Raw genomic sequence first — 225,728 nt, 5'->3', positions numbered from 1 at the left:
TCGCAGCGCCTCCTCCTCCGTGGTGAAACGCTCGACGGTGAGGATCGGTCCGAACGTCTCCTCCTGCACGAGCCGCATGGTGCGGTCGCAGTGGTCGAAGATGGTGGGCAGGTAGTAGCTCCCGTCCGCCAACGCGGGATCGGAGGGGCGGGCTCCCCCGGTCACCAACCGGGCACCCTCGGAGAGGCCGAGCGCCACGTACCTTTCGACCTTCTCCCGGTGGGCCTCCGATACCAGCGGGCCGGTTCGGCTCGCGGGATCGAGACCGTTGCCCATCCGGATCTTCTCCGCCCGTGCGGCGAGCGCGGCGACGAACCGGTCGGCGATGGACTCCTCGATGATCAGGCGGGTTCCCGCCGAACACACCTGACCGGAATGCAGGAACACTCCCGTGAGCACCTGGTCCACCGAGTCGTCTCCGTCCGCGTCCGCGAAGACGATGTGCGGATTCTTGCCACCGAGTTCCACCGCCACCTTGGTGACGTTCTTCGCCGCGGTCTCGAGGATGACGCGTCCGGTGGCCAGCCCGCCGGTGAACGAGATGAAGTCGACGTCGGGGGTGCCCGTGAGTGCGGCACCCAGGACCGCGCCGCTGCCCTGCACGAGGTTCACCACCCCCGCGGGGACACCTGCCTCGGCGATCAGCGCGGTGAACGCGATGGTGCTGAGCGGGGTCACCTCGCTCGGTTTGAGAACCATGGTGCATCCGGCGGCCAGCGCGGGCGCCACCTTCCACGAGATCTGCAGCAGCGGGTAGTTCCACGGCGCGATGAGCACGCACACGCCGATCGGCTCGCGCACCACCCGGCTGATCACCTCGGGCCGACCGACATCGACAAGATTGTCGGCTTCGACCGCGGCGAGTTGCGCGTAGTACCGGAACACCGACACCACGTCGTCGATGTCGATCCTGCTCTCCTCCAGAGTCTTTCCGGTGTCGAGCGTCTCGATGCGTGCGAGGGCCTCCTTGTCGCGCTCGAGGAGATCGGCGATCCTCGCGACCAACGCCGTGCGCTCGGCGACGGGTGTGCGGGGCCAGGTTCCCTCGTCGAAGGCCGTGCGGGCCGCGGCGACTGCGCGGGTCGCGTCCTCCGGGGAGGCCTCGTCGACGGTGGCGACCACCGAACCGTCGGCCGGATTGATGCAGTCCCGGGTCTCCCCGGAGCTGGAGCGGATCCACTGCCCGTCGACGAACAGGCCCGTGTTCAAGAGGTCATCGATCGACTGGTCCTGCATCACTCAACTCCGTGTCTCGCCGGAACGAACGCACCCCCTTTACGGTATGCCGTCGGAGTCGCGGTGGGCGGGGATCGCGCACACATGTCCGATTCGCGGCGGTATCCGTCGCCGAGGAGACTGTGTCCGGTAGCCGGACGCGCGTGCGCCTAGCGGCTGCGATAGCGTCGTCAGGCGAACTATTCGCACATTCCCGGACAGGACACACCTAGAAACGGAGCACCCGTGGTCGCGATCGGCAACTCGGATCTGGACATCTTTCCCCTGGCCCTCGGTGGTAACACCTTCGGCTGGACCAGTGACGAACCGACGTCGTTCGAGATCCTCGACGCCTTCGCCGCAGGCGGCGGCAACTTCGTCGACACGGCGGACTCGTACTCCGCGTTCGCCGAGGGCAACTCCGGCGGCGAGTCCGAGACCGTCCTCGGCAACTGGATGGCGTCCCGCGGCAACCGCGACCACATGGTGATCGCCACCAAGGTCAGCCAGCACCCGGAGTTCAAGGGCCTGGCGCCCGCCAACGTCCGCGCGGCGGCGGAGGCATCCCTGAAGCGGCTGCAGACCGACCACATCGACGTCTACTACGCCCACTTCGACGACGCCGACACACCCCTCGTCGACACACTCGGCGCGTTCGACGAACTGGTCCGCGACGGGCTCGTCCGCCACGTCGCCATCTCCAACTACTCACCCGAGCGCATCCGCGAGTGGCTGTCCCTGACGGCCGAGAACGGCTTCGCGGCCCCGATCGCGCTGCAGCCCCACTACAACCTGGTGCACCGCCACGACTACGAGCCCGAGGTGGCCGCGATCGCCACCGAGAACGGCCTGGGCGTCTTCCCTTACTACTCGCTCGCCGCCGGCTTCCTGGCGGGCAAGTACCGCACCCAGGCCGACCTGGACGGTCAGCCCCGCCAGCGGATGGCAACCCGCTACTTCTCCGAGACCGGCCTCGCCGTCGTCGACGCCCTGGCCGAGATCGCCGAGACACACTCGGCGGAGATCTCCACCATCGCGCTGGCGTGGCTCCTCACCCGGCCCGGCATCACCGCGCCGATCGCGAGCGCGAGCCGCCTCGAACAACTTCCCGCCCTGCTCGACGCCCCCACCGTGACCCTGACCGCATCCGAGATCAGCCGGCTCACGACTCTCTCGGACGCGATCGGTGCCTGACCTCAGCTCAGCAGCTTGCCCCGGAGCCGGTCGACGGTCGCCGCACTCAGACCGAGCCCCTCGGTGAGATAGCGGTCGACCGTGCCGTACTGCTCGGTGAGCCGGCCGAGCCCGGCCTCGAGGTAACTCCGGTCGACGCCGAGCAGCGGCTGGTAGATCTGCGCCACCGCCTCACCGCGGCTGGCGGCGATCTGGTCGTACGTGACCTTCATCGACGCGGCGGTGTAGTCGTTGGTGAGCAAATAGTCGTCGAAGATGGTGTCCTGCGGAACGCCCGCGATGGAGAGCAGCAGCGCGGACGCCCAGCCGGTGCGGTCCTTGCCCGCCGTGCAGTGGAAGACCTGCGGTCCGTCGGTGTCGGCCAATGACGTCAGGAGCTGCGCGAACCCGGCCCGGGTCGCCGCGTCGTCGACGAAGCTGCGGTTCATCTGCTGCATAAACGCGACTGCGTCGGCGGGCGACTTCAATTGCGCGACTGCGGCACCCAGGTCTCCCGACAGGATGGGGATGCCGAGGTACCGCGGCCCCGCCGGGAGCCGGTCGGGCTTCGCCGCCACCTCTTCGACGGTCCGCACGTCGTACACCGCGGTCAGTCCGAGCCCGGTCAGGACGGCGAGATCCTGATCGTTCGGAACCAGCGCGTTCGAACGGTAGAACAGCCCCCTCGTGACGTGTCCGCCGCGGGCCGTGGCGTACCCCCGGCCCGATCCCCCGACGTCGCGGAAATTGTCGACCGACGCCAGTCGCGGTGTCTCGACGACCGGGCCCGCGCTCCCGAAGTCGGACGAACCGAATCCCGGAAGACTGATTCCGGGCAGCGACAGTGGGTCCGCCGAAGCGAGCGCAGGCGTGCCGAAACCCGCGAACAGGACGCTGCCGGTGATCAGCACCGCGGCGGTGGAGGTGACGCGTCGAGACATAGGGGAAGCCTTTCGATGGGCTGTCGGGGAGATCCGCTCGTCCGGCATGTCCGGAACGTCAGCGGGTAACCCACATCACAGTGGTCGGACGTTTCCCGTGGCTACGAGTTGTTCCGATCACCGGGAGAACCCGTTTCCCGCCGGCGGCGCCCACAGCAGACTCGGGCCGTCGGCAGCCGACGTGCCCGACGAACGTGACTCTTTGACGACGAGGATGTGAGCTGAGATGACCGAGACCGCACAGCAACTGGCGGGGAAGGTTGTGATCGTGACCGGGGCGGCGCGGGGGCTCGGCGCAGCCTTCGCCCAGCGCATCGTCGACGAGGGCGGCAGCGTCGTGGTCGGCGACGTTCTCGACGACGACGGCCGCGCGACCGTCGACAAGCTCGGCGACCGGGCGCGGTACAGCCACCTCGACGTCACCGACCCGCAGCAGTGGCAGGCCGCGGTCGACATGGCGACGAGCGAATTCGGACGCGTCGACGGCCTCGTCAACAACGCCGGCATCTCCACCGGCCAATACATCGAGCACGAACCGCTCGAACACTTCCGGACGGTCCTCGACATCAACCTGACCGGCGTCTTCAACGGCCTGCAGGCCGTGATCGGCCCGATGCGCGCCGCCGGCGGCGGATCGATCGTCAACATCTCCTCGGCCGCCGGGCTGATGGGACTGGCGCTCACCGCCGGCTACGGCGCGTCCAAGTGGGGCGTACGCGGGCTCACGAAGATCGCCGCCGTGGAACTGGGCACCGACCGGATCCGCGTCAATTCCGTCCACCCCGGAATGACGTACACCCCGATGACCGCGGGCCTCGGGATCCAGCAGGGCGAGGGCAACTACCCGAACACCCCCATGGCCCGGGTCGGGGTGCCCGAGGAGATCGCCGGTGCCGTCGGGTTCCTGCTGTCGGATGCGTCCACGTACGTCACCGGAGCGGAACTGGCCGTCGACGGCGGATGGACCGCCGGGCCGACCGTCAAATACGTCATGGGCCAATGAGATCGAATTCGGAAACACACGAGGAGCACACACGATGAATCGATTCGACAACCGGCGGATCCTGGTGACCGGAGCCGCGTCGGGTATCGGACAGGCCACCGCCCTCCGACTGCTGGAGGAAGGCGGCACCGTCGTGGCCGCCGACGTGTCCGAGGACGGCCTCGCGCGGACGGCGGAACTGGCCGAAGCGGCAGGCACGGCGGGACGCCTCAGCGTCGCCGCAATCGACATCGGCGACGAGAAGTCCGTCATCGACGGTGTGAGCCGCAGCGTCGAGAAACTCGGCGGACTGGACGTACTCGTGAACGCCGCGGGCATCCTCCGCGCCTCGCACACCCACGAGACGCCGCTGGACCTGTGGAATCAGGTGATCGGAATCAACCTCACCGGCACGTTCCTCATGGTCCGCGAATGCCTGCCCGCGCTGCTACGCAACGAACGCAGCGTGGTTGTGAACTTCAGTTCCACGTCCGCCGCATTCGCCCACCCCTACATGGCCGCGTACGCCGCGAGCAAGGGCGGCATCCAGTCGTTCACCCATGCGCTGGCTCTCGAATACGGCAAGCAGGGTCTGCGCGCCGTCGGTGTCGCCCCCGGCAGCATCAAGACCGGCATCACCGACGCCACATCCGGATACGTTCCGTCCGATGCCGATTGGAGCCTGTTCGCCAAACTCTCACCCATCCTGCCCACCACCCTGGAATCCGGTGGCGCGGCCATGGGCGGACCCGAGCAGGTCGCCGGAGTCGTCGCCATGCTCGCCTCCGACGACGGCGCGTTCGTCACCGGAACCGAGATCCGCATCGACGGCGGAACCCACGCCTGACCGGTGAACCCTTGCGCCTGCGACGGCGGCACGTAGGTTGGACACATGAGTCTGCCCACCCCTGCCGCCGATCGCACCGCGCTCGTCACCGGAGCGTCGTCCGGGATCGGCGCGGCCCTCAGCCGTGAACTCAGCCGCCGCGGTCACCAGGTGGTGCTCGTCGCCCGCCGGGCCGAGAAGTTGGAGGAACTGGCCACCGAGCTACGGGCCGCGGGTGGTCGGGCGCATGTGCTGGGTGCCGATCTCTCCGACCGCTCGGCCCGCGCGACACTGCTCGACCGGGTGGGCGCACTCGGACTCACCCTCGACATCCTCGTCAACAACGCCGGCCTGTCCACGCTCGGCCCGGTGGCCGCGTCCGATCCGGACGCCGAGATGAACATGATCGAGGTCGACGTCATGGCCGTCGCCGACCTCTGCAGCCGCGCCCTGCCCGGCATGGTGCAACGGCGCCGGGGAGCCGTCCTCAACGTCGCGTCCACGGCCGCGTTCCAGCCGCTGCCCGGGCAAGCCGCCTACGCCGCAGGCAAGGCCTTCGTCCTCTCCTACACCGAGAGCCTCACCGGCGAGCTGAAGGGCACCGGCGTCACGGCGACCGCCCTCTGCCCCGGGCCCGTCGACACCGGATTCGGTGAGACAGCCGGCTTCGCGAAGGAAGACGCCGAAGCCGCACTGCCCAGCTTCATGTGGGAAAGCCCCGAATCCGTGGCCAAGACCGGAATCGACGGCCTCGACAAGGGGCACATGATCGCCATCCCCGGCCTCGCGAATCGCGCCGCTTCCGTGTTCGCCCACCTCGCGCCGAACAAACTCCTCGTCCCCGTCCTGGCCAGCCGCCATCCCGGTTTGCGGACGTAAGTATCGGCCACCGGTTTACTGTGGCCTGGTGGAGATGACTACCGCTACTCGCCGATTCGCACAGATCACCGCGACCGTGGCCGTCGCCGCCGCCGCCCTTCTCGGGAGCGCCGGTGTGGCCGCCGCCGACGAATGGCCGCCGGTACCCACCGAGCCCAGCCCGGTCGCGCCGTTCGACAACCAGAACTTCCTCACCCCCGCCGACCTCGACTATTGGAATCCGCTCGTCAGCGCAAATCGGCTCACCTCGCCGTTCGGAACCGCCAACCGCATCGTCTGCACCGGATTCCACGGCGTGCTGCTCGACTGCTGGCAAGCCGATCAGAACGGTCAACCACACAAACTCGTCAAGCTGTCCATGGACTTCCCCGGATCGCTCGGCGCCACCCTCCCCGGCGGAGGTCCCGGACACTTCGTCTACCCGGGCTTCATTCCGGGTATCTGAACCGGACTACAAAGGTTCGCCCTCGACCCGTCCTGCGGGCAGCGTGCGGCCGCAGATCATCAGTGCGAGATCCTCGCCCGTTCCCCGTAATTCGGCGCCCGACCCGTACGACCACTCGAGGTCCGTCGCCCGCAGGCCGCGTCCCTCGATGTCGATGCCGAAATTCGAGTGCCCACCGCCCGCCGTGAGATCGTTGAGGACGACGCGCATCGTCTCCTCCGGCACTCGTCCCGAAACGCCGAGCGGCACGGTGGCGTCGAGACCGTGGATCACCACATGGTTGAGCGCGCCGTGATAGCCGCCGCCCGGCGGAGTCCACCGGCGCATGATGTCCGAGCGCAGGTTGGCGACGAGTTCCGCCGGCGCCAATTCGGCGTCGCTACGGGCGATCTCGTTGGAGAGCCGGGTGAAATCGAACTCGCACTCACGCAGGCGCACCATGAACTGCTCCTCGGAGTATCGCGCCGCCATGGTGAGATGCGCGACCACTTCTCGAATCCGCCAGCCCTCGCACAGCGACGGCGTGTTCCATTCCGCATCCGAGATTCCGTCGAGCAGATCGGCCAGTGCCGAGAACTCGTTCGCAACCGCCCACTGCAGATCGCCGTCACCGGTCATCGCACCCAGCCCCCACATCTTTCTCGACGAGAGTTCCCACGCCCACCGTAGACCGAATCCCCCGAGTATTGCCTTGGTCGAACAAGATTGATATGGTCGAACATACATTCGAATGGCCTTGGGGGAGGTTGTTGTGGGGGAAGTGATGGCGGCGGATCTGGACGAGTTGCGTGCGTTCACGGCGCGGCTGCGATGCGTCGAGGCGGGCGGGGACGCCGGGTTGGGGATCGAGTGGCTCGATGCGATCGAGTCGTTGAAGTCGGTCGGGTGTGCGGTGCAGGCGGTGATCACCGACGGCGTCGCGACGAATATTCGTGCCGATCGGAGGGCTCGAGGGCTGCCGCGGGCGGACTGGGGCCGCGGGATTGCGTCGCAGATTGCGTTGGCGCGCAGAGAATCCCCGAATCGTGGCGGTCGGCATCTCGATTTCGCGCAGGCCCTGGTGCACGAGATGCCCCACACCCTGGCCCTGTTGCGGTCGGGCCGGTTGAACGAATGGCGCGCCACGTTGCTGGTGCGGGAGACGGCGTGCCTGTCGGCGCAGGATCGGGGAAACGTGGACCGCCGGTTGTGCTCGGACCCGGCCACTCTCGACGGGGTCGGCGACCGCGGGCTGATCGCGCAGGCGAAAGCGTTGGCGGTGGAACTCGACGCCGCGGCGGTCGTGCGGCGGCATCGTAAGGCGGTGTCGGAGCGTCGGGTGACGACCCGTCCGGCGCCGGATTCGATGGCCTATCTGAGCGTGCTGATGCCGGTCGAGCAGGCGGTGTGTTTGCAGGCCACGCTCGGCCGGGATGCGGACAGCCTGATCGCCACCGGCAACAGTGGAGGTCGCACCCGCAATCAGCTGATGGTGGACCTGTTGTTCGAGCGCGGCACCGGAGCGTCAGTGGCGTCGGGTGTGCCGGTGGCGGTGAACCTCGTGCTCTCGGACGAGACCTTGCTTGCCGGTGGGCACGAGGCCGCGCAGTTGCAGGGGTTCGGGCCGGTGCCGGCCGGAATCGCCCGGCAACTCGTGGCGGACGCCCTTGATGGTGACGTGGAGACGTCGGTGCGGCGGGTGTATTCGTGCCCGCAGTCGGGGGCGTTGACGGCGATGGAATCGCAGTCGCGCACCTTCCCGAAGAGTCTGCGACAGCTGATCGACCTCCGCGATCAGACGTGTCGCACGCCGTGGTGTGATGCGCCGATCCGCCACCACGACCACATCCGCTCCAGCCGAGAATCCGGTCCCACGACGGCAGACAACGGGTCCGGGCTCTGCGAGGCATGCAACTACGCGAAAGAAGGCGACGGATGGACCGCCCGACCGGTACACAACCCCGGCGGCACCCACCTCATCGACCTCGGCACCCCGACCGGGCACCACTACCGCTCGGCCGCGCCGCCGCTCCCGGACCCGGCGCATCTGCGCGCGTCATGAGGTGGTGGGGGTTACCCTCTCGGTCACCGGGGTGATCCGCAACAGCACCCGCGGCTTCTGCCGACGCGCGAGGACGCGTTCGACGAACATGACGATCCGGTATTCCAGTCCGTACGCGTCCCGGATCGTGTCGGCCATCCTTCGGCTGATGGACTCGTCGGTGACGATCTCGGCCACTGCGGCAACCGGATCGACCCCAGCGTCCACCCTTCCTCGCCGAGAGCACGGGCGAAGTTCGACGCTCCCGTTGTTGCGTAGCCGCTTCACCTTTCCACTTTCCTCCGGAGTGGTGACGATGAGAGCGTCGCCGTCACGCGCGATCCAGACCGGCGTCGACACGGGCTCCCCGGACCGGCGGAACGTGGTGAGGGAGACGAACGATTCGTCTCCCAGCGCAGTGAATGTCACTTGTTCCCACCCGACCAGGCTGTGAGTTCGGCGATGTCTCCGTACAGCGCCGACTGGTAGGTGAGCATCAGCTCCTCCACCCCGCCGAACTGATCGCCGACGTGATGGGTGTTCTCCGCCGACAGCTCACGGTCGCCGGAACGTGAGATGAGTTCGTCGATGCGGCTGTCGAGGCTCATCGCCCGGTTGACCGCCAGCACGGACCGCAGCTGCACCTCGGCTCGGGACAGCAGGTCGCCGATTCGTGCGAGTGCGGCGACGCGGTCGACCAGTTGATCCCATACCGGCTTCAGCGCGTTCTGCCGGGCCTCGATCTGTTGACGGGCCGTGTCGGAATGGGTGGCGTGCAGCGCTTCGTCGAGTTCGGTCCGGATTCCGCGCAGCGCCACGGTGTCGACGGCGATCTGTGTCAGTTCTTCGGCGAGGTCGAGTTGGTACCGCTGGATCGCGAAGTGCTCCGAATGCCAGACCGCGGAACCGTCGATCCTGTCGAAGAGCATCCCCGCCAGGTAGAGCAGGGTGTCGTACGAGTCGGCGAATCTGTCGTTGTCGAGATCGACGCCCCTGCCGATGGCGTCGGCGACGCGTCGGCCGACCGCGGCCATCGGGGTGTTTTCGGCCGCCTGCCCGAGGCGTTCCGCCGCGGTGCCGCGGGCGTAGTTGCCTGCACGTTCGAGCGCGGTGCCGGCGATCGGCGCGGGTGTGCGTTGCAGCGCCCGGAACAGCGCCTCACGCTGGTCGAGGTCGAGATGGACACCCTCACGCCGATCCCGGCGCATCGCCCGGACACCGTTGCCGTAGTGCGCCGGCGACATCACGACCGCGGACCGAGACGACTGCAGCTTGCGGCCCAGTTCGGTGGCACGGTATTTGAACAGTAGTTGCGTAGGTCCGGGACGCAGGCTGTCGGCGCGGCGCGCCACCTGGTGGTACTCGTCCGTCAGCAGACGCAGTGCCCCGAAGCCGCCGATCGACGGGACTGTGCGGCCCGCGCGACGCCGGTGGGTGAGTACCTGCCGGGTGGGCGAATCGAGGTGTCCGGCGGCGATCAGCACGGCAGCGGCGTCCGACAACGGGGCGTGTGTGCCCGTGATCGCGGATCGTTCACACCATTGGCGGACCTGCAGGGAGATGCGTGCACGCCGCTCCTCGTACTGGGTGCTTTCCGACATCGGACCTCCTGGCCGTTCACTGGTCACCACTGTCCCAGAATTTCGTCCGACGCGCCGCGACCGCTCGAGGCGGGGTGCGGTTCTAGGCTCTCCCTCATGACCTTCACGGTGCGTGCGGTGCTTCTGTTCGCGACGGCGTTGGTGGTGGCTGGTTGCGGTCGCTCGGTCGACGGATCCCCCGAGACCGGTGCCGTCGCGGGGCCCGCGACCACCTCGGCGGTGACGACCGCACCGAAGACGACCACCACAACGACGCGCACTACAACCACCACGACCACGAGCCCCACCACCACGACGACCACGACCACCACGACCACCCCGGCCCAGGCAAACCCGCAGACGTTTGCGGGCACCGCGGCGGGGAGCTACTACTTCACGACGCCGAGCACCAAGTTCCATTGCGCGATCCTCACCGGCGGCGACGTCCCGACCGCCGGCTGTCACGGGCCGATGCCGGCGTCGGCGCCGAAGGTGCCGGGCGCGGGCGCGTCCGGCACCCCGGTGACGCCCAACGCGATCGAGGTCGCCGGTAGCCGCCCCGGTCAGTTCGCCAGCGCCGGCGACCCCCGGTACTACCCGCTCGATCGATCTGCCGCCCCCGCACTGTCGTACGGCACCGCGTTGGAGGTGAACGACTTGACGTGCCTCGTCGACGAGACGTCCGGGGTCACCTGTCGCAGCGATGCGGGCCACGGATTCACGCTCTCGGACAGCGCGTTTCGGGTGTGGTGAGCCGGCTCAGCCCAGTTCGTCCGAGCGCCGCTCCATCAGCGTGCGCAGCTGGGCATTCTCCTTGGCGGTGAAGCCGATCGTCTCGATCTCCTCGATGCCACGGCGGATGCCCTTGCGGACGCCGTCGAGCATTCTGGTGACCGCGCGTTCGGGGACACCGAGCCTGCCACCGGATTCGACGAAGTGCCTGCGGTTCAGCTTGTTCGCCTTGCCGTAGAAGTCGAGGGCCATCGGGTCGCGCCACCCGAGGTATGGCTGGGTGCACAGCAGGTCGTAGGCGGGTGTGACACTCCACAACCCCGATTCGGCGAGCTGCACCGAGAAGTTCTTGCCGTGCAGGTCACCGTTGCCGATCGCGTACGAGTAGGCCACCAGCCGAAGTAGTTCCAGGGTGGCCACCCGCGCCGAACCGCCGCCGCGCTCACACACGCCGGCGAGTGCGGTGATCACGTTCTCGGTCTTCAGCCGGTACTTGGCGGCGGGGAACATCCCCATCACCTGGCACGCATCCTCCTGGGGTGTGCGGATGACGCGGCCGGACGAATCGACTCGCCGGTCGAAACGGGCGACGAGCAGACCGGCATTGCCTTTCCTGTCGCGCACCAGCTGGTGGTCGGCGACGGGCAGCCCGCACTGCGCGGCGAGTCCCATGAAGAAATGCTCGTTTTCGACCAGCTGCGGATACCCCTGCGGTGGCGAGAGTTTGAGGATGGCGGGACCCTTCTCGGTCGCGATCGGCGTCGAGTACATCTGAGCCGACACCTTTGCCTGCACCCCGGGCAGCGAGGTGGGGTCCAGCTTCACCGCCTCGTGCCCCGACATGTGCTCGAACAGCGCGCGCAGGTCCTGGCGTTCGACCGCGTCGGGGTCGAACACCGGTGCGGTCTCGGGCGGTGGTACCCCCGCGGGCAGCACGCGCACGTCGCCGATCGTGTCGGCCCCGACCGCCATCAGGATCGTGAGGTGATCGTCCTCGGACGTCTTGGTGGCTGCCACCGCGCCCCGCAGCCGGATTCCTTCGGGAAGGAGACCCGCGAAGAACGGCGGGACGCTGCCCCCGCTCGCGCGCACGTCGGTCGACGATGTGGGAATCGTCCACGCGACTTGCGGGGCGCCGGGGTCCTGCAGGTACGCGGCGTCGTAGCGGAAAACGACGTCACCGCCCTCCCGCACGAGACTGCCCGCGAGGCGCTCACCCTTGTAGACGTCGGCCCGGTCGACGTTGCTGAGGTTCTCGACCATCAGGACTCCACCTCGACACCCGAGCGGGTGACGAGCGCCAGACGGCACCCCATTGCGTCCGCGACGGCGTCGACGAGATCCAGTTGAACGGTCCCCCGACCCGATTCGATCGACTGCACGCTCGACCTCGACACCCCGGCCAGGTCGGCCAGCTCTGCCTGCGTCAGCCCGAGCTGGTGTCGCCGCGCCACGAAACCGTCGGCGATCCCGCCGGTCTCGGTTCGCTCGCGGCGGCGTGGGGTAGCCATGAAGCCTCCTTGATCGGTGACAATGCTTGTCGACGGATGCTTAACGCCAGTGTGCGCCGATTCTGTCCCGAAGTCCATGCCTATGACTGCCAATGCAAGCTTAACGTGCGAGAAAGGCGGAAAGGGGATCATCTCCAGCTTTAAGCCTGCGATGACAAGCACAAGCTGCGTCGACGCACCCACCCCCTACCCTGAGTACATGCGCATAGGAGCACACGTCCGCCAGGACGAAGATCCGATCGGATACGGCGAACGGCTCGGCGCCGACGTCATTCAGATGTTCCTCACGGACCCGCAGAAGTGGGAGAAACCGCCGACGCATCCGCGGACCGACGAGATCCGGAACAGCCCGATCGACGTCGTCGTGCACTCGTCGTACGTGATCAATGTGGCCAGCCTCAACAACAGGCTCCGGATGCCCTCCCGTAACGCCGTCGCGCAGCAGGCCCAGGCCGCCGCCGACATCGGCGCGGTCGGGCTGGTGGTCCACGGCGGGCACGTGCGCGACGGCGAGGACGTGAACGCGGGGATCGTCAACTGGCGCAAACTCTTCGAACGCCAGGCCGACAAGGGTGGATTCCCGGTCCCCATCCTCATCGAGAACACGGCAGGCGGCGACTTCGCGATGGCACGGCACTTCGACGCCATCGACCGGCTGTGGCAGGAGGTCGGCGATTTCGGTGCCGGATTCTGCCTCGACACCTGTCACGCATGGGCGGGCGGTGAGGAGCTGGTGGGTGTCGTCGAACGCATCAAGGCCATCACCGGACGCATCGACCTGGTGCACCTCAACAACTCCCGTGACGAGTTCAACTCGGCCCGCGACCGGCACGCCAACCTCGCCGACGGAACCATCGACCCCGAACTGCTCGCCGAGGTCGTGCGTACCGCCGATGCGCCGGTCGTCCTCGAGACGCCGGCGGAGGGACTCGCCGAGGACCTCGCGTACCTGCGGGAAACCGCAGGTTAGTCGCCCAGGCGGCCGGTCAGCCTGCGGTACCGCTCCTCGCTGACCGGATTCAGGCCCTCCACCGTGACGTCGGTGCCGCGACTCGCGTACTTGGTGGTGATGCCGTCGAGGGCGGCCACGGTGGACGCGTCCCAGATGGTGGCGCCCGACAGATCGATCACGACGCGGCCGGGGTCGTCGGCGTAGTCGAACGAGAACACGAGGTCGTTGGACGAGGCGAAGAAGAGCTGACCGCTCACCCGGTACGTCTTGACGTCGCCGTCGAGTTCGCCGCGCACGTCCACCATGTGGGCCACCCGGCGCGCGAACAGAACCATCGCCACCAGCACGCCGACTCCCACACCGACCGCGAGATTGTCGGTGGCCAGGGTGCCCGCCACAGTGCTGAGCATCACCATCGTCTCGCTCAGCGGCATCCGCCGGAGCGTGCGGACGCTGTGCCAGTCGAAGGTCGTGGCGGCCACCAGCACCATCACGGCGACGAGCGCGGCCATCGGAATGGTCCCCACCACGTCGCCGAGCCCGACCACGAGAATCAGCAGAAACGCACCCGACAGGAACGTCGACAAGCGGGTTCGCGCCCCACCGGTCTTGACGTTGATGATGGTCTGCCCGATCAGTGCGCACCCGCCCATGCCGCCGAAGAGTCCGGTCACGATGTTCGCGACGCCCTGGCCCCACGACTCCCGCGTCTTGTCCGAATGTGTGTCGGTGACGGAGTCCACGAGTTTGGCGCTCATCAAGGATTCGAGCAGTCCGACGACGGCCATCGCCAGCGCGAACGGGGCGATGATCTTCAGGGTGTCGACCGTGAGCGGAACGTCCGGCAGCCCGATCAGGGTCGGCAGTCCGTCGGGCAGTTCACCCTGGTCCCCGACGGTGGGCACCGCGACACCGGCGAGGACGGTGAACGCGGTGAGACCGACGATCACCAGCAGCGGGGCGGGCACCGCCGTGGTCAGCTTCGGGATCCACACGAGCAGCGCCAGACCGGCGGCGAGGAGCGCGTACACCGCCCATGGAACGTTCGTCAGGTACGGGAACTGGTGAACGAAGATGAGGATTCCCAACGCGTTGCAGAACCCGACCATCACGCTGCGAGGCAGGAACCGCATGAGCCGCGCCACCCCGAGGACGGCGAGGAGGATCTGCATCGCACCGCCGAGGAAGACGGCAGCAATGAGGTACTGCAATCCGTGTGATGCCATGAGCGGGGCCAGCACCAGCGACACCGAACCGGTGGCCGCGGAGATCATCGCGGGACGGCCACCGGTGAACGCGATGGTCATCGCCATGATCGCGGCGGTGAACAGCCCCACCCGCGGATCGACACCCACGATGATGGAGAACGACAACGCCTCCGGGATGAGCGCCATCGCCACGACGAGCGCGGACAACGACTCGATACGAAACACCGTCGGATGCAGCCACACCGGCCGTCGGAGAGCGAGAGAGGGCACGACGCGACAATCCTTCTTCCTGAGGGGACCCGGAAGATCCTATCCGGGTAGCGTTCGACCAGTACGGTTAGCTGATCCGCCGACAGAGGAGGAACCCCGTGCGACGCACACTTCCGGCCGTCCTGATCACCATCCTGACCGCGCTGTCGCTGGCGGGGTGTGGGAACTCCGACTCGGGGCCGGTCATCGACCAGGTTCGCGAGGCCGGGGTCCTGAAGGTCGGCACCGAGGGCACGTACACACCGTTCAGCTACCAGGGTCCCGACGGTCAGCTCACCGGGTACGACGTGGATGTCATCCGCGCGGTCGGTGACAAGCTCGGTGTCTCCGTCGAGTTCACGCAGACACCGTGGGACTCGATCTTCGCGGGCCTCGAAGCGAAACGCTACGACCTCGTCGCCAACCAGGTGACCGTCAACGACGAACGCACCCAGAAGTACGACCTGTCGACGCCGTACACCTACTCCGAGGGTGTGATCGTCACCCGCGCCGACGACAACTCGATCACCTCGCTCGCCGACCTGAACGGCAAGACGACGGCGCAGTCGGCGACCAGCAACTGGGCGCAGGTCGCCAGGGACGCGGGTGCGAACGTCGAATCCGTCGAGGGCTTCGTGCAGGCCATCACGCTGCTCAAGGACGGCCGCGTCGACGCCACCGTCAACGACAATCTGGCCGTCGCCGAATACCAGAAGCAGACGAGCGACACCGGTGTGAAGGTAGCCGCCGAGACCGGGGACACGAGCGAGCAGGCGTTCGCCGCCCGCAAGGACAGCGGTCTGATGCCCGACATCGACAAGGCCCTGGACGAACTGCGCGGCGACGGAACCCTCGCCCAGATCTCGCAGAAGTACTTCGGCACCGACGTCTCGGCACCGACCAACTGAGAGCCTGCCTGTGGACGACGCAACAGTCCAGCTGATTCTGGACAACCTGTGGCCGATGCTGAAGGCCACCGTCACCATGACGATTCCGTTGACGATCATCAGCTTCAGCATCGGGCTCGTCATCGCGTTGCTGGTGGCGCTCGCGCGGATCTCGTCGATCAGACCGCTGTCGGTGATCGCCCGGTTCTACGTCTCCATCATCCGCGGCACGCCGCTCCTGGTGCAGTTGTTCATCGTGTTCTACGCGCTGCCCCAATTCGGCGTGGTTCTCGACCCCTTCCCGGCGGCCGTGATCGCGTTCAGCCTCAATGTCGGCGGGTACGCCGCCGAGGTGATCCGGTCGGCGATCCTGTCGATCCCCAAGGGGCAGTGGGAAGCAGCGCAGACCATCGGGATGGGGTACACCACCACATTGCAGCGGATCGTCCTGCCGCAGGCCGCACGGGTCGCGGTGCCGCCGCTGTCGAACACACTGATCTCGCTGGTGAAGGACACCTCGCTGGCATCGACGATCCTGGTGACCGAACTGCTGCGCGTCGCCCAGCTCGCCGCCGCACCGACGTTCGACTTCTTCGCGCTCTACAGCGTCGCCGCGCTGTACTACTGGGTGATCTGCATCTTCCTGTCGGCCGTCCAGGGCCGGCTCGAAGCCCGACTCGACAGGTATGTGGCCAAATGACCGACACCCCTCCCCTGCTTCAGGTATCCGGCGTCGAGAAGTCGTTCGGCGACCATCACGTCCTGCGCGACATCAGCTTCGACGTCGGGGCAGGTACGGTGACCGTCATCATCGGGCCGTCGGGCTCCGGCAAGACGACGGTGTTGCGCACCCTCAACGCCCTGGACGTGGCGGACCGCGGGACGATCTCCATCGGCGACGTGTCCGTGGACTTCGGCGCCAAGGTGGACCGGTCGACGCTGGCCACGTTCCGCGGGCAGAGCGGCATGGTGTTTCAGGCCCACAACCTGTTTCCGCACAAGACGGTGATCCAGAACGTCACCGAGGGCCCGATCGTGGTGCAGAAACGCCCCAAGGCTGAGGCGCACGCGGACGCGATGCGGTTGCTCACCCAGGTCGGCCTGGCGGAGAAGGCCGACCAGTACCCGTACCAACTGTCGGGCGGTCAGCAGCAGAGGGTCGGTATCGCCCGGGCGCTCGCCCTGAAGCCGAAACTGATGTTGTTCGACGAGCCCACGTCCGCACTCGACCCCGAACTGGTCGGCGAGGTGTTGCGGGTGATCCGGGATCTCGCGACCGAGGGCTGGACGATGGTGATCGTCACCCATGAGATCCGGTTCGCGCAGCAGGTGGCGGACCAGGTGCTGTTCGTCGACAACGGTGTCGTCCTCGAGCGCGGCACACCGAAAGACGTGCTCGCCAATCCGACCGGGCCGAGGCTGCGCCAGTTCCTGCACCGGATCCTCGACCCGCTGTGAACGGTCAGTGCAGGGATTTCTCCATGAGCACGACGCTCGGCCATTCCACGTCGAAGTCCCTGCGACCCACCAGGAAGAAACCCTGCTCCTCGTAGTAGTCGCGTAGCCGGGCGTTGGTTTCGACGCACTCGAGCCGGACGACGGACGCGTCCTGGGAGCGGGCGTGCTCGTCGACCCACCGGAGCAATTGGGCGCCGAGTCCCGCGCTGGCGTGCCGGCGATCGGTCATGACCCGGGCCACGTACGCGGCCGGGATGTCGTCCTCGATCCACACGTCCGGATCGGATCGCAGCACCCGCAGCGCCCCCACCACGATCCCCGCGAACAACGCGACACGCCATTCCCCGAACTCGATCTGTTCACGAACGTCGGCGAGCGACACCTCACCCCGGGCGGGTGCGTCGAGTTCCCTGGCCAGGATCCAATCCTCAGCGTCCCAGTGCATCTGAACGATGTCTTCAGCCTGCTCGAGTACTGCCCGCTCCACGGTGACCGCCATGCACACACAGTAACCACCCCGCAGCGAAAACAAACCACCGCTGTACCCGTGTCGATCTGCGATGATGTGACTGGAGTTACAGTTACATTCTGGGACAGTTACCTCAGGCGGTGGTAGCGATGAAGCTGTTTCGTGCAGTGGTCCTGATGACACTCTCCACCTGCGCAGCCGCGTTCGTCTGCGCCCACCCTCCACGTGCCTCCGCCCAGCCCCTGGGGACCGAATCCATTCTCCCGTCCCCCATTCTGGACGACGACTTCTTCGCGTGGCCACCGAACGTCGCGGAGTTCGGTGCAGGCGAGATCATCCGCTCACGGCAATTGACGCTCCGGGCATTCCCGAACACGCTGGTGCCGCACCGGGCCCACCAGATCATGGTGCGTTCCAACGATTCCAAGGACCGTCCCGTGCCGGTGACCGCGACGGTCCTGGTGCCGACCGCGGCGTGGACGGCACCGGGACCGCGACCGGTGGTCGACTACAACATGCCCATCGACTCCCTCGGCGCCCGGTGCACCCCGTCCTACAAGATGGTGCACGACTGGCAGACCCTCGACCTGGACATCCCACCGGTGCTGTCGCTGTTCCTCGCGAAGAACTACGCGGTGCTCGTGCCCGACCACCAGGGACCGCGGATGGCGTACAGCGCGGGACGAATGGCCGGTCATGCCGTGCTCGACAGCATCCGCGGCATGAAGCGTCTACCCGGCCTCGGGCTCTCGGACAGTCCGGTCGTCGCGACGGGATACAGCGGTGGTGCGATCGCCACCGGCTGGGCAGCGCAACTGCAACCGTCGTACGCGCCGGACGTCGAACTCGCCGGCGCCGCTGCAGGCGGGATACCCGCCGATTTCGGTTTGCTGCGCAGGACGATGAACGGCCAGCTCGGTTCGGGTCTGTACCTGTCCGCCGTCCTCGGGCTCGCCCGCGAGTACCCGGAAATGCTGACACTGGCGAATCCGCTCGGTGTGCTGCTGGCGACGTCCCCGTTGAAGGACCAGTGCATCCTGGCGCTCGCACCGGCGGGGATCGCCTCGCTGCCCGCCGAACTGTTCGCGGCCGCGCCCGATCCGTTCGGCAGTCCCACGGCCCGAACGGTGGTCGCAGAGAACAGGATGGGCGCGCTCACCCCGGCCACACCGGTGCTGCTGTATCACGGGTCGTCGCGAGTGTTCCTCGGCGACGAGTGGATTCCGGAGGACGGGGTGATCGCGCTGCAGCAGGAGTGGTGCCGCGGCGGCGGCGACGTCACCTACGCCCCGCAGTTCGGCGAGCACCTCACCGCGGCCGTGTTCGCGCTACCCGAGGTGGTGCGCTGGATCGACGAGCGACTTGCCGGGGTGCCTGCGGCCGCGGGGTGCCGCTGACGGTTATCCGTGCACGTGCGGCAGCAGCAGATCGGCCTGACCGACCTCGACGACCCGCGCCTCGTCGAGCCACTTCGCGGTCTGCTCCCGAGCCCGCGTGATCAGCTCGTCGGCGTCGCCGAAGTCGGCGGGACTCGTGTCCAGCGGGCACAGCGGGGGCACCACCCGGATGTCGGCGGCGCTCTCGTACCGCTCGATGTCGAGGGCGAGCCGCTGATTGATCGCGAGGGTCACACCGAGCAACCCCATGCCCAGGGCACTTCCGGGGACCTTCGACAGGGTGCAGGCATATCCGGTGGGGAGCACCCACACGGTTGTGGCCCCCAGCTCGATCGCATGGGAGATGGGGGTGTTGTTGACGACCCCACCGTCCATCAGCGCCCGGCCGTCGATCACCACGGGTGGGAGGATGCCGGGCAGCGCCGCGCTGGCGGTGACGGCGTCGACGGCGGGCCCCGTCGACAGCCGGACGTCCTTGCCGGTCAGGACGTCGGCGGCGATGACGTGCAGCGGGATGGGCGCGTCCTCCATCCGCTCGAACCGGAGATTCTGCTCCAGCAGCCTCCGGATGGCGCGGTTGGACACCAGATGGTTCCGGAGGCCGACGAAACCGGTGAATCCGGTGAGCAATCCGGTGGGGAACACCGCACTGCGGGTGAGACCGCGCCACAGATCTGCGAGTTCACGCAGGTCCGAGTCGGAGGAGCCGCCGGCGAGCCAGGCGCCGTTGAGCGCGCCGACGGACGTGCCGACGATGAAGTCCGGCCGAATTCCCCTGCCGATCAGGGTCTGCAACATGCCGACCTCGATGGCACCGAGGCTCGCCCCACCCGACAGAACGAAAGCTGTTGTCATGCCGCCACCGTAACGGGTCAGCCCCGCCGGTACAGGCTCGCGATGTCGTCGGCGAAGCGCTCGGTCACCACGGGACGCTTGATCTTCAGCGTGGCGGTCAGCTCACCGTCGGCCTCCGTGAGGTCGCGGCCGAGGACGACGAACCGTTTGATCGACTCCGTGTGCGAGACGGTGGTGTTCGCGTCGTCCACCGCGTCCTGCAGATCCCCGCGCAGCTCCTCGTCGTCGCGCAGGTCCGCCACGGTGGCGTCGGACGGCTTGCCGTGCGCGGACTTCCACTTGTCGAACTCCTGAGGATCGACGGTCAGCAGGGCACCGATGAACGGGCGGCCGTCCCCCACCACCACGGCCTGCGAGACGAGGGTGTGCGAGCGCAGCCGGTCCTCGAGGGGGCCCGGCGACACATTCTTGCCGCCTGCGGTGACCAGCAGATCCTTCTTGCGGCCGGTGATGGTCAGGTAACCCTCGTCGTCCAGGTCGCCGAGATCGCCGGTGCGGAACCAGCCGTCGTCGAGCACTTCCCGGGTGGCGTGTTCGTTGCGCCAGTAACCGCCGAATACGACGCCGCCGCGCAGTTCGATCTCACCGTCTTCGGCGATGCGCACACTGTTACCACCCAGGGGCCGACCGACCGTCCCGATCTTCTGCGCACCGGGGACGTTGACACAGTGCGCGGCAGTCGATTCGGTGAGGCCGTAGCCCTCGTAGACCGGAACTCCCATGCCCCGGAAGAAGTGACCGAGGCTCGGCATCAGGGCTCCGCCACCCGAGATCGCCCACCAGCAGTCGCCACCCAGGGCGGCACGGAGTTTCGCGTAGACGAGCTTGTCGGCGAGGGCACGCTCGAGCCGGAGCCGCAGCGACGGGCCACCCGTGTCCTGGGCCTCGCTGTACGCCACCGCCGTGGCCTCGGCGAAGTCGAAGATCCGCTTCTGCAGCCCGCCCGCCGACGCCGCCTTGCGCGCCGCACCGTCCCGCACCTTCTCGAAGACGCGGGGAACACCGAGAATGGTGTTGGGCCGGAAACGTTCGAATTCCCCGGTGACCGTGCCGAAGTCGGACCAGTGCGCCTGGGTCGCGCCGGCCTCGAACATCGCCAGGGACACCGCGCGCGCCAGCACGTGTGCCAGCGGAAGGAACGTCAGGACGCGGTTGCCCGGCCGGGCGACGTCGCCGATCGGTGCCGCGAGCAACGCCCGCACCTCCGACAGGAAGTTCCGGTGGGTGAGGATGCAGCCCTTGGGGCGACCGGTGGTCCCGGACGTGTACACGAGCGAGGCGAGATCGTTGGCGGTCAGTGCCACCACCCGTTTGAACACCTCGGAATCGTCGATCGACAATCCGTCCTTGATGAGCGTGCCCACCGCGTCCTCGTCGATGGTGAGGATGCGCTTCAGCGTGTAGGGGATGCCGTCGCCCTCGAAACTCGACGCGTGGGCGGGAGTCTCCACGAGCGCCGCGACGGCCCCCGAATCCTCGATGATCCACCGGATCTGGTCGTGCGAGGACGAGTCGTAGATCGGAACGGACGCGGCGCCCGCCGCCCAGATCGCGTAGTCGAGCAGCGACCATTCGAATCTCGTCGACGACAGCAGTGCCACGCGGTCGCCGGGCCGGACACCGTTGGCGATCAACCCCTTCGCGACCCCGATGACGAGCGCGCCGAAGTCCTTGGCCGTCACGTCGACCCACCCGCCGGCCTCCGGACGCGTGTACATCACCCGATCCGGGTGGCTCTCGGCGTGCGCGAATACCCTCAGCACGGCGTTCTCGTGATCGGAGACGGTGAACGTCGGGCCGCTGGTGTACTCACGCACGGGTGTCGTCTCCGATGCTGTCGTCGTCGGTGTCGCCGCCCTGGCGGAACTTCCGGAGGTGCCGGGCGAACGCGGCGATTTCGCTGTCCGACCACGAGGCCACCCGGTCGCGGACTTCCTCCACCCGGCGTGCGTCGGCGCCGGCCAGCACCGCGACGCCGCCGTCGGTGAGGCTCAACGGGTGTCCGCTGCGGAGCGGTCCCGGCTCGGCGTGCACCCAACCCTCGTCGATGCAGCCCCGGAGTTGACGCGACACCGTGGAGCGGTGCACACCGAATGCGTCCGAGATCTGGGTGGCCCGGCATCCCGGATTGCGGGCGACGAAGGAGAGCAGCGAATGTTGAGCGAACGTCGGGGATCCGACGGGAGGGCGGTCTCCGGCGACCAGTTGACGGACGAGGCGGACGAGTTCGTCATGGACGGCCACCACGCCCGATGCGGGCGTTTCCTCCGGCTCGACCTCGTTGTGTTGCACACCGCAACTATATCCGACCACTCTGGCCTCGACCACCCGCACCCCGATTCCCGTTGTCCTTTGCTCGACTCACGTTCTGCCCATATTGCTATTGATGCCTCGGAAATTCAGTCGGCCGGAAATGTCACACGGTCACAATTGGAGAACGCTTTCAGCGCACCGCTACCGGCCGGACAACGGGCGCCGTGAGAAATCCGTTGCGACCGCGTGCCCGTCGATGCACTCTGTGCGCATGCTGATCAGACGCGAGAATCCGGGTGACATCGATGCGGTGGCGGAGGTGCACCGGCAGGCCTTCGACGGCGACGCTCCCCTCGAGGTCGGCCTCGTGGCCCGGTTGAGGTCGAGCGACGCGTGGATTCCACAACTGTCCCTCGTCGCCGAACTGGCGGGGTCGGTCGCCGGCCACGTGTGCCTGACCCGCGCGACCGTCGACTCCACGGACGTACTCGCGCTCGGTCCGATCGGTGTACTCCCCGGCCTCCAGCGCGACGGGGTGGGTTCGGCACTGATGCACGCCGCGCTCGGCGGCGCCGACGCCAGGGACGAACCCCTGGTGGCACTGCTCGGTCACCTCGACTACTACCCGCGGTTCGGCTTCGTCTCGGGAACGTCGGTCGGGATCGAACCGGACCAGCCCTCGTGGTCGTCCCACTTCCAGGTCCGCCGGCTCGCACGCTGGGATCCGAGCATCACCGGCACGTTCAGGTACGCCGCGCCCTTCTACGACCTGTGACGTCGTATCCGCTGGTAGTTTGAGGTGGCACGTGTCACGGGGGTGAGCAGAACCGAGGTAGGAAACGATGGAGCACGCGGCCGAGGGCGCTGGAACAGCCGGGCCCGTGGATGCGTCCGTCACGACGACCATCGTCCGCCGGGTCCTCCCCGGCTGCGACGAGGAGTTCGCGGACTGGATCCAGACCGGACTCGGGCTCGCCCGGCTGTTCCCCGGATTCCTCGGCGGAGGATGGCTCAAGGAGAGCAGCACCTCCGATGTCTGCGTGATCGTGCTGAAGTTCGAAACCCAAGCCGCGCTGGACAACTGGTTGACGTCCTCGCTGCGCAACGGATGGCTGAGGACCGGCGGGAACATCGCGGTCGAGGAGCCGGACGAGCCGGCGTCGGACGTGGAGAGCCTGTTCGAACGCCCTCGCCGCCGGACCGCCGCCGGCCACGGTCAGGCGGACTCCCCGGGGATCTGCGCACCGGACGGCATCCCCTCCCCCAAATAGGTCTGATAGAACGGGCGCCAATCCGCCGACGCATCTCCACGGTGACCGGGCGCGTCGGAGCCGTCGAGGTGCCGGTCGAGGTCGGCGAGGCAGACACTCCACCCGGCGGCGTTCCTGGCCGCCGTGTTGCGGACCTCGAGGACGTTCACGAGCGTCAGGGCGCACCCTTCCGCGGTCGGTTCGACCTCGAAGTGGATCTCGTCCCCGCCCCACGTGAACGCGAGCGTGTACGGGGCGCCGTAGACGAGGACCGTCCCCGTCTCGGGGTCGCTGTGCGGTTCGGGGAAGAACTCGATGTCACCACCGGCGTAGGTGTCGATGCGGACCCGCGACGGAAACCAGTGTGCGAGCTCGGCCGGCTCGGACACCGCCTCCCACAGCCTCTGGACGGAGAACGGGTACGTGCACCGGAACCGCACGGCGGGACGACCCTTGAACTCGAAATACCTTCCGTGGATCACCGGCCCACTCCCTCGCTGTCGTACCTGACGACAGCTTGACACGGGAGGCCGACGTCCACACCGAAGTTGGCCGACAATTCCGCGCACCCTCCTCCCTTCCTGTCGGACAACTCCCCTACGGTGGCGGAGTGACGTCGCCTTGGTCGGAGGGACAGGTCGCATCGGTCGCCCCCGATGCCGGCTCGCTCGCTGCCGCCGGAAAGCTGTCGGCCGCGTGGTCGGAGACGGGCAGCAACGGCAACGCACTGTGGGGACTGTGCCAGGGCAGCGGCAAGAGCCCCTATCGATCGGTCGTCGACCTCTCCGGCCCTGCGTACAACTGCTCGTGCCCGAGCCGGAAGTTTCCCTGCAAACACACGCTCGGCCTGCTGCTGATCTGGTCGCAGGGCCGGGTCCCGGAGCAGTCCGAACCGCCCCCGTTCGCGGCGGACTGGCTGAGCCGCAGGGCCGGGCGGGCAGCCGTGCCTGCGGCTGCGGCCACCAAAACGGCCGGTGTGAAGGCCACCGAACGCCGGGCCGAGCGGGTGACGGCGGGCCTCGACGAACTCGACCTGTGGCTCACCGACCAGATCCGCGGCGGGCTCGGCGCCGCCGACATCTCGGCAGCCGCGTTCGACGCCATCGCGGCCCGCATGGTCGACGCGCAGGCGCCCGGCGTCGCGTCCGCCCTGCGTCGCCTGCCGATCGTCGTGGCCACCCGGACCGACTGGCCGGACCGGCTACTCCGCGAGTACGCCAGACTGCACCTTCTCGTCGTCGCCCACCGCCGTCTGAGCGAACTACCGGAACCCCTGCAGGCGTCGGTGCGCTCGCACGTGGGATACCCGGTGGCCACCGACAGCGTGCGCAGCGAGCCGGGAGTCCGCGACCGGTGGATGGTCCTGGGGATGCAGACCACCGAAGAGAAACGCCTCTTCACCCGCAAGGTGTGGCTGATCGGCCGCGACCACGGTCGCCGCGCGATCCTCCTGGACTTCGCGCACGGCTCCGCGAACTTCTCGACAGAGGTCCCGCCGCTCGGATCGCTCGTCGACGCCACCCTGCACTTCTACCCCGGCGCCGCGCCGCTGCGCGCCCGGTTCGGCGACGCCCACGACACCGCCGAACCGTTCACCACCGTCGCTCCGAGCGACATCGACACCGCTCTCGACCACTTCGCCGCCGCGGTCGGAGCGGACCCGTGGGTCCGGTCGTGGCCGGCGCTGCTCACCGGCGTCACCCCGGCAATCGACGACGGGCACTGGTTTCTCGTCGACGCGCAGGGGCGCGCATTGCCGCTGTCCGGCGACGACCCGGTCCTGTGGCGGCTCCTCGGAATGTCCGGCGGCCGTCCCGTCACCGTGTTCGGGGAGTGGACCAGCGAGTCACTTGTTCCCGTGTCGGTGTTCGATCGCGGCGACGTGTACCCGCTCGGGGCAGGCACGCCCTCGGCCGTGGCGGCGGGGAGCCGGCGATGAGCGAACTCCTCTCCGCCGCCCTTCTCGGCACGGCACGGTCCGCCCCGACGTTCCAGGATCTGGCCACCGGCGAACTGGCACAGTCGGTCATCGGTGATCCGGCCGAGACTCTGCTGGGCGCCGCCGCGCTCGAGAACGCGTACCGCGACGGCGGAGTCGCCGCCTCCGCGCACGTGCTGCCCGCACCCGCCGAGGACGATCCGAGGCTGCAGTTGCCGCCCGCGTCCGCGTCGCATCTGATGAAATTGCTCGCCGCGAAGTCGTGGACGCTCACCGAGTGGTTCGCGGTCGTGGCCGAGCGGAACTACCGCGCACCGGATCATCTCGTCGCCGACCTGATGGCCGTGGCCCGCAGCAACGACACCCACCGCGAAAGCATCCTCCGGCTGGTGGGCCCCCGCGGCCAGTGGCTCGCCGCGCAGAACCCGGACTGGTCGACGCTGGTCCGCCGGCCCGACCGCACCGACGTGTGGACGCACGGCGCACACCAGGAACGACTGCAATGGCTCACGACGATGCGGGCAGTGGACCCGGCGATCGCGATGGCCGAACTGAGCCGCACCTGGGATTCCGAACGGGGCGAGCACCGGGCGGCGTTCATCGCCGTCCTCGGCACGGGGCTCGGCGACGCCGACTCCGCATTGCTCGAGCACGCGCTCGACGACCGGCGGAAAGAGGTGCGCCAGCAAGCGGTCCAGTTGCTGCGGCAGCTGCCGAACTCCGCATACGCCGAGCGGATGGCCGCTCGCGCCCGGGCATGGGTGCGGGTGGAGAAGAAGCCGCTGCGCACCCGTCTCGTGGTGAACATGCCCGGTTCCCTGGACGATTCGGCCCGGCGCGACGGCATCGAGGACGTCCACTTCAAGAACAAGGGAATCCGCAGCTGGTGGTTGCGGATGGTGGTGACCGCCGCCCCCTTGTCGGTGTGGGAAGGCATGATCGGCTCCGCCTCCACCGCGTTGGAGATCCGGATCGAAGACCAGTGGCGGGAGGTGATGATGGAGGCGTGGACCACGGCCACCGTGCTGCAGCGCAATCCGCGCTGGGCGTCGGCTCTGCTACACCGCGAAGGTCGGAAAACCGAACGTCGCGTCGTACCGATCGTTCCCGCCCGCGAACGCCTCGCATACATCCTGTCGGGTCGCGCCGACTCCTACCTGCTGGGCGTCGACGGCGCCGCCCTGTTCGACGGTCTGCCCCACCCCTGGCCGCTCGACCTGGCCGAGCGGGTGATCGCTCGCCTCGAGGACGTCGCCGGGCGGCACGCCGAGACCGGCAAGGACCTCGGGCAGTTCTCCCGGCACAGCCACTACTCGACCCTCCGCAGCGCCGAGACGCACTTCCCGTTCGCGGCGGCGCCGCTGCTCCGAGCGGCCGCCGAACGCACCCGTGACCCCGGCTGGCACCAGGCGTTCGCCGCTGTCGCCACCAACATCGACCATCGCAGAACAGTCCTGAAGGAGCTCGAGTGACCGAGATCGCGGCCGCCCAGGCCCACCTGCTACGACCCCACGCCGAGCAGGCCTACGCCGACGAACTCGCCGCCCTCGCCGCGCACGACACCCGGCCCCGGCCACCGTCGTGGAAATTGTCTCCGTGGGCGGTCGTCACGTACCTGCTCGGCGGCGAACTCGACGACGGCACCGTCATCTCCCCCAAGTACGTCGGTCCGCGCCGGCTCATCGAAGTGGCAGTCGCGACGCTCGCGACCGATCGCGCGTTGCTTCTGCTCGGCGTCCCCGGGACCGCCAAGACGTGGGTGTCGGAACACCTGTCGGCGGCGGTCTCCGGCGAGTCGACCCTGCTCGTCCAGGGAACGTCGGGGACACCGGAGGAGGCCATCCGGTACGGCTGGAACTATGCGAGACTTCTCGCCGAAGGCCCGACAGCGGGCGCACTCGTTCCGTCCCCCGTCATGACGGCAATGCAGGGCGGGCGGATCGCACGGGTCGAGGAACTCACCCGCATTCCCGCCGATGTGCAGGACGCACTCATCACCGTGCTGTCGGAGAAGACGCTCCCCATCCCCGAACTGGGCACCGAGGTGCAGGCCGCCAAGGGTTTCAATCTGATCGCCACCGCGAACGACCGCGACCGCGGCGTCAACGAACTGTCCTCCGCGCTGCGCAGGCGCTTCAACACGGTGGTCCTGCCCCTGCCCGCCAACGAGGAGGACGAAGTCGCCATCGTCGCGCGGCGCGTCGAGCAACTGGGGTCCTCGCTGGAACTGCCGGAGGTCCCGGCGACCGTCGACGAGATCCGGCGCGTGGTCACCGTCTTCCGCGAACTCCGATCGGGCGTCACCAGCGACGGTCGCACCACACTGAAGTCGCCGTCCGGAACGCTGTCGACGGCGGAGGCGATCTCCGTCGTCACCAACGGACTCGCCCTCGCCGCGCACTTCGGTGACGGGGTGCTCCGTCCGTCCGATGTCGCCGCCGGCATCCTCGGGTCCGTGCTGAAGGACCCGGTGGCCGACAAGGTGGTGTGGACGGAATACCTCGAGGCCGTGGTCCGCGAACGGGAGGACTGGGCCGACTTCTACCGGGCGTGCCGCGAGGTCACGGGGTGAACTCCGACGTCCGTGTCTTCGGCATCCGCCACCACGGGCCCGGTTCGGCACGATCGGTGCGTCGCGCGCTCGACGAGTTCGTCCCCGACGCCGTCCTGATCGAAGGGCCCGCGGACGCCGATCCGCTGGTCGCGCTGACCGCCTCCGACACGATGGAGCCTCCGGTGGCCCTGCTCGCGTATGCCACCGGCGAACCCCGGACCGCGGCGTTCTGGCCGTTCGCCGTGTTCTCCCCGGAGTGGCAGGCGCTGTCGTGGGCGGCCGGGCGCGGTGTCGACGTCCGCTTCTGCGACCTTCCGGCCGCCAACACCCTCGCCGCCGACGACTCCGAGCCCCGTTCCGAGGATCCGCTGACCCAGTTGGCCGCCGCGGCGGGCTACGACGACACCGAACGCTGGTGGGACGCCGTCGTCGAATCGGGTTCGGGGCCCGACTCGTTCGACGCGATCACCGACGCCATGACCGCCCTGCGGGACACCGTCGAACTCGACGAACCCACCAGCAGGCGCGAGGCGTACATGCGCCAGACGCTGCGGAAGGTGATCAAGGGCGGCGCGCAGCGGATCGCGGTGGTGTGCGGCGCGTGGCACGCCCCGGCACTCACCGGTCCTCTCGGACCGGCCACCGCCGACGCGCGAATCCTCAAGGGAATCCCCAAGATCAAGACCTCGCTCACGTGGGTGCCGTGGACCCACTCGCGGCTGTCCGCGGCATCGGGATACGGCGCCGGGATCACCTCTCCCGGCTGGTATCACCACCTGTTCACCGCCCCGGACCGGACGATCACCCGATGGCTCACGAAGGTCGCGCGCGTGCTGCGGGACGAGGACCTTCCGGTGTCGAGTGCACACGTCATCGAATCCGTCCGTCTCGCAGAGACGTTGGCTGCGATGCGCGCGCGGCCGCTGGCCGGTCTCTCCGAGGTCACCGAGGCCACCCGCGCCGTGATGTGCGACGGCGACGACGTCCTGCTCGACCTGATCACGCGGCGACTCGTCGTCGGTGAGGCACTCGGCGCCGTCCCGGCCGACACCCCGACGGTCCCCCTCGACGCCGACCTGCGGGCGCGGGCGAAGACTCTGCGGCTCAAGCAGCAGGCCACCGAGAAGACCATCGACCTCGACCTGCGCCGAGACAACGACGTCGCACGATCCCGGCTCCTGCACCGGTTGCAGATCCTCGGTGTCGGCTGGGGCACGCCCGCCGACAGCGACGTCCGTGGCACCGGCACGTTCCGTGAGACGTGGTCCCTCACCTGGAAACCCGAACTGGCGGTGTCGATCATCGAGGCGTCGCCGTGGGGCACCACTGTCGAGGCCGCGGCGACAGCGAAGGTGCGCGAGGAGGCGTCGTCCCGTGACGTCTCCCTCGCCCGGCTCACCGGGCTGCTCGAGCAGGCACTGCTGTCGGATCTCGGGGATGCGCTGGCCGAGTTGTTGCGTGCGCTGGAGACGGCGGCCACGCTGGACCACGACGTGATGCACCTGATGGAGGCCCTGCCCGCGCTCACCCGCACACTGCGTTACGGCGACGTCCGCGGCACCGACGTCTCGTCCCTCACCCGCGTCACCGACAGCCTGCTCGTCCGCGTCTGCGCGGGACTGCCCTCGGCGCTGTCGGGTCTGGACGACGACAGCGCACTCGACCTGCGCCGCGCCGTCGACGACGTCCACGCGGCGGTGATGCTGCGCGACGACGATCGCGCGTCGGCGCGGTGGCTCGGCACACTCGCCGGCCTCGTCGACCGCAGCGACGTGAACGGCCTTGTGATCGGACGCATGGTCCGATTGCTCCGCGACGCAGGTGCCATCAGCGAAACCGAGTCCACCACCCGACTGTCGCGGGCGCTGTCCGTCGGCGCCGATCCGTCCGCCAAGGCGGGGTGGGTCGACGGCTTCCTCGGCGGCGGGGGGCTGCTGCTGGTCCACGACCGGCAACTGCTGCGACTCCTCGACGGATGGGTGTCGGGACTGCGCGAGCAGGACTTCGTCGACGTGCTGCCACTGCTGCGGCGCACGTTCGGCGGGTTCGAAACCGGGGAACGCCGGGCGATCGGGCAGTCCGTGGAGGGCGGGTCCACGGCAGATGCCCGCGCCGAGGTCGACGCTCGGCGGGGCACGATCGCGATCCGGACCGTCGCGGACATTCTGGGGGTGACGTCGTGACCGACGACGCGGAGAGGCTACGGCGGTGGCGACTGCTGCTCGGCAACGCCGCCGAGGAATCCACCGGCGGTCTCGCGTCCAAGACGGACGCGGCGATGGACGGCGCTCTGGCAGCCCTGTACGACACCAGCAGCGAAGGGTCGAAGAGCCGCCGTCGCGGCGCGGGTCTCGGCGGATCGGCGCCGAAGGTCGCGCGCTGGCTCGGCGACATCCGCACCTATTTCCCGAGCAGCGTCGTGCAGGTGATGCAGAAGGACGCCATCGACCGGCTCGGCCTCACCCAGCTGCTCCTCGAACCCGAACTGCTCGACGCCGTCGAACCGGACGTCCACCTCGTCGGCACGCTGCTGAGCCTGAACCGGGTGATGCCCGAGACCAGCAAGGCGACCGCCCGGATCGTCGTCGAGAAAGTCGTCCGGGAGGTGGAGGAACGGATCGCGCAGAAGACCAGGACCGCCGTCACCGGTGCCCTGAACCGGTCGGCCCGCATCACCAACCCCAAGTACCGCGACATCGACTGGAATCGCACCATCCGCGCCAACCTCGCGCACTACCTCCCCGAGTACAAGACGGTGGTACCGCAGCGACTGCTCGGGTACGGCCGCCGATCGCAGGCCGTGCACCGCGACGTCGTCCTCGCCATCGACCAGTCCGGGTCGATGGCGTCGAGCGTCGTGTATGCGTCCGTGTTCGGCGCGGTGCTCGCCTCGATGCGGGCACTGAAGACGTCGCTGGTCGTGTTCGACACGGCAGTCGTCGACCTCACCGACAAGCTGTCCGATCCCGTCGACGTGCTGTTCGGCACGCAACTCGGAGGCGGCACCGACATCAACCGGGCCATCGCCTACAGCCAGTCACTGATCGACAGGCCGACCGAATCGCTGTTCGTGCTGATCTCGGACCTGTACGAGGGCGGGATCCGCGCGGAGATGCTGCGGCGGATGGCGGCGATGAAGAACGCGGGCGTCCAGGTGGTGGTTCTGCTGGCGCTGTCCGACGACGGCGCCTCGTCGTTCGACCACGACAACGCGGCTGCCCTGGGTGGGCTCGGCATTCCGGCGTTCGCCTGCACCCCGGACAGGTTCCCGGAACTGCTGGCGCTCGCACTGGAACGCGGCGACATCGGCAGGTGGGCGGACAGTCTCCAGACGGAGTGACCGGTGGTCAGCCGGCAGCCATCCGGCGGTCGCTGTGCAGTTCGGGGTGCGCGTCGGCGCGGATCCTGAGCAGGACCAGGCCGGAGACCGACGCGACGATCAGCGATGCGACCGTCCACGGGACGTGCAGTTCGGAGATCCCGACTCCCGCACCGACGAGTCCCACGAAAAGCAGGCTCCACATGATCGCTTTGACTGGACCGGACCCCATGGCAATGCTCCTTCACCGAGATTACGTACATCCCCCGTGAGTTCTGGTGTGCGCGCAGAACGTTAGCCGCGTCACACTGGGGTCCCTGTGCGACACGTCGAAAACGCGCGTTCCGATACCAATCCGAGACCTGGACCCGTGAGTACTTCTCAACCGCGGGCGGTTGAGAAGTACTCACGGGCGCGGCTAGATGATGCTGATGGTGCCCTGGGTTGTCGCCGACGCGAGCACCCGCAGGTGGTCGTCGGACCCGCCGAGGGTGTGCTCGATGGCGGTCAGCCGGCTCAAATAGTGCCCGACCGGATACTCGGCCGTCATGCCGATGCCGCCGTGCATCTGGATCGCTTCCTGCCCGATCGTGCGGGCGGAGCGGCCGATCTGCAGCTTGGCACGGGACGCGACCACCGGATCGACGGTTCCGTCGGCCAGCGACATCGTCGCGTAGAGACTCATGCTGCGAGCCAGTTCCAGCAGCACATACATGTCGGCCGCACGGTGCGTGAGCGTCTGGAACTTCGCGATCGGAACACCGAACTGCTTGCGGGTCTTCAGGTACTCGGTGGTCAGTCGCAGAGCTTCCTCCATCGCGCCGACGGCCTCCGCACACAGTGCCGCCTGCGCCCGGATCTGCGCGCCCTCGATCGCCGACGACGCGTCACCGCCCTCACCGAGAGGCTCAACCGGGGTGTCCGACAATTCGACCTGCGCGGCCCGCAGACCGTCGTGGGTCGCGTAGGCGGTGCGGGTCAGGCCGCTGGCGTCGGCGTCGACGAGGAACAGTCCGACCCCACCGTCCGGGAGTGCCGCCGTCACGACCAGGGTGTTCGCGCTGCCGCCGTGCGGAACGGGGTTCTTGGTACCGGTGAGGGTCCACGCGTCGCCGTCCTTCTTCGCGGTCGTCGACACCTGGGTGGACGGCCAGCGCACACCCGGTTCCCGATCGGCGAAGGCCAGCAGGACGTTGCCCTCCGACACGTCCGGCAGAATCCGGCGCCGCTGCTCCGTGCTGCCGGCCGCGGCGATCAGACCGCCGGGAACGAGCACGGCGTCGAGGACGGGTTCGGGCGCGAGACGGCGGCCGATCTCCGTCATCACCGACGCGACCTCGACAGGTCCGGCGCCCATTCCGCCGTCTTCCTCGTCGAAGCTCAGACCCAGCAGTCCGACCTCGGCGAGTTGCTTCCACACCTGCGGGCTCCACCCCTGCTCGGTGTCGGTGACGGCGTTGCGCTTCTCCGCGTCGTAGCTGCGGCCGAGCAGTTCGCGGGTGGTGTCGCGCAGCAGTTTCTGTTCGTCGGTCAGTTCGAAGTCCATGTCACGCCCTCACAATCCGAGGATCGAGGAGGCGATGATGCTGCGCTGCACTTCGCTCGATCCGCTGTAGATGGAAACCTTGCGGTAGTTCAGGTAGGTCGGAGCCGTCCGCTGCGCCCAGAGCGGCGAGGAGATGCCGTCACCGGCGGCGAAGGGCAGGGAGTCGGGTCCCGCGACGTCGGTCAGCAGTTCGAGTGTGGCCTGCTGCAGTTCGGACCCGCGGAGCTTCAGCAGCGACGACGCCGGGTTGGGCTTGCCGTCTGCCGAGCTCGCGACCACCCGCAATTGGGTGAGTTCGAGCGCGATGATCTCGTTCTCCAGTTCCGCGATCCGGGCGGCGAACAGCGGGTCGTCGAGCAGCGTCCCCTCGCCGACCGAGATGTCGGCGGCGCGTTCCTTCGCCTGCGCGAGGCGGACTTTGGAGAATCCCAGCCGGGTCACGCCGGTGCGCTCGTTGCCGAGCAGGAACTTGGCGTAGCTCCAGCCCTGGTTCTCCTCGCCCACGAGGTTCTCGGCCGGCACGCGCACGTCCTCGAAGAAGATCTCGTTGACCTCGTAGCCTCCGTCGATCAGCTTGATCGGACGCACCGTGACGCCGGGCGTCTTCATGTCGACGAGGATGAACGAGATGCCGGCCTGCTTCTTGGGGGCGTCCGGGTTGGTGCGGGCGAGGACGAAGATCCAGTCGGCGTGCTGCGCGAGGGTGGTCCACGTCTTCTGGCCGTTGATCACGTAGTCGTCGCCGTCACGGACGGCGCGGGTCTTCAGCGACGCGAGGTCGGAGCCGGCCTCGGGTTCGGAGAATCCCTGGCACCACCAGATGTCGAGGTTGGCGGTCGCGGGAAGGAACTTCTCCTTCTGCTCCTGCGAACCGAATGCCGCGATGACGGGGCCGACCATGCTGGTGTTGAACGCGAGCGGCTCGGGCACGGACGCGAGTTGCAACTCGTCGAGCCAGATGTGCTTCTGCACCGGCGTCCAGTCGCGGCCGCCCCACTCGACCGGCCAGTGCGGCGTCGCGAGCCCGTTGGCGTTCAGAATCCGCTGGGACTCGATGAACCCTTCCTTACCCACTTCTTCACCACGCGCATACCGCTCGCGGATCTCCGCCGGAATCTGCGTGGTGAAGAACGTTCGCATCTCGTCGCGGAACGCCAGCTCCTCGTCGGTCAAGGCCAGATTCATCGGAATTCCTTCGCACTCGAGGTCGGATTCATGTTCTGGTCCCGACGGTACTCCACAGTGCGGCTCCGCCGCCCGTGAGTACTTGTTAACCGCCCGCGGTTAACAAGTACTCACGGGTCAGGCGGTGCGAAGGACGAGCAGATACGCACCACCGGCGGCGTCGATCTGCGTCTCGACGTTCAGTTCCGGTGCGAGGCGGGACAACCTGTCGAGCAACCACTCCGCCGCGTCCTCGGCGTCCGATTTGCCCGGGCACCGTGCCACCGCCACCCGTCCGCCCTTGCGGCCGAGTTGTTCGACCACACCGATGATCGGGGCGGGGTCGACGACGAACAATCGGTCGGGCCACGGCACGACCGGCTTGACGGCACCCTTCTTGGTGTTGCACGCGCGGTGAGCGAGGCGTTCGACGCCGCCCTTCGCCTTGGCCTTCTTCGCGGTGACGACGCTGTCGATACTGGGGCCGCGCGGATCGTTGACCGACATGTCGGGGTCCACCGGTTCGTCACACAGCCAGCAACGCCACGACTCGCGGTCGCCGACCTCTCGAAGAGTACTCATGGGCGACAACGCTACCCGGACGACTGAACCGGATCGAAGCCGGAAATCAGCCAGTTGTCGCCGGACTTGGTGAGCTCGACGGTGATGCTCGTCGCCGTCACCGCCGGTTCCGGTTTCGCGGCGCTGGTGGTGGTCTGGTTGACGAACAGCAGCACCGTCGCCGTGTCGGCCGCGACCTCGACCGGACCGGACGCGGCCACCGTCGCCTGGGTGGCCACCTGGCTCTCCTTGGCCGCCGGGACGACGACGTCCGTCGTGAACTGTGTGTAGTAGTCGAGGAACTCACCCGTCAGGCGTTCCTTCGCGGCGCCGACGTCGCTCTCGACCCTGTCCGGCGTGTACGACAGCAGGGCGATCGCGCCCTGCGAGGCGGTGTCGGTCACGGTGGCGCGGACGGTGTCGTCGACGCGCTGGTCGGGCCGGTAGAGCGTGACGTACAGAACCCCCGCCAGCACGGCCGCGACCACGGTGAGCGCGCCCAGGATGAGGAGGAGTCTGCGCGATTTCGGCGATGCGTCGGTACTCACTGCACGAACCCTGCCTTCACGATCTTGTACGTGCCGTCCTCGAGTTGCATCGTCACCCGCATCCGCTGCCCGCGCGGTTCCTCGGCGGCGCCGCCCGCGTTGGACACCTTCTGCGCGACCGCGACGAGCACGTCCGCGGAATCGCCGTTCTGCGCCTCGATCGCGGCCTGGCGCACCTCCCCCTGGGACTTGACCTTGGCCTCCTGCATGACCGCGATGAGGTCGTGGGACCGGGCTTCGAATTCGTCGCGGAAGTCTCCGGCCGAGCCGTCGAGCACCTTCTGCACGTCTTCGTCGGCCCGCTCGAAGTCCATCGTCGTCAGATTCACGACGCCCTGGCGCGCCGCATCGAGGATCTCGGATCTCTCCTGCGCCTCCTGCTCCGCCTGCCGGTGCGTGTAGCCGAAATAGCCGGCGACCGCGAGGAACGCGAGCGCGAGGACGGCGAGAACCACCACACCCGCGGTGACTGCCGGCGTCCGGGCCTGGGGAACGGCATCCTCACCGGTGGGCTCTTCCGCCATGGGGTTCCTTCCGTCGTGCCGTACCTGTGTTACCTGCATCACGTCAGATGCTACCGGGCAGTCATATCAAATATTTTTCGGTGCCTCCCGTCGCCAGATCCGCGGGCGGAAAGGCGCGTGGGAGACCCCGCGTACGGTCGGTGATCATTACTGTTGGAGAGAAGGCAGGCGACTCGAAGGGGATCCACGATGACCAGCGATTCAGGCGCACGCAGCCGCGTGCAGTTCGGTGCCGGGGCGACGCCCGAACTCGTCAGTTCCGAGGGACGGACCATCATCGCGGACGCCGTGGTCGCCAAGATCGCCGGTATCGCCACCCGTGAGATCAACGGCGTCTACGACGTGGGCGGCGGCACCGCACGCGCTGTCGGCGCTCTCCGCGATCGAATCCCCGGTGCCCGCGTCAACCACGCCCAGGGCGTCGCCGTCGAAGTCGGCGAGAAGCAGGCCGCCATCGACATCGGCATCGTCGCGGAATACGGCGTCGCACTGCACGAACTCGCGGTCGGTATCCGGCGCAACGTCATCGCGGCCGTCGAGCGCATGACCGGGCTCGAAGTGACCGAAGTGAACATCACGGTCTTCGACGTCATGTTGTTCGACGAATCCGAGGCAGCGTCCGAGCTCGACGGCAAACCGAGGGTGCAGTGACCGGACCAGTTCCACCGGACACCCACGCCGAGGACATCTCCGAACGCATCGTCGCCGCCGTCCTCGCGACCCCCGGAGTGGCAGCGATGCACGGCGGCGCGTTCGGTGAAGTCGCGACCTACCTGCCCGGACGCCGGGTGACCGGGGTGACCGTCGGCCCCACGTCCTGTGCCGTCCACCTCTCGGCTCGCTACCCCGCCAATGTCGTCGACACCGCCGAAAGAGTGCGGGCCGCAGTGGAATCGCTGGTGGACGTCCCCGTCGACGTGACCATCGAAGATCTCCTGACAGAGACAGGACAAGCTCAATGAACAGCACAATCACAGGCCTGATCGTCGGGTTACTTCTCGCCATCGCCGGCATCCTCGGTGGTTTCAGCGGATTCGTCTTCGCCGTCCTCCTCGGAGCGCTGGGCATGGCCGTCGGCGCGCACCGCGACGGCCACCTCGATCTCGGCGCCATCCTCCGAAGCCGCGGCCGTGGCTGAACCCTTCACCGCACCCCCCGCCGGTCCTCACGACGACGCGGCGCTCGACGACACCGCCCTGCGCGGCGAACTGGTCATCAAGGAGCGCGCTGTCGTCAAGATCGCCGTCGCCGCAGCGCTCCAGGTACCCGGCGTCGTCAAGCAGTCCGGCGGGCTGTCCCGCCTGACGGGCCGGGAACTCCCCCGCGCCGACGTCTCCACGGGAGCGGGCGCCGTCGCGATCAACCTGTACATCGCGGTGCAGTGGCCGTGCCACCTCGACCTCGTCAACCGCCGGCTCCGCGCGCAGGTGCACCGTCAGGTCGAGCAGATGACGGGCATGCCGGTCATCGAACTCAACATCGTGGTCGTCGGAACGGAATCGGCAGCACCCGAAGACAGTTCGACCGAGAGCCGCTATTCCGAACAAGGCGACCCGGCCGCACCGCCCGCCCCGGTGGCGCCCATCCGGCCACGCACGCCGCGCGCTACCCCGGCCGCTGTGCCCGCCGCAATCATCGTCGCAGTCGGAGCCCTCGGTCTCGCGGTCGTCGCGGCGCGTGAGCTGCTCATCATGCGCGGCACCTTCGCGAACGCACCCTGGATCCGCAACACCGTGCAATGGCTGGGCCGGCTGCACTGGTCCGAGTGGATCGTCCCCGTCGCGGCAGGCGCGATCGTCCTGGGGGTCGTGTTCATCGTCGCGGCTCTCAAACCGCGGCCGCGCACCCACCTGCCGCTCGCGGTGGGTGACACCCCGATCGTCTGGTTGCGCCCCACCGACCTCGCCCGCAACTCCAGCAGCCACGCCAAGACCGTCCCCGGGGTGCTGTCGGCGCACACGACGGTCGACCGCAAACACGTCACCGTCCGCGTGGTGCGCACCGAGTCGACACCCGCCGGGGACGTGGCCATCTCCGTCCGCGAGGCCGTGGAACCGACGCTGTCGCTGCTCGGCACGTCACCCGAACTCCGAGTACAGGTGAAGCCGTGAGACATCGGACCGCCGCCGTCAACCGGGTGATCGTCCTGCTCGTCGGGCTCGCGCTTCTCGGATTCGGCGCCTATGCCATGGCCTGGGACCTGCAGGTCCCGATCGTCCGCGAATGGGTGTCGCGGTACGACCGCGCGCGCGTCACCGCACTCCCCGACCAGGACTGGTGGGGCTGGGCACTCGCCGCGACGGTCGTCGTCGGTCTGGTCTTCGGGATCGTGCTCCTCGCCCTGGACCTCACCCGGCGCCGGACGTCCCCCGTCGCCGTACCGGATCGCGAATCGGGCACCTACGTCACCGTCGACCTCGGCTCCCTCGCCAACGGGGTCGCCAGCGAACTCGCCCAGTACCCCGGGGTCCGGCAGACACGCGCTCGTGCCGTCATCGAACGTGGACTCCCCACCCTGTCGATCGTCGTGACCGCCGACCCCACCCTCGACATCTACGACTTCACCCGCAAATCCGAGGACGTCGCGTCCTGGGTCGCATCGACCCTCGGCGGTGAAGAGGTCGCCACCCAGGTCCTGCTCCACCTCGACCGCGCCGACCACCCGGTGCACGTCGAAAACTGACACGAGGCGTCCGGGTCTCGGTAGGTTCGTGGCCATGAAATACGTGGTGTTCTACGCGACCGACCCGACCACCGCCGCCCGGATTCCGGAGATCTATCCACGGCATCGGGAGTACTTGGACGCGTTCGCCGCGGAAGGTGGGCTCCTCGGTATCGGACCGTTCGACGACCCGGCGAGCAACGGTTCCATGGCGGTCTTCAGCAGCCGCGAGCGGGCGGAGCAATTCATCGCCCGCGACCCGTTCGTCCTCGAAGGCATCGCCAGCGACATCCGAGAATGGGATGCGTTGAACTACCGCTGAGTTACACCCCGAAGACGCCAATGGCGCCCACCCCGCAGGGTGAGCGCCATTGACGTTGGTGGAGCTAGATCACTTGTTGATCTTCGTGACCTTGCCGGCGCCGACGGTGCGGCCGCCTTCGCGGATCGCGAAGCGCAGGCCCTCGTCCATGGCGACGGGCTGGATCAGCTTGACGGACATCTCGGTGTTGTCACCGGGCATGACCATCTCGGTGCCCTCGGGCAGCGTCACAACGCCCGTCACGTCCGTGGTACGGAAGTAGAACTGCGGACGGTAGTTGTTGAAGAACGGCGTGTGGCGGCCGCCCTCGTCCTTGGACAGGATGTACGCCTGGCCCTCGAACTCGGTGTGCGGGGTGGTGGTGCCGGGCTTGACGACAACCTGTCCACGCTCGACATCTTCGCGCTTGATACCACGAACCAGCAGACCGACGTTGTCACCGGCCTGGCCCGAGTCGAGGAGCTTGCGGAACATCTCGATACCCGTGACCGTGGTCTTGGTCTTGGTTTCCTTGATGCCGACGATCTCGACGTCCTCGTTGACGTTGATCACGCCACGCTCGATACGACCGGTGACGACGGTGCCACGACCGGTGATCGTGAAGACGTCCTCGACGGGCATGAGGAAGGGCTTCTCGGTCTCGCGGACCGGGTCCGGGATGGACTCGTCGACCGCAGCCATGAGCTCGAGGATGTTCTTGGTCCACTCCGGGTCGCCCTCGAGCGCCTTGAGTGCGGAGACCTTGACAACCGGAGCGTCCTCGTCGAACTCCTGCGCAGCGAGGAGCTCACGGACCTCCATCTCGACGAGCTCGATGATCTCGTCGTCGTCCACCATGTCGGCCTTGTTCAGGGCGACGAGGATGTACGGCACGCCGACCTGGCGGGCGAGCAGCACGTGCTCACGCGTCTGGGGCATCGGGCCGTCGGTGGCCGCGACCACGAGGATGGCGCCGTCCATCTGCGCCGCACCGGTGATCATGTTCTTGATGTAGTCGGCGTGACCGGGAGCATCGACGTGCGCGTAGTGGCGCTTCTCGGTCTGGTACTCAACATGCGAGATGTTGATCGTGATACCGCGAGCCTTCTCCTCAGGAGCCTTGTCGATCTCGTCGAAGGCCGAGGCCTCGTTGAGATCCGGGTACGCGTCGTGCAGAACCTTGGTGATGGCCGCGGTCAGCGTGGTCTTGCCGTGGTCGACGTGACCGATGGTGCCGATGTTCACGTGCGGCTTCGTCCGCTCGAACTTCGCCTTCGCCACTGTGTGTCCTCCTGGACTGATTGATGCTTGCGGTATGCAGCAGTGCGGTTGTTATTACTGGGTCGTGCTTCGGCCGGCTGGAACCGAGGTTACTCGCCGGTCGCCTTGGCGATGATTTCCTTCGAGACGTTCGCGGGAACCTCTGCGTAGGAATCGAACACCATGGAGAAGTTCGCCCGGCCCTGGGTCTTCGACCGCAGATCACCGATGTAACCAAACATCTCCGAGAGCGGAACCAGCGCCTTCACGACACGGGCACCACTGCGTTCCTCCATGGCCTGGATCTGGCCACGGCGGGAGTTCAGGTCGCCGATCACATCACCCATGTACTCCTCGGGTGTGGTGACCTCGACAGCCATGAGCGGCTCGAGAATGACCGGGCCGGCCTTGCGGGCGGCTTCCTTCAGCGCCTGCGAACCGGCAACCTTGAAGGCCATTTCCGACGAGTCGACGTCGTGGTATGCACCGTCGAGCAGCGACAGCTTCAGGTTCACCAGCGGGTAGCCGGCGAGAACGCCGTACTGCATCGCGTCCTGCGCGCCTGCATCCACGGACGGGATGTACTCGCGCGGGATGCGACCGCCGGAGACCTTGTTCTCGAACTCGTAGGTGGCACCGTCTTCGCCGACGAACGGCTCCAGCGCGATGATCACCTTGGCGAACTGGCCCGATCCACCCGTCTGCTTCTTGTGGGTGTAGTCGTGCTTCTCGACCTTCTTGGTGATGGTCTCGCGGTAGGCAACCTGCGGCTTGCCGACGTTGGCCTCGACCTTGAACTCGCGACGCATACGGTCGACGAGGATGTCGAGGTGGAGCTCGCCCATGCCGCCGATGACGGTCTGGCCGGTCTCCTCGTCGAGCTCGACGGAGAACGTCGGGTCCTCTTCGGCGAGCTTCTGGATCGCGGTGCCCAGCTTCTCCTGGTCGGACTTGGTCTTGGGCTCGATCGAAACCTGGATGACCGGGTCCGGGAAGCTCATGGACTCGAGCACGATCGGCGCGTCCTGTGCACACAGGGTGTCACCGGTCGTGGTGTCCTTCAGACCGATCATCGCGTAGATGTGGCCGGCCACGGCCTCGTCGACCGGGTTCTCCTTGTTGGCGTGCATCTGGAAGAGCTTTCCGATGCGCTCCTTCTTGCCCTTGGTCGCGTTCATGACCTGGGCGCCCGGATCGATCCGGCCGGAGTACACGCGGACGAACGTCAGCTTGCCGAAGAACGGGTGCGAAGCGATCTTGAAGGCCAGAGCCGAGAACGGCTCTTCCTTGCTCGGCTTACGCGTGAGGATCTCTTCTTCGTTGCCCAGGGCGTGACCCTGGACCTCGCCGATGTCCAGCGGGTTCGGCAGGTAGTCGATGACCGCGTCGAGCATGGGCTGAACGCCCTTGTTCTTGAACGCGGAACCACACAGCACCGGGTACAGCTCGGAGTTGACCGTCATCTTGCGGATGGCGCCCTTGATCTCCTCGACGGAGAGCTCCTCGCCGGCGAAGTACTTCTCCATGAGCTTCTCGTCGGACTCGGCGACCGTCTCGAGCAGCTTCTCGCGGTACTCGGCAGCCTTGTCGGCGAGATCGGCCGGGATCTCCTCGATGGTGGGCTCGGCGCCGATGGCGACCGTGCCACGCCAGGTGACAGCCTTCATCTCGACCAGGTCGACGACGCCGTCGAAGTCGTCCTCGGCGCCGATCGGCAGCTGGAGAACGAGCGGCTTCGCGCCGAGGCGGTCGATGATGGTCTGGACCGTGAAGTAGAAGTCCGCGCCCATCTTGTCCATCTTGTTGACGAAACAGATGCGCGGAACGTCGTACTTGGCGGCCTGACGCCACACCTGCTCCGACTGGGGCTCGACGCCCTCTTTGCCGTCGAACACTGCGACGGCGCCGTCGAGCACGCGGAGCGAACGCTCCACCTCGACGGTGAAGTCGACGTGGCCCGGCGTGTCGATGATGTTGATCTGGTTGTTGTTCCAGAAGCAGGTCACCGCGGCAGAGGTGATCGTGATGCCGCGTTCCTTCTCCTGTTCCATCCAGTCCGTGGTCGAGGCACCGTCGTGCGTCTCACCGATCTTGTAGTTGACACCGGTGTAGAACAGGATGCGCTCGGTGGTTGTGGTCTTGCCGGCATCGATGTGCGCCATGATGCCGATGTTGCGGACCTTGTTCAGGTCGGTCAGCACTTCCTGTGCCACAGGATTCTTCCCCGCTCGTAGCTCGTGTATCGGGTGTCGGCCTCCCCGGTGTTCCACCAGCGGGGCCATTGTCTCGAGTTGTAGATCAGCCGGTCCCCGGTAGGGGCCCGACGTGCGACGACGCCGGAGCAGTCACGGTAGGTGACTGCTCCGACGTGACGTCACCAGCGGTAGTGGGCGAATGCCTTGTTGGCTTCGGCCATCTTGTGAGTGTCCTCACGGCGCTTCACAGCGGCACCCAAGCCGTTGCTGGCATCGAGGAGCTCGTTGGCGAGACGCTCGACCATGGTCTTCTCGCGGCGCTGCCGGGAGAAGGTCACGAGCCAGCGGAGCGCGAGGGTGGTGGAGCGGCCCGGACGGACCTCGACCGGCACCTGGTAGGTGGCGCCACCGACACGGCGGCTGCGGACCTCGAGGGCAGGCTTGACGTTGTCCAGTGCGCGCTTGAGGGTGACGACCGGATCGGTGCCGGTCTTCTCGCGCGCCTGCTCGAGTGCTTCGTAGACGATGCGCTCGGCGGTGGACTTCTTGCCGTCCAGGAGAATCTTGTTGACGAGCTGCGTCACCAGGGGCGAACCGTAGACCGGGTCGTTGATGAGCGGACGCTTCGGAGCGGGGCCCTTACGTGGCATTAGCTCTTCTCCTTCTTGGCGCCGTAGCGGCTGCGGGCCTGCTTGCGGCCCTTGACACCCTGGGTGTCGAGCGAGCCGCGGATGATCTTGTAGCGCACACCGGGGAGGTCCTTCACACGACCACCGCGGACGAGCACCATCGAGTGCTCCTGCAGGTTGTGACCCTCGCCCGGGATGTAAGCGGTGACCTCGACGGAGCTGGTCAAGCGCACACGCGCGACCTTACGGAGCGCCGAGTTCGGCTTCTTCGGGGTGGTGGTGTACACGCGGGTGCACACGCCACGACGCTGCGGGCTGCCCTTGAGGGCTGCCGTCTTGACCTTCGCGGTCTTGTCGCGGCGGCCCTTGCGGACCAGCTGGTTGATGGTTGGCATTTACCGGCTTTCTTCGTGTTGAACAGACTGCTCTGGACAAGCAACCTTGGCTGTTCTGAAATTAGGGATCTAGCAGTTGGGGCAAGAGAGCTGCTGCCCCTCACCCGCACCTCGAGCTGCACCCGAGGTCGGGTGTGTCGCATACCCCCACACAGGCAGCCGGATGCTCGTTCCATGCAGAAATCTGCACGAACGCGCGCACGGCAATACCTCGCTAGGCACACAGATCGGCCCGGGCATGCCGGACACGACCCACAACGATACCCGGCGGCGCGCCGGAAGGTCAAAGTGGGCTGGCAATGGTAAGGGCTGACCTGCGATGTGGGGTACTGCTCGGACCTGTCGGTACGGGCACGGGCACATCAACTACTCAGATTGAGCGTCAGATCCGCAAGCGTCGATGCCGCCTCGCACGGGTCTGCCGCCCCCGTCTGGAACTGTACCCACCAGCCGACGACGCCCGCCGAGGGCGATCCGACCGTCACTCCGCACGCCCCCGGATCACCGGGGGGACGCATCACGACGGCCTTGCGACCCTGGATCGTGGAGGACTCCACGGTGTAGCCGAGTTTCTCGCCGGTCGACCTCTCCGTGTCGAGCGAACCCGTCTCGAACCAGTTGAACGTCACCTTCACGGGACCGTTGGCGCCGACCGCGTCCCAGCGGCAGATCGCGCCGAAGAAGCCCCGTTCGATGGCGTCGGCGCCGACGGTCTGGGCGATCTGTTCGTCGGCGACGGCGTTGCACTCCTCGAGCAGGGCCGTGAACTGTTCGGTGTCACCGGACGAGGACGCCCCTTCGGCGCGGGGCGAGCCCTCGATCGCCGACCCGCACCCCGCGATCAGCCCGACCGCGGTGGCCGCGGCCAGCACCCGCACTGCACGCCACGTCCCGCCGCTCATCACTCCCCCGCTCACTTGGCCCTCGACACGCTGAGTTCGGCGAGATCACGCGCCACCTTGCACGGGTCCGCCGCGGGTTGCGCGTCCGCGTACATCACCGACCAGTGGACGAAGTCGCCGCCGAACTCCACACCGAGTTCGCACAGAATTCCCTCGGACGATGCAATGAATCCGGGATGCCCCTGGATGTCGATGTCGGTGGCCGGCCTGCCGATCAGCTCGGAACCCGCCCGCTCGCGGCCGATGGGACTGCCGCGGTACCAGGAAAACGTCACGCTGGGACCGCCTATTCCCGCGGTTTCCCATTCGCAGCCGACGGAATTACGCGTCACCCCGGTGAAGGGCGGCATCCCGAACGCCTTCGCCACCTCGTCGTCGGTGACCGAACCGCACTGACCGAAGAACGGGCCCGGATCCGTCACCTGCGGGAGTTGCTGCGCGGCGGGTTCGGTACCGGAATCGTCTCCGTCTCCCCCACAGCCGGCCAGACCGGCCGCGACGGTGATCAGGACGAGCGCTCCCCATTTCCGGCCCATGGTCGGTGACTCTACCGATCCCTGCGCTCTTTGCCCGGTCAGTCGAGAACGGCCACGTCGAGGCTCCGCGGCTCCGCCGACTCACCGTTCCGCGGTAGTGCCGCATCCAGCTGCGCCGCCCACTGCCGCACGATCTCCGCCCGTCGTTTGGAGTCGTCCGTGAGCACGTCGGCCAGGCCTAGTCCGCGGGCGAGATCGAGGGTGGCCTGGACGAGCCGGTGCGCCACCGGATCGGCGTCGTCGAACCCGAAGTGTTCGACGGCGGTGCGATGCGCGATCCGCCCGAACCGTTCCTCGAGCGGCACGATCCGGGCCCGGAGTTCGGGGTCGGCGGCGGCGGCCGTCCACACCTGCAGCGCCGCCTTGAACAGGGTGCCCGTGTAGTAGTCGACGAGCCGCGACACCACGGCCTCGGTGCGTCCCTCCCCGGTCGGCAGGTCGGTGGCCTCGCGGCGGGCCTGCTCCATCCGGGCGTCGAACATGACCTCGAGCGCCGCGGTGATGAGGTCTTCGCGGGTGGGGAAATGGTGCTGGGTCGCGCCGCGGGACACGCCGGCGCGCTGGGCGACGAGGCTCACCGTGGTGGCACCCCAGCCCAGCTCGGCGAGGCAGTCGATGGTGACCTCGAGGAGGTGCCCGCGCGTGACCCGGCTACGGTCCTGCTTCGGTTCGCGGGTCATGTGTCACTTCCTCTCGTCGCGCTGCGCACCCGTGAGCGGGTGACGAGTCCTGGGACTCGTCAACCACGCACGGGGCCGGAGGCCCATCTCGGCGGCCGCTTCTGCAGAAACGCCATCATGCCTTCCCGCGCCTCCTCGGATTCGAACAGCCTCGCCGACTGTGCGGTCAGCTCGTCGGTGTAGCGGTCGAAATCGGCGAGCACGCTCCGGGTCGTGAGGGTCTTCGACTCGGCCAGACCCTGCGGCGACGCCTGCCGCAACTGGTCGAGCAATTCCTCGACGGTGTCCTCGGGATCCTCGGCGGACTCACTGATCAGCCCGATGGCCTCCGCCTCGTGGGCGCCGAACTTCTCACCCGTGAGGAGGTAGCGGCTCGCGGCGCGCGAATCGATCCGGGGCAGCACCGTCAACGAGATGATCGACGCGGCGAGTCCGAGCCGGACCTCGGTGAGCGCGAACGTGCTGCGCGGGCCGGCGACGGCGATGTCGCAGGCGCCGACCAATCCCATGCCCCCGGCCCTGACGTGACCGTCGATCCGGGCGATCACCGGCTTGGGCAGTTCGACGATGGCCCGCAGCAGTGCGGCCATCTGCCGGGTACGCGACCCCACGTCGCCGGACGTCTCACTCAGATCCGCCCCGGCGCAGAACGTGCTGCCGGTGTGGGTGAGGACGACGCCGCGGACGTCGTTGTCCGCGGCGGCGTCCCGCAATCCCTGCAGCAGTTCGTGCACGAGCCTGCCGGAGATCGCGTTCCTGTTGTGAGGCGAATCGAGGGTGAGGGTGGCGAACCCCCGATTCGCGTCGTACCGGACGTACCGGTCGGCTTCCACGTCGGTCATGTGCTGTCCGTTCGACATCAGTACGATTTCGGCAGCCCGAGCGAGTGCTGGGAGACGAAGTTGAGGATCATTTCGCGGCTCACCGGCGCCACGCGGGCGATGCGTGCCGCACCGAGCATCGCCGCGAGACCGTATTCCTTGGTCAGGCCTGCGCCACCGTGCGTCTGGACGGCCTGGTCGAGTGCCTTGATGCTGGCCTCGGCGGCGGCGTATTTGGCCATGTTGGCGGCCTCGGCGGCGCCGAAGTCGTCGCCGCTGTCGTAGAGGACGGCCGCCTTCTGCATCATCAGCTTGGCGAGTTCGAGTTCGATCTTGATCTGCGCCAGCGGATGCGAGATGCCCTGGTGCGCGCCGATCGGTTCCTTCCACACCGTGCGTTCCTTCGCAAACCGCACCGCGGCGTCCAGCGCGTAGCGGCCCATGCCGATCGCCATGGCGGCGCCGAGGATGCGTTCGGGGTTGAGACCCGCGAACAGCTGCATCAACGCCGCGTCGGCCTCGCCGACGAGCGCGTCGGCGGGCAACCGGACGTCGTCGAGGAACAGCATGAACTGGTGGTCGGGCTCGACGATGTCCATCTCCATCGGCGTCTTCACGAAGTTCTCGGCGTCGGTGGGGACGATGAACAGCGCAGGCTTCAGCTTGCCGGTCTTCGAGTCCTCGGTCCGCGCGACGATGAGGACGGCATCGGCCTGGTCCACCCCGGAGATGTAGATCTTGTTCCCCGTCAGCAGCCACTCCTCGCCGTCTCGACGAGCAGTGGTCGTGATCTGGTGCGAGTTCGAACCCGCGTCGGCCTCGGTGATGCCGAACGCCATGATCTTCGAACCGTCGGCGAGGCCGGGGAGCCAGGTCTGCTTCTGCTCCTCGGTGCCGTACTTGCCGATGATCGTGCCGCAGATGGCCGGTGACACGACCACCAGCAGGAGGCCGGCGCCGTGGGCCGCGAGTTCTTCCTGCACGAGGGCGAGTTCGTAGATGCCTGCGCCGCCGCCCCCGTATTCCTCGGGGAGATTGACTCCGAGGAAGCCGAGTTTGCCCGCCTCGTTCCACAATTCGGTCAGCGGTTCGCTGCGCCGAGCCCGGGGCAGCACGTAGTCGACGTAGTTGAACCGCTCGCCGAGCCTCGACACGGAGGCACGGAGTTCCTTCTGTTCTTCGGTCTCGATGAAGCTCATGATTCTCCTTCGGGCTGCGCTGCTTCGACTACTGCCAGGACCGTTCCCACGTCGACCTGCTGACCGGCGGTCACGGACAGTTCGGTGAGGACACCGGAGGCCGGTGCCTTGATCGTGTGTTCCATCTTCATCGCCTCGAGCCACACGATCGGCTGACCGGCGGTCACGGTGTCGCCGACCTCGGCGCCGAGGCGGATGACGGCACCCGGCATCGGCGCGAGCAGCGACCCCTCGGCGACGACGGCGCTCGGATCGGTGAATCGCGGTGCGGCGTGCAGGCCCACCGGGCCCAGGGCAGAGTCGACGAACACGTCGTCCCCGTACCGGGACACCTCGAACGAGCGACGCAGCCCCGCGACGTCGAGGACGACGTGGCGCGCCGTGGCCGACACGAGCGCGACGTCGTCGAAGCCGTCGGCCTTCAGCCCGTACCGGGTGAGCAGGTACCGGATCTCGATGTCACCGCCTCCGCCCGTGAACGTCTTGCTCTGCGGCGCGGACGCCAGGTTCCGCCATCCGCTGGGGAGCGTCGAGTCGACCGTCGCGACGTCACGGTTGTGCGCGGCGTCCGCGAGTGCGGCGGCCAGCGCCGACAGTCGCTCGGTGTCGGCCGAGGCCAGCGGCCGCGCCAGCACGTCCAGCCCGTGGGTGTCGAAGAAGGCGGTGTCCGTGTCGCCGGCGAGGAATGCCGGGTGGCGGAGCACGTTGACCAGGAGGTCGCGGTTGGTGCGCAGTCCGTGGATCTGCGCGCGGCTCAGGGCCGCGGCCAGCCGGGTGGCCGCCTGCGTGCGGGTGGGCGCGAACGAGATGACCTTCGCGAGCATCGGGTCGTAGTGCACGCCGACGGTGGATCCGTCGACCACGCCGGAGTCGAGGCGAATCCCCGGGGAGCGCAGGACGTCGAATTCGACCGCGTTCCCGGGCAGGTCCAGACGGTGGACCGGTCCGCTCTGCGGCTGCCAGTTCTGCGCCGGATCCTCCGCGTACAGCCGGACCTCGATGGAATGACCGGACACGGCGGGCGATTCGGCATCGAGCGCCTGCCCGGACGCCACCTGCAGTTGCAGGTCCACGAGGTCGAGGCCGGTGGTGCATTCGGTGACCGGGTGTTCCACCTGCAGCCGGGTGTTCATCTCGAGGAAGAAGAAGTTCCCGTCGTCCAGGTCGTCTCCCCCTCGCTCCGCTCGACCGGAAGCCAGGAACTCGACCGTCCCCGCGCCCTCGTAGTCGATGGCCTTCGCCGCGAGCCGGGCGGCCTCGAACAGTCGCTCGCGCATCCCGGGGACGGCCTCGACCAACGGTGACGGCGCCTCTTCCACCACCTTCTGGTGCCGCCGCTGGATGGAGCATTCACGCTCCCCCACCGCCCAGACGGTTCCGTGCCGGTCGGCCATCACCTGGACCTCGATGTGCCTGCCCGTTTCCAGGTAGCGCTCGCAGAACACGGTCGGGTCGCCGAAGGCCGATTGCGCTTCGCGGCGGGCGCCTTCCAGCTGTTCCGGGAGGTCCGCGAGCTCACGCACGACGCGCATGCCGCGTCCGCCGCCGCCTGCGGACGCCTTGACGAGCACCGGCAGGTCCGCTTCGGTGACGGCGCCCGGGTCGAGTTCGGCCAGCACCGGAACTCCGGCGGCGGCCATCATCTTCTTGGACTCCACCTTCGAACCCATCATCTCGATGGCGGGCGCGGGCGGCCCGATCCACGTGAGCCCCGCGTCGTGGACGGCGCGCGCGAAGTCCGCGTTCTCGGAGAGGAACCCGTAGCCGGGGTGGATGGCATCGGCGCCAGCGAGCAGTGCCGCCTCGATGACGAGGTCACCGCGCAGGTAGGTGTCGGCGGGACTGTTGCCCGGCAACCGGACCGCGGTGTCGGCCTCGGTGACGTGCGGGCTGAGAGCGTCGGCGTCCGAGTACACGGCGACGGTCCCGATGCCTGCGCGGCGGCAGGTGGCGAAGACGCGGCAGGCGATCTCACCGCGATTGGCAACCAGTACGGACTGGATCATGTCGGGCCTCACATCCGGAAGACGCCGAAGTTCTCGGCGCCTTCGATCGGGGCGTTGGCAATGGCCGACAGGCACATTCCCACCACGGTTCGGGTGTCGCGCGGGTCGATCACGCCGTCGTCGTAGAGGCGACCGGACAGGAACATCGGCACGGATTCCGCCTCGATCTGGTTCTCGATCATGGCGCGCATGCCCGCGTCGGCCTCTTCGTCGAACGCCTGCCCGCGGGCCTCGGCAGAGGCGCGGCTGACGATGGAGATGACACCGGCCAGCTGCGCTCCGCCCATGACGGCGGATTTGGAGCTGGGCCAGGCGAACAGGAAACGCGGGTCGAACGCGCGTCCGCACATGCCGTAGTGGCCGGCGCCGTAGGACGCGCCGAGCAGGATCGAGATGTGCGGGACGGTGGAATTGGAGACGGCGTTGATCATCATCGACCCGTGCTTGATCATCCCGCCCTCCTCGTACTCCTTGCCCACCATGTAGCCGGTCGTGTTGTGCAGGAACAACAGTGGCGTGTTCGAGCGGTTCGCCAGCTGGATGAACTGGGTGGCCTTCTGCGATTCCTCGCTGAACAGCACACCGCGCGCGTTGGCGAGGATGCCCACCGGATATCCGTGCAGCTCGGCCCAGCCCGTGACGAGTGACGACCCGTACATCGGCTTGAACTCGTCGAAATCGGAGCCGTCGACGATGCGGGCGATCACCTCGCGAGGATCGAACGGGATCTTGAGGTCGGCGGGGACGATGCCGAGCAGTTCCTCGGGGTCCTCGAGCGGTTCGATGACCTCGGCCCGCGGCGCGGGACCCTGCTTCTTCCAGTTCAGGCGCTTGACGATGCTGCGGCCGATCCGGATGGCGTCCTGCTCGTCGACCGCGAAGTAGTCGGCGAGACCGGACTTCCGGGCATGCATCTCGGCGCCGCCCAGGGTTTCGTCGTCGGATTCCTCACCGGTGGCCATCTTGACGAGCGGCGGTCCGGCGAGGAACACCTTGGACCGTTCCTTGATCATGACGACGTGATCGGACATGCCGGGGATGTACGCGCCGCCCGCCGTCGAGTTGCCGAAGACGAGGGCGATGGTCGGGATACCCGCCGCGGAGAGCTGGGTGAGGTCGCGGAACATGCGGCCACCGGGAATGAACACTTCCTTCTGCGTGGGAAGGTCCGCGCCACCGGATTCCACGAGGGAGATGACGGGCAGCCGGTTCTGCCGGGCGATGTCGTTGGCGCGGAATCCCTTCCGCAACGTCCACGGATTGCTGGTGCCGCCGCGGACCGTCGGGTCGTTGGCGACGATCAGGCACTCGACGCCTTCCACCACACCGATGCCCACGACGGTGCTGGCACCGACCGGGAAGTCGCTGCCCCACGCCGCGAGCGGGCACAGTTCGAGGAACGGCGAGTCGGGGTCGAGGAGCAGTTCGATGCGCTCCCGGGCGAGGAGCTTGCCGCGCTTCTTGTGCCGCTCGGTGTACTTCTCGCCGCCGCCCGCGAGCGCCTTGGCGTGCTCGGTGTCGATCTCGGCGAGCTTCTCCGTCATGGCCTTCGCCGCCGCGGCGTACTCTTCGGAACCCGTGTCCAGGGTGGACTTCAACGTGGTCATGACTGATACCCCAATCGCTTGGCCGCGAGCCCCGTCAGGATCTCGGTGGTACCGCCACCGATTCCGAGGATGCGCATGTCGCGGTACTGCCGTTCCACTTCGCTCTCCCGCATGTAGCCCAGGCCACCGAACAGCTGGACGGCCTGGTTGGCCACCCACTCGCCCGACTCGACGGCGGTGTTCTTCGCGAAGCAGACCTCCGCGATGAAGTCCTCGTTCGACACGAGCGAACGCTCCACCAGCGCTCTGGTGTAGACGCGGGCCACGTCGGTCTTGCGCGCCATCTCGGTGACCGTGTTCTGCACCGACTGCCTGCTGATCAGCGGACGGCCGAACGTCTCGCGGTCCCGCACCCACTGCAGCGTGAGGTCGAGGCACCGTTGCGCGCTCGAATATGCCTGCGCGGCGAGGGCGATGCGCTCGGTGAGGAACGCCTGAGCGATCTGCGCGAACCCGCTGTTCTCCTCGCCGACCAGGTTGGCGGCGGGCACCCGTGCGTCGACGAACGACAACTCGGCCGTGTCCGATGCACGCCAGCCCATCTTGTCGAGTTTGCGTGCCACCTCGAAACCCGGTGTGTCCTTCTCGATCACGAGCAGCGAGACCCCGGATGCGCCGGGACCGCCGGTGCGGACGGCGGTGACCACGAAGTCGGCCCGGACGGCGGACGTGATGAACGTCTTGGACCCGTTGACGACGAAGTGGTCGCCGTCGCGGACCGCGGTGGTCCGCAGATGCCCGACGTCGGAACCGCCGCCGGGTTCGGTGATGGCGAGCGAGCCGACGAGCTCGCCACGCAGGGTGGGGCGGACCCACTTCTCGATCTGCTCCGGGTCACCGGCCGCGGCGAGGTGCGGTAGCGCGATTCCCGACGTGAACAGGGAAGCGAACGCGCCACCCGATGCCCCCGCCTGGTGGAACTCCTCGCAGATCAGCACGGCGTCGACGAGGTCTCCGCCCTCGCCCCCGACGGATTCGGGGAAACCGGCGCCGAGCAGTCCCAGCTCGGCGGCCTCCCGGTGCAGCGCGCGGGGCAGTTCGCCGTCGCGCTCCCACTCGTCCAGGTGCGGCAGTATCTGTCGTTCGACGAAGCTGCGCACCGTCTTGCGCAGTTCCTGCCGCTCGGGTGTATCCCACACGCTCACAACGTTGTCCCTTCGGGGAGGAGTGCTTCCGGTATGTCGAGGTGCCGGGATCTCAGCCATTCGCCGAGACCCTTGGCCTGCGGGTCGAACCGGGCCTGGGACGCGACGCCCTGTCCGAGGATTCCCTCGATCACGAAGTTGACGGCGCGCAGCTTCGGCAGCACATACCTCGTGACGGTGAGGTCGGCGGCCTCCGGGAGAAGGCGCTTCACTTCGTCGACGGTCAGCGCGTGGGCCAGCCACCGCCACTGCTCGTCGGTGCGCACCCACACACCGACGTTCGCGTTCCCGCCCTTGTCTCCGCTGCGCGCTCCGGCGATGGTGCCGAGCGCGACCCGCACCGTGGGTTCGCCGCCCCGAGGCTGCGGGAGCGCGGGCTCGTCGACGTCCTCCAGCTCCCGGACCTCGGTGGCGGGTTCGATGTCGACGCGCGTTCCGTCCGGCAGCACCGCGACGTGCGGCACCTCCTTGGCGTACACGTATCCCGGGGTGAACACGCCGTAGGGCTGCCCCTGCCCGGGCGGCGCCGTCAGCGTGAAGCCGGGGTAGCTGGCCAGTGCCATTTCGACTGCGACGGAGGAGAATCCACGTCCGACGGCATTGGCGTCGGAATCCCGGACCACGCAGCGCAACAGCGCGCTCGCGGCCTCCTCGGTGTCGGCGTCCGGATGATCGGTGCGGGCGAGCGACCAGTCGAGTTCGGCCGGCCGGGTGGGAAGCCACCCTTCGAGCTGCCGCTTCACCAGGGCCGCCTTGGCCTCGATGTCGAGGCCGGTGAGGACGAACACAGCCTCGTTGCGGAATCCCGCGAGCGTGTTCAGCGACACCTTGAGCTGCGGCGGCGGCGGCTCCCCGGTGACGCCACTGATGCGCACGCGGTCGGGGCCGTCCTGCGACAGTGCGGCGGAGTCGATCCGCGCGGTCACGTCGGGACCGGCGTAGCGGCCACCCGTGATCTCGTACAGCAACTGCGCGGTGACGGTGCCGACGTTCACGGCGCCGCCCGTCCCGGGGTGCTTGGTGATGACGGACGATCCGTCCGAGTCGATCTCGGCGATCGGGAATCCGGGACGATCGAGGTCGTCGATCTCGGTGAAGAACGCGTAGTTGCCACCCGTCGCCTGGGTGCCGCACTCGATGACGTGCCCCGCCACCACGGCACCGGCGAGCTGGTCGAAAGCGTCTCGCTGCCAGCCGAAGTGCGCGGCCGCCGGGCCCACGATCACCGACGCGTCGGTGACCCGTCCGGTCACGACCACGTCGGCGCCGGCGTTCAGGCAGTCGACGATGCCCCACGCGCCGAGGTAGGCGTTGGCGGTCAGCGGGCTGCCCAGCCCCAGTTCGGCGGCCCGGCCGATCAGGTCGTCGCCTTCGACGTGGGCGATCTTCGCCTGCAGCCCCAGCTTGTCGTTCACCTCCCGCAACGCGTCCGCGAGACCGGCCGGGTTGAGCCCGCCGGCGTTGGCGACGATGCGGACCCCCTTGTCCAGGGCCAGCCCGAGGCAGTCTTCCGCCTGACGGAGGAACGTCTTCGCGTAGCCGCGGTTCGGGTCCTTCATGCGATCGCGGCCGAGGATCAGCATGGTGAGTTCGGCGAGGTAGTCGCCGGTCAGATAGTCGAGCTCGCCGCCTTCGAGCATCTCGCGCATCGCCGACAGGCGGTCGCCGTAGAAGCCGGAGCAATTGCCGATCCGCACGGTCATCGGGTTCCCGCCTCACGGCCGCCGCCCGCGGGGCCCGCGAAGGCCTGAGCGATGTTCAGCCACGCGTCCGCGTCGGCGCCGGTGGCCTCGAGGGCGAGATCCGCCCGGTTCGCGCGCTGGGTGACGAGCAGGCAGAAGTCCTCGGCGGGGCCGGTGACCTTCTGCGCGGCGTCCTCGGGGCCCCACGTCCAGACGGACACTCCGTCGGGGGCGGTGAGCTCGACGCGGAACTCCTCGGCGGGTGGGGCGAGTTCGTTGACGGCGTAGGCGAAGTCGCGGGTGCGGACACCGAGGTGGGCGATGCTCTTCAACCGCTCGGTGGGTGTGCGCGCCGCCGAGAGCGCGTCGGCGACATCCTGGCCGTGCGCCCACGTCTCCATCAACCGGGCGGTGGCCATCGACGCCGCCTTCATCGGCGGGCCGTACCAGAGGATCTTCTGTCCCGGCGGCACCGCCAGGAGAGCCTCCGCGAGCCGAGCCCGGGCCGAGCGCCAAGCGGCGAGCAGTTCCGCGGGTTCCCGCCGGGCGTGCTCGGCGGCGCCGGCATCGACGAAGCCGCCCGGGTTCGAAGCGGCCACCGCCAGTTGCTCGGTGAAGCCGTCGGGGTCGGTGATCGCCAGGAGGGCGGCCTCGTCGGTCCACAGCAGATGTCCGATCTGGTGGGCGATGGTCCAGCCCTCGGCCGGTGTCGGATCGGCCCAGCGGGAGTCGGGGAGGTCGGCCACCAGGGCGTCCAGTGAATCGCTCTCGGCGCACAAGTCGTCGATGAACCTCTGCAGTTCAGCCATGCGACCAGCATCACACCGACCCAATAAAAAAGCAAGCACGATTGATTGTTATTTGGCTGCGGATCGTCCGGAGAGCTGCCACGCTGGTCACGTGATACGACAGTTGCTCACCCATGCCGCGCTCAACCCCCTTCCCTCCCCGCGCGCACTGGCCGCCCGAGTCGCACCGGGAACCGGCCACCGCATCGCCGGGAAGCGGATCCTCGTCACCGGCGGTTCCTCGGGGGTCGGAGAAGCGGCCGCCCGCCGGCTCGCCGCCCTCGGCGCGGAGGTCGTCCTCGTGGCCCGCGGCTCCGACGCCCTCGAGTCCGTGCGCGACGACATCCTGCGGTCCGGCTGCGACGCACACGCCGTCCCCTGCGACCTCACGGACCCGGATTCCGTCGACGCCCTCGTCGCTCACGTGCTCGGGGAGATCGGCCCCGTCGACGTACTCGTCAACAACGCCGGGCGGTCGATCCGGCGGACGGTCGAGGACTCGTTGGATCGCTTCCACGACTTCGAACGCACCATGGCCGTCAACTACTTCGGCTCGACGCGGCTCACCCTCGCGTTGCTCCCCTCCATGATCGAGCGCCGCAAGGGCCACATCATCAACGTCGCGACGTGGGGCGTGCCTGCCGGCGTGATGCCCAAGTTCTCCGCCTACCACGCGTCCAAGGCGGCCGTCGGCGCGTTCGGCCGGAGCCTCGGCGCCGAATTGCGCGACCGCGGAATCTCCGTGACCACCCTCGACTTTCCCTTGGTCCGGACGCCGATGATCGCGCCCACCACGGACTACGACGCGATGGCCGCCCTGACTCCCGAGCAGGCGGCGGAATGGTTCGTCACCGCCGTGCGCACCCGGCCGATCGAACTTCTCCCCAGTTACGCCGAACTGTTCCGGCTGCTCGGCACGTTCGCACCGTCCGCCACCGACGCACTGGTACGGCGCACCGGCATCTGAGCGCAATGACAGACTGGGACGGTCTCGAATCCGCGCTCACACCCGAGGGAGTCGTCCATGACCGACGCCGTGCTCACCACCCGCGATGGCGACATCGTCACCTGGACGCTCAACCGCCCGGAGGCGCGCAACCCGATCTCCGAGCCGGACGTGATCGAGGCGCTCGAGGATGCGGTGGCCGACGTCAACGGTGATCCCAGCGTGCGCGTCGCGATCGTCACGGGTGCGGGTTCGGCCTTCTCCTCCGGCGGCAACGTCAAGCACATGCGCGACCGCGCCGGAATGTTCGGCGGCTCCCCCGCCGACCTGCGGCAGGGCTACCGGCACGGCATCCAGCGCATCCCACTGGCCCTCTACCACTGCGAGGTGCCGACCATCGCGGCCGTCAACGGACCCGCCATCGGTGCCGGATGCGACCTGTCGCTGATGTGCGACATGCGGATCGCCTCCACGGCCGCCGTGTTCGCGGAGAGCTTCGTCAAGGTCGGGCTCGTCCCCGGCGACGGCGGCGCCTGGTTCCTTCCGCAGGCCGTCGGGATGGCGCGGGCCAGCGAGATGGCGTTCACCGGCGACGCGATCGACGCCGCGAAGGCCCTGGAGTGGGGGCTCGTCTCGCAGGTCACCGAACCCGGGGAACTCCTCGGCGCGGCGCGTGCGCTCGCCGACCGCGTGGCGGTCAACCCGCCGCAGGTGCTGCGGATGACCAAGAAACTGCTGCGCGAGGGCCGTCACCAGAGCCTCGAGAGCCTCCTCGAACTGTCGGCGGCCATGCAGTCGCTCGCCCATCACACCGCGGACCATCACGAGGCGGTCGGCGCGATGCTCGATCGCCGCAGCCCGAACTTCACCGGCCGGTGAACCCGGGCATCGCACGCCGGTGACAGCCGAGCCGCGCAGTCAGCTTCTTCCCGTCGTCTCGGTCCTCGGATCGGTGCTGTCCGTCCAGTTCGGCGCCGCCTTCGCGAGCACCCTGTTCGAGGCGGTGGGCGCCAGTGGCGCGGTGTCGCTGCGGCTGACGATCGCGGCGATCATCCTCGGGGTGATCGTGCGGCCGCGCTGGCGACGGTGGACGCGAACGCAACGGGAGGGCATCCTCGCCCTCGGAGTGGCGCTGGCCGTGATGAATTCGGCGTTCTACGAGGCCCTCGCGCGGCTCCCGCTCGGCACCGCCGTCACCATCGAGTTCCTGGGTCCGCTCACCCTCGCCGCCGTGCTGTCGCGAAGACTGCGGGACGGCGTGTGGGTGCTGGCGGCACTGACCGGGGTGGTCATGCTCGGCCTGCGCGAGAACTCGGGCGCCGAGTCCCTCGACCTGGTGGGGGTGTGTTTCGCGCTCACCGCCGGGGCGGCGTGGGCCGGTTACATCGTCGCCGGCTCGAACCTCGCGGCGACGGTTCCCAGTGCGGACGGCCTGGCCGGCGCAAGCATCGTCGCGGCGGCCCTGACGCTTCCGCTCGGCGCGGTGTCCGGCGGCACCGCACTGTTCGACCCCCGGATCCTGGCCGTGGGCGCGGCGGTGGCCCTGCTGTCGTCGGTGATTCCGTATTCGCTCGAGCTACGGGCGCTGCAGGTGATGAGCAAGAAGGTGTTCGCCGTGCTCATTGCGCTCGAGCCTGCCGCCGCGACCCTCGCCGGGGTGATCGTGCTCGGGCAGGTACTCGGACTGCAGTCGCTGGCCGCGATCGCGCTCGTCGTCGCGGCCGGCGTCGGCTCCGTCCTGAGCAACCGGTAGCGCCGCGGCCTGCGGGCGGGGCTGGCAGGATCGACGCGTGAGCACAGCGAACCTGACCCGAGCCGAAACCGCCGAACGTTCCCGCGCGATCGACGTTCTCGGCTATCGGGTGGAATTGGACGTACTCGGCGCCGTCGACCGGGAGGTCGGGACGTTCGCGACCACCACGACCGTCGAGTTCACCGCCCGCACGTCCACGACCTGGCTCGACTTCCTCGGCGCCGGAGTGGAGTCGGTGACGGTCAACGGCTCCGACGTCCCCGTCGACTACGACGGCGCCCGTATCGCGTTGACCGGGCTGCGTGAATCCAACGTCGTGACCGTCGCCGCCCGGGGCGAGTACAGCCGTTCCGGTGAGGGCCTGCACCGGTTCCTCGACCCGGCCGACAGGCAGACGTACCTCTACACGCAGTACGAGCCGGCGGACGCGCGGCGGGTGTTCGCGTGTTTCGAACAGCCGGACCTGAAGGCGCCGTTCACGTTCGTCGTCACCGCGCCGCGGGAGTGGGAGGTGGTCTCCAACCAACAGGTCGTCGAGCGGGAAGACACCACCGGCGGGCAGGTGGTCACGTTCGCGCCGACACTGCCGATCTCCACCTACATCACCGCGGTCGTGGCCGGGCCCTACCAGCGGGTGGACTCGGAATGGAGTGGCGGCGACGTCACGATCCCGCTGGGCGTCCTCTGCCGCGCCTCGCTTGCGCAGTACCTCGACGCCGACACGATCTTCGAGATCACCCGGCAGGGGCTGGGGTTCTTCACGGAGAATTTCGACTACCCCTATCCGTTCGGCAAGTACGACCAGGTGTTCGTCCCCGAGTACAACCTCGGCGCCATGGAGAACCCCGGCTGTGTGACGTTCACCGAGGCGTACGTGTTCCGCGGCGCCGCGACCGACTCCCAGTACGAGGGCCGGGCGAACACGATCCTGCACGAGATGGCCCACATGTGGTTCGGCGACCTCGTCACGATGGTGTGGTGGGACGACCTGTGGCTCAAGGAATCCTTCGCCGATTACATGGGCGCACTGGCCAACGCGGAGGCCACCCGGTGGACCGACGCGTGGGTGGCCTTCGCCAACCGCCGCAAGGCGTGGGCGTACCTGCAGGACCAGTTGCCGACGACGCATCCGATCGTCGCGGACATCGTCGACCTCGAGGCCGCGAAACTGAACTTCGACGGCATCACGTACGCGAAGGGCGCCAGCGTCCTCAAGCAACTCGTCGCGTACGCCGGGCGTGACGCGTTCTTCGAGGGGGCGCGCCGCTACTTCCGCGCCCACGCGTTCGGGAACACCACCCTCACGGATCTGCTGACCGAACTGTCGGCCACGTCGGGCCGGGATCTGACGAGCTGGGCGCGCGCCTGGTTGCAGACAACCGGAGTGTCCGCTCTGAGCCTGCAGCGCGGCGCCGACGGATGCGCCTCGATCGTGCAGACCGATCCGCGTCCACACCGCCTCGGTGTCGGGCGCTACGACTTCGACGACACCGGCGACCTCGTGTGCGTGCAGCGGATCGAGGTCGACCTCGCCGACGCCCACACGCCGATCGATCTCGCCGACGCGCCGCTCGTGTTGCTCAACGACGCCGACCTGACGTACGCGAAGGTGCGGCTGGACGATCGATCGCTGACCACCGTCGAGACCTCCCTCGACCGAGTGCGCGACCCGCTGGCGCGCGGCCTGATCTGGTCGTCGCTGTGGAACGCGACCCGCGACAGCGAACTGGGCGCCACGCGGTATCTGTCGATGGCCCAGAGGTTCTCACCGGCGGAGTCGCACCTCACGCTCCTCACCTCTGTGCTGGCCAACGCCCCGTACGCGATCGAGCACTTCCTCCCCGAGCCCTCGCGCGACGCCGCCCGTCTCGACTGGCTCGAGCTCACCTGGCGCGCGTTGTGGGACGCCCCGTCGGCTTCGGGAAGCCAACTCGCCTGGGCACGGGCGGTGGCGTCCGCTGCGGCGATGGACGGCAGTCGCGCGGCCGACATCCGGTCGATTCTCGAGGCCGGCGGGCCGGCGCCGACCGGGCTGGCCCTCGACCCGGATCTGCGCTGGGGGTTCTGGGGCGCGCTCGCCGCCACCGGGCACGCCGACGACGCGGACCTCGACGGCGAACTGCGCCGCGACGACACCGGTTCCGGCCGCACCGCGTACCTGCGGGCGAAGTTCTCGCGGCCGGACCCGGACGTGAAAGCGAAGGCCTGGGAATCGATCCTCCACGACCGCACACTGTCCAACGAACATCTCGGCGCGATCATCGCCGGGTTCCGCGCAGGCGCCCGGCACGATCTCGTCGAGGGATACGGCGCCGGCTACTTCGCCTCGATCGGCTCGGTGTGGGAGGAGCGCAGTATCGAAATCGCGCGGCGGATCGTGGTCGGGTTGTTCCCGTCCGAGACGACACTCGACGCGGCGGACGGATGGCTCGCCACCCATGCCGATGCGCCCGCCGCGCTGCGACGGCTGGTGCTCGAGCAACGGGATCATCTCGCCCGGGACCTGCGAGCGCAGGCGTTCAACAGCCTGCCGGACGTCACCGGCTGACCGGCCGGGCACCGTTCGACGTGCGGGCCGTCCACCGTTCCAGTGCGTCCCGCCACCGGCCGGACGCACTGTCGCCGGCCCAGGCGATGTAGCCGTCGGGACGCACGAGCAGTCCGGGGCCGTCGTCGATCCGGGCCACCGCGTGGACATCGCCCGGAGCAGGAGTCCCGGGCTCGGTGACCAGGACGAAACCGCCCGAACGCATCACCTCGTACAGCCGTCCGGCGTCGGTGGGCAGATCCTCGGCACGTCGGCCGACCACGGTGCTCTCGCCGGCGTGGTGGCCGTACCCGATTCCGATACCCGCGAACATCCCGGCGATCGCATCGCCGATCGGCGGGAAGCCGAGAAGCGCCGCCACTACCCCGTTCCGGATTTTCCGCAGGATCCACGGCCGGACGATCATCATGCGCATGGTGGCACCGCTCGACCGCAGAACCAGCCGGCCCACCGGGTGCCGCTCGGAGTGGTACGTGTCGAGCACCGCGTCGTCCGCGCCGTCCAGGACGGCCGCGAGTTTCCAGCCGAGATTGACGGCGTCCTGAATACCCGTGTTCATGCCCTGCCCACCTGCAGGCGAATGCACGTGGGCTGCGTCGCCGGCGACAAACACCCGGCCGGTCCGGTACTGCGGGACCTGCCGTTCGTCGCTGTGGAAACGCGACTGCCAGCGCACGTCGCCGAGTCCGTAGTCGGTGCCCATCGCGACCTCGATGGTGCTGCGCAGTTCCTCCCGGTCCACCGGGGCGGTGTCGTCCACCTGATGCCGGCGGTTCCAGGCGATCACCCGAAACAGGTTGTCGCCGTATGGCGCGATGAACGCGAATCCGTCGCGGACGGCGTTGACGGTCACGAGATTGTCCGGTGGATTCTCGAGTTCGACGTCGGCGAGCATGATCGACCGCAGCACAGCCTTGCCGGGGAACGGTTGCCCGATCATCGTCCGCACCGCGCTGTGCGCGCCGTCCGCACCGACCGCATATGTCGCGTGGAGGGTGCTGCCGCGTCCCGAACTGTCGTGGCCGTGAACGCGGACGCCGTCCCCGTCCTGCTCAACTCCGGTCACGGTGAAACCACGGATGATGTCGGCGCCGCGGTCCCGGGCGTGCTCCTCCAGCAGGGCGTCGACGTTCCGTTGCGGGGTGACGAGGACGAACGGGAACCGGGTCCGCAGGCGTCCGAGGTTCAGCGCTGCACCGCGCCACAGCTTCAGACCGGGTGCGGCGGCGCCGGTAGCCACGAGCCGGTCGGCGAGTCCGCGGGCATCGAGCAGTTCGAGGGTGCGAGCATGGACGCCGAATGCCCGGCTGAGGGTGGACGGCGCGGCGCGCTTGTCCAGCACCGTCACCGATCGGCCCGCCGTCGCCAACTCGCCCGCGAGCATGCATCCGGTGGGTCCCGCGCCGATCACCACCACGTCGATGTGCTTCATGGCGTTGCCTCCGATCGAAAGGTGTCCCACTAAGTCAACAACTGTTGACTTCGACGGTAGGCGCATCGCCGCGTCAGGTCAACAGCTGTTGACTTAGACTGTGGAAATGTCCGAACGCCGCGCCCGCTCCGCCGTCACCACCCGCGCCGCGATACTCGACGCCGCCCGCGCCCGGTTCGGCACCGACGGCTACGAACGCACGACGATGCGCGCCGTCGCGTCGGATGTGGGCGTCGACCCCGCACTGGTCGTCCGGTACTTCACCAACAAGGAATCGCTGTTCGCCGAGGCCGCCGAATTCGATCTGCACCTGCCCGACCTCCACGACGTTCCCGCGGCGGACCTCGCGAGCGTGCTGATGCCGCGCTTCTTCGCGGTGTGGGAGAACGACGGCGCGTTCCTCCCCCTCCTCCGCGCGGCGGCGAGCAGCCCCCGAGCCGCCGAGGCGATGCTGCAGGTCTTCGCCCGCCAAGTGGCGCCCGCCCTCGCCGTGGTCACCGCGGACCGCGCGGACGAACGCGCGGCCCTCGTCGGGTCGCAGGTCCTCGGACTCGCCTTCTCCCGCTACGTACTCCGGGTACCGCCCGTAGCCGACATGACGCACGAACAGTTGATGCGCTGGGTCGGGCCCGTGCTCGAGTACTACCTCACCACCGAACCGCGGTAGCCCTACCGGTGGTGCCTGCCGCCGTTCAGCATCCAGCGGGCATCGAGTTCGCTCGTGCTGCGGCGGTGCCGCCTGATGGTGAACGACGTGATCGGCAACCGCTCGACGACGCTCGCCTCGGCACGCGGATCTCCCGCGATCCCCTGTTCCAGAACCGAATACGCGGTGTGGTTGACCGAATGCACGGCCAGCCGGAGCGCGTCGAGCGCCGTCGGTCGCGGCCCGAACGCGGCGAGCGTGTGACCACCGTCCACCGCGGTTTCGACCACCGCGTAGAAATGCCAGTCTGCGCCCGAATCGCCAGTCATGATGCGCCTCACTCGATGTGCTTCTGTGAGCTGTGCCATGACCGTATCGCGAGGGTACGACACGTTTCCGGAGCCGCGCCGGTCAGGCGACCGACCGGCGGCCGATCCCGAAGAGGTCCTGAGGGGCGTCGATTCCCTTGAGCCGGTGACTGCCCGCCGGCTCGCCCCAGAACGCGTCCGTGTCGAGTTCGTCGTAGAACTCGCCGGTCACGACCACCTCGTGGGACGGCGCGACCGCGACGACGCGACTGGCCATGTTGACGGGCCTGCCGAACCAGTCTCCCGCGCTCGGCACCGCCGTGCCCCAGGCGATCCCGGCCCGCAACGGCGGAAGCCCCTCGGCGCGCGCGGCCTGCACGAGGTCGAGCGCGGTGTAGGCCAGCGCGTTGGGATCGGGCGAGACGATCATGACGGCGTCCCCGATCGTCTTCACCAGACGCACCGGCGGCAGCGCCAGATCGGTGGCCAGCCCGTCGAGGCGCTCGGCCACCCGCCCCAGATCGGCGGGCGCCACCTGCTCACCGAGCAGCGTGAATCCGACGAGGTCGGCGAAACAGACGCCGATCTCCTGCGCCCCCCGAACCTGGAGGTTCGAGTCCCTGGCGATACCCACCGCATCGGAGCGCAGTTGGTGGCGCAGGGTGGTGGCGATGAGGTGAGCCAGGATCTGCGCTTCGAAATCCGCGATGCGCCGCACCTCCACCGCGTACCGCAGGGCCACCTCGGGGTGTTCGCGTGTCGCCTCGAGTCGCTCCTGCAGCAGCGCGTCCGCGGCGTCGGCGACCGTCCAGAGGTTGCGGCCGAGGACCCGGGCGGCCGCGAAGATTCCGCTCTCGTCGAGCCCCAGGTCCCGGTACTGTTTGAGTCCGCGCGCGAGGTCGAGGTCGCCGTCGTCGTAGAACGTCCCGTCCTCCGACGCACCCCGGCCGATTGCCCGGAACCACCGCCGGGCGTCCTCCACGGTGACACCGGTCTTCTGAGAGATCTCGTCGATGCCGTACCGGCCCTTCGGCGACAGCGCGTGCTCGAGCAGCAGGTGCGCGAGTCGATTGTCCCGGGAGGCGACGCGGAGCTCGTCGATCGACACCCCGTCCTCGATCAGGGTGTTCAGGACTCCCATGCGCGCAGAGCGATCCGCCCCGCTGAGTCCGTCGAGGAGGCCTGCGGCCTCGAACTCGTGGAGTTGCGTGGGTGGCGGACCGGGGCGTCGGAGCGGGGGAGGCGGCGGGGACACCAGACGTCCCGTTCGGGGCGTGATCCGTCGGGGCTGTCGCGGGATGCGCACGTCCTCATCGTCCCAGGAACGACGTCGCCCTTCGCCGTAATCCTGCGAACTCGCCTTCCCCCGCGACTGTGACCGAACTATATTCGGTGTGTGCCGATTCAAAGTCTGTTGCTGGACGCTGCGGAGGACCATTTCGCCCGCCGCGGCGTCCTCGCGACCCGGCTCGCCGACATCCGGCAGGAGGCCGGCGTCAGTGTGGGAGCCGTCTACCACCACTTCCCCAACAAGGAAGAGCTGTACCTCCAGGTCTGGCTGCGGGCGCTCGCCGACTACCAGGACGGATTCCGGGCCGCACTCGCGGAATGCGCCGATGCGCGGTCCGGGGTGGAAGGCGCCGTCGTCCGCCACCTGCAGTGGGTGTCCGGCAACCCGCAGCGGGCCACCATCCTCGCCGCGCCCCGGCCCCCGGGCGTCGACGAGCGGGCCGATTCCACCAATGCGGTGTTCTTCCGCGACGTCACCCAGTGGTGGCGGGTCCACGAACACTACGGAACGGTCCGCCGGTTCGACTTCGACGTGCTCTATGCGTTGTGGCTCGGTCCGGCTCAGGAGTACTCCCGCCAATGGCTGGCGGGCGCCATGACCACCGACCCCACCGCAGTGGCGCCCGAACTGGCGCGCGCCGCGTGGAACTCGCTACGGAACCAGGAGTAGAGGATGACGGTCGACGTCGCACTCACCGCCGACACCGCGCAGGCCGTGCTGGAGGCCCAGCCGTTCAGCGTGCTCGTCGGCGCACGCATGACGCAGTTCGGGGAGGGCGGCGCGACCCTCGAAATCCCCGTCCGCGACGAACTGCGGCAACAGAACGGCTTCGTGCACGGCGGTGTCCTGTCATACGCCGCCGACAACGCCCTGACATTCGCCGCGGGAACCGTGCTCGGCGCGAACATCATGACCGCGGGCTTCACGATCACCTACCTCCGCCCCGCCCAGGGCGTGCTGCTCCGGGCGGACGCCCGCGCCGACGCGTCGACGCGGCGGCAGGCGTTGTGCCGGTGCGACATCTACGCGGTGCAGGACGACGGCTCGGAGGTGCTGTGCGCCGCAGCCCAGGGTACGGCGACGGTCAAGGAGCCGCGGTAGTCGCGGCTGCACGGGATGGAACGATGGGACCATGGCTCACTCCGTCGATCACGCATCCGTGGACAGGGCGCGTGAGCGCATCACCGGCCTGATCCGCAGGACACCCACGTTCCGTGCCACCGTCCCCACCGTGCGCGGTGCCGTGCCGGTGATCTTCAAACTCGAGTTCCTGCAGTACGGCGGCTCGTTCAAGGTGCGGGGCAGCCTCAACGCATTGCTCCACGCCGAGGAGGAGGGGCGGCTCGACGACGCGGGCGTCGTCATCGCGTCCGGTGGGAACGCTGCCATCGGGGCGGCCTGGGCATCGCGGCTCAGGGGTGTGAAGTGCACGGTGGTCGTCCCCGTCACGGCACCCGACGTCAAGGTCGACACGCTGATCGCGCTCGGCGCGGACGTGCGCAAGGTGGGTGCTCGATACGCCGAGGCGGCCGAGTATGCCCAGGAACTCGCGGCGTCCTCGAACGCCCTCGCCCTGCACGCCTACGATCTCCCCGACATCGTCGCCGGGGCGGGGACCATCGCTCTCGAGGTCCAGGACGACGTCGCCGAGCCGTTGTCCTACGTGATCGCCGTGGGCGGCGGCGGATTGCTCTCCGGCGTCGTCGCCGGCAGCCGCGACGACGACAGCATCTACGGCGTGGAACCGAGCGGAGCGGCGACGCTGCACTCCGCGGTCGCCGCCCGGCAACCCGTGGACATCGACATCGACAGCATCGCCGGCGATTCCCTCGGCGCCACCAAGATCGGTTCCATCGCCTGGGACACCATCCGGTCGCGGCCCGTGTCCAGCCTGATCGTCGACGACGACGCCCTCATCGACGCGCGGACGCTGCTGTGGGAGGAGTTCCGGATCGTCGTCGAGCACGGCACCGCCGCGGCGCTCGCCGCGATCGTCACCGGACAGCTCGCACCCGACGACGACAAGCCGCTCTGCGTGGTGCTCTGCGGCGCGAACACGTCGCTCACCAGCTACTGATCCGCGGTCTCAGCCGCGGGGTTTCAGCCTGCTGTTCGGCAGTTCGGGTGCGGGCAGTGGATCGCCGTCGTAGCCCTCGACCGTGCCGAATCGGGGGTCGGCGGGCGCCGCGCCCCGGAGCTCGGACTGCCACTCACGGCGGTACCCGACGATGTCCTCGTGGCTGCGGCCGAGGAAGTTCCACCACATGATCACCTGCTCACCGAGCGGTGCGCCGCCGAGCAGCAGCAGCCGGGCCCGGGTTCCGCCCGTGTTGCGCAGCGCCACCAGCGACTCCCCGGGCGGCTGATAGCCGAGTTCCGCCCACCGCAGTGTGGTTCCGCGCAGTTGCACCTCGCCCTCGTCGACAAGCACCCCGACCTCGAAGCCGCGTTCGATGTCGAGGGTGACGTCCGCACCCGGCTCCAGGAGGATCTCGGCGCCGAGTAGCGGCGTGAACGTGCGGACCGGCGAGGTGGAGCCCACCGTGTTCCCGAGGAACACCCGCACAGTCGCGCCGTCCAGTTCGACCGGATCGGGTGCGTACGTCTCGAACGCCGGCTCCGCGTCCTGCGCCGACGCCGGCAACGCCACCCACAGCTGCGCCCCGTGCAGGATGCGTGTCTGCGGTGTCGAGACCTCCGAGTGCGCGATCCCCCGCCCGGCGGTCATCAGGTTGAGCTCACCGGGACGCACCATTGCGTGCGAACCGATGCTGTCGCGGTGCTCGATCTCGCCGGTGAACAGCCAGCTCACCGTCTGCAGTCCCGTGTGCGGGTGGGGCGGCACGTTCATCCCGCCCGTCTTCCCGACATCGTCCGGACCGTAGTGGTCGGCGAAGCACCAGGCGCCGATCAGCGACCGGTCCCGCTGCGGGAGGGTGCGCCGGACCGGCATCGCGCGGGGACCGCCGAGCGGGACCTCGCGCGCGCCGAGCACCTGGATGCCCCCGCCGTCGGGGTGCGACTCGCACCGCTCTTCCACCGAATTCGTCTCCAGATTGCTCACTGCTCCATCGTGCCTTCCGTCAGTCCTGTGCGCCGCGCAGTTTCGCGCAGAGTTCGGTGAGCGTGTCGAGTTCGTCGTCGGACAGTGCCGGGCCGACGTGCCGCCGGATGCTCGCCGCGTGCCTGCGTCCGACCGACTTCTGCACACGAGCACCCTCGTCCGTCAGGGCGACGACGGTCCCCCGGCGGTCGCTGGAATCGCATTCCCGCGTGACGAATCCGGAGCCGGACAGCCGCTCGACGAGCCGGCTCAGCGACGGTTGGCTGAGCAGGATCTCCCGGTTGAGATCATGCAGGCGCAGTCTGTGTCCGGGTGCCCGGGCGAGAGTGAACAGCACGTCGTATTCGCGCATGCTCAGCTCGTCCCACACGTCGTCGGCGGCGAGGTTGCGCATCACCGCGACCTGGGCGCGGAAGAGAGCCTCCCACGCCTCGGCCGCTCGTTCGGTCCTACTGACGGGCGGCATCGACCGGCTCGCGATCGGCCTTCATCGACGCGTGCGTCGGCGGATTGTCCGGCACGCCCGCAGGTCGCCGGGCGGCGAACTCCTTGCGCAGCACGGGCACGACCTCGCCGCCGAGCAGATCCAGCTGCTCGAGCACCGTCTTCAGGGGAAGCCCCGCATGGTCGACGAGGAACAACTGCCGCTGGTAGTCGCCGAAGAAGTCGGCGAACGTCAAGGTCTTCTCGATCACCTGCTCCGGTGTGCCGACGGTCAGCGGGGTCTGATCGGTGAAGTCCTCGAGACTCGGCCCGTGGCCGTAGACCGGGGCGTTGTCGAAATAGGGCCGGAACTCGTCGACGGCGTCCTTGGCGTTCCTGCGCATGAACACCTGCCCGCCCAGTCCGACGATCGCCTGGTCCGCGCGGCCGTGACCGTAGTGCTCGTATCGCTCGCGGTAGAGGTTGATCAGGGCGATGTAGTGCTCCTTCGGCCAGAAGATGTTGTTGGCGAAGAAGCCGTCACCGTGGAACGCGGCGATCTCGGCGATCTCCGGGCTGCGGATCGATCCGTGCCACACGAACGGCGGGATGCCGTCGAGCGGACGCGGCGTCGAGGTGAACCCCTGCAGCGGGGTGCGGAACTGGCCCTGCCAGTCCACGACGTCCTCGTCCCACAGGCGGCGCAGCAGCCGGTAGTGCTCCAGCGCCAGCGGAATCCCCTGGCGGATGTCCTGACCGAACCACGGGTAGACGGGGGCCGTGTTTCCGCGACCCATCATGAGATCCACCCGGCCGTCCGTGAGATGCTGCAGCATCGCGTAGTCCTCGGCGATCTTCACCGGGTCGTTGGTGGTGATCAGCGTGGTGGACGTCGACAGGACGATCTTCTCGGTCTGCGCTGCGAGGTAGCCGAGCATGGTGGTCGGGGACGACGGCACGAACGGCGGGTTGTGGTGCTCGCCGGTGGCGAACACGTCGAGTCCGACGTCCTCCGCATGCTTGGCGATGGTCGTCATCGCCTTGATGCGCTCGTGCTCGGTGGGAGTGCGGCCGGTGGTGGGATCGGGGGTCACGTCGCCGACGGTGAAGATTCCGAACTGCATAGCTGTTCCTCTCGCGCCAGAACTCCATGCGTTTGCATGAACCTATTGCAACATTCAACCACTTCGACCTATTCCGGAAACAGCCGAGGGCGGCAAGCGCAGTGCGCTTGCCGCCCTCGGCGACGTTCGAACGAACCCGATCAGTGCATCATGACCGTCGGGGCATCTTCGGCCTCGAGACGCGGGTTGACCGACTTCTTCCGCGGCAGCATGAACGCCGGGATGAGCGTCAATGCGATCAGCACGGTGGCGACCAGGAACGTGTTGCCGAACGCATCGGCGGCCTGGCTCAGGACCTGGTCCACCATCCCGGGAGGCTCCTGCGCGGCGACCTCGGGCACGTGCTGCATCGCGACGGTCTGGCTGTCGAGACCGCGATCGAGCAGCTGGTTGGTGAGGACCACCGACATGACGGCGGTACCGATCGATCCGGCGGTCTGCTGGACGATGTTCATCAGCGTCGAACCGCGCGCAACCTGTTCGTTGGACAGCGTGACGATCGCTGCGGTCATCAGCGGCATCATCGTGCAGCCCATGCCCATGCCCATCACGAACAGCGCACCCATCAGCAGCCAGGTCGGTGAGTCCGACGCCACCTGGGTGAAGACACCGAGACCGATCAGGATCAGCGGCAGACCCGTCAGCACGATCTTGCCGGGGCCGATCTTGTCGACGAGACGTCCGGCCACCGGCATGGTCAGCATCGCGCCGATACCCTGCGGAGCCATCAGCAGACCGGCCGCGAGCGTGGTGTGCCCGCCGACCTGGATGAAGTAGCTGGGGAACAGCAGACCGGCACCCATGAACGCGACGATGAACAGCGAGGTCGTGATGACCGCGACCGACAGCTGCCGGTTCTTGAACAGGTGCAGATCGATCAGCGGGTGATCCTTGCGGAGTGCGTGGAAGACGAACGCGACGATCAGCGCCAGGCCGATCGCACCGGACACGAGCACACGAGCCGAAGCGACCGTGCCCACCTCCGGGATGGAGGACACACCGAACAGGAACAGTGCCAGACCCGGCGAGAGCAGCAGCATGCCGAGGAAGTCGAACGACTCCGAGGGCGACGCGTTGTCGGACGGCAGGATGATGAACGCAGCAGCCAGAGCGATGATGCCGATGGGCAGGTTGATCAGGAAGATCCAGTGCCAGCTCGCCGCCTCGATCAGCCAGCCGCCGAGGATCGGACCACCGATCGGGCCGAGCAGCATGGGGATTCCGAGAACCGCCATGACCCGGCCGACGCGGTCGGGGCCGGCCGCCTTCGTCATGATCGTCATACCCAGCGGCATCAACATGCCGCCGCCGAGGCCCTGCAGGACGCGGAAGCCGATGAGCGACGTGATGTCCCACGCGAAGCTACAGAGCACCGAGCCGAGGACGAACAGCACGAGCGCCGTCATGTAGAGACGCTTGGTGCCGAATCGGTCGGCCGCCCACCCGGTGACGGGGATGACGGTGGCCAGGGCGAGCGTGTACGCGGTCATCGTCCATGCGACGGTGGCGTACGTGGTGTCGAATTCCGTGGCGAACGTCGGCAACGCGACGCTGACGACGGTCACGTCGAGGATCGACATGATGGCACCGAGCACCACCACGGACGCGATCTTGAGGACCGTGCCGTCGAGCTTGTCGGGCGCCGCGTTCGCGGCGGTCGGCGATGTCATCCGAGTATCTCCTGGTTGAGTTCTCGCAGGGACTCCCCCGCGAGGATCGGTTGTAGTGCCTCGATCAGCCGAGTCCGCTCGATCTCCGGAACCCGCCATGCGAACCGTCGCAACTGATCACGCTTGCATTCGATGTGCTGGGTAGCGACCTTATGTCCGGCCTCCGACAAGGAGACCCGCTTGACCCGCCGATCGCGTTCGTCCTCCCGGCGAACGACCAGACCCAGTTTCACGAGTTGATCGACATTCCGGCCCGCCGCGGCCACCGAGAGCCGCAACCGTTCGGCCACCTCGTTGATCGGAAGTGGCTCACCGTGCTGAACCAGCGCGAAGAGCATCCGCACCTGCGAAAACGTGAGGTCCAGCTCGATGAGGTTGTCCATCGACTCCGACTCCCCCGCACTCAACACCTGGGTGAAGAAATCGTTGAGTAGTTCGAAGAGAAGATCAGGAGATTTGTCGGGCACCCTCGAATGCTAGCGCTCATGCAACTATTGCCCAAGGGCAACTATGGCGCAACCGAATAAATGGTGTCAGGTATCACATTCCCCGGCGGCACGCTCGACCTGCGGGTTCAGTCCTGGACGAGCACTGCTTTGCCCAGCACGAGGCCGGCCTCGAGATCGCGCAGCGCATCCGCAGCCTGCTCGAGCGGATACCGGGACGTGACCACGGGACGCAATCCGCGCTCCACGTGCCGGACCAACGCGGCATGCACCTCTTCCAGCGCATTCGGTTCGTTCCGGATGAACTCACCCCACGCCGCACCCACGATGCTGATGTTGCGGAACAGCACCCGGTTCACCTTGACCTCGGGGATCGCCCCTCCCGCGAAACCGATCACGACGAGCCGGCCTTCCGGGGCCAGTACCCGGACGGCCTCGTCGAATGCGTCGCCGCCGACCGGGTCGACCACGATCTGCGCGCCCCGGCCGCCGGTCAGTTCACGGACCCGGGCGCCCCAGCCGTCTTCGAGGCGGACGACCTCGTCGGCCCCCAGTTCGCGCAGGAAGTCGTCGGCCCCGTCCCGGCGCACCACCGCGATCACGCGGGCGCCGTGGGCCTTCGCCAGCTGGATGGTGGACGTCCCCACCCCACCCGCCGCGCCGAGGACGACGACGGTTTCGCCTGCCCGCAGCCGAGCCCGGCGCTCCAGCGCGAATTCCATCGTCTGGTAATTGACGATCAGCGACGCCGCTTCGTCGAAATCCAGGATCGACGGAATGGGCAGCACCTGCGCCGGCAGCACTGCGACCCGTTCGGCGTAACCGCCGACCTGCGACGCCGCGAGCACCCGGTGACCGGGCTCGAATCCGCTGTCGGCCGGTGCCGACACCACCACACCCGCGACTTCGGCGCCGGGAACGAAAGGCAGCTCGGGGCCGAGCTGATATTTGCCGTAGCTGATCAGCAGGTCGGGGAAGCACACGCCGCTGGCCTTGACGTCGATCAGGACCAGCCCCTCGGCCGCCGGTTCGGGTATGTCCTGCAGCGTCATGCCGCCCGGCCCCGACAGCTCCGTCACCACCACTGCGCGCATGCTCGAAACACTAGACGCGCAGGGGTGGCGGGAGGCGTCAACGAGCGAAGAGCCGCTTCCGCCTACGGGCGACGGACACCAGCTCGACCTTGTCGGTCATCTTCACGCGGGGCCGGCCGGACCCCTCGGCGCGGCCGGTCTCCGCCTTGTCGATCGCCCGCCACCCGGGGAAGCCGATCTGTTCCGGCTGGCGCCGCTCGATCAGCTTCTTCACGTCCTTGCGGGTGCCGACCGTGCCGAGGAGTTCTCCTGCCTCGAAATCCGCGAGCAGCGACGACACCGTCTCCTTGGCGCACGCCTTGTTGGTGCCGATGACACCGCTGGGACCGCGCTTGATCCATCCGGTCACGTACACCCGGTCGGTGACCCGGCCGTGCTCGTTGGGGATCACGCCGCGCTTCTCGTCGAACGCGACACCGCCGACGGGGTTGCCGCGGTATCCGATGGATCGCAGGACGAGCGAGGTGTCCAGCGAGCCTTCCTCGCCCCGGGCCCGGGCGGACAACGTGCCGGACTCGTCGACCACCAGTTCGTTGCGTCCGTAGCGCAGGGCCTCGGCCTTGCCGGATCCGGTGACCTCGAGCGGCGACGTCAGGTAGCGGAACACGATGCGCTTGTGACCGGGCCGTGGGGCACGCTGCGCGAACTCCCGCGCCAGCCGGACCTTCATCGCGGTGGCGGGTTCGTCGAGCAGCGCCTCGCTGGCCGGGTCGAGGTCGAGGTCGGCGTCGTCGATGACGACGTCCACGTTCTCGAGGTCGCCGAGCGCCAGGAACTCGGGGTTGCTGTAGGCGGCCTGCGCGGGCCCGCGGCGGCCGAGGAGCACGACCTCCTCGATGTTGCTGCGCCGCAGCGCGGCGAGGGCATGATCGGCGATGTCCGTCCGTTCCAGCTCCTCGACGTTCATCGTGAGGATGCGGGCCACGTCGAGCGCGACGTTGCCGTTGCCGACGATCACCGCGCGCTTCGCGGACAGGTCGAACGTGCGCTCCGCGTAGTCCGGGTGGCCGTTGTACCAGGCCACGAACTCGGTGGCGGCGTGTACGCCGGGAAGATCCTCGCCCGCGATTCCCAGACGCCGGTCGCTCGACGCCCCGACGGCGTAGATCACGGCGTGGTGGTTCTCCAGCAGCTCGTCGTGGGTGACGTGTTTGCCGACCTCGACGTTGAGGTGGAACTCGAAGTTCGGCCGGTCGAGGCTCCACTCGAACATCCGGGTCACCTCCTTGGTGCCCGGGTGGTCGGGCGCGACACCGGCGCGGACGAGTCCCCACGGCGTCGGGAGCTTCTCGAACATCTCGACCTCGACGTCCGAACGTTCGAGCAGTTCACCGGCGGCGTAGCAGGCCGCGGGCCCGGCGCCGACGACGGCGACCCGGAGCTTCCCGAGGTCGCGGCGCGGCGGAGTCGCGGGCGTGAGAGGGATCCACCCGGTCGGCATGGGGTTGGTCGTGTAGTACTCGGCGTTGATGTCCTTGTAGCGGGCGAGCGAGCCGACGAGCTTGTCTTCCGGGAAGATCGCGTCGACCGGACAGGCATCGACGCAGGCCCCGCAGTCGATGCAGGTTGCCGGGTCGATGTGCAGCATCTCGGTCTGCGCGAATTCCCGCTCCTCCGGTGTCGGATGGATGCAGTTCACGGGGCATGCGGAGACGCAGCTCGCGTCGTTGCAGCACGCCTGGGTGATGACATATGCCATTGCGGTTTCCTCACACCTGTCCGGACCATCGAACTCGTTTGTGTTACACGTAGTAACAGTTATATGAACTGTACTGAGAATCGCGTCCGCAAACAAGCACCGGTGCCGGATGGAAGAATCAGGGCTCCGTCCACAAGCGAAGGAACCGCATCTTGGCACTCGACCGACCCCTCGCCGCTCGACCCTCACGTGGCCGCGTCTTCGAGACGTCCTGGCCGGTCCGCACCGGCGACATCGATGCGGCCAAGCGTCTGCGCCTCGACGGGATCGCGCGTTATCTGCAGGACGCGGGTCTGGACAACCTCGACGCGGTCGACGCCGCCGACAGCCACCCGCTGTGGATCGTCCGGCGCACCGTCATCGACGTCGTCCGGCCCGCGGTGTGGCCCGAGCGGGTGCACCTCCGGCGCTGGTGCTCGGCGCTGTCGACCCGCTGGACGAACATGCGGGTCCAGATCGAGGGTGAGGCGGGCGCCCTCATCGAGACCGAAGGTTTCTGGATCCACATCAGCGGCGAAACGGGAATGCCCACCCGCATCGACGACGGGTTCATCGAACGCCTCGGGGAGTCGGCGGAGGAACACCGGCTCAAGTGGAAGCGGTGGCTCGTCGAGAATGCTCCGGCCGCCGACGAGGACGGCATCGTGGATACCGAGTTCGTCCTGCGCCGCACCGACATCGACCCATTCGACCACGTCAACAACGCCGTCTACTGGCAAGCCGTCGAAGAACTGATCGCCGACCACGAGCATCCGGGCGGCGGCCGCCTCGTCGACAACCCCCATCGCGCCGTGCTCGAGTACCTCTCGCCCATCGTGTCGACCGACGAGATCGTCCTGCGTTCGCGGCGGGACGAGACGTCGCTGACCGTATGGTTCCTGGTCGACGACGCCCTGCGCGCCGTGGCCCGGGTCGGGCCCCTCGCCACCTGATCAGACCATTTGCTGGGTGCCGATCACCCGCAACAGGTCGAGCCTGGCCCGCGCGTCGGAGCCCGGCTGCGGCATGTACACGAGCAGATGCTGGTAGGCGCTCGGGGTCAGCAGCGTCTCGCAGACGAGGTCGATGCGTCCGACCTCGGCGTGGAGGACGGTCTTGGTGTCGGACCGCCGGACGGCCACATCGTGTCGGTCCCAGAGCGCCGCGAACTCCGCGCTGCTCTCGTAGAGGCGGTCCACCAGTTCCGTCACGTCGGCGTCACCGGCCCGCCGGGCGGCCGTCGCCCGCAGATCCGCGACGTGGTTTCCGGCGAGCCGCTCGTGATCGTCCTCGGGAAACATCCCGCGCTCGCCGGGATGCGCGAACCACCGCCACGGCACGTACCGATCGAGACCTGAATACCGGGACGCGTCGCCGAACAGGATCACGTGCATGCGGTTCTGGACCAGAACTTCCCCGAGATCCGAGATGACGCAGCCCGGGGTGTCGTCGAGCTTGTCGAGCAGGTGCAGCAGTCCCGGTCCGACGTGCTTGTTTCCCGCGGCCCGCATCGGCGGCACCTGTCCCGACAACAGGTAGAGGTGGTCTCGCTGATCGTCGGTCAGCCGCAGCGCCCGCGCGATCGACGCCAGGACCTGCGTCGACGGATGCGGGCCGCGTGCCTGCTCGAGTCGCGTGTAGTAATCCGTCGACATACCCGCGAGCATCGCCACCTCGTCGCGCCGGAGCCCCGGCGTCCGCCGACGCAGTCCCGGTGGCAATCCGACCTCGGCCGGGACGAGCTGTTCCCTGCGACGGCGGAGGAAATCGGCCAACTCGGAGCGGTTCATGCATCAACTGTGCCGGACCCGCCGGGGCGCTGCCAGGGATCGCCGGTCCCCCGATGAACGGTCTCTGGTTGCCGCTCCCGGCGACGGCGACGCTGGTGTCAGTCCGGAACAGACACCGACCATCGGAGCAGAACATGATCAGCACCACCGCACTCGGAACCACCGGTCCCACCGTCAGCCGGCTCGGCCTCGGCGCCATGGGCATGTCCGGGATGTACGGCAGGACGGACGACGTGGAGTCCGTCGCCACCATCCACGCGGCGCTCGACGCCGGGATCGACCTCGTCGACACCGGGGACTTCTACGGATCGGGCCACAACGAGTCCCTGATCGGCAAGGCCCTCGCCGGCCGCCGACGCGAGGACGTGACCCTCAGCGTCAAGTTCGGCGGTCTGCGCGGGCCCGGCGGCACGTGGGCCGGAGTCGACACGCGACCCGAGTCGATCCGCAACTTCCTCGCATACTCGCTGCAGCGTCTCGGCGTCGACTACATCGACGTCTACCGCCCCGCCCGTCTCGACCCCGCCGTGCCGATCGAGGACACCGTGGGAACGATCGGTGAACTCGTCGAGGCCGGCTACGTGCGCCACATCGGCCTGTCCGAGGTGGGTCCCGAGACCCTTCGCCGAGCGGCGGCGGTGCACCCGATCGTGGATCTGCAGATCGAGTACTCGCTCATCTCCCGGGGGATCGAGACCGAGATCCTGCCGCTCTGCCGGGAACTCGGGATCGGCGTGACAGCCTACGGCGTGCTCTCCCGAGGCCTGCTCAGCGACTCGCTGCGCACCGACCAGACACTCGCGGCCGACGACTTCCGCGCGCACAGCCCCCGGTTCCAGGGCGAGAACCTCCGGCAGAACCTCACCCTCGTCGACTCGCTCGCCGCAGTGGCCGCGCAGCACGGGGTGAGCGTCGCGCAGCTGGCGATCGCGTGGGTTCTCGCCCAGGGCGACGACATCGTGCCCGTCGTCGGAGCGCGTACCGTCGCCCGGCTCGCGGAGACGCTCGGCGCACTCGACGTCCACCTCGGTGCCGGTGACCTCGCGGCCATCGCCGCAGCGGTTCCCGACACCGCAGTCGCCGGGGAACGCTACGCGCCCGCGCAGATGGCCCAGCTCGACAGTGAACGTGCCGGCGTGGGGAGCTAGCGTCTAGCCATGGCCTCGCACAGCTCGTCGCGGAATCGCACCCTGATCCTGATGCGCCACGGCAAGTCGGCGTACCCGGAGGGGGTCGCGGATCACGAGCGGCCGTTGGCGCCGCGCGGGCGCAAGCAGGCAGGACTGGCCGGTGAGTGGCTGCGGTCGACTCAGCCGCCGATCGACGCCGTGCTGTGTTCGACCGCTCGCCGCACCCGGGAAACGCTGGAGGCGACGCGGGTCGGCGCTCCCGCCCGGTTCGCCGAGGAGTTGTACGGCGCGTACCCGTCCGAGGTGCTCATGGAGATCGTGCGGGTCGAACCGTCGGTACGCACGCTGCTGGTGGTCGGGCATGTTCCCGGCATGCCGTCGACGGCACTGGATCTGGCGGGCAACCCCGATACCGGGGATGCCAACCTGATGCGGGAGAAGTTCCCGACGTCTGCGCTCGCCGTGCTCACGGTGCCGTGCGAATGGGACGAACTGACGTCGAGCGCGGCGTCACTCGCCGCGTTTCACGTTCCGCGGTAGCGGCGTCAGAACAGCTTCCGGCCGACGACGGCGACGACACCCAGAATCAGGACCAGCACGAGGGCCGACCAGAATCCGAACAGCCACCACACCACCCCGAAGACGACCAGCGCCGGTGCCACGGTGATGAGTGCGATCGTGGGGCTTTCCCGCAGCACTTCGAGTGCCGACTCGGTCTTGACGCGGTCGATCTTCTTCTCGGACATCTCGTCTCCGTTCAGCGAACCACGCATATCGGACAGGTGTGGTCGAGGATAGTCTTCACGGGACGAGAACCGGCTCGAGCGAGGGCACGCGAGCGGCGAGGAGATGGGGAAAGCGCAGTGACCACCCGACAGGAGAAGGCCGCTCAGACACGCCAGGACCTGCTCGACGCAGCCAGAGTGGTCTTCGAACGCAAGGGTTACCTGAACGCCACCATCACCGACATCACCACCGAGGCCGGCAAGGCCGCGGGTTCGTTCTACAACCATTTCGACGGCAAGGAAGCGTTGCTCCTCGCGCTCGCGGACGACATCGGCGACGACGCGGACGCACTCATCACCACGTCCCCCGGCGATCTGCGGGACCTCGGCCCTCATCTCGCCGTGTTCTGGCAACTTCAGGCGCGGCATCGCACCGTGATGGCCGCGCTCCGCGACGCAGCCCTCGTCGATCCCGACTTCGCGCAGCGGATGCACGACTTCGGGATCGAGCAGATGAAGCCGTGGGCCGAACTCCTCAGGGCCCTCGCCGCGGACGGGGCGCACCTCCCCGGCGGCCCCGAGGTCAGTGCCCGGCTGATCGCCGCGGTGGCGACGGCCTTCGTGGGCCTGTGGGACGGCGGCGACGACGAGGGCATCGCCGCGCTCACCCGGTTCGTCGAGCGCGGGCTCCTCGGCTAGCTGCCCGGGAACGTCACGACGTCGAGGTACAGCGGCATCTCGTCGCTGCGCGATCCGGTCTGCGTCCCCGCCTCGTCGACCACCGGGGCGCCGGCGGTCGCGGCGGCCTCGAGGCTCTCCCCCGTCACCCGTCCGTCGAGGTCGAAGTTCTCGAATTCGAACGGAATGCCGTTCGCCGCCAGAAAGTCCGGCCCGTCCATCAGATGGAAGTGCAGATGCGGCGCGTCGGTGTTTCCGCTGTTGCCCAGCAGCCCGATCTGGTCTCCCGCCCGCAGGTCCTGGCCGACACTGATGTCGTCGACGCTGCCGGGCTGCAGGTGCGCGTAGAACGCGTACCGCCCGTTCCCGATGTCCTGGACGACGTGGTTTCCGCCGTACTGGTCGAGGGGCAGTCCCTGCGGAGTGGCACCCGGAACCTGTTCGGACAGATCGCCAACGACGGCGATCACCTTGCCGTCCGACACCGCGCGGACCGGTGCGCCGTAGTACTCGTAGCTGGACAGCTGGGTCTGGTCACCGACGTAGATGCGTCCCTGTTCGTCGAGCTGGACGAAATCGATCGCGAAGCGCTCGGCGGCGAGCATCCGGCCGTTGATCGGCAGGACGGCCGCGCGGTGGGACGTGACCGTGCAGCAGCCGGTGCCGTCGAGCCAGCGTGGACCGTCGAGGGGCGCGCGGATACGGACGGCGTCGCGGGTGTCGACTTCGGTGTCCGCCACGTTCTCGGCGAGCTGCGACGGCACGAGTGACGTCGCCTGCGGGAAGTCGACGTTCACGACGTGGCCGAGACTGCCGGGCACGTCGTCGGGACTGTTCAGCGTCGCGTCGATCCACACCAGCCCCTGCTGTCCGGGGGCGAGGACGGTGCCGGTCTTCGGGCCTCCGCCGAGGGCCTGGAACCACGGCGTCAGCGCGTCGCCGCTCAGGTCCACCAGCGTGCGGCCGTCACCCTTCACCTGCAGCGACGTAATCGTCGCCGGCTGCGACCCGGTGTTCGTCAGCCGCAGTTCGTAGGCCAGGTGCACGCGACCGTCGCTGCCCGTCACCGGGATCGGTGGGGCCACCACATCCGCGACCACCGGAGTGAGCACCGCGGGACCGGCGGACGCGGCAGGCGCCGACGACGACGTCGCCTCGCCCTGCTGGTCGTCCGACGCCGTGCAGGAGGTCGCGGCCCCCACGACGACGGCGATCAGGAGTGCGATGGCGAACCTCGACCGGGCCATCATCCGACGCTAGCAACGGTGAACATCCGGCGACAAGGCATGGCGGGCGACAAGGCATGGAAACAGATGAAGGCCCCACCCCCGAAGAGAGAGGGGTGGGGCCTTCGTCCTTGGTGAGTGCTCGGCGAGTCCGAGGACTCGTCAACCGCTCACGGGCGCGGAGCGCCTACCGGTAATCGTTGCTGAAACCGTAATCGTCCAGCGGCACCGCGGCACCGGTGTTCTGGCCGAAGCCGTCCGGGCTGTAGTACTGGTCGTCGTAGGACGGAACCGCGTACGCAGCAGCGCGGGCCTCTTCGGTCGGCTGCACCTGAATGTTGCGGTAACGGTTGATACCGGTACCGGCAGGGATCAGCTTTCCGATGATCACGTTTTCCTTCAGACCGATCAGCTTGTCCGAGCGGCAGTTGATCGCCGCATCGGTCAAGACGCGAGTGGTCTCCTGGAACGACGCCGCGGACAGCCACGAGTCGGTCGCCAGCGATGCCTTGGTGATACCCATCAGCACCGGACGTCCGGCTGCCGGCTCGCCACCCTCGGCGACGACACGGCGGTTGGCCGCTTCGAAGTCCGCACGCTCGGTCAGCGAACCGGGCAGGAACTCCGTGGCGCCCGAATCGATGATCGTCACGCGACGCAGCATCTGGCGCACGATGACCTCGATGTGCTTGTCGTGGATCGACACACCCTGGCTCCGGTACACCTCCTGGACCTCGTTGACGAGGTGGATCTGCACCTGACGGGGGCCCATGACACGCAGCACCTCGTGCGGATCGGCAGCACCTTCCATGAGCTGCTGACCGACCTCGACGTGGTCACCGTCGGCCAGAAGGCGTTCGGTGCCGTCGTCGTGCTTGAAGACACGCAGACGCTGACGCTTCGAGAGCTTGTCGTAGACAACCTCTTCGCCACCGTCGTCCGGGACGATGGTGATCTTGTAGAAGCGGTCGCCGTCCTCGAGCTGCACGCGGCCACTGACGTCGGCGATCGGGGCCTTGCCCTTGGGGACGCGGGCCTCGAACAGCTCCTGAACACGCGGCAGACCACCGGTGATGTCGTCTCCGGCGACACCACCCTGGTGGAACGTACGCATGGTCAGCTGGGTACCGGGCTCACCGATGGACTGCGCGGCGACGATACCGACGGCCTCACCGATGTCGACGAGCTTGCCGGTGGCCATGGAGCGGCCGTAGCAGGTGGCGCAGACGCCGGTGCCGGTGGTGCAGGTGAGCACCGAACGGACCTTGACCTGCGTGATGCCTGCCTCGAGCAGCGCGTCGATAGCCGGGTCACCCAGGTCGTGTCCACGCTCGACGATGACGTTGCCGTTCTCGTCGACCGCGTCGGCGGCCAGGGTGCGGGCGTACGTGCTCGTCTCCACGTGAGCGTCGCGGATCAGCGTGCCGTCGGCCTGCTTCTCGGCGATCGTGGTAACGATGCCGCGCTCGGTTCCACAGTCGACCTCGCGGACGATGACGTCCTGCGAGACGTCCACCAGACGACGGGTCAGGTAACCCGAGTCGGCGGTGCGGAGCGCGGTATCGGCCAGACCCTTACGGGCACCGTGCGTGTTGATGAAGTACTCGAGAACGGTCAGGCCTTCCTTGAAGGAAGACTTGATCGGACGCGGGATGAACTCACCCTTCGGGTTGGTCACCAGACCCTTCATACCGGCGAGCGAACGAACCTGAGTCATGTTGCCGGCGGCGCCGGACTTCACGATCATCGGGATCGGGTTGTCGTCGGGGAAGTGGGCCTCCATGGCCTTACCGACCTCGTCGGTGGCCTCGGACCAGATCTTGACCAGGGCGCTGTTGCGCTCGGTCTTGTTCAGGGCACCACGCTGGTACTTCTTCTCGATCTGATCGGCCTGAGCCTCGAAGGACTCCATGATCTGAGCCTTCTCCGGCGGCACGAGGACGTCGGAGATCGAGACCGTGACACCCGAACGCGTGGCCCAGTAGAAACCGGCGTCCTTCAGCTTGTCGACGGTCTGCGCGACCACGATCATGGGGTAACGCTCCGCGAGATCGTTGATGATCGTCGCCTGACGCTTCTTCGGCATCTGCTCGTTGACGAACGGGTAGTCCGCGGGCAGCAGCTCGTTGAAGAGCACGCGACCCAGCGTCGTCTCCGCGGTCCAGCCGTCACCGTAGTTCCAGCCCTCGGGGAACAGCTCCGACTCGATGTCGCGAGGCGGGCGCTGCTGCGTGAGCCGCACCTTGATCTTCGCCTGCACGACGAGCGCGCCACGATCGACGGCCATCTGAGCCTCGGCAGGCGAGGAATACACGCCCTGCTCCGCCTCGTCACTGGTCGACGCTGCGAGCTCGCCGATCGCACCCTCGTCCAACCGGGTCAGGTGGTACAGACCGGTGACCATGTCCAGACGGGGCATGGCGAGCGGTCGACCCGACGCGGGCGACAGGATGTTGTTCGACGACAGCATCAGGATGCGAGCCTCGGCCTGCGCCTCCGCGGACAGCGGAAGGTGCACGGCCATCTGGTCACCGTCGAAGTCGGCGTTGAAGGCCTCACACACCAGCGGGTGGAGCTGAATGGCCTTACCCTCGACCAGCTGCGGCTCGAATGCCTGGATGCCCAGGCGGTGCAGCGTCGGTGCACGGTTCAGCAGCACGGGGTGCTCGGCGATGACCTCTTCGAGGACGTCCCACACCTGTGCGCGCTGACGTTCCACCATCCGCTTGGCGGACTTGATGTTCTGCGCGTGGTTCAGGTCGACCAGGCGCTTCATCACGAACGGCTTGAACAGCTCGAGAGCCATCAGCTTCGGCAGACCGCACTGGTGCAGCTTGAGCTGCGGGCCGACGACGATGACGGAACGACCCGAGTAGTCGACGCGCTTACCGAGCAGGTTCTGACGGAAACGACCCTGCTTGCCCTTGAGCAGGTCGCTCAGGGACTTCAGCGGACGGTTACCGGGACCCGTGACGGGACGGCCACGACGGCCGTTGTCGAACAGCGCGTCCACGGACTCCTGCAGCATCCGCTTCTCGTTGTTGACGATGATCTCGGGGGCACCGAGGTCGATCAGCCGCTTGAGGCGGTTGTTGCGGTTGATCACGCGGCGGTACAGGTCGTTCAGGTCGGAGGTGGCGAAGCGGCCACCGTCGAGCTGAACCATCGGACGCAGCTCCGGCGGGATCACCGGGACGGCGTTCAGAACCATGCCCATGGGCGAGTTCTGGTTGACCTGGAAGGCTGCGACGACCTTGAGACGCTTCAGTGCGCGGAGCTTCTTCTGCCCCTTGCCGCTGCGGATGGTCTCGCGGAGGTTCTCGGCCTCGGCGTCGATGTCGAAGCTCTCCATGAGCTTCTGGATCGACTCGGCACCCATGGCGCCCGTGAAGTACTCGCCGTAGCGGTCGACGAGCTCGCGGTACAGCAGTTCGTCGACGATGAGCTGCTTGACGCTGAGCTTGGTGAACGTGGTCCAGATCTCGTCGAGACGGTCCAGCTCACGCTGCGCGCGGTCGCGGAGCTGACGCATCTCGCGCTCGCCGCCGTCCTTGACCTTGCGGCGGACGTCGGACTTGGCGCCCTCCGCCTCCAGCTCGGCGATGTCGGCTTCGAGCTTCTGAGCGCGTGCCTCGAGGTCGGCGTCGCGCTGATCCGCGACGGACTTCTTCTCGACCTGCATCTCGGCTTCGAGAGTGGACAGCTCGTTGTGACGCAGTTCCTCGTCGACACCGACGATGACGTACGCGGCGAAGTAGATGATCTTTTCGAGATCCTTCGGCGCCAGGTCGAGCAGGTAGCCGAGACGGCTGGGCACGCCCTTGAAGTACCAGATGTGCGTGACCGGGGCAGCCAGTTCGATGTGTCCCATGCGCTCACGCCGAACCTTGGCGCGGGTCACCTCGACACCGCAGCGCTCACAGATGATGCCCTTGAAGCGGACACGCTTGTACTTGCCGCAGTAGCACTCCCAGTCCCGGGTGGGGCCGAAGATCTTCTCGCAGAAGAGGCCGTCCTTCTCGGGCTTGAGCGTGCGGTAGTTGATGGTCTCCGGCTTCTTGACCTCGCCGTAGGACCAATTGCGGATGTCCTCTGCACTGGCGAGGCCAATGCGGAGTTCATCGAAGAAGTTGACGTCGAGCACGTAACTTCCTTTCCCCAGAGGGATTGTGGATCAGCGGTGGCCGCCGATACCTGACTGCCAATTCAAATGTGAACTACGCCCCCGGACCCTGATTTCTCAGGACCCGGGGACCGAAACCTAGTTCGCGAGGTCGTCGACCGTCGCCGCTTCGTTCCGGGACAAGTTGATGCCCAGGTTCGCTGCGGCCCGCTCCAGGTCCTCGTCGTCACCGTCGGCCATCGCGATGGCCGCGCCGTCCGAGGACAGCACCTCCACGTTGAGGCAGAGCGACTGGAGCTCCTTCAGGAGCACCTTGAACGACTCGGGGATGCCCGGCTCGGGGATGTTCTCGCCCTTGACGATGGCCTCGTACACCTTGACTCGACCCACCACGTCGTCCGACTTGATGGTGAGCAGCTCCTGCAGCGTGTATGCCGCGCCGTAGGCCTGCATCGCCCAGCACTCCATCTCACCGAAGCGCTGGCCACCGAACTGGGCCTTACCGCCGAGCGGCTGCTGGGTGATCATCGAGTACGGACCGGTCGAACGAGCGTGGATCTTGTCGTCGACCAGGTGGTGCAGCTTGATGATGTACATGTAGCCGACCGACACCGGGTACGGGAACGGCTCGCCGGAACGGCCGTCGAACAACGTGGCCTTTCCGTCGGACGCGACCATGACCTCGCCGTCGCGGTTCGGCAGCGTCGAACCGAGGAGACCGGTGAGCTCGTCTTCCTTGGCGCCGTCGAACACCGGGGTGGCGATGTTGGAGTCGGCAGGTGCGGACAGCATCTCCTCAGGCAGCTGCTCCGCCCAATCGGGACGGGAGCCGTCGCCGGCGATCTGAACGTTCCAGCCGGTCTTGCCGATCCACCCGAGGTGGGTCTCCAAGATCTGACCGATGTTCATACGACGCGGAACACCGTGGGTGTTCAGAATGATGTCGACCGGAGTGCCGTCGGGCAGGAACGGCATGTCCTCCTGCGGGAGGATCTTGCCGATGACGCCCTTGTTGCCGTGGCGGCCGGCGAGCTTGTCGCCGTCCTGGATCTTGCGCTTCTGTGCCACGTAGACGCGGACCAGCTCGTTGACACCGGGGGGCAGATCGTCGTCGTCGTCGCGCGAGAACACGCGGATGCCGATGACCTTGCCGGTCTCACCGTGGGGGACCTTCAGCGACGTGTCGCGAACCTCGCGAGCCTTCTCACCGAAGATGGCGCGCAGCAGGCGCTCCTCGGGGGTCAGCTCGGTCTCGCCCTTCGGCGTGACCTTTCCGACCAGCACGTCGCCGTCACGAACCTCGGCACCGATACGGATGATGCCGCGCTCGTCGAGGTCGGCGAGGACCTCGTCGGAGACGTTCGGGATGTCGCGAGTGATCTCCTCGGCACCGAGCTTGGTGTCGCGGGCATCGATCTCGTGCTCCTCGATGTGGATCGAGGTCAGGACGTCCTCTTCCACGAGGCGCTGCGACAGGATGATCGCGTCCTCGTAGTTGTGGCCTTCCCACGGCATGATCGCGACGAGCAGGTTCTTGCCGAGCGCCATCTCACCGTTCTCGGTGCAGGGGCCGTCGGCGAGGACCTGTCCGGTCTCGACACGCTGTCCCTCGTCCACGATGGGACGCTGGTTGGCGCAGGTGCCCTGGTTCGAACGCGCGAACTTGCGCATCCGGTACGTCTTGCGGCTTCCGTCGTCGGCCATGACCGTGACGTAGTCGGCGGAGACCTCTTCGACGACACCGGTCTTCTCGGTGACGATGACGTCGCCCGCGTCGACGGCGGCACGCAGTTCCATGCCGGTACCGACCAGCGGAGCCTCGCTGCGAACGAGGGGCACCGCCTGACGCTGCATGTTCGCGCCCATCAGGGCACGGTTGGCGTCGTCGTGCTCGAGGAACGGAATCATCGCGGTCGCGACGGACACCATCTGTCGCGGCGAGACGTCCATGTAGTCGATCTCGGCGGACGAGACGAACTCGACCTCGCCACCCTTACGACGGACCAGAATGCGATCGTCCGTGAAGTGACCGTTGGCGTCGAGGGCCGAGTTGGCCTGTGCGACGACGTGGCGGTCCTCTTCGTCCGCGGTCAGGTAGTCGACCTGGTCGGTGACCTGGCCGTTCTCGACCTTGCGGTACGGCGTCTCGATGAAGCCGAACGGGTTGACCCGTGCGTACACCGACAGCGAACCGATCAGACCGATGTTCGGACCCTCAGGGGTCTCGATCGGGCACATGCGGCCGTAGTGCGACGGGTGAACGTCTCGCACCTCCAGGCCGGCGCGCTCACGGGACAGACCACCCGGGCCGAGGGCGGACAGACGACGCTTGTGCGTCAGCCCCGAGAGCGGGTTGTTCTGGTCCATGAACTGCGACAGCTGGGAGGTTCCGAAGAACTCCTTGATCGCAGCCACGACGGGCCGGATGTTGATCAGCGTCTGCGGCGTGATCGCCTCGACGTCCTGGGTCGTCATGCGCTCACGAACCACGCGCTCCATGCGGGACAGGCCCACGCGGATCTGGTTCTGGATGAGCTCACCGACCGTGCGCAGACGACGGTTACCGAAGTGGTCGATGTCGTCGACCTCGACGGGCACCGCACTGCCGCCGGGGGCGGTCATCTCGGTGTCACCGGCGTGCAGGCGAACCAGGTACTCGATGGTGGCGACGATGTCTTCCTCGGTGAGGGTCGACGCGACGATCGGCTGTCCGAGGTTCAGGCCCAGCTTCTTGTTGATCTTGTAACGACCCACGCGAGCCAGGTCGTAGCGCTTGTCCTTGAAGAACAGGTTCTCCAGGAGCGTCTGCGCACTCTCCTTGGTCGGCGGCTCGCCCGGACGCAGCTTGCGGTAGATGTCGAGCAGCGCCTCGTCGGTGCCTGCGGTGTTGTCCTTCTCGAGCGTCGCCATGAGGATCTCCGAGAAGCCGAAGCGCTCGGTGATCTGCTCGGTGGTCCAGCCGAGGGCCTTCAGCAGCACGGTGACGGGCTGGCGGCGCTTGCGGTCGATGCGGACGCCGACCGTGTCGCGCTTGTCCACGTCGAACTCGAGCCATGCACCACGGCCCGGGATGACCTTGACGCTGTGCAGGTCCTTCTCGGTGCCCTTGTCGACGGAGTGGTCGAAGTAGACGCCGGGGGAACGCACCAGCTGCGAGACCACGACACGCTCGGTGCCGTTGATGATGAACGTGCCCTTGTCGGTCATCATCGGGAAGTCGCCCATGAAGACCGTCTGGCTCTTGATCTCACCGGTGTTGTTGTTGATGAACTCCGCGGTGACGAACAACGGCGCCGCGTAGGTCATGTCTTTGTCTTTGCACTCGTCCGTCGAGGCCTTCACCTCGTCGAAGCGCGGGTCCGAGAAGGACAGAGACATCGAGCCCGAGAAATCCTCGATCGGGGAAAGCTCCGCGAGAATGTCCTCGAGACCGCCGGAGATTGCGCTGTCGCCACGAGCGGCGGCGCGTTCGCGCCAGCTCTGCGCACCGATCAACCACTCGAACGAATCGGTTTGTACATCAAGAAGCCCGGGAACTTCGAGGGGTTCGCGAATCTTTGCGAACGAAACCCTCTTCGGGGCTCCGGGGATTCCGGAAACTGCCTTGGTCTGGCTAGAGACTGCCAAGATGCGTCCTTCCAGCACCTCACGCGGGCCGCTCTTGCTGTTGCGACCGCCGCTGTATCTGCTTCGAATTTCGCTGGTCACAACCCGAACGAAACTCGTCACAGTTGCTGAAGAGTGAATCACTTCGCAGCGGTGCGGACGAGGGGTGGACAGGAGGCAGCCAGCGCAACGTCCAAAAGTACACCCAAACTCAGTAGATGTCGAGTCGGGCACCCGAAACAGCACCCAGCCGGGCGCTTGGCCACGCGTCACTGCGCATGTTCTCGCATCAGAGTGACGCGTGATCATCGCGGCGTCAAGAGTTAGGGGGCGTGTCGCGTCGTTTCGCGAGGCCCGGGGCTGTTCCCGCCGCCCCTTCCCAGCCGCCGACGGGCGGTGAACAATATGCGCACGCGATCGGAAGTCGATTTCTCGAGGGAAGCAGAGCCGTGACGCGCTGGAGTTCGTTCGTCGTCGCCCGTCCGAAGCTGGTTCTCGCCGCCACGGTGCTGCTGGTGCTGCTCGGCGGGGCGTGGGGATCGGGCGTGTTCGACCGGCTGAGCCTCGGCGGGTACACCGATCCGGGCAGCGAGTCCGCGGGCGTCGAGCGCCTGATCGAGGGGACGTTCGGACGGCAGACCCCCGACCTGGCGGTCACCTACCACGCACGTCCGGGTGCGACCATCGACGATCTCGGTCCCGAGGTGACCGCCCACCTCGCGCAGATCGACCCCGGAATGCTCGCCAACACCCCCCTGTCGTACTGGTCGGCGCCGCCGCAGGCGAAGGAGTTCCTGCGGTCCACCGACGGCACCGAGGGACTGGTGGTGCTGTCGCTGAGCGGCGACGAGAACACTCGCATCGCGGCGTACCACGATCTCGAACCCCTGCTGGTCATCGACGGCACGGACGCGGAGTTCAGCGGTTTCAGCGCGGCAGCCAACGCCTTCAACGAGGCGTCCGAGAGTGATCTGCTGCGAGCGGAGGCGGTGTCGTTCCCGCTTCTGCTGCTCCTTCTGCTCGTCATCTTCGGCGGTCTCGTCGGCGCGGCCGTCCCGCTGTGCGTCGGCGGTCTCGCGATCCTCGGCGCCCTCGGCGCCCTGCGCGTGATCTCGTACTTCACCGAGGTCAGCGCATTCTCGGTGAACATCGCGAGCCTCGTCGGGCTCGGCATGTCCATCGACTACGGATTGTTCGTCGTGACCCGGTTCCGTGAGGAGCTGCGGTCCGGCTCCCGCTCGGACGACGCCGTCCGCCGGACGCTCGCCACAGCCGGCCGCACGGTGGGGTTCTCCGCCCTCCTCCTCGTGTGCGGCTTCGTGGGCATGCTCGTGTTTCCCCAGGCCATCGTCCGGTCGTTCGCCTACGGCGGGATGGCAGCCATCGGGATCGCCGCCGTGCTGTCGCTGTCGGCGCTGCCCGCGGCACTCGCGCTGCTCGGGCCGCGCATCAACTCGCTGACATGGCGACCGGGTGTGGTCGAGCGCGGCGAAGACCGGGCGCACCGGTTCTGGGGCGGCGTCGCCGCCCGCGTCATGCGGCGGCCCGTCCCGATCGCGACGGCCATCGTCGCGGGGTTGCTCGTGCTCGCCGCACCCCTCACCGGAGCGTCGCTGGGTGATCTGGACCACACCGGGCTGCCTGCGGCTCACCCGCTCCGGCTCGCCGTCGAGGATCTCGCCACCGACTTCCCGCTCGCCAACAACGGGGCGACGCTGGTCCTGCAGGGCAGCGACGGCAGGGCACCGCCGCCGGCCGCCACTGCGGAGCTCTTCCGGTCGACGGCCGCGGTCGACGGCGTCCAGCGGGTGGTCCCGGTCGGCGCCACCGACACGTTCGTCGCCATCCGGGCCGTCTTCGACGACGCCGACCGCACCACGGGGGCCATGGCGACGGCCGCGGCACTGCGCGACCTCCCGCCCCCGGAAGGCACCGAGAAGATGCTGGGCGGGTTGAACGCCCTGACCGCCGACGGACTCGACGCGATGGCCGCGGGACTGCCGTGGATGATCGGGATCATGGTGGGCGTCACCTTCGTGCTGATGTTGCTGGCGTTCCGGTCCGTGGTGCTACCCCTGAAGGCGATCGCGATGGCCACCCTGAGCCTCGCCGCCTCGTTCGGCGTGCTCACGTGGATCTTCGAGGACGGCCACGGTGCTGATCTCCTCGGTGTGACGCCGGGGCCGCTGCCCGCGACGATGGTCGTCCTCATCATCGCGGTGGTGTTCGGGCTCTCCACCGACTACGAGATCTTCCTGATGTCACGAATGGTCGAGGCCCACGACAAGGGCGCGTCGACCGAGGAGGCCGTACGGATCGGTACGGCACATACGGGGCGCATCGTGACTGCGGCCGCGGCGCTGCTGATCGTGGTCACCGGCGCGTTCACGCTGTCGGAACTGACGATGATGCGTTTCATCGGGCTCGGCATGATCGTCGCGCTGCTCATCGACGCCACCGTCATCCGCATGATGCTGGTGCCCGCCCTGGTGAAGCTGATGGGTGAGGCCAATTGGTGGGCGCCGGGATTCCTGGCGCGGAAGTCACCGACTCCCGGTTCCCCCGAGGATCCGAAACCGACACCGCAGCAACAGATTCCCATCCAATCGTGACTAAGACCGGATGGGAATCGGTTCACGTTGCCGGGGAGGGCAATTCAGCGCTCACCCGTCCAGGTATCACGGATCCCGTTCCTGCCCAATTCTTTCCGGGCAGGAGGATCAGCCCTCACTGTCGGAGATGTCGGTCAGCACCCACTTGCCGTCGATCTTCTCCATCTTGATCGACAACGGCGTCGCGGCACTGCCCTGAGCGACGGCATCACCGGTGGCGCTGACGTTCATGTGCGCGAGCAGTTCGGCGCGGTCGCCGTCGAGCATCGTGACCCCGATGTCGGTCACGGAGGCCTGGGTGGCCGTCTTGGTCTGGATGGCGGCCTGCTTGGTGGTGTCGGCGGTCGAGTCGAATTCGTCACGCTTGGCGTCGTCGAGGTAGCCGCGCGCCTTGTCGAAGTCCTGATCGATGGTTTCGTAGCTGTAGGTGTACAGCGTCTCGATCGCCTCGGTTCCCGCCTTGGTCACCTCCGCGGTGGCACCTTCGTCGACCCAGGCGGTGTTCGTGATGTCTGCGCCAGGCTTGAATGCCGCGACGACCGCGAACACCCCGAGTACCACCGCCACGGCTCCGAGGATCCCGACGAGCTTCCAGGTGATCCTGCCGGACCCGGTGTCGGCCGCCGCAGTCTCGGCGGCGGGGGCCTGCTGCGTGCTGATGCGCGGTTGAAGGTTGGGGACCTTCGTCTTTCCCGCGGACGCGGCCTTCGCCGTCGACACCGGCTTGGCCAACGACACAGTCGTGTCCGTGTCGGAGGTCTTCGCCGTCTCGGCGGACGTGGTCGAGGAGGCGACTGCTGCTGCGGTCGTCGCGGCCTCGGGCTTCGCCACCGGTTCCGGCTTCTTCGCCGGTTCCGGCTTCGCCACCGGTTCCGTCTGGGTGACCGAGGTTTCCGATCGGGGCGGCTTCGGCGTCGCCTGACGGGTCCCCGCCACGCGCGGACGCCTGCCCTTTGCAGCGCTGTCCGGCACGTTGTTTCGGCGCTTGGGGGGCATAGTTCACCACTTTCTCATTGCACGACGAGCTGTCGTCGACATGGACACCGCAGCGACACGCCGCCGCGGCACATCAGGACTACTGACCGCCGCTGTCGCCTTCAGGCGCCTGTTCGGCCGGCGCCTGCTCGGCGGGAGCCGGTTCGGTCGGGGCAGGGGCCGGAGCCGCGCCGTCGGCGGGCACCGGACCGCTCTCGAGCGGAATACGACCGCCCACCGGTTCGACCGACGAGGCCTTCCAGACCCCGTCCACGTCCTGGACGTCCATCCGCATCGTCACCTTGGCCTTGTCGAAGCGGTCGGGCCACGTCGTGGTGACTGCCACGACGACCAGCGCTTTCGCAGTGCCGTCGTCGGTGTTCAGTTCCGTGAGTGTGCCCTGGATCAGCTCGGCCTTGCTCGCCGCACCTGATTGACGCATCTGGTCGGTGAACCCGTCCATCGTCGCCTGGAGGTCCTGGTTCATCTTGTCGCCCGTGATCGACGACTTCATGTTCTCGAAGGATCCGTCGAGGTCCTGTGAATCGACCGAGTTGAGGTTGATCGCGGCCTGCTGGGCGCCTGTCAACGCGGAATCGCGTGCGTCGGCGATCGGCTTGTCCACGAAGAGAGCGCGCGCCCACCCGAAGCCAAACCATCCGGCTGCGACAACCGCGATCACCACCAGTGCGGTCACCGCAGCAAACGAGGCCTTCAGAGTTCTGTCCTTCCCCGGAGCCGGTTGTCCCGACTCCGGGGGCGTGGTAATTCGCGTCACACCAATACCCTACTGATTGTTTTCTTCTACTCGCCCTCGGCCGGGACCGAATGCTACTTGGGAGTAACCCCGAGGAGCGGCGCGAGCTGCGTTGCGATGGGATTCAAGTTGAGAGTGTCAGGCATGACCTTCGGCTTGAAATCCCACGGCTGGATCGTGTCCGGATCGGCGAACACGATGCGGTCTGCACTTCGCACACCCGTCACGCTTCCCTGAGGAGCGTCGCAGTTGGCCTTCGTGTTGTACGGGAAGTCCTGCTGGGTGTCGTCGAAGTTCGGGTCCTGCCGCTTCATCTCGGCCAGGATCTCCTGCGTCCCTTCGTAACCGAGTGTGCACGACGGCGGATTGTTGGTCTCCAGGACGATGCCCTGGTGCACCGTGCCGTCGCCGGGGGCCACGGTCGACGCGGACGCCGCGATGGCAGGCAGGAACATCAGGATCGGCCGCAGCGCGATCGCCTGCGGAGCCAGCTTGTCGCCGACCGCGGCGAGGTTCGTCAGGTCGGTGGTGAGACTCGGACCGATCTGGTTCACCAGCAGACCGATCTCGTCGCTCGCCGGAATTCCCTTGTCGATGATCGCGCGGAGATCGGGGTCGCTGGTCCGCAGTTGCGCCGCAACCGCGTCGAGATCCGAACTGAACTGGACGATCGCGGAGGACTGATCGGACTGCGTCGCCAGCACCGTCTGGCTGTCCCGGATGAGGGCCAGCGTCTGCGGGAGGACGTCGAGTCCGTCCTTCGTCAGCGTCGACAGAGAATCCGCGAGTGTCTGCAGATCCTCGCCCTTGCCGTTGAATGCCGTTCCCAGCTGGGTGACGACCGTGCGCAACGAGTCGACCGGAACCGACCGGACCAGACCGTCGGTGGCCATCAGCACCTGCTCGACCGGAACGGGTGTCGACGTGTCGGCCTCGGTGATCACCGAGCCCTGTTCGAGGAACGGCCCCTGGTCGCTGTCGGGCTGAAGGTCCACGTACTGCTCACCGATCGCCGATCGGTTGGCGACGACCGCCTTGGCCGACGCAGGGATGTCGGGCCCACCCGAGGAGATCTTCAACTCGACGTTGATTCCGTCCGCGGTCAGTGACAGGTCGCCGACGCGGCCGACGGGGACACCGCGGTACGTGACCTCGGCGTTGGTGAAGATGCCGCCGGAGTCCTTGAACTGCGCGTTCACGTCGTACTCACCGAACCCGAGCAGGTTGTCGAGGCGGACGTACTTGGCGCCGACGTAGACCAGCCCGAGCATCGCCACGATGGCGAACGCGACGAGCTGGATCCTGACCAGTCGTGACCTCACTGTCCACCCCCGATTCCGAACTGCTCCAGCAGTCCCCCGAGTGGGTTCTGTGGCGACGGCGCTGCGCCGTCCGTCGTGCCGTTCTCTGCGCCACCGTTGCCGGCCGCTGGCGCGGTTCCGGGGAGCCCCGGGATCCGCAGACCCGTCGGGGCGGGGATGATCGGCGGAATCGGCAGCAGCGACACCGTCGGCCACCCCGGCTTCGGTCCGTTGCCGTTGTAGTACGGGTTCGAGGGATCGACGATCGGCTTGGGCTCACCGAACTTCGGCGGCACGTACACCGGGTCGCCCTGACCGACGCCGAGTGCGCTGAGCGCATCGCCGATCTGCAGGTCGACCGTGAGGAACAGGTTGACCGATCCGCCGAGCGCGATCTTCTCGACGCCGTCCGGGAACGGAACGGTCGGGATGAACGCGAGCGAATTGGGCAGGTCGTCGCCCGACTCGGCGAGCGCCTTCAGGGTCGGCCGCAGCGCGAGGAGATCCGCGATCAGATCGTTCTTCGACCTGTTGATCACGTCCGTGCCGACGGTACCGAGCCGGTCCAGTTGCGTGAGCATCTGGGTGAGCTGCGGACGCTGCTCGTTGAGCACTTCGGCGGCGATCGGGAGCTGGTCGAGGATCAGCCCGATCTTCTCGTTCTGTTCGTTCACTCGCGTGGTCAAGGCGTCGAGACCGTCCAGGGCGCGGGTGATGTCGTCGCGCTGCTGATTGAGACCGTCGATGAGCGTGTTCGCCTGCTCGAGAAGTCCCCGGACCCGATCCTCACGCCCGTCGAGTGCGGTGGTCAATTCGTGGACGATCGGCTGCAACTGGCCGACGCCGCCACCGTTGAGCAGCAGCGACAAGGCGCCGAGAACCTGCTCGATCTCCGTGGCGTGCCGGGTGCGATCGAGAGAGATCGTGTCGCCGTCCTCGAGCCGCGCGGGATCCTTGTCCTCCGGCGGTTCGGACAGCTGGACGAACTTCTCGCCGAGCAGGTTGGTCTGCTCGATCGCGGCGACCGCGTTGGCCGCGAGATCGACGGACGAGTCGAGGACGACCTCCACATCCGCCGTCCAGCCGTCCGGCGCCACCTTGATCGATTCGACCCGGCCCACCGGAACACCGTCGACCTTGACCGCGGACTGCGGGACGAGATCGAGGACGTCGTCGAACTGGATCGTCAGGTGCATCGGGTGGTCACCGACATCCGGACCGCCCGGCAGCGGAACTCCGTAAATCCCCTCCGACGAGCAGGATGTCACTGCGATGGCGACGGCGCACGCACCGGCGCCGAGGATTACCGACCGCTTCATTCGCCCTCACCACCCGTTGCACCTTCGAATCGCGGCGACACGACACCCGGCACCGTGCCGGGCGTGACCGTCCGCTGAATGTTGTCGGCACTCATGATCCCGAAGGGAAGCACGAGCGACGGAGTCTTCGCCGATTGCGTGATCTGCGACGTGATGTTGGCGCAGTTGTCGATCAGCGGCTGCATCTGACGTCCGAGTTGCTCGAATCGCGGATCGCCGGGAACCAGCTTGCCGAGATCGATCAACTTGCACGCGACACCGGCCGGATCCTGCAGATCCGGGAACGCCAGGCGCGAGGCCAGGTTGCCGGACTCCGCATCGTAGGAGTTGGCCAGGTTGCTGATCGCCAGCGGAAGCAGGGTCAGCGAGTTGACCAGCGACTCGCGGTTGTCCGCGAGGGTCTGCGTCACCGGAACCAGATCGTCCACGTTCTCGGCGAGGATCTCCCGGTTGTCGGCCACGAACTTCGAGACGTCGCCGAGGGCGATCGCCAGCTGGTTCAGGGCGGCACCGAGGTTCTCCCGCTCCCCCGCAAGGAATCCGGACAGGTCGGAGAGCTGCGAGTTGAAGTCGCGGACCTGCTGATCGTTGGCCGCCAGCGCACCCACGAACACCTGGAGGTTCTTCACGGTGTCGAACAGGTCGCCGCGACTCTCGTTGAGTGTGCGGGCGGCGTCGGACAGCTGATTGATGCTCTGCCCCAGCGCCTCTCCGTTTCCGTCGAGGTTGGCCGCGCCGGTCTCGACGAACTGTGACAGCGCGCCTTCCTTGTTCGCCCCGTCCGGGCCGAGAGCGGTGGAGAGCTTCTCGATGCTCGCGTACAGCTCATCCACCTCGACGGGGGTGGCCGTACGGTCACGCGAGATCACGGCGCCACTCTGCATCTTGTCGCCGCCCGTGTAGGCAGGCGCGAGCTGGATGTAGCGGTCGGACACCACGGACGGCGTGACCTGGGCGGCCTTCGCGTCGGCGGGAATGTCGACGCCACGATCGACGCGCATGTCGACCTTCACCTGGTCGCCCTGCGGTTCGACACCGTCCACGGATCCGACCTTCACACCGAGGATCCGCACGTCGGAACCCTCGTAGATGCCCACCGACTTGTCGAAGTACGCGGTGATCTGCGTGGTGCCTGCGCGGGTGAACACCCACCACAGGGCGCCGGCGATCACCAGCGCGACGATGACGATGCCCGCGATGAGGGCGACCCCGCCGCGACCGCCGCGCTCGGCTCCGTTCTCGACGTCTGCCATCAGTTACCCCCCAACGTGCGGACGGGATCGCGCGGACCGGGAATGTCGGGCAGACCCGGCGGCAGGAGGTTCACCACGACCTGGTCGAACCAGCGACCGTTACCGACCACGTTCGTGTACAGGCGGACGAACGGCTCGTACAGTTTCATCGCCTTGTCCAGGTTCTCGTTGTTGGCCTTGAGGATCTCGACGACACCGTCGAGTTGTTCGAGCGCGGGACCGATGGCGGCCTCGTTGTCGCGCACGAGTCCGGTCAACTGCTGCGACAGCCGCTGAGTTCCGGTGAGCAGCTGGGAAATCGACTGCTGACGGCTGTTGAGCTCACCGAGCAGCAGACCGGCGTCGCTGATCAACCGGTTGAATTCGGCGTTGCGGTCGGCGAGGACCTTGGTGGTCTTGCCGGTCGCGTCGAACAATTTCTGCAGTTCCTGATCGCGGCTGGCGATGGTCTGCGACAGCCTGCTGACACCGTCCAGAGAGGCGCGGATTTCCGTGGGAGTTCCCTCGAACGCCTGCGACAGCGTCACCATGCTCTGCGCGAGCTGATCGGAGTCGATGTCACCCACCGTCTGTGCGGCGGCCGAGAACGCCTCGATCACGTCGTACGGAGACGTGGTGCGATCCAACGGGATCACGTCGCTCGGATTCAGCGTGTCCGAGCCACGGGGGTCGAGGGCGAGATACTTCTGGCCCAGGATCGTCTTGATCTGGATGGACGCCGACGTCTCGTTGCCGACCCACGCATCCGACACCTTGAAGGCGACGTCCACGTGGTCGCCGTCGAGTTCGACGGACGTGACCTTGCCGACCTTGACGCCTGCGATCCGGACCTCGTTGGAGGGCTTGAGCCCCGCCGCCTCGGTGAATTCGGCGTGATAGGTCGATCCGGCGCCGATGAACGGAAGCGAATCGAGGAAGAAGGCCGACAGGGTGGCCAACAGCACCACGAGAATGCCGAGGGCACCCGCCACTGCCGGGCTGCGACGTCTGCTCATCGTGTCTGCAACTCCTGTAGGCCGTCCTGCGTGCACCGTTTCGCCGAGTTCGTATAGAGCGGCTGGTTGACGGTGGGCAGGCCCGTGGGCAGGTTCAGTTGGGGCGCGGTACCTGGTCCTGCGACGATGTCGACTCCACAGAGGTAGAACTGGAACCAGGATCCGTAACTGGCTGCCCGGCCGAGCTTCTCGAGCTTCACCGGAAGCGTCTGGAGAACGCTGTTGACCGTGTCGGAGTTACGGTTCAACGTCGTCGCCAGTGTGTTCAGCGACGTGATGGATTCCTGGATGGACGGTCGGGTGGGTTCGAGCAGGTCGGCCGTCGCGTCGGTGAGTCCCGCGAGGGACGTCACCGCCGAACCGACGGTTCCCCGCTCGTTCGCCAGGCCCGTGACGAGCTGCTGGGTGTTGACGATCAGCGAATCGAGTTGATCGTCACGCTGATTCACCGTGGCCAGCACGTCGTTGAGGTTGTTGATCACCGCACCGATCACCCGATCCTTGTCGGCGACGGTGTTGGTGAGGCTTGCCGTGTTCTTGACGAGCTCGGTGATGGTTCCCGATTCACCCTGGAACACCTGGATGATCTGGTACGACAGCTTGTTCACGTCATCGGCGCTGAGGGTCTGGAACAGCGGACGGAACCCGTCGAACAGCGTGGTGAGGTTGACGGCAGGCTTGGTCCGCTCCATCGGAATGGTGTCGCCGCCGCTCATCTTCATTCCCTGCTGGCCCTCGCCCTGTTCGAGCGCGATGTAGCGCTGCCCCACGAGGTTCCGGAAGCGGATGGTCGCGGTGGTGCCGGCGGGCAGCCAGTCCCGTTCCGCCACGGTGAACTGGACCTCTGCTTCGCGGTCGTCGTGGATCGCGATCTTCTCGACCTGACCCACGCGCACACCGGCGATGCGGACCTCGTCGCCCTCGTTGAGCGAGGTGACGTCCGAGAAGATCGCGTTGAACTTGGTGCCACCACCACCACCGAGGTTGGCGATGGTGGCGGCCAGCAGACCGGTCGCCAGGATGGTGACCACGGCGAACACGATCAGCTTGACCAATGGTGCGGTCAGGCCCCTCACTTGAAGCTCACCTCAGTCCCCCTCATGGTCGGCGCGCCGACGAGTGTCGTCCAGCTCGGCACGTCCTCCGGTGCCATGCCCCCGGCCTCGCCGTAGACGACGTCCAACGTGTCCTGCTCCATCTTCGAACCCGCGTAACTTGCGGGCGTGACCTCGGCTCCGTACCCCGGGACCTGATCGGGGACCCCGGCGGGCGCCGGGAGGAAGTCGATGGTCGACGGGCCGGGATTCCGCGAGGGCACCTGGTAGGCACCGTCGTTGTAGGACGACCCGCCCGGGTACTGCGGGAACTTTCCACCCGGAGCGGTGACGTTGTCGTAGCAAGCCGGTCCACGGTTGTCGAGCAGCCGCGGCTCGTCCTGGTTGGGCACGTAGCGACCCTTCGGATTGACGAACTGCACGCTGGCACGCACACCCGGGTACGGATCGTCCGGTGCCAGCAGTTCTCGGGCGACGGGAGCGGATTTCGCGAAGCCCGCGAACGTGCAGCCGAAGCTCGGCGAGTAACGGCCGAGGATCTGCAGCGCCTCACGCGAATCTGCGGCGATACTGACGATCGATTCGGCGTTGGTCTGCAAGAGGTCCGCGGTGCTCGACGCGGTTCCGGTCAGCGACGCGAGCAACGTGGAGATCTCGCCCTGCCTCTCCACCACGGTATTTCCGGTGGTGCGCAGGTTGTCGAGGGCGTTGACCAGGTCGGGTGCCGCCTCGGAATACGTCTGCGAGAAGTCGGCCAGGCCGCGCAGATCCTCCTGGATGGCAGGAAGTTCGGTGTTCAGCCCGCCGAAGATCTCCTCGAGACGGTCGAGTGTCAGGCCGAGTTCGGCGCCGCGGCCGCTCAGTCCCTGGGACAAAGCGCCGAGCGTGTTCGCCAGGTCCTGCGGCGGAATCGCCTGCAGCAGCGGCAGCAGACCGTCCAGAACCTCGCCGACCTCGACGGCGTTGCCGCTCTTGTCCTGACGCAGCGTGTCGCCGGCCTGGATCGGCGGAGCGGTGTCGCCCTCCGGAACGATCAGCGACACATAGCGCTCACCGAACAGCGTCTTGGGCAGCAGCCGCGCCGTCGCGTTGGACGGAATCAGCTCCGCCTTGTCCGGCTGAATCGCGAGGGCGAGAGTGACCTCGCCCTCCTGGGAGGATGCCGAGCGCACCTCGCCGACGATGAGGCCACGGACCTTCACGTCGGCATTGGGCGGCAGCGCATTTCCGGCGGTATCGGTGAGGAGGTCGATCTTGACGACCTTGGTGAAGGTCTTGTTGAACATGCCGATGGTGAAGGCCAGGAACAACGCGAGGACGAGGAAGAACACCAGCCCCAGCACCCGTCGGCCCACAACAGATGTCGTGTTGCTCATCCGGCCACCCTCACTGTGGTCGTCGTGCCCCAGATGGCGAGGCTCAGGAAGAAGTCGAGAACGGCGATCGTGACGATCGCGGTACGGACCGCCCGGCCCACCGCCACACCCACACCGGCGGGGCCACCCGACGCGTGATAGCCGTAGTAGCAATGGATCAGGATCAGCACGAACGCGAAGATCAGCACTTTCGCGAAGGAATACAGGACGTCCTGCGGTGGCAGGAACAAGTTGAAGTAATGGTCGTACGACCCGGTCGACTGGCCGTTGAACACGGTGCTGATGATGCGGGAGGCGAGATAGGCCGCGAGCAGACCGACGATGTACAGCGGGATGACGGCGACGAATCCCGCGATCATGCGAGTGGTGACCAGGAACGGCACACTCGGCACCGCCATGACCTCCAGCGCGTCGATCTCCTCCGAGATCCGCATGGCGCCGAGCTGCGCGGTGAAACCACAACCGACGGTGGCCGAGAGCGCGAGCGCCGCAACGATCGGCGCGATCTCACGCGTGTTGACGTAGGCCGACAGGAAGCCGGTGAGGACCGAGCTGCCCAGCTGTTCGAGCGCGGCGAAACCCTGCAGTCCGACGACGACGCCGGTGAAGCCGGACATCATCGCGATGACGCCGATGGTGCCGCCGATGACGGCGAGCGCGCCGCTGCCGAACGTGACCTCGGCGAGTAGCCGGAGCACTTCCTTGCGGTAGTGCACGAGAGTGTGGGGCGACCAGGCGATTGCCCTGGCGTAGAACGACATCTGCTCACCGGCCCGGTCGAGCACGTTGAGCGGCGCACGACCGACTCGGCGTGCCGCCATCAGTGTCCGGTCACCGCGTCCCTTGGCGATTGTCATCGGGTCACGATCCCTTCGCCGGAACGATCTGGAGGTACACCATGGTCAGGATCAGGTTCGCGAAGAACAACAACAGGAACGTGATCACCACCGACTGATTCACGGCGTCACCGACGCCCTTGGGTCCGCCCTTCGGATGGAGGCCCTTGTACGCGGCGATGACACCGGCGATGACACCGAAAACGGCCGCCTTGAGCTCGCCGACCCAGATGTCGGGAAGCTGCGCGAAGGCCGAGAACGATGCCAGGTACGCACCGGGATTACCCCCTTGGAGGATGACGTTGAAGAAGTACCCGCCTGCGATACCGACCACGGACACGAGGCCGTTGAGCAGGATCGCGACGAGAACCATGGCAAGCACCCGAGGCACGACGAGTCGCTGAATCGGGTTGATACCGAGGACTTCCATGGCGTCGATCTCTTCGCGGATCGTTCGCGCACCGAGATCCGCCGTGACGGCCGAGCCCGCAGCCCCGGCCACCAGTAGTGCCGTCACCAGCGGGGAACCCTGCTGGATGACGGCGAGCACGCTGGCCGCTCCCGTGAACGACTCTGCACCGAGCTGCTTGATGAGCGATCCGGTCTGCAGTGACACCACTGCGCCGAACGGAATCGCGACCATTGCCGTCGGCAGGATCGTGACGCTGGCGATGAACCAGGCCTGTTCGATGAACTCGCGGAACTGGAACGGCCGCTTGAACGTGTTTCGTGCGACGTCGACGAAGAGCTCGACGATGTTTCCGGCCTGCGTCAGCGCACCGTTGACCGGCCGCAAGACCGAGCTGCGGGTAACCCCCATCCGATATGCCTACCCTTGCCCGTGAGTGGTGTTTTCGTATCCTTCACCCCGGTATGCGGGGATGACCTGTGTGTCTTCCTGGCTGTATGCGTAGTCGTAGCCCCCGCCGCCGTTTCCGCCGGACGTCTCGTCGAGGCTGTCCTGGATGGCGATCTGGGCGTTCTCCGGCAACGTGTGCATGATGTGCCGGACGCGTTCCTGACGGCGGGCGACGGCCTGCCGGAACGGCATCCCCGGCGTCGCCTTCATCTGCGGGACGATGCCCTCGACGTCGTCGACACCACCGGCGTGGTGACCGGCATCGACCATCGCCTGCTCCTGCGCCATCGTGGCCTCGTCCTTCTCCTCCGACATGCCGATCGGACCGATCATCGTGCCGTTCAGGAACTGCTTGACCACCGGCTCCTCCGAGGTCAACAACACCTCCCGCGGACCGAACATCACCAGATGCCGGCGGAACAACATCCCGATGTTGTCCGGCACCGTCCGCGCCAGATTGATGTTGTGCGAGACGATCAGGATCGTCGCGTCGATCTCGGCGTTGATGTCGATCAACGTCTGCGAGATGTACGTGGTGCGCACCGGGTCCAGACCGGAGTCCGGCTCGTCGACGAGAATGATCTGCGGGTCCAGCACCAGGGCGCGGGCCAGGCCGGCGCGCTTGCGCATACCGCCGGAGATTTCGCCGGGCAACTTGTCCTCGGCCCCGAGCAGGCCGACGAGCTCCATCTTCTCCATGACGATCTTGCGGATCTCGGACTCGGACTTCTTGGTGTGCTCACGCAGCGGGAACGCCACGTTGTCGAACAGGTTCATCGAGCCGAACAGGGCGCCGTCCTGGAACAGCACGCCGAACAGCTTGCGGATCTCGTAGAGCTCCTTGCTGGAGCATTCGAGAATGTTGGTGCCGTCGATCACGATCGAACCCTGCTCCGGGCGGAGCAGACCGATCAGTGACTTCAGAAACACCGACTTACCCGTACCCGACGGCCCGAGCAACGCACTGACCTCACCGGCGGGAAGGGTCAATGTGACGTCCTGCCAGATCCTCTGCGAGCCGAACGACTTGGTCAGTCCCTCGACGGATACCTCGACTCCCACCATTACCTCCGCGACCGTTCGATGCACTCACCCCGTGTGGGTTGGGTCACTCTATCGCATCGACGTGTTACCTGTGACAAGGGATGCTACTCATGAGTAAGGAAGCATGCCAACACCGGGTCCCACTATGCAAAACAACGCGTCTGAACTGGGATAACGGTAGCGAAAATTCTGGTCGCGCGTCCAGCTTTCGGCCAGGAATCTCGACACTCCGAAGCCGTCTGCGGACGCAAAAAGAGGGCCACTCCCCACGGATGGGGAGTGGCCCTCTTCGTCTGCTCGGTGAGCAGCGCGGGAGACCGTCTTACTTGACGGTGATCTTCGCGCCGGCAGCCTCGAGCTTCTCCTTGGCGGCGTCGGCCGCGTCCTTGGCAACCTTCTCCAGGATGGCCTTCGGAGCACCCTCGACGAGGTCCTTGGCTTCCTTCAGGCCGAGGCCGGAAACGACCTCACGGACGACCTTGATGACCTGGATCTTCTTGTCGCCGGCCGACTCGAGGACGACGTCGAACTCGTCCTGCTCCTCAGCAGCCTCGGCGGCAGCCGGTGCTCCGCCTGCAGCGGCAACGGCGACCGGGGCAGCGGCGGTGACCTCGAAGGTCTCCTCGAATGCCTTCACGAACTCCGAGAGCTCGAGGAGGGTGAGCTCCTTGAACTGGTCCAACAACTCTTCGGTGCTGAGCTTCGCCATTGTGGCGGTCCTTCCTGTAAGTCCCATGTCGCTGATCCGCGACCGGGCGGGGTTATAGCAGTGATGCGCGGGTGCGGATCAGCTTTCGGCTGCAGCCTCGGCGGGAGCTTCGGCAGCTCCGCCTTCTGCGGCCTTCTTTTCCTGCAGTGCAGCAGCCAGTCGGGCCACCTGCGAAGCAGGTGCGTTGAACAGGCCTGCGGCCTTTGCCAAGTTGCCCTTCATCGCGCCGGCAAGCTTGGCCAACAGGATCTCGCGGGACTCGAGGTCCGCAATCTTGTTGACCTCGTCCACGGACAGCGCAGCGCCGTCCATGTAGCCGCCCTTGATGATGAGCGCCTTGTTGTCCTTAGCGAAGTTCTTCAGAGCCTTCGCAGCATCGACGGGCTCGCCCTTGATGAATGCAATGGCGGTCGGACCGACGAAAAGGTCATCAAGGCCCTCGACGCCCGCCTCAGCAGCGGCACGCTTGACCAGGGTGTTCTTGGCGACGGAGTAGGTGGCACCTTCTCCGAGAGCGCGTCGCAGTGTCGTGATGTTGCCCACCGTCAGACCACGGTATTCCGTGATCACAGCAGCGGTCGAACCCTTGAACTGCTCGGTGATCTCCGCAACCGCGGAAACCTTCTCAGGCTTTGCCATACTTCGCCTCCTCTCATGACAGTCGTTATCCCACTTCGGAACCGCTGCGCACCGCCGGAATCCCGGAGCACACAATCCACGACATGCAAAACGCCCCGGTGCAGGGCACACGGGGCGTGAAAGGAAACGATACGGTCAGGGCGCGAACCCACAACCGATACGCATCCCCCTACCTCGTCCTCCTGCGTGGGCCGCCGGACATTCCCGGACTTTCAATCGCGCCTTTGCGGGAGCGATCACCAACGGTCTTGGGTAGAACATGATTTGGGGTGAAGTTCAAATACTGCATTGAACTCCGCAGGACAGATTACGGCATGGCCTGCACAACCGCCAAATCGCGGCGGGACCGAGGCTCGCCGAAGTGATCGCCGTCACTCGGCGTGCGGTGGTGTGGCTCAACAGACTGAAGCCGCATCCAATTACCTGTTACGCGACGTTACATATATGGGCTAGCTTTTTCTCATGACAATCCTCGAAGCCCGGGCCGTCGTGACCGGGTCCCGGACACGCCGCTTCCTCGCGCTCGCCATGATCTGCCTTGCCGAACTGCTGGTCGTGCTCGACAACACCATCGTCAACGTCGCTCTCCCGTCGATCGGTGTCGAACTCCGCACCAGTGTCAGCGGCCTGCAGTGGGTCGTCGACGCCTACACGCTGACATTCGCCGGCCTGCTCCTGGCGTTCGGCAACCTCGGCGACCGCTACGGTCGCCGCCGCGTCATGGTCATCGGTCTGGTCGGCGTCGCGGTCATGTCGATCGCCGGCGCCAACGCCGAGAGTCTGGGGCAGGTCATCGCGGCCCGCGCGGCGATGGGTGTCTTCGCGGCTGCAGTCTTCCCCGCGACCCTCGCCCTCGTCATCAACATCTTCACCGACGTGCGCGAACGTGCCCTGGCCATCGCCGCCTGGACTGCGATGGCCGGATTCGCGATCGCCATCGGGCCGATGGCAGGCGGGTGGCTGCTCGAGCATTTCAGCTGGCACTCCGTCTTCTGGATCAACGTGCCGATCGCCGTGGTCGCGGCAGCAGCGACGCTGCTCCTGGTGCCGGAATCGCGCGCCTCCGTCATCGGCCGGATGGACCTCGTCGGAATCGCAGCCTCGATCACCGGAATCACCGTCCTCGTGTGGGCGATCATCGAAGCCCCTCACCACGGGTGGACGTCGTCCGTCACCGTCGGCGCCGTCGCCCTCTCGATCGCGGTCCTGATCGGATTCGTCTTCTGGGAGCTGCGCACCGAGCACCCGATCCTCGACCTGCGGCTGTTCCGCAACCGCAGGTTCTCCCTGCCCGCCCTCGCGATCGCCATCGGGTACTTCTCGATGTTCGGCTTCCTGTTCCTCATCACGCAGTACTTTCAGGGCGTCCGCGAGTACACGCCGTTCGAGTTCGGTGTCGCGTCGCTGCCGTTCGCGGTATCCGTGGCGGTCGGCGCCCCCGTCGCAACACTCCTGGCGCAGCGAATCGGGACGACCCCGGTCATCGTGTTCGGCCTCCTCCTCACCGGTGTCGGCCTGTACCTCGGCGGTCAGGTGGCCGTCGACAGCAGCTACTTGACGGACGTCCTCCCGTCGATGGTGTCGATGGCACTCGGCTTGGCCATCGTGCAGGGGCCTTCGACCGAGTCGATCATGGCGTCTCTGCCCCTCGACGAGGCCGGAGCAGGCTCCGCCGTGAACGACACGACCAGGGAAATCGGAGGAACGCTCGGTGTCGCCGTGCTCGGATCGATCGTCGCGTCGTACTACGCGACGACGATGAGTCCGCTGCTCGACCGGATTCCGGCCGCATTGATGAACGACGACGAGAAGGGCTTCGCGCGCGCGACGGTCCTGAGTGTGCTCGAGATCCGCAAGCGGGAGATCCCGCCATTCCTCGAACAGCAGCGTGAGAATCTCATCCTCACCATGAAGACGACGGTCCTGCAGGGGTCGCACACTGCGTCGCTCGTCGCGGCGGGCGCCGTGGTGGTCTGCGCGCTCGTCGTTGCGATCTTCATGCCCTGGGCGCCGGCTCGCACGGACTCCGTGATGCTGGCGTGGCGGAAGAACTCCGAATCGGGAACCGTCGACGAAGACTGATCCCGGAGAAAGCAGTTCGGCCGGTACGGAAGAATTCCGTACCGGCCGAACTGTGTGAAGCGTGACTTACGCGTCGGCATCCTCGAGAAGGTTGCGGGTGCGGTTCGGGTCCACCGGGATGCCCGGGCCGGTGGTGGTCGAAACGGTGACCTTCTTGACGTAGCGGCCCTTCGCGGAGGACGGCTTCGCACGCAGGATCTCGTCCAGCGCGGCGCCGTAGTTCTCCACCAGCTTGGCGTCGTCGAACGATGCCTTGCCGATCACGAAGTGCAGGTTGGCCTGCTTGTCGACGCGGAAGTTGATCTTTCCGCCCTTGATGTCCGCGACAGCCTTCGTGACGTCAGCCGTCACGGTGCCAGTCTTCGGGTTCGGCATCAGGCCACGCGGTCCGAGGACGCGGGCGATGCGGCCGACCTTGGCCATCTGATCGGGAGTCGCGATGGCGGCGTCGAAATCGAGCCATCCACCCTGGATCCGCTCGATGAGGTCCTCGGCGCCGACGGCGTCGGCTCCAGCTGCCTCGGCCTCGGCGGCCTTCTCTCCGACTGCGAACACGATGACGCGGGCGGTCTTACCGGTGCCGTGCGGCAGGTTGACCGTGCCGCGGACCATCTGGTCCGCCTTGCGGGGGTCGACGCCCAGACGGACTGCAACCTCGACGGTCGCGTCCATCTTGCTCGACGACGTCTCCTTCGCCAGCTTCGCAGCCTGCAGTGGGCTGTACAGCTTGTCGAAGTCGATCTTCTCAGCGGCGGCGAGATACGCCTTGCTGCGCTTTGCCATTTCTTCTGTCCTAACTTCTCACCGCAGTGTGTGTCTTGTCTGCGATGGTGAATGGTTCAGTAGTGGTCTGGGCCTGGCCGGCCCTCCCACGCTTTCTTCGACGGCGGTGCCGTCGATCGATCAGGGCTGACTCAGCCGTCGACCGTGATACCCATCGAGCGTGCGGTGCCGGCGATGATCTTCGCGGCCTGCTCGATGTCGTTCGCGTTGAGGTCTTCCTGCTTGGTCTTCGCGATTTCGCGCACCTGATCCATGGTCACGGAAGCAACCTTGGTCTTGTGCGGCTCGCCGGAGCCCTTCTGCACGCCTGCAGCCTTGAGCAGCAGCTTGGCAGCCGGAGGGGTCTTCAGCTTGAAATCGAAGGTCCGGTCTTCGTAGACCGAGATCTCGACCGGCACCACGTTGCCGCGCTGGGACTCAGTCGCCGCGTTGTAGGCCTTGCAGAACTCCATGATGTTCACGCCGTGCTGACCAAGCGCGGGACCCACGGGCGGTGCAGGGTTAGCCTGACCGGCCTGGATCTGAAGCTTGATGAGCCCTGCGAGCTTCTTCTTCTTGGGGGGCATCTCGATTTCCTAATTCTTGCTGGGTGTGTTTCTTGCTACTGCAGTGCAAGTATGTGGCGCTAGATCTTCGCGACCTGCGTGAAGGACAACTCGACCGGGGTCTCACGACCGAAGATCGAGACCAGGACCTTGAGCTTCTGCTGCTCGGCGTTGACCTCACTGATGCTGGCGGGCAGCGTGGCGAACGGGCCGTCCATGACGGTGACCGACTCGCCGACCTCGAAGTCGACCTCGATGAGCGGCTTCGCGAAGCTCTCTCCGCCGGTCTCCCCCGCCGAGACGGTCGCCGCGGCAGCCTGCTTCTTCTGCTCCTGCTGCGGAAGCAGGAACTTGATGACCTCGTTGAGGGTCAGCGGGGACGGACGCGACGTCGCACCGACGAATCCGGTGACGCCGGGCGTGTTGCGCACCGCTCCCCAGGACTCGTCGTTCAGATCCATACGGACCAGGATGTAGCCGGGCAGAACCTTGCGGTTGACCTGCTTGCGCTGTCCGTTCTTGATCTCGGTGACCTCTTCGGTGGGAACTTCCACCTGGAAGATGTAGTCGCCGACGTCGAGGTTCTGAACACGGGTCTCGAGGTTGGCCTTGACCTTGTTCTCGTAGCCCGCGTAGGAGTGAATGACGTACCAGTCACCGGGTGCGCGACGCAGAGCGGCCTTGAGTTCCGCAACGGGATCCTCGGGCTCTTCGGCAGCTACAGCCTCTTCGGCAGCTACAGCCTCGTCGGCGGGCGCCTCGTCCGCGACGATCTCGTCGGCCGGGGCGTCCTCGGCAACGTCGTCACCGACGATTTCCGCGGCTTCGGTGCCCTCCTCGGCAGCCTCGACATCCACTTCGGCTGCCGCCTCGGCAGAAACACGCTCTTCGGCCAAAGCCTCATTCGTGTCGTTCTCGGGGGTGCTCACTGGGGCACTCGCTTCCTCTCGTCACTCACATACTTCGGATCCACCGGGGCGGATTCCGTCAACCGAACAACCAGGTGACGCCCTTGATGACCACCAGATCCAACACGCCGATGAACGTCACCATGAACACCACGAAGACCAGGACGACGCTGGTGTAGGTGATCATCTGCTTGCGATTGGGCCAGATGACCTTGCGCAGCTCGGCGATGACCTCGCGGAGGAACCGGCGCAGGCGCTTGAAGATGTTTTCCTTGCGCGGCTTGTCGGCGCGATCCTTCTTCGCCGGCTTGACCTTGGTGGTCGTGTCCGACTTCGACAGTTCCGGTGACTTCACGGAACTTGCGGCGACCTCGGTACCTGCCGGAGAACGACGGCCCTGGCGCTTACCGCTGGGCTTTCCCGAGGGAGTGGCGGAACGCGTGGTGGTGGCGTCGGCCGCGGTGTCGTCGGCACCGTCCGGGCGCGTCGACCCTGAAGTGTCGCCGTCGCGCTTGGCGCGCTCCTCGCTCACGTCGTTCCTCTCAGTCGCTGGCATCCGGGGGCAGGGGCGACAGGACTTGAACCTGCAACCTGCGGTTTTGGAGACCGCTGCTCTGCCAGTTGAGCTACGCCCCTTTGGTCGGGAGACCTGATCCGAAACTAGCCTCGGACCAATTCTTGACCGACCTCTCTGTGATTACATGACACGCGCGCCACCCTTGCCGGCCATACAGCACCGTAGGGCAGCGCGCAGCGCTGAGTAATCCCAGAAATCTCAGTGTACTTCAAAGCCCCGGAACAAACCCAATCCACCCGGCTGTCAGGCCAGACGGACCGTTGCGGTGGCGCGACCGAAGATCTTCTTTCCCTCGGAGCGCGCCACGATCGCGACTACTGCTGTCTTGCTTTCCTCGTCGAGCGACTTCACCTTACCGGTGTACTCGACCTGCGCGGCCTCGTCCTCACGGACGTAGACCGAGCTCGTGAAACGAACGTTGTATTCCTTGACGGCACCCGGATCGCCGAGCCACGACGTGACGAAACCGCCGCCGAGACCCATGGTGAGCATTCCGTGCGCGATCACGTTGTCCAGACCGGCGAGCTTGACGACCTCGTCGCTCCAGTGGATCGGGTTGGGATCGCCGGACACGCCCGCGTAGTTGACCAGGTCGCCACGCGTGAGCTTCACGATGCGCTCGGGGAGTTCTTCACCCACCGAGACGTCCTCGAACTTACGAAGCGCCATGCATGATCACGTCCTTGACTGCGTGAGCGATGTTCTCGTCGACCTCGCCACCGGTGCGCGCGACGAGCGTCGTCCACGTGGTCTGGACCAGTTCGTCGTACTGATCGGTGACGATGTTCTTGGTGACGATGATGTCGCTGCCGCCCATCTGACGGAACGACTCCAGGTACACGTCACAGACCAGACGGTCGCCGACCTTGATCGGCTTGTGGAACTCGAGCCGCTGGTCGGTCTGGAGAATCTGGCTCGGGTCGTAACCCGTGACGATCTCCTTGAAGAGACGCCCCTGGGCGATGATGCCGACGAGCGAGATGAACGTCAGAGGAGCAAGGAGACCGTCGTAGCCGAGGCCCTTCGCGGCTTCCTCGTCGTGGTGAGCGGGGTGCCAGTCCTGCACGGCACGCGCGTACTCGCGCACCTTCTCGCGTCCGACCTCGTAGAAGTCGTCGACGCGGTAGTGGTGCCCGACCATTGCCAGTGCGTGCGCGGCAGGATCAGCAGGAACAGCCTCGGGCACGTATGCCTCTGTCTCTGTCACAGTGTCAGTCACGCGAAAGAACCTCTTCTACCCTTGACGTCAGCGCGTGAGGGCAGCCTAGAGGACTCCCTTCGCGAACGCAGTCCTAGTTCCGGACCGTGTTACTTGGACTCGCGATGCGACTGGTGAGTTCCGCAGTTCGGGCAGAACTTCTTGATCTCCAGGCGATCGGGGTCGTTGCGCCGATTCTTCTTGGTGATGTAGTTGCGGTGCTTGCATACCTCGCAGGCCAAAGTGATCTTGGGCCGAACGTCAGTCGAGGAGGCCACGGGATGCCTTCTTTCGGGTGAATCTGATTACGAACAATCAGGGTGGATCATGCATATTGTGTAGCGGTGACCGGACTTGAACCGGCGACGCAACGATTATGAGTCGTTTGCTCTACCAACTGAGCTACACCGCCTCGGTGTCGAGTGTCGCGCACTGGGCGCTCCACTTCAATCCAGCGAGCCCCCTAACGGAATCGAACCGTTGACCTTTTCCTTACCATGGAAACGCTCTGCCGACTGAGCTAAGGGGGCGTGCTTCGCTCGCACATCGCTGCGCGCTGAAGCCTTGACGAGATTACACAGAGTTCGCGTCCAGAACCAAATTGCCTGGTCAGCGGCTTTCGTATGTCGCTGCGCCCGACAGTTCGGGTGCGCAAGCCATGCTCGAGACCTGCGATCGAGCTCGGGGAGCCCGCCGACATCCACCCAGCCTGTTGCGACGAAGGCCATCCAGGACATCCGGACGCCAAATTCGATGGACTCGACGATCCCCGCGGCCGTACCTTCGGCCGGTCCAAGCGTTCGCTTCCGAAGAGGTGCATTTGATCCGCGAGAGCAGCCATCGCGTCTGCAATCCGTTCACCAGCGAGAAACTGGCCATCCTCGGCCAGGCCATCAGCCCGTCGCCGGGCACGCGCGTGCTCGACCTCGCCTGCGGCAAGGGCGAGTTGCTGTGCACCTGGGCGCGCGACCACGGTGTCACCGGCACCGGGGTCGACATCAGCGCGGCCTTCATCGGCGCCGCCCGCGCGCGGGCCGTCGAGCTGGGCGTGGCCGACCGGGCCTGATTCGTGCACGGGGACGCGTCAGGCCACGTCGCCGACGATCGCAAGGACGACCTTCTCCCGCTGCCGGAACTGCTCGAGCAGTTCCGCGACCTGCGCTGCGACGTCGTGGACATGGTTCTGGCCGACCAGGACAGCTGGGATCGGTACGTCGCTGCGCAGTGGCTCGACATCCGCCGTTGGCTCGACGCCAACGCCGACGACGAGCCGGCCGACGACATGCGCGCGGAACTTGCCGCGGCTCCCGCCCAGCACGCCAGGTACCAGCGCGAATACCTCGGGTGGGGAGTGTTCGTCCTGATGAACCGCTGACACACCACTCCACGCGGGCAGACCGGGATGCCGGCCGGGCACCCGGTCTCGTCCACGAACGACAGAACCCCGGTGGGCTGTCGCTCACCGGGGTTCTGTGTGTGGCAGATGTAGGATTCGAACCTACGTAGGCATAAGCCGACGGATTTACAGTCCGCTCCCATTGGCCGCTCGGGCAATCTGCCGGGGTTGCACGAGGAGCGCGAAATCTGTGCGAAATCGCTCTCCGCTGCGGAAAGAAGAATACAACGAACGGCCCCCCGTTTTGCAAACCGGGTGGATACGGGCGGTTGCGAACCGATAGCGTCGAATCTGCTCGCCGGCATTCGGCGAGCCCCCGGCCGGGTCGCGGCGGGGAGAACTAGACGAAACCGGGAGTGTGAAGTGGCTGATTCGTCCTTCGATGTGGTGAGCAAGGTGGAGCGTCAAGAGGTGGACAACGCCCTGCATCAGGCCGGCAAGGAGCTGTCGACCCGGTTCGACTTCCGGAACACGGGCGCCTCGATCGAATGGTCCGGCGAGGAAACCATCACCCTGACCGCCGACACCGAGGAGCGACTGCTCGCCGCCCTGGACGTCTTCAAGGAGAAACTGATCCGGCGTGACATCTCCCTGAAGGCGTTCGACGCGGGTGAGCCGGCGCAGTCCGGGAAGATCTACAAGCTGTTGGGCAGCCTCGTTCAGGGCATCACCACGGAGAACGCCAAGAAGATCACCAAGAAGATCCGCGACGAGGGCCCCAAGGGCGTCAAGGCACAGATCCAGGGTGACGAACTGCGGGTGAGCAGCAAGAAGCGCGACGACCTGCAGGCCGTCATCTCGCTGCTGAAGGGCGAGGACTTCGGGATCGCGCTGCAGTTCGTGAACTACCGGTAGGCGCTCCGCGCCCGTGCGCGGTTCACGAGTCCCTGCACTCGTCAACCGCGCACGGGCGGCGAAGCCGCCTACATGCCCGCCATCCGCTCGAGCCGCTCGATCCGGTCGGCCATCGGCGGGTGGGTGGAGAACATCCGGCTCATCTTCTCGCCGGTGCGGAACGGGTTGGCGATCATCAGGTGCGACTGCGCGGCCAGCTGAGGCTCCGGCGGCAGCGGCGCGGCCTGAGTGCCCTGCTCCAGCTTCCGAAGCGCGGACGCCAGCGCCAGGGGGTCGCCCGTGAGCTCTGCGCCCGACTGGTCGGCCTGGTACTCCCGGGACCGCGACACCGCGAGTTTGACGACGGTCGCGGCGATGGGCCCGAGCAGCGACACCAGGAGCAGCGCGATCGGGTTGGCGCCCTGTCCCCCGCCGCGTCCGCCGAACATGTTGGCGAACATGGCGAAGTTCGCGAGTCCCGACACGACGGCGGCCATGGCGCCGGCGACGGAGGAAATCAGGATGTCGCGGTTGTAGACGTGCGACAGCTCGTGTCCGAGCACGGCCCGCAACTCTCGTTCGTTGAGAATCTGCAGAATGCCGCTCGTGACGCAGACAGCGGCGTGGCGCGGACTGCGCCCGGTGGCGAACGCGTTTGGCGCGGCGGTGGGGCTGATGTAGAGCCGCGGCATCGGCTGGTGCGCGGTGGTGGCCAGTTCCCGGACGATGCGGTAGATGACCGGTGCCTGCACCTCGGTGATCGGCTGGGCGTGCATGGCCTTGAGGGCCATCTTGTCGCTGTTGAAATACACGTACGCGTTCATTCCGACCGCGAACACGATCGCCAGCAGCAGGATGGTGGGGTTGCGGAACAACGCACCGATGAACACGATCAGCGCCGACATGCCGACCAACAGAACCAGAGTCTTCGCCCCGTTTGCGTAGCGCACGTCACGCCTTCCTTGTCGTTGTCACCCGATCACGTCGCCCGAGTTTCGGGATCTTGATCATTCAACGAAACACGGCGGCGGGACGGTTCCCGCTCGGACGACGAGAATCGGGTGAAGACGAGTTCAGGTACTGACGATACGGCTCAGCCGACGCGCTCGATCGTGTAATCGACGAGCTTCACGAGGGCGTCGTTGGCGGGGCCCTGCGGCAGTTCGGCGAGCTGCGCGCGTGCCTGGACCGCGAACTCCTCCAGCTTCGCCTTGGCGGCGGCCATGCCGGGTGACCGTTCGAGGAGCGCGAGCGCCTCCGCGACGTCGTCGTCGTTGGTGACGGGACCGTCGAGGAGAACCCGGAGACGATCGGCGTCGGGTCCCTCGTCGCGCAGCGCGTACAGGACGGGCAGCGTGTGGACGCCTTCACGCAGGTCGGTTCCGGGTGTCTTGCCGGACTGGGCGGACACCGAGGAGATGTCGATGATGTCGTCGGAGATCTGGAATGCGGTGCCCACGGCGTCGCCGAGGCGTTCGAGCCGCTTCACGTGGTCGGCGTCCGCACCGGAGAAGGTGCCGCCGAAGCGTCCGCACGCCGCGATGAGCGAGCCCGTCTTCTCCCACACGACCTTGAGGTAGTGCTCGACCGGATCCTGCTCGCCGCGAAGCCCGATCGTCTCGCGCATCTGGCCGGTGACGAGTTCGGCGAACGTCTCGGCGATGATGCGCACCGCCTCGGGTCCCAGCGTCGAGACGAGACGGGACGCGTGCGCGAACAGATAGTCGCCGGCGAGGATCGCAACACTGTTGCCCCACCGCGAGTTCGCGCTGGGCGCACCGCGGCGCATGGACGCCTCGTCCATCACGTCGTCGTGGTAGAGCGTGGCGAGGTGGACCAGCTCGACGACGGTGGCCGCGGTGACCACCGACGGGTCGGAGGCCTTCGGTCCGAGCTGGGCGGTGAGCACCGTGAACAGCGGGCGGAAACGCTTGCCTCCCGCCTTCGCGAGATGCAACGCCGCCTCCGTGAGGAAGTCCTCCCCGTCGGAGAGCTCACTGACCAGCAGTTCCTCGACTTGCTTCAGTCCTTCACGGACCGTGGCAGCGAGCTGCGGGTCGCCGAGATCGATCCCGGCGACCGTAGTGCCCACTACAGCGTCGGCAGCGGTGTGTGCTGCGCCCTCGGTGCTCACGTTCTCAGTACCCATTCCTGTCGTCAGTGACGGCGCGGGACCCGCGCCGTCGGTGGCGGCTCGGCTACCACGGTAGTGAACCTAGCGGTTCCGCTGCCCGTCGGCCTCGCCGCGGTCGCATAGCGAAGCCTGACAGGATGTAGGTGTGGTCGCAGCAGAACAGTCGCCCGCGGGATCCCCGCTTCCCACCGCCACCGATGTCCTGGTCATCGGTGCTGGTCCGGCCGGTTCCTCGGCTGCCGCGTGGGCGGCACGCGCGGGACGTGACGTCGTCCTCGCCGACGCGGCGGTGTTTCCCCGCGACAAGACGTGTGGCGACGGACTCACCCCGCGTGCCGTCGCCGAGCTCGACCATCTCGGTCTCGGCGACTGGGTGCGGTCGAAGGGGACCAACCGCGGGCTGAGGCTCAGTGGGTTCGGTCACGAGCTCGAGCTCGAGTGGCCGGGCAGGTCGTTCCCGGCCGTCGGCAGCGCGGTGGCCCGCACCGAGCTGGACGACAGGATCCGTGCCACCGCCGTCGACGCGGGGGCCGTCATGGTGCAGGGCGCCAAGGCGATCGGCGTGGAACGGGACGGCGATCGGGTGACGGCAGTGACGCTGAAGACGTCCGACGGAACCCACACCATCGGCTGCCGGACGCTGATCGTCGCCGACGGCGTCCGGTCCACGCTGGGCAAGCAACTGGGTCGGGAATGGCACCGGGACACGGCCTACGGTGTGGCCGCCCGCGCCTACATCGCCACCGACCGCAGCGCCGACCCGTGGATCACCTCGCACCTCGAACTGCGGGACGGAGCGGGGACGCTGCAGTCGGGCTACGGCTGGGTGTTCCCCCTCGGCACCGGAGAGGTGAACATCGGCGTCGGCACCCTCGCCACCGCCAAACGTCCGGCCCCGGGTGCGCTGCGACCGCTGCTCGACCTGTACACGGCGCAACGCCGCGACGAATGGAACTGGGACGGCGAGCTGCGCGCGGTCGCGTCGGCGCTGCTGCCGATGGGCGGTGCGGTGTCGCACATCGCGGGCCGGAACTGGGCGATCATCGGCGACGCGGCGGCGTGCGTGAATCCGCTGAACGGCGAGGGCATCGATTACGGGCTCGAAGGCGGGCGCCTGGTTGCGGAGATCCTCGACGCCGACGACCTGACGGAGCTGTGGCCCGCGATCCTCCGGGAGCGGTACGGCCGGGCGTTCTCCGTGGCGCGGCGACTCGCCGGGCTGCTGACCGTCCCCCGGGTTCTGCCCGCGTCCGGTCCGGTGGCGATGCGGTCCCGGGCACTGATGACCGTCGCGGTCCGGGTCATGGGCAACCTCGTCACCGAGGAGGACAGCGACCTCACCGCCCGCGCGTGGCGGGCGTCCGGTCTGCTGTCGCAGAAGGTCGACTCGCGACCGCTGTTCGGCTGACGTTCAGCGGGTGGCGCGGTGCAGGGCAACCACGCCGCCGGTGAGGTTGCGCCACTGCACGTTCCGCCATCCGGCCGCCTCGATGCGCAGCGCGAGTTCCTGCTGGGTCGGCCAGGCGCGGATGGACTCCGCGAGGTACACGTAGGCGTCGGGGTTGCTGCTGACGGCGCGCGCGACCCGCGGCAGCGCCTTCATCAGGTACTCCATGTAGACGGTGCGGAACGGCCCGAACACCGGGGTCGAGAACTCGCTCACGACGAGACGCCCGCCGGGCTTGGTGACGCGGGCGATCTCGCGGAGACCGGCGTCGAAGTCGGAGACGTTGCGCAGCCCGAAGGAGATCGTCGCGGCGTCGAACACGGCGTCGGCGTAGGGCAGGTGCATCGCGTCGCCCGCGACCATCGGGACGTCGCGTCCGCTGCCGGCCTGCAGCATCCCCTTGGAGAAATCGGTGGCCACACACCACGCACCCGACCGTCCGAGTTCGACGGTCGACACTCCGGTCCCCGCCGCGAGGTCGAGAACGCGCTCGCCCGGCTTCAGTGCCAGGGCCGAGCGCGTCGCCTTGCGCCAGCTGCGATCCTGACCGAACGACAGGATCGTGTTGGTGAGGTCGTAGCGCTTCGCGACGCCGTCGAACATCGACGCGACCTCGTGCGGATCCTTTTCGAGCGACGCCCGCGAACCGTGTGTAGTTGCCACGCCCGAAACGCTACCAACCGCGCCCGGCGCCGATGTCGGCGCCGGGCGTGGTGGCGAGGCGGTCACTTCTTGGAGACCCGCACCAGCTTCTTGTTGACGAATTCGTCCATCCCCCACGGACCGAGTTCGCGGCCGACGCCGGAGCGCTTGACGCCGCCGAACGGCAACCCGGGAAGCGTCGTGCCGTGTTCGTTGACGAAGGCCATGCCGACGTCGAGCCGGTCGGCGACCTCACGTGCCCCGTCGAGGTCGGTGCTCCACACCGAACCGCTGAGACCGTAGGAGGAGGAGTTGGCGAGTTCCACGGCTTCGTCGGCGGTGGCGACCTTGTAGACGACGCCGACCGGCCCGAACAGTTCCTCGCTGTACGCCCGCATCTCGGGGGTCACGTCGACGAGGAGCGTCGGTTCGACGTATGAGCCGGGACCGTCGATCTTCTTCCCGCCGGCGAGGAGCGTCGCGCCCTTGGCGATGGCGTCCTCGATCTGCTCGATCAGCGAATCCGCGGCACTCTGCGAGGACAGCGGCCCGAGGACGGTCTTCGCGTCGAGCGGATCGCCGGTCGGTGTGGCCTTGAACGACTCGGCGAGCTTCGAGACGAACTCGTCGTAGTTCGGCTCGGTCACGATGAAACGTTTGGGCGAGTTGCAGGCCTGGCCCGCGTTGGACAGGCGGGCACGGGTGGCGGTCTTGACCGTGGCGTCCATGTCGTTGGTGTCGAGGACGACGAACACGTCGGACCCGCCGAGTTCGAGCACCACCTTCTTGAGGTTGCGGCCCGCCGTCTCGGCGACACTGGTCCCGGCCCGCTCACTGCCGGTGAGAGAGACACCCTGAACACGCGGATCCGCGATCATGTCGGCGATCTGCTCGTTGGTGGCGAACACGTTGATGTACGCGTCCTCGGGGAGACCGGCCTGCCGGAAGATCTCCTCCATCAGCAGCGCCGACTGCGGACAGTTCGGGGCGTGCTTGAGCAGCACGGTGTTGCCGAGCATGAGGTTCGGCGCCGCGAAGCGGGCCACCTGGTAGTACGGGTAGTTCCACGGCATCACGCCGACGAGCGCACCGATCGGCCTGCGGTAGACCACGGATTCGTCCGCGCCCGGCACGTCGAGCCGTTCCGCCTCGAGCAGCGCGGGACCGTTGTCCGCGTAGTAGCGGTAGATCGCCGAGGAGAGCTTGACTTCGCCTTTGGCCTCCCGGACGGGTTTGCCCATCTCGAGGGCGATCATCCGCGCCAGTTCGTCCTCGCGCTCCGCGTAGAGATCGGCAGTCCGGCCCAGAATCCGGGCGCGTTCCTCGGCGGGGGTCGTCCGCCAGTCGAGATATCCGCTGTGGGCGCGGGAGAGCGCCGCCTCCACTCCTGCATCGTCCAAGGTCGTGAATTCCCGGACGGTTTCACCGGTCGCGGGATTGACAGTCTTGTACTTGGCCATACCTGGGCAACGACGAGACGCCCCCTGCAAGTTCCCGCGGCGACCGATCCGGTGGTCAGGCCGCTCGCGATTCGCGGGCGCCGTGCCCGCCGGTGACCGCCGTGTAGTGGCCCAGTAGTTCGTCGCAGATCGCGGGCCACGTGCGGTGCAGCACCGACTGCCGGGCGGCCTCCCCGAAGCGGGCCCGCATGCGGCGGTCGCTCAGTGCCTCGACTGCGCTCGGCAACAGTTCGCCGAACCGGTCGACCGGAAGCAGGTAGCCGTTGCGGCAGTGCGCGACCAGATCGCGCGGTCCACCGGCATCCGGTCCGATCACCGGCACCCCACTGGACAGCGCCTCCTGCACCGCCTGGCAGAACGTCTCGTGCTCGCCCGGGTGGACGAAGACGTCCAGGCTCGCGTAGGCCTCGGCGAGCTCCATACCGCCGAGCTGGCCGGTGAACACCGCATCGGGCATCAGGCGGCGCAGACGGGCCCGCTCCGGGCCGTCGCCGACGATCACCAGCCGGACCCGCTGGTCGCCGGCGAGTGCGGCCAGCCGCTCCACGTGCTTCTCGGGCGCGAGCCTGCCCACGAATCCGACGACCAGCCGGTCCGAGCCGTCCAGCCAGGAGTCCCGCAGACCGGTGCTGCGCCGGGACGGCGCGAATCGAGCGGTCTCCACGCCGCGCGCCCAGCGGTGGACCCGCGGAATCCTCTGCTCGGCGAGTGCCTCGACCGCCGACGTGGACGGCGCGAGGGTGCGGGTGCAGCCCCGGTGGATGCGACGCGTCCAGGCCCACGCCGCGCGGCTGGTGATGCCGAGGCCGTAGCTCTCGGCGAAACCCGCCACATCGGTCTGGTACACGGCCACCGTGGGGACGCCGAGCCGGTGCGCCGCGCCGAGCCCGCCGGCCCCGAGCAGGAAGGGCGACGCCAGGTGCACGACGTCGGGGTCGAACGCCCGCAGCGCGGCGGTGAGTCCGGGCTGCGGCAGACCCACCGGGAGCGAACTGACCTTCGGAACCATCACCGCAGGGACCCGGTGGACGGGTACACCGCCGTGTTCGGTCGGCGCGGACGTCTGCGATCCGACCGTGTCCGGGGCGACGACCATCGCCTGGTGTCCGGTGCGCTGGAGGTGGTCGAGGACCCGCAGCACCGAGTTGGTCACACCGTTCATGTTGGGAAGGAACGATTCCGCGACGATGGCTACTCTCACGCGTTCAGCGTGGCAGTGCTCGTGGTCACAGCAGCGAGATCGACGTGACCGTCGCGCGAAGTTCCGGGAAACTCAGGATGACACGGCCGGCTGGGCCTCCGCCGGGCTCTCCCGCCGCCGCAGGTACCAGATCACCGGTCCCGCGATCAGCCACGTCACGACGATCAGCGAACCGGCGGGGACGACGGCCACGCTGGCGTCGCGTCCGGACACCCGCACGAGGTCGGGTTCGCTGCGCGCGTACTCGACGTCGATGCGCTGACCCACCGTGAGCTTCGTCGGGTACAGCACGCCGAGTTCAGGGTTGTGCGTCACCCCGTCGGGCGTGACGAAGCTGATGGCCGACCGCAGCGAGCCCGCCGACAGCACCTCCGCCGTGGCCACGCCCCGGTCGGATTGGATGGTGTGGTCGTTGCGCCAGGCGGCCAGCACGAGGAGCACGGCCAGGACCGAGATGCCGATCGCCGCCACCAGCACCCCGCGCCGGACGCGCCGCGTCACTCGCGCATTCACAGTTGTGCCCGCACCGCGGCGTGCAGTTCGCGCAGCCCGGAACGTTCGGTGGTCACCTCGAGCACCCGGATGCCGCGGTCGCCGGGCGCCTCGGGGGCGCTCAGCCGCGTCGACAGCTCACCCAGACCCACCAGGTGATGCTCCACCCGGTACGCGGCGCAGAGTGCGGCGAGATCCATCCCGTGCGGAGTACCGAAGACCCGTTCGAACACCCCGGCGTACTGCGGATCGCCCTGCTCGAGCAATTCGAAGATGCCGCCACCGTCGTCGTTCGCGACCACGATCGTCAGGTCCCGGGGACGCGGTTCGCCCGAGCCGATGAGCAGCCCGGACGCGTCGTGCAGGAACGTGAGGTCGCCGAGCAGGGCCACCGTGCGCCCCTCCTCGTACGCCAGCGCCGCCCCGACGGCCGCGGACACGGTGCCGTCGATGCCGGCGACACCCCGGTTGGAGAGCACCCGGATCTTCGGCGCCGGATAGCTGACGAGCGCGGCGTCGCGCACGGGGTTGGACGCCCCGAGCAGCAACTGGTCGCCGTCGGTCAGGGCGTCCATGACGGCCGCCGCCACGTGCAGTCCCGTCGCCTTCGGGTGGGCGGCGAGTTGCGCGCGCACCGCCTTGTCGGTGTGTTCAGACAGCGTGCGGCACCGGTTGATCCAGGCCCGGTCGGGTTCACCGGACACGACCGCGCGGGTTCCGGTGGCCAGCACGTTGCCGGACACGTCGGGCCAGCGGGGGCCGGTGGTGAGCGCATAGACGGCCACCGCCGGATCGGCCAGAACCTTCGACACGGACCGGTGGAGTGTGGGGCGCCCAGTGATGACGGCCTGCCGCGGCTTGAGCTGCGGCAGCGCCATCGGATGCACCGGGATGCCGTGCAGAGGCGCGGTCGGCTCGGCGACCGTCGGAAGTCCGGCAAGTTCCGGCCGCAGCGCGGACCCGTGCCCGGAGACCACGATGGTGTCGGGGGTGAGGTCGAGGTCCATCGGCACATCGAGCGTCGCGTGCTGGGTGGTGGTCCACGCCGCGCCACCCGGTCGTCCCTGCGGGACCGGGCCCTGCGCGTGGACGTCGGGAACGAGCGGTTCCCGGAGCGGGATGTCGAAGTGCACGGGACCGGCGTTGCCGGACCTCGTGCCGCGCGCGGCGGCGAGGACCCGGCACACGGCCGAACGCCACTGGCTGTTCTGCCCGGCGTCGTCCTCGGCCAGGCCCAGGCTGATGGTCGCGCGGACCTGGCTGCCGAACAGTCCGAGTTGCTCGATGGTCTGGTTGGCGCCCGTGCCGAGCATCTCGTACGGGCGGTTGGCGCTGAGCACCACGAGCGGCACCCGGGCGTAGTTCGCCTCGAGGACCGCGGGTCCGAGATTGGCGACCGCGGTGCCGGACGTCATGACGATCGGGACGGGGCGCTTGCCGGCCACGGCCAGGCCGAGCGCGAGGAATCCGGCGGTGCGTTCGTCGATGCGCATGTGCAGACGCAGCCGGCCCTCGAGATCGGCGGCCTGCAGGGCGAACGCCAGCGGCGCGTTGCGCGAACCCGGGCAGAGCACGACCTCGCGTACTCCCCCGCGGACCAGTTCGTCGACGACCGCGGTGGCTTGTGCAGTGGACGGGTTCACGACATCAAGAGTGTCAGATACTCCGGCAAGTCCGTCCGGCGACCTCGCCGGGTGAGTTCACGGCCACATCGCGGGCGCTGACACCATGGACGCATGCGCACTGTCTTCGATCCCGCCGAGCTTCCCCCGCACCGCATGTACCAGGTGCTGACCGCTTCGATCGTGCCCCGGCCGATCGCATGGGTGTCCACGGTCTCGGCGGACGGGGTGGCCAACCTGGCCCCGTACAGCTTCTTCTCGGTGTCCAGCACCCGCCCGCCGGTGGTGCAGTTCACCTCGGTCACCCGCAAGGACAGCCTCCGCAACATCGAGGCGACGGGAGAGTTCGTGATCAACCTGGCGACGGAGCCGCTGATGTCGACGGTCAACGCCAGTTCCGCCACGTACGACAGCAATGTCGACGAGTTCGCTGCGCTGGGCATCGACACCGAGCCCAGCGAGCGGGTTCGTCCCGTCCGGGTCGCGGGTTCGCCGGTCGCCATCGAATGCACCCTGCACCAGGTGATACCTGTCGGTGATTCGTTCGTGGTGATGGGCGACGTCGTCACGGTCGCGGTGCGGTCCGAGGCGCTCGCCGACGACGGACTCCCGGACTTCGCGGATCTCGCCCCGCTCAGCCGCCTCGGCCGAAACGAGTGGGGTCTGCCGCCGAAGGTCGTGATGCTCGACCGCCCGCATCGCCCCGAATAACCGATCAATTGGTTAGGCTTACCTGACAAATCGCACCGCTATTCCTCGGGGGAGCACCCAACGCCATGGCTCAACGCAGCAAGTTCGTCAAACCTCAGAGTCGCCGGATCGCGTCCGCACGAGTCGTCGCCGGCAAGCAGATCAGCCCGAACTTCGTCCGCGTCACCATCGCGGGCGAGGAACTCGACTCCGTCGCCCCGATGGGGTTCGACCAGTGGTTCCGGATGTTCATCCCCCAACGGGGACAGAGCACGCTGCGGCTTCCGACCAGTGCGAGCAACCTCTGGTACGCCCAGTACAAGCTGATGTCCAAGGACACCCGGCCGGTCGTGCGCAACTACACGATCCGCGAGATCCGCGTGGCGGGGTCGGGAACGTTCGGCGACACCACCGAGATCGACATCGACTTCGCGTCGCACGGTGACCTCGGTCCCGCGTCGGCGTGGGCCAACTCGGCCGCCGCCGGTGACGAGGTGGCGATCCTCGACGAGGGCCTGATCTACAACCCGACGCCGGACGCCGAGTGGCAATTGCTGGTCGGTGACGAGAGCGCGCTTCCCGCAATCGTGGGGATCCTGCGTTCGGCACCGCGGGACCTGCGGGCCGAGGTGTTCGTCGAGATTCCCGATGCCGAAGACGCTCAGGAGGTTTCGGTGGGCGACGGCGTGAACGTGCACTGGCTGGTGCGCGAGGACGCCGATGCCCGTCCGGGAGTACTCGCGCTGAACACGGTGAAACAGGCGGAACTGCCTGCCGGGCCGTCCTACACGTTCATCGCAGGCGAGAGCGAACTGACGACGGCGTTGCGACGCCACCTCGTCAACGAGCGCCGCATCCCGAAGGCCGACATCTCGTTCACGGGGTACTGGCGCCACGGTCACGCTGCCAACTGACCGCAGGTGAGTGGCAAAGCGTGCCGGGGCACACTTTGCCACTCACCTGGGTTCTCAGTTGGCGTGCTTCTGAACGAGGGCGCCCAGACGCGGAAGTGCCTCGATCACATTCTTCTTCGCCGACGGACGCAGCGACGAGTACACCTTCTTGACAGCACCGCGGTCGCTGCCCTCGATACGCTCGTCGGTCACCCCGAGGAGCGAGTCCGCGACCTCGTCGCCACGCGCGACCAGGTACTCGGAGAATCCGGCCTCACCACTGGCGGTGAAGGCCTGCCAGTACGGCTCGAGCTTGGTGACGAATGCCGGCAGCAGGCCCTCGATGGCGTCCGGCACGATCGACGGTCCCACCTTCTTGACGGCGCCGTATCCACCCTTGAGTGCCAGTCCCGAGGCCCCCGACTTGTCCGAAACCTCCGCGTCGATGAGAGCCTGGACGTCTGCGATGACCGCAGGAACGCGCGACTCGTCGAGCAGGGTTTCGTTCAGAGCTGCAACCACTTTCAATGCCTCCGTATTGACTGAGCGATCAGGTCCGGCCAGACACTATACGAAAAACCGGACTCCGCGTTGTTCGAGCAGGCCATGGCACCGGCGCGCCCGCTCGACCCACCAGCGTGAACGCTCCGCGGACGCGGCGAGCGCCGTGACGCGTTCGACGTCGGGTACCACCGCTTCGACGGTGAGCTCGCCGTCCACCGGTTCGCGGGGACGGGCCACGTCCGCCTCGAAGAGGCCCCCGGTGCCCAGACCGCACGCGAACTGCAATTCGGGGAGCGCGGCGGCAGCGGCGACACCAGCGGCGATGCCGACAGCGGTGTCCAAGGCGCTCGACACGACCACCGGCACACCGTACGAAGACAACTCGTCCGCGAGCGACAGCAGACGTCGCATCCCCCCGAGCGGGGCGACCTTCACGACGGCCACGTCGGCACCGCCGGCCCGCACGACCTTCAGCGGATCCTCGGCGCGCCGGATGCTCTCGTCGGCGGCCACCCGCACGTCGGGCATCCGCCTGCGGACCTCCACCAATTCGGGCACACTCGCGCACGGTTGCTCTACGTATTCGAGCGGACCGTCGACGGTCAGTGCCCGCAGTGCGGTCTCGGCCTCGTCGACCGACCATCCCCCGTTCGCGTCGACGCGCACGTTCGGAACGAGTGCGCGGACCGCCCGCACCCGCGCGACGTCGTCGTCGAGGGTCTGTCCACGTTCGGCCACTTTCACTTTCGCGGTCCGTGCGCCGGGGTAGCGCTCGAGGACCGCGGGCACCCGGGCGGCGTCGACGGCGGGGACGGTGGCGTTGATCGGCACCCGCTCCCGGAGCGCGGGTGGCGGCCCGAGCCACGCGTCCTCGATCGCCGACTGCAACCAGTGCGCCGCCTCGTCGTCCGCGTACTCGGGGAACGGCGCGAACTCGCCCCACCCCGCGGGACCGCGCAGCAGCAACGCTTCTCGCGTCGTGATGCCGCGGAACCGCACGCGCATGGGCAGACTCACCACGACGGCGTCGGCCAGGACCTCCTCCACGGAGGGCAGGGACGTCACGGGGTCAGGGCTGCCCGGGCAGCAACTGGAGCATGAGGGCCTCGCAGTCGGCGAGCAACGTGTCGTCCTGCATCAACCGGGCGGTGATGAACGTCTTGCGCCCCTCCACCCGGTCGACGCTGCCCTCGACGGTCAGATGCGTGTCGAGCGGTGTGATCGCGCGGTAGTTCACGTGCAGGTAGGCGGTACGGCTGATGGGCCGCCCGTATGCGTGGACGATCATGCCCATCAAGTCATCGAACAGCAGGGGCAGTGTGCCGCCGTGCGCGGCGCCGTTGCCACCGAGGTGGTAGCGCCGGAACATGCCCGCGCTGCGCACCCCCTCGGGCCCGAACTTCTCGATGTTCCACGGCGGCATGAGGAGACTCCCCCGGCCCGGCAATTCGATGGTGCGGCCCGCAGGCGACCGCCCCTCGGGAACGACGTGTGGGCCGAGCAGTTCGGCCAGCTTCTCCACCTGGTCCGCGGCCTGCGTGAGCACGTCGTCCGGGGCGTTGACCGACACCGCGAGGTCCTGCAACGTGCGCATTCCCTCGACGAACCGCGCCCAGTCCGGACCGGGTGTCACCGGCTCGTATTTGGGGAACCCGCCGTGGTGCTCGTACTCGTCGTCGCCCTTGCCGTCGAGACGGGTGACGTCGGCAGCCTGTTCGCTCATACCTGCACGGTAAACCCGGGCAAAGTCCTGCGCGCGCGGACACCCGCCAACGCCACCCGATAACCTCGGAGCCGTGACTTTCAACCCGCAGCACTGGCGACCGGTTCCCGGTTTCGAGAACCTGACCGACATCACCTACCACCGGCATGTCACCCAGGGAATCGTCCGGGTGGCGTTCGACCGTCCCGAAGTGCGCAACGCCTTCCGACCGCACACCGTCGACGAGTTGTACCAGGCGCTCGACCACGCCCGGATGACGTCCGACGTGGGCGCCGTGCTGCTCACCGGCAACGGTCCGAGCCCGAAGGACGAGGGCTGGGCGTTCTGCTCCGGCGGCGACCAGCGCATCCGCGGCCGCAGCGGATACCAGTACGCGGAAGGCGAAACCGCGGACACCGTCGACAAGGCCCGCGCCGGACGCCTCCACATCCTCGAGGTCCAGCGGCTGATCCGGTTCATGCCGAAGGTCGTCATCTGCCTCGTCAACGGCTGGGCCGCGGGCGGCGGTCACAGCCTGCACGTGGTCTGCGACCTGACGCTCGCCAGCCGTGAACACGCCCGCTTCAAGCAGACCGACGCCGACGTCGGCAGTTTCGACGGCGGGTACGGCAGTGCCTACCTCGCCAAGATGGTCGGCCAGAAGTTCGCCCGCGAGATCTTCTTCCTCGGTGAGACGTACACCGCGGAGGAGATGCACCGGATGGGCGCCGTCAACAAGGTCGTCGACCACGCCGAACTCGAGGACGTCGCAATCGACTGGGCCACCAAGATCAACGGCAAGTCCCCGCAGGCCCAGCGCATGCTCAAGTACGCGTTCAACTTGCAGGACGACGGTCTCGTCGGGCAGCAGCTGTTCGCCGGCGAGGCCACCCGCATGGCGTACATGACGGACGAAGCCGTGGAGGGCCGCGATTCCTTCCTCGAGAAGCGCGAACCCGATTGGAAGCCGTACCCCTGGTATTTCTGAGCCTTCCCTACGTGTACTCGACCGCCATGCGGTCGATGGTGCCGTTGAACGGGAACGGCGCCCGGTCGTAGTAGTCCAGCGACACCGGGGAACCGAGGCAGGTGCCGACGTCGAGACAGTCGTTGGCTGTGAACAGCAACGGCACGCTCACCGGCACCTGCCCCTCCCCGACGACGGTGCCGTCGGCACAGAGCTTCACGTTCAGCGGTCCTCCGGGCCGCGCCTCGACGAACTCCGTCACGACCTGCACGGTGCGGGTGCCCGGCGGGATCGGCACGGTCGAACGAATCTTGGTGCGCATCAGGATGAACAGGTTGTACTCGTAACAGAGGTAGCCGTCGTCGACGAAGCACGTGAGTCCGCCGGCATTGCTTCCCAGTGCGTAGAGCACGCCGTTCGGATTCTCCGGCGCGGAGAGGTCGAGGGTGACCCGGTTGTTCTTGTTGCCCAGCGCGGGAGCACAGAACTCGGGCATGCGGATCGTGTCGCCGGAGAACTCCCAGCTCGTGTACGGCGTCGTGATCCGCTGCTCGGGATGCAATGCGATGACCCACAGCCCGCCGCCGATGGGAAGCGCATTGTTCTTCGCGGCCTCGATCACGAACAGTTCCCGCAGTTGCGCCAGCTTCTGCGGATGCTGCTTGGCGAGATCCCGGTTCTGGGTCCAGTCCTCGTCCAGGTTGTAGAGCTCCCACACGTCGTCGTCCGGGCTCCAGTCGCGGATGCCACCGGGCACACCGGCCGCCCAGGGTGCGCGCGGCCCGAACGCGGACGCCATCCAGCCGTCGTGGTAGATCGCCCGGCTGCCCATGATCTCGAAGTACTGGGTGAGCTTTCCCCCGGCCGCGCCGCGTTCGACGAGCGTCTGCGCGAAGCTGGCGCCGTCCACCGGGTCCTGCGGAACACCGTTCACCGTCCGCGGCGGGGTGATCCCGACGATGTCGTACAGCGTCGGCACCACGTCGTTGCAGTGCAGGAAATGCGTGCGGGGTGTCGGGTCCGGTGCCACCTTCGCCGGCCACCGGACGACCATCGGGTTGCGGGTGCCACCGAGATGGGAGGCCAGCAGCTTCATCCCCTTGTACGGTGCGCTGCCCGCCCACGCCCAGCCCGCGTGATACATGTTGTCGGTCTTCGGCGACCCCAGGACGTCGAGGCCACCGAGTTGTTCGAGTGCCGCGATGTGCTGCGCCGGTGTCGTCGGAATGCCGTTCTGCGCCAACAGTTCACTGATCGTGCCGTTCTGGCCCTCACCGGACGAGCCGTTGTCGCCCCAGATGTACAGGATGAGGGTGTCGTCCCGGTACCCGAGACGGTCCAGCTCGTCGAACAGCCTGCCCACCTGGACGTCACAGTGCTCCGCGTACCCGGCCGCCACCTCCATCAGCCGGCGCTGGAACGGTTTCTCGTCCTCGGGAATGTCGTCCCACGCGGCCATCGTCGGGTCGCGGTCGGTCAACTCGGCTTCGGGCGGGATCCAGCCCTTCTCCTTCGCCCTCGTGAAGACCCGCTCCCGGTAGGCATCCCATCCGTCGTCGAACTTCCCGGCGTACTTGTCGGCCCACGGCTTCATGATGTGGTGCGGTCCGTGCAGACAGCCGCTTGCCCAGTACATGAAGAACGGCTTGTCGGCATCGAATGCCTTGTGCCTGCGCAGCCAGCCGATGGCGTCGTCCGCGAGGTCCTCACTGAGGTGGTAACCCTGCTCCGGTGTCTTCGGGGGCAGCACCACCGTCGTGTTCCGCACCAGGTTCGGCTCGTACTGCGACGCCTCGCCGGCGAGGAAGCCGTAGAAGTACTCGAACCCGAGACCTGTCGGCCAGTTGTCGAACGGACCGGCGGCGGTGGTCTCCTCGGCCGGTGTGTTGTGCCATTTCCCGAATGCGGCAGTGCTGTACCCGTACTGGCGCAGCACCTCCGGCCCCGTCGCACTCGACCGTGGGATGTGGCCGGAGTAGCCGTCCCAGTCGTTGGCCAGCTCGGCGATCTGCCCGTTCCCGACGCGATGGTGGTTGCGGCCGGTCAACAGCGACGCCCGGGTCGGCGAACACATTGCGGTCGTATGGAATCGGTTGTAGCCGACACCGTCCTGCAACATCGCATCGAGCGTCGGGGTGTTCACCTCACCGCCGAGACCGCTCGGCAGGCCCGGCCCGGCGTCGTCGATGAGAACGATCAGAATGTTCGGGGCGTCGTCGTGGAGCCGCCGCTCCTTCGGATGGGGGCTGTACACCGACTCCTGCATGGTCCGGCCGGCGATGCTTCCCGACGGCGTCGGCGGGAACGGTAACGATTCGCCACCCGGAATCGGCACGCCTGTCACGCTCGAACTCATCGCCCAGTCCCCTCGTCGTCCGACGCTGCCTGTCCAGTCCAGCACCGGCCGGTCGCGCGCGAGTAGACCCTCGGGGGGTGAAATCCGCGAGCGGATTCGTCGCCTCGGCAGGAGAGGGCGCGCGGCGACCCCGATTCGGGCACACTGACCCACATGAGCATCGACCGCGAGCTCCCCGCACCGGAACATCGTCGTCCGCCCGGAGTCAGTGACGACACCGTCGCCGCGCTCGGGAAGTTGTCCGAGGCCCTCGAAACGGTCGAGCGTGCCCGCGGGCACCTCTACTCGTTCCATCAGCTGATCGGACACGCCGATCTTCAGCTCGGTGAAGCCGTCGACGCGCTGCGGGACGCGGGACACGCGGCCGTCGCGGACCGGGTGCAGTCCGAGCTGGTGGGGCGCAACGTCGTCGAGGGCCGGTGGACGTTCCAGCTCGTCGAGGAGTTCGACGACCACTACTGGTCGCCGCTGCGCGAGCACGAACGTGGCGCTCGTCACGAACTCGCCGACGGACGGCGGCACCTGTTCGAGGCGGAGATGAAGGAAGATCGACGCACACACGGCCGGACGGGACACGAAGCCCGGCCCGGCGAAGGAGGGTGACGGGTGGAGATCCTCAGCAGCAGGACGATTCTACGGCCGCGCGACTACACGACGACGCTCAGCTTCTACCGCGACATCCTCGGCCTCGCCACCGCCCGCGAATACCCCGGGGGCACGGTGTTCTTCGCCGGTCAGGGCCTGATCGAGGTTGCCGCGCACGGTGGAACCGGTGAGTCGTCCTCCTTCGACGGCGCCCTGTGGCTGCAGGTTCGCGATCTCACCGCGGTCCAGACCGAGCTGGTTCTCGCCGGGGTGAAGATCGACCGCGAGGCCCGGCAGGAACCGTGGGGACTGTACGAGATGTGGATCGCGGACCCCGACGGAATCCCGATCGTTCTGGTGCAGATCCCGGAGGATCACCCCATCCGCCGCGACTCCCGTCCGAAGGGTGAGAACTGACCGGAGGCCATACGCAGGAGTGATCCTGTGCACCGGACGTCAGCTGTACTTTTTCGGTTGAAATCCGCACAATCTGGGTGTGACCGCAGAGCTCGTAGTTCTCCTGGTGGTGGTCGTCACCGCCCTCGCTTTCGATTTCACGAACGGCTTTCACGACACCGGCAATGCAATGGCCACCTCGATCGCGACGGGAGCTCTGCGCCCCAAGGCCGCTGTCGCGCTCTCCGCATCGTTGAATCTGGTCGGCGCGTTCCTGTCCGTGGAGGTGGCGGCGACAGTCGCCAAGGGCGTGGTGAACCTGGGCGAAGTGGGCGGCGAGGACCTGCTGCTCATCGTGTTCGCGGGCCTGGTCGGCGGCATCATCTGGAATCTGGCGACGTGGCTGCTCGGCCTGCCGTCGAGCTCTTCCCACGCACTGTTCGGCGGACTGATCGGTGCGGCCATCGCGTCCATCGGCATGAGCGGTGTGGAGTGGGGCGGCGTGCTCAGCAAGGTCGTCGTTCCCGCCGTCCTCGCCCCTGTGGTCGCCGCACTGGTCGCCACTGCGGGCACCAAGCTGGTCTACCGGATCACCTCGGGCGTGCCGGAGGACACCAAGGAGCACGGGTTCCGCATCGGTCAGATCGGTTCCGCGTCCCTGGTGTCGCTGGCCCACGGAACCAACGACGCCCAGAAGACGATGGGCGTGATCTTCCTCGCACTGGTCGCGCACGGATCCCTGTCCGCCGACGACGAGATGCCGTTCTGGGTGAAGCTCAGTTGCGCGATCGCCATCGCGCTCGGCACCTACCTCGGCGGCTGGCGCATCATCCGCACCCTCGGCAAGGGACTCGTCGAGATCGCCGCTCCCCAGGGCATGGCCGCGGAGTCTTCGTCCGCCGCCATCATCCTGACGTCCAGCCACCTGGGACTGCCGCTGTCCACCACACACGTCGCGACCGGCTCCATCCTCGGCACCGGGCTCGGACGCAAGGGCGCCGAGGTCCGCTGGGGCATCGCCGGACGCATGGCCGTCGCGTGGCTGGTCACGCTGCCGTCCGCGGCGATCGTCGGAGCCGTGTGCTGGGTCATCGCCCACATGATCGGTGGTCTGCCCGGTGTTCTCGTCGTGTTCGCCGCCCTGATCGTGCTCGCCGGGTTCATGTACCTGCGCTCCCGCCTGCAGCCGGTGACGTCCGGCAACGTCAACGCCGAGTGGGAGTCGGACGACGCCCACGTTCCCGCCGAACCCGCAGAGCCGGGCGTGGCCGAGACCGCGGACTCCGCCGGTCCCGCCACGAACCGCTGAGGGGGCGCGCCATGACATTGCTGACCACCACCATCCACTCGCTCTGGCAGGTCATCCTCGTCGGTCTGCTGTTCGGTGCCGGCCTCCCCGCGATCTTCGCGCTCGGACTCCGTTCTCTCGGCGGCGCGGACACCGGTGAGGGAGTCTCGCAGCCGACCGTCGCAGGCCGGATCGGCGCCTGGGCCTGCTTCGCCGTGGTGCTGATCGCGATCATCACTGGGATACTGCTATTGATGCAGGGCTTCCTGGCCAGCAGCTTCGGTATCCACATCTTCTGAGCGGCGACCACGAGTCCCGTTCCATCGACGAAAGAAGCCGAACGCGTGCCCAAGAATTCACTTCGCTCCGTGCTCGACTGGCTACGCGCCGGGTACCCCGAGGGAATCCCGGCGAAGGACCATTTCGCGTTGCTGGCCGTGCTGCGTCGCCGTCTCACCGACGAGGAAATCGAACAGGTCGTCGCGCTGTCCATCGAGACAGCCCACGAGACACCCGAACGCCACGTCGACTACGACAACATCCGCCGCCTCATCAGCGAGATCACCCACGAGGAACCGTCCGAGGAGGACGTCGCCCGGGTGACGGAGAACCTCGAGGCCGGAGGGTGGCCGGTCGGACCCGACGCCGAATGCGGCGACGATTCCGGCGACACGGAAGAAACCCGCGACGCAGGCTAACCATGAGCCTTCCACCGTTTCTCTCCTCCATCATCGGCTGGCTGCGAGCCGGCTACCCGAACGGCGTGCCCGAGCAGGACTACATTCCGCTGTTCGCGCTGCTCACCCGCCGTCTGTCGGAAGACGAGGTGGACGCCGTCGCCGACGCCCTCGTCGAGGAGGGCGATCTGCCCATCGAGAAGACCGACATCCAGGTACTCATCACCAAGGTCACCGACGAGTTGCCGTTGGAATCGGACGTCGACCGGGTGCGCAGCAACCTCGCAGCGGGCGGTTGGCCGCTCGCCGGGCCTGCACAGTGAGCGAACTGCAGGTCCTGCCCGTCCCGTCGGGCGTCGGGGTTCTCGGCATCCTGCCGCAGCTGTCGGCGATCCTCGACGGCACCGCCCCGGCCGCGCTCCCCGTCCCCGCCGCGGACGAGCGGGAGACCCGGCGACTGACGGATGCGCTGCGCCCCGGGGATCCGATCGACGACGGCGTCGCCCTCGTGGTCGCGACGTCCGGCACGACCGGAGTGCCGAAGGGGGCCATGCTCTCCGCGGCCGCTCTCCGCGCCAGCGGTGAGGCGACACACGCGCGGCTCGGCGGTCCGGGCTCCTGGCTGCTGACTCTTCCCGCCCACCACATCGCGGGCATGCAGGTGCTGCTGCGCAGTGTCCTCGCCGGCACCGAGCCGGTGGTGATCGACGTGACCGACGGCTTCGACCCCGATGCGCTGCCTGCCGCAGTCGCGTCGATGAGCGGACCCCGCCGCTACACCTCGCTCGTTCCGACCCAGCTGGTCAAGGCCCTCGACCACCCCGACGCCGTGGCGTCGCTGGCCGCACTCGACGCCGTCCTCCTCGGCGGAGCCGCGACCCCCGCCCCGGTCCTGCGGCGCGCCGTCGACGCCGGCATCACCGTCGTCCGTACGTATGGAATGAGCGAGACGTGCGGTGGATGCGTGTACGACGGGGTGCCCCTCGACGGCGCCCGGATGCGGATCGACGGTGACGGCCGCGTCCTCCTCGGCGGGCACATGCTCGCGTCCGGTTACCGCGGACTCCCCGACCACCCGGCGTTCGCCGAACCAGGCTGGTTCCGCACCGACGACGCCGGCGCCGTCACCGACGGCGTCCTCAGCATCTCCGGCAGGCTCGACGAGGCCATCTCCACCGGCGGTCTCACCGTCGTCCCGCAGGTGGTCGAGGCGGCCCTCGTCACGCACCCCGCGGTCCGGGAATGCGCGGTGATCGGCCTCCCCGACGAGCGACTGGGGCGCCGTGTCACCGCCGTCGTCGTCGCCGAGCCCGGCACCGAACCGACACTCGCCGAACTCCGCTCCGTCGTCGAACGCACCCTCGACCCCACCGCCGCCCCACGCGAACTGCACCTCGTCGACGCCCTCCCCCTCAGAGGTCCGGGGAAGATCGACCGGCGCGCGCTGGAATCGCGGTTCGGCTAGCGGGTCGCCGATCTGCGTAGACATTGGCCAGATGCGCCCGCAATTTCCGCGCGTCTGGCCAGAATCCACGCGGATGCTGTTATCCACAAGCCGACCTCTATCCACAGGCTCCGCGAAAGCCCAGGTGAGCAAACCGATCACCACCGCGGGGGTGGGGCACGATGTCGCCATGAGCGACGACGTGATCTTTCGACGCAGAGCCTTGGCCGACGGTTTCACCGACTCCGAGATCCGGCATGCACGCGATTCCGGGCGTCTCGTGCGAATCGCGGCGGGTGCGTACGTTTCCGACGAGCACTTCGCCGCACTCGATGCGCCTGCGCTACACCGGGCCCGCATTGCGGCGGCCCTGCAGTCGCGACCACCCGGCGTCGTGGTGAGCCACACCTCTGCGGCACTGCTGCACGGCATGGACCTCGGCGACCTGCCATTGGAACGGGTGCATCTGACGAGGAGCCAGGCCTCCGGCGGTGGCCGAACCACGGGAGTCCACGTCCACGCCACGCCGTTGGACGCGTCCGACGTCGTCACCCTGGGCGGGCTGGCGGTCACCTCCCCCGCCCGGACAGTGGTCGACACCGCACGCATCTCGACGTTCGACCAAGCCGTCGTCGTCGGCGATTCGGCGCTGCACCGTCGACTCGTCACGCTCGACGAGATTCTGGACGAGGTCGGCAGGGCAGGACCTCGCAAAGGTATCGCGACAGCGCGGCGGGCAGCGAGCTTCCTGGACGGTCGCAGCGAGAGCCCTGGGGAGTCGCTGAGCCGCATCCAGATCCGTCGGCACAACCTGCCGTCTCCCGAACTCCAGCACGTGCTCCACGACGGCACCGGTGACTTCCTTGGCCGAGTCGATTTCTTCTGGAAAGAATTCGGCGTGGTCGGGGAGTTCGATGGCCTGGGGAAATACGGCGTCGACGGTGGCCAGGCGGCAGTAGCGGTCCACCGCGAGAAGCTCCGAGAGGACGCGATCCGCGACGCCGGGTACGAGGTCGTCCGGTGGACGTGGCGGGACCTGTTCGACTTCGCTGCCGTCAAGGCGCGCTTCGGCAGGGCTTGCGCGCGTGCCGAGCACCGGCGCTGACGGACGTTTGCCGTGACATTCGCCGGATTCCGGCGCAATTGCCCCTGATTCCGACCAATGTCTGTGAATCCGCAGGACAGCAGCGTCCGCAAGCCCGTGCAAGAGGCGTGCAAGCCCGCTGCAAGGGGTGGGCTGCATCGTCTACGGCATGAACCTCACTGCAACTCCCCCAGCCATCGAGGCCGACGGGCTCGTGAAGCTCTTCGGCCGTCAGCGTGCCGTCGACGGCGTGAGCCTGTCCGTTCCGACCGGGTCGGTGTACGGAGTGCTCGGCCCGAACGGCGCCGGCAAGACCACGACGGTGCGGATGCTTGCGACGCTGTTGCGTCCGGACGGCGGCGAGGCCCGCATCTTCGGCCACGACGTGGTGCGCGAACCGAACGCGGTGCGCTCGCTGGTCGGTGTCACGGGCCAGTACGCGTCCGTCGACGAGGACCTGTCGGCGGTCGAGAATCTGGTGATCTTCGCCCGACTGCTCGGCCTGAGCCGGGGTGACGCCCGCCGCAAGTGCACGGAACTGCTCGAGGAGTTCGACCTCACCGAGGCGGCGACGAAGCCGCTGAAGAATTTCTCGGGCGGCATGCGTCGACGTCTGGACCTGGCGGCCAGCCTGATAGCCCATCCCCCGCTGTTGTTCCTCGACGAGCCGACGACGGGTCTGGACCCTCGGACGCGTGCCCAGATGTGGGACACGATCCGCAGGCTGGTCGCGGACGGGTCGACGGTGCTGCTCACCACGCAGTACCTCGACGAGGCGGATCAGCTGGCCGATCGGATCGCCGTCATCGACCGCGGAAAGGTGATCGCGGACGGCACCGCCGACGAGCTGAAGGCGTCCGTGGGCGTCTCCTCTCTGCAGTTGACCCTGGTCGATCGCGGGCAGACCGACGACGCGCGTTCGGTGATCGCCCACACTCTCGGTGTGGAGGTGGCGATCACCCCGGAGATCGGCCGGCTCACCGCGCCGATGACCGATCCGTCGCTCACCGTGGAACTGCTGATCCGACTGCGCGACCACGGGATCGCCGTCGACGAGATCACCGTCCAGAAGCCGAGTCTCGACGAGGTCTTCCTCACCATCACCGGCCACGGCGCAGACGCCACCGAGGCCGACACCGAACGGAGCGTCGCATGACCACCACCCTCGAATCCCGCACTCACGCGGGCCCCCAACCGATTCCGGAGGCCCGGAACCGGATCAGCCTCGAGCAGTCCGTCGCGAACACGCTGACCATGGCGTACCGGGGACTGCTCAAGATCAAGCACAACCCGGAGCAACTGTTCGACGTCGTCGTCCAGCCGATCATCTTCACGTTGATGTTCACGTACATCTTCGGTGGCGCCATCTCCGGCGACGTGGCGTCGTATCTGCCGATCATCATCCCGGGCATCCTGGTCCAGACGGTGATCACCACGTCGATCGTGACGGGCACCCAGTTGCGGGAAGACATGGACAAGGGCGTCTTCGACCGCTTCAAGTCCCTGCCGATCGCCCGGATCGCGCCGCTCTCCGGTGCACTCCTGGCCGACGTCGTGCGGTACGGCATCGCCACGACCATCACGTTCGCCGTCGGTATCGCGATGGGTTACCGGCCCGGCGGCGGTGTCGTCGGGGTGGTGTCGGCAGGCGCGCTCGTCATCGTCTGCGCGTTCTCGATCAGCTGGATCTTCGCCCTGATGGGCGTCCTCATGAGCAAAGCGTCCTCGGTGCAGGGCATTTCGATGCTCATCCTGTTCCCGCTGACGTTCATGTCCAACGCGTTCGTGCCCGCCGACACGATGCCGGGCTGGATGCAGGCGTTCGTGAACGTCAACCCCGTGTCGCACGTCGTGACCGCGGTGCGGGAACTGGTCAACGACGGCCACTTCGGTGTCCATGTCGTGTGGTCGCTGCTCGGCGCCGCCGTGATCGTCGCGATCATGGCTCCGCTGACGGTGCGGACGTACATGCGTAAGGCCTGATACCCGAAGAACGAAGCGAGCCGGTGGACGCGGGGTCCACCGGCTCGCTTCGCCTATTTCTCCAGTTCGGGGGCGTCCGCCTGCAATTCCCCCACCTCGGTCTTGAGGATCCGCATGGAGCGGCCCAGGCCGCGGGCGGCGTCCGGGAGTTTCTTCGACCCGAACAGCACCACGAGCACCACCGCGATGATCGCCCAGTGGCTCGGGCTCAGCGCCCCCACTACTGGGGCTCCTCACCGTCGGGGTACACGGCGTCCACCTCGACCTCGACGAGCCAGCCCGCGGCGGGCAGGCTTGCGACCTCGAGCGCGAACCGGCTGGGACGCGCGGAGTTCCGTTCCATCGGGGCGGCCGGTTCCGCGGTGCCGAGGGGGACCAGTTCGGTGTCGCCGGTGTCGAGGTTGGTGTTCGCGAAGAACTGCCGGTAGGCGCGGTTCCAGCCGGCGTAGTCGGCGCGGTCGGTGCCGGGGGCGTTGTCGAGGAACACCCGCATGGTCACGACGTCCTCGAGTGTCAGGCCCTGTGCCTCGAGATTGTCGCGAATCCGCGTCAGCGCGTTGATGCCCTGCGCTTCGGTGATCGTGACACCGGCCGGGAGTGCGCCGCCCGCGAACACGTCGGTGTCGATGTACGACTCGGGGGTGCCTTCGGGTGCGGCCTTGTTGGACGCGCCCGGGCCGATGCCACTCGACTTGTAGACGGCGGTGCCGCCACCGATCGCGACACCCTGCGCGATCATCGGATTCGCTTCCCCGGCTTCGAGAACGGACTTCGAGACGAAGGTGCTGCCGGGCGCCTCCGCTGCCGCCTCGTCGGAGGAGCACGACGTCGCCCCGGCGATCAGAGCGGATGCGGCGAGCGCGGCGGTCATGGCCTTGGTACGAAAAGACTTCACTGTTCGGGCTCCTTGTTCTTCGGGTGTGTCAGGCTTCCTGGGCCACGCGCTCGTGGATGTGAGTGACGACGTCGCGGGCGGACGTCAGGGCGCCGTGCTGCCAGGCGATGGCGTTGGACAGGTGGTCGCCGGCGAAGTAGATCTTGTCGACGGGTTCGAGGAGCTTCTCGTACTCGGGAGTGGCAGCCCCACCGTGCGAGCCGCCGCTGCCCGCCCAGTTCGCCCAGGCACTCTCGGAGTATTTGGTGCGACGCCAGCTACCCGAGAACGACGACGAGATGTCGCGGGTGTACTTCTCGCCGTGGATCTCCGAGCCCTCCGCGATCGCCTTGGCGAGCCGCTGGCGGTGGGTGAGGGACTCGAACGCCTCCTGCCGCTTACCGCTGCTGTAGTAGGCGACGACCACGCCCCGATCGGAGTTGTAGTGGTCGTACGGGAACATGATCTGCGAGATGTCCTTGTCGGTGTTGGATGCGCCGCCGTAGATGCGGTCCTCCGTCTCCCACCACCGGCGCGAGTACTCGATGCCGAGCTTGCCGGACGACGACGGCTTGGCCCCCTTCAGCGCGGTGAGCACGTCGGCGGGCAGATTGTGCTGCAGTCGCCCGACGAGGTGCGGCGGGATCGTGCAGATCGCGTAGTCGGCGGTGATCGACGTCTTCGAGCCGCCTGCGGTGTACTCGACGGTGACGCCCTCGGACACGTTCTTCATCGACGTGACCTCGGCGCCGAAGACGATGTTGTCGGTGCCGATCCTGTCCTGGAACGCGTAGTAGATCCGGTCCATGCCGCCGACCGGGGTGAACATCATCATCGCCTGGTCGTAACCGAAGTCGAAGCTGAAGTTTCGGCCGATGCCGCTGCGGATCACTTCCTGCATCGCGAACGGCTTCTTCTCGGTGCCGAAGTTCAGGCCGGCTCCGGGCTCGGAATCGTAACCTCGACGCGAGGAACCCAGGTAGCGGCCGTCGTCGGACAGGTCACCGAAGTCGCTGAGGAACTCCGACAGCGCGTCCTTGTCCTCCCGGGTCAGTACCTGGTCCAGGGCGCCCTGATCGGTGGCCTTCTTCAGCAGTTCCGACATGTAGCCGAACGTGTCGGCCTTCGCGGCCCGGTAGGTGACGGACTGGCCGGACAGCGACGTGTCGCTCGCGTAGTTCACGAACGTGTTCGCGTTCTGGTTCCCGAAGCCCTGGATCTCGACGCCGAGTTCGCGGCAGTAGTCGAGCGTGATGTGGCTCTGCGGGATGCGGGTGGCGCCGACGTTGTAGAAGTGGCCCTCCGAGAAGGTGCACTTCTGCGTCTCACCGTTCAGGTCCGTCTCCTCGGTGCCGGCCCGGGCGGTCCAGACCCGGCCACCGGGCCGGGTGCGGGCCTCGAGGACCGTCACCTTGTACCCGGCCTTCTGCAGTTCGAACGCCGAACACAGACCGGCTGGGCCGCCGCCGAGCACGACCACGGAGTGGCTGCCCTTCACCTTGCCGATCAGGTCGCCGGCCGCGAGTGGCTGGAAGGCACGGGCGGGCGCGGCGGTCGACGGTGCGAGCCCGAGCGTCGACATCGCACCGTACGCGAGTCCTGCGCCTCCGGTGGCCCCGAGGCCCTTCATGAAAGATCTACGTGTGAATGCCAATTCGCGCTCCCATTCTTGCGCCCGGCGACCCGGGTAACTTGTCCGGATTCATCCTGGGAGGGACGCGAGTCGGGAAGTTGTCGGCGGCGAAACAGTCTGAGGCCGGCGAGCGAGAACGGGCGCGTGCCGTTCTCACTCCCGAGTCGGAGTTCGACCCGAAACCGAAACTTTTCGGCAACACGACCCAGCTAGTTTCACGCGCATGTCAGCCCTTTCCGACGCCATCGCGCGTTCGTTCGCCACCGGCGAGCCCGAACGTCAGGCCCTGTCGCCGTTGCGCGCGCTGGGCCGGCGGCAGTTGTCGGGCTTCGAGGTTCTCGCCCAGTCGGTGGCCACGACGGCTCCGGCGGTGTCGATGGTGGTCCTGCCCGTCACCATGTTCACCCACCAGATGCTGCTGAGCGGTCTGATCACGATCGTCGTCGCGACGGTGGTGGTCTCCCTGATCGCGGTGTGCGTCTCGCAGTTCACGCGACGCATGGCGGCCGCGGGCGGGCTCTACAGTTTCGTGTTCCAGGGCCTCGGCACGCGTGCCGCGCTGACCGCCGGGGTCGCCATGCTGACCAAGTACGTGGGCAGTGCGGTGATGACGCTGTACCACGGTGGCCAGGCCGTGATCGCGGCGCTCGGCTTCTTCGGGCTGGAATTGCGCGAACCCGCCGAACGTCTCCTTGTGTACGCCGGGATCGCGATCGTGATCCTCGGCTGCCTGGTCCGCGGAGTGCGGTTCGCGGCCCTCGCCATCCTCGCCGTCGAATCGTGCTCGTTGCTGTTCATCGTCGGTCTGATGATCGTGACCGGCGCCGGCGGCCAGCACGCCGCGGTGCCGCCGTCCGATTCCGCGTACGGGCCGCTGCTCATGACGCTGGCCGCGGTGTTCGCCCTTGCCGGCTTCGAGAGCGCCACGTTCTTCGGGCCGGAGGCCAAGCGCCCGCTCGCCACCGTCACCCGCACCGTGATGCTCACGCCGATGATCTGCGGCGCTCTGTTCATCTTCTCGGCGTGGGCCGCCTGGTCCGGTCGCACGGACACCCTGGTCAACGCGTATCTGCACGGCACCTCCACCGGGGTCGACCCGGCCGTGGTGATCGCCCTGAACCTCGGGTTGGGCACGTCGTGGCTGGCGTCGGCGATGGCGTCGTCGAATGCCGCGTCGCGCCTGCTGTATTCGATGGGGATCGAACGAGTCGTGCCGCGTCTGTTCGCCCGGGTGCACCGCAGCTACCGCACCCCGTACGCGGCGCTGGCGGTCATCGTGTGCGCCGTGTGCGCCGGTGCCGCGACGTTCGGCATCGTCGGCAAGTCGACCGGATTCGGTCACGTGCAGTTGATCGCCAGGACCGCGGTGGTCGCGGCGTACGTGCTGGTGGCCGTGGCGTCGGTGCGGTTCCTCAGCCGGATCGGGGAGCACACCCCGCTCGTACGGGTGGCGGGAGTCGCGGGTAGCGCCGCCGGCGGAATCGTCCTGGCCTACATGCTGTTCGTGAACATGGCCCACGGCTTCGCGATGGTCCCCACCGTGGTGCTGACCCTGTTGCTGTCGGGTTCGGCGTGGCAGCTGTACCTGCGATGGCGCCACCCGGCGAGCCTGCGGTCGATGGGTGTGTTCGACACCGCGGAAACGGACGACGTGCTGCCGGGAGCCGGGGTGTTCGCCACGGACGCCGCCGGAAACCTCGCGTTGACGGCGGCTGGACGTACATCCGGGTCCCGGTGATGGGCGCCCGAGCCGGGGAGATCGCGGGCCACGAACCACGCGCCGTGCAGAAGGCACTCGCTTTACTCGAGGCCGTGGCTCAACTCGGGTCCGGGGCGACCGCGCGAGACATCGCCGCGCACGCGGGGATCCCCCAGGCCACGGCGTACCGGCTGCTCAATCTCCTGACCGCCGACGGCTATCTGGTGCGGATCGCCGATCTGTCCGGGTTCGCGCTGGGCCGCAGGACAAGGCAGCTCGCGGGGGCGGATGCGGCGCCGGACCCGGTCGACCACCACGCCGTGCTCGAGGAACTGCGCGAGCAGGTCCGGTTCGGGATCCATCTGGCGACGTTCGCGGGCGGCCGGGTGCGACTGATCGACCGGGACCCCGACCACGAACTCAGCGGCGAGAACACCATCGCCGCGCAGCTGCACGCGTCCGCCATCGGCAAGATCCTCCTCGCGTCCCGTCCGGACCTCGTGCCGCCGATTCTGCGCCAAGTCACGTCGCGGACCATCACCGACATCGCCGCGCTGCAGAGCGAACTCGACGCCGTCCGTCACGCGGGCTCGGCCCGAGAGGTCGACGAGGTGCGGGTGGGCCGCAGCGCCGTCGCCGTCCCGGTGCACGATGCGCAGAACGCGGTGGTCGGTTGTCTTGCGGCGATCGGCAAGACCGGACGCCTGGCGGTCGACGATCCGGAACTCACCGACCTTCTGCGCTCGTGCGCGGCCCGGGTGAGCGGCCGGGTCCCCGCCTGAGGCCGACGCTCACCTCGAACTGGCGAGCAGGTCCAGGATTTCGGCGCGCACCGCGCGGCGCGACCAGTTGCCGAACCGTTTCTGCGCCGACTCCCAGTGGTCCTCGCCCACCCGGTCGAGCGCGAACGCGACGTGCCCGGGGTGTCGCAGCGAGGCGATGTCCTGCCGGGCGCGCGCTTTCACCGACAACGCCAGCAGGGCGAGGCCCCGCTCCTGATCGCCGTGCGCGAGCTCGAAGCACCCCACACCGGCCGCGACGGCTCCGGTGACCGGCAGATCCTGATAGGCACCCTGCCCCAGCCTCGACAGCGCTGCCTCCGCGAGCTTCGGCACGAACTCCACCATCATCTCGGACCGGCCGTGCAGCACGTGAGCGCACACCACCGACGCCGCCAGCATCATTCCGAACGGATCGGCGTACGGCTCGGACAGCATCCGGGGATACACCATGTCCAGCGCCTCACGGTAGCGGGCGAGCCCGCGTTCGACGTCGCCGTCCGCGAGATCGATTTCCGCGAGGCTGCCGGTGGCGGCGGCCCGCCATTCGTCCGGCTGGTGGTCGTCGGTCCCGGTGCCCGCACCGCGATGCTCGAGTACCGTCTCGGCCAGCACTTTCCGGCCGGCATCCACGTCACCGTCGGCGATCAGCGCGGAGGCCTGGAAGCTCCACAGCTGATCCGCCTCCTCCTGCGCACCCAGCTTCCGCATGCCCTCGACGGCATCCTGATAGTGCCGCACCGCGTCCCGGTACTCGCCGGACTGGCTCTGCAGTGAGCCGAGGAACTGCGACGCCATCGCTGTGCCCCACACGTCACCGATCGCCCCGCACAGTTCGGACACGGTCGCGGCATCCTTCATCGCGCCGCGGAAGTCGCCGAGGTTCTCCCGCATGCTGGCCCGCGCGGAGAGGGCGGCCGCCCGGGTCTCCGGATCCTCCGAGCGCACGCCTTCCGCGACGATCCTGGCCAGGCGCCGTCCCGAACCCAGCGACAGGATGAGCCGGACCGCGAACCCGGTGACCGACGGAAGGTCGGGGCGTTCCCGGAGCAGGTGACGCAGCCGGATCCGGGCACGGGCGAGCGTGCGTGTCTGGCCACCGAAGACCAGGTGCATCGCCGCGAGCAGGAACGTGTACGCCACCAGTTCCGAACCGACGTCCGTCAGGTCCGCGTCCGCCGTCGACCCGAGAATCCGCGGGGTCCAGTTCATCACCTCCGAGTGCGCGCCCCGAATGGCCCACAGGCCGCCCAGCACCGGGAACACGGTCGCCACCGTCTCGGCGTCGTCGCGCTCGACCGCCCACCGGAGGACCGCGAGCAGGTTGTCGTGGTCGGCGTCGATGTCGTCCGCGAGCGCGACCTGGTCGGCGCGGCACCGGCGGAGCGCCTCGGACGCGAACCGACTGGCCCAGACCCCTTGGCGAGCAAACACTTCCGATCCCTCGCCGGCCGCCGCGAGCTGTTCCTCGCCGTATTCGCGCACCGTCTCGAGCATGTAGTAGCGCAGCGTGTCCGAAGTCTCCGACACGGACAGCAGGGATTGGTTGACGAGACCCTCGACAGCGTCCACGACGTCGTCGACGCCGTCCCACTCCGCGATCGTCCGGGCGGCGTCGAGGGTGAACCCCGCCGGGAACCGGCAGAGTCTGCGCAACGCGATCTGCTGTTGCTCGCCCAGAAGCTGCCAGCTCCAGTCGATGACGGCGTGCAGCGTGCGGTGCCGCTCGGGCGATGTCGGGTCGTGCGACCGCAGCAGCGCGAACCGGTGCTCGAGCCGTCGGCCGATGTCCTCGACGCTCATGCTGCGTACCCGGGCGGCGGCCAGTTCGATCGCGAGCGGGAGACCGTCGAGGGTGCGGCAGACGCTGCGTACCGTCTCCGGGTCGAGGCGCGCGGTGGGCCGCACGGCGCGGGCCCGCGCCGTGAACAGTCGGGCGGCGGGCGCGTCGTCGTCGTCGATCGCGAGCGGCGGCAGCGGGTACACGGCCTCGGACGCGAGCATGAGAGGTGACCGGCTGGTGGCGAGGACGGTCAGCTGGTCGCCTGCGGCCACCAGGTCGGCCACGACCTCGGAGCAGGCGCCGATGACGTGCTCACAGTTGTCGAGGATCAGGAGCATCGGCCCTGCCGACAACGCTTCCCGGAGCCGTTCCCGCGCCGAATGGACGCGGCTGACGGTGAGCCGGCCCGGCGCGATGTCGACCTCGCTGAGCCCGAGCGTGCTGCTGATCGCCGCCACGACGTCCTCACTGCTGCGCAGCGACGCGAGTTCCACCAGAGCCACGGATGTCCCTGCGGCGGCGCGCGCACCCAGTTCGTGTGCGATTCGCGTCTTGCCGGCACCGCCGGGCCCGAGGACGGTTACCACCCGCGAGGACGTGAGCAACCTCTCGATCTCCGTGATGTCCGAGTCGCGTCCCAGGAGGGCGTTGGGTGCCGCGCGGAGCCCGATCGCCGTCCGATCCGGCGACGCGAGGTGCCGAGCCGCTACCCCGTCGGAACGTCCGCCCCGCAGGATCTCGGTGTGCAGGGCGACGAGCGCCTGCGACGGATCGGCCCCCAGCCGGGACACCATCCGCTTGCGGAAGGTCGCGAACACGTCCAGCGCCTCGTTGTCCCGTCCGAGCCCGGCGAGAGCCCGCATCAGGTGCGCGTGCGCTTGCTCGTCCAGAGGTTCGGCGGCGACGTGGGCCAGCGCCTTCGGGAGGGCGGCGTCCCAGTCTTCGACCGCAACCAGCGCCGCCAGTTCCGCGGCCTCGAGCTTCCCCCGGATCACTGCGGCATCGGCGGCGAGTTCCGTTGCGGCGGCACCGCCGGGAAGGTCGGCACCGGGGTCGCCGCGCCACAGCGCGAGGGCATCGCGGATCTCGTCCGGCCCGACGCTGCGACCGTTCCCCCGGCCCCTCAGCCGGCGTGCCACGTCCTCCGCGCGCGTCAGATCGACGGCATCCCTGGGTACCGCCAGCCGATAACCGGCCGGGCCGATCTCCAGCGCCCCGTCCGGCAACGCCGCGCGCAGACGGGAGACCTGCGTGTGCAGCGCGTTCATCGGGGACCGCGGGGGATCCTCGCCCCACACCTCGTCGATGAGGGCCTGCGCCGACCGGCTCCGGCCGGGATCGCGGGCGAGAGCAACCAGCAGACTGCGCGCGCGGGTGCCGGGCAGCGGTGCGAGCACGCCCGACCGCCACGTCGATACCTCACCCAGCAAGGCGACCTGGATCGGTGTGCTTGCGGGTGCCACCCTCTCGTCCACGCTCATGTGCTGGTCCACCGCGTTCGATGGTATTGCACGGCGTGGGTGCGGGCGTCTTCTCGCTCGGTGCAAAGATCGGTACATGGCAACGGCTGCTCAATGGATCGAAGGCGCTCGTCCGCGCACCCTCCCGAACGCGATCGCCCCGGTGCTCGTGGGCACCGGCGCCGCGGCGTCGCTCGGCGGCGCGGTGTGGTGGAAGGCAGTGTTGGCACTGGTGGTCTCTCTCGCGTTGATCGTGGGCGTCAATTTCGCCAACGACTACTCGGACGGGATCCGGGGCACCGACGACGAGCGGGTGGGGCCGCTGCGGCTCGTCGGGTCGAAGCTGGTGAAACCGTCGGCGGTGAAGGCTGCGGCCATCGCCTGCTTCGGCGTCGCCGCGGTGGCCGGTCTGGTCCTCGCCGTCACCACCGCCTGGTGGCTCGTGCTGATCGGCGCCCTGTGCATCGTGGGGGCCTGGTTCTACACGGGCGGCAAGAAGCCGTACGGGTACAGCGGCTTCGGTGAGGTCGCCGTCTTCGTGTTCTTCGGTCTCGTCGCCGTGCTGGGCACCCAGTACGTGCAGGCCGAGACGGTGGATTGGGCCGGCCTCGTGTCCGCGATCGCCGTCGGTTCGTTCTCGAGCGCGGTTCTCGTCGCCAACAATCTGCGGGACATTCCGACCGACACCGAATCCGGCAAGCGGACGCTCGCCGTCCGGCTCGGCGACTCGCGTACGCGCATCCTGCATCTCGTCACGCTGACGGTCCCGTTCGTGGTGACGCTCGTCCTGGTGCTGCGCACTCCCTGGTCGCTCGTCGGACTGCTCGCCCTGCCTCTCGCGGTCCGGGCGAACGCGCCGGTCCGCTCCGGCGGCCTGGGCCTCGCACTGATTCCCGCGCTACGGGATTCGGGGCTGGCGATGCTGATCTGGGGCGCCGCCACCGCCGTGGCCCTGTCGGCCGCCTGAGCGCCCCGCCGGGTCAGTCGCCGTCCGGGAGAAGGATGCCGAGGACGAAGTTGACGATCGAGATGATCAGGCCTCCCCACAGGGCCGTCCAGAAGCCGTCGACGGTCAGTCCGTAATCGGTCTGGGAGCTCAACCATGCGGTGAGCAGCAACATCAGGGCGTTGATCACCAGGGTGAACAGGCCGAGCGTCAGGATCAACAAGGGCAGCGACAACAACTTCACGAGTGGTTTGACGAAGATGTTGACGACGGTGAACACCAGCGCGATGCCGAGCAGCACCACGATGTCCCATCCGGTTCCGTTGCCCGAACTGGAGATGTCGATGCCCGACACCCAGGCTGCCGCCAGCCAGATCGCGAACGCGTTGATGACGAGGCGTACCAAGAAGGTCATGGGTGCATGCTGGCACATCGTTCGGACAAACGGGAACCGGATGACGCGGGACCGGGATGGTCAGGCCGCGCGGTCGTCGAGTGCCGCGTGCACGCGACGGCGGAGTTCGCCGACACCGACCTGGACCTCGAGGATCTCCCGCGTCGTGCCGTCGGCCACTCGCAGCACTCCGAGGAAGATGTGCTCGGCGCCGATGTGATCGTCCTTGCGCGCCAGCGCCTCCCGCAGTGACAGTTCGATCGCCTTCTTCGCGTCGCGGGTGAACCCGATGTGCCCCGACTTCCGGCCGAACCAGCCGCGCTTCGCCGACGGCTCTTCGGGGTCGAGGACGCCCTTGCCGAAATTCTGCTCGAGGCTCTGCCGCACCGCGTCGAGGTCGATCCCGATCGATTCGAGCGCTTCGGCGTCGGCGTCGCTCAAGGCCGTGCCGCGCGTCGCGACGGTCGATCGCGACTTCTCCTCCTCGATGCCGGCGTCGGCGAGGATGCCGTGGACGGGTTCGGTTTCCATGGACAGCAGCGCGAGTACGAGGTGTTCGGGCCCGATCTGCGGCGACTTCAGTGCGCGCGCTTCCTGTTGCGCGCCGATCACCACGGCCCGGGCGTCCGTCGAGAATCGTTCGAACATGCGCCGTTACCTCCCTCTCCGATTGTGCTTCTGATGGACGGCCTGCCTGCTCACCTCGAGGGAGTCGGCGATCGCCTGCCAGGACCAGCCCTGGGCGCGGGCGTTGGCGACCTGGATGGCCTCGAGCCGTTCGAGGAGACGCCGCAGCGCACGCACGGCCCGCAACCCCTCGGCGGGGTCGGGGCTGCCCGCCGCTGCGGCGAGCGTGGTTGCTTCGGTCATGCATGTCAATTTAGGTTGACACCGATCAGGTGTCAACCCTTCTTGACAGATTTCCGGGGCGGCCGTCAGTACGCCGCGACCGCCCCGTCGACGGCGATCTGCAGGTCCTTCTGCACGACGTGGGCGATGTCCATCGGTTTCGCCGGGAGGTCGAACAGTGGCTCTCCGACGAAGACGCTGGCCGACTTCACGTTCTCCGTATCGGGCCCGTGGGCGTCCGGCCCGTAGCTGATGCCGATGGACAGCAGCACGGGTGAGACTCCGCGATCCGCCGCACGTTTCGCGATGTGACCGATGCCGCTGTTGATGTGCTGCAGGCGGGTCGGGTCGTCCTCGTTGCACGTGCCCTCGGGGAAGATCGCCAGGTTGTCACCGCGGCACACCCGTTCGGCGGAGATGTCCATCATGAGCCGGCCCGCGTCGGCGACCGCCCGGAGACCGTAGTTCTTGCTGCGGAACACCGGGATACCGCCCATCATGTCGACCTTCTTGTGCAGGTCGGGATCGACGAACAGTTCGTCCTTCGCGAGCACCCGGGTGCGTCCGATCGCGCGGCGCAGCGGCGTCTTCCAGGCCGTGGCCGCGAGCGTGTACTGATCACTGTGGGTGATGTGATTGGCGGCGACGATCAGCACCCTGCCGGACTTCACCAGCCCGGCCAGCTGCGCCTTCGCATCGTCCGCGTACGTGATCCGCGGCCGGTACTTCGCATACAGCGACGCGTACGCCAGCATGGCGAGCATCCGATTCTGCTGATGGTCGCGGTAGTACGCGTACACCGCTTCGTAGTTCTCGAGAGTTACCTCGGGCTTGTCCATGCTCGTCCCCGCTCCGTCGTCCTATCGCCAGGCTACCAACCTACGGTTGCGTAGCCTACGGTGGAGTAAGTTTTCGGAAAGTGCAGGGAAACTGTGCGAACAGCACGATTTCGGGTACAAAAGACCTGTGATCCGCCCGGCCATTTCCACCGACCTGCCCGTTCTGCAAGACATCGAAATCGCGGCGGGTGCGCCGTTTCGTGACATCGGAATGGACGCCGTCGCCGACGATCCCCCGTTCACACTCGACGAGCTGACCGAATACCTCCAGCTGGAATGCATTTGGGTCGCGGTCGACGCAGACGACGCCCCGGTCGCATACGCACTCGTCGCCGTGGTCGACGGGGCCGCCCACATCGAGCAGGTGTCGGTCCACCCCGGCCACGCCCGCCAGGGGCTCGGCGCCCTGCTCCTCGACGAGATCTCGTCGTGGGCGGCCGTCCGCGGACTGCCCGCCCTCACCCTCACCACGTTCGTCGACGTCCCGTGGAACGCCCCCTATTACGAGCGGCTGGGTTTCCGCCCCCTGCCGGAGGACGCCCTGACCCCGGGCCTGTCACGCATCCGCGCCGACGAGGCCCGGCACGGCCTCGCCGCGTGGCCGCGGGTCACGATGTCCCGCCCGGTGACGGCGCCGGCGCGGACCGCCGCGACCGCGCCTCAGCCGGGCTGACCGGGCCACTCCCCGGTCGCCGCGAAGCGGTCGAGCACCGCGGCCGGACCGGTGAGGTCGATGCCCTCCCCGGCCACCCAGTCGTCGTCGAAGTAGGTGTCCGCGTAGCGTTCGCCGCCGTCGCACAGGATCGTGACCACACTGCCGGACCGTCCGGCCGCGAGCATCTCGGCGACGACGGTGAACGCCCCCCACAGGTTCGTGCCCGTGGAACCGCCGACCCGGCGGCCCAACACCGCACTGGCGTGCCGAGCCGTCGCGATGGACGCGGCGTCGGGCACCCGCATCATCCGATCGATGACCTGCCCGACGAACGACGGCTCCACCCGCGGCCTGCCGATGCCCTCGATGCGCGAGGGCATCCCCGTCGCATAGTCGCAGGAGTTGGTGTCGTAGCCGCCGAAGAACGCCGAGTTCTCCGGATCCACCACGAGCAGACGGGTGGCGTGCCTGCGGTAGCGGATGTACCGGCCCAGCGTCGCGCTCGTGCCGCCGGTCCCGGCGCTCATGACGAGCCACTCCGGCACCGGATGCTCTTCACGAATCATCTGGTGGTAGATCGACTCGGCGATGTTGTTGTTGCCCCGCCAGTCGGTGGCCCGCTCCGCGTGCGTGAACTGGTCCATGAAGTGACCGCCCGTCTCCGCGGCGAGCCGTCGGGCCTCGCTGTAGATCTCCGGCGGCCGGTCGATGAAGTGGCAGCGACCGCCCTGCGCCTCGATGAGGGCGATCTTCGCGCCGCTCGTGCTGCGCGGCATGACGGCGACGAAGTCGAGGCCGAGCATCTTGGCGAAGTACGCCTCGCTGACGGCAGTGGACCCCGAGGACGCCTCGATGACCGTCGTCCCCTCGGTGATCCATCCGTTGCAGATCGCGTAGAGGAACAGTGACCGGGCCAGCCGATGCTTGAGGCTGCCCGTGATGTGGGTCGACTCGTCCTTCAGGTAGAGCTGCACACCCCATTCGACGGGCAGCGGGTACCGCAGCAGGTGCGTGTCGGCGCTGCGCTGCGCGTCGGCGTCGATGAGGCGGACGGCGTTGTCCACCCAGTCACGCGGAAAGCTCCGGTCGATGACGACGCAGTCGCCGTCCGTCACCGGGCCGTGCCCTCACCGCGGAGCCGGGCACGCAGGTCGGCCTGGTCGGCGCGGCGCTGCGCGTCGAACGCGGCGATCCCCTCGTTGACCCGGCGGCGGAGTTTCGCGAACAGCAGCAGCGACAGCGGGAGTGCGATGAGGACCGCGAAGATGGCCGCGACGAGCAGCGGCACGGCGACTCCGACGAGTGCGGCCACCCCGAGGATGATGGCGCCGATGACGACGACCAGCAGCAGCCGGGCGATCGAATAGATCGCGACGTCGCGCGCCAGCTGCCCCTTGGTCACCCGCCCGTCCTGCTTGGCCGGTGCGCTCGAATCGGCAGCACCGGGGCGCTCGACCTGGTCTTCTGGCTTCTCGGATGACTCACTCACGCCCCCAGGTTACCCATCGCCGAGGCCGCTCCTCACACGTCCGACTTATCCGATTTGTCTATTACCTCCCCTTTACCAACATTAGATCGTTCGAGTACCCGGGGTGCCGGATGCCACGATGACCGAGATCAGTCGCAACAGCGGCCGGCTTCAGCACAGACCAGTCGAAAGCAGTGGAGGACCGTCGATGAGCGCACCCACCTACAACGGATCCGGATTCAGCGGATCCAACGAAGCCCTCATGACCCCGGGCCAGGTGGCTGCCCTGTTCCATGTCGACCCGAAGACAGTGACGCGATGGGCGCACGCGGGCCGGCTCGGATCGCTGCGCACCCCGGGCGGACACCGCCGCTTCCGCGAGGCCGAGGTCATGCAACTGCTCCGCTCCCTCACGACGGAAGCAGGCCGACCGTAAGGCTGACCGCGACCACACTGCCCGGACGCCACCCGGCCGGGTAGGTGCCCTCTGCCGCCGACGCGGCTACGCTCGGGGATACCGGCTACCCTCGAGCGGTGTAAGGAGGTGCGCGGTGATCTATCTGTTGGCACTCATCGGGCTCGTGACAGTGGCGGTCCTGCTCTGGAAGGCGTTCGGCCCGAACACCAGGCCCGTGCTCAGCAATCGGGTGCAGGGACCCGACGACGATCCGGATTTCCTCTGGAAGGTCGACCGGGAGACCCGTCGGAAGAAGTCCGACGAACCCGATGCCGGTCCGGCGGACCCCGCCGGATGAGCCGAGACCGGGGTGCCGGTCGATCCGGCGCCCGCGGTGTCATCGCCTCAGCGACGATCCTGTAGCGCGAAACTGGACGCTGGGAAGTCCGACGCCACCGCGGCAGCCAGTTCGAGAAGAGCGTTGCGCGTCTTCGGACGCAGCCGCTCCAGTTCGATCTCGGCGCCCTCCTCGAGGTGCGGATCGAACGGAATCAGCCGGACCAGGCGGCACCGCTGCTCGAAATGCTCGACGACCTTCGGCAGATCCACCTTGCCCGACCGTGGTCGCACCGCGTTGACGACGGCCACCGACCGGGACACCAGTTCGCGGTATCCGTGGGCGTCGAGCCAGTCGAGGGTCGCGGAGGCGCTGCGGGCGCCGTCGACGGACCCCGAACTGACCACCACGAGCGCGTCGGCCTCTTCGAGGATGGTCTGCATGGCGGAATGCATCAGTCCGGTGCCGCAGTCGGTGAGGACGATGCTGTAGAACTTCTCGAGCATCGTGACGGTCCGCGAGTAGTCGTCCGCGCTGAACGCCTCCGACACCGCCGGGTCGCTGTCGGACGCGAGCACCTCGAGCCGGTGCCGGCTCTGCGACGTGTAACTGCGGACGTCGCTGTACTTTTCGATGCTCTGCTCGTCGCGCAGCAGGTTGCGCACCGTGGCGGGGGTCTCGAGGGGAATCTTCTGACTCAGCGTGCCCCGGTCGGGGTTGGCGTCGACGGCGATCACGCGGTCACCGCGCAGTGACGCGAACGTGGAGCCGAGCGTCGCGGTGGTGGTGGTCTTGCCCACTCCGCCCTTGAGGCTCAGCAGCGCGATCTTGTAGCAACCCTGCAGCGGCTGGTTGACCTGCTTGGTCAGCTCGATCCGACGCTGTTCCTTCGCACTGTTGCCGACGTTGATGTAACGGCCGGACAGTTGGTACAGCGCCTTGCGCCACCCCGTGGTGGGGGCCGGCTTGACCTGCTTGAGGAGCAGCGACGTCGACAGGTCACGCGCCGACACCGCGTACTGCTGGTCGGCATTCGTGTTGTGCGGGCGGGGATGCTGGGGTGCGTGCTGGACCGGCGCCTGCTGCGGCGGAGTGAACGCTCCCGGCGCGGGAGTCTGCTGCGGGGCCGGCTGGGAGACGGGCGCCTGTTGCGGGACGGGCGCGGCCGGGGTCTGCGGCCGCGCGGGTGCGGCGGAGGGGGCCTGGACCCCGGGCTGCGCGAACGGGTTGGGACCCTGCGGCTGAACGTACGGGGCCTGCCGCGCGGCGTTCCACGCGGCAGCCGAGGCGTGGTCGTCCGCGGGCGGATTCGATGCAGGCCGTACCGGCTCCCACATGCCGGCGTTGTTTTCGGACATGGCTGAACATCCCCCTCGTGAAGTCTCCATCGTCCCCACCGAATCACACCGGTCGGAGACGTCGCGGCGGAAGGATATCAGTCGGCAACTACCGTCAGTTGAGGCCCGCGTACGAGTGCAATCCCGACACCACCATGTTGATGATGAACAGGTTGAACAGCATCGCGACGAAGCCAGCCACGTTGATCCATGCGGCCTTGGTGTCACGCCAGCCCGACGTCGCGCGGGCATGGAGGTAGGCGGCGTAAATCACCCAGGCGATGAACGACACCGTCTCCTTGGGGTCCCAACCCCAGAATCGGCCCCAGGCGGCCTCGGCCCAGATGGCGCCGAGGATGACGCCCGCGCCGAACAGCGGGAACCCGATGATGGTGGTCTTGTACGCCAGCCGGTCCAGGGTCTGCGCGTCGGGCAGCCGCTCCGCGATCCGCGCGAACACGCCCGTTCCCTCCTCGCCGCGCGGGTACCGCATGCGCAGCAGGAACAGCAGGCTCGCGATGCCCGACACCAGGAACACACCGGAACCGACGCTCACGATGGTGACGTGGATGGGCAGCCAGTACGACCGCAGCGCGGGCACCACGGGCGCCGCGTCCGCGTACAGCACGGTGGCGGCGAGGAACATCAGGATCAGGACGGGGACGAGCAGGAACACCCACATCGACCGGTACGCCGGCTTCGACAGAAGCGCGAGACCGACGACGAGTGCGGCCGCGCAGGCCATGGTCACGAACTCGTACATGTTGCCGAGCGGGAACCGCTCGGTGGCGAATCCGCGCAGCACGATCGACGCGAAGATCAGTACCGTGCCGACGACGAGCACGGCAGCGCCCATGCCGCCGAAGCGCTCGGACATGGGCTTCTTCGGCTGCTCGACCACTCGGCCGGGAGCCGACGGCGCCTCGGCCGGACGGGCGCCGGAGCCTGCCGACACGAGTTCCCGGTCCTGCACGGCCTGCGCCCGGGTGGACGCGTACTGCACGATGAGCAGCACGAGTGCCAGCACCAGCACGGTGAAGGCTGATCGGAAGGCCCAGTCGCTGTACTGCGCCAGTGTCTCGTTGGTCGTCATCGTTGGCTCTCCTGCGCGTCAGGCTTCGTGTCGTCCGTGAGCAGACGGGTGCAGAGTCGGCCGAACTCGTCGCCCCAGCCGGCCTGATCGGTCCGGGCGAGTCCACCAAGCTCTACTACAGTACGTCGTGGGTCAAGATCGGAAGCGTCCGCGGGGTAGATGCGGGCCCAGACGCGGCGACGCTTGACCAGCAGCGAGACGAGCAGTCCGGCCATCATCGTCAGCGCCGACACCAGCACCCACTGCTGCGCCGGGTCGTGCGACACCTGCAGGTTCACGAAGTCCACTGCACCGTCGAACCGCACCTGGGTGCCATCGGCCAGCGTCGAACTCTCCCCCGGTTTCAGATTCACCCGGTCCTGCTTCACGAGCCGGCCCTGGTTGATCAATTCGGTGTTGAGCGAGAACAGCGACTGCGGATTGCCCGTGTCGAGGCCGGTGTCGCCCTTGTAGATGTCGATGGCGACGGCCGGGTCGTTCATGGCCGGGTAGCTCGACGCCAGCAGATTGCCGTGCAACAGCGCGGTCGGCGCGAACAGTCCCTCGATCGCGATCTGGTTCTTCCGGCGCTCGTCGGTGTCGGTGTACATGCCGCCGGGCGGGTCGAACCGCATCGCGCCGCTGCTGAGGAACGTCGTCGCGTCGTCGGGCCGCCACTGCAGCGTCTCGGTGCGGGTTTCCCCGTTCGGGAACGTGACGGTGAACGTCGGTGCGTACCCGTGCCCCTGCAGGTAGACGCGGTCACCCTCGACGCGCAGCGGGTGGTTGACCTGCAACTGCCCGTCCCGCCACGTGTTCGTCTCGAGGTCGTCGCCGGCCTGGTAGGCGATGTTGGACGTGAACATCTCGGCCTGACCGCTGTCGAGGTAGTCGGCCGCGAAGTCCTTGACCTTGACGCACAGCGGTGTCATGCCGGTGCCGTCCTGCGTGTTGCCCGCCTTGAACGAGTCGAAGACCGCGGGCGACGTGGTGCAGAAGCCGGGACCGTTGTTGGCCACCACGATGACGTTGCCCTCGTAGCCGAACAGCTTGCCGACGGCGATCGCGACGAGCAACGCGACGAGCGACAGGTGGAAGACCAGGTTGCCGAGTTCGCGGAAGTAGCCCTTCTCCGCGGAGATGGTGATCTCGCCGTCGTGCGCGGCGCGCTCCCCGCCCTCGCGCGTCTCGACCCGCCACCCCTTCAGGTGGGCGCGGATGCGGGCGGCGAGTTCCTCCGGCGTCTCGTCGACGCGGTCCTCGTGATGGTGCGGCAGTCGCGCGAGATTCCGTGGGGCAGGCACCGGACGGGTGCGCAGCGCCTTCGCGTGGTCGACGCAGCGCGGCAGGATGCAGCCGACGAGGGAGATGAACAGCAGGACGTAGATCGCGGTGAACCAGAAGCTGCCGAACACGTCGAACAGCTCGAGTTTGTCCATCCACGGACCGAGGGTCGGCCGGTTCGAGATGTACTCGTCGACCTTGCCCGCGTTGAGGCTGCGCTGCGGGAGCAGGGCGCCGGGAATGGCCGCGAGGGCCAGCAGGAACAGCAGCACCAGCGCCGTGCGCATCGACGTGAGGCCGCGCCAGGTGTTGCGGACGACCGCGAACGCGCGACCCGGCAGCGATTGACGGGGCACCGGCGCGGCTTCCGGGGCCTCGGGGGTCTGGGTGTCGCTCATATCGGCAGAGTCACTTCCGAGATAAAGGCGTCGCGAACCCAGCCGACGAACTGGTCCCACGCGCCGGTGACGAGGGCGATGCCCACGGCCACCAGCATGATTCCGCCGAAGATTTGAATGGTGCGCGCGTTGCGGCGCAGCCAGCCGACACCGCGCAGCGCGCGGGACGAGCCGAGCGCCAGGATCACGAACGGCAACCCGAGGCCGAGGCAGTACGCGACGATCAGGGCCACTCCGCGGGCGGCGGTGGCACCGTCGGTGCCTGCGGCCAGGGAGATGACACCCGCCAGGGTCGGGCCGAGGCACGGGGTCCAGCCCAGTGCGAACACGGCACCGAGCAGCGGGGCCCCGGCCAGGCTGGAGATGCGGCGCGGCTCGAGCCTCGTGTCCCGCTGCAGGGCCGGGATCAGGCCGATGAACACCAGGCCCATGGCGATGGTCACCACCCCGCCGACCCGCATCAGGATGTCGCGGTTGATCGCGAGGGCCGAGATGGCGCCGAACACCGACGCGGTGGCCAGCACGAACACCACGGTGAAACCGGCGACGAACAGGGCCGCGGCGCCCGCGACCCGCAGCCGTCCGTCGGCGACCGTCTTCGTGCGGGTGGCCGCCTCCTCCGCGGTGACGGCCGGGGCGTCCGCACCGACCACACCCGCGAGGTAGGACAGGTATCCGGGAACGAGGGGCACGACGCACGGCGATGCGAACGACACCAGACCGGCGAGGACGCACGCGCCGAGCGCGAGCAGCAGCGGCCCGGATGCCGCGGTGGACTGGAAGGCGTCGCCGACGCCGCCGGCGAGAAGGGTGGTGCTGGTGCTCACGATTCCTGCGCCACCCGTTCGACCACCGGCTTCAGGTCCTCGGCGAGCAGTTCCTTGAGGAACACGGCGGCCACGCGGTGTTCCCGGTCGAGCACGATCGTGGTGGGGATGACGCTCGTGGGGTAGTTCTGCCCCAGCGCGATCATCGTCCGCATGGCGGGGTCGTAGATCGACGGATACGACACCTTGTTGTCGATCACGAAGTCCTGCGCCTTGTCCTGCTGGTTGTCCCGCACGTTGATCCCGAGGAACGACACTCCCTGATCCTTGGTTTCCTCGTGCACCTGCTCGAGGTCGTTCGCCTCACCCCGGCACGGGCCGCACCACTGCCCCCACACGTTGAGGACCACCACCTGCCCCGCGAAATCGTCGAGCGAGGTGGTCTTGCCCTCGGTCATCAGGTCGGGTCCGGACACCGTGCCGATGGTGCCGCGGTCGGCAGGCGGGTCGTAGAAGATCTCCGTCTGCCCGCCCGGCGACACGAAGTCGAACGTGCCGCCCTGAGCCACGGCGTCGTCGCCGGACGCACACGCCGACAGCGACACCGCGGCCGTGCAGATCACCGCGAGAAGCCCGGCGAAGCGCCCCCGACTCATGCCCCGGTCACCCTCGGATCCGACGCGCCCGCGGGCTCCGAGTACACGATGTCGATGAGGGTGTCGCCCTCGTAGACGAGGGAGGTCAGCGACGCGAGACCGCACTGACGGTGCCGCGGGTCGTGCCACAGCCGCTCCCCCTGCAGGAACCGGCGGAGGGTCCAGACGGGGAGTTGGTGGCTGACGACGACGGCCTCGTGGCCCACCGCCGACACGCGGGCGCTGTTGACGGCGGCCAGCATGCGGTGCGCGATCTGCAGGTACGGCTCGCCCCAGGACGGTGTGAACGGGTCGCGCAGTTTCCACCAGTGCCGGGGCCGGGACAGCGCGCCGTCGCCGACGGACACCTTGAGGCCCTCGAATTCGTTGCCCGCCTCGATGAGGTTCTCGTCGGTCGCGATCTCGACGCCGTGCGCGTCGGCGATCGGAACCGCCGTCTCCTGCGCCCGCTGCAGCGGCGAGGACACCACGTGCGTGATGTCGTGCTTGGCCAGCACCGACGCCACCGCGCGGGCCTGCGCCTCACCCGTCACCGACAGCCGGAACCCGGGGAGCCTGCCGTAGAGGATTCCGCGCGGGTTGTGCACCTCGCCGTGCCGGAGCACGTGCACGATGGTGCGGGTCTGTGTGTGGTCGGGATGATCGGCTTCGGTCACGTTGGGGTTCCTCGGGTCGGGACGGGAGGTCGGGTGGGTGTCGGCGGCGGGGCTACCGGCCGCGAGGGGGGACGACACGTCAGGGCTGGACGGCCGCGGCGGCGGCCTTCGCGGCGTGCGGCAGGGCGTCGGCGATGATCGAGAACGCTCTGTCGTCCATGGCGGCGGAGACGAACCACGCCTCGAACGCGCTCGGCGGCGGGTACACCCCGCGCGAGAGCAGTCCGTGGAAGAACGCCGGGAAACGCCAGGTCTGGGCGGCCTTGGCCTCGGCGTAGTTGGTCACCGGGTCCTCGCTGAAGAACACACTGAGCATCGTGCCTGCGGTCTGCACCCGGTGCGGCACGCTCTCGGCGGTCAGCGCGTCGGACAGCAGGGTCCGCAGGGTGGCGCTGTTGCGCTCGAGTGCGTCGTACACGCCCTGGTCCGCGGCGCGCAGGCTGGCGAGCCCGGCTGCGACGGCGACGGGGTTCCCGGACAGGGTGCCTGCCTGGTAGACGGGTCCGGCCGGGGCGAGGTGTGCCATGACGTCGGCGCTGCCACCGAATGCGGCGGCGGGCAGACCACCGCTCATCACCTTGCCGAACGTGTAGAGGTCACCGGCGACGCGGTCGAGTCCGAACCAGCCGGCGGAGCTGACGCGGAATCCGGTCATCACCTCGTCCATGATGAGCAGCGCGCCGTTGTCGCTGGTCAGCTTCCGCAGGCCCTCGTTGAATCCGGGCAGCGGCGCCACGGCGCCCATGTTGCCCGCGGCGGCCTCGGTGATGACGCACGCGATCTGACCCTCGTTCGCGGCGAAGGCCTGGGCGACGGCGTCGAGGTCGTTGTACGGGACGACGATGGTGTCCTCGGCCTGCGCGCCCGTCACGCCGGGCGATGTCGGGAGGCCGAACGTGGCGAGTCCCGAGCCGGCGTCGGCCAGCAGCGCGTCGACGTGTCCGTGGTAGCAGCCGGAGAACTTGAGGACCTTGGTTCGGCCGGTGAATCCGCGGGCGAGGCGGACGGCGCTCATGGTGGCTTCGGTGCCGGAGTTGACCAGGCGCACCTTCTCCACCGGCGCGACCCGGCCGACGATCTCCTCGGCCAGTTCGATCTCGCCTTCGGTGGGCGCGCCGAACGACAGGCCGGTGGCGGCCGCCTTCTGCACGGCCTCGACGACGGCGGGGTGCGCGTGCCCGAGGATCATCGGTCCCCAGGAGCAGATGAGGTCGACGTAGTCGTTGCCGTCGACGTCGGTGAGCGTGTAACCGGACGCTTCCCTGATGAACCGCGGGGTGCCGCCGACCGAGTGGAAGGCCCGCACCGGGGAGTTGACGCCGCCGGGAATGACCAGATCAGCCCTTTCGAAGAGCTGGGCGGAGCGGGATGCGTGCACGTCGGGGTCACCGGAGGAAACAGTCACGGCCTCCAGTGTCCCAGTTCTGTCGAATTTGCCAACGACAGGGTGTAGTGGGTGGCCAGGATCACTCTGCCCGATCGGTCGCGCCGGGCGATTCGGGGACGAGCGAGGCGAACATCGCCCGCATCTCCTCGGACAGTTTCATCAGTTCCACGTATCCGCCGAGCGGGCCGCCCTCGAGGTACGCGAACTCCATCCCGACGCCCTCGAACCGGCCCCGCTGCACCACCGGCAGTCCCCGGCGCCCGGCCTCGGCGAGGGTGGCCTCGAAGTCTTCGGGAACCCAGGCCACGTGATGGACGCCGGGACCGCTCGTCTCCAGCTGTTCCGTATAGAGGTTGCGTCCCGACACCGGTTGGATCAGTTCCAACTGCTGTCCGCCGGCATATCCGAGCGACACGTGGACCACGTAGTCGGCGGGCTGCCCGCGGTACGTGCAGTGCTCGGGTCCGAAGTGCACGTCCGGGAGCCGCAACCATCGCGCGACGCCCAGCTGTTCCGTGAAGTACCGCTCCGCCGACTCGATGTCGTCGACGACCCAGCAGATCTGGAGAATCGGGCCTTCGACGAGACTCATGCCATCTTCCCGTTGTCCACCGAGTACACGGCTCCGTGGATGGCGGAGGCGTCGTCGGATGCGAGGAAGGCCACCGTCTTCGCCACGTCCTCGGGTTCCATCAGCCCTCGCGGGGAGGCCGACTTCATGACCAGATCGAAATCGACACCGTCGGGGAACGCGAAATTCGTGACCTGCGGCGTCATCATCCCGCCCGGGCAGACGGCGTTGACCCGGAGCGGTGTGCCGGTGAACTCGAGCGCCATCGCGCGGGTGAGGCCGACCAGTCCGTGCTTGGCGGCGCAGTAGCCGGCCGAGTACGCCTGCCCCTCCAGCCCGGCGACCGACGCGACGTTGACGATGTTGCCTCCGCGTTCGAGCAGATGCGGCAGTGCTGCCCGCGACAGGTAGAACGGCCCGTTCAGGTTCACGGCGAGGTCACGTGCCCAGTCGTCGTCCGTGACGTCCGCGGTGTGCCGGAGGGTGTGCGAACCGGCGACGTTGATCAGGACGTCGAGACCGCCGAGCCCGGAGACGCAGGCTGCCACGGCCGCGCTGCACGCGTCCGGCGACGCGACGTCCGCCGGCGCACAGTGCGCCGCCGCCTCCGGTCCGGCGATGTCGATCATGGCCTGCCGCAGCACATCCCCGTCCCGAGCGACCCCGAAGACGCGAGCTCCCCGGTCGGTGAGGAGCCGAGCTACGGCCCGTCCGAGCCCCGAGGATGCTCCGGTGACGAGAGCGACTTTCCCTGCGAACGTTCCCCGACCCGTGTCATCCATCAGTCGATGATGCACTGCGTGCCGGTCGGAGGTTCACAGATTGCCGCGGGCCGCCTGCTCGCGCTCGATGGATTCGAACAGAGCCTGGAAGTTGCCCGCCCCGAACCCGAGCGAACCGTGCCGTTCGATCAGCTCGAAGAACACGGTCGGCCGGTCACCGAGCGGCTTGGTGAAGACCTGCAGGAGGTATCCGTCCTCGTCGCGGTCGACGAGGATTCCGCGCTTCTGCAGTTCCTCCACCGGCACCCGGACCGTGCCGATGCGGGCCCGCAGCTGCGCATCCTGGTAGTACGCGTCGGGTGTGTTCAGGAATTCGACGCCCTCGGCCCGCAGCGCGTCCACCGTCGCGAGAATGTCTCCGGTCGCGAGGGCCAGATGCTGGCAGCCTGGCCCACCGTAGAATTCGAGATACTCGTCGATCTGCGATTTCTTCTTTCCCACCGCGGGTTCGTTGAGCGGGAACTTCACCCGGTGGTTGCCGTTCGCCACGACCTTCGACATGAGCGCCGAGTACTCCGTGGCGATGTCGTCGCCGACGAATTCGGCCATGTTCGTGAATCCCATGACCCGGTTGTAGAACCGGACCCAGTGGTCCATCCGGCCCATCTCGACGTTGCCGACGGCGTGGTCGAGCGCCTGGAACAGCCGAGCGGGTTTACCCGGTCGTGCCGCGAAACCGCTGGAGCGCGCGACGAATCCGGGGAGGTAGGGGCCGTCGTACCGGCTGCGGTCGACGATGGTGTGCCGGGTGCTGCCGTACGTGGCAATGGCCGCGAGCCGCACGGTGCCGAACTGATCCGTGACATCGCGAGGCTCGTCGAGAATGGTGGCCCCCTGCGAGCGTGCGTGCGCGATGCAGCGGTCGACGTCGAGCACTTCCATGGCCAGGTCCACCACGCCGTCGCCGTGGGCCCGGTGATGGTCCGCGAGCGGGCTCTTGGGATCCACGGCTCCGTGCAGCACGAATCGCGCCGACCCGGACTCGAGGACGAACGACTTGTGCGAGCGCTGACCGGTCTCCGGCCCGGCGTAGGCGACGAGGGTCATGCCCCAGGTGGAGACGAAGTACTGCATGCTCTGCGTCGCATTGCCGCACGCGAACACCACGGCATCCAACGCGACCACCGGAAACGGGTCCGACGCGTCGTCGTGTTCGACGAGCCCGACCAACTGCCGGAGTTCGTCGGTCTCCAGATGTGCGGCCACCTCGCGGGGCGTCAGGCGAATGTCGACGGTAGTCATACCTCACTGTGATCCAGCTCACACCACTGCGCAACGGCGCCTCTTGACGCTGTTCAATCTGTACAGAATGCTGGATGAAAATACCGATCGACCCTACATATTGACCAGGGACGCCAATGAGCATCGATCAACTCGACGCCGCACTGCTCGACCTACTGCATACCGAGCCGAAGGTTGGCGTGCTCGAGGCGTCGCGACGCCTGGGAGTGGCGCGCGGCACCGTTCAGGCGCGACTCGACCGCCTCGAACGCACCGGCGTGATCACCAGTTCGGCACCGACTCTCGACCCGGACGCACTGGGGTTTCCGGTGGTCGCGTTCGCCACCCTCGAGATCGCGCAGGGCAACGGGCACGCCGCGGTCGTCGAGCACCTGACCGCCATCCCCGAAGTTCTCGAGGCACACACGATCACCGGAGCCGGCGACGTCCTGGTCCGCGTGGTGGCGCGCACCCACGCCGACCTGCAGCGGGTGATCAACTCGATCGTGGACGGGCACAACGTCCTTCGCTCGTCGACCGTCATCGCGACACAGACCCAGATCGCCCTGCGTCACGACCAGCTCGTCCGCGCCGCGGTCCCGCCGCCCCCTGTCAGCGATCCTCGGGACTCAGCTCGTCCAGCAGAGAACTGAGCAGATAGCAGGCGTCGTCGAACCGGTCGTGCCCGACGATGCCGCCCCAGCGGTGCTCGATCTCGGCGACCCGCACGGCGGCGTCCTGCAGCGCCTGCCGTCCCCGCGCGGTCGGGACAACCAGTTTCGCCCGCCGGTCCGTTGCGTCCGGAACCCGTTCGACGTACCCGAGATCCTCGAGATCGTTGATGAGTTCGGACGCGGCGGACAGACTCAATTCGGCACGGGAGGCGATCTCCGTCAACCGCCGCCCGTCCCAGCCGATGTTGCCGAAGATCTGCAGATGCGGTGGGCGGATGTCGCCGTAACCGCGCTCTGCCATGGGCTCGCTCAACTCCCGGCGGAACTCGTGCAGCAATCGGACCAGCAACTGTCCCACCGCCGGCCGATCGGACGGCAGACCTCTTGACCGTTCCATGACACAGGAGAATACTACGGTTACCGAAGTTTCGGTTTCCGAAGCAAACTCGAACCCACGCATTTGGGACATCCCATGGACACACACTCGATCACCCGGACCATCCCGACGGGCGTCGGGAACCTCGCCGTCCACGTCACCGGCAACGGACCGCCGACCGTGCTGTGGCACAGCCTTTTCGTCGACTCGACGACGTGGGCGCCCCTGCGCAGCCATCTGGTCGCAGACCGGCAGTTGATCTCGATCGACGGACCCCGCCACGGGGCAGGCACCGCCGTGCAGCGGCGGTTCACGATGGAGGAGTGTGCGGAGGCGGCAATTGCCGTCCTCGACGCACTCGACGTCACCGAGCCCGTCGACTGGGTGGGCAACGCCTGGGGTGGACACGTCGGACTCGTCGCGGCCGCCCACACTCCCGACCGGTGCCGCACCGTGATCACCATCGGGACACCGACCCAGGCCCTCACCCGCAGAGAACGCGCCAGGATCGTGCCGATGGTATGGGCCTACCGCATCGCCGGGCCGATTCCACCGCTCACGAATGCGGTGATGAACGTCCTTCTCGGCAAGGAACTCTCACGAACGCACCCGCAACAGTTCCGGGCCGTCTCACGCACCCTCCGGCAGGCACCACGACGTGGCATGCACCAGGCGATGCAATCGATCATGCTGCACCGCAAGGGGCTGGACCCCCTCCTGCCCCGGATCGGGGCGCCGACGCTGATGGTCGTACCCCGCGCAGACACGATGATCTCCATCGAGCAGGCACGGGCCGCCGCGGCGACGATGCCGCACGCCGCGGCCACCACGGTGGACGGCGCCGGCCACATCACACCACTGATCGCCGACCCCGCCGGACTCGCCGACCTGATCACCGCCTTCTGGCGCGATCCGGTCGGATACCTCGCGACGATCAGCACCTCGGCCTGACTCGGCTGGTCCGCGCATGTTTCCGGCAGCGAAGGCCGCCCGGCTGACGAATCGGCCCTCGTCGGCGGACCTCCCGTGACGAGCGGCCGCCCGATCCCGGACCCCGTCGATCCAGGACAGGAATCGGTGTGGGACTACCCGCGGCCACCCGTGGTCCAGCAGAGCGGCGAGTTGGTGGAGGTGCGGTTCGGCGGGCACCTCGTCGCACGCACACGCAACCCGCTGCGCCTGCTCGAGACGAGCCACCCGCCGACGTACTACCTGCCGCGCACGTGTTTCGCCGAGGGGGTCTTGCGTCCGGTTGCCGGGAGCACGGTGTGCGAGTGGAAGGGGCGGGCGGATTATTTCGACGTCGTCGCGGGCGGACACGTCGCCGAGCGTGCGGCGTGGCACTATCCCCGGCCGGTCGCCGGGTACGAATCTCTCGTCGGGCACGTTGCGGTCATGCCGGGATCGATGGACGGCTGTTTCGTCGACGGCGAGCGGGTTCGGCCCCAGACGGGGGGCTTCTACGGCGGGTGGATCACCGATCGGGTGGTGGGCCCGTTCAAGGGTGGGCCCGGGAGTCGCTTCTGGTGATCGTTCCGGTCAGACGCCTCACCCGGTACCGTGAGACTCGTCCTTCTCCCACGGTGGCAGGTCGTCGACGATCAGGGCAATGATCCACGGCAGGGGAATCGCCACGCCGATGATCGCCACAGCCACCCAGGGGTTATTGGTAAGTCCGTAGACCACCGCCGACAGCACGAACGCGAGAATCCTGAACGACGTCACGATCACGTACCTGCGCACCCGTACCCGATGCTGTTGTTCGAGGGACACCGACGCCGTGGTGATGCTGATCGGGTGGCGGGCGGTGCCACTCGGTGCGGAGGTCCACCGAAAGGTCGGGCCCGTGACGGCGGAGCGCAGTACGCGGGAAAAGTTCACCACACCGGAATACCCAGGACATCACAGAGTGCAACCCCCATCGCCGATCTCACGGCCGGCCGAAGGGGGGTGATCGCAGATGCGTAGAGCACGCGGCCACGATCCCCATCCGTTCCTCGACCGACATCGCGCCCCTCACGGCGACGGCTACTGTCGAGTCATGGCCACCACAGCTGACCACCTCAGAAGCACACTCGACGGACGCTGGCGGGAGGTACGCGAGCGCGTCAGGGCGGAATTGTCCGGCTCCCCCGACTTCGCACCGCACTACACCCCCGACCTCGACGAGGCCCGCGCCAAGACGCTGGCGCAGTTGCGTCTGCTCGCGAGCAACGGGTACGCCGCCGACGGTTTCGCGAAGGACCACGGCGGTACCGGTGACGCCGGCGCCGCAGTCACGAGCATCGAGATGCTCGCAATGTCCGATCTGTCCCTGATGGTCAAGGCAGGCGTGCAGTGGGGACTGTTCGGCGGCGCGATCGAGAACCTCGGCACCGCGCGCCATCACGAGGCGTACGTGAAGCGTCTCGTCGACCTCGATCTGCTGGGGTGTTTCGCGATGACCGAGACGGGTCACGGCAGCGACGTGCAGGCGCTCGAGACCACCGCCACGTACGACGCGGACGCGGGCGAATTCGTCATCCACTCCCCCACGCCGTCCTCGCGCAAGGACTACATCGGCGGGGCGGCGCAGCACGCGACGATGGCAGCCGTGTTCGCGCAGTTGATCACGGGCGGCGAGTCGCAGGGCGTGCACTGTTTCGTGGTGCCGATCCGGGACGAGGACGGCAACGACCTTCCCGGCGTCCACACGTCGGACTGCGGCTACAAGGGTGGGCTTCCCGGGGTCGACAACGGCCGAATCACGTTCGACCAGGTCAGGATTCCGCGGGAGAACCTTCTCAACAAGTACGCCGACGTGGAACCCGACGGCACGTATACGTCGCCGATCGACAACGCGAACCGCCGGTTCTTCACCATGGTGGGCACTCTCGTGCGGGGACGCGTCACGGTGGGCGGGTCCGCCGGCGCCGCCGCTCGCGTCGCATTGTCGATCGCCACCCGATATGCGTTGCAGCGCAGGCAGTTCAACGCCCCGCAGGACGAGGACGAGGTGCTGCTCATGGACTACCTCGTCCACCAGCGCAGGCTGTTCCCGCTGATCGCGCGCTCCTACGCTCTGCAGTTCGCCCAGAACGAGCTCGTCGCCAAGATGCACGAGATCCAGAGCAGCGCCGACGCCGACCCCCAGGAACAGCGTGAGCTCGAGGGCCGCGCCGCCGGGCTCAAGGTTGCGAACACCTGGCACGCCACCCGTGCGATCCAGGAGGCCCGTGAAGCGTGTGGCGGCGCCGGGTACATGGCCGAGAACCGCCTCACGGCGCTCAAGGCGGACACCGATGTGTTCACCACGTTCGAAGGCGACAACCACGTCCTGACGCAGCTGGTGGCGAAGGAACTGCTCACGTCCTACGCGGACGAGGTGCGCGGCATGAGCCCCGTCGAATGGATGCGCTTCGCGGCCACCACGGTCTCCGACGTCGTCAAGAAGCGCACCGCCGCGCAGCAGATCATCCAGACGATCCTCGACACGAGGCAGGACAACGAGGAAGACGGCAGCCTCTTCAACCGCGGCACCCAGCTGACCATGTTCGAGGACCGCGAGCAGTACCTGCTCTCGACCGCCGCCCGTCGCCTCCAGGGTGCGCAGAAGCGCGAGGAGAACCCGTTCGACGCCTTCAATTTCGTGCAGGATCATGTGCTGCACGCCGCGCAGGCCCACATCGACCGGGTCGTGCTCGAGGCGTTCGTCGCCGGCATCGACGAGTGCGAGGACGACGACGCCCGCGACCTGTTGAGCGATGTCTGCGACCTCTACGCGCTGAGCGTCATCGAGGAAGACAAGGCCTGGTTCATGGAGCACCGGCAGCTGTCGGTGGAGCGGTCGAAGGCGGTGCAGCGGGGAATCAACGAACGATGCCGGTCGCTACGGCCCCACGCGCGGACGTTGATCGAGGGACTCGGGGTTCCCGAGGCGCTACTCGGCTCCGCGATGCTCGACGGTCCCGGGACCGACACCGTCCGCAAGACCCAGATCTTCCGGTGACGAGGACGGCTCGGCGGGTTCGCCCGCCGGGCCGGACCGGAGCCGGCGCACCGAGTCGATCACCAGCAACCCCGCGACCGTCACCAGGCCGGCGGCGACGGCGATCCACGACCCCGAATACGCGGTTCCCTCGAAGGAGGGTGCACCCGGCGCCACGGGACCGAACGCCGATGTGACCTGGGAGCGGTTCCAACACCACACCGCGGCGACGACGCCGGCCACGGCGCCGATCCACTCCGCTGCCGCCACCGCGGTCCGGCGGTTCATTCCGCCGACCCTCCCGCCGACTTCGCGAGCAGCGATTCGAGCTGCTCGCGCAATGCCACGTCGTCCTTCGCCCACGCCTGCACCAGGGCACCGCCCCGCAGTCGCAGTCCGATGCCCGTCCGCCGGCGGGGAACCGCGGACAGCTCGCCCAGACTCCGCGCGGTTTCCCACGGCTGCTGCTCGTACGATTCCGGGTCGGCGGGGGGCATGATCTTCAGGATCTCGGTGATCGGCAGGTCTTCGGTGCCCTGCCGCAACGACGACGTCGTGAGTTCGACGCTGGCATGTCTGCGGGCGGCCACCACCTGCACGTAGACGAACCCGCTGAGCAGCACCGCGAACAGCGACAGCGCGAACCAGTGCACCACCGGGCCGGTGAGCAGTTCGATGATCAAGGCGATCAGGCAGAACACCGGGCCGAACGCCACCATCCGCCAGCGGGCGCCGGGCTCACTGAACAAGACGGCTGGTTCGCTCACACGCTCATCCTGCGACATCACGGCCCGCGAGGAAAACGTGAGGCACGTCAGGAGAGGGCGCCCGGGATCACGACGAGCAACAGAGTCAGCAGCACGAAGGCCACGATGATGGCGAACATCAGTGCTTCTTTGCGAGACCCGTGTGCTCGATCGTCAGCGCGCATGGAGGAAAGTCCTTCGGTCGAAATGAAGTCTGCGGTCTGCCCTTGTGACGTACTTCACGGTACATCTTTATATTTCACGAGCAAATCGGAGCTACTCGGCGGAGGGGGGCAACCTCAGGAAGTAGCTGTTGGAATCCTTGCGGTGCATCAGCACGACGGCGCCGACGGCCACCACGGCCTGGAGGATCTGCACGCCGCCGAGAGCGAGCGCGGTGCCGCTTCCGTCGGATCCGATGCCGAAGAGCACCGGGACGGTCCACACCACCATCATCACGCACGCGATGGTGAGCAGCATCCGGGCCCAGTTCCGGCCCTTACGCATGAAGTGCACGAACAGGAGAAAGAGCCCGGTGAGGATCAGGATGAGGACGACAGTGAACCCGATGCCCACGTAGAACAGCGACTCCACGCTGTCGCGGCTCATGTCGACCTCGCCGGATGTGACGCTGGGGTTGTTCATCAGTTCGTCGACGAACGTCGACTTCTCGCCCACCACCAGAACCATCGCGGCCAACGCCTGGATCAGACCGAGCCCGGCCACCGCCCACAGCAACTGGGCCGCGGTGCCCACGTCGATCGGTGCCGGACGTTCGGGCTTCGGCTGCGGCACCGGCGGGGGGTAGGGGAAATCGTGCGGAGACGGGCTCTGCTGATGCGGAGCCTGGTGCGGCGGTGTCGGTGGCCACTGCTGGGTCATGGCACTACCGTATCCGCCGACGAGACGATCACAACCAGCCGGCCGCTTCGGTCGCCCAGTACGTCAGCACGACGTCCGCACCGGCGCGGCGGATACTGGTGAGCGATTCGAGGATCGCGGCGTCCCGGTCGATCCAGCCGTTCTGCGCGGCGGCCGTGATCATCGAGTACTCACCCGAGATCTGATACGCCGCAACGGGGACCGGCGAGCGGTCCGCCGTCTCGCGCAGAACGTCCAGGTAGGACATCGCCGGCTTCACCATCACCATGTCGGCGCCCTCGTCGATGTCGAGGTCCACCTCACGCAGCGACTCCCGGCGATTGGCCGAATCCTGTTGGTACGTGCGGCGATCACCCTGCAGTGACGAACCCACGGCCTCACGGAACGGGCCGTAGAACGCCGACGCATATTTCGCCGAGTACGCGAGCTGACCGACGTCGGTGTACCCCGCGTCGTCGAGGGCCTTGCGGATGGCGGCGACCTGGCCGTCCATCATTCCGCTCGGACCGAGCAGATGCGCGCCGGCCTCGGCCTGCGCGACCGCCATGTCGACGTACCGCTGCAGCGTGAGGTCGTTGTCCACCGCACCGTTCGCGTCGAGAACGCCACAGTGACCGTGGTCGGTGAACTCGTCCAGGCAGGTGTCCGCCATGATCACCGTTGCATCGCCGACTTCGTCTGCGAGCCAGCGCAATCCGCGGTTCAGGATGCCGTCCGGATCGGACGCGCCGGATCCCTCGGCGTCCTTGTCGTCGGGACGGGGCACCCCGAAGAGCATGAGTCCGCCGAGTCCCGCCTCGACCGCTTCCGTCGCCGCCCGCCGCAGCGAGTCGGGAGTGTGCTGGAAGACGCCGGGCATCGACGAGATCTCACGAGGCTCGTCGATACCGTCCGCGACGAACATCGGCAACACGAGATGCCGTGGCTCGAGCGAAGTCTCGGCGACCAGACGACGCAGGGCCGGTGTCCGGCGAAGCCGTCGCGGTCGATGGGTCGGGAACAAGGACATGCCCTCCTTCGTCGGGCCTGTGAGTGGTTGAGGAGTGCCTGGACTCCTCAACCACTCACAGGCGCGTAGCGCCTATCGCCGAGCGCGGGACTTCTTGCGCGGCGGGGGCAGTGCGCCCTCGGCACGCAGGCGCGCCGCGTGCTCGGCCAGAGCCTCCACCAGCGGGCCGACCTGAGCGGTCTCCGGCTGCACGTCCACGCGCAGGCCGAACTCGATGGCCGTCTCGGCGGTCTTCGGACCGATGCAGGCAACGAGGGTGCGCGCGTGCGGCTTTCCGGCGATGCCGACGAGGTTGCGGACCGTCGAGGACGAGGTGAAGCAGACGGCGTCGAACCCACCGGTCTTGATCATCTCGCGGGTCTCGGCCGGCGGCGGCGCAGCCCGGACGGTGCGGTACGCGGTGACGTCGTCGATTTCCCAGCCACGTTCGCGCAGGCCCTCGGCCAGCGTCTCGGTGGCGATGTCGGCGCGGGGCAGCAGAACCCGGTTGACCGGGTCGAACACGTCGTCGTAGGGGGCGAACTCGGCCAGCAGGCCTTCGCTCGACTGCTCGCCGGAGGGCACGAGTTCGGGGTTGATTCCGAACGAGCGCACCTTCGCGGCCGTGGCCTCACCGATGCAGGCGATCTTGACGCCGGAGAACGCGCGGGCGTCGAGCCCGAACTCCTCGAACTTCTCCCACACCGCACGCACCGCGTTGGTGGACGTGAAGACCACCCACTGGTAGCGACCGTCGACGAGGCCCTTCACGGACCGTTCCATCTGCGCCGGGCTGCGGGGCGGCTCGACGGCGATGGTGGGTACCTCGATCGGGATGGCGCCGTGCGTGACGAGGCGGTCGCTCATTTCGCCTGCCTGATCCTTGGTGCGCGGCACCAGGACCTTCCAGCCGTACAGTGCGCGCGACTCCCACCAGGACATCTTGTTGCGCTGGGCGACGACCTTGCCGACCGTCACGACCAGCGAACCGACCAGTTCGGAACCGGCCTCGTTCAGCGTCGCGAGGGTGGCCTCGACGGTGCGCTGCTGCCGGGTGGTGCCGCGGACCGTGATGGCCGCCGGGGTCTGCGGAGCCAGGCCGTGCTCGACAAGGGCGCTCGCCGTCTCGGCGAGATGACCCGACGTGGCGTGCAGGACCAGTGGTCCGGGCGCGGCGGCCAGGGCCGCCCAGTCGACCTCGCCGCGGACGTCGGCCTCGGTGTGTCCCGACCCCAGTGCCATACCGGCGTAGGAGGGGACGGCGGACGCGGACGGCAGGCCCGGCAGGACCTCGAACTGCACCTGGGTGCGGGCGACGGCGGTGACCTCGGCGATCACCGAGTCGGTGGTCAGCGGGTCGCCGGACACCAGACGCACCACGTCGTGGCCGTTCTTCGCCTCGTGGACGAGGGTCTTCGCGACCTCCGCCGGCTCACCCAGCGCGGGACGGACCTCGGCGAGCGGCTCACCGGTCTCGGCGTCGACGCCCAGGTCGGTGCCCACCAGGACGGTGACGCCCTTGTCGACGTCGGGGTCGGTGAAGGCGAGGGTCGCTGCGGCAAGGACGTCCCGTGCGTGCACGGTGAGCAGTGCCGGATCGCCCGGTCCGGATCCCACGAACAGGATTCGTCCGGGGGTGTTCTTACGGACTCGGCTCATCGGTAATTCTCCAGTGCGATCATGTGTCGAGATGGGTACAGGGAGCGGATCGGCCGATCAGTCGGCCTTCGCACATCAAACATCGGCATCACCGGCCTCGGTGACATTCATCAGCTCCCGCGCACCGAGCTCGAGAAGCTCCCGCGCGACGGAGCGGCCGAGTTCTTCGGCGTTCTCCGGGGAGCCCACGGCTCCCGTGCGAATGACGTCGGAACCGTCGATGGCTGCGGCGCAGCCCCGGACGGACAGTTCGTCGAAGATGCGGCCGTCGTCGTCGAGTGATTCGACGACCTCGGCGATCGCGCCGACGGGCGCGGTGCAGCCGGCCTCGAGCTCGGCGAGCAGTGCGCGTTCCGCGGTGACGGCGGCGCGGCTGTTCGGGTCGTCGAGCTCCGACAGGATCGCGACGAGTGCCGTGTTCGCCGACAGGCATTCGACGGCGAGCGCGCCCTGCGCGGGTGCGGGCAGCATCTGGACCGGCTCGATGGACTCGGTGATCAGGTCCAGTCGTCCGATCCGCGCGAGGCCCGCCCGGGCCAGGACGACGGCGTCGAGTTCGCCGGATTCGACCTTGCCGAGGCGCCGCTGCAGGTTGCCGCGCAGCGGCCGGATGTCGAGGCCGAGGCCCAGCGCCCGCAGCTGTGACGTGCGCCGCGGTGCGGACGTGCCGACCTTCGAACCGGCGGGCAGTTCACCGAGGACCAGTCCGTCGCGGGCCACGAGCGCGTCGCGGGGATCCTCGCGCGGCGGAATGGCGGCGATGGTGAACCGCTCGTCGGGGGCGGTCGGCAGGTCCTTGTAGGAGTGGACGGCCACGTCGACGCGGCCGTCGGCGAGCGCTTCCCGGAGTTCGGCGGTGAAGACGCCGACCCCGATCTTCTCCACCGACTCCATGGACTGGTCGCCCTTGGTCTTGATGATGACGAGCTCGGCGTCGTGCCCGGCCGAGATCAGTGCGTCGCGCACGGTGCCGGCCTGGGTGGTCGCGAGCTCACTCCCACGGGTTCCGATCCGCAGCGTACGGGTGCCGACGGCGCTCATGCCTGCGATTCCTTCCCATGGTTGTCGTCTGTGACGAAGCGGCGCAGGCGCGGGTCCTGGCCGGCGATGAAGCCGTCCGTGATATCGATGGCGCTCAGGTCGGTGGCGCCGCCGAGGTCGGTGGGCTTCGCGACGGCCTCGACGGATCCGGGGCTGAGTTCGAACAGTTCCCGCAGGGCGGCGGCGTAGGAATCACCACCGGGCGCGGAGGCGAGCTGCTTCACCCGGACGGTGGGCGCGTGGAGGAGCTTGTCGACCACCCGCCGCACGGTGCGTGCGACCTCGTCGCGCTCGGGGTCGTCGAGTCCGGGCAGACGCGAATCCAGTCGCATCAGCTCCGCCTCGACCACGTCCGCGGCGCGCTGGCGCAGGGCGGTGACGGTCGGCGTGACCTCCGCCAGCCGCTGGCCGGCGAGGTAGTTGGCGAGTTCGGCGGCGACGATGGTCCGGGCGGCGTTGGCGTCGGACGCGGCGGCCCCTGCGGCGGGATCGCGCTGCAGCGACTCCATGTCGAGGACGGTGACCCCGGGCAGACCCGACACGGCGGGCTCCACGTCGCGGGGCAGACCGAGGTCGCAGATGACGAGGGGGCGTTCGGCGTCGCGGCCGGGCTGTGCCAGCGCGCGGTGGGTGTCCGCGAGCGTGACGACGGCGCCGACCGCGCCGGTACAGGTCACGAGGACGTCCGCCTGGGCCATCGCGGCCGGGAGTTCGCTCAGTTCGAGGGCCTCCGCCTCGACACCGTTGGATCGGGCCGTGTCGGCGAGGTGCTCCGCACGCTCCTTGGTGCGGTTCACCACGACGATGCGGCCGATCCCGGCACGCGTCAGGTGCGCGACCGACAGACCGCCCATGGAACCGGCGCCGACCACGACGGCGGTGCGTCCGGTCAGCCCGCCGTCGCCCACGATGCCGGCGGCGCGGTCGAGGGCCACGGACACGACGGACGCGCCCGCCGAGTCGATACCGGTCTCCGAGTGCACTCGCTTGCCGACGCGCAGCGCCTGCTGGGCGAGCTCGTGCAGCGTGCGGCCCGCGGCCTGCTGTGCGTCGGACGACGCGTAGGCGGTCCTGATCTGCCCGAGGATCTGCTGCTCGCCGATCACCATCGAGTCGAGTCCGCTGGCCACGGCGAACAGGTGCTCCGCCGCAGCCTCGCTGTAGCGCACGTACGCGTGCCGGTGCAGATCGGTGAGATCCAGCCCGGAATGGTCGGCGAGCAACTCGCCGACCTCGGCCAGCGCACCGTGGAATGCATCGACGACGGCGTAGATCTCCACCCGGTTGCAGGTGGAGACGATCATCGCCTCCGAGATGTGCGACGACGCCAGAAGCTTGTCCGTCAGCTTCGGGCGATCGGTGTCGGTGACAGCCACCCGCTCGAGAACCGGCACCGGGGCCGTCCTGTGCGAGACCCCGACAAGCAGAACACTCACGGCGCGATCACTGATCCGTTTCTTGGTGCGGTGGACGGGACAGCCGAATGTCCGATGCGGACGCGGGGAGCGGTGGGGACCGATTCCGTGTTGCGTGCGCTGTTGAACGAGAGGACCTGCATTTCGACCGCGAGATCGACGCGGCGCATCTCGACGTGGTCGGGGACGTCGAGCGAAGTAGGCGAGAAGCTGAGGATGCAGCGCAGTCCGGCGCGCACGAGCCGGTCGGCGACTTCCTGCGCCGCCTCGTCGGGCGTCGAGATGACACCGATCGTCGCCTCGAGCTCGGCGCAGGCCTGTTCGAGTTCGTCGACGTGCCGCACGGTGAGGTCGCCCACCGGCGCACCGACCCGCGCCGGATCGCTGTCGAACAGTCCGACCATGGAGAACCCGCGACGGCCGAAGCCGCCGTAGCCGGCGAGCGCCTGGCCGAGGTTTCCGACGCCGACGAGCACCACCTTGTGTCCGCGGTCCAGGCCGAGCGCCCGCTCGATGCGGGCCCGCAGTCGCGTCACGTCGTAGCCGACGCCGCGCACGCCGTTCGGCCCCAGGAAGGAAAGGTCCTTGCGGAGCTTGGCGGAGCCGACACCGGAAGCGGCGGCGAGTTCCTCGCTCGAGACGATGATCGTGCCGCGTTCCGTCAGCACTCCGAGGACCCGCAGGTACGTCGCGAGGCGCGTCACCGTAGCCTGGGGGATGTCCCGCGATTCGGGGATCGGAGCCGCGCCGGCGACCGAGGGGGCCGGAGACCCGACCACTGACTGCCCGACCGCCCCCGTGACGCCAGGGGCCACAGACCCATGCGTCTGGTGCGTTTCGGTCACGTCGTTGGCTCCTCGTCCGACCGGCATTCGATGCCGTTCTTCACGATGCTCCGGGGAATTGTTCACACCACGGTAACTGCTTGTGAACCCATGCACAAAGTCACTGCGACTGCGCGACATGCGGTCCTACCTGCACGGCATCGGAAGATCCCACTTTTAGGGTTCCCTTACTTGCGTAAATCCGAGCGAAGGCGCTCTTCGTCGACCTCCCAGTAACTGTGCTCACGTCCGTCGAGCAATACCACCGGCAATCGGTCGCCGAATTCGGCCCGCAATTCGGGGTCCGTGGCCGCCGCCTCGTCCACGTCTATGCACGTCAGTTCCAGCCCGAACTCCTCGCACAGAACCAGCAGCCGGTCGCGGGCCGGCGCGCACGCACCGCACCCCGCCCTCGTGAGAAGCGTCACCTCGTGTCCGCTCGCGCTCATGCCTCGCCACTTCCTTTCAACGCCTCCGGTGGAGTCACTGTGCCGTTTCGGGGTCCACAGACGCCAATCGGCTCGGAGATGAACGTCACACAGTTCCCCCAGCGCGGCCATCCACCCGCCCCGTCCCCGATTCGGGAGATAGGCTGCTCCCAGAGGCTTCTGCGATACGGGAGGTGCGAGTGCCTGCGCGATCACTACCGAACGGCACGGGTTTCGGTTCAGGTCTGGCGGGGATCATCCTCCCGGGCCGACGCCAGTTCAGGAATCCGCTGGGACCCAGCGAAGCCGAGGTACGTGCCAACGTCGCAGGTGAGGCGAGTGCCGATGCGGCCCTCGCACTCCACGTCGCGGCCGGCGAAGAAACCGAACTGGTGGAACACGATGTTCCCCTCGACCTCACGGCGGCCGCGTTCTTCGACGTCGACAACACGATGGTCCAGGGCGCCTCGATCATCCACTTCGCCCGCGGACTCGCCGCCCGCAAGTATCTGAAGACGTCCGACCTCGTCGACTTCGCGTGGAAGCAGATCAAGTTCCGCGTCACCGGCAAGGAGAGCAGCGACGACGTCGCCTCCGGCCGGGAGAAGGCCCTCTCGTTCGTCTCCGGACGGTCGACGGCCGAGCTCGCCCGGCTCGGTGAGGAGATCTACGACGAGGTCATCGCCGACAAGATCTGGCCCGGCACCCGCGCGCTGGCGCAGATGCATCTGGACGCCGGACAGCAGGTATGGCTCGTCACCGCGACGCCGGTGGAGCTGGCCCAGGTCATCGCGAAACGCCTCGGCCTCACCGGCGCCCTCGGCACGGTGGCCGAGAGCGAGGACGGGATGTTCACGGGACGCCTGGTGGGCGACATCCTGCACGGCCTCGGCAAGGCGCACGCCGTGCGCGCCCTCGCCGTCCGCGAGGGACTCAACCTCAAGCGCTGCACCGCGTACTCGGACAGCCACAACGACGTGCCGATGCTGTCGCTGGTCGGCACCGCGGTCGCGATCAACCCCGACACCGATCTGCGCGAGCTGGCCAAGAACCGGGGCTGGGAGATCCGCGACTTCCGGACCGGACGCAAGGCCGCCAAGATCGGCGTCCCCACGGCGCTGCTCCTCGGCGCAGCCGGCGGCGCACTCGCCGCAATCGTCGCGCGGCGCCGCGAACAGGCGGCCTGAGCCGCGCGCCGCGGCGCAGCGGTTCAGCCCAGGAACACGTTCCGGCGCTTGGCGAGGAGCCGGTACAGCGTCTGCTGGATGGTCTCCCGGACGTGGTCGGTGACCTCGAACAGTTCCATCGGGTCGTCGGCCGCCGCAGCGTCGTAGGTGTCGGTGACGATCGGCTTGCCGAACTCGATGTACCACTTCGACGGCAGCGGGACGAGGCCGAGCGGTCCGAAGTGCGGGAACAGCGGGGTCACCGGGAAGTACGGCATGCCCAGCAGCCGGGCGAGCGTCCCGAGTTCGCCGATCTTCGGGTAGATCTCCTCGGACCCGACGATCGAGCACGGAATGATGGGCGCACCGGTCCGCATCGCGGCGGACACGAAGCCGCCGCGGCCGAACCGCTGCAGCTTGTAGCGCTCGCTGAACGGTTTGCCGATGCCCTTGAAACCTTCGGGGAACACGGCCGCGACCTCCCCGTCCTGCAGGAGGCGCACCGCGTCCGGGTGGCACGCGAGGGTGTGCCCGGCCTTGCGGGCGACACCGCCGACCAGCGGCATCTCGAACGCCAGATCGGCGGCCAGCATCCGCAACGGGCGATGCGCGGGGTGATGATCGTGGACGGCGACGGACGTCATCAGACCGTCGATGGGCAGGACACCGGCATGGTTGGCGACCACCAGCGCGCCACCGGTCGACGGGATGTTCTCCAGACCGCTGACCTCGACGCGGAACCACTTGTCGAACAGCGGCCGCAGGATGGGGAGCCACACGTTCTCGGCGAAGTGCGGGTCGTAGCCGAAGTCGTCGACGTGATAGTCGCCCGACAGCCTGCGGCGCACGAACTCGGCTGTGTTGACGATCTGCTCGGCCAGGGCGTTGCGGACGGCGTCGACGGCCGAGGACTCGGTGACGGGCTCGGGTGGGGTGATCACGGCGGGTGGAGGCATCGCGGACGGATGTCGGCTCTCGCTCTGCTCACGCCTCGAACGTCCGATAGCGGCCCCGCGCGCGGCTGTCGCACCGTGCAACGGAATGACCTTCGCCACTTCGTTCACCTCTCCCCTTTCGCCGTGCCGGTAAGAGCGAGTAGTGCGTTTTCTGCTGCGTCGACCCATTCGTTCTTGATGATCGCCTTGACGCCTGCCGCGCGAGCGAAGTCGTCGAGCGCCTGCATCGAGGTCCACCGTGGCTCGAAGGATAGTTCGCTTCGCATGCGGGTGGTGTCGAGTCCGCAACCGAAGTGGAAGTACTCGAGTTGCTCGGTGGTGTACGACCTCATCACCGGACCCATCAGCGCACGTCCGAGGTTGCGGAACAATCCGAACGGCATCGGGACCTCGATCCGCCCGGCGCGGCGGATGGCCTGGGACATCATGACCACGCCGTCGCCGGCGACGTTGAACGTGCCCGCCGGACCCGACACCGTGGCCCGTTCCAGTGCGGCGAGCGCGTCTTCCTCGTGCAGCACCTGCAGGCGTGCGTCGCGTCCGAGGATGGTCGGCACCACGGGTGAGGTGAGGTACTGCGCGACGGTCGCGTTGAGACGGGGCCCGACCAGTGGTGCGAGGCGAAGAATCGACACGCCGATGTCGGGGCGCCTGCGCCCCATTCCGCGCAGATAACCCTCGATCTCGATGCAGTCCCGTGCGTAGGCGCCCGCGGGACGCCGCCGGGCGCTCATCTCCTCGGTGAACTTGGCCGGGTCCTTGGCGCTGCAGCCGTACACCACGGAGGCCGAGCGCAGTACGACCTTCCGGACCGTCGGCGCCTTCTGGCAAACGGCGAACAACTGCATCGCGCCGATGACGTTCATGTCCTTCATGGCCGCGCGACTGCCCGACTTCGGCGGGCGCGCCAGCGTCGAGGCGTGCACGACCGTGTCGACCTCGGCGTTGCGAATAACCTTGCCGATCAGGGGATTCCGGATATCGGCGCGCACGAACTCGGCGCGGCCCATGCGCCGCAACATGTCCTTGCTCGGCGACACCGCGTCCACCGCGATGACCCGCTCGATGTCCGGATTCTGAGCGAGCCGGGTGACCAGGTACCCACCCAGAAACCTGCTTGCCCCAGTGACCAGTACGACGCGCGGCACCGCCGTCCGCGTAGTACTGCCTCCGTCACTCACAACCACTAGAACCCCCGATCACGTAGCGAGTGACGTCAACGATACGTGCAGGAGGGGGATGGCGCTCCGCACAACGACAATTGGTCGGTCGCCCACTATGCGGAGGGTGCCGGCGAAACGACGGATGCCCGCCACCGGAAGGTGACGGGCATCCAGACGCAACTCTTTACTTACCGAGTTTCCTGCGCTGCACTCGGGTGCGTCGAAGCAGCTTGCGGTGCTTCTTCTTCGACATGCGCTTGCGTCGCTTCTTGATCACTGAACCCATAGCGGGTGTCCCTCACGTTCTTCTCTAGCGTTCGTGCGCACGCCTGTCACGTACGCCTGCGCCACTCTGGCGCCTGGGCCTCGTTTTAACTAGCTCAGCGCCTTACGACACCAGCTGGCTGGTACGACAGTCGCTAATCGTACCGGTGCGGGTCCGCTCCCGGAAAACTAGGTCGCACCGCTCCCGGCGAAACCGAAGTGACCCTCTTCGTGCCGATCGGTCAACCGGCGTCGAAGTACGAGGTTTCGAGGTAGTCGTGCACTGCTTTCGCATGCACTCTGAACGAGCGGCCCACACGGACGGCGGGCAGTTCGCCGCTGTGCACCAACCGATACACAGTCATCTTGGACACTCTCATCAGCGTCGCTACCTCGGCGACGGTGAGAAATTGCGTTCCGGCCAGTGCCGGTTGTCCGTCCGGGGCCGAGCCCTTGGACGGCTTTTTTGCAGACGTCATCAACCACTTACCTCCGGCACGTCTCGCGCCGCCGGCTTCCCCTCCGGCGGAACAGACACGCACGTGCTACTTCGAGCTTAGCGGGACGGATGGGGTTACTGCGACGGGTGTGGGCAATCGAATATTCATTCGGTCGTCGTGCCGAGTTCGGCGGATCGAATTTTCGCAGCTTCGAGGGCATCGAAAAATGCTGTTCGGAGCCCGTTTCCCTCCAGCCGGCGGATCGCTGCCGCGGTGGTTCCGCCGGGCGAAGTCACGGCGGCACGAAGTTCGGTTGCGCTCTCCCCCGACCTGTCGAGCATGGCTGCGGAGCCGACCATGGTCTGCACGACCAGTTCGGAGGCGGTCGCCCGGGTCAATCCGAGCCCGACGCCCGCGTCGATCATGGCCTCGGCGACCAGGAAGAAATAGGCCGGACCGGAGCCGGAGACGGCGGTGACGGCGTCGATCTGCGATTCGGGGACGACGACGACCTTGCCGACCGACGACAGGACGCCGCGCACCAGTTCGAGGTGCTCCTTCTTCACGTGCCTGCCGGGTGCGAGCACGCTGACGCCCTCACCGACCAGCATGGGCGTGTTGGGCATGACCCGCACCACCGGGAACCCGGCAGGCAGTCTCGTCTCGTAGAAGGCGGTGGGGATACCGGCAGCGAGCGACACGAGCAACTGCTCGCGCTCACCGTCGAGTTCCACCTTGGACACCTCGGTGAGCGCAGCCTCGACGTCGCCGGGCTTGACGGCCATCACGATGACGTCGGCACCTTCGGCGGCGTCGGAGGGGGTGGTGACCCGCACCGAATACGCCGCGGCCAGCTCGTCGGCGCGCGCCGGATGCTGCTCGGCCACCACCAGATCCTTGACGGCGTGACCTGCCTGCAGAAGCCCCGAGATGAGGGCCTCACCGATCTTGCCGCCTCCGATTACCGCAATTCTCGTCATGGCGAACAGCCTGCCACGACGCTCTGCGGCGCCTTCCTAGCGGGGGATCATCGCCAACTGCCGGCTCTGCACGACGATCGCCCCGGTCGAGTCGAGAACGGTGTGGTCCTCCTCGAACCACGCACCGCCGAGCACGGTGCTGCTGGCCATCACGCGCAGCCAGCCCGGCGCCGGCTGCCTGCGCAGGTACGTGGTCAGCTGCACCGTGGGGGCCCAGCCGAACATGCCGCGGTTCATCGTCACGGGGGCGCTGATGTCTCCGGTCATGATCGCGAACAGGGCGGCCGTGTCGGGATCGTCCTCGTCGCCTGCACGCGGTCGCACCCACATGCGCACCTCCGGTTCACCCTGGTTGCCGGTCAGGAAGTGCGCCGACGTCCCGTCCACCCGCATGTCGCAGCCCTGCGACACGTGGACGATCTGCCCCATCGGATGGTCGGCCGTGAGCACGACGGCGTCGGTGGGCGGTTCCGCCGGAAGCTGGGACAGGGCGTGGTCTCCGCTGTACTGCGGTTCCCCCACGTCCGGGACGCCGAGCGTGACCGACGCGTGCACGGCGACGCGGTCGCCCTGCGTCAGCTCCACGTCGACGAACGACACCTGCTTGCCCTGCTTGCGGACCGTCGTCGACAGCGTCACCTCGCCAGGGTCGGGAGCGGACAGATAGTTGGCACCGACCGCGAGGGGCTGCACCCGGGACAGATCGGCGTCGCCGGTCTCGTCGAGCAGTCGCCTGCGGGCCGCGGCCGCGCAGAGCGACATCATCGAACCGCCGTGCACCTTGGGGCCGATCGTCCAGATCGGGTCGATCGACGCCTGGTAGGCCCCGTCACCGGCAGCGGTGAGGACGTTGAGGTCGCGGAAGGGAGTTGAGCTCACTGCTGTTCCTGTTCTTCGGGGTTCCGGAGGCGCTTCTGCGCGACGTCCTGGTGCGCGAGCCGGCGCATCGCGGCGATCACCGGCTCGTAGATGGCCGTGCCGAGCACCGCGTAGCGGATCGCGTCCTCGGCCGATTCGGTGGGCATGAGTCCGATGTCGATCTCGGCGATCCCGCGCACGTGCCGCCCATAGGCCTCGAGCCGCTCCTCGGTCATCGGGATGCCGGCTTCTTCGAGCCCCTCGAGTGCACGTTCGAGCTGGCCGACCGCGACGTACCGCGGGTCGTACACCTGCCCGAGCCTGTCGAGGACGGCACGTGCCCGCGGGAACTCGTCCACCTCGTCGGCGGACGCGTCGAGGTAGGGCGGGAGTTGCGCGATGGCCTCGCCGAGCACCTCGAACAGCGAGCCGTCAGGGTTGTCCACGAGCCGGAGAATCTCCCGGATGCGCGGAATCGGGAGTCCGGCTCCGGCCAGCGCCTTGACGAGGCCCAGTCGCTCGACGTGCTTCTCGCCGTACCGTGCCTGGGTAGCGCTCGTCGCCTCGCCGGGCATCAGCAGACCTTCGCGCAGGTAGTACTTCACCGTCGCGAGCGGAACGCCGGTACGGGCGACCAACTCGGAAACGCGCACGGCCCCTCCTTCGGCTCGTCGACTCTCGACTTCGGATACCCAGAACTAGATACTGAAACTATCCAATGTGGCGACGAGCTTACCGCAGCAGGCCCGCGGCAGAAATCTCAGGTGTCGTCGTGATCGCCACCGGAGTGGCTGCGCGGCGACCCCGAGGCAGCGCGGCCCGGTTCGAGGTGCTCACGGGCGAAGGCCAGCGCCTGCGCGAGCATCGAGGACCGTTCCCGCTGCGTCCGGGCGTTCTGCGTGTTGATCTCGATCACCGCCTGCCCGTCGAATCCGGTGTCGACGAGATGACGGCACAACTGCGCGCAGGGCTGGGCGCCGTGGCCGGGGATCAGGTGCTCGTCCATCGACGCGCCCCGGCCGTCGGCGAGATGGAGATGAGCGAGGCCCTCCCCCATCCGCTCCGCCAGCTTCATCGCATCCATGCCGGCCGTGGCCGTGTGGGACAGATCCAGGGTGTAGTGGGCGTGGCCCGAATCGGTGGGGTCGTAGGACGGGCTGAACGCCGACAGGGCCGCCCCCGGTCCACCCCGTCTCCGGAGCCGCTGGGCCGACCTCTCCTTGCTGCCGAAGAAACCGTCCGCCCGCATGGGGAACATGTTCTCCACCGCGACGATCACGTCACTGCGCTGTTCCAGGTCGGCCACCTGATCGGCGAAACCCTCCGCGTACCGACGCTGCCAGCGGAACGGGGGGTGCACCACGACACTCGTCGCCCCGAGCGACTCGGCGGTGCGGACGGAACGCTCCAGCTTCGCGACCGGGTCGGCTCCCCACACCCGCTGCGAGATGAGCAGGCACGGCGCGTGGATCGCCTGCACCGGTATCGCGTACCTGCGCACCAGCCCGGCCACCGCCCCGATGTCCTGGCTGACCGATTCGGCCCACACCATCAGTTCGACGCCGTCGTATCCCAGATCGGCCGCGTACCGGAACGCCGCTTCCGTGTTCTCCGGGTACACCGAGGCCGTCGACAGGCCCACCAGTACCTTCCGCCCGCGCGGTGACCGTCGAACCTGCCCGTGCCCGCTGTCCCCGACCATGAGCAACTCAGCCCGACGCAAGCATGAAGGCTAACGGCCCCAGAGTGACGATCATCCCGACCACGACGGCGATCACGAAGCTGGTGATGTCGTCCGTGCGACGCAGGATGCGGACCATCGCGACCAGCCCCACGATGACGAGCAGCGCCAGAATCAGCGCGACCCACGGAAAGACGTCCCACAACTTCTCGAAACCCTTGAAGAGTAGGGCCCCGGCGATCACGGCTACGACACCCTGACCGATGAGGACGGCCCACTCCCGGGTGGAGTTCTCTCCTGTCTCGTCCTTCTTGCCCGCCCTCTCCGCTTTCGCGGCCTCGGCCTTCTCGGCCTTCGCCTCCTTGCGGGAGCGGCGAGGACTCTCGGGCTTGTCGCCCTCGTGCTTCTCCGTGTCCGCATCGTCGGTGGCGGCCTCGATGAGTTCCGTCTCCTCGCCCGCGTTCGCCGCGTCCGAGTCCCGGGACTGCCGCATCAGGTCGCCGGCCAGCGTCGAACCGGACAACAGTGCAGGTTCCGGCTTCGCCTTGGCGGGAGCCTCGGGCTTCGGCGTCTTCACGAACTTCGACGCGCCGTTCGACGGTGCAGCGCTACCCGCCTTCGCGGGGGTTCCGGTTTTCGCCGTCGCCTCGGGCTTCGCGGGTGCTTCGGACTTCGTCGCCGGTTCGGCCCCGGCCGCCGGAGTGCCGGCCTTCACCGCCGGCTTCACGCGGGGAGCGGCGACGGTCGGGGCGGGCTCCGGCTTCTTCACGACCGGGGCGGCCACGGTGGGCGCCGGCGCGGGGGCCTCGGGTGCCGGCCGTTCTTTCTGGACGGATCGACTCACCCAGGTTCCCTGGTGATCACGCGACGTCCCGCCCGACACCACTCCGCGCCCGCGGCCGCCGGGGCGACTGGCGATGGGCTCGTCGTCATCGTCTTCGTCGTCGTCGACCGGAGCCTTGAACGCTGCCGTGCGCTCGTCCGCGCGCACGGACGGCGCCGCCGGCGCGGGCGCGCGCGGCGGCTCGGGAGCGGCAGGTTCCGGTTCAGGGTCGGGTTCGAGTGCCCGCGAATCGGACGGATCCCGGACCACCGGGATTTCGCCGGTCAGCTCGGCAACGGAGATTCCCCCCTTGACGCCGCGACGACGCCGCCCGCCCCGGGACTCCACCTGCTGCCCGTTGCGTTTGAGCAGTTCTGACACAGAGATCTGCTGACTGTCCTCGGTCATCGAGCACCCACCATCAATTCACCGCCCATTTCCGTATCGAGCTTGCGGAGGATCAAACCCTCACGCAGAGCCCAGGGGCAGATTTCCAGTTCCTCCACGCCCAGTGCTCTCATGCTGGCCTCCGCAACGAGTGCTCCGGCCACGATCTGCTGCGACCTGTCGGAGCTCACCCCTTCCAATTCTGCACGGTCCGAGGCCGTCATCCGCGAAATGAAAGCTATGAGTTGCCTGAGACCGCTGGCGGTGAGGGTGCGCTTCACCCGCGGGCCCGCGCCGGACGGCGCCGCGCCCGTCAGCCTGGCCAGCGAGCGGAACGTCTTGGACGTGCCGACGGCCCGATCCCACTGCCCCGCCGCGCGCAGTTCCTTCGACGGGACGGTCAGTTCGGCGTCCAGCCAATCCCTCAGCACCGCCACACGACGCTTGCCCGGCGGGTCGGCCTCGAGCCAGTCCCGGGTGAGCCGTCCCGCGCCGAGTTGCAGCGACAGCGCGACGTCCGGGTCCTCGTCGCCACCCGTCGTCAGCTCGAGGGATCCGCCTCCGATGTCGAGGTTCAGGATGCGGCCCGCGCTCCACCCGAACCAGCGGCGCACGGCGAGGAACGTCAGCCGGGCCTCGTCGACACCCGACAGAACCTCGAGCGTCACCCCGGTCTCGGCGTGTACCCGCTCGAGCACGGCGTCCGAATTGTTGGCGTCGCGCACGGCGGACGTGGCGAAGGCCATGAGCTCACCGCACCCCGACGTCTTCGCGATGCTGGCGAAGTCTGCCACCGTCGAGACCAGGCGATCCGCACCCTGGGAGGTGATGTCACCCCGGTCGTCGGTGTTCTCCGCCAACCGCAGAGTCGACTTGGTCGAACTCATCGGTGTGGGGTGGCCGCCCCTGTGGGCGTCCACTACGAGAAGATGGACGGTGTTGCTTCCGACGTCGAGTACCCCTAGTCGCACATTGACACGGTACTGGGTCTACCGTCGGGCTTTGTGACAGCACGTAAAGCAGGGCGTTCACACAAGATGACACCCAGCCCCGAAGTACCCCTCGACTTCGCTCGCGAATGGGTCGAATTTCCCGATCCCGACAACACCGAGCACATCATCGCCGCGGACATGACGTGGCTGCTCTCCCACTGGACCTGCGTGTTCGGGACCCCCGCCTGCCAGGGCATCATCGGCGACCGACCGGACGACGGCTGCTGCTCCCACGGCGCGTTCCTGTCCGACGAGGAGGACCTGGAGAAGCTGAACAAGTCAGTGAAGCTGCTCACACCCGAGGACTGGCAGTTCATGGAGAAGGGTCTCGGCAAGAAGGGCTACATCGAGGAGGACGACCTCGAGGACGAGCCCGCGCTGCGCACCCGCCGCTATCACGGCGCCTGCATCTTCCTGAACCGCCCCGGCTTCGAGGGCGGCGTCGGCTGCGCGCTCCACTCGATGGCCCTCAAGCGCGGTATCGAGCCTCTCGAGGTCAAGCCCGACGTGTGCTGGCAGCTCCCGATCCGCCGCACCCAGGAGTGGGTCGAGCGTCCGGACGGCGAGCAGATCCTCAAGACCACCATCAGCGAGTACGACCGTCGCGGCTGGGGTGAGGGCGGCTCGGACCTGGACTGGTACTGCTCCGGCTCCCCCGACGCCCACGTCGGCGCCAAGGCCGTCTGGCAGTCGTACGCACCCGAGCTGACGGAACTGCTCGGCAAGGCGGCGTACTCGGAGTTGGCGAAGATGTGCAAGCGCAGGGCCGGCCTCGGCCTCGTCGCCGTCCACCCCGCCACCGCGGCCGCCCAGCGGAAGGCCGCCGAGTAACGCATCAGACCCATCGGTCGATTTACCCGTCACGGCCCATTCCGGGCACAGCCATGACGGGAGAGACAATGTTCGCTCGAATTCTGACCGGTGCCCTGTTGACCGCCGCCGCGACGCTCGCCCTCGCGCCGACCGCGTCCGCCCAGCCGACCCCGGACTGGAACACCTTCTACGGCAAGACCGCGAACTTCGTCGCACCGTTCGATCCGGGAGCCTTCGGCGACAAGGGTGACCGGGCGCTGGTGCTGAGCCCGTACGGAACCGGCCGGGTCATCGAGTGCAAGGGCGACGGACACTACGTCGCGGTCTACTGCAGGCAGTTCGACGACCAGGGTCGCGAGCATGCCATCACGCAGATCATCTCGGCGCCGCTCCGCGGCGTGTACGTGTACAACCCGTTCTGACAAGATCCCACGAATTCGTCAGCCGCACAGTCAATTTCCTGTGCGGCTGACGAATTCGTCTGCAGTTGTGGCGGATCGGCGTCCGCTCAGGCCTCCAGCTTGTAGCCCAGTCCCCGGACGGTGACGAGGTGCTCCGGCTTGGCCGGGTCGGTCTCGATCTTCGAGCGCAGACGCTTGACGTGTACGTCGAGGGTCTTGGTGTCGCCGACGTAGTCCGCGCCCCACACCCGGTCGATCAACTGTCCGCGGGTGAGCACCCGGCCCGAGTTCCGCAGCAGGTACTCGAGGAGGTCGAACTCCTTGAGCGGCAGCGTGACGGCCTCGCCGTTCACCTGGACCACGTGACGTTCGACGTCCATCCGGACCGGCCCCGCCTCGAGGACGGCCGAGTCCTGCGCGACGTCGAGTTCGCTGTCGACGCCGCGGCGCAGCACTGCGCGGATGCGGGCGATCAGTTCCCGCGCCGAGTACGGCTTGGTCACGTAATCGTCGGCGCCGAGTTCGAGGCCCACCACCTTGTCGATCTCGCTGTCCCGTGCCGTCACCATGATGACGGGGACACCGGACCGGCTGCGGAGCTGCTTGCAGACATCCGTGCCGCTCATGCCTGGCAGCATGAGGTCGAGGAGGACGATGTCGGCACCGGCCCGATCGAACTCGGCGAGCGCGGACGGTCCGTCGCCGACGATCGTCGTCTCGAACCCTTCCTTGCGTAACAGGAATGCCAATGGGTCGGCCAGTGACTCCTCGTCTTCCACGATCAGCACACTTGTCATCGCTTGGCCTCCATACCGATTTCTCTCTTCCCGACGTTTCCGCTCGCGGCGTCCACTGTCTCGATGTGTGCAGGAATCTGCAGGGTAAACGTCGAACCTGTTCCGGGCTTGCTCCACAGGTCGATCGATCCGTTGTGGTTGGCGGCCACGTGTTTGACGATCGCGAGTCCGAGCCCTGTTCCGCCGGTCGCGCGTGCCCGCGCCTTGTCGACGCGGAAGAAGCGTTCGAACACGCGCTCCTGGTCGGCCTTGGCGATGCCCTCGCCGCGGTCGGTCACCGAGATCGCCACGTTGTCGCCGCGGATGGACCGGCTCACCGACACCGGCGTGCCCTTCGGCGAATAGGCGATCGCGTTCTGCACCAGGTTGGACAGCGCGGTGACGAGCAGGGCGCGGTCGCCGAGCACTTCGTAGCCGCTGTTGTGGTCCGTGGTGACGGCGATGCCGGCGGCTTCCGCGGAGATCTTGCAGCGCTGCAGCGCCTCGTCCACCACCTCGTCGACGGAGACGGCCTCGAGGTCGGGCAGTTTCTCGGCGCCCTGCAGCCGCGACAGCGCGATCAGTTCGGTGACCATCTTGCCGAGCCGGACGGATTCACTGAGCACGCGTTCGCCGAAGTGCCGGACCGACTCGGGGTCGTCCGCCGATTCGAGGAGCGCCTCGGCCAGCAGGCCCATCGCGCCGACCGGGGTCTTGAGTTCGTGGCTGACGTTGGCGACGAAGTCACGGCGGGTCGCCTCCATCCGCACCTGCTCGGAGTCGTCGTCGGCGAACAGGACCACGAAGTTGTGGTCTTCCTTGCTGAGCAGACGTGCGGTGCCGCGCACCGCGATCCGATCGCGTCCCCGCTGCGGGTTCTTGGTACTCAGGTCGACTTCGACGGGTTCGCCGGTTTCGAGGACCCGGAGCGCCGCCACCCACGCGCGGTCGTCGACGAGCCGGTTCCGTACCAGGCCCAGCTCCTCCGCGCGGGGGTTGAACAGGACGACGTCGTGGAACTGATCGACCACGGCGATGCCGCTCTCGGATGCCAGCACGATCAGGTCGAGGACCTGCGACATGGTGAGCCCGGACTTCTCTTCCATGCGCTGCGCCTGCCGGGTGGACAGCATGGGGATCAGCACGCCACCGACGAGGTAACCGACGAAGCCGCCCACGATGGCAAGCAAGACGGCTTGAACAACACTCACGCCTGAATCGTACGTTCGCGCGGCGGGCCGGTTACGCAGGGTCCAGGCATTTCCGCGCACGTCACACACGGGAACCGGAGTCTTCGTCCGTAGTTAACCTGCTGTTGGCCGGATGTCCCGCGAACGGGACATCCGGCCGGGCGCACGGGTTACTTCCCGCCCTGGTTCGCGACCGCGGCGGCGCCCGCGGCGGCGGCTTCGGGGTCGAGGTACGTGCCACCGGGGTTGAGCGGCTTCAGGTTCTCGTCCAGGTCGTAGCGCAGCGGGATGCCTGTCGGGATGTTCAGGCCCGCGATGTCCTCGTCGGAGATTCCGTCGAGGTGCTTGACGAGGGCGCGCAGCGAGTTGCCGTGCGCCGTGATCAGCACGGTCTTGCCGGCCTTCAGGTCGGCGGAGATGGTGTCTTCCCAGTACGGGATCAGGCGGTCGACGACGTCCTTCAGGCATTCCGTCAGCGGGACCTCATCGAGGTTCGCGTAGCGGGGATCGGTGTCCTGGCTGTATTCGCTGCCTGCCTCGATCGGCGGCGGCGGGGTGTCGTAGCTGCGGCGCCACAGCATGAACTGCTCGTCGCCGTACTTGTCCTTGACCTGCGCCTTGTTGCGTCCCTGCAGGGCACCGTAGTGGCGCTCGTTGAGACGCCAGTCGCGGATGACGGGAATCCAGTGCCGGTCAGCGGTGTCGAGCGCGATGTTGGCGGTGCTGATCGCGCGGCGCAGCAGCGAGGTGTACAGCACGTCGGGGAGCAGGTTGTGCTCGAGCAGCAATTCGCCGGCACGCTTGCCCTCGGCGATGCCCTTATCGGTCAGGTGGACGTCCACCCAGCCGGTGAACAAGTTGAGCGCATTCCATTCGCTCTCGCCGTGGCGGAGCAGCACAAGGGTTCCGGTACTCATGCCGTTCATCCTGGCATGCCTCCCGGAACCCTCGCGCCGTGAACCCCTGCCGTCAGCTCCGGCCGGCCTCGCTCGCCCGGAGATCCTTGCGGAGGATCTTGCCCGCGGCGGACTTCGGCACCAGATCGATGAACTCGACCCTGCGCACCTTCTTGTGCGGCGACACCCGCTCGGCGACGAACGCGATGACCGCGGCCTCGTCCAACTCGGCGCCCTGCTGTTTGACGACGAACGCCTTCGGCACCTCCTCACCCTCCTCGTCGAGGACACCGATCACGGCGGCGTCGGCGATCTGCGGATGCGTCAACAGCAACGCCTCGAGCTCGGCCGGCGGCACCTGGTAGCCCTTGTACTTGATCAGCTCCTTCATCCGGTCCACGATCGTCACCACCCCCTCGGAATCGACGGTCGCGATGTCACCGGTGTGCAGGTACCCCTCCCCGTCCAGGGTCTCCGCGGTCGCCTCGTCGTTGCCGAGGTACCCGGCCATGATGTTCGGGCCCTTGCACCACAACTCACCCGGTTCGCTGACGCCCTCGGCCGGGTAGGCGACCTCCTCACCGGTGCCGGGGTCGACGAGCTTGCACTCCATGTTCGCGATCGACGGACCGACCGAGTCCAGGGCGATGTCGTCGCGGTCGAACGGGATCGCATGCGAGACCGGGCTCATCTCGGACATCCCGTAGCCCTGCCGGACTCGGCACCCGAGCCGGTTGGCGACGGCCTTGCCCAGTTCCTGATCGAGCGGGGCGGCGCCGGAGAAGATCGAGTGCACACTCGACAGGTCGTAGTCGTCGACCAGCGGGTGCTTGGCCAGCGCCACCGCGACCGGCGGGGCGATGAACACATACGTGCACTTCTGCCCGGAGACGATTCTCAGGAATTCGACGAGGTCGAACTTCGGCATCGTCACCAGGGCGGCCCGGTTGTACAGGGCCGCATTGAGCAGCACCGTCATGCCGTAGATGTGGAAGAACGGCAGCACCGCCAGCAGCCTGTCCTCGGCGCCGATGCCCATCCGCGGGTTGATCTGACAGACGTTCGCCACCAGGTTGCGGTGCGTGAGCATCACCCCCTTGGGCCGGCCCGTGGTGCCCGACGAATACGGCAGCACCGCCAGCTGGGTCGCCGGGTCGAACGAGACGTCGGGGGCGGGGGCGCCCTCGGTCAGCAGATCGGTCAGCGACGGGTGCCCGTCGGCGCCGTCGAGGACGATCACGTTCCCCGCCGGGATCCCGACCTTCGCCGCGGCGGCCTGTGCCTGCGGCAGCAGCGGGGAGACGGTGAACAGGAACTTCGCCTTCGAGTCGGTGAGCTGCTTGGCGATGTCCTCCGCGGTGTAGAGGGCGTTGATGGTGGTCGCGACACCACCGGCACGCAGGATCCCGTGGAACACCGACGCGAACGCGGGAACGTTCGGCGAGTGCAGACCCACCACCTCACCGACGGCGAGACCGCGGGCGGCCAGCGCCCCGGCCACACCGTTGATCTGGGCGATGAGGGACTGGTAGGTGGTGACCGCGCCGGAGGCACCGTCGATCAGCGCAGGCCGGTCCAGATCGGCCGTATCGACCTGGCCGAAGAGGAAATCGTAGACACTGAGGTTCGGAATCTCGACGTCCGGAAACGGGCTCTTGAAGCTCACTGGGGCCTCTCCCTCGAAGTGTTGCAGCAGCAGTTGTCGGTACAAGTTTCTGTGAACATCAGACACATGTACCTAAGCTGTGACAACAGTCACAAGCTCGCCGCAACTCTACCCGTGCGTATTTCCTGTCCGCGGGCGGTCGACCAGCGCTCAGGCCTGCGAGTCCTCGATGAGATGCTCGAACGGTTTCAGGTTCGCGAGCGACTCTCCCCGTGAGACGCGCCACTCCCACTCACGCTTGATGGAACCGGCGAAACCGAGCTCGAGGAGGGTGTTGAAGTCTCCGTCGGCCGCCTCGAGCACCTGCCCGAGAATCCGGTCCAGTTCGTCCGCGGTCACCGCGTGCTCGGCGATCTGACCGACCAGGTAGATGTCGCCGATCTTGTCGATCGTGTACGCCACCGAGTACAGCCGGCGATTGCGCCGCAGCAGGTACTTGTAGACGCCTTCGAAGTTCTCGTCGGGTTTGCGGCAGACGAACGCCTCGACGCGCAGACCGTGCTTGCCGACGGTCAGGAGCGTGGTGGTCTTGAGCTTGCGCTCGCCGGGCAACTCGACGATGAAGTGCGTCGAGTCCTTCCTCGTGAAGTCCATCTCACGTTCGGTCAGGGCGGACTCGATCACGTCGGCCAGGTCGCTCATGCGCGCACTCCCCCGGCCCTGCGCAGCTTCCACAATCCGCGTCCGCGACGCGGGGAGAATTCGCTGGGGCCGTGTCCGTAGTTGTAGTTGACGGTCGCCATCCGATAGCTCTCGAGGAGGCCGTCGGCGGTGTGTTCCCAGGAGAAATTCTCCGCGTGGCGCGGAGCCTCGGCGGCCAGTGCGGCGAGCCTGCCGGGCTCCGAGACCAGTGACTGCAACGCCGTCGCCCAGTCCTCGGTGCGGTGCCCGTCCACCAGTAGCCCGGTCTCGCCGTGCCGGACCGCGACGCCGAGACCGCCCACGTTCGCGGCGATCACGGGTGTGCCGCAGGCCTGCGCCTCGACGGCAACCAACCCGAACGACTCCGAATAACTCGGCACCGCAACGAGATCCGAGGCCCGGTACACGTCGACGAGCCGATCGGGCGCCTGCGGCGGGAGGAACGTCACCCGAGCCGCGATGCCGAGCGAGGAGGCGAGTTCGATCAACGCGTCCGGCCGCGCCAGCCCGGAGCCGGACGGGCCCCCGACCACGAGCACCCGCAGTGACGATTCGGGATCTCGGGCGATCAGTTCGGCGGCAGCGCGGAGCAGGACGTCGGGCGCCTTGAGCGGCTGGATGCGTCCGACGAACGTCACGACGGTCTCGCTTGGGTCGAGCCCCAGCTTCGCCCTGGCGGCGGTCCGGTCGCCCGGCCGGTACCGCGTCAGATCGGCGCCCGGCGCCACCACGTCGATCCGGTTCGGGTCGGCGCCGTAGTGGCGCACCAGCTGATCGGATTCCTCGGTGGTGTTGGCCACGAGCCGGTCGGACTCGGCCACCACCTGCTGCTCGCCGATCTGGCGGGCGGCCGGTTCCGGGGTGTCGCCGTCGGCCAGGGACAGATTCTTGACCGCGGCAAGCGTGTGCGCGGTGTGCACGAGCGGCACACCCCACCGGTCGCGGGCGAGCCACCCGACCTGCCCCGACAGCCAGTAGTGCGAGTGCACCAGGTTGTAGTAGCCCGGTTCGTGGCGGGCCTCCTCACGGAGCACCCCGGCGACGAACGCGCACAGCTGCGTGGGCAGATCCTGCTTGTCCAGCCCCTCGAACGGGCCGGCCACCACGTTGCGGACGAGGACCCCGGGCGCGGCTTCCTGGACCGGTGCGTCGGCGGACGACGTGGCCCGGGTGAAGATTTCCACCTCGACGCCGCGACGCGCCATCTGGATGGCGGACTGCAGCACGTAGACGTTCATGCCGCCCGCGTCGCCGGTACCGGGCTGCGCCAGTGGTGAGGTGTGGACCGAGAGGACGGCCACCCTGCGGGGGCGCGAATTGTGCATGGGCGTCACCACTCCATAGTGCTCCCTCACCGATCGGCCCCTTTAACCGAGGTTGTCGACGAACTCGCCGACCTCCTTCACGAACCTCTCGGGATCCTCCACGAACGGTCCGTGATCGCAGCCTTCCCAGAACGACGCCCGCGCCTGCGGGATCAGTTCTGCAGCGTGCCTACCAGCCGAGACATCGACGACGGAGTCCTCGGTGCCGTGCAGGACGAGCACCGGGACGTCGAGCGCCCGCAGCAGGTCGTCGTGGCTCGCGGACCGGTTGAAGAGGGCGGCCCGCACCCGGGGCAGGGTGGCGAGGCTGGCCCCGAACAGCGCCTGCGACTGTGCGCCCTTGCCTTCCGGCGGTCCGGTGAGCGCGTTGCCGAACGCGCCCAGCGCGCGGATGGCGTCGCGCGGCTCCTCGGACATCGCGCCGGGGATCGCCGCGCGCATCGCCGCACCGACCTTGCCGCCCGCCTCCCCCCGGCCGATGCTGGTGATGGCTCCGACGAGGACCACGCCGTCGACGGCGGCCGTGCCGTGAGACGCCAGGTAGTCGCAGATCACGAGGCCGCCGTAGGACCAGCCGAGGAGCACGGCGCCGGACGTGACGCCTTCGGCCGTGAGCACCGCGTCGACGTCCCCGGCCCAGATCGCGGAGTCGTCGTAGCCGGTGTGGGGTGCACCCGAGTAGCCGTGCCCCCGCAGATCGACGGCGATGACGCGGTAGCGGGCCGCAAGTTCGTCGAGCACCGCGGGGCCCCAGCACTTCGAGGACTGCGCCCAACCGTGCAGGAGTACCAGGGCCCGCGCGTCGGGGGCACCGGTCACCGAGTAGACGAGGGGCGTTCCGTCGACGCCGACTGTTTCACGAATAGCCATGGGGTCACCATAGAGGCCAGCAGCGCGGCGCCCGCCGCCACCGCGTATCCCGCTGTCGTGCCGAATTCGTCGATCATCCGGCCCGCGAGTGCCGAGCCCACGGCGACGCCGACACCCAGCCCGGTGACAATCCAGGTGATGCCCTCGGTCAGCGCGGCCGCGGGCACGATCTGCTCGACGAGACCGGTCGTGGCGATCATGATCGGCGCCACCGTCATCCCTGCCACCGCGTAGGCGACGGCGAGCGCCGGGATGCTGTCGGCCAGCAGCAGCGGAATCGTCAGGACCGCCACCGCGAGGACCGCGACCATCAGCTGTTTCCGGAGCGACGCCGACACCCGGATCGCGCCGAACACGATGCCTGCCACAGCGGAACCGGCCGCGAAGAGGGCCAGCACCACGGTGGCGGAGGCGGGTGCGTCGTGGCTTCGGGTGAAGGCGATGGCACCGACGTCGATGACACCGAAGATGGTGCCCATCGACACCATGACTGCCACGAGGATCCACACGGCGGGCGTCCGGACGACGGACGGGCGTCCGTCGTGCGATGCCGAATGCACGGGTGGTTCGGTGCCACGCTGAGCGACGAGCGCGAGCGTGCCGACCACCAGCAGGACGAGCCCCGCGAGCGGTCCCGCCTCGGGGAACACCGTGACGGACAATCCGACGGAGACCACCGGTCCCGCGATGAAGCACAGCTCGTCCACCACCGCCTCGAACGCGAATGCCGTCCGCAGCAGTGGCGTGCCGCGGTACAGCTCGGTCCAGCGGGCGCGCACCATCGCACCGATCGTCGGCATGCAGCCGGCGGGAACGGCCCACACGAACAGCACCCAGTCCGGCGTCCCGAACCGGACGCACAGCAGCATCGCGGCGATGGATGTCGCGCTGATCCCCGACGCGACGGGAAGGACGCGGGACTGCCCGTATCGATCCACCGCCCGGGACACGACCGGCGTGATGAACGCGTACGTCAGCGCGAACACCGCGGCGAGGGCACCGGCCAGTGCGTAGTCGCCGCGCAGTTCGGACAGCATCGTGACGATGCCGATGCCGACCATGGCGATCGGCACGCGCGCAACGAATCCTGCGGCGGAGAACGCTGCGGAGCCGGGGGCGGCGAAGATCTGACGATAGGTACCGAGCACGCGTCGAGCCTCACAGATCGTGGCCGCGACTTCCAGCACGTGCAAGTATTGCGCTCATGAGTGTCCTGGTGTGTTTCCACGCCCATCCCGACGACGAAGTGTTCACCACGGGCGGCGTGATGCGTCAGGCCGCCGACGCCGGTCATCGCGTCGTCGTGGTCACCGCGACGGACGGAGCGCTCGGCGAGGCCCCCGAGGGGATCCTGACCGAAGGCGAATCACTCGCCGAGCGTCGGCGCCGCGAGCTGGAGGAGTCGACGTCGCTGCTCGGCGCCCAGCGTGTGGTGTTGCTGCACTACGCGGATTCCGGGATGGCCGGAACGCCGGAAAACGAGAATCCCGCCGCGTTCTGCAACGTCGACGTCGAGGAGGCCGCCGCCCGGCTGGCCGCGATCCTCGTCGAGGAATCCGCCGACGTGGTCACCATCTACGACCCCAACGGTGGCTACGGCCATCCGGACCATGTCCAGGTGCATCACGTGGGCATCCGGGCCGCCGAACTCGCCGGTGTGCCGCACGTCTACGAGGCCGCCGTCAGCCGCGACCACGTCCGGCGACTCATGGCCGCGAATCCGGAGTGGTCCGAGAACGCCCAGCCACCGGACCTCGACACGTTCGGTCTGCCGGACTCCGAGATCACCACGGTCGTGGACGTCACCTCGGCCATGGACGCCAAGCGCGCCGCGATGCACGCGCACGCCACCCAGATCGGGGATTTCGGCCCGTTCCTGCAGATGCCCGAGGAGCAGTTGCGGGCGGCGTTCGGTCAGGAATGGTTCCGCCGTCGCGGGGCGCCGGCCGGGCTCGCGGAGTCTTCGCTGCCCCTCTGATCGACCGGCCCTGGTGTCCTCCTGCCGGAGAACCTCTTTCCCGCCAGGGTGAGGACCGCTGCGGCGAGGAGGCATCCGCCCGCCCCGATCCCGGTCACCGTGCCGGGTGCCACCGTCGTCGTCAGACCCAGGAGGAGCCCGGCCGCGGCGACCACGACGAGCAGCGCACCGAGCACGGTCAGCGACGCCTCGCCGAGGACGCCGGCCAACGGCACGAAGTGCACGCCGACGGCGAAGCACACCCAGACCGGAATCCACGCCGACAGACCCGTGTTTCCGAGAACGGCTGCGCCCGCCCAGATCACCGCGAACTCGATCACCACCACGAGGGTGTACCGCCGGCGTACCGCCCGGTCCGCCAACGCGGAACTCTCGGTCGGACTACGCACGGCGAGCACCGCTCCCAGCACGGCGACGACGAGCGCCACCACGATGGCTGCGTCGAGGAGCGCGGTGAGGGGGCGGGGAAGGTCGACGGCCATGGCCCAGGCGAACCAGGCTGCGGCGAAGAATCCGACCACCGCGGCGGCACTCCCCCGTGCCCGGCCCGACCGGCGGGCGGCTTCCGACAGACTGGACATGCCGCCAATCTAGCCCCGCGAACCGCCTGCGCGGGTTCGGTTCCGCGCCTAGCATCCACGGGTATGGATCCCGCTGATCTCGTCGCGACCATGCCGTTCGCCGTGCACACCGGGGTTCGCCTCACCAAGGCCGCACCCGAGGAGGTCGTCGGGCACCTCGAATGGGACCAGCACCGCACCACCGCGGGAAGCGGCATGCACGGCGGGGCGCTGATGACGCTCGCCGACAGTGTCGGCGCCGTCTGCGCGTTTCTCAACCTTCCGGCCGGAGCGTCCACGTCGACCACGAGTTCGAGCACGGTGTTCACCCGCGGTGTGCGCAAGGGCACCGTCACCGCGACCGCGCGTCCGCTGCACGCCGGCCGAACCACGGTCGCCGTCGTCACCGAACTGCGCGACGACGAGCACCGGCTCGTGGCGCAGGTGACGCAGTCACAGGCAGTGCTGCACCCTCAGCCGGGAAGCTGACCGATGTCGCGACTGCTGCGGGCGTACCGCGCCACGGGAGCGGATCTGCCGTTCGGCAACGTCCTCGCCGCGCACGACGTCGCGATGGAAGGCTATTTCTGGCGGTTCACCCAGCCCGCGACGGGACAGGTCGTCATCGCGCTGGCGGGAATCAACCGCGCCGCGGACGGGCACTGGGCGACGCTCGGTCTCGCCGGTCACCCCACCCGGTTCCTGCGAACCGCCGCGCATCCGGAGGGCTGTGCCAACCCGGCCGGACTCGGCGCGTTCGCGGGCGACGCGTTCCGCGGGTCCGTCGACCGCGTGAAGGTGGATCTCGGCCCGGACGCCCGCCTCGACGTCCGGGTCGGCGCCCAGGTCCCGTGGCCGCGACGCAGGCTCGGCGGATCGAGTGTGTTCCAGACCGTGCCCGCGCTGAACCAGTACTGGCACCCGTGGCTGCTCGGCGGACGGGCCGAGGGAACAGCCGTGCTGGGCGGCACCGAGATCGACCTCGACGGCGCCCAGGTCTACGGCGAAAAGAATTGGGGTAAGGGCGGATTCCCCGACTCCTGGTGGTGGGGCCAGGCCCAGGGTTTCGCCGACCGGCAGGCGTGTGTCGCGTTCGCAGGCGGCGAGGTCACCGCGGGTGGACTGCGCACCGAGGTCACGGCCGTCGTCGTCGCGCTGCCCGACGGCACGGTGGTCCGCCTCGGCAATCCGGTCACGTCCCCCGTCCGGGCGCACGTCACGGACGAGCGGTGGTCGTTGCGGGGCCGCGGCCGCACGTGGAGCGTCGAGATCGAGGGCGGTTCCCCGCTGGGCTCGGCGCACGTGCTGCCGGTTCCGCTCCCCGCCGAGCGTCGCAACATCCCCGGCGCCCTCGAGCACCTCGCGGGCTCGATGAGTGTCACGGTCCGCCGTCGGGGAGAGCTCGTCTGGGCCGACGAATCACCACTCGCCGCGTTGGAGCACGGCGGGATCGAGCGGGCGCGCGCGGAGCTGCGCAGGCGGGGTGCGCCGCCGGACGCGACATCGGCGCCGCCGCTCAGCTGATCACCTCGAGCTCGGGTGGCTGCAACGCCTCGACGATCTCGTCGGTCTCCGCGTGGAGGACCCCGATTCGCCCGGCCTCCTCCAGGTTACGCGCGTCGACGCCCGAGATCGCGTCGGCCGCGACGAGCACCTTGTAGTCCCGTTCGCTGGCATCGAAGATCGTGGCGCGCGGGCAGTTGGGATAGTTGCATCCCGCGATCACCACGGTGTCGACCCCCCACTGGCGCAGGAGATCGTCGAGTTCGGTGCGGTAGAACGAACTCCACCTGGGCTTGAACAGAATGTGCTCGGCCGGAGAGACGGCCTGGAGGCCGCCGCCGAGGAGCGACTCGGGATCGAGCGGTGGCACGCCCAGCTCCGGCGCCACCTGGGAGCCCGCGGTGCCCGGTCTGGCGAGGTCGAATCCGGCCGCGATCACGCGGCGGCGGCACAGGTCGACGTCGTCGCCCTCGTACAACCGGACGACGTGCACGATCGGGGCCGAGGCCTCCCGGTAGGCGTCCACGAGACGCGCGATCGCGGGCAGCACTGCCGAGGTGCCCGGAATCGGGGCGGCCCCGCCGTCCACGAAGTCCACCTGTGTGTCGACGACGAGCAGCGCGGACCGGCCGAGATCGGGAGCGAGGAACGGATCCGAGTTCTGCCGCCAATGGGTCACGCAGCAAATCTAACGCTCGCGCGCACCCTGTAGCCGGAATCACAGGGACCGGTTCATTCACCCGAACCGAGGGTTTGGGACCATGGAGTGGGTGGGGTAGTGCGAGAAGGGTCCCAACCGATGACTGTGAGCGATGAGAACTGGCCGTTGATCGGCGCGACAGGGGCGCGCTTCGGATCAGCCGGCCGGCGCCGCAGCGCCAGGAAAGACCAGGACCCGAGCCCGCCGCAGTCGACCGAGTGGGTGGAGCCCGGCCCGGCCGAGGCCGCCCCCGAGCAGGTGGAACCCGCTCCCGAACCCGCCGGCCAGGCCCCCGAGACCATCGACAGTCCTGCCGCCGAGTCCACCGAGTGGGTGACGCCCGAGGACACCGTCTCCATCGTCCGGCCGTTCATCCTCACGGGCGGTCGGACCGAGTCCGGGGTCGATCTGCCACTGGAGGCGCTCATCGTCGCCCGCCCGGACGGGGACACCGTGGTGGACGGGATGCCGGCGCCGGACGAACTGCGCCGCGTCTTCGCGCTGTGCTCCGAACCGCGGTCGGTGGCCGAGATCGCGTCGCTCGCGTCGATCCCGCTCGGGGTCGCGCGCGTACTCGTCGGCGACCTCGCCGCGGCCGGGGCGGTCACCGTCAACGAGACGGCCGGGTCCACCGGCCCGGACCGGAAACTGATGGAACGCGTCCTCGACGGGCTGCGCAAACTCTGAGACCCGCCGGGGTGAGCGCCCGGACGGACACACACGAATTCGTCAGCCGCACAGACTATTGCCCGTGCGGCTGACGAATTGCTGTGACGCTAGTTCGATGTCCGGCGCATCGCTCCGACCGGATCGGAATAGATCGTGCTCAGCGACACGACCGTCGAGGCGTACTCCTGCACCCGGTTGCCGAAGCCGGAAATGCGAATGTCCCTGCGCTCCAGCGACGACGCCTGCGCGAAGGCCTCCGCGACGTGCGGGATACCTGCCGGGTACTCGGTGAACGCCTGACCTCCGAGGATCACCCGGTCCGGGTTGAACAGGTCCCGCAGCATGGCCACCGTCTTCCCGAGCACCTGAGCGCGTTCCACCAGAAGCTCGTGCGCGGGAACGGAACCCGAGGACGCGGCCTTGTAGAGGGCGCTCATCGTCGGCCGCTGGTTGGACTCCGGGAGGATGCCCGCATCGAGGGCGGCGGAGATGACCGCGCGATCGCTGATCGTCGCCTCGAGGCACCCGCGTGAACCGCACGAGCACTGCGCCGACGAGCCGGTCGGCAGGTGCGCGATGGAACCGGGACCGCTCGACGGCGTGTGGACGCGGCCGTCGATCGTGATCGCGATGCCTGCGGTCTCGCGGGCGTAGAAGTACAGGCCCGTTTCGCCTTGCGCGACACCGTCTTCGCTGTCCGGGCTCAGCAGCAGTTCGGACGCGGCCATCGCCTCGACGTGCGCCGCGACGGAGACGGGCAACCCGAGTCCGGTCGCGATGATGGCACCGACCTGGGCGGACTTCCATCCCAGCCGGGGATGGTCGACGACACCGGTCTGCGGATCGACACGACCGCCGAGGGCGACACCCGCCCACAGCGGGCGACGCCGGTGCCAGCGGGAGGCGAAGGCCCGCGCGCTGCGTGCGATGCCGGCGAGTGCGTCGGCGGATGCTCCCTGCGGGGTGGGTACCTCGACCGCGCCGAGGACCTTCCCGCGCAGGTCGCTGGCGATGATGCTGGTCACGACCGCGCCGATGTGGATGCCCACCGTCAGGTAGGGCTCGTGGTTGACCTCGAACGGAACGCGCGGACGGCCGATGGCGCCGGACGGCGTGAGGTCGCCGCGTTCGCGCAGCAGCCCGAGGTCGAGAAGCGCCGACACCTGACGGTTGACGGTGGCGATGCTCAGGCCGGTCGCTTTCGCGGCGACATCCCTGGACAGCGGCCCGCGAGACCGGGCCACCCGCAGAACACCGGCGGCCGGGCCGTCGCTGATCCGCAGCTCGGGGGGAACGATGTGGAGACGGGGACGGGACACGGGCCGCTGGAATCGAGATGCGGAGCCGGTCCGGGTGGGGCTGGAAAGAGTGGGGGTAGACACGTGGCAGTCCTTGCAAGCGGAGGCGGTGCGCACCTTCGTCCGAACGCTGCATCCGTCCCATCGGAGAGTGGGGACGACCGAGGACGATCGATCAGGAGAAGACTGCGCGAATTAGCTGCAGATGCTGAGACAGCGACAACACAGTTCCCGCGCCAAGGGCAGCCGCGAGCCCAGCGCGGAAGTCACATAGGTGACCCGCGGAGCGGTCGACTGGCCTGAAGACATGACACGAAACTAGCAGCTTCGGTCGGTTTCACCAATCGGAGGGCGCGTCGGCGTGTAGCTCCGCGCCGCGCCACTTCCGCAGTTCCCGCCATTGCGAGGCGCCGCCTGCGGCGCACATCGGAGAGCATCACCACTCTTGACGGCAATCGTGTTTCACGACACAATACGCCGGGATACCAACCGAACGTACGGTTATAGGAGCGAGATGTATCGATGTGATCGACACCGGTCTGCCACCGACCGGAACCGAGGCTGTCGATGAAGACGACGAAGGCGCTGCTCGCCCTGGGCGTCGGACTCAGCGTGCTGCTGACGGCCTGCTCGGCCACCGGAACGCAGGACTCCCCCGGAACCGGGATCACGGTGAAGAGGGACGGCTACGGAATCCCCCACGTGTACGCCGACACCACGCGCGCGCTGTACTCCGGATACGGCTACTCGGTCGCCGAGGATCGGCTGTTCCAGATGGAGATGGCCAAGCGGTCGTCGATCGGCACGGCGGCCGAGGTGCTCGGACCCGACTACGTCGAAATCGACAAGACGGCGCGCAACAGCATCGATCCACAGTCGATCAAGGATCAGCTGGCCCGACTCCCGCAGACTGAACGCGACATCTTCGAGGGCTACGCCGAGGGGTTCAACAAGCGGATCGACGAGGTCGGCGCAGATCCGGCACACCTGATGCCGAAGCAGTTCCTGGACGGCGACTTCCGGCCCGAGCACTGGACCGGGTACGACGTGGCCATGGTCTGGGTGCAGACCATGGCCAACAGGTTCTCCCAGTCGAGCAGCGAACTCGCGAACCTCCAGGTCCTGAAGAGCCTGCAGGCGAAGAACGGCGACGAGAAGGGCAGGCAGCTCTTCGACCAGCTGATCTGGGCCGAGGAAGATCCCGGCGCCCCGACGACGGTCCCCCGCGACGAGTCGACTTCGCCCGACGACGGGCCGCACGCGATGTCACAGGAAGCGGGGCTCTCCGACGTCACGCAGGCTCTGCCCGACGCGAATCTGACCCGGATGAAGAACGCCGGCGGAGGCGAATGGCCGCACATGAAACCCGAGGCCAGCAACCTCTGGATGGTCGGCGCCGACAAGACCGCCGACGGCACATCCATTCTGATGAACGGACCGCAGTTCGGCTGGTTCAACCCGTCCTACGTGTACGGCGTCGGTTTGCACGGCGCCGGCCTCGACGTTGCGGGAAACACCCCCTATGCCGTCCCGACCGTTCTGTTCGGCACCAACAAGACGATCTCGTGGGGAGCGACCGCCGGGCCGCTCGACGTCAACGACGTCTATCAGGAAGTGCTCGACCCCTCGAACGAGCACGCGTACCGGTACGACGGCGAATACCGCCCGATGGAGGTGCGGAACGAGACGATCGAGGTGCGGGGCGGACCGGACGTCGCGTACCCCGTCTACTCGACGGTGCACGGCCGCGTCACCAGTTTCGACACCCCGAACGGCAGTGCCTACTCCCTGAAGGAGAGCTGGGCGGGATACGAGATCCAGTCGCTGGTCGCCTGGATCGACATCATGAAGGCCACGAGCTGGGACGAGTTCCTCGAGCAGGCGAAGAAGGTGGCCATCACCATCAACTGGTACTACGCCGACAACCAGGGAAACATCGGGTACGTCTCCCCCGGTCGACTGCCGGTCCGCCCTGCCGACCAGGACCTTCGACTTCCGGCGATCGGTGACGGCAGCATGGAGTGGGAGGGCATCCGCCCCTTCGAGGAGAACCCGCAGTCGTACAACCCCGAGCAGGGCTATCTGGCCAACTGGAACAATCAATCCGCGGCCGGCGCACTCGCCGACGGCTACAACTGGTCCCCCGTCGACCGCGTGCGAGCGATCACCACTCGCCTCGAGGCCAAGGACAAGTTCACCCCCGGCGAGATCTGGGACATCAACCGGCAGGCGTCGTTCGCCGACCTCAACGTCGACTATCTGCTGCCGTACCTGGCGCAGGCCACCGAGCAACTGCCGGGCAGCGACCCTGTCGCCGCGGGCGTGAACATGCTCCGCGACTGGGACGGACAGGCCACCGACGACAACGCGGACGGCGTGTACGACGACCCGCAACCGGCGATCATGCGCACGTGGCTGCCGATCCTGTTCGACACGGTGATCCGGGACGACCTGCCGGAAGACGTGTACGCCTCGTACGCGGGCAAGGTGTACCCCGCCGCGGGCACCGCGCGTCCTGCCGAGGCGACGAAACTCGTCTACAACGCCCTGCGCGGCGACGAGTCCGGAGTTCCACAGACCACCGACTTCTTCAACGGAGCGGACCGGATGTCCGTCCTCCGTTCGACGTTCGGCCAGGCGATGGACCGGCTGCGCACCGAGCAGGGCCCCGACCCCGCCGGCTGGAAGATGCCGGTCGCCGCGAATCGGTTCGACTACAAGAACTACCTGGGCGTCCCCCAGGCCGGTAGCGACGAGGTGCTGTCCCTGTCGCCGTACATGAACCGTGGTACCCAGAACGACCGCATCGTGCTCGGCGACGGCATCGCCGACCTCTGCACCGTCGGGCCGCCCGGCCAGAGCGGGTTCATCGCACCGGACGGCACGCGTTCACGGCACTACAGCGACCAGATGGACATGTACCGGAACTTCCAGTGCAAGACCGACCACCTGACCGAACAGTCGGTCGACGCGAACAAGTCCAGCGAGGTGACGCAGAACTAGTGGGCTCCGCAGTTCGGTAGGCATCCCGTCATCACCCCGCCGGGGCGGCACGTCCGCCGCCCCGGCGCCCTCGAAGGAATCGACATGACCTCCACCCAGACCTCCGTGACACCGCAGGCGCCCGTCCGGCCGCTGAAGGTGGCCGGCGCCAGTCTCATCGGGACCGCCATCGAGTGGTACGACTACTTCATCTACGGCATGGCCGCGGCAATCGTGTTCGGCCCGTTGTTCTTCCCGTCCTTCTCGTCCATCGCGGGCACACTGGCCGCGTTCGCGACGTTCTCCGTCGGCTTCATCGCCCGGCCGATCGGCGGCGTCGTGATGGGCCACTTCGGTGACCGCATCGGACGCAAGTCCATGCTCGTCCTGTCCCTGATGCTGATGGGCGGCGCGACCGTCGGCATCGGACTGCTCCCCACCTACGCCACCATCGGCGTGTGGGCGCCGATCCTGCTGGTCACCCTGCGTTTCGTGCAGGGAATCGGCGTCGGCGGGGAATGGGGCGGCGCAGTGCTGATGGCGGTGGAGCACGCCCCCGCCAACAGGAAGGGCTTCTACGGGAGCTTCCCGCAGATGGGTGTGCCCGGCGGCCTGATCCTGGCGAATCTCGTGTTCCTGGGGGTGTCGACGAGCCTCAGCGAGGAAGCGTTCCTGTCCTGGGGCTGGCGGGTGCCGTTCCTGGCCAGCGCGGTGATGGTGCTGATGGGTCTCGTCATCCGGTTCACCATCACCGAGAGCCCCGACTTCGAGAAGGTCAAGAGCACCCACCGCGACCAACGACTGCCGATCGTCACCGTCCTGCGGGAGAACCTGCGCGAAGTCCTTCTGGCCGCAGGCGCGTTCATCGGCATCAACACCGTCGGCTACATCTTCATGGCGTACCTGCTGTCCTATTCGACGAAGGTCCTCGGCATGAGCAAGACGCTCGTGCTCGTCTTCACACTGATCGCCTCGTTCGTGTGGCTGATCGTCATCCCCGTCGCGTCGATCCTGTCCGACCGGTACGGCCGGCGGCGACTCCTCGTCACAGGCTCGGTGGGGCTGACCGTCTGGGCGGCCGCACTGTTCCCGCTGATCGATCTCGGGAACCCCGCGGTGATGATGCTCGCCCTCCTCGGCACGGCCGTGTTCATGGGCATCGTCTACGGGCCGATCGCGGCACTGTTCACCGAACTGTTCAGCGCCGAGGTCCGGTACAGCGGTGCGTCGCTCGGCTACCAGATCGGCTCGGTTCTCGGCGGCGGCCTGGCCCCGACCGTGGCCGCCGCGCTGTACGCGAACTGGGGTTCGTCGGCACCGATCAGCCTGTACCTCACCGCGGTCACACTGCTCAGCCTGCTGTGCGTCATCGCGATCACACGGAAGGTTCGCGCCGCCGCGTAGCGCCGACACGATCGACGCTCCCGTCGCCGCCGCACCGCCTCCCGGCGCGGCGGCGACGTCGTTCCGCGCACCCGCCCGTTGCGATCAGGGTGACGCAAATCCTTCCGGCGACACACTGCCCGATGGTTCGGTTACGGGACTCCACACCGTCTCCGGTATCCGAAAGGCTCACCATGTCCATCGATTTCGCGCCCGAGCACGTGACAGACGCCGAGGGTTCCCAGAACACTGCGAGCGTCGTCAAGCTCGGCGCCCACATCGGCGCCCGGATCGACGGCGTCCGGCTCGGCGGCAACCTCGACCCCGCCACCGTGTCGCTCATCCGCCAGGCCCTGCTCGAGCACAAGGTGATCTTCTTCCGTGGCCAGGAACACCTGACCGACGACTCGCAGTACGAGTTCGCGGAGCTTCTCGGCTCCCCCACCACGGCACATCCGACCGTCACGTCGCGCGGCACCAAGGTGCTGCCCATCGACTCCGACTACGGCAAGGCCAACAGCTGGCACACCGACGTCACGTTCGTCGATCGCATCCCGAAGGCGTCGATCCTGCGCGCCGTGCAACTCCCCACGTACGGCGGATCCACCACCTGGGCGTCGGGTGTCGCCGCCTACTACGCGCTACCCGAACCGCTGAAAATCCTCGCCGACAACCTGTGGGCGACGCACACCAACGTCTACGACTACGCGGCGACCAGCGCGGAACGCGCGCAGGACGAGAAGGCGAAGGAGTACCGCGCCGAGTTCCAGTCCACCTACTTCGAGACGGAGCACCCGGTGGTGCGGGTGCACCCCGAGACCGGTGAGCGCACACTGCTGCTCGGTCACTTCGTCAAGAGCCTGGTCGGTCTGAGCAGCAGCCAGTCGCAGGCACTCTTCCGGGTTCTGCAGGATCACGCGATCTCGCTCGAGTTCACGACCCGGTGGAACTGGCAGTCGGGCGACGTCGCGATCTGGGACAACCGTGCCACTCAGCACTACGCCGTCGCCGACTACGACGACCAGTACCGGCGACTCAACCGCATCACCCTGGCCGGCGACGTCCCCGTCGACATCCGGGGCGAGCGCAGCCGCAGCGTCGCCGGCGACGCGAGTGGCTACTCCGTCATCGACGAGCCCTAACATGTCGGCATGACCTTTTCACCTGACACCCGCATCGCCGTCGTCACCGGGGCGAGCTCCGGAATCGGAGAAGCCACCGCCCGCACCCTGGCCGCGCAGGGATTTCATGTGGTCATCGGGGCCCGGCGACTGGATCGTCTGGAGAAGATTGCCGAAGACATCGGCGGTACCGCACTCGAACTCGACGTCACGGACCAGGATTCCGTGGACGCGTTCAGTGCGGTACTGCCGAGGGTCGACGTGCTCGTGAACAATGCGGGCGGCGCCAAGGGACTGGCCACCGTCGCCGAGGCCGATCTCGACGACTGGCGGTGGATGTGGGAGACCAACGTCCTGGGGACCCTTCGGATCACCAAGGCGCTGCTGCCGAAGTTGATCGAGTCGGGTGACGGTCTGGTCGTCACCATCACGTCGCTGGCCGCGCTCGAGGCGTACGACAACGGTTCCGGATACACGACCGCCAAGCACGCGGAGGGCGTCCTGCACCGCACGCTGCGCGGAGAACTGCTCGGCAAGCCGGTCCGTCTCACCGAAATCGCGCCTGGCGCGGTGGAAACCGAGTTCTCGCTGGTGCGATTCGAAGGCGACCAGGAGCGTGCCGACAAGGTCTACGAGGGAATCACCCCGCTCGTCGCCGCGGATGTCGCGGACGTCGTCGGGTTCGTCGCGTCGCGACCCTCCCATGTGAACATCGACCAGATCGTCGTCAAGCCACGAGATCAGGCTTCGTCCGGGCGTTTTCACCGCACGACGTAGACGCGTTCGCGGCGGTCCGCCGGTCCTGGTGTTCGAGCACCAGGACCACGGTCCACAGTCCCGCCACGATCGTCACGACCCCCAGCAACATCCATCCCATCCCACAGCCCCCTGCCGATCAACGACTTTCGACCGAAACGGACTGTCGGGGTCGTCCGTCGACCCCTCGACAGCGGACGACTCCCCACAGTTGTGTGAACCGAGAACACGCCGCCGTCGACGCGTCCTCATTCAGGTAGACGCGGCGGCCCCGGTTTCGGTTCCACCGGGTGCGAAAAAGTTCGTCGATCGGGTCAGGCACCGCACGTGAGTGGCATTGCGTGCCCGGGCACCCATTGCCACTCACCTATGCGAGGGCGGAGAGGGACTGCCATTCGGGCCAGCTGACGGCCCAGTCGTAGATGTCGCCGTCGGCGGCCGAGAGGTCGATGGACGTTCCGGTCACCTCGACGGGATCGCCGTACATCGCGGTGCCGAAGTACTGCTGGGCGTCCTCGAGGGACAGGTTGATGCAGCCGTTGGTGACGTTCGACGAACCCTGGACGCCGATGGTCTCGGGGTTCGCGTGGATGAACTCACCGTTGTTGGAGATGCGGACCGCCCAGCGCTCGCGCACGTTCTCGTAGAACGGCGGGTTGGACATGAGGAAGTCCTCGTGCTTCTCGGTCACCATGTGGATGCCGCTGCGGGTGACGTTGCGGGCCTCGTTGCCTTCGCCGTAGCTGACGGGGATGTCCATGATGGTCTCGCCGCCGCGCACCACCTGCATGCGGTGGCTCGGCGCGTTCGCGATCACGATCTGGCTGCGCCCGACGGTGAAGTTCAGCGACAGATCCTCCGCGCCGTACGCTCCATCGCCGAAGTCCAGTCCGTACAGCTTGGCGTCGAGGCTCACGGTGGTGCCGGGCGCCCAGTAGTTCTGCGGGCGCCAGTGTGCGCGCGACCCGTTGTCGTCGGGCAGCCACGCCCACGAGCCGGGTGTGGGCGGGTTCGTCGTGACGGTCATCGCCTTCTCGACCGCCGCCTTGTCCTCGATCGACTCGTGGAACTGGACGATGATCGGGGCGGCGATCCCCACTTCCTGACCGTCGCCGATGTTGAGGGTGGCGCCGATCGTCTCGTCGGGCTCGACCGTGGTGAAGCTGCCGTCGACGGCGACGGACTTGCCGTCGGTGCCGAGCGCCGTGCCCTTCCACGTGTACGTGGCGCCGTAGCCCAGCGCCTCCCCGACGGTGAACGTGGTCCGGTCGGGTGACAGCACACCCTGCACGGCACGCCCCTCGGCGTTGACGAGGGAGATGTCGGTGAACGTGCCCTGCGACGCGGTCGCGGAGATCGGCGCCACCGGATTGACGTCCTCGGTGCCCGACGCCGGATTCTGGGTGACCTCGACCGCAGGCTCGGGCGGCGCGGTGGCGGTTCCCGACTCGGTGCCGACCGTGCATCCGGTCAGCAGAACGAGAAACGCGATCAGCGCCGTCGCGATCAGCGCGACGCGCGACCGACTTGTCCGAGAACCCAGTTCATGCACAGCTAACAGGTTACCTGCGCTACGGACCTGTCTCAGATCGCGCAGCCCACCGTCACGGGTTCGGGTTCGAGCCGGACACCGAACGCCGACTGGACGCCGTCCCGGACATCGCGAGCCAATGCCAGCAGGTCTTCGCTCTTCGCGGCACCTCGATTGGTCAACGCGAGCGTGTGCTTGGTCGACAGCCGCGCGACTGCGTTCTCGCCGGGATACCCCTTCGAGAAGCCGGCCCGCTCGATCAGCCACCCCGCAGACAACTTTGTTCCACCGTCGGCCGGGTACTGCGGAACGGCGGCGTCGCCGAGGCGGGTCTCGATCGCGGCGAGGACACCCGCCAACTCGCCGTCGGGCACGACGGGGTTGGTGAAGAAGGAGCCCGCGCTCCAGGTGTCGTAATCCTCGGGATCGAGCACCATACCCTTGCCCCGCCGCAGGTCCAGCACGGCGTCGCGGACCTGCGCCGACGGCAACCGGTCGCCCTCGGCACCGTTCAGCGCCGAGACCAGTTCGCGGTAGCGCAGCGGCTCGCCGAGCCCGTCGGGATGCACGGTCAGTTCCACGGCCAGCACCAGGGCGGCATCGGAATGCTTGAGGACGCTCGTGCGGTAACCGAGACCGAGAGCCTCGGGTTCGACCCAGCGCGACTCACCGGTACGTCGATCGAGGAGGTGGACCCGCCGCAGCATCGACCCCACCTCGACGCCGTACGCGCCGACGTTCTGCACCGGGGTGGCCCCGGTGGAGCCGGGAATCCCCGACAGGCATTCGAGCCCGCCCAGCTCGGCGGCGACGGTCTGCGCGACCACCTGATCCCACTCGGCGCCTGCCTCGGCAGTGACGAATCCCTCCTCCAGACCGACGGTGGTGTTGCACACACGCACGACCACACCGTCGAATCCGTCGTCCCCGACCACCAGATTGGAGCCGCCGGCGAGGATCAGCGTCGGGATGTGCGCGGCGTCGAGCAGCCGCACCACGTCGACGAGGACCTGCGTGGTCGGACACTCCGCCACGATCCGCGCCGGCCCGCCCACGCGCAGCGTGGTCATCCCCGACAGTTCGAGGTTCTCGGACACGAAGGCGCCCGAATCGACGAGTTGACTGACAATGCTCACGTCCCACACAACCGCAAACGGTAGCCTCACGGATCGTGAGTCGCCGCATCGAGCATTCGTCGTCCTATGCGTTTCCCGTCGCCCAGGTCCATGCGGGCCTGATCACCGAGCAGTACTGGCGCGACCGTCTCGACCGGGTCGGAGGACCGGGGGCAACCCTGGAAGAGGTCACGACCGGCCCGGGCACCATCTCGGTGGCCATGTCGCAGTCGATTCCCGCCGAGCACCTGCCCAGCATCGTCTCGAAGGTCCGGTCGGGCGATCTCGTGATCAAGCGCACGGAGACGTGGGGCACGCTCGACGGCGATCACGCCGAGGGCACGTTCACGGCCGAAGTCCAGGGTGCGCCCGCGACGATCTCGGGGACCCAGACCCTGACGGCTACCGGTTCCGGGTCGAACGTGCAGGTCGAGGGCAAGGCCGACGTGAGGATCCCGCTGATCGGCGGCAAGATCGAGAGCGCGATCGCGGACGAGGTCCTGCGCCTGATCGAGAAAGAGCAGGGCTTCACGCAGCAGTGGCTCGGGGCCTGACCTGGGGCGGGTGTCCCTTGTGTTCTGTCACAGCCGGTAACCTTGGCGATCATGGCTCGCCGCATCGACTACTCAGCCCGTTACAAGCACACCCCGAAAGAGGTGTACAACGCGTTCACCAACCGTGACTACTGGGATGCGCGCATCGAGGAGATGCGGAAGTACTCCGAGAACCACATCGAGCACTTCGACGTGAACGACGACGGGATCGACATCGTCCTGCACCACATCCTGCCGCGGTCGGAACTCCCCGAGATCGCGCAGACGGTGATGAAGAAGGACATGGTCATCACGCGCAAGGAGTCGTACACGCCCTTCGGTGAGCCGACCACGGGCACGTACGAAGCGTCGATCCCCGCGGGCCCGGGCAGCCTCACGGGTACCATGAAGTTGTTCGCCACCGAGACGGGCTGCACGTTCCGTACCTCGTCCGAGGCCAAGGTGTACCTGCCGTTCATCGGGGGGAAGCTGGAGCAGCTGATGCTCGTCAATCTGATCGACCTCTTCCGCGCCGAGGCCGAGATCACCGAAACGTGGTTGTCGCAGCACTAGAAACCACCGCACGGATTTCCCATGACTTCAGCGACGCTGAAGCGGCCTCACGGTGTCATCACCCGGGGTACGACAGGCATCAATCGGCTGCGCCGCAGCGACCGCTGGCTCGTCCACGACGCGCTGGTGCGCCGGACGCTGCACGCTTCCGCCGACCCGCTCGTCGTCGACCTCGGGTACGGCGCCCGGCCGCACACCACGTTCGAGCTCGCCGACCGGCTGACGGCCGTGCGCGGCGACCGCCGGGTGGTCGGGCTCGAGATCGATCCCGAGCGTGTGGTCGAGAGCCGGAACGGAGTCAGTTTCGCCCGCGGCGGGTTCGAGCTCTCCGGACTGCGCCCCGTCCTGGTCCGTGCCTTCAACGTGCTGCGGCAGTATCCCGAGGATGCGGTCGGGCCGGCGTGGGCGCGGATGCAGTCCGGGCTCGCACCGGGTGGGCTGATCGTCGACGGCACGTGTGACGAGCTGGGCCGCCGCTGCGCGTGGGTGCTGCTGGACGCCACCCGCCCGCTGTCGCTGACGCTGGCATGGGATCCCTTCGCCGTGGACAGGCCGTCGGACATCGCCGAACGGCTGCCCAAGGCCCTGATCCATCGCAACGTCCCGGGTGAGCCGGTCCATGCCCTCCTCGCGGCAGCGGATCGCGCGTGGGCCACCGCAGCGCCGCACGGCTCGTTCGGACCGCGGGTGCGGTGGCGGGCGGCCCTCGAACTGCTGCGCGCGCAGGGACTTCCCGTGCAACCCCAGCGCCGCCGGCTCCGCGACAACATCCTCACCGTTCCGTGGGACGTGGTCGCGCCCGGTTCCGGCACGAATTAATTCACGCGACATCCCCCGACGCGCCCCGTAGAGTCACTTCACGAAACATGTTGTGCCGGTGCGCAGGCGAGGGCTACTTCGACTGTGGATCGCGTGGTCGCCGGTTCGAATCCGGTCAGGGACGCAGGTCCCTGTAGCTCAGTGGTAGAGCGCGTTCGTGCCTCCGCCGACTCCGAACTCGGCACGACATGCGTGCGCGCCACCCGGTGCGCAGACGACGGATACTTCTCAGGTGAAGTGCGCAAGCACGCGGTTCGACTCCGCACCCCGTCGTCGCCTCGACCTCGGGTGGCGCGCACCCCTCGAGCACCGACACCTCCCGGAAGGAGGAACACCCCATGAGCAAGTTCAACCTGAAGACGCTGCGCCGCAACAAGGTACAGAGCCCCATCACGTCGGAAACGCAACCGGCCGGCCGCACGTTCGAGGGCGGCAGCGGCTACGCCCGCGACGCGAAGAGCGAGTTGTTCCTCCTCGCGGTCACCAACATGGTGGGTGAGCACACGTTCTACGAGTCGGCTCCGGACCGCGACGACCGGTTCGTCGAGCTCATCCACGAGGTCACGCTGTCGGACCCGGAGTGGGCCGCCCGCCTGATCGGGTGGCTGCGCCGCGACGCGCATCTGCGTTCGGCGTCGGTGGTGGCCGCAGCCGAGTTCGTCCGGGCCCGGCTGGGCGCCGGTCTGCACGGCGGCAACCGCGCCGTCATCTCCTCGGCGCTGGAGCGGGCCGACGAGCCGGGTGAGATCCTCGCCTACTGGATTGCGCGCCACGGTCGTTCGATCCCGAAGCCGGTCAAGCGCGGTGTCGCCGACGCCGCCGTCCGCCTGTACTCGGAACGCTCACTGCTGAAGTGGGATTCCGATGCCAGGGACGTCCGCTTCGGCGACGTCCTCGAGCTCACCCATGCGGCGCCGTCGGCGACGTGGCAGGGCGAGCTGTTCCGGCATGCAATCGATCGGCGGCAGGGACGCGAGAACCCGGTCCCCACCGGCCTGCGGATGCTCACGGAACGGGCGGCGCTGGCGGCGCTCCCGGCGGAGGATCGGCGTGCCGTCCTCCGGACCCCGGAGCGGCTGTCGGCGGCCGGCATGACGTGGGAGTCGCTCGCCGGCTGGCTGCAGGGGCCGATGGATGCCGCGGCATGGCAGGCGGTGATCCCGTCCATGGGATACATGGCGCTTCTTCGCAACCTGCGGAACTTCGACGAGGCCGGGATCCCCGACCACGTTGCGGAACAGGTGGCGGCCCGGATCTCCGATCCGGGTGAGGTCGCGAAGTCGCGGCAGCTGCCGATGCGGTTCCTCGCGGCCAACCGGAACGCGCCGAGCCTGCGGTGGGGACATGCTCTCGAGCGTGCGCTCGGGGCGTCGCTGTCCGCGGTCCCGTCGCTACCCGGCCGCACCCTGGTGCTCGTCGACCGGTCCGGATCGATGTTCTACAGCCGCGTCTCGGCGCGGTCGGAACTGACGCGGGCGGACGCGGCCGCCGTGTTCGGCACCGTACTGGCGGCGCGGGCCGAGCGGGCGAACCTGGTCGAGTTCGGCACGGACAGCCGGTACGTGCCGTTCAAGCACCAGCCGGTGCTGCGGGTCGTCGACAGTTTCGGCGACCTGGGCGGCACGGACACGGCGTCGGCGGTGCGGAAGCACTACCGCGACCACGATCGCGTCGTCATCGTCACCGACGAGCAGGCGGCGTGGGGCGATCCGACCCGGCACGTCCCGGCCGACGTCCCCGTGTACACGTGGAACGTGGCGGGCTACCGCCACGGACACGGACCGACGGGGTCCGCGAACCGCCACACGTTCGGCGGACTGTCGGACGCGGGATTCTCGATGATCCCGCTCCTGGAGGGCACCCGGAACGGCGAGTGGCCGTTCTGATCCCGGAACGGTGACCGGTCAGGTGCAGGTGGCCAGTGCGTGTTCGACGCGCTGCGCCACCTGCGCCGGCAGCGAACCGCACTCCCCGTGCAGCGCTCGCGCATTCAGTCGCCCGATCGCGACGCCGTCGGCGACCACCTCGTCGAGCAGTTCCTGCGAGATGCCGCTCGCGGCGAGGTCGAGTGCCGTGCACAGCGGCGTCGTGATGCGCAGGGGGCCGACCTGCTCGCAGTCCTCCGGGCGTAGCGATCGCCGGTGCAGCGCCAACTGCTGCGTCGGCGACGGAGGTGACAGCACCGTCGAGAGGTGGATGAACCGCGGGTACAGGTGCCCGAGCCCGTGAAGTTCGGCGGCACTCTGGTGGGAGACCGCGGCAGCGGCACCGAACCAGGTGCACCACTTCGCGAACTCCTCGAGATCGGAGTGCGGACAATCCTTCAAGCGGAACAGGTCTCGCTCGACCTTGACCCACGAACCGTCGGCGACGCGCTCGCCGATCTCGTCAGAGGCGAAACCGAGGCGCAGCACTTGCGCAGTGGTGAAGAAACCCGCCTGAGCCGTCGCGACGCGCGTCAGTTCTTCACCGACACCTTCGCGCTCCGGGTCACCGGGACGTGGAGCCAACCATCCGGACATTCCCCTAGATTACTGGGCAATTGTGGCACGCATCACAATTTCTGCGGATCCCGACGACACGCCTCCGACGCATTCACAGAATTTGTTCAGAGTTGTCGGGAAGAATCGCTGCAATGGCAGCCCGAACGAACTCCGCACCCCGAAGTAACCGTGTGCTCGTCATCTCCCTTGTCGTCATCGCCGCGCTCGTGGCGGTCCTCGTCGGCGGCGAACTCTACGTGCGCAACAGAGTGAAGACCTGCATGGCAGACCAGTTCGAGAGCCAACTCGGCTCGCAGGTGGACGTGGGGCTGAGCTGGAAGCCGGTCCTGCTCCAGTCGGTCGACAAGAACGTCCCGTACATCACCATCGACAGCGACGACACCAAGTTCGGCCCCGCACAGGGAATGCAGGTGCACGCTCAGGTCAACGACATCCGGATCGAGAACACCGCGGACAGCAGCGGCACCATCGGCAGTTCCGACGCGGACATCACCTGGTCGACCGCGGGCATCCTCGCGACGCTGCAGCAGCAGGCGTTCGGTTCGCTCATCAGCGGTGTCACCGCCGATTCCAATGCCGGGACGTTGAGGTTCTCCGTCGGCCCGGCCGGGCTCGCGGATCTGACCGTCAAACCGGAGGTCGTGAACGGGACCGTCAAGGTGCAGACGGTGGGTGCGGAGATCCTCGGTTTCGGTCTTCCCACCGATCTCGTCGACGGGGTCGTCCAGACCCTGACCTCGAGCCTGCAGACCTACCCTCTGGGCATGCAGCCGACATCGCTGAAGGTCACCGACGACGCCATCGAGATCACCCTCGAAGGCGGCGCCTACACGATGCCTGCCGCCGGCACCCAGCAACAGCAGCAGGAACAGCAGAGCAGCTGCGGCCTCCTGGTCTGATCGACCGCCGGGTCAGTCGGGCAGCCCGTCCAGGACGGCACGGGTTCCCGACAGTCCCAGCCGCGTCGCACCGGCCGCGATCATGTCGAGCGCGGCCTGCGCGGTGCGGATCCCCCCGCTCGCCTTCACACCGATCCGCCCGCCGACGGTCTGCGCCATCAGCCGCACCGCCTCCACGGTCGCTCCCCCGGCGGGATGGAACCCGGTGGACGTCTTCACGAAGTTCGCGCCGGCCCGTTCGGCGGCCCGGCATGCTTCCACGATCGCCTCGTCGCTGAGGGCGGCGGTCTCGAGGATCACCTTCAGGACCGTGTGATCGCCGACTGCCTCGCGGACGGTGAGGACGTCGGCCAGCACCGCGTTGAAATCGCCGGCGACGGCGGCACCGATGTCGATCACCATGTCGATCTCCTGCGCACCCTGATCCACGGCGAGCCGGGCCTCGGCCCCCTTGACCAGCGAGTGGTGCTTTCCCGACGGAAACCCGACCACCGCGGCGGTCACCAGACCGGGCGCCTTGACCGGCAGCATCGACGGCGACACGCAGACGGCGAGCACACCGAGCGAGCGCGCCTCGTCGATCAGCGCCTTCACATCGTCGGTGGTGGCCTCGGGCTTGAGGAGCGTGTGGTCGACGAGGTCGGCCACCTGGGAGCGGGTCAGTGCAACGTCGGACATACCTGTGAGCTTCGCACAATGCCTTCCGGGGCTTGCGGCACGGCCTAGCATCGCCGTATGAGCGATCCGGGATCGATCTTCGACGAGGCGCGGCTGGAATTCGACCGGCTGACGACGGCCGTGTGGGCGCCGGCCGGGCAGTCACTCGTCTTCCAGCTCGGACTGCGTCCCGGCGATGCCGTCCTCGACGTGTGCTGCGGCGCAGGGTCTTCGGCGCTCCCCGCGGCCGCTGCCGTGGGACCGTCGGGGCTCGTCCACGGCGTCGACCTGGCCGACGAACTCCTCGAGCAGGGGCGGCTGAAGGCATCGGAGCGCGGACTGCAGAACGTCGAGTTCGTCTGCGCGGACGCCACCACCTGGGAGCCGCCGAGCACGGTCCCGGAAGCGGGCTACGACGCGCTCGCCTGCTCGTACGGCGTGTTCTTCCTGCCCCACATGGATGCCGATTTCGCCCGGCTCGCGGGCCTCGTCCGTCCCGGCGGGAAGGTCGGGATGACGGTGTGGCGGCGGGGGGCGCTGCGCGACTTCGCGGACGCATTCCACGACGCCGTGGCCCGGCAGCGGGAACCCGAGCCCGAACCGGCCGGGTCGCCGTTCGATCCCCTCGAGCGCATCGACACCCCGGACGCGCTCCACCAGTGGCTGGGCGAGCTGGGCGCCCACTCGACCGAGGTACGGGAGCTGTCCAACATCATTCCCGCGACCCCGGAGTTCTCCTGGGACCTCGTCCTGGGTGGGAACTTCCGCCGCGCGCTCGCCCCGTTCGACGACCGGACGGTCGAGCAGATTCGCCTCGATCTCCTGCAGTTGCTCACCGAGCGCGCGATTCACGACGTCGACGCGAGCACCCTCGTCGGCACCGCCGTGGTGAACGGCCGGAGCGCGACCTGAAAGACTGTTGACCATGAGCGCTGCTTCGACCGAGGATCACCGGTACGTTCTTTCTCTCGGCTGCCCCGACCGCACCGGCATCGTCGCCCGGATCTCGACGTTCCTCGCCGAGGTAGGCGGCTGGATCGTCGAGGCGGCGTACCACGCGGACGCCGACACCGGCTGGTTCTTCACCCGTCAGGCTGTCCGTGCGTCTTCGGTCGACATGTCGATCGAGGAACTCCGGGAGCGCTTCGCGGCCGTCGCCGCCGAACTCGGCCCCGAGACCGAGTGGACGGTATCCGACACCGGTGAGCGCAAGCGGGTGGTGCTGCTGGTGAGCAAGGAGGCGCACTGCCTCCACGACCTGCTCGGCCGCGCGGCCGGCGGCGAGTTGCCCGCCGACATCTGCGCGGTGATCGGCAACCACCGCGACCTCGAGACCGTCACGCGGCAGCACGGCATCGACTTCCATCACGTCCCGTTCCCGAAGGACCCCGCCGAACGCGGGCCCGCGTTCGAGCAGGTGCGCGAACTGGTCGACGCCCACGACCCCGATGCCGTCGTGCTGGCGCGTTTCATGCAGGTGCTGCCGTCGGAACTGTGCGAGCACTGGGCCGGCCGGGCGATCAACATCCACCACAGCTTCCTGCCGTCCTTCGTCGGCGCCCGCCCGTACCACCAGGCCTTCGCCCGCGGTGTGAAGCTGATCGGCGCCACCTGCCACTACGTGACGGCCGAACTGGACGCGGGTCCCATCATCGAGCAGGACGTGATCCGCGTCGACCACGCCGACGAGGTCGCGGACATGGTCCGGCAGGGTCGAGACATCGAGAAGCTCGTGCTGTCCCGCGGCCTGCGCTGGCATCTCGAGGACCGCGTCCTCGTGCACGGTCGTAAGACGGTGGTGTTCAGCTAGTTTCGTCGTCCCGCAACTGGGAAGGCAGCAATGCCATCACTTCCGGGACGGGCCGGAGGTGGGCGGTGAGGATCTCCAGCGCCTTGTCTGCGTCGACGGCGTCGAGTGCGGCGACGAGCGCCCGGTGCTGGGCGTTGATGGTGCCGAGCCGCTGGGGTCCGACGTTCAGCGCGCGGACGGCGACGCGCTGCTGCCGTGATCGCAGCGAATCGTAGAGTTCGGTCAGCACCGAATTCTGCGCGGCGCTGACCATGGTCAGGTGGAATTCGCGGTCGAGGCCGGACACCGCGAACCAGTCCTGCTCGCGTCCCGCGGCTTCCATCGGCTCGATCAGATCGACCATGTGCGCGGGTGCGCCAACTCCCCGCGCACACAGGGTGGACACCGCGTGGCCCTCGATCAGCAGCCGGGTCTGGTAGACCTCTTCGAGTTCGCGGGCGGTGACCGTGCGCACCTGCGCACCCTTGCGCGGAAGCAGCGTGATGAACCGTTCGGCGGCAAGGCGGTGAAACGCTTCGCGCACCGGAGTGCGTGACACTCCCATCGTCCCCGAGACCCAGAGTTCGTCGAGGAATCGGCCGCCTTCGATGGACCCGCGGATGATCTCGTCCCGCAGCCAGACGTAGACCCGATCTCGTGCCGGTCCGGATTCACCGGTGGGCCCGGCGAGCGTCGATGCCGACATCGCGATCCCTTCGTCAGACGGCCCATCGGATTGACGGACTCGTAACAAATTGATCATACAAGCTATGGACACACCAAGGATCCTCTGTGTATACATGAAGTATATAAATTGGATGTGCGGGCGGTCACAACGCCGTGACCGCCAGGAGCCATCCGTTCCGGAACGGGACCCCCAGAAAAAGGAGACCACCAGCATGTACAGCACCCCCGCCGATCGGCGTTACGCGATCTGGCTGTCCGACCCGAGCTTCGCCGCAGCGGAGATCGCGCGCGGCATCGGCTACGGCGCCGTGGTCCTCGACATCGAGCACGGATCCTTCGACCTCGCGGATCTCGAACGGTTCATCCCGTTCCTGCGCAGCATCGGCATGGAGGTCCTGGCGAAAGTACTCGGGCCCGAACGCGGACCCATCCAGCAGGCACTGGACTTCGGCGCGACAGCTGTCGTCATCCCCCACATCGAAAATGCGGCTCACGCAAAGGAAGTCACGGCATTCGCGAAGTTCCCTCCACTCGGCGACCGGAGTTTCGCGGGCGGCCGCACCACCAACTACGGCGGTTTCACCGACGAGTGGGTCACGGAGCAGGACACGTTCACCCGCTGCTACCCGATGATCGAGGACGCCGGAGCGATCGAGAACATCGCCGAGATCCTGGCACTCGACACCGTCGACGGCGTGTTCGTCGGACCGTCGGACCTCTCCCTCCGCCGCGAACGCGGGGCATACTCCCGCGAGGAGGGTGACTTCACCGACCTCGCGGCCGTGGCCACGGCCGCCGCCGAGGCGGGTAAGCCCTGGGTGCTCCCGGCATGGAGCGTGGAAGAGAAGGAGTTCGCGGTGCAGCACGGGGCCGACCAGATGGCGCTGATCATGCAGCACGGTGCGCTCGCCGCAGGATTCGCGGCACCGTTCGAGCAGATCAAGCAGATCAGGGAGTCACGGTGACGACCCAGACGTCGGGACCGGTATCCCCCGACCGCGCGGAAGCGGCGGCCCACCCCGGCGTGGGCCGTGCCCGGTGGACCATCGCCGGCGTTCTCGGGGTCGGAATGTTCGTCAACTACATCGACCGCGTCAACCTCTCGATCGCCGCCCCGGAGATCATGCGGGACTTCGATATCAGTGCGTCGCAGATGGGCATGGTGTCCTCGGCGTTCCTCTGGACGTACGCGATGCTCCAGATGCCGATCGGATCGTTCATCGACAAGATCGGCGTCCGCTGGGTCAACCGGGCCGCGGCGTTCCTGTGGGCGGTCGCCTCGTTCGCGTCCGCGGCCGCGGGTGGTCTCGGCATGCTTCTCGTCGCCCGTCTGGTCCTCGGCATCGGCGAGGCGCCGACGGTGCCCGCGGGGTGGAAGGCGATCGGTCAGTGGTTCCCCCGGCAGGAGCGCGGAACCGCGACGGCCATCTTCGACGGGTGCGCAAAGATCTCCAACGTGATCGGCATCCCGATCATGGCCTTCCTCGTCACCACGTTCAGTTGGCACGCGGCGTTCATCTTCACCGGCATCCTCTCCGTCGGCTACCTGGCCGTGTGGTGGCTGCTCTACCTCACCCCGAAGCAGGCACTCGCCAAGGGACGTCTCAGCCAGGCGGAATTCGACTTCATCCGAGCCGGCGGTGCGGAGGACGAAGACGCCGAGACGGCCGGGTCTCTGAACGGACTCGGTTATCTCCTGCGCCGACGCAAGACTTGGGGCCTGGCCCTCGGCTACGCGTCGTACACCTACGCGTACTACGTCCTGCTCACCTGGCTGCCGGCCTATCTGGAGAAGCAGTTCGGTGTGAACCTGCTCAAGGGCGGCATCTACACGATGATTCCGTGGCTGGTCGCCGTCATCGCGCAGTTCCTCATCGCGGGCATCCTGATGGACCGATGGCTGGCCCGAACCGGCGACGTCACCAAGGTCCGTCGAACCGTGCTGGTGGTCAGCCTCCTCGCGTCCCTCGCGGTGACGGGCGCCGCGTACGCGGGATCGATCGCCGTCGCGCTGATCTTCCTGTCCATCGGCGCAGCCGGACTGGCGGTGTCCGTTCCCGCGGGTTCCAGCATCGTCGCCCTGATCGCCCCGCAGGGGTACACCGGATCGCTCGGCGGAATCGTCAACTTCATCGCCAATCTCCTCGGGATCGCGGCGCCCATCGTGACCGGCATGGTGGTCGACTCCACGGGCTCGTTCGCGGGTGCCTTCATCGCGACCGGAGCGGTCTTGATCGGCGGAATCTTCTGTTACACCGTGGTGCTCGGCAAGATCGAACGAATGCCCGCACCCGTCACTTCGGAAAGGCACTGACATGGTCGACATCGCAATCGCACAGTTCGCACCGGGTTCGGACAAGCAGGACAACCTCGGCCGGATCGCGAAGTTCGCCGAGGAGGCGGCGGCGGGCGGCGCCCGGGTACTGGCCGCACCCGAATACGCGATGTTCACGGTCCCGACCATGGACGAGAGGTTCGTGGACTCCGCGGAATCCCTGGACGGCGAGTTCGTCACCGGGCTCCGCGGGATCGCCGCCCGGCACGGGTTGTCCGTGGTCGCGGGGATCAACGAAGCGATCCCGGGCGAGCGCCGCATCTTCAACACCCTCGTCGCGGTCGCCCCCGACGGCAGTATCGCCGCCGCATATCGGAAGCTGCACCTGTACGACGCATTCGGTTACACGGAGTCGGACTTCGTGCAGGCCGGCGCGATCGGCGACCCCGAGACGTTCACCGTCGACGGCGTGACGTTCGGCATGCAGACGTGCTACGACCTGCGGTTCCCGGAGGTGACCCGACGTATCGTCGACGCGGGCGCGGACGTCCTGGTCCTGCCCGCCGAGTGGGTGCCCGGCCCGCTCAAGGAAGACCACTGGACCACACTCGTCCGCGCCCGGGCCATCGAGAACACCATCTACGTCGCCGCGGCCGATCAGAGCGCCCCGGCAGGTTCGGGTGCGTCGATGATCGTGGATCCGATGGGGGTGGTGATCGCGTCCCTCGGCGAACGGGTCGGGACGGCGATCGGCGCCGTCTCCCCCGAGCGCATCGCAGAGGTCCGTGCCAAGAATCCGGCGCTGTCGCTGCGCCGCTTCGGCGTGGTCGCCAACCAGTAGATTCCGACGGATTCGTCAGGCTCACACACCATTGCGTGTGAGCCTGACGAATACGCGGGCAACTGTCGGATCAGAGGTTGCGGAGCCGGACGATTTCCTTGTCGAACTCGTCGATGCTCTCGACGGAACTCATGTGGCCCACGCCGGGCAGGACGATCAGCCGCTCGAGGTGACCGGCCTCGTCCAGGACACGAGCGAGCTTGCGGGCGTGGACCGGTGGGGTCAGCCGGTCCATGGAACCGACGAGCACCGTGGTCGGGACGTCGAGGTTGTCGAGAGCCTCGTGGATGTCGAGGCCGCTGAGCGCAGCACCCCAGCCGCCGCGGATGCGCGGCTTGCAGTCCCGGACGATGTTCTCGCAGAACTGGACTTCGGCGCGGGAGGCGTTCGGCGACATCGACACGTACTGGAGTGCGCGCGTCATCACCGGCGACGACACCAACGGGACCGGGGTGCTCAGGACGGCGCGTCCGACCGGAACCGGCACTCGCGGAAACCGATTCGGCAGCGGGATGACGGTGGTCTCGGCGATGAGCCGGTCGCAGGCGGTGCTGGCGAGCAGAACAGCCGACGCGTATTTCTTCACCTCGTCGGGGTGCCTGCCGGCCCACGCCATGATGCTCATGCCACCCATGCTGTGACCCACGAGCACGGCCTTCTTGTCGTCACGCACCGTCGCCTTCAGCACCTCCGACAGGTCGTCGGCGAGGACGTCGGGGCCGAGCGGGAGCGAGCCGACCGTGCTGCGGCCGTGCCCGCGCTGGTCGTAGGTGATGACCCGGTACTCGTCCGCGAGCGCGTTCACCTGCGGGTACCAGTATTCGGTGGAACAAGTCCAACCATGGCTCAGCACAATGGGATCACCGTCCACCGGCCCGTAGGCGCGGACGTACAGCGTGGCCCCGTCGTCGGTGAGGATCTCCGTCACGTCCGGGCGCATGTTCGGGGTGCGCAGCAGCTCGTTCGGCGCCACCTCGGTCGACAACGTCAACCCGCGGGTGGCGCGCTTGTGGCGGATCGCCGCTGCCGCGGCGACGACGGTGCCCACTCCGGCTGCGCCGGCGAGTGCCCGGAAGGCGATGGTGCGCGAACTGCTGGTCATTCCTACCCCTGTCCTGTCAACTTGCTCTGTCGGTGTCTGTGCTCGCCGCCGGACTCGGCGTCTCAGCGAGTTGCCTGGCCGCCCGTTCGAGCGCCTTGGAGATCTGCTCCTCCATCGCCTCGTCGAACAGCGACTGGACGGCGTCGTGCGCGAGGGGACGCATCTGGTCGACGAGCCGCGCGATGTCCGAGACCTTCGACTCGTCGAGTTCGAGCGGCTCACCCTCGGCGGCGAGGTAGCGGTCGGCGACGACGGCGACGAACCGCGCGGCGACGTCCGAGAGGTCTTGCCGCACCGCCGCGGTCTGTTCGAGGACGTCTTCGAGCGGGATGCCGGCGTCGACGAGGACCTGCGCCGCCTCGACCAGTCGCGGATCGTTCACCGCGAAGTCGTCCCCGGCGGGAACGAGCACACCCAGTTCGGTGCCCCGGGCGATGTTCGCCTCGGTGGTCTGCGCACCGAACATGCGTTTCAGCTCGGCGATCGTGAGGCGGGCGGCTCGCCTGCGCTTCTTCCACCGGCTGCCCGGGTCGTCGGTCTCCAGAACGTCCTTGACCTGGAGTCCGTAGTGCGCAGCCGTGAGGAGTTCACTGATGGTGGCGAACGTGTAGCCGCGATCGAGCATGCGCCCGATCAGGTGCAGCCGGGCGAGATGCGATTCGTTGTACCACCCCGTGCGCCCCTGCTTCCGTGGCGGCGGAAGCAGTCCGCGGTCCTGGTAGACGCGCACATTGCGCACGCTCACCCGCGCCTCGCGTGCAAGGTCGTCGATCCGGTATTCCTTCATCAGACGATGTGCGCCCGTCGGAGCAGCAGCCGGGACGGGCCGCCGACGAGTCCCACCTCGTCGAGAAATTCGATGGTCTTCGAGCAGCCCTCACACAGCATGTCGTGGTAGTGCCGGATCGACTTCGCGGCGCTCCTCGCCTGGTCCACGTGGAGACCCGCGGCCGGGTGGGCATCGCTCGCCGAGTCACGCAGATGGATGACGGACATGTCAGCTCCTCGGTAGCCGTGTCACCACAATAGCATTGTCACAATGTCCATTGTCATCGTCTGGGCGCGCGAGGTCCGCGCCTTCGCGTGCTCATGGGGTGGGAGCGGCTACCAGCGAGGCCCGCGCTGCACGTCGTCGACGCGGGGGCGCACGTCCACGAGGTAGACGCACACCGCGACGACCGCGACGATGCCGAACAACTGCACGGCGGGGAACAGCAGGAGGACGAGGAACGCGACGGCGAGAATGCTCAGCCAGATCGGTTTGCTCAACTTGTCCACCGCGGTGAACGCGTCCTTGCGCTGGCGAGCCGCGTGGAACAGCGCGTATGCAGCACCGCCCAAGGCGACGATGCGAATCACCAACAAGATCACCGAGACGACGCCGTCAACTTGAATCACAGCCCCATCCTACGAGGTCGACACGCAAACGGCCCCCGCACCGAACGTGCGGGGGCCGAAAAGCGTGAAGGATCAAGCCTTCTTGGCCGGAGCAGCCTTCTTGGCCGGAGCGGCGGCCTTCTTGGCCGGAGCCGGGGCGGGAGTTGCCGCAGCCTTGGCCGGAGCAGCCTTCTTGGCGGGAGCAGCATGCTTGGCCGGGGCAGCCTTGTCGGCGCGAGCCTGGACGTCGGCCGCGGTGGCGGTGACGCGATCGGCAGCGTCCTTCGACGCTTCCTCGGCCTGGTCGCCCAGGTCGAGAACCTTCAGGGCAGCCTCGTCGCCGGCGTCGGCGATGGCCTCGCCGAGTCCCTCGGCGGTGTCGGAGATGCGACCCGAAGCGCGGCCCGCGAGCTTCGCTGCCTGCTCGCCGACGGCGCGCGTCTGGCGTGCAACGGTGCCGAGAGCTTCCTCGGTCAGCTCGACGGCGTCGCCGAAGGCGGTCTCGGCGCGGCCGATGCCCTCCTCGACGACCGGCTGCTTGCGGATGCGCTCGACGGTGTCCTCGCCACGCTCGGCGAGAGACGTGTACAGGTCGGATGCAACCTTCAGGTAAGCCTCGGCGACCTTGCGCAGCTCGTCGGCGGTGAACTTCTCACGCAGCTCGGCAAGCTCCTCGGGCAGCTCGGACGGCAGTCCGGCGAGACGGTCGCGAAGGTTCTCGACACCCTCGGTGACCTCTTCCTGGAGTCCGGCGATGCGCTCCTTGGCGCCGCCGACGCGCTCCTCGACGTCACCCTGGGTGGACTCGGCGCGCGAGCGGACCTGGGCGACGACGTCGGCCACGGCCTGCACGACGACGTCTCCGGCGCCTACGGCCGCGTACAGCGAGGTCTTGACGCTGTCGATGGTCTTCTGGTCAGTCATCGGCTTTCTCCTGTTCAACGGTGGGGGGTTCTGGTTCCGGCGTCTGGGAATCAGAACGCTGGTGTTCTTCTGTCCGAAGCTCGGACGTCCGGGATTCGGCCGCTTCCGCCGATTCGTTCTCACGACAGAACGACTCGTAGATCTCGAGCAGCACTTGCTTCTGCCGCTCGGTAATGGCCGTATCCGCGAGCAGAGCGTCACGGAGGGGACCGTGTGGCCGCTGCTCGAGGTAACCCGCCTGGACGTACAGGACCTCCGAAGACACCCGGAGACCCTTGGCTATCTGCCCAAGCACCTCGGCCGAGGGCTTGCGCAACCCACGCTCGATCTGACTCAGATACGGATTACTGACACCGGCCAGCTGCGCCAGCTGCCGCATCGACACCTGGGCCGCTTCGCGCTGGGCACGAATGAAACCTCCGATGTCGTGAGCGGCGTTGCTGACTACGCGAGCTGCCAGATCTCCTGCACCGGCTGCGTCGCGATCATCGCTTGCCATCAGTCCTCCGTGTTGCTGGGCAGAACCAAGCCTAAAGCAGGGTGCTAGCAATTGCAAGCACTCTGTTAGCACCCAGCTAGCGGACCCTCCGCCGAGGCGATGGTCAGCCGAACATCAACGTCGAGAACGTGTAGATCAGCAGGCCCGCGATCGAACCGACCACAGTGCCGTTGATGCGGATGAACTGGAGGTCCCGTCCCACCTGCAGCTCGATCTTCTTGGACGCCTCCTCGGCGTCCCAGCGCTCGACGGTGTCGGAGATGATCCCGGTGATCTCGTCGGTGTAGTGGACGACGACGTAGCGCGTGCCGGCGAGTACCCACCCGTCGACCTTCGTCCTCAGCTCGTGATCGTCGCGCAGCCGTTCGCCGAACCGCACGACGTTCTCCGCGACCTTCGTGCGCAGCGTGCTGTTCGGGTCGTCGACGGATTCCATGATCAGGCGCTTGGCGACCGTCCACGTCGCCGCGGCGAGGCCGGTCACCTCCTCGCGGCCCATGATCTCGGCCTTGATCTTCTCGGCCTTCTCCATGGTCGCCGGGTCGTTCTGCAGGTCGTCGGCGAAGTCGACGAGGAAGCGGTTGGCCGCCTGCCGCACCTCGTGCTCCGGGTTGGATCGCACCTTCCAGGTGAATTCGACGAGCTCGCGGTGGATCTTCTCGCCGAGCATGGCGTCGACGAACTTGGGCGACCAGGCGGGCGAATCGCGGCTGACGATCCGGTCGATGGTCTCCTGGCTCCCGAGCGCCCACTGGTGCGCCCGCTCGGCGAGCAGATCCAGGATCGGCAGCTGCCGGTTCTCGCGCAGGAGTTCGCCGAGCACGCGCCCGATCGGCGGCCCCCACTGGGGCTCGGCCAGCCTGCGCACCAGCGTGCTGTCGATGATCTGCTGCACGTCCTCGTCGCGAAGGATCTCGACGAAGCCGCGCAGGATGGTGGCCGTCTCGGCAGCCACGCGCGCGGCATGCTTGGGCTGCGCCATCCACGTGCCCAGCCGCAGCGGGATCTCCGCGGCCTCCACCTTGGCGGACACCACCTCGGGGGCGAGGAAGTTCTGGCCGACGAAGTTGCCGAGGCTCGCCCCCAGCTGGTCCTTCTTGCGCTTGATGATCGCGGTGTGCGGGATCGGCAACCCGAGCGGATGCCGGAACAGGGCCGTCACCGCGAACCAGTCGGCCAGCGCGCCGACCATGCCTGCCTCCGACGCGGCCCGCACGTAGCCGACCCACGCCCCCGCACCCCGCGATTCCTGCCACCTGCACACCAGGTAGACCACGGTGGCGAACACGAGGAAGCCCGTCGCGACAGCCTTCATCTTGCGGAGATCGCGGCGCTTCGCGTCGTCGTCGAAGGCGGAAAGGCTCAGTTGGTCCACAGACGCCATTGTGCCCAAGGTCGGCGCGGAGGCGGCTGCCCAGCCGCCGGACGCGCGCCCGCACAGACGGCGTTGTGCCGTGCGACAAGACCCGAGCACTAAGCTGACAGGAGATCGCGACACGAAACGGATGTGAAGAGAGTCAGTGGCGAACGACGGCGTGAAGGATCCTGAGCAGGTGACCGACTCGATGACGAAGCTGGACAAGGCAGCAAAGCCCGATGGGCGCAAGCGCCGCTGGCGTGAGCACAAGATCGCACGCCGAGAAGAACTCGTCGACGGCACGATCGCCGCCATCCGCCTGCGTGGACGGGACATCGGGATGGACGAGATCGCATCCGAGATCGGTGTCTCCAAGACGGTGCTGTACCGCTATTTCGCGGACAAGAGCGACCTGACGAACGCGACCATGGCGCGCTACGTGGAAACCACGCTCGCCCCGCGGATCTACGAGGCCATCGGCGGAGATCTCGACGACTTCGAGCTGACCCGCGCCACCATCACGGCGTACGTCGAGACGGTGGCGTCGGATCCCGACGTCTACCTCTACATCATGGCCAACGGCTCCGGCCCCGGCCGCGAGACGGTCGCCGACTCGGAACGGATGATCGCGGAGGTGCTCTCCACCGTTCTCGGCGAGCGGCTGCGGCAGATGGAGATGGACTCCGGCGGCGCCGTCCCCTGGGCGTACGGAATCGTCGGCGGTGTGCAGCTGGCGACGCACTGGTGGATCTCCAACCGGTCGATGTCGGTCGAGGATCTGATCAACTACCTCACGATGATGACCTGGGGTGGCGTCACCGGCATCGCTGCCGTCAACGGCTCACCTGCGCGATTCAACGCGGTCCCGCACCCGCTGCTGCCGCCCGCGGCCGAGGCCGACTGAGCCCGATCCTTTCTTGTGTAACTGACAGTTACAGGTAAACTTGCCCGTGTGAACGAACACGAGGAAGAAGAAGGGGGCTACCGCGGCCCCGCCGACGTCGTCGTCGGCGACCGTCCCGCCGTGACCGTGCAGGTCCAGTTGGCGGGAAACTTCGAACCCATCAGCGGTCGGTACGTCTGGCACGGCCGCGTCCGCACCCTGACGGACGCCCTCGGTGTAGCTGCAGACCTGTCCGCGGGCACGGAATTGCAGATCACCAGCCCGGAAGGAACGGCCACAGCCCGGATCACCGGGGTGGACCTCTGGGGAAGCCATCTCGTCGACGGAGTGACGCCCCCGCCGTTCAGCCGGGTGTGAACTCGAAGTCCGCCGGTTCCACCGACCGCGTCCGCCGCCAGTAGCGCACGGTCGAACCCGGCCAGATCGTGCGGTTGACGCCGTGCGAATCCAGGTACCAGCTCATGCACCCGCCGGTGGACCACACGCCCTGAGCCAATTTCCGTTGGATGTCGGTATTGAAGCGGCTCTGCACCGCGGGCCGGACGACGGCGGAATCGGCGCCGCGCCGGTCGACGAGATCCATCAGTTCCAGTGCATAACGAATCTGCGCCTCGATCATGAAGACCACCGAATTGTGACCGAGCCCGGTGTTGGGTCCGAAGAGGAAGAACGCGTTGGGGTAACCCGCGACGGTGATACCGAGGTGGGTGCGGATCCCGTGCTCCTCCCATTCGTCGGCGAGGCGCCTGCCCCCGGCCCCGGTGAGCTCGACATTGTCGAACCCGTCGGTGACGTGGAATCCGGTGGCGTAGATGATCGCGTCCACGGCCCGCTCCACCCCGTCTCCCGCGACGATGCTGTGCGGGCGGACCGTGTCGATACCTTCGGTGATCACGACCGTCTTCGGTGAGATCAGCGCCGGGTAGTACACGTCCGACCCGAGGATCCGCTTGCAACCGATGCGATAGGACGGGGTCAGCTTCCGGCGCAGTTCGGGATCGGTGACCGTCCTGTTCAGGTTCCTCCGCGCCGCGCTCTCGATCGGCCGCATCAGCCGGGAGTGCCCGTTGAACCCGAGCGCGAGCGATTCGTATGTCCAGTAGACCGCGGTACGCACCATCCGACGGACCAGCGGGACCCGGCCGAACAGGCGCCGCGCCTCCGGCGGAATGCCGAAGTTCAAGCCAGGTATCACCCAGGGCGGCGTCCGCTGGTACACCTGCAACTCGGCGACGTCGCCCACGATCTCGGGAACGAACTGGACGGCGCTGGCGCCCGTGCCGATCACCGCGACCTTCTTGCCCCGCAGGTCGTAGTCGTGGTTCCACTCCGCCGAGTGGAATGCCGTGCCCTCGAACGTGTCGGCGCCGGGCAGATCCGGGATGTTCGGAATGTGGAGGGCACCGATCCCGGACACCACGAACTGGGCGACGTACTCGTCGCCCGACTCGGTGCGGACATGCCATCGTCGCTGTTCGGCGTCCCAGTTCCCGCCCGTCATCGTGCGGCCGAAATGGATGTTGCGCCGCAGGTCGTACTTGTCGGCCAGGCAGCGCAGATAGTCGAAGATCTCCTCCTGACCCGACCACATCCGCGTCCAGTCCGAGTTCGGCTCGAACGAGAACGAGTACAGGTGCGAGGGGACGTCACACGCACAACCCGGGTACGTGTTCTCCCGCCAGGTGCCGCCGACCTCCTGCGCCTTCTCCAGCAGAATGAAGTCGTCGCGTCCCCGCTTACGCAGCTGGATGGCCGTGCCCAGACCGGAGAAGCCCGTCCCGATCACCAGGACACGACACCGATGCACCTTGCCGCCCACCACTCCATGTAACGCTCCTGTGGCACTGTTTGCACATGGCAGACAAGGCACGCGGACTCTGGACGACGCCGGCGATCGAGGCCCTGCGGGCGCGCCCCGGTCAGCGGATCGCCGAACTCGACTGCGGGAGCACACCCGGATTCGTGGGCGGCAAGTCGGACGGGCTCGCGCTGTTCGAGGAGCGCGGGACGGTGCTGTCGTCCCTCCAGGAGAAGCTCTACGCCAACGGACGATCCGGCGACAGCCGGTCGGTGCTCCTCGTGCTCCAGGGCATGGACACCGCGGGTAAAGGCGGGATGGTCCGCCACGTCATCGGACACGTGGATCCGCAGGGCGTGGATCACGCGTCGTTCGGCGTGCCCACCCCCGAGGAGAAGCGCCACCACTTCCTGTGGCGAATCGACAAGGCCCTGCCCCGCGGCGGGCAACTCGGTGTGTTCGACCGATCGCACTACGAGGACGTGCTGGTGGTCCGGGTTCACGATCTCGTGCCCGAGGAAATCTGGAGCGGCCGCTACGACGAGATCAACCAATTCGAGAAGGAACTCGTCGCCGGCGGCACGACGCTGGTAAAGGTCGCGATGTTCGTGTCGCTCGACGAACAGAAGTCGCGGCTGCTCGAACGGTTGGAACGCCGGGACAAGTACTGGAAGTACAACCCCTCGGACGTCGACGAACGCAGGCTGTGGCCCGCGTACCAGGACGCGTATCAGGCGATGCTCGACGAGACGTCGACCGATTACGCGCCGTGGTACGTGGTTCCGTGCGACCGCAAGTGGTACAGCCGGATCGCGGTCACCGAACTGCTGATCGACGCCCTGGAGAAGCTCGACCTCGATTGGCCGCCCGCCGCTTTCGACATCGAAGCGGAGAAGCGGAGGCTCGCGGAATCCTGAGGACGCCCGGAAATGCCGCCGTCAGAAGAGGTGCGGCGTTTCGTGGTGCAGCCTGTGATCGTGACGCACGGTGCCGCCGTACAGCGCCATCGCTCCGGCCAGCGCGACGACGCACAGAGATCCGGAGATCACCGCCCAGCCGCCCTGCCCCGAGCCTGCGGCGACGAGGAACCCGCCGAGACAGACCACCGACAACAACACGAGAGCGAAGCTGACCCAAGCAGCGAAGAGATTGAGTTTCACGGCACTCACCTCACCTTCGAGAACGTGGTCCCGACGCTACGCCCGACCTGCATCGACGACAAGGTAGGCCGGTTTTCTTCGCGCTGCCCTGGGTAACCGGGATTCATGAACCTCGAGAGCCTGTTCCGGAAGGCGGAATCCGCCGGGTTCCTCGACGGCGGCAGCCGGTTCCTGCAACAGCGGATCCGGGGGGCGCTCGGGTCGACCGGCGCGGGCGCGGTGTTGCGCGGATCCTGGCTCGGCCACCCGGTGCATCCCGTTCTCGTCAGCCTCCCCATCGGGGCGTGGGTCGGCGCGACCGTCTTCGATCTGGCACTGCGCGATCACGTCGGCGC

General features: G+C 67.8%; 237 protein-coding genes and 4 tRNA genes (2 of these 241 only partly in view). 92 read left to right on the top strand and 149 right to left on the bottom strand.

What is annotated here, in order from left to right:
- Positions 1 to 1,236 carry the 5' portion of an aldehyde dehydrogenase family protein gene (locus OYT95_RS29315; RefSeq protein ID WP_268789786.1) on the bottom strand. 267 nt of this gene lie to the left of the window's left edge, so only the first 1,236 of its 1,503 coding nucleotides appear in the window; the start codon lies at positions 1,234 to 1,236; the stop codon falls past the left edge of the window.
- A gap of 225 nt (positions 1,237 to 1,461) precedes the next feature.
- On the opposite strand from OYT95_RS29315, the gene OYT95_RS29310 reads away from it, so the two are divergent.
- Positions 1,462 to 2,409, top strand: coding sequence for an aldo/keto reductase (locus tag OYT95_RS29310; RefSeq protein WP_112301842.1), 948 nt, complete (start codon positions 1,462 to 1,464; stop codon positions 2,407 to 2,409).
- A 2-nt stretch (positions 2,410 to 2,411) separates the two neighbouring features.
- On the opposite strand, the gene OYT95_RS29305 is transcribed toward OYT95_RS29310, so the two are convergent.
- On the bottom strand, positions 2,412 to 3,329 hold the full coding sequence (locus OYT95_RS29305; RefSeq protein WP_037238614.1) for a tyrosine-protein phosphatase: 918 nt from the start codon (positions 3,327 to 3,329) through the stop codon (positions 2,412 to 2,414).
- A gap of 226 nt (positions 3,330 to 3,555) precedes the next feature.
- On the opposite strand from OYT95_RS29305, the gene OYT95_RS29300 reads away from it, so the two are divergent.
- Genes OYT95_RS29300 through OYT95_RS29285 form a run of 4 tightly spaced genes read left to right on the top strand, consistent with a single transcriptional unit; the run spans position 3,556 to position 6,461 of the window.
- Positions 3,556 to 4,332 carry an SDR family oxidoreductase gene (locus OYT95_RS29300; RefSeq protein ID WP_037238612.1) on the top strand — a complete coding sequence of 259 codons (777 nt, stop codon included), beginning with the start codon at positions 3,556 to 3,558 and terminating at the stop codon, positions 4,330 to 4,332.
- 34 nt (positions 4,333 to 4,366) lie between these two features.
- Positions 4,367 to 5,158 (top strand): SDR family NAD(P)-dependent oxidoreductase, encoded by a 792-nt coding sequence (locus tag OYT95_RS29295; RefSeq protein ID WP_268789785.1) that lies wholly within the window; start codon positions 4,367 to 4,369, stop codon positions 5,156 to 5,158.
- A 45-nt stretch (positions 5,159 to 5,203) separates the two neighbouring features.
- The gene (locus OYT95_RS29290) at positions 5,204 to 6,016 is read left to right on the top strand and encodes an SDR family NAD(P)-dependent oxidoreductase (RefSeq protein ID WP_268789784.1); all 813 of its coding nucleotides are present in this window, start codon (positions 5,204 to 5,206) and stop codon (positions 6,014 to 6,016) included.
- Between the two features lie 34 nt (positions 6,017 to 6,050).
- Positions 6,051 to 6,461 carry a hypothetical protein gene (locus tag OYT95_RS29285; RefSeq protein WP_268789783.1) on the top strand — a complete coding sequence of 137 codons (411 nt, stop codon included), beginning with the start codon at positions 6,051 to 6,053 and terminating at the stop codon, positions 6,459 to 6,461.
- 6 nt (positions 6,462 to 6,467) lie between these two features.
- On the opposite strand, the gene OYT95_RS29280 is transcribed toward OYT95_RS29285, so the two are convergent.
- Complete coding sequence (locus tag OYT95_RS29280; protein ID WP_268789782.1) at positions 6,468 to 7,079, bottom strand: maleylpyruvate isomerase family mycothiol-dependent enzyme; 612 nt, start codon at positions 7,077 to 7,079, stop codon at positions 6,468 to 6,470.
- A 112-nt stretch (positions 7,080 to 7,191) separates the two neighbouring features.
- Between OYT95_RS29280 and OYT95_RS29275 the strand changes: the two genes are divergently transcribed.
- Complete coding sequence (locus tag OYT95_RS29275) at positions 7,192 to 8,502, top strand: DUF222 domain-containing protein (RefSeq protein ID WP_442972526.1); 1,311 nt, start codon at positions 7,192 to 7,194, stop codon at positions 8,500 to 8,502.
- Here OYT95_RS29275 and OYT95_RS29270 read toward each other — a convergent pair.
- A complete protein-coding gene (locus OYT95_RS29270) occupies positions 8,497 to 8,910 on the bottom strand; it encodes a PPOX class F420-dependent oxidoreductase (protein ID WP_112301836.1) in 414 nt (137 codons plus the stop codon). The two genes, OYT95_RS29275 and OYT95_RS29270, sit on opposite strands and share 6 nt — an antisense overlap.
- Positions 8,907 to 10,082, bottom strand: a complete 1,176-nt coding sequence (locus tag OYT95_RS29265) for a hypothetical protein (protein WP_268789780.1) — start codon at positions 10,080 to 10,082, stop codon at positions 8,907 to 8,909. Before OYT95_RS29265 ends, OYT95_RS29270 begins: the two co-directional genes overlap by 4 nt.
- Before the next feature lie 96 nt (positions 10,083 to 10,178).
- Here OYT95_RS29265 and OYT95_RS29260 point away from each other — a divergent pair, with 96 nt between their 5' ends.
- Positions 10,179 to 10,814: a hypothetical protein gene (locus OYT95_RS29260; RefSeq protein ID WP_268789779.1), complete on the top strand. Its 636-nt coding sequence runs from the start codon at positions 10,179 to 10,181 to the stop codon at positions 10,812 to 10,814.
- Between the two features lie 6 nt (positions 10,815 to 10,820).
- On the opposite strand, the gene OYT95_RS29255 is transcribed toward OYT95_RS29260, so the two are convergent.
- Together OYT95_RS29255 and OYT95_RS29250 are read right to left on the bottom strand one after the other, a co-directional pair.
- Positions 10,821 to 12,056 (bottom strand): type II toxin-antitoxin system HipA family toxin, encoded by a 1,236-nt coding sequence (locus OYT95_RS29255; RefSeq protein WP_268789778.1) that lies wholly within the window; start codon positions 12,054 to 12,056, stop codon positions 10,821 to 10,823.
- Positions 12,056 to 12,304: a helix-turn-helix transcriptional regulator gene (locus OYT95_RS29250; protein WP_268789777.1), complete on the bottom strand. Its 249-nt coding sequence runs from the start codon at positions 12,302 to 12,304 to the stop codon at positions 12,056 to 12,058. The genes OYT95_RS29255 and OYT95_RS29250 overlap by 1 nt, the downstream gene beginning before the upstream one ends.
- 199 nt (positions 12,305 to 12,503) lie before the next feature.
- Here OYT95_RS29250 and OYT95_RS29245 point away from each other — a divergent pair, with 199 nt between their 5' ends.
- A complete protein-coding gene (locus OYT95_RS29245; protein WP_037238585.1) occupies positions 12,504 to 13,274 on the top strand; it encodes a deoxyribonuclease IV in 771 nt (256 codons plus the stop codon).
- On the opposite strand, the gene OYT95_RS29240 is transcribed toward OYT95_RS29245, so the two are convergent.
- Positions 13,271 to 14,734 carry a SulP family inorganic anion transporter gene (locus tag OYT95_RS29240; protein ID WP_037204221.1) on the bottom strand — a complete coding sequence of 488 codons (1,464 nt, stop codon included), beginning with the start codon at positions 14,732 to 14,734 and terminating at the stop codon, positions 13,271 to 13,273. The two genes, OYT95_RS29245 and OYT95_RS29240, sit on opposite strands and share 4 nt — an antisense overlap.
- A 98-nt stretch (positions 14,735 to 14,832) precedes the next feature.
- On the opposite strand from OYT95_RS29240, the gene OYT95_RS29235 reads away from it, so the two are divergent.
- Genes OYT95_RS29235 through OYT95_RS29225 form a run of 3 tightly spaced genes read left to right on the top strand, consistent with a single transcriptional unit; the run spans position 14,833 to position 17,058 of the window.
- Positions 14,833 to 15,621: an amino acid ABC transporter substrate-binding protein gene (locus OYT95_RS29235; protein ID WP_268789776.1), complete on the top strand. Its 789-nt coding sequence runs from the start codon at positions 14,833 to 14,835 to the stop codon at positions 15,619 to 15,621.
- A gap of 10 nt (positions 15,622 to 15,631) precedes the next feature.
- Positions 15,632 to 16,300 (top strand): amino acid ABC transporter permease, encoded by a 669-nt coding sequence (locus tag OYT95_RS29230; protein ID WP_037238579.1) that lies wholly within the window; start codon positions 15,632 to 15,634, stop codon positions 16,298 to 16,300.
- Entirely contained in the window at positions 16,297 to 17,058 is a 762-nt protein-coding gene (locus OYT95_RS29225; protein WP_112301835.1) for an amino acid ABC transporter ATP-binding protein, read from the top strand. The genes OYT95_RS29230 and OYT95_RS29225 overlap by 4 nt, the downstream gene beginning before the upstream one ends.
- Positions 17,059 to 17,062: 4 nt before the next feature.
- Here the strand turns inward: OYT95_RS29225 and OYT95_RS29220 are convergent, their stop codons facing one another.
- On the bottom strand, positions 17,063 to 17,557 hold the full coding sequence (locus OYT95_RS29220; protein ID WP_268789775.1) for a GNAT family N-acetyltransferase: 495 nt from the start codon (positions 17,555 to 17,557) through the stop codon (positions 17,063 to 17,065).
- A 119-nt stretch (positions 17,558 to 17,676) separates the two neighbouring features.
- On the opposite strand from OYT95_RS29220, the gene OYT95_RS29215 reads away from it, so the two are divergent.
- Positions 17,677 to 18,924 (top strand): lipase family protein, encoded by a 1,248-nt coding sequence (locus OYT95_RS29215; protein WP_268789774.1) that lies wholly within the window; start codon positions 17,677 to 17,679, stop codon positions 18,922 to 18,924.
- 3 nt (positions 18,925 to 18,927) lie between these two features.
- Here OYT95_RS29215 and OYT95_RS29210 read toward each other — a convergent pair whose 3' ends face one another.
- The 3 genes from OYT95_RS29210 to OYT95_RS29200 are packed head-to-tail and all read right to left on the bottom strand — an operon-like array spanning position 18,928 to position 22,113.
- On the bottom strand, positions 18,928 to 19,779 hold the full coding sequence (locus tag OYT95_RS29210; protein ID WP_128641612.1) for a patatin-like phospholipase family protein: 852 nt from the start codon (positions 19,777 to 19,779) through the stop codon (positions 18,928 to 18,930).
- A 17-nt stretch (positions 19,780 to 19,796) separates the two neighbouring features.
- Positions 19,797 to 21,596 (bottom strand): AMP-dependent synthetase/ligase, encoded by a 1,800-nt coding sequence (locus tag OYT95_RS29205; protein WP_112301833.1) that lies wholly within the window; start codon positions 21,594 to 21,596, stop codon positions 19,797 to 19,799.
- Positions 21,589 to 22,113 carry a MarR family winged helix-turn-helix transcriptional regulator gene (locus tag OYT95_RS29200; RefSeq protein ID WP_268789773.1) on the bottom strand — a complete coding sequence of 175 codons (525 nt, stop codon included), beginning with the start codon at positions 22,111 to 22,113 and terminating at the stop codon, positions 21,589 to 21,591. Before OYT95_RS29200 ends, OYT95_RS29205 begins: the two co-directional genes overlap by 8 nt.
- Before the next feature lie 190 nt (positions 22,114 to 22,303).
- Here OYT95_RS29200 and OYT95_RS29195 point away from each other — a divergent pair, with 190 nt between their 5' ends.
- The gene (locus OYT95_RS29195) at positions 22,304 to 22,807 is read left to right on the top strand and encodes a GNAT family N-acetyltransferase (protein ID WP_268789772.1); all 504 of its coding nucleotides are present in this window, start codon (positions 22,304 to 22,306) and stop codon (positions 22,805 to 22,807) included.
- A gap of 67 nt (positions 22,808 to 22,874) precedes the next feature.
- Entirely contained in the window at positions 22,875 to 23,303 is a 429-nt protein-coding gene (locus tag OYT95_RS29190) for an antibiotic biosynthesis monooxygenase (RefSeq protein WP_005252244.1), read from the top strand.
- Here OYT95_RS29190 and OYT95_RS29185 read toward each other — a convergent pair.
- Complete coding sequence (locus OYT95_RS29185; RefSeq protein WP_037238558.1) at positions 23,249 to 23,764, bottom strand: SRPBCC family protein; 516 nt, start codon at positions 23,762 to 23,764, stop codon at positions 23,249 to 23,251. The two genes, OYT95_RS29190 and OYT95_RS29185, sit on opposite strands and share 55 nt — an antisense overlap.
- Before the next feature lie 128 nt (positions 23,765 to 23,892).
- Here OYT95_RS29185 and OYT95_RS29180 point away from each other — a divergent pair, with 128 nt between their 5' ends.
- The 5 genes from OYT95_RS29180 to OYT95_RS29160 are packed head-to-tail and all read left to right on the top strand — an operon-like array spanning position 23,893 to position 31,115.
- Positions 23,893 to 25,221: an SWIM zinc finger family protein gene (locus OYT95_RS29180; RefSeq protein WP_268789771.1), complete on the top strand. Its 1,329-nt coding sequence runs from the start codon at positions 23,893 to 23,895 to the stop codon at positions 25,219 to 25,221.
- Complete coding sequence (locus tag OYT95_RS29175) at positions 25,218 to 26,693, top strand: DUF5691 domain-containing protein (RefSeq protein ID WP_128641608.1); 1,476 nt, start codon at positions 25,218 to 25,220, stop codon at positions 26,691 to 26,693. The genes OYT95_RS29180 and OYT95_RS29175 overlap by 4 nt, the downstream gene beginning before the upstream one ends.
- Entirely contained in the window at positions 26,690 to 27,793 is a 1,104-nt protein-coding gene (locus tag OYT95_RS29170) for an ATP-binding protein (RefSeq protein WP_037238549.1), read from the top strand. Before OYT95_RS29175 ends, OYT95_RS29170 begins: the two co-directional genes overlap by 4 nt.
- Positions 27,790 to 29,958, top strand: a complete 2,169-nt coding sequence (locus OYT95_RS29165) for a DUF5682 family protein (protein WP_268789770.1) — start codon at positions 27,790 to 27,792, stop codon at positions 29,956 to 29,958. The genes OYT95_RS29170 and OYT95_RS29165 overlap by 4 nt, the downstream gene beginning before the upstream one ends.
- Positions 29,955 to 31,115, top strand: coding sequence for a VWA domain-containing protein (locus tag OYT95_RS29160; protein ID WP_268789769.1), 1,161 nt, complete (start codon positions 29,955 to 29,957; stop codon positions 31,113 to 31,115). Before OYT95_RS29165 ends, OYT95_RS29160 begins: the two co-directional genes overlap by 4 nt.
- Positions 31,116 to 31,122: 7 nt before the next feature.
- Here the strand turns inward: OYT95_RS29160 and OYT95_RS29155 are convergent, their stop codons facing one another.
- The 6 genes from OYT95_RS29155 to OYT95_RS29130 form a co-directional block, all read right to left on the bottom strand.
- Positions 31,123 to 31,326 carry a hypothetical protein gene (locus OYT95_RS29155; protein WP_005252231.1) on the bottom strand — a complete coding sequence of 68 codons (204 nt, stop codon included), beginning with the start codon at positions 31,324 to 31,326 and terminating at the stop codon, positions 31,123 to 31,125.
- Positions 31,327 to 31,512: 186 nt separating this feature from the next.
- Positions 31,513 to 32,640: an acyl-CoA dehydrogenase family protein gene (locus OYT95_RS29150; protein ID WP_268789768.1), complete on the bottom strand. Its 1,128-nt coding sequence runs from the start codon at positions 32,638 to 32,640 to the stop codon at positions 31,513 to 31,515.
- Positions 32,641 to 32,649: 9 nt separating this feature from the next.
- Positions 32,650 to 33,825: an acyl-CoA dehydrogenase family protein gene (locus OYT95_RS29145; RefSeq protein WP_037233613.1), complete on the bottom strand. Its 1,176-nt coding sequence runs from the start codon at positions 33,823 to 33,825 to the stop codon at positions 32,650 to 32,652.
- Between the two features lie 117 nt (positions 33,826 to 33,942).
- The gene (locus OYT95_RS29140; protein ID WP_005252226.1) at positions 33,943 to 34,386 is read right to left on the bottom strand and encodes a hypothetical protein; all 444 of its coding nucleotides are present in this window, start codon (positions 34,384 to 34,386) and stop codon (positions 33,943 to 33,945) included.
- Positions 34,387 to 34,397: 11 nt separating this feature from the next.
- Positions 34,398 to 34,913 carry a twin-arginine translocation pathway signal gene (locus OYT95_RS29135; RefSeq protein WP_268789767.1) on the bottom strand — a complete coding sequence of 172 codons (516 nt, stop codon included), beginning with the start codon at positions 34,911 to 34,913 and terminating at the stop codon, positions 34,398 to 34,400.
- Positions 34,910 to 35,437 (bottom strand): hypothetical protein, encoded by a 528-nt coding sequence (locus OYT95_RS29130; protein WP_112301824.1) that lies wholly within the window; start codon positions 35,435 to 35,437, stop codon positions 34,910 to 34,912. The genes OYT95_RS29135 and OYT95_RS29130 overlap by 4 nt, the downstream gene beginning before the upstream one ends.
- A 189-nt stretch (positions 35,438 to 35,626) precedes the next feature.
- Between OYT95_RS29130 and OYT95_RS29125 the strand changes: the two genes are divergently transcribed.
- The 6 genes from OYT95_RS29125 to OYT95_RS29100 are packed head-to-tail and all read left to right on the top strand — an operon-like array spanning position 35,627 to position 38,421.
- A complete protein-coding gene (locus tag OYT95_RS29125; protein ID WP_005252221.1) occupies positions 35,627 to 36,088 on the top strand; it encodes an Asp23/Gls24 family envelope stress response protein in 462 nt (153 codons plus the stop codon).
- Positions 36,085 to 36,399 carry an Asp23/Gls24 family envelope stress response protein gene (locus OYT95_RS29120; protein ID WP_128641602.1) on the top strand — a complete coding sequence of 105 codons (315 nt, stop codon included), beginning with the start codon at positions 36,085 to 36,087 and terminating at the stop codon, positions 36,397 to 36,399. The genes OYT95_RS29125 and OYT95_RS29120 overlap by 4 nt, the downstream gene beginning before the upstream one ends.
- Positions 36,396 to 36,575, top strand: coding sequence for a hypothetical protein (locus OYT95_RS29115; RefSeq protein WP_005252219.1), 180 nt, complete (start codon positions 36,396 to 36,398; stop codon positions 36,573 to 36,575). Before OYT95_RS29120 ends, OYT95_RS29115 begins: the two co-directional genes overlap by 4 nt.
- Entirely contained in the window at positions 36,568 to 37,548 is a 981-nt protein-coding gene (locus tag OYT95_RS29110; RefSeq protein WP_112301823.1) for a DUF6286 domain-containing Asp23/Gls24 family envelope stress response protein, read from the top strand. Before OYT95_RS29115 ends, OYT95_RS29110 begins: the two co-directional genes overlap by 8 nt.
- Complete coding sequence (locus OYT95_RS29105; RefSeq protein ID WP_037233598.1) at positions 37,545 to 38,120, top strand: hypothetical protein; 576 nt, start codon at positions 37,545 to 37,547, stop codon at positions 38,118 to 38,120. The genes OYT95_RS29110 and OYT95_RS29105 overlap by 4 nt, the downstream gene beginning before the upstream one ends.
- A gap of 34 nt (positions 38,121 to 38,154) precedes the next feature.
- Entirely contained in the window at positions 38,155 to 38,421 is a 267-nt protein-coding gene (locus OYT95_RS29100) for a YciI family protein (protein WP_268789766.1), read from the top strand.
- Between the two features lie 69 nt (positions 38,422 to 38,490).
- On the opposite strand, the gene tuf is transcribed toward OYT95_RS29100, so the two are convergent.
- The 14 genes from tuf to OYT95_RS29030 all read right to left on the bottom strand — a co-directional run bounded on the left by tuf (position 38,491) and on the right by OYT95_RS29030 (position 54,266).
- Positions 38,491 to 39,681: an elongation factor Tu gene (gene tuf / locus OYT95_RS29095; protein ID WP_005252203.1), complete on the bottom strand. Its 1,191-nt coding sequence runs from the start codon at positions 39,679 to 39,681 to the stop codon at positions 38,491 to 38,493.
- 89 nt (positions 39,682 to 39,770) lie between these two features.
- Entirely contained in the window at positions 39,771 to 41,873 is a 2,103-nt protein-coding gene (fusA, locus tag OYT95_RS29090) for an elongation factor G (protein ID WP_005258137.1), read from the bottom strand.
- A 161-nt stretch (positions 41,874 to 42,034) separates the two neighbouring features.
- Positions 42,035 to 42,505 carry a 30S ribosomal protein S7 gene (rpsG, locus tag OYT95_RS29085; protein ID WP_005252199.1) on the bottom strand — a complete coding sequence of 157 codons (471 nt, stop codon included), beginning with the start codon at positions 42,503 to 42,505 and terminating at the stop codon, positions 42,035 to 42,037.
- On the bottom strand, positions 42,505 to 42,879 hold the full coding sequence (gene rpsL / locus OYT95_RS29080; RefSeq protein ID WP_005252198.1) for a 30S ribosomal protein S12: 375 nt from the start codon (positions 42,877 to 42,879) through the stop codon (positions 42,505 to 42,507). The genes rpsG and rpsL overlap by 1 nt, the downstream gene beginning before the upstream one ends.
- A 362-nt stretch (positions 42,880 to 43,241) precedes the next feature.
- Complete coding sequence (locus OYT95_RS29075; protein ID WP_128641600.1) at positions 43,242 to 43,781, bottom strand: DUF3558 domain-containing protein; 540 nt, start codon at positions 43,779 to 43,781, stop codon at positions 43,242 to 43,244.
- 11 nt (positions 43,782 to 43,792) lie between these two features.
- The gene (locus tag OYT95_RS29070; protein ID WP_037233592.1) at positions 43,793 to 44,317 is read right to left on the bottom strand and encodes a DUF3558 domain-containing protein; all 525 of its coding nucleotides are present in this window, start codon (positions 44,315 to 44,317) and stop codon (positions 43,793 to 43,795) included.
- Between the two features lie 38 nt (positions 44,318 to 44,355).
- Positions 44,356 to 44,997 carry a TetR/AcrR family transcriptional regulator gene (locus OYT95_RS29065; protein WP_037233590.1) on the bottom strand — a complete coding sequence of 214 codons (642 nt, stop codon included), beginning with the start codon at positions 44,995 to 44,997 and terminating at the stop codon, positions 44,356 to 44,358.
- A gap of 59 nt (positions 44,998 to 45,056) precedes the next feature.
- Positions 45,057 to 45,857, bottom strand: coding sequence for an enoyl-CoA hydratase family protein (locus OYT95_RS29060; RefSeq protein WP_268789765.1), 801 nt, complete (start codon positions 45,855 to 45,857; stop codon positions 45,057 to 45,059).
- The gene (locus tag OYT95_RS29055; RefSeq protein WP_037233587.1) at positions 45,857 to 47,017 is read right to left on the bottom strand and encodes an acyl-CoA dehydrogenase family protein; all 1,161 of its coding nucleotides are present in this window, start codon (positions 47,015 to 47,017) and stop codon (positions 45,857 to 45,859) included. The genes OYT95_RS29060 and OYT95_RS29055 overlap by 1 nt, the downstream gene beginning before the upstream one ends.
- A complete protein-coding gene (locus OYT95_RS29050; protein WP_268789764.1) occupies positions 47,014 to 49,023 on the bottom strand; it encodes an acetyl/propionyl/methylcrotonyl-CoA carboxylase subunit alpha in 2,010 nt (669 codons plus the stop codon). The genes OYT95_RS29055 and OYT95_RS29050 overlap by 4 nt, the downstream gene beginning before the upstream one ends.
- 8 nt (positions 49,024 to 49,031) lie before the next feature.
- The gene (locus OYT95_RS29045) at positions 49,032 to 50,630 is read right to left on the bottom strand and encodes an acyl-CoA carboxylase subunit beta (RefSeq protein ID WP_037233585.1); all 1,599 of its coding nucleotides are present in this window, start codon (positions 50,628 to 50,630) and stop codon (positions 49,032 to 49,034) included.
- Entirely contained in the window at positions 50,627 to 51,775 is a 1,149-nt protein-coding gene (locus tag OYT95_RS29040; RefSeq protein ID WP_268789763.1) for an acyl-CoA dehydrogenase family protein, read from the bottom strand. Before OYT95_RS29040 ends, OYT95_RS29045 begins: the two co-directional genes overlap by 4 nt.
- Positions 51,772 to 53,478 (bottom strand): acyclic terpene utilization AtuA family protein, encoded by a 1,707-nt coding sequence (locus OYT95_RS29035; protein ID WP_268789762.1) that lies wholly within the window; start codon positions 53,476 to 53,478, stop codon positions 51,772 to 51,774. Before OYT95_RS29035 ends, OYT95_RS29040 begins: the two co-directional genes overlap by 4 nt.
- On the bottom strand, positions 53,475 to 54,266 hold the full coding sequence (locus tag OYT95_RS29030) for a TIGR03084 family metal-binding protein (protein ID WP_112301817.1): 792 nt from the start codon (positions 54,264 to 54,266) through the stop codon (positions 53,475 to 53,477). Before OYT95_RS29030 ends, OYT95_RS29035 begins: the two co-directional genes overlap by 4 nt.
- A 103-nt stretch (positions 54,267 to 54,369) precedes the next feature.
- On the opposite strand from OYT95_RS29030, the gene OYT95_RS29025 reads away from it, so the two are divergent.
- The 4 genes from OYT95_RS29025 to pepN are packed head-to-tail and all read left to right on the top strand — an operon-like array spanning position 54,370 to position 59,492.
- Positions 54,370 to 55,212 (top strand): SDR family oxidoreductase, encoded by an 843-nt coding sequence (locus OYT95_RS29025; RefSeq protein WP_037233574.1) that lies wholly within the window; start codon positions 54,370 to 54,372, stop codon positions 55,210 to 55,212.
- 57 nt (positions 55,213 to 55,269) lie between these two features.
- Positions 55,270 to 56,070 (top strand): crotonase/enoyl-CoA hydratase family protein, encoded by an 801-nt coding sequence (locus OYT95_RS29020; RefSeq protein WP_037233572.1) that lies wholly within the window; start codon positions 55,270 to 55,272, stop codon positions 56,068 to 56,070.
- Positions 56,071 to 56,089: 19 nt separating this feature from the next.
- A complete protein-coding gene (locus OYT95_RS29015) occupies positions 56,090 to 56,944 on the top strand; it encodes an EamA family transporter (RefSeq protein WP_112301816.1) in 855 nt (284 codons plus the stop codon).
- A 37-nt stretch (positions 56,945 to 56,981) separates the two neighbouring features.
- Positions 56,982 to 59,492 carry an aminopeptidase N gene (gene pepN, locus OYT95_RS29010; RefSeq protein ID WP_268789761.1) on the top strand — a complete coding sequence of 837 codons (2,511 nt, stop codon included), beginning with the start codon at positions 56,982 to 56,984 and terminating at the stop codon, positions 59,490 to 59,492.
- On the opposite strand, the gene OYT95_RS29005 is transcribed toward pepN, so the two are convergent.
- Positions 59,482 to 60,924, bottom strand: a complete 1,443-nt coding sequence (locus tag OYT95_RS29005; RefSeq protein WP_268789760.1) for an FAD-dependent oxidoreductase — start codon at positions 60,922 to 60,924, stop codon at positions 59,482 to 59,484. The two genes, pepN and OYT95_RS29005, sit on opposite strands and share 11 nt — an antisense overlap.
- Before the next feature lie 106 nt (positions 60,925 to 61,030).
- On the opposite strand from OYT95_RS29005, the gene OYT95_RS29000 reads away from it, so the two are divergent.
- A complete protein-coding gene (locus OYT95_RS29000; protein ID WP_268789759.1) occupies positions 61,031 to 61,591 on the top strand; it encodes a TetR/AcrR family transcriptional regulator in 561 nt (186 codons plus the stop codon).
- A gap of 2 nt (positions 61,592 to 61,593) precedes the next feature.
- On the opposite strand, the gene OYT95_RS28995 is transcribed toward OYT95_RS29000, so the two are convergent.
- On the bottom strand, positions 61,594 to 61,899 hold the full coding sequence (locus tag OYT95_RS28995) for a hypothetical protein (RefSeq protein ID WP_005258203.1): 306 nt from the start codon (positions 61,897 to 61,899) through the stop codon (positions 61,594 to 61,596).
- An 82-nt stretch (positions 61,900 to 61,981) separates the two neighbouring features.
- Entirely contained in the window at positions 61,982 to 63,184 is a 1,203-nt protein-coding gene (locus OYT95_RS28990) for an adenylate/guanylate cyclase domain-containing protein (RefSeq protein ID WP_268789758.1), read from the bottom strand.
- Between the two features lie 90 nt (positions 63,185 to 63,274).
- Between OYT95_RS28990 and OYT95_RS28985 the strand changes: the two genes are divergently transcribed.
- Genes OYT95_RS28985 through OYT95_RS28975 form a run of 3 tightly spaced genes read left to right on the top strand, consistent with a single transcriptional unit; the run spans position 63,275 to position 65,246 of the window.
- Positions 63,275 to 63,838 (top strand): TetR/AcrR family transcriptional regulator, encoded by a 564-nt coding sequence (locus tag OYT95_RS28985; RefSeq protein ID WP_037233560.1) that lies wholly within the window; start codon positions 63,275 to 63,277, stop codon positions 63,836 to 63,838.
- Between the two features lie 3 nt (positions 63,839 to 63,841).
- Positions 63,842 to 64,270: a PaaI family thioesterase gene (locus OYT95_RS28980; protein ID WP_037233558.1), complete on the top strand. Its 429-nt coding sequence runs from the start codon at positions 63,842 to 63,844 to the stop codon at positions 64,268 to 64,270.
- Positions 64,271 to 64,301: 31 nt separating this feature from the next.
- Positions 64,302 to 65,246 (top strand): serine/threonine dehydratase, encoded by a 945-nt coding sequence (locus OYT95_RS28975; RefSeq protein WP_268789757.1) that lies wholly within the window; start codon positions 64,302 to 64,304, stop codon positions 65,244 to 65,246.
- 9 nt (positions 65,247 to 65,255) lie between these two features.
- Here the strand turns inward: OYT95_RS28975 and OYT95_RS28970 are convergent, their stop codons facing one another.
- The 7 genes from OYT95_RS28970 to OYT95_RS28940 form a co-directional block, all read right to left on the bottom strand.
- A complete protein-coding gene (locus tag OYT95_RS28970) occupies positions 65,256 to 66,233 on the bottom strand; it encodes a pirin family protein (RefSeq protein ID WP_268789756.1) in 978 nt (325 codons plus the stop codon).
- A gap of 19 nt (positions 66,234 to 66,252) precedes the next feature.
- Positions 66,253 to 66,699, bottom strand: coding sequence for a MarR family winged helix-turn-helix transcriptional regulator (locus OYT95_RS28965; RefSeq protein WP_268789755.1), 447 nt, complete (start codon positions 66,697 to 66,699; stop codon positions 66,253 to 66,255).
- Positions 66,683 to 67,780, bottom strand: a complete 1,098-nt coding sequence (locus tag OYT95_RS28960) for an LLM class flavin-dependent oxidoreductase (RefSeq protein WP_268789754.1) — start codon at positions 67,778 to 67,780, stop codon at positions 66,683 to 66,685. Before OYT95_RS28960 ends, OYT95_RS28965 begins: the two co-directional genes overlap by 17 nt.
- Positions 67,781 to 67,920: 140 nt before the next feature.
- Positions 67,921 to 69,450: a DHA2 family efflux MFS transporter permease subunit gene (locus tag OYT95_RS28955; RefSeq protein ID WP_037233551.1), complete on the bottom strand. Its 1,530-nt coding sequence runs from the start codon at positions 69,448 to 69,450 to the stop codon at positions 67,921 to 67,923.
- Positions 69,447 to 69,917 (bottom strand): MarR family winged helix-turn-helix transcriptional regulator, encoded by a 471-nt coding sequence (locus tag OYT95_RS28950; protein WP_037233548.1) that lies wholly within the window; start codon positions 69,915 to 69,917, stop codon positions 69,447 to 69,449. Before OYT95_RS28950 ends, OYT95_RS28955 begins: the two co-directional genes overlap by 4 nt.
- A 107-nt stretch (positions 69,918 to 70,024) precedes the next feature.
- On the bottom strand, positions 70,025 to 70,990 hold the full coding sequence (locus OYT95_RS28945) for an NADPH:quinone oxidoreductase family protein (RefSeq protein ID WP_112301808.1): 966 nt from the start codon (positions 70,988 to 70,990) through the stop codon (positions 70,025 to 70,027).
- Between the two features lie 37 nt (positions 70,991 to 71,027).
- On the bottom strand, positions 71,028 to 72,689 hold the full coding sequence (locus OYT95_RS28940) for an FAD-dependent oxidoreductase (RefSeq protein ID WP_112301807.1): 1,662 nt from the start codon (positions 72,687 to 72,689) through the stop codon (positions 71,028 to 71,030).
- A gap of 152 nt (positions 72,690 to 72,841) precedes the next feature.
- Here OYT95_RS28940 and OYT95_RS28935 point away from each other — a divergent pair, with 152 nt between their 5' ends.
- Positions 72,842 to 73,621, top strand: a complete 780-nt coding sequence (locus OYT95_RS28935; RefSeq protein ID WP_037233540.1) for an acyl-[acyl-carrier-protein] thioesterase — start codon at positions 72,842 to 72,844, stop codon at positions 73,619 to 73,621.
- Here OYT95_RS28935 and OYT95_RS28930 read toward each other — a convergent pair whose 3' ends face one another.
- On the bottom strand, positions 73,622 to 74,458 hold the full coding sequence (locus OYT95_RS28930; protein WP_268789753.1) for a helix-turn-helix transcriptional regulator: 837 nt from the start codon (positions 74,456 to 74,458) through the stop codon (positions 73,622 to 73,624).
- Between the two features lie 134 nt (positions 74,459 to 74,592).
- Between OYT95_RS28930 and OYT95_RS28925 the strand changes: the two genes are divergently transcribed.
- Together OYT95_RS28925 and OYT95_RS28920 are read left to right on the top strand one after the other, a co-directional pair.
- Positions 74,593 to 75,606 carry an aldo/keto reductase gene (locus OYT95_RS28925; protein ID WP_037233638.1) on the top strand — a complete coding sequence of 338 codons (1,014 nt, stop codon included), beginning with the start codon at positions 74,593 to 74,595 and terminating at the stop codon, positions 75,604 to 75,606.
- A 9-nt stretch (positions 75,607 to 75,615) separates the two neighbouring features.
- Positions 75,616 to 76,128, top strand: a complete 513-nt coding sequence (locus OYT95_RS28920) for a SixA phosphatase family protein (protein ID WP_112301805.1) — start codon at positions 75,616 to 75,618, stop codon at positions 76,126 to 76,128.
- Between the two features lie 5 nt (positions 76,129 to 76,133).
- Here the strand turns inward: OYT95_RS28920 and OYT95_RS28915 are convergent, their stop codons facing one another.
- Entirely contained in the window at positions 76,134 to 76,334 is a 201-nt protein-coding gene (locus OYT95_RS28915; protein WP_005258232.1) for a hypothetical protein, read from the bottom strand.
- A gap of 117 nt (positions 76,335 to 76,451) precedes the next feature.
- Between OYT95_RS28915 and OYT95_RS28910 the strand changes: the two genes are divergently transcribed.
- Positions 76,452 to 77,012 carry a TetR/AcrR family transcriptional regulator gene (locus tag OYT95_RS28910; RefSeq protein ID WP_112301804.1) on the top strand — a complete coding sequence of 187 codons (561 nt, stop codon included), beginning with the start codon at positions 76,452 to 76,454 and terminating at the stop codon, positions 77,010 to 77,012.
- Here the strand turns inward: OYT95_RS28910 and OYT95_RS28905 are convergent.
- From OYT95_RS28905 to rpoB, 3 genes are all read right to left on the bottom strand, one after another.
- On the bottom strand, positions 77,009 to 78,241 hold the full coding sequence (locus tag OYT95_RS28905; protein WP_112301803.1) for a M23 family metallopeptidase: 1,233 nt from the start codon (positions 78,239 to 78,241) through the stop codon (positions 77,009 to 77,011). The two genes, OYT95_RS28910 and OYT95_RS28905, sit on opposite strands and share 4 nt — an antisense overlap.
- Before the next feature lie 163 nt (positions 78,242 to 78,404).
- Positions 78,405 to 82,361 carry a DNA-directed RNA polymerase subunit beta' gene (locus tag OYT95_RS28900; protein ID WP_005252128.1) on the bottom strand — a complete coding sequence of 1,319 codons (3,957 nt, stop codon included), beginning with the start codon at positions 82,359 to 82,361 and terminating at the stop codon, positions 78,405 to 78,407.
- A 117-nt stretch (positions 82,362 to 82,478) separates the two neighbouring features.
- Positions 82,479 to 85,985, bottom strand: coding sequence for a DNA-directed RNA polymerase subunit beta (gene rpoB, locus OYT95_RS28895; RefSeq protein WP_037233631.1), 3,507 nt, complete (start codon positions 85,983 to 85,985; stop codon positions 82,479 to 82,481).
- Positions 85,986 to 86,395: 410 nt separating this feature from the next.
- Here rpoB and OYT95_RS28890 point away from each other — a divergent pair, with 410 nt between their 5' ends.
- Positions 86,396 to 88,558, top strand: coding sequence for an MMPL family transporter (locus tag OYT95_RS28890; RefSeq protein WP_268789752.1), 2,163 nt, complete (start codon positions 86,396 to 86,398; stop codon positions 88,556 to 88,558).
- A 108-nt stretch (positions 88,559 to 88,666) separates the two neighbouring features.
- Here OYT95_RS28890 and OYT95_RS28885 read toward each other — a convergent pair whose 3' ends face one another.
- Complete coding sequence (locus OYT95_RS28885; RefSeq protein ID WP_442972573.1) at positions 88,667 to 89,389, bottom strand: hypothetical protein; 723 nt, start codon at positions 89,387 to 89,389, stop codon at positions 88,667 to 88,669.
- Here OYT95_RS28885 and OYT95_RS28880 point away from each other — a divergent pair.
- Positions 89,307 to 89,480: a hypothetical protein gene (locus OYT95_RS28880; RefSeq protein ID WP_268789750.1), complete on the top strand. Its 174-nt coding sequence runs from the start codon at positions 89,307 to 89,309 to the stop codon at positions 89,478 to 89,480. The two genes, OYT95_RS28885 and OYT95_RS28880, sit on opposite strands and share 83 nt — an antisense overlap.
- Positions 89,481 to 89,633: 153 nt before the next feature.
- On the opposite strand, the gene OYT95_RS28875 is transcribed toward OYT95_RS28880, so the two are convergent.
- The 12 genes from OYT95_RS28875 to rplJ all read right to left on the bottom strand — a co-directional run bounded on the left by OYT95_RS28875 (position 89,634) and on the right by rplJ (position 101,676).
- Entirely contained in the window at positions 89,634 to 90,230 is a 597-nt protein-coding gene (locus OYT95_RS28875; protein ID WP_037233525.1) for a hypothetical protein, read from the bottom strand.
- 134 nt (positions 90,231 to 90,364) lie between these two features.
- Positions 90,365 to 91,612 carry an MCE family protein gene (locus tag OYT95_RS28870; protein WP_268789749.1) on the bottom strand — a complete coding sequence of 416 codons (1,248 nt, stop codon included), beginning with the start codon at positions 91,610 to 91,612 and terminating at the stop codon, positions 90,365 to 90,367.
- Positions 91,609 to 92,910, bottom strand: coding sequence for an MCE family protein (locus OYT95_RS28865; protein ID WP_037233520.1), 1,302 nt, complete (start codon positions 92,908 to 92,910; stop codon positions 91,609 to 91,611). The genes OYT95_RS28870 and OYT95_RS28865 overlap by 4 nt, the downstream gene beginning before the upstream one ends.
- Positions 92,907 to 94,163, bottom strand: a complete 1,257-nt coding sequence (locus OYT95_RS28860; RefSeq protein ID WP_112301799.1) for an MCE family protein — start codon at positions 94,161 to 94,163, stop codon at positions 92,907 to 92,909. The genes OYT95_RS28865 and OYT95_RS28860 overlap by 4 nt, the downstream gene beginning before the upstream one ends.
- Positions 94,163 to 95,158 (bottom strand): MCE family protein, encoded by a 996-nt coding sequence (locus OYT95_RS28855; RefSeq protein ID WP_005564073.1) that lies wholly within the window; start codon positions 95,156 to 95,158, stop codon positions 94,163 to 94,165. Before OYT95_RS28855 ends, OYT95_RS28860 begins: the two co-directional genes overlap by 1 nt.
- Positions 95,155 to 96,234, bottom strand: coding sequence for an MCE family protein (locus OYT95_RS28850; protein ID WP_037233517.1), 1,080 nt, complete (start codon positions 96,232 to 96,234; stop codon positions 95,155 to 95,157). The genes OYT95_RS28855 and OYT95_RS28850 overlap by 4 nt, the downstream gene beginning before the upstream one ends.
- Positions 96,231 to 97,589 carry an MCE family protein gene (locus OYT95_RS28845; RefSeq protein ID WP_268789748.1) on the bottom strand — a complete coding sequence of 453 codons (1,359 nt, stop codon included), beginning with the start codon at positions 97,587 to 97,589 and terminating at the stop codon, positions 96,231 to 96,233. Before OYT95_RS28845 ends, OYT95_RS28850 begins: the two co-directional genes overlap by 4 nt.
- Positions 97,586 to 98,446 carry an MlaE family ABC transporter permease gene (locus OYT95_RS28840; RefSeq protein ID WP_025433123.1) on the bottom strand — a complete coding sequence of 287 codons (861 nt, stop codon included), beginning with the start codon at positions 98,444 to 98,446 and terminating at the stop codon, positions 97,586 to 97,588. Before OYT95_RS28840 ends, OYT95_RS28845 begins: the two co-directional genes overlap by 4 nt.
- A gap of 4 nt (positions 98,447 to 98,450) precedes the next feature.
- Positions 98,451 to 99,245 carry an MlaE family ABC transporter permease gene (locus OYT95_RS28835; protein ID WP_005252107.1) on the bottom strand — a complete coding sequence of 265 codons (795 nt, stop codon included), beginning with the start codon at positions 99,243 to 99,245 and terminating at the stop codon, positions 98,451 to 98,453.
- 9 nt (positions 99,246 to 99,254) lie between these two features.
- Positions 99,255 to 100,349, bottom strand: coding sequence for an ABC transporter ATP-binding protein (locus OYT95_RS28830; RefSeq protein ID WP_037233512.1), 1,095 nt, complete (start codon positions 100,347 to 100,349; stop codon positions 99,255 to 99,257).
- 301 nt (positions 100,350 to 100,650) lie between these two features.
- Entirely contained in the window at positions 100,651 to 101,037 is a 387-nt protein-coding gene (gene rplL, locus OYT95_RS28825; RefSeq protein ID WP_005252104.1) for a 50S ribosomal protein L7/L12, read from the bottom strand.
- A gap of 78 nt (positions 101,038 to 101,115) precedes the next feature.
- A complete protein-coding gene (gene rplJ / locus OYT95_RS28820) occupies positions 101,116 to 101,676 on the bottom strand; it encodes a 50S ribosomal protein L10 (protein ID WP_005252102.1) in 561 nt (186 codons plus the stop codon).
- A 462-nt stretch (positions 101,677 to 102,138) separates the two neighbouring features.
- On the opposite strand from rplJ, the gene OYT95_RS28815 reads away from it, so the two are divergent.
- Positions 102,139 to 103,758, top strand: a complete 1,620-nt coding sequence (locus tag OYT95_RS28815) for an MFS transporter (protein ID WP_268789747.1) — start codon at positions 102,139 to 102,141, stop codon at positions 103,756 to 103,758.
- 66 nt (positions 103,759 to 103,824) lie between these two features.
- Here OYT95_RS28815 and rplA read toward each other — a convergent pair whose 3' ends face one another.
- The 10 genes from rplA to OYT95_RS28765 all read right to left on the bottom strand — a co-directional run bounded on the left by rplA (position 103,825) and on the right by OYT95_RS28765 (position 108,299).
- Entirely contained in the window at positions 103,825 to 104,541 is a 717-nt protein-coding gene (gene rplA / locus OYT95_RS28810) for a 50S ribosomal protein L1 (RefSeq protein WP_005252097.1), read from the bottom strand.
- 131 nt (positions 104,542 to 104,672) lie between these two features.
- Positions 104,673 to 105,107, bottom strand: a complete 435-nt coding sequence (rplK, locus tag OYT95_RS28805; RefSeq protein ID WP_005252095.1) for a 50S ribosomal protein L11 — start codon at positions 105,105 to 105,107, stop codon at positions 104,673 to 104,675.
- A 59-nt stretch (positions 105,108 to 105,166) separates the two neighbouring features.
- Positions 105,167 to 106,015, bottom strand: a complete 849-nt coding sequence (gene nusG, locus OYT95_RS28800; RefSeq protein ID WP_268789746.1) for a transcription termination/antitermination protein NusG — start codon at positions 106,013 to 106,015, stop codon at positions 105,167 to 105,169.
- Between the two features lie 58 nt (positions 106,016 to 106,073).
- Positions 106,074 to 106,526 (bottom strand): preprotein translocase subunit SecE, encoded by a 453-nt coding sequence (gene secE / locus OYT95_RS28795; RefSeq protein WP_037233495.1) that lies wholly within the window; start codon positions 106,524 to 106,526, stop codon positions 106,074 to 106,076.
- 31 nt (positions 106,527 to 106,557) lie between these two features.
- Positions 106,558 to 106,630: transfer RNA gene (locus tag OYT95_RS28790), tRNA-Trp, on the bottom strand.
- A 184-nt stretch (positions 106,631 to 106,814) separates the two neighbouring features.
- Positions 106,815 to 107,240, bottom strand: a complete 426-nt coding sequence (gene hadB, locus OYT95_RS28785; RefSeq protein WP_005252091.1) for a (3R)-hydroxyacyl-ACP dehydratase subunit HadB — start codon at positions 107,238 to 107,240, stop codon at positions 106,815 to 106,817.
- Positions 107,227 to 107,790, bottom strand: coding sequence for a (3R)-hydroxyacyl-ACP dehydratase subunit HadA (hadA, locus tag OYT95_RS28780; RefSeq protein ID WP_009474668.1), 564 nt, complete (start codon positions 107,788 to 107,790; stop codon positions 107,227 to 107,229). The genes hadB and hadA overlap by 14 nt, the downstream gene beginning before the upstream one ends.
- A gap of 89 nt (positions 107,791 to 107,879) precedes the next feature.
- Complete coding sequence (rpmG, locus tag OYT95_RS28775; RefSeq protein ID WP_005252089.1) at positions 107,880 to 108,047, bottom strand: 50S ribosomal protein L33; 168 nt, start codon at positions 108,045 to 108,047, stop codon at positions 107,880 to 107,882.
- Positions 108,048 to 108,108: 61 nt separating this feature from the next.
- Positions 108,109 to 108,181 (bottom strand) — tRNA-Met (locus OYT95_RS28770).
- Positions 108,182 to 108,226: 45 nt separating this feature from the next.
- Positions 108,227 to 108,299 (bottom strand) — tRNA-Thr (locus tag OYT95_RS28765).
- A gap of 290 nt (positions 108,300 to 108,589) precedes the next feature.
- Here OYT95_RS28765 and OYT95_RS28760 point away from each other — a divergent pair.
- Positions 108,590 to 108,835, top strand: coding sequence for an SAM-dependent methyltransferase (locus OYT95_RS28760; protein ID WP_268789745.1), 246 nt, complete (start codon positions 108,590 to 108,592; stop codon positions 108,833 to 108,835).
- 3 nt (positions 108,836 to 108,838) lie between these two features.
- Positions 108,839 to 109,144, top strand: a complete 306-nt coding sequence (locus tag OYT95_RS28755; RefSeq protein ID WP_268789744.1) for a hypothetical protein — start codon at positions 108,839 to 108,841, stop codon at positions 109,142 to 109,144.
- Positions 109,145 to 109,246: 102 nt separating this feature from the next.
- On the opposite strand, the gene OYT95_RS28750 is transcribed toward OYT95_RS28755, so the two are convergent.
- Positions 109,247 to 109,329 (bottom strand) — tRNA-Tyr (locus OYT95_RS28750).
- Positions 109,330 to 109,528: 199 nt separating this feature from the next.
- On the opposite strand from OYT95_RS28750, the gene OYT95_RS28745 reads away from it, so the two are divergent.
- Complete coding sequence (locus OYT95_RS28745) at positions 109,529 to 110,020, top strand: YajQ family cyclic di-GMP-binding protein (RefSeq protein ID WP_268789743.1); 492 nt, start codon at positions 109,529 to 109,531, stop codon at positions 110,018 to 110,020.
- 68 nt (positions 110,021 to 110,088) lie between these two features.
- On the opposite strand, the gene htpX is transcribed toward OYT95_RS28745, so the two are convergent.
- Both htpX and OYT95_RS28735 read right to left on the bottom strand, forming a co-directional pair.
- Positions 110,089 to 110,904: a zinc metalloprotease HtpX gene (gene htpX, locus OYT95_RS28740; protein ID WP_052033248.1), complete on the bottom strand. Its 816-nt coding sequence runs from the start codon at positions 110,902 to 110,904 to the stop codon at positions 110,089 to 110,091.
- 188 nt (positions 110,905 to 111,092) lie between these two features.
- Positions 111,093 to 112,148, bottom strand: a complete 1,056-nt coding sequence (locus OYT95_RS28735; RefSeq protein ID WP_016882791.1) for a polyprenyl synthetase family protein — start codon at positions 112,146 to 112,148, stop codon at positions 111,093 to 111,095.
- 130 nt (positions 112,149 to 112,278) lie between these two features.
- On the opposite strand from OYT95_RS28735, the gene OYT95_RS28730 reads away from it, so the two are divergent.
- Positions 112,279 to 113,541 (top strand): geranylgeranyl reductase family protein, encoded by a 1,263-nt coding sequence (locus tag OYT95_RS28730; RefSeq protein ID WP_128641582.1) that lies wholly within the window; start codon positions 112,279 to 112,281, stop codon positions 113,539 to 113,541.
- A gap of 3 nt (positions 113,542 to 113,544) precedes the next feature.
- Here the strand turns inward: OYT95_RS28730 and OYT95_RS28725 are convergent, their stop codons facing one another.
- The 5 genes from OYT95_RS28725 to menD all read right to left on the bottom strand — a co-directional run bounded on the left by OYT95_RS28725 (position 113,545) and on the right by menD (position 119,018).
- Positions 113,545 to 114,243: a demethylmenaquinone methyltransferase gene (locus OYT95_RS28725; protein ID WP_037233487.1), complete on the bottom strand. Its 699-nt coding sequence runs from the start codon at positions 114,241 to 114,243 to the stop codon at positions 113,545 to 113,547.
- Between the two features lie 62 nt (positions 114,244 to 114,305).
- On the bottom strand, positions 114,306 to 115,682 hold the full coding sequence (locus OYT95_RS28720; RefSeq protein ID WP_037233484.1) for an NAD-dependent succinate-semialdehyde dehydrogenase: 1,377 nt from the start codon (positions 115,680 to 115,682) through the stop codon (positions 114,306 to 114,308).
- 55 nt (positions 115,683 to 115,737) lie between these two features.
- Positions 115,738 to 116,883 carry a glycosyltransferase family 4 protein gene (locus OYT95_RS28715; protein WP_268789742.1) on the bottom strand — a complete coding sequence of 382 codons (1,146 nt, stop codon included), beginning with the start codon at positions 116,881 to 116,883 and terminating at the stop codon, positions 115,738 to 115,740.
- 72 nt (positions 116,884 to 116,955) lie between these two features.
- Positions 116,956 to 117,396, bottom strand: a complete 441-nt coding sequence (locus tag OYT95_RS28710; RefSeq protein WP_112301795.1) for a DUF3592 domain-containing protein — start codon at positions 117,394 to 117,396, stop codon at positions 116,956 to 116,958.
- On the bottom strand, positions 117,393 to 119,018 hold the full coding sequence (menD, locus tag OYT95_RS28705) for a 2-succinyl-5-enolpyruvyl-6-hydroxy-3-cyclohexene-1-carboxylic-acid synthase (protein WP_037233479.1): 1,626 nt from the start codon (positions 119,016 to 119,018) through the stop codon (positions 117,393 to 117,395). The genes OYT95_RS28710 and menD overlap by 4 nt, the downstream gene beginning before the upstream one ends.
- A gap of 93 nt (positions 119,019 to 119,111) precedes the next feature.
- On the opposite strand from menD, the gene OYT95_RS28700 reads away from it, so the two are divergent.
- Positions 119,112 to 119,708, top strand: a complete 597-nt coding sequence (locus tag OYT95_RS28700) for a flavin reductase family protein (RefSeq protein ID WP_037233476.1) — start codon at positions 119,112 to 119,114, stop codon at positions 119,706 to 119,708.
- Between the two features lie 65 nt (positions 119,709 to 119,773).
- Complete coding sequence (locus OYT95_RS28695) at positions 119,774 to 120,601, top strand: siderophore-interacting protein (RefSeq protein ID WP_037233473.1); 828 nt, start codon at positions 119,774 to 119,776, stop codon at positions 120,599 to 120,601.
- Between the two features lie 54 nt (positions 120,602 to 120,655).
- On the opposite strand, the gene OYT95_RS28690 is transcribed toward OYT95_RS28695, so the two are convergent.
- Genes OYT95_RS28690 through OYT95_RS28680 form a run of 3 tightly spaced genes read right to left on the bottom strand, consistent with a single transcriptional unit; the run spans position 120,656 to position 122,807 of the window.
- Positions 120,656 to 121,102: a DUF6918 family protein gene (locus OYT95_RS28690; RefSeq protein WP_005258295.1), complete on the bottom strand. Its 447-nt coding sequence runs from the start codon at positions 121,100 to 121,102 to the stop codon at positions 120,656 to 120,658.
- A 45-nt stretch (positions 121,103 to 121,147) separates the two neighbouring features.
- A complete protein-coding gene (locus tag OYT95_RS28685) occupies positions 121,148 to 122,149 on the bottom strand; it encodes an o-succinylbenzoate synthase (protein WP_128641578.1) in 1,002 nt (333 codons plus the stop codon).
- A 4-nt stretch (positions 122,150 to 122,153) separates the two neighbouring features.
- Entirely contained in the window at positions 122,154 to 122,807 is a 654-nt protein-coding gene (locus tag OYT95_RS28680) for a PaaI family thioesterase (protein ID WP_112301792.1), read from the bottom strand.
- 73 nt (positions 122,808 to 122,880) lie between these two features.
- Between OYT95_RS28680 and OYT95_RS28675 the strand changes: the two genes are divergently transcribed.
- A complete protein-coding gene (locus tag OYT95_RS28675; RefSeq protein ID WP_037233464.1) occupies positions 122,881 to 123,774 on the top strand; it encodes a 1,4-dihydroxy-2-naphthoyl-CoA synthase in 894 nt (297 codons plus the stop codon).
- Between the two features lie 7 nt (positions 123,775 to 123,781).
- On the opposite strand, the gene OYT95_RS28670 is transcribed toward OYT95_RS28675, so the two are convergent.
- Positions 123,782 to 126,109, bottom strand: coding sequence for an arylsulfatase (locus OYT95_RS28670; RefSeq protein WP_268789741.1), 2,328 nt, complete (start codon positions 126,107 to 126,109; stop codon positions 123,782 to 123,784).
- A 153-nt stretch (positions 126,110 to 126,262) separates the two neighbouring features.
- Here OYT95_RS28670 and OYT95_RS28665 point away from each other — a divergent pair, with 153 nt between their 5' ends.
- From OYT95_RS28665 to OYT95_RS28620, 10 genes are all read left to right on the top strand, one after another.
- The gene (locus OYT95_RS28665; RefSeq protein ID WP_037233459.1) at positions 126,263 to 126,712 is read left to right on the top strand and encodes a hypothetical protein; all 450 of its coding nucleotides are present in this window, start codon (positions 126,263 to 126,265) and stop codon (positions 126,710 to 126,712) included.
- A 3-nt stretch (positions 126,713 to 126,715) separates the two neighbouring features.
- Positions 126,716 to 127,111, top strand: coding sequence for a VOC family protein (locus OYT95_RS28660; RefSeq protein ID WP_037233456.1), 396 nt, complete (start codon positions 126,716 to 126,718; stop codon positions 127,109 to 127,111).
- 79 nt (positions 127,112 to 127,190) lie between these two features.
- Entirely contained in the window at positions 127,191 to 128,399 is a 1,209-nt protein-coding gene (locus OYT95_RS28655) for an inorganic phosphate transporter (RefSeq protein ID WP_037233454.1), read from the top strand.
- An 11-nt stretch (positions 128,400 to 128,410) separates the two neighbouring features.
- Positions 128,411 to 128,677, top strand: coding sequence for a hypothetical protein (locus OYT95_RS28650; protein ID WP_037233452.1), 267 nt, complete (start codon positions 128,411 to 128,413; stop codon positions 128,675 to 128,677).
- A gap of 45 nt (positions 128,678 to 128,722) precedes the next feature.
- Entirely contained in the window at positions 128,723 to 129,076 is a 354-nt protein-coding gene (locus OYT95_RS28645; protein WP_037233450.1) for a DUF3349 domain-containing protein, read from the top strand.
- Positions 129,077 to 129,078: 2 nt separating this feature from the next.
- A complete protein-coding gene (locus OYT95_RS28640) occupies positions 129,079 to 129,378 on the top strand; it encodes a DUF3349 domain-containing protein (protein ID WP_005252058.1) in 300 nt (99 codons plus the stop codon).
- Positions 129,375 to 130,520, top strand: a complete 1,146-nt coding sequence (menE, locus tag OYT95_RS28635; protein ID WP_268789740.1) for an o-succinylbenzoate--CoA ligase — start codon at positions 129,375 to 129,377, stop codon at positions 130,518 to 130,520. Before OYT95_RS28640 ends, menE begins: the two co-directional genes overlap by 4 nt.
- 169 nt (positions 130,521 to 130,689) lie before the next feature.
- Entirely contained in the window at positions 130,690 to 131,604 is a 915-nt protein-coding gene (locus OYT95_RS28630) for a hypothetical protein (RefSeq protein WP_112301914.1), read from the top strand.
- Positions 131,605 to 131,752: 148 nt separating this feature from the next.
- Positions 131,753 to 132,739 carry a daunorubicin resistance protein DrrA family ABC transporter ATP-binding protein gene (locus OYT95_RS28625; RefSeq protein WP_005252054.1) on the top strand — a complete coding sequence of 329 codons (987 nt, stop codon included), beginning with the start codon at positions 131,753 to 131,755 and terminating at the stop codon, positions 132,737 to 132,739.
- Positions 132,736 to 133,566, top strand: a complete 831-nt coding sequence (locus tag OYT95_RS28620) for an ABC transporter permease (RefSeq protein ID WP_009474694.1) — start codon at positions 132,736 to 132,738, stop codon at positions 133,564 to 133,566. The genes OYT95_RS28625 and OYT95_RS28620 overlap by 4 nt, the downstream gene beginning before the upstream one ends.
- Positions 133,567 to 133,619: 53 nt before the next feature.
- Here OYT95_RS28620 and tatA read toward each other — a convergent pair whose 3' ends face one another.
- The 3 genes from tatA to OYT95_RS28605 are packed head-to-tail and all read right to left on the bottom strand — an operon-like array spanning position 133,620 to position 136,070.
- Positions 133,620 to 133,787 (bottom strand): Sec-independent protein translocase subunit TatA, encoded by a 168-nt coding sequence (gene tatA / locus OYT95_RS28615; protein ID WP_005252050.1) that lies wholly within the window; start codon positions 133,785 to 133,787, stop codon positions 133,620 to 133,622.
- Positions 133,787 to 134,461: a Rid family hydrolase gene (locus tag OYT95_RS28610; protein ID WP_268789739.1), complete on the bottom strand. Its 675-nt coding sequence runs from the start codon at positions 134,459 to 134,461 to the stop codon at positions 133,787 to 133,789. The genes tatA and OYT95_RS28610 overlap by 1 nt, the downstream gene beginning before the upstream one ends.
- Positions 134,462 to 134,489: 28 nt before the next feature.
- Complete coding sequence (locus OYT95_RS28605; RefSeq protein ID WP_112301786.1) at positions 134,490 to 136,070, bottom strand: flavin monoamine oxidase family protein; 1,581 nt, start codon at positions 136,068 to 136,070, stop codon at positions 134,490 to 134,492.
- A gap of 226 nt (positions 136,071 to 136,296) precedes the next feature.
- On the opposite strand from OYT95_RS28605, the gene OYT95_RS28600 reads away from it, so the two are divergent.
- Together OYT95_RS28600 and OYT95_RS28595 are read left to right on the top strand one after the other, a co-directional pair.
- Complete coding sequence (locus tag OYT95_RS28600; protein ID WP_268789738.1) at positions 136,297 to 137,811, top strand: APC family permease; 1,515 nt, start codon at positions 136,297 to 136,299, stop codon at positions 137,809 to 137,811.
- A complete protein-coding gene (locus tag OYT95_RS28595) occupies positions 137,811 to 138,554 on the top strand; it encodes an IclR family transcriptional regulator (protein WP_268789737.1) in 744 nt (247 codons plus the stop codon). The genes OYT95_RS28600 and OYT95_RS28595 overlap by 1 nt, the downstream gene beginning before the upstream one ends.
- 9 nt (positions 138,555 to 138,563) lie before the next feature.
- Here the strand turns inward: OYT95_RS28595 and OYT95_RS28590 are convergent, their stop codons facing one another.
- The gene (locus OYT95_RS28590) at positions 138,564 to 141,815 is read right to left on the bottom strand and encodes an AfsR/SARP family transcriptional regulator (protein ID WP_268789736.1); all 3,252 of its coding nucleotides are present in this window, start codon (positions 141,813 to 141,815) and stop codon (positions 138,564 to 138,566) included.
- Between the two features lie 76 nt (positions 141,816 to 141,891).
- On the opposite strand from OYT95_RS28590, the gene OYT95_RS28585 reads away from it, so the two are divergent.
- Positions 141,892 to 142,761 carry a 1,4-dihydroxy-2-naphthoate polyprenyltransferase gene (locus OYT95_RS28585; protein WP_037233427.1) on the top strand — a complete coding sequence of 290 codons (870 nt, stop codon included), beginning with the start codon at positions 141,892 to 141,894 and terminating at the stop codon, positions 142,759 to 142,761.
- A 13-nt stretch (positions 142,762 to 142,774) separates the two neighbouring features.
- On the opposite strand, the gene OYT95_RS28580 is transcribed toward OYT95_RS28585, so the two are convergent.
- From OYT95_RS28580 to OYT95_RS28565, 4 genes are all read right to left on the bottom strand, one after another.
- A complete protein-coding gene (locus OYT95_RS28580; RefSeq protein ID WP_037233424.1) occupies positions 142,775 to 143,155 on the bottom strand; it encodes a phage holin family protein in 381 nt (126 codons plus the stop codon).
- A gap of 60 nt (positions 143,156 to 143,215) precedes the next feature.
- Positions 143,216 to 143,782, bottom strand: coding sequence for a Clp protease N-terminal domain-containing protein (locus tag OYT95_RS28575; protein ID WP_268789735.1), 567 nt, complete (start codon positions 143,780 to 143,782; stop codon positions 143,216 to 143,218).
- A gap of 6 nt (positions 143,783 to 143,788) precedes the next feature.
- Complete coding sequence (locus OYT95_RS28570; protein WP_005258323.1) at positions 143,789 to 144,004, bottom strand: hypothetical protein; 216 nt, start codon at positions 144,002 to 144,004, stop codon at positions 143,789 to 143,791.
- A gap of 65 nt (positions 144,005 to 144,069) precedes the next feature.
- On the bottom strand, positions 144,070 to 144,822 hold the full coding sequence (locus tag OYT95_RS28565) for a lysophospholipid acyltransferase family protein (protein WP_037233420.1): 753 nt from the start codon (positions 144,820 to 144,822) through the stop codon (positions 144,070 to 144,072).
- 127 nt (positions 144,823 to 144,949) lie between these two features.
- Here OYT95_RS28565 and OYT95_RS28560 point away from each other — a divergent pair, with 127 nt between their 5' ends.
- The gene (locus tag OYT95_RS28560) at positions 144,950 to 145,495 is read left to right on the top strand and encodes a GNAT family N-acetyltransferase (RefSeq protein WP_112301783.1); all 546 of its coding nucleotides are present in this window, start codon (positions 144,950 to 144,952) and stop codon (positions 145,493 to 145,495) included.
- On the opposite strand, the gene OYT95_RS28555 is transcribed toward OYT95_RS28560, so the two are convergent.
- Together OYT95_RS28555 and OYT95_RS28550 are read right to left on the bottom strand one after the other, a co-directional pair.
- Positions 145,483 to 146,592: a PLP-dependent cysteine synthase family protein gene (locus OYT95_RS28555; protein ID WP_037233416.1), complete on the bottom strand. Its 1,110-nt coding sequence runs from the start codon at positions 146,590 to 146,592 to the stop codon at positions 145,483 to 145,485. The genes OYT95_RS28560 and OYT95_RS28555 overlap by 13 nt on opposite strands.
- Positions 146,589 to 146,966, bottom strand: coding sequence for a DUF4229 domain-containing protein (locus tag OYT95_RS28550; RefSeq protein WP_037233414.1), 378 nt, complete (start codon positions 146,964 to 146,966; stop codon positions 146,589 to 146,591). Before OYT95_RS28550 ends, OYT95_RS28555 begins: the two co-directional genes overlap by 4 nt.
- Positions 146,967 to 147,153: 187 nt before the next feature.
- Here OYT95_RS28550 and OYT95_RS28545 point away from each other — a divergent pair, with 187 nt between their 5' ends.
- Positions 147,154 to 147,381, top strand: coding sequence for a BldC family transcriptional regulator (locus OYT95_RS28545; protein WP_037233625.1), 228 nt, complete (start codon positions 147,154 to 147,156; stop codon positions 147,379 to 147,381).
- Between the two features lie 115 nt (positions 147,382 to 147,496).
- Positions 147,497 to 147,700, top strand: coding sequence for a hypothetical protein (locus OYT95_RS28540; RefSeq protein ID WP_005252018.1), 204 nt, complete (start codon positions 147,497 to 147,499; stop codon positions 147,698 to 147,700).
- 47 nt (positions 147,701 to 147,747) lie between these two features.
- On the opposite strand, the gene OYT95_RS28535 is transcribed toward OYT95_RS28540, so the two are convergent.
- The 10 genes from OYT95_RS28535 to hppD all read right to left on the bottom strand — a co-directional run bounded on the left by OYT95_RS28535 (position 147,748) and on the right by hppD (position 157,831).
- Positions 147,748 to 149,037, bottom strand: a complete 1,290-nt coding sequence (locus OYT95_RS28535; protein WP_268789734.1) for a nucleotide-binding protein — start codon at positions 149,035 to 149,037, stop codon at positions 147,748 to 147,750.
- Between the two features lie 94 nt (positions 149,038 to 149,131).
- Positions 149,132 to 150,109 carry a c-type cytochrome biogenesis protein CcsB gene (gene ccsB, locus OYT95_RS28530; RefSeq protein WP_037233403.1) on the bottom strand — a complete coding sequence of 326 codons (978 nt, stop codon included), beginning with the start codon at positions 150,107 to 150,109 and terminating at the stop codon, positions 149,132 to 149,134.
- Positions 150,106 to 151,770: a cytochrome c biogenesis protein ResB gene (gene resB, locus OYT95_RS28525; RefSeq protein ID WP_128641569.1), complete on the bottom strand. Its 1,665-nt coding sequence runs from the start codon at positions 151,768 to 151,770 to the stop codon at positions 150,106 to 150,108. The genes ccsB and resB overlap by 4 nt, the downstream gene beginning before the upstream one ends.
- Positions 151,767 to 152,597, bottom strand: a complete 831-nt coding sequence (locus OYT95_RS28520) for a cytochrome c biogenesis CcdA family protein (protein WP_037233399.1) — start codon at positions 152,595 to 152,597, stop codon at positions 151,767 to 151,769. Before OYT95_RS28520 ends, resB begins: the two co-directional genes overlap by 4 nt.
- Positions 152,594 to 153,193, bottom strand: a complete 600-nt coding sequence (locus OYT95_RS28515) for a TlpA disulfide reductase family protein (RefSeq protein ID WP_112301779.1) — start codon at positions 153,191 to 153,193, stop codon at positions 152,594 to 152,596. The genes OYT95_RS28520 and OYT95_RS28515 overlap by 4 nt, the downstream gene beginning before the upstream one ends.
- A complete protein-coding gene (locus tag OYT95_RS28510; RefSeq protein ID WP_005566498.1) occupies positions 153,190 to 153,849 on the bottom strand; it encodes a histidine phosphatase family protein in 660 nt (219 codons plus the stop codon). Before OYT95_RS28510 ends, OYT95_RS28515 begins: the two co-directional genes overlap by 4 nt.
- A gap of 79 nt (positions 153,850 to 153,928) precedes the next feature.
- Positions 153,929 to 155,254 carry a glutamate-1-semialdehyde 2,1-aminomutase gene (gene hemL, locus OYT95_RS28505; protein ID WP_268789733.1) on the bottom strand — a complete coding sequence of 442 codons (1,326 nt, stop codon included), beginning with the start codon at positions 155,252 to 155,254 and terminating at the stop codon, positions 153,929 to 153,931.
- A 61-nt stretch (positions 155,255 to 155,315) separates the two neighbouring features.
- A complete protein-coding gene (locus OYT95_RS28500) occupies positions 155,316 to 155,828 on the bottom strand; it encodes a VOC family protein (RefSeq protein ID WP_268789732.1) in 513 nt (170 codons plus the stop codon).
- Entirely contained in the window at positions 155,825 to 156,589 is a 765-nt protein-coding gene (locus OYT95_RS28495; RefSeq protein WP_268789731.1) for an SDR family NAD(P)-dependent oxidoreductase, read from the bottom strand. Before OYT95_RS28495 ends, OYT95_RS28500 begins: the two co-directional genes overlap by 4 nt.
- Positions 156,590 to 156,622: 33 nt before the next feature.
- A complete protein-coding gene (hppD, locus tag OYT95_RS28490; protein WP_037233383.1) occupies positions 156,623 to 157,831 on the bottom strand; it encodes a 4-hydroxyphenylpyruvate dioxygenase in 1,209 nt (402 codons plus the stop codon).
- Between the two features lie 116 nt (positions 157,832 to 157,947).
- Between hppD and OYT95_RS28485 the strand changes: the two genes are divergently transcribed.
- Positions 157,948 to 158,463, top strand: a complete 516-nt coding sequence (locus OYT95_RS28485) for an Lrp/AsnC family transcriptional regulator (RefSeq protein WP_037233380.1) — start codon at positions 157,948 to 157,950, stop codon at positions 158,461 to 158,463.
- On the opposite strand, the gene OYT95_RS28480 is transcribed toward OYT95_RS28485, so the two are convergent.
- Complete coding sequence (locus tag OYT95_RS28480; protein ID WP_235214681.1) at positions 158,423 to 158,881, bottom strand: MarR family winged helix-turn-helix transcriptional regulator; 459 nt, start codon at positions 158,879 to 158,881, stop codon at positions 158,423 to 158,425. The genes OYT95_RS28485 and OYT95_RS28480 overlap by 41 nt on opposite strands.
- A 75-nt stretch (positions 158,882 to 158,956) precedes the next feature.
- Here OYT95_RS28480 and OYT95_RS28475 point away from each other — a divergent pair, with 75 nt between their 5' ends.
- Together OYT95_RS28475 and OYT95_RS28470 are read left to right on the top strand one after the other, a co-directional pair.
- Positions 158,957 to 159,811, top strand: a complete 855-nt coding sequence (locus OYT95_RS28475) for an alpha/beta fold hydrolase (protein ID WP_268789730.1) — start codon at positions 158,957 to 158,959, stop codon at positions 159,809 to 159,811.
- Between the two features lie 75 nt (positions 159,812 to 159,886).
- Positions 159,887 to 160,390, top strand: a complete 504-nt coding sequence (locus OYT95_RS28470) for a DUF427 domain-containing protein (RefSeq protein WP_268789729.1) — start codon at positions 159,887 to 159,889, stop codon at positions 160,388 to 160,390.
- 18 nt (positions 160,391 to 160,408) lie between these two features.
- Here the strand turns inward: OYT95_RS28470 and OYT95_RS28465 are convergent, their stop codons facing one another.
- On the bottom strand, positions 160,409 to 160,741 hold the full coding sequence (locus OYT95_RS28465; RefSeq protein WP_235214680.1) for a DUF3099 domain-containing protein: 333 nt from the start codon (positions 160,739 to 160,741) through the stop codon (positions 160,409 to 160,411).
- 160 nt (positions 160,742 to 160,901) lie between these two features.
- Here OYT95_RS28465 and OYT95_RS28460 point away from each other — a divergent pair, with 160 nt between their 5' ends.
- Positions 160,902 to 162,848 (top strand): acyl-CoA dehydrogenase family protein, encoded by a 1,947-nt coding sequence (locus OYT95_RS28460; protein ID WP_268789728.1) that lies wholly within the window; start codon positions 160,902 to 160,904, stop codon positions 162,846 to 162,848.
- On the opposite strand, the gene OYT95_RS28455 is transcribed toward OYT95_RS28460, so the two are convergent.
- From OYT95_RS28455 to OYT95_RS28415, 9 genes are all read right to left on the bottom strand, one after another.
- Entirely contained in the window at positions 162,780 to 163,115 is a 336-nt protein-coding gene (locus OYT95_RS28455; protein WP_112301772.1) for a hypothetical protein, read from the bottom strand. The two genes, OYT95_RS28460 and OYT95_RS28455, sit on opposite strands and share 69 nt — an antisense overlap.
- Complete coding sequence (locus OYT95_RS28450) at positions 163,112 to 163,594, bottom strand: hypothetical protein (RefSeq protein ID WP_037233360.1); 483 nt, start codon at positions 163,592 to 163,594, stop codon at positions 163,112 to 163,114. Before OYT95_RS28450 ends, OYT95_RS28455 begins: the two co-directional genes overlap by 4 nt.
- 255 nt (positions 163,595 to 163,849) lie before the next feature.
- Positions 163,850 to 164,455 carry a hypothetical protein gene (locus OYT95_RS28445; protein ID WP_037233357.1) on the bottom strand — a complete coding sequence of 202 codons (606 nt, stop codon included), beginning with the start codon at positions 164,453 to 164,455 and terminating at the stop codon, positions 163,850 to 163,852.
- 28 nt (positions 164,456 to 164,483) lie between these two features.
- Entirely contained in the window at positions 164,484 to 165,458 is a 975-nt protein-coding gene (gene hemB, locus OYT95_RS28440) for a porphobilinogen synthase (RefSeq protein ID WP_037233621.1), read from the bottom strand.
- Positions 165,459 to 165,536: 78 nt separating this feature from the next.
- Entirely contained in the window at positions 165,537 to 167,102 is a 1,566-nt protein-coding gene (locus tag OYT95_RS28435) for a uroporphyrinogen-III synthase (RefSeq protein WP_005566479.1), read from the bottom strand.
- A 75-nt stretch (positions 167,103 to 167,177) separates the two neighbouring features.
- The gene (hemC, locus tag OYT95_RS28430; protein ID WP_007300748.1) at positions 167,178 to 168,143 is read right to left on the bottom strand and encodes a hydroxymethylbilane synthase; all 966 of its coding nucleotides are present in this window, start codon (positions 168,141 to 168,143) and stop codon (positions 167,178 to 167,180) included.
- A complete protein-coding gene (locus OYT95_RS28425) occupies positions 168,140 to 169,579 on the bottom strand; it encodes a glutamyl-tRNA reductase (RefSeq protein WP_268789727.1) in 1,440 nt (479 codons plus the stop codon). The genes hemC and OYT95_RS28425 overlap by 4 nt, the downstream gene beginning before the upstream one ends.
- Complete coding sequence (locus OYT95_RS28420; RefSeq protein ID WP_037233348.1) at positions 169,576 to 170,430, bottom strand: redox-sensing transcriptional repressor Rex; 855 nt, start codon at positions 170,428 to 170,430, stop codon at positions 169,576 to 169,578. Before OYT95_RS28420 ends, OYT95_RS28425 begins: the two co-directional genes overlap by 4 nt.
- Positions 170,431 to 170,570: 140 nt before the next feature.
- Positions 170,571 to 170,831 (bottom strand): glutaredoxin family protein, encoded by a 261-nt coding sequence (locus OYT95_RS28415; protein WP_128641563.1) that lies wholly within the window; start codon positions 170,829 to 170,831, stop codon positions 170,571 to 170,573.
- A 179-nt stretch (positions 170,832 to 171,010) separates the two neighbouring features.
- On the opposite strand from OYT95_RS28415, the gene OYT95_RS28410 reads away from it, so the two are divergent.
- A complete protein-coding gene (locus OYT95_RS28410; protein ID WP_037233343.1) occupies positions 171,011 to 171,997 on the top strand; it encodes an HAD family hydrolase in 987 nt (328 codons plus the stop codon).
- Between the two features lie 23 nt (positions 171,998 to 172,020).
- On the opposite strand, the gene OYT95_RS28405 is transcribed toward OYT95_RS28410, so the two are convergent.
- The 10 genes from OYT95_RS28405 to OYT95_RS28360 form a co-directional block, all read right to left on the bottom strand.
- Positions 172,021 to 173,040: a lysophospholipid acyltransferase family protein gene (locus OYT95_RS28405; RefSeq protein WP_005251979.1), complete on the bottom strand. Its 1,020-nt coding sequence runs from the start codon at positions 173,038 to 173,040 to the stop codon at positions 172,021 to 172,023.
- The gene (locus OYT95_RS28400) at positions 173,037 to 174,080 is read right to left on the bottom strand and encodes an NAD-dependent epimerase/dehydratase family protein (protein WP_037233342.1); all 1,044 of its coding nucleotides are present in this window, start codon (positions 174,078 to 174,080) and stop codon (positions 173,037 to 173,039) included. The genes OYT95_RS28405 and OYT95_RS28400 overlap by 4 nt, the downstream gene beginning before the upstream one ends.
- Positions 174,081 to 174,279: 199 nt before the next feature.
- On the bottom strand, positions 174,280 to 174,381 hold the full coding sequence (locus OYT95_RS28395) for a 30S ribosomal protein bS22 (protein ID WP_003402602.1): 102 nt from the start codon (positions 174,379 to 174,381) through the stop codon (positions 174,280 to 174,282).
- Positions 174,382 to 174,601: 220 nt separating this feature from the next.
- Positions 174,602 to 174,838, bottom strand: coding sequence for a helix-turn-helix domain-containing protein (locus tag OYT95_RS28390; RefSeq protein ID WP_005258384.1), 237 nt, complete (start codon positions 174,836 to 174,838; stop codon positions 174,602 to 174,604).
- Between the two features lie 125 nt (positions 174,839 to 174,963).
- Positions 174,964 to 175,779: a pyrroline-5-carboxylate reductase gene (proC, locus tag OYT95_RS28385; protein ID WP_112301767.1), complete on the bottom strand. Its 816-nt coding sequence runs from the start codon at positions 175,777 to 175,779 to the stop codon at positions 174,964 to 174,966.
- 36 nt (positions 175,780 to 175,815) lie between these two features.
- Positions 175,816 to 176,658 carry a thioesterase family protein gene (locus OYT95_RS28380; RefSeq protein ID WP_268789726.1) on the bottom strand — a complete coding sequence of 281 codons (843 nt, stop codon included), beginning with the start codon at positions 176,656 to 176,658 and terminating at the stop codon, positions 175,816 to 175,818.
- Positions 176,655 to 177,290, bottom strand: coding sequence for a MerR family transcriptional regulator (locus OYT95_RS28375; protein WP_037233332.1), 636 nt, complete (start codon positions 177,288 to 177,290; stop codon positions 176,655 to 176,657). The genes OYT95_RS28380 and OYT95_RS28375 overlap by 4 nt, the downstream gene beginning before the upstream one ends.
- A gap of 107 nt (positions 177,291 to 177,397) precedes the next feature.
- Entirely contained in the window at positions 177,398 to 178,339 is a 942-nt protein-coding gene (locus tag OYT95_RS28370) for a sugar phosphate isomerase/epimerase family protein (protein WP_052033243.1), read from the bottom strand.
- Positions 178,340 to 178,346: 7 nt separating this feature from the next.
- Complete coding sequence (locus OYT95_RS28365; protein ID WP_268789725.1) at positions 178,347 to 179,549, bottom strand: hypothetical protein; 1,203 nt, start codon at positions 179,547 to 179,549, stop codon at positions 178,347 to 178,349.
- Positions 179,546 to 180,499: a Ppx/GppA phosphatase family protein gene (locus OYT95_RS28360; protein WP_009474743.1), complete on the bottom strand. Its 954-nt coding sequence runs from the start codon at positions 180,497 to 180,499 to the stop codon at positions 179,546 to 179,548. The genes OYT95_RS28365 and OYT95_RS28360 overlap by 4 nt, the downstream gene beginning before the upstream one ends.
- A gap of 66 nt (positions 180,500 to 180,565) precedes the next feature.
- Between OYT95_RS28360 and OYT95_RS28355 the strand changes: the two genes are divergently transcribed.
- Positions 180,566 to 181,351: a hypothetical protein gene (locus OYT95_RS28355; RefSeq protein WP_268789724.1), complete on the top strand. Its 786-nt coding sequence runs from the start codon at positions 180,566 to 180,568 to the stop codon at positions 181,349 to 181,351.
- 68 nt (positions 181,352 to 181,419) lie between these two features.
- Entirely contained in the window at positions 181,420 to 181,755 is a 336-nt protein-coding gene (locus OYT95_RS28350) for a hypothetical protein (protein WP_268789723.1), read from the top strand.
- Between the two features lie 86 nt (positions 181,756 to 181,841).
- Here the strand turns inward: OYT95_RS28350 and OYT95_RS28345 are convergent, their stop codons facing one another.
- The 8 genes from OYT95_RS28345 to OYT95_RS28310 all read right to left on the bottom strand — a co-directional run bounded on the left by OYT95_RS28345 (position 181,842) and on the right by OYT95_RS28310 (position 190,247).
- Positions 181,842 to 182,531: a response regulator transcription factor gene (locus OYT95_RS28345; RefSeq protein WP_005251956.1), complete on the bottom strand. Its 690-nt coding sequence runs from the start codon at positions 182,529 to 182,531 to the stop codon at positions 181,842 to 181,844.
- A complete protein-coding gene (locus OYT95_RS28340) occupies positions 182,528 to 183,721 on the bottom strand; it encodes a sensor histidine kinase (protein WP_037237858.1) in 1,194 nt (397 codons plus the stop codon). The genes OYT95_RS28345 and OYT95_RS28340 overlap by 4 nt, the downstream gene beginning before the upstream one ends.
- Positions 183,722 to 183,870: 149 nt before the next feature.
- Entirely contained in the window at positions 183,871 to 184,626 is a 756-nt protein-coding gene (locus OYT95_RS28335) for a phosphoglyceromutase (protein WP_174233884.1), read from the bottom strand.
- A 43-nt stretch (positions 184,627 to 184,669) separates the two neighbouring features.
- On the bottom strand, positions 184,670 to 186,262 hold the full coding sequence (locus OYT95_RS28330) for an AMP-binding protein (protein WP_128641560.1): 1,593 nt from the start codon (positions 186,260 to 186,262) through the stop codon (positions 184,670 to 184,672).
- A 150-nt stretch (positions 186,263 to 186,412) separates the two neighbouring features.
- On the bottom strand, positions 186,413 to 186,904 hold the full coding sequence (locus tag OYT95_RS28325; protein WP_112301762.1) for a YbjN domain-containing protein: 492 nt from the start codon (positions 186,902 to 186,904) through the stop codon (positions 186,413 to 186,415).
- Complete coding sequence (gene mshA, locus OYT95_RS28320; RefSeq protein ID WP_268789722.1) at positions 186,901 to 188,259, bottom strand: D-inositol-3-phosphate glycosyltransferase; 1,359 nt, start codon at positions 188,257 to 188,259, stop codon at positions 186,901 to 186,903. The genes OYT95_RS28325 and mshA overlap by 4 nt, the downstream gene beginning before the upstream one ends.
- A gap of 12 nt (positions 188,260 to 188,271) precedes the next feature.
- Entirely contained in the window at positions 188,272 to 189,099 is an 828-nt protein-coding gene (locus OYT95_RS28315) for an alpha/beta fold hydrolase (protein ID WP_268789721.1), read from the bottom strand.
- Complete coding sequence (locus tag OYT95_RS28310) at positions 189,045 to 190,247, bottom strand: MFS transporter (protein WP_037237974.1); 1,203 nt, start codon at positions 190,245 to 190,247, stop codon at positions 189,045 to 189,047. Before OYT95_RS28310 ends, OYT95_RS28315 begins: the two co-directional genes overlap by 55 nt.
- 56 nt (positions 190,248 to 190,303) lie before the next feature.
- Between OYT95_RS28310 and OYT95_RS28305 the strand changes: the two genes are divergently transcribed.
- Entirely contained in the window at positions 190,304 to 191,077 is a 774-nt protein-coding gene (locus OYT95_RS28305; protein WP_112301760.1) for a PIG-L family deacetylase, read from the top strand.
- Here the strand turns inward: OYT95_RS28305 and OYT95_RS28300 are convergent.
- Positions 191,014 to 191,658: a hypothetical protein gene (locus tag OYT95_RS28300; RefSeq protein WP_268789720.1), complete on the bottom strand. Its 645-nt coding sequence runs from the start codon at positions 191,656 to 191,658 to the stop codon at positions 191,014 to 191,016. The genes OYT95_RS28305 and OYT95_RS28300 overlap by 64 nt on opposite strands.
- Positions 191,659 to 191,721: 63 nt before the next feature.
- Here OYT95_RS28300 and OYT95_RS28295 point away from each other — a divergent pair, with 63 nt between their 5' ends.
- Together OYT95_RS28295 and OYT95_RS28290 are read left to right on the top strand one after the other, a co-directional pair.
- On the top strand, positions 191,722 to 192,126 hold the full coding sequence (locus OYT95_RS28295; protein ID WP_112301758.1) for a PaaI family thioesterase: 405 nt from the start codon (positions 191,722 to 191,724) through the stop codon (positions 192,124 to 192,126).
- A 3-nt stretch (positions 192,127 to 192,129) separates the two neighbouring features.
- The gene (locus OYT95_RS28290) at positions 192,130 to 193,161 is read left to right on the top strand and encodes a tocopherol cyclase family protein (protein ID WP_268789719.1); all 1,032 of its coding nucleotides are present in this window, start codon (positions 192,130 to 192,132) and stop codon (positions 193,159 to 193,161) included.
- On the opposite strand, the gene OYT95_RS28285 is transcribed toward OYT95_RS28290, so the two are convergent.
- Positions 193,154 to 193,819 (bottom strand): cysteine hydrolase family protein, encoded by a 666-nt coding sequence (locus OYT95_RS28285; RefSeq protein ID WP_268789718.1) that lies wholly within the window; start codon positions 193,817 to 193,819, stop codon positions 193,154 to 193,156. The two genes, OYT95_RS28290 and OYT95_RS28285, sit on opposite strands and share 8 nt — an antisense overlap.
- 120 nt (positions 193,820 to 193,939) lie before the next feature.
- On the opposite strand from OYT95_RS28285, the gene OYT95_RS28280 reads away from it, so the two are divergent.
- Positions 193,940 to 194,527 carry a DUF742 domain-containing protein gene (locus tag OYT95_RS28280; RefSeq protein ID WP_268789717.1) on the top strand — a complete coding sequence of 196 codons (588 nt, stop codon included), beginning with the start codon at positions 193,940 to 193,942 and terminating at the stop codon, positions 194,525 to 194,527.
- A gap of 89 nt (positions 194,528 to 194,616) precedes the next feature.
- Here the strand turns inward: OYT95_RS28280 and OYT95_RS28275 are convergent, their stop codons facing one another.
- Positions 194,617 to 195,891 (bottom strand): ROK family transcriptional regulator, encoded by a 1,275-nt coding sequence (locus OYT95_RS28275; protein WP_037237877.1) that lies wholly within the window; start codon positions 195,889 to 195,891, stop codon positions 194,617 to 194,619.
- Between the two features lie 483 nt (positions 195,892 to 196,374).
- On the opposite strand from OYT95_RS28275, the gene OYT95_RS28270 reads away from it, so the two are divergent.
- The 4 genes from OYT95_RS28270 (at position 196,375) to OYT95_RS28255 (ending at position 202,070) form a co-directional block, all read left to right on the top strand.
- On the top strand, positions 196,375 to 198,810 hold the full coding sequence (locus OYT95_RS28270; RefSeq protein ID WP_268789716.1) for a penicillin acylase family protein: 2,436 nt from the start codon (positions 196,375 to 196,377) through the stop codon (positions 198,808 to 198,810).
- A gap of 84 nt (positions 198,811 to 198,894) precedes the next feature.
- Positions 198,895 to 200,193 carry an MFS transporter gene (locus OYT95_RS28265; RefSeq protein WP_268789715.1) on the top strand — a complete coding sequence of 433 codons (1,299 nt, stop codon included), beginning with the start codon at positions 198,895 to 198,897 and terminating at the stop codon, positions 200,191 to 200,193.
- A gap of 173 nt (positions 200,194 to 200,366) precedes the next feature.
- Positions 200,367 to 201,314 carry a TauD/TfdA dioxygenase family protein gene (locus OYT95_RS28260; protein ID WP_268789714.1) on the top strand — a complete coding sequence of 316 codons (948 nt, stop codon included), beginning with the start codon at positions 200,367 to 200,369 and terminating at the stop codon, positions 201,312 to 201,314.
- Between the two features lie 9 nt (positions 201,315 to 201,323).
- The gene (locus OYT95_RS28255) at positions 201,324 to 202,070 is read left to right on the top strand and encodes an SDR family NAD(P)-dependent oxidoreductase (protein WP_037237881.1); all 747 of its coding nucleotides are present in this window, start codon (positions 201,324 to 201,326) and stop codon (positions 202,068 to 202,070) included.
- Positions 202,071 to 202,416: 346 nt separating this feature from the next.
- Here OYT95_RS28255 and OYT95_RS28250 read toward each other — a convergent pair whose 3' ends face one another.
- The gene (locus OYT95_RS28250) at positions 202,417 to 203,601 is read right to left on the bottom strand and encodes a L,D-transpeptidase (protein WP_268789713.1); all 1,185 of its coding nucleotides are present in this window, start codon (positions 203,599 to 203,601) and stop codon (positions 202,417 to 202,419) included.
- Between the two features lie 32 nt (positions 203,602 to 203,633).
- Entirely contained in the window at positions 203,634 to 204,725 is a 1,092-nt protein-coding gene (locus OYT95_RS28245) for a UDP-N-acetylmuramate dehydrogenase (RefSeq protein WP_268789712.1), read from the bottom strand.
- Between the two features lie 26 nt (positions 204,726 to 204,751).
- Between OYT95_RS28245 and OYT95_RS28240 the strand changes: the two genes are divergently transcribed.
- The 4 genes from OYT95_RS28240 to OYT95_RS28225 all read left to right on the top strand — a co-directional run bounded on the left by OYT95_RS28240 (position 204,752) and on the right by OYT95_RS28225 (position 208,506).
- Entirely contained in the window at positions 204,752 to 205,249 is a 498-nt protein-coding gene (locus OYT95_RS28240) for a DUF2505 domain-containing protein (protein WP_037237884.1), read from the top strand.
- A gap of 51 nt (positions 205,250 to 205,300) precedes the next feature.
- Entirely contained in the window at positions 205,301 to 205,801 is a 501-nt protein-coding gene (locus tag OYT95_RS28235; protein WP_005560412.1) for a DUF2505 domain-containing protein, read from the top strand.
- 21 nt (positions 205,802 to 205,822) lie between these two features.
- Complete coding sequence (locus tag OYT95_RS28230; protein ID WP_037237886.1) at positions 205,823 to 206,620, top strand: hypothetical protein; 798 nt, start codon at positions 205,823 to 205,825, stop codon at positions 206,618 to 206,620.
- Positions 206,621 to 206,958: 338 nt separating this feature from the next.
- The gene (locus OYT95_RS28225; RefSeq protein WP_268789711.1) at positions 206,959 to 208,506 is read left to right on the top strand and encodes a TROVE domain-containing protein; all 1,548 of its coding nucleotides are present in this window, start codon (positions 206,959 to 206,961) and stop codon (positions 208,504 to 208,506) included.
- A gap of 18 nt (positions 208,507 to 208,524) precedes the next feature.
- Here the strand turns inward: OYT95_RS28225 and OYT95_RS28220 are convergent, their stop codons facing one another.
- A complete protein-coding gene (locus OYT95_RS28220; protein ID WP_037237890.1) occupies positions 208,525 to 209,142 on the bottom strand; it encodes a type IV toxin-antitoxin system AbiEi family antitoxin domain-containing protein in 618 nt (205 codons plus the stop codon).
- A 113-nt stretch (positions 209,143 to 209,255) separates the two neighbouring features.
- On the opposite strand from OYT95_RS28220, the gene OYT95_RS28215 reads away from it, so the two are divergent.
- Positions 209,256 to 210,023 carry an LmeA family phospholipid-binding protein gene (locus tag OYT95_RS28215; protein WP_037237892.1) on the top strand — a complete coding sequence of 256 codons (768 nt, stop codon included), beginning with the start codon at positions 209,256 to 209,258 and terminating at the stop codon, positions 210,021 to 210,023.
- Between the two features lie 12 nt (positions 210,024 to 210,035).
- On the opposite strand, the gene deoC is transcribed toward OYT95_RS28215, so the two are convergent.
- Positions 210,036 to 210,701, bottom strand: coding sequence for a deoxyribose-phosphate aldolase (deoC, locus tag OYT95_RS28210; RefSeq protein ID WP_112301748.1), 666 nt, complete (start codon positions 210,699 to 210,701; stop codon positions 210,036 to 210,038).
- 57 nt (positions 210,702 to 210,758) lie between these two features.
- On the opposite strand from deoC, the gene OYT95_RS28205 reads away from it, so the two are divergent.
- Both OYT95_RS28205 and purU read left to right on the top strand, forming a co-directional pair.
- Entirely contained in the window at positions 210,759 to 211,592 is an 834-nt protein-coding gene (locus tag OYT95_RS28205) for a class I SAM-dependent methyltransferase (RefSeq protein WP_268789710.1), read from the top strand.
- A gap of 13 nt (positions 211,593 to 211,605) precedes the next feature.
- Entirely contained in the window at positions 211,606 to 212,490 is an 885-nt protein-coding gene (purU, locus tag OYT95_RS28200; protein WP_009474774.1) for a formyltetrahydrofolate deformylase, read from the top strand.
- Here purU and OYT95_RS28195 read toward each other — a convergent pair.
- On the bottom strand, positions 212,483 to 213,175 hold the full coding sequence (locus OYT95_RS28195; protein WP_037237897.1) for a GntR family transcriptional regulator: 693 nt from the start codon (positions 213,173 to 213,175) through the stop codon (positions 212,483 to 212,485). The two genes, purU and OYT95_RS28195, sit on opposite strands and share 8 nt — an antisense overlap.
- 193 nt (positions 213,176 to 213,368) lie before the next feature.
- Here OYT95_RS28195 and OYT95_RS28190 point away from each other — a divergent pair, with 193 nt between their 5' ends.
- Genes OYT95_RS28190 through OYT95_RS28180 form a run of 3 tightly spaced genes read left to right on the top strand, consistent with a single transcriptional unit; the run spans position 213,369 to position 216,272 of the window.
- Entirely contained in the window at positions 213,369 to 214,121 is a 753-nt protein-coding gene (locus OYT95_RS28190) for an HpcH/HpaI aldolase family protein (protein ID WP_037237899.1), read from the top strand.
- Entirely contained in the window at positions 214,118 to 215,470 is a 1,353-nt protein-coding gene (locus tag OYT95_RS28185) for an MFS transporter (RefSeq protein WP_112301745.1), read from the top strand. Before OYT95_RS28190 ends, OYT95_RS28185 begins: the two co-directional genes overlap by 4 nt.
- A 1-nt stretch (position 215,471) precedes the next feature.
- Positions 215,472 to 216,272, top strand: coding sequence for a carbon-nitrogen hydrolase family protein (locus OYT95_RS28180; protein ID WP_268789709.1), 801 nt, complete (start codon positions 215,472 to 215,474; stop codon positions 216,270 to 216,272).
- Between the two features lie 70 nt (positions 216,273 to 216,342).
- Here OYT95_RS28180 and OYT95_RS28175 read toward each other — a convergent pair whose 3' ends face one another.
- From OYT95_RS28175 to OYT95_RS28145, 7 genes are all read right to left on the bottom strand, one after another.
- Complete coding sequence (locus OYT95_RS28175) at positions 216,343 to 217,374, bottom strand: alpha/beta fold hydrolase (protein WP_268789708.1); 1,032 nt, start codon at positions 217,372 to 217,374, stop codon at positions 216,343 to 216,345.
- Between the two features lie 16 nt (positions 217,375 to 217,390).
- The gene (locus tag OYT95_RS28170) at positions 217,391 to 218,161 is read right to left on the bottom strand and encodes a MerR family transcriptional regulator (protein ID WP_268789707.1); all 771 of its coding nucleotides are present in this window, start codon (positions 218,159 to 218,161) and stop codon (positions 217,391 to 217,393) included.
- Complete coding sequence (locus OYT95_RS28165; RefSeq protein WP_268789706.1) at positions 218,161 to 218,370, bottom strand: hypothetical protein; 210 nt, start codon at positions 218,368 to 218,370, stop codon at positions 218,161 to 218,163. Before OYT95_RS28165 ends, OYT95_RS28170 begins: the two co-directional genes overlap by 1 nt.
- A 108-nt stretch (positions 218,371 to 218,478) precedes the next feature.
- Positions 218,479 to 218,772, bottom strand: a complete 294-nt coding sequence (locus tag OYT95_RS28160) for a DUF2516 family protein (RefSeq protein ID WP_005251878.1) — start codon at positions 218,770 to 218,772, stop codon at positions 218,479 to 218,481.
- Between the two features lie 72 nt (positions 218,773 to 218,844).
- Positions 218,845 to 219,675: a major lipid droplet protein TadA gene (gene tadA, locus OYT95_RS28155; RefSeq protein WP_005261062.1), complete on the bottom strand. Its 831-nt coding sequence runs from the start codon at positions 219,673 to 219,675 to the stop codon at positions 218,845 to 218,847.
- Positions 219,668 to 220,174: a helix-turn-helix domain-containing protein gene (locus OYT95_RS28150; RefSeq protein WP_005261063.1), complete on the bottom strand. Its 507-nt coding sequence runs from the start codon at positions 220,172 to 220,174 to the stop codon at positions 219,668 to 219,670. Before OYT95_RS28150 ends, tadA begins: the two co-directional genes overlap by 8 nt.
- 103 nt (positions 220,175 to 220,277) lie before the next feature.
- Positions 220,278 to 221,549 carry a DUF445 domain-containing protein gene (locus OYT95_RS28145; RefSeq protein ID WP_268789704.1) on the bottom strand — a complete coding sequence of 424 codons (1,272 nt, stop codon included), beginning with the start codon at positions 221,547 to 221,549 and terminating at the stop codon, positions 220,278 to 220,280.
- Between the two features lie 145 nt (positions 221,550 to 221,694).
- On the opposite strand from OYT95_RS28145, the gene OYT95_RS28140 reads away from it, so the two are divergent.
- Both OYT95_RS28140 and OYT95_RS28135 read left to right on the top strand, forming a co-directional pair.
- Positions 221,695 to 222,435 (top strand): TetR/AcrR family transcriptional regulator, encoded by a 741-nt coding sequence (locus OYT95_RS28140; protein ID WP_128641541.1) that lies wholly within the window; start codon positions 221,695 to 221,697, stop codon positions 222,433 to 222,435.
- Between the two features lie 48 nt (positions 222,436 to 222,483).
- Entirely contained in the window at positions 222,484 to 222,792 is a 309-nt protein-coding gene (locus OYT95_RS28135; protein ID WP_112301739.1) for a DUF4873 domain-containing protein, read from the top strand.
- On the opposite strand, the gene OYT95_RS28130 is transcribed toward OYT95_RS28135, so the two are convergent.
- Entirely contained in the window at positions 222,779 to 224,254 is a 1,476-nt protein-coding gene (locus OYT95_RS28130; RefSeq protein ID WP_268789703.1) for a flavin-containing monooxygenase, read from the bottom strand. The two genes, OYT95_RS28135 and OYT95_RS28130, sit on opposite strands and share 14 nt — an antisense overlap.
- Before the next feature lie 35 nt (positions 224,255 to 224,289).
- Here OYT95_RS28130 and OYT95_RS28125 point away from each other — a divergent pair, with 35 nt between their 5' ends.
- Complete coding sequence (locus OYT95_RS28125; RefSeq protein WP_268789702.1) at positions 224,290 to 225,150, top strand: polyphosphate kinase 2 family protein; 861 nt, start codon at positions 224,290 to 224,292, stop codon at positions 225,148 to 225,150.
- A 21-nt stretch (positions 225,151 to 225,171) separates the two neighbouring features.
- Here OYT95_RS28125 and OYT95_RS28120 read toward each other — a convergent pair whose 3' ends face one another.
- Complete coding sequence (locus OYT95_RS28120; RefSeq protein ID WP_012689035.1) at positions 225,172 to 225,402, bottom strand: hypothetical protein; 231 nt, start codon at positions 225,400 to 225,402, stop codon at positions 225,172 to 225,174.
- 96 nt (positions 225,403 to 225,498) lie between these two features.
- Between OYT95_RS28120 and OYT95_RS28115 the strand changes: the two genes are divergently transcribed.
- Positions 225,499 to 225,728: the start of a DUF2231 domain-containing protein gene (locus tag OYT95_RS28115; protein WP_268789701.1), read on the top strand. 328 nt of this gene lie beyond the right edge of the window; only the first 230 of its 558 coding nucleotides appear in the window; the start codon lies at positions 225,499 to 225,501; the stop codon falls past the right edge of the window.

Origin of the sequence: Rhodococcus sp. JS3073, assembly GCF_026810085.1 — a bacterium.
Lineage (GTDB): Bacteria > Actinomycetota > Actinomycetes > Mycobacteriales > Mycobacteriaceae > Rhodococcus_F > Rhodococcus_F wratislaviensis.
The sequence above is the reverse complement of the archived record's forward strand: the minus strand, read 5'-3'. Positions and strand labels throughout refer to the sequence as shown.

Coding starts and splice junctions, on each gene's coding strand:
- OYT95_RS29305 (WP_037238614.1), bottom strand. CDS start 3,329: ATGTCTCGACGCGTCACCTCCACCGCCGCGGTGCTGATCACCGGCAGC.
- OYT95_RS29300 (WP_037238612.1), top strand. CDS start 3,556: ATGACCGAGACCGCACAGCAACTGGCGGGGAAGGTTGTGATCGTGACC.
- OYT95_RS29295 (WP_268789785.1), top strand. CDS start 4,367: ATGAATCGATTCGACAACCGGCGGATCCTGGTGACCGGAGCCGCGTCG.
- OYT95_RS29290 (WP_268789784.1), top strand. CDS start 5,204: ATGAGTCTGCCCACCCCTGCCGCCGATCGCACCGCGCTCGTCACCGGA.
- OYT95_RS29285 (WP_268789783.1), top strand. CDS start 6,051: ATGACTACCGCTACTCGCCGATTCGCACAGATCACCGCGACCGTGGCC.
- OYT95_RS29280 (WP_268789782.1), bottom strand. CDS start 7,079: ATGACCGGTGACGGCGATCTGCAGTGGGCGGTTGCGAACGAGTTCTCG.
- OYT95_RS29275 (WP_442972526.1), top strand. CDS start 7,192: ATGGCCTTGGGGGAGGTTGTTGTGGGGGAAGTGATGGCGGCGGATCTG.
- OYT95_RS29265 (WP_268789780.1), bottom strand. CDS start 10,082: ATGTCGGAAAGCACCCAGTACGAGGAGCGGCGTGCACGCATCTCCCTG.
- OYT95_RS29260 (WP_268789779.1), top strand. CDS start 10,179: ATGACCTTCACGGTGCGTGCGGTGCTTCTGTTCGCGACGGCGTTGGTG.
- OYT95_RS29255 (WP_268789778.1), bottom strand. CDS start 12,056: ATGGTCGAGAACCTCAGCAACGTCGACCGGGCCGACGTCTACAAGGGT.
- OYT95_RS29250 (WP_268789777.1), bottom strand. CDS start 12,304: ATGGCTACCCCACGCCGCCGCGAGCGAACCGAGACCGGCGGGATCGCC.
- OYT95_RS29245 (WP_037238585.1), top strand. CDS start 12,504: ATGCGCATAGGAGCACACGTCCGCCAGGACGAAGATCCGATCGGATAC.
- OYT95_RS29225 (WP_112301835.1), top strand. CDS start 16,297: ATGACCGACACCCCTCCCCTGCTTCAGGTATCCGGCGTCGAGAAGTCG.
- OYT95_RS29220 (WP_268789775.1), bottom strand. CDS start 17,557: ATGGCGGTCACCGTGGAGCGGGCAGTACTCGAGCAGGCTGAAGACATC.
- OYT95_RS29215 (WP_268789774.1), top strand. CDS start 17,677: ATGAAGCTGTTTCGTGCAGTGGTCCTGATGACACTCTCCACCTGCGCA.
- OYT95_RS29210 (WP_128641612.1), bottom strand. CDS start 19,779: ATGACAACAGCTTTCGTTCTGTCGGGTGGGGCGAGCCTCGGTGCCATC.
- OYT95_RS29195 (WP_268789772.1), top strand. CDS start 22,304: ATGCTGATCAGACGCGAGAATCCGGGTGACATCGATGCGGTGGCGGAG.
- OYT95_RS29190 (WP_005252244.1), top strand. CDS start 22,875: ATGGAGCACGCGGCCGAGGGCGCTGGAACAGCCGGGCCCGTGGATGCG.
- OYT95_RS29175 (WP_128641608.1), top strand. CDS start 25,218: ATGAGCGAACTCCTCTCCGCCGCCCTTCTCGGCACGGCACGGTCCGCC.
- OYT95_RS29155 (WP_005252231.1), bottom strand. CDS start 31,326: ATGGGGTCCGGTCCAGTCAAAGCGATCATGTGGAGCCTGCTTTTCGTG.
- OYT95_RS29150 (WP_268789768.1), bottom strand. CDS start 32,640: ATGGACTTCGAACTGACCGACGAACAGAAACTGCTGCGCGACACCACC.
- OYT95_RS29145 (WP_037233613.1), bottom strand. CDS start 33,825: ATGAATCTGGCCTTGACCGACGAGGAGCTGGCGTTCCGCGACGAGATG.
- OYT95_RS29140 (WP_005252226.1), bottom strand. CDS start 34,386: ATGAGTACTCTTCGAGAGGTCGGCGACCGCGAGTCGTGGCGTTGCTGG.
- OYT95_RS29130 (WP_112301824.1), bottom strand. CDS start 35,437: ATGGCGGAAGAGCCCACCGGTGAGGATGCCGTTCCCCAGGCCCGGACG.
- OYT95_RS29125 (WP_005252221.1), top strand. CDS start 35,627: ATGACCAGCGATTCAGGCGCACGCAGCCGCGTGCAGTTCGGTGCCGGG.
- OYT95_RS29115 (WP_005252219.1), top strand. CDS start 36,396: ATGAACAGCACAATCACAGGCCTGATCGTCGGGTTACTTCTCGCCATC.
- OYT95_RS29100 (WP_268789766.1), top strand. CDS start 38,155: ATGAAATACGTGGTGTTCTACGCGACCGACCCGACCACCGCCGCCCGG.
- rpsG (WP_005252199.1), bottom strand. CDS start 42,505: ATGCCACGTAAGGGCCCCGCTCCGAAGCGTCCGCTCATCAACGACCCG.
- rpsL (WP_005252198.1), bottom strand. CDS start 42,879: ATGCCAACCATCAACCAGCTGGTCCGCAAGGGCCGCCGCGACAAGACC.
- OYT95_RS29075 (WP_128641600.1), bottom strand. CDS start 43,781: ATGAGCGGCGGGACGTGGCGTGCAGTGCGGGTGCTGGCCGCGGCCACC.
- OYT95_RS29070 (WP_037233592.1), bottom strand. CDS start 44,317: ATGGGCCGGAAATGGGGAGCGCTCGTCCTGATCACCGTCGCGGCCGGT.
- OYT95_RS29065 (WP_037233590.1), bottom strand. CDS start 44,997: ATGACCCGCGAACCGAAGCAGGACCGTAGCCGGGTCACGCGCGGGCAC.
- OYT95_RS29060 (WP_268789765.1), bottom strand. CDS start 45,857: ATGTCGAACGGACAGCACATGACCGACGTGGAAGCCGACCGGTACGTC.
- OYT95_RS29055 (WP_037233587.1), bottom strand. CDS start 47,017: ATGAGCTTCATCGAGACCGAAGAACAGAAGGAACTCCGTGCCTCCGTG.
- OYT95_RS29050 (WP_268789764.1), bottom strand. CDS start 49,023: ATGATCCAGTCCGTACTGGTTGCCAATCGCGGTGAGATCGCCTGCCGC.
- OYT95_RS29045 (WP_037233585.1), bottom strand. CDS start 50,630: ATGACCACGTTGAAGTCCACCCTGGACACGGGTTCCGAAGAGTACGCC.
- OYT95_RS29035 (WP_268789762.1), bottom strand. CDS start 53,478: ATGACCGTGCGGATCGGCAATTGCTCCGGCTTCTACGGCGACCGCCTG.
- OYT95_RS29030 (WP_112301817.1), bottom strand. CDS start 54,266: ATGGCTGAACTGCAGAGGTTCATCGACGACTTGTGCGCCGAGAGCGAT.
- OYT95_RS29020 (WP_037233572.1), top strand. CDS start 55,270: ATGACCGACGCCGTGCTCACCACCCGCGATGGCGACATCGTCACCTGG.
- OYT95_RS29005 (WP_268789760.1), bottom strand. CDS start 60,924: ATGAAGCACATCGACGTGGTGGTGATCGGCGCGGGACCCACCGGATGC.
- OYT95_RS29000 (WP_268789759.1), top strand. CDS start 61,031: ATGTCCGAACGCCGCGCCCGCTCCGCCGTCACCACCCGCGCCGCGATA.
- OYT95_RS28995 (WP_005258203.1), bottom strand. CDS start 61,899: ATGACTGGCGATTCGGGCGCAGACTGGCATTTCTACGCGGTGGTCGAA.
- OYT95_RS28980 (WP_037233558.1), top strand. CDS start 63,842: ATGACGGTCGACGTCGCACTCACCGCCGACACCGCGCAGGCCGTGCTG.
- OYT95_RS28975 (WP_268789757.1), top strand. CDS start 64,302: ATGGCTCACTCCGTCGATCACGCATCCGTGGACAGGGCGCGTGAGCGC.
- OYT95_RS28965 (WP_268789755.1), bottom strand. CDS start 66,699: ATGCCGCCCGTCAGTAGGACCGAACGAGCGGCCGAGGCGTGGGAGGCT.
- OYT95_RS28960 (WP_268789754.1), bottom strand. CDS start 67,780: ATGCAGTTCGGAATCTTCACCGTCGGCGACGTGACCCCCGATCCCACC.
- OYT95_RS28955 (WP_037233551.1), bottom strand. CDS start 69,450: ATGACATCGCCGACCGCCGCGAACGCGGCGCCCGACAAGCTCGACGGC.
- OYT95_RS28945 (WP_112301808.1), bottom strand. CDS start 70,990: ATGCGCGCAGTGGTGGTGACGGAGCTGTCGGGGCCGGGCGGCATGACG.
- OYT95_RS28940 (WP_112301807.1), bottom strand. CDS start 72,689: ATGGCATATGTCATCACCCAGGCGTGCTGCAACGACGCGAGCTGCGTC.
- OYT95_RS28930 (WP_268789753.1), bottom strand. CDS start 74,458: ATGAACCGCTCCGAGTTGGCCGATTTCCTCCGCCGTCGCAGGGAACAG.
- OYT95_RS28925 (WP_037233638.1), top strand. CDS start 74,593: ATGATCAGCACCACCGCACTCGGAACCACCGGTCCCACCGTCAGCCGG.
- OYT95_RS28920 (WP_112301805.1), top strand. CDS start 75,616: ATGGCCTCGCACAGCTCGTCGCGGAATCGCACCCTGATCCTGATGCGC.
- OYT95_RS28915 (WP_005258232.1), bottom strand. CDS start 76,334: ATGTCCGAGAAGAAGATCGACCGCGTCAAGACCGAGTCGGCACTCGAA.
- OYT95_RS28905 (WP_112301803.1), bottom strand. CDS start 78,241: ATGATGGCCCGGTCGAGGTTCGCCATCGCACTCCTGATCGCCGTCGTC.
- OYT95_RS28865 (WP_037233520.1), bottom strand. CDS start 92,910: ATGAAGCGGTCGGTAATCCTCGGCGCCGGTGCGTGCGCCGTCGCCATC.
- OYT95_RS28860 (WP_112301799.1), bottom strand. CDS start 94,163: ATGGCAGACGTCGAGAACGGAGCCGAGCGCGGCGGTCGCGGCGGGGTC.
- OYT95_RS28855 (WP_005564073.1), bottom strand. CDS start 95,158: ATGAGCAGACGTCGCAGCCCGGCAGTGGCGGGTGCCCTCGGCATTCTC.
- OYT95_RS28845 (WP_268789748.1), bottom strand. CDS start 97,589: ATGAGCAACACGACATCTGTTGTGGGCCGACGGGTGCTGGGGCTGGTG.
- OYT95_RS28840 (WP_025433123.1), bottom strand. CDS start 98,446: ATGACAATCGCCAAGGGACGCGGTGACCGGACACTGATGGCGGCACGC.
- OYT95_RS28835 (WP_005252107.1), bottom strand. CDS start 99,245: ATGGGGGTTACCCGCAGCTCGGTCTTGCGGCCGGTCAACGGTGCGCTG.
- OYT95_RS28830 (WP_037233512.1), bottom strand. CDS start 100,349: ATGGTGGGAGTCGAGGTATCCGTCGAGGGACTGACCAAGTCGTTCGGC.
- rplL (WP_005252104.1), bottom strand. CDS start 101,037: ATGGCGAAGCTCAGCACCGAAGAGTTGTTGGACCAGTTCAAGGAGCTC.
- rplJ (WP_005252102.1), bottom strand. CDS start 101,676: ATGGCAAAGCCTGAGAAGGTTTCCGCGGTTGCGGAGATCACCGAGCAG.
- OYT95_RS28815 (WP_268789747.1), top strand. CDS start 102,139: ATGACAATCCTCGAAGCCCGGGCCGTCGTGACCGGGTCCCGGACACGC.
- rplA (WP_005252097.1), bottom strand. CDS start 104,541: ATGGCAAAGCGCAGCAAGGCGTATCTCGCCGCCGCTGAGAAGATCGAC.
- rplK (WP_005252095.1), bottom strand. CDS start 105,107: ATGCCCCCCAAGAAGAAGAAGCTCGCAGGGCTCATCAAGCTTCAGATC.
- hadB (WP_005252091.1), bottom strand. CDS start 107,240: ATGGCGCTTCGTAAGTTCGAGGACGTCTCGGTGGGTGAAGAACTCCCC.
- htpX (WP_052033248.1), bottom strand. CDS start 110,904: ATGTCGGCGCTGATCGTGTTCATCGGTGCGTTGTTCCGCAACCCCACC.
- OYT95_RS28735 (WP_016882791.1), bottom strand. CDS start 112,148: ATGGGTACTGAGAACGTGAGCACCGAGGGCGCAGCACACACCGCTGCC.
- OYT95_RS28720 (WP_037233484.1), bottom strand. CDS start 115,682: ATGGCCAAGTACAAGACTGTCAATCCCGCGACCGGTGAAACCGTCCGG.
- OYT95_RS28700 (WP_037233476.1), top strand. CDS start 119,112: ATGCGCACTGTCTTCGATCCCGCCGAGCTTCCCCCGCACCGCATGTAC.
- OYT95_RS28695 (WP_037233473.1), top strand. CDS start 119,774: ATGGCTCAACGCAGCAAGTTCGTCAAACCTCAGAGTCGCCGGATCGCG.
- OYT95_RS28680 (WP_112301792.1), bottom strand. CDS start 122,807: ATGAGCGAACAGGCTGCCGACGTCACCCGTCTCGACGGCAAGGGCGAC.
- OYT95_RS28670 (WP_268789741.1), bottom strand. CDS start 126,109: ATGAGTTCGAGCGTGACAGGCGTGCCGATTCCGGGTGGCGAATCGTTA.
- OYT95_RS28665 (WP_037233459.1), top strand. CDS start 126,263: ATGAGCATCGACCGCGAGCTCCCCGCACCGGAACATCGTCGTCCGCCC.
- OYT95_RS28650 (WP_037233452.1), top strand. CDS start 128,411: ATGACATTGCTGACCACCACCATCCACTCGCTCTGGCAGGTCATCCTC.
- OYT95_RS28640 (WP_005252058.1), top strand. CDS start 129,079: ATGAGCCTTCCACCGTTTCTCTCCTCCATCATCGGCTGGCTGCGAGCC.
- OYT95_RS28630 (WP_112301914.1), top strand. CDS start 130,690: ATGAGCGACGACGTGATCTTTCGACGCAGAGCCTTGGCCGACGGTTTC.
- OYT95_RS28625 (WP_005252054.1), top strand. CDS start 131,753: ATGAACCTCACTGCAACTCCCCCAGCCATCGAGGCCGACGGGCTCGTG.
- OYT95_RS28620 (WP_009474694.1), top strand. CDS start 132,736: ATGACCACCACCCTCGAATCCCGCACTCACGCGGGCCCCCAACCGATT.
- OYT95_RS28605 (WP_112301786.1), bottom strand. CDS start 136,070: ATGAAGGGCCTCGGGGCCACCGGAGGCGCAGGACTCGCGTACGGTGCG.
- OYT95_RS28600 (WP_268789738.1), top strand. CDS start 136,297: ATGTCAGCCCTTTCCGACGCCATCGCGCGTTCGTTCGCCACCGGCGAG.
- OYT95_RS28595 (WP_268789737.1), top strand. CDS start 137,811: ATGGGCGCCCGAGCCGGGGAGATCGCGGGCCACGAACCACGCGCCGTG.
- OYT95_RS28590 (WP_268789736.1), bottom strand. CDS start 141,815: ATGAGCGTGGACGAGAGGGTGGCACCCGCAAGCACACCGATCCAGGTC.
- OYT95_RS28585 (WP_037233427.1), top strand. CDS start 141,892: ATGGCAACGGCTGCTCAATGGATCGAAGGCGCTCGTCCGCGCACCCTC.
- OYT95_RS28580 (WP_037233424.1), bottom strand. CDS start 143,155: ATGACCTTCTTGGTACGCCTCGTCATCAACGCGTTCGCGATCTGGCTG.
- OYT95_RS28575 (WP_268789735.1), bottom strand. CDS start 143,782: ATGTTCGAACGATTCTCGACGGACGCCCGGGCCGTGGTGATCGGCGCG.
- OYT95_RS28570 (WP_005258323.1), bottom strand. CDS start 144,004: ATGACCGAAGCAACCACGCTCGCCGCAGCGGCGGGCAGCCCCGACCCC.
- OYT95_RS28565 (WP_037233420.1), bottom strand. CDS start 144,822: ATGGACAAGCCCGAGGTAACTCTCGAGAACTACGAAGCGGTGTACGCG.
- OYT95_RS28545 (WP_037233625.1), top strand. CDS start 147,154: ATGAGCGCACCCACCTACAACGGATCCGGATTCAGCGGATCCAACGAA.
- OYT95_RS28535 (WP_268789734.1), bottom strand. CDS start 149,037: ATGTCCGAAAACAACGCCGGCATGTGGGAGCCGGTACGGCCTGCATCG.
- ccsB (WP_037233403.1), bottom strand. CDS start 150,109: ATGACGACCAACGAGACACTGGCGCAGTACAGCGACTGGGCCTTCCGA.
- resB (WP_128641569.1), bottom strand. CDS start 151,770: ATGAGCGACACCCAGACCCCCGAGGCCCCGGAAGCCGCGCCGGTGCCC.
- OYT95_RS28515 (WP_112301779.1), bottom strand. CDS start 153,193: ATGAGTCGGGGGCGCTTCGCCGGGCTTCTCGCGGTGATCTGCACGGCC.
- OYT95_RS28500 (WP_268789732.1), bottom strand. CDS start 155,828: ATGAGTCTCGTCGAAGGCCCGATTCTCCAGATCTGCTGGGTCGTCGAC.
- OYT95_RS28495 (WP_268789731.1), bottom strand. CDS start 156,589: ATGGATGACACGGGTCGGGGAACGTTCGCAGGGAAAGTCGCTCTCGTC.
- hppD (WP_037233383.1), bottom strand. CDS start 157,831: ATGACTACCGTCGACATTCGCCTGACGCCCCGCGAGGTGGCCGCACAT.
- OYT95_RS28485 (WP_037233380.1), top strand. CDS start 157,948: ATGAGCATCGATCAACTCGACGCCGCACTGCTCGACCTACTGCATACC.
- OYT95_RS28480 (WP_235214681.1), bottom strand. CDS start 158,881: ATGGAACGGTCAAGAGGTCTGCCGTCCGATCGGCCGGCGGTGGGACAG.
- OYT95_RS28475 (WP_268789730.1), top strand. CDS start 158,957: ATGGACACACACTCGATCACCCGGACCATCCCGACGGGCGTCGGGAAC.
- OYT95_RS28460 (WP_268789728.1), top strand. CDS start 160,902: ATGGCCACCACAGCTGACCACCTCAGAAGCACACTCGACGGACGCTGG.
- OYT95_RS28455 (WP_112301772.1), bottom strand. CDS start 163,115: ATGAACCGCCGGACCGCGGTGGCGGCAGCGGAGTGGATCGGCGCCGTG.
- OYT95_RS28445 (WP_037233357.1), bottom strand. CDS start 164,455: ATGACCCAGCAGTGGCCACCGACACCGCCGCACCAGGCTCCGCATCAG.
- OYT95_RS28435 (WP_005566479.1), bottom strand. CDS start 167,102: ATGAGCCGAGTCCGTAAGAACACCCCCGGACGAATCCTGTTCGTGGGA.
- hemC (WP_007300748.1), bottom strand. CDS start 168,143: ATGAGCGCCGTCGGCACCCGTACGCTGCGGATCGGAACCCGTGGGAGT.
- OYT95_RS28420 (WP_037233348.1), bottom strand. CDS start 170,430: ATGCCGGTCGGACGAGGAGCCAACGACGTGACCGAAACGCACCAGACG.
- OYT95_RS28415 (WP_128641563.1), bottom strand. CDS start 170,831: ATGAGCGCGAGCGGACACGAGGTGACGCTTCTCACGAGGGCGGGGTGC.
- OYT95_RS28395 (WP_003402602.1), bottom strand. CDS start 174,381: ATGGGTTCAGTGATCAAGAAGCGACGCAAGCGCATGTCGAAGAAGAAG.
- OYT95_RS28390 (WP_005258384.1), bottom strand. CDS start 174,838: ATGACGTCTGCAAAAAAGCCGTCCAAGGGCTCGGCCCCGGACGGACAA.
- proC (WP_112301767.1), bottom strand. CDS start 175,779: ATGACGAGAATTGCGGTAATCGGAGGCGGCAAGATCGGTGAGGCCCTC.
- OYT95_RS28370 (WP_052033243.1), bottom strand. CDS start 178,339: ATGGTCGGGGACAGCGGGCACGGGCAGGTTCGACGGTCACCGCGCGGG.
- OYT95_RS28365 (WP_268789725.1), bottom strand. CDS start 179,549: ATGACCGAGGACAGTCAGCAGATCTCTGTGTCAGAACTGCTCAAACGC.
- OYT95_RS28355 (WP_268789724.1), top strand. CDS start 180,566: ATGACACCCAGCCCCGAAGTACCCCTCGACTTCGCTCGCGAATGGGTC.
- OYT95_RS28350 (WP_268789723.1), top strand. CDS start 181,420: ATGTTCGCTCGAATTCTGACCGGTGCCCTGTTGACCGCCGCCGCGACG.
- OYT95_RS28345 (WP_005251956.1), bottom strand. CDS start 182,531: ATGACAAGTGTGCTGATCGTGGAAGACGAGGAGTCACTGGCCGACCCA.
- OYT95_RS28335 (WP_174233884.1), bottom strand. CDS start 184,626: ATGAACGGCATGAGTACCGGAACCCTTGTGCTGCTCCGCCACGGCGAG.
- OYT95_RS28325 (WP_112301762.1), bottom strand. CDS start 186,904: ATGAGCGACCTGGCCGACGTGATCGAGTCCGCCCTGACCGAACGTGAG.
- OYT95_RS28315 (WP_268789721.1), bottom strand. CDS start 189,099: ATGGCTATTCGTGAAACAGTCGGCGTCGACGGAACGCCCCTCGTCTAC.
- OYT95_RS28305 (WP_112301760.1), top strand. CDS start 190,304: ATGAGTGTCCTGGTGTGTTTCCACGCCCATCCCGACGACGAAGTGTTC.
- OYT95_RS28300 (WP_268789720.1), bottom strand. CDS start 191,658: ATGTCCAGTCTGTCGGAAGCCGCCCGCCGGTCGGGCCGGGCACGGGGG.
- OYT95_RS28295 (WP_112301758.1), top strand. CDS start 191,722: ATGGATCCCGCTGATCTCGTCGCGACCATGCCGTTCGCCGTGCACACC.
- OYT95_RS28290 (WP_268789719.1), top strand. CDS start 192,130: ATGTCGCGACTGCTGCGGGCGTACCGCGCCACGGGAGCGGATCTGCCG.
- OYT95_RS28280 (WP_268789717.1), top strand. CDS start 193,940: ATGACTGTGAGCGATGAGAACTGGCCGTTGATCGGCGCGACAGGGGCG.
- OYT95_RS28270 (WP_268789716.1), top strand. CDS start 196,375: ATGAAGACGACGAAGGCGCTGCTCGCCCTGGGCGTCGGACTCAGCGTG.
- OYT95_RS28265 (WP_268789715.1), top strand. CDS start 198,895: ATGACCTCCACCCAGACCTCCGTGACACCGCAGGCGCCCGTCCGGCCG.
- OYT95_RS28260 (WP_268789714.1), top strand. CDS start 200,367: ATGTCCATCGATTTCGCGCCCGAGCACGTGACAGACGCCGAGGGTTCC.
- OYT95_RS28255 (WP_037237881.1), top strand. CDS start 201,324: ATGACCTTTTCACCTGACACCCGCATCGCCGTCGTCACCGGGGCGAGC.
- OYT95_RS28235 (WP_005560412.1), top strand. CDS start 205,301: ATGGCTCGCCGCATCGACTACTCAGCCCGTTACAAGCACACCCCGAAA.
- OYT95_RS28230 (WP_037237886.1), top strand. CDS start 205,823: ATGACTTCAGCGACGCTGAAGCGGCCTCACGGTGTCATCACCCGGGGT.
- OYT95_RS28225 (WP_268789711.1), top strand. CDS start 206,959: ATGAGCAAGTTCAACCTGAAGACGCTGCGCCGCAACAAGGTACAGAGC.
- OYT95_RS28220 (WP_037237890.1), bottom strand. CDS start 209,142: ATGTCCGGATGGTTGGCTCCACGTCCCGGTGACCCGGAGCGCGAAGGT.
- OYT95_RS28215 (WP_037237892.1), top strand. CDS start 209,256: ATGGCAGCCCGAACGAACTCCGCACCCCGAAGTAACCGTGTGCTCGTC.
- deoC (WP_112301748.1), bottom strand. CDS start 210,701: ATGTCCGACGTTGCACTGACCCGCTCCCAGGTGGCCGACCTCGTCGAC.
- OYT95_RS28205 (WP_268789710.1), top strand. CDS start 210,759: ATGAGCGATCCGGGATCGATCTTCGACGAGGCGCGGCTGGAATTCGAC.
- purU (WP_009474774.1), top strand. CDS start 211,606: ATGAGCGCTGCTTCGACCGAGGATCACCGGTACGTTCTTTCTCTCGGC.
- OYT95_RS28195 (WP_037237897.1), bottom strand. CDS start 213,175: ATGTCGGCATCGACGCTCGCCGGGCCCACCGGTGAATCCGGACCGGCA.
- OYT95_RS28190 (WP_037237899.1), top strand. CDS start 213,369: ATGTACAGCACCCCCGCCGATCGGCGTTACGCGATCTGGCTGTCCGAC.
- OYT95_RS28180 (WP_268789709.1), top strand. CDS start 215,472: ATGGTCGACATCGCAATCGCACAGTTCGCACCGGGTTCGGACAAGCAG.
- OYT95_RS28175 (WP_268789708.1), bottom strand. CDS start 217,374: ATGACCAGCAGTTCGCGCACCATCGCCTTCCGGGCACTCGCCGGCGCA.
- OYT95_RS28170 (WP_268789707.1), bottom strand. CDS start 218,161: ATGAAGGAATACCGGATCGACGACCTTGCACGCGAGGCGCGGGTGAGC.
- OYT95_RS28165 (WP_268789706.1), bottom strand. CDS start 218,370: ATGTCCGTCATCCATCTGCGTGACTCGGCGAGCGATGCCCACCCGGCC.
- tadA (WP_005261062.1), bottom strand. CDS start 219,675: ATGACTGACCAGAAGACCATCGACAGCGTCAAGACCTCGCTGTACGCG.
- OYT95_RS28150 (WP_005261063.1), bottom strand. CDS start 220,174: ATGGCAAGCGATGATCGCGACGCAGCCGGTGCAGGAGATCTGGCAGCT.
- OYT95_RS28125 (WP_268789702.1), top strand. CDS start 224,290: ATGGCAGACAAGGCACGCGGACTCTGGACGACGCCGGCGATCGAGGCC.